The organism is Hymenobacter profundi (assembly GCF_019334315.1).
GTDB classification, from domain to species: Bacteria; Bacteroidota; Bacteroidia; order Cytophagales; family Hymenobacteraceae; genus Hymenobacter; species Hymenobacter profundi.
On the sequence record NZ_JAHWGL010000001.1, the window covers coordinates 1 to 191,192 of the forward strand.

The window sequence follows — 191,192 nt, forward strand, 5'->3', positions numbered from 1 at the left end:
ACATCGTGCAACAACTAACTCAAACAACTTCTAAATCAACTTCTATAAGAAAACTTAGTAACAACAAGGTTCAGAATGCTATACGTGATACTGATCAACATTTAGTGACAGAGCTGCTGTATAGCGACGCGTCACTTATGCCAATCAGAACAACGACCCTTGGCCGCCCTGCGGTAGGGTCGGGGCAGCGAGGGCATCCAGCGCCGAATCGGCGGCGGCTTCGGCCTCGGAGTCGGGGAGGGTAGCGGCATCCGGGAGCATCGCCAGTAGGTCGGTTTCGGAGATGATGGGCACCTTCAATTCTGTAGCTTTTTCGCGCTTGGCAGGACCCATCTTGTCGCCGGCCACCAAGTAGCTCAGCTTCTTGCTAATGCTGCCCGTTACCTTGCCGCCGTGCTGCTGAATCAGTTGTTGCAGCTCCTCGCGGCTGTGCTGCTCAAACACGCCCGACAGTACGAAGGTTTGTCCGGCCAGCCGGTCGCTCTGGGCCTTGGGCGCCTCGCCAGTGAGGGCCAACTGTACCCCTGCCGCCCGCAGCCGCTCCACCATCTCGCGGTTTTGCGGCTCCTGAAACCACGCCGCCACCGATTCGGCAATGACGCCGCCTACCTCCGGCACGGCGGCCAGCTCCTCGGCGGTAGCCGCGCCTAGCGCCTCCACCGTGCGGTAGTGCGCGGCTAGCTTTTCGGCCACCGTTTCGCCTACGTAGCGAATGCCCAGGCCAAACAGCACCCGGTCAAATGGCACCTGCTTGCTTGCTTCCAGGCCCGCAATCAGGCGCTGTACTGATTTCTCGCCCATGCGCTCTAACTGAGCGAGTTCGTCGGCCTTGCCAGGTAACTCGTATAAGCTGGCAGCATCCGTCACCAACCCCAGGTCGAAGAATCGGCCCACGGTTTCGGCACCCAAACCATCGATATCTGAGGCTTTGCGCGACACGAAGTGTTCCAGCTTGGCTTTCAGCTGGGGCGGGCAGCCCCGGTCGTTGGGGCAGCGGAAATGCGCCTCGCCTTTGGGCCGAATAAGCGGCGTACCGCAGGCGGGGCACTCCGTGGGGTAGACAATGGGCTGGCTGTCGGCGGGCCTGGCCGTGAGGTCGACGCTGGTAATCTTGGGAATGATTTCGCCGCCTTTCTCCACAAATACCGTGTCGTCCAGGCGCAGGTCGAGGGCAGCAATCTGGTTGGCGTTGTGCACCGAGGCGCGCTTCACGATGGTGCCAGCCAGCGGCACGGGGTCGAGTAGGGCCACTGGTGTCACGGCGCCGGTGCGGCCTACCTGGTACTGTATCTCGCGCAGGCGGGTGCGGCCGGCCTCGGCGGGGTATTTATACGCAATGGCCCAGCGCGGGCTTTTGGCCGTGTAGCCCAGCAGCTCCTGCTGGCGCAGGTCGTCTATCTTCACCACAATGCCATCGGTAGCCACGGGGAGGGTGAAGCGGTGCTTGTCCCAATGATGGATAAATTCCAGCACCTCGTCCAACGAGTGGCACTTGCGCCACGTGTCCGACACAGGCAGGCCCCAGGAGCGCAGTGCTTCCAGGGCGGCGCTGTGGGTAGGGAAGTCGCGGCCCTGGCTGAGGTAGCTGTACGCGAAGAAGCGCAGCCGCCGCGCCGCCACCAGCGCCGAGTCTTGCAGCTTGAGGGCGCCGCTGGCGGCATTGCGCGGGTTGGCCAGCAGGGCTTCGCCGTTGGCTTCGCGCTCCTGGTTCAACTCCGCAAAAACCGGCTGAGGCATAAAGATTTCGCCGCGCACCTCAAACTCCTCGGGCTGAGTGGGGCCGGCGTGGCGCAGGTGCAAGGGTAGGTTTTTGATGGTGCGCACGTTGCTGGTCACCACGTCGCCACGGGTGCCGTCGCCGCGCGTGACGCCCTGCGTCAACTGACCGTTGTTATAGGTGAGGCTCATGGCCACGCCGTCGAACTTCAGCTCGCACACATAGGCGTACTCGGCGCCTTCCAGGCCGCGCTGCACCCGCTCGTCGAAGTCGCGTAAATCAGCCTCCGAGTAGGTATTGCCCAGGCTGAGCATGGGGTAGCGGTGCAGGGCCGTCGGAAACTGCTTGGTGATGGTGCCGCCCACGCGCTGGGTAGGCGAGTTGGGTAGGGCCAGCTCGGGGTAGGCTTTTTCCAGAGCTGCCAGCTCCGCCAGCATCTGGTCGAACTCCTGGTCGGGCACTTCCGACACGTCGTTCTGGTAATACTGATAATTAAGGTGGTGCAGGCGGGCCGTGAGGGTGGCTATCTGTTCCTGAATACTAGGCATAGTAGTGAAAAGTGCGAAGTGGTGAGAGGGTGAGTTTGAAATTCTCGCCGCGCAGATACTGCAAGTTGCGTCGCAAAAACGGCAAACTCACCATTTCACCACCTCACAATTTCACCATTCACTGCACCCGCACGCCGTCGGCAATGAAGTTGTATTGCTCCACGGGCGTGGTGATGGCCGCAATTTCCTGCTTCGATTTGCCAGCATCCTCAGCGTAGTGGCGCTGCTGGGCCACCGATACGGTTTCGTGCACTACTATGCCTTCTATCACGGCCGTTTTGCCGCTGATGTCTTTGGGCACAAGGAAGGCGTGGTCCTTGAAGCGCACGCGCATCATCTGGCCGGGGGCGGGCTGCATGGTTAGCCAGCAGCCCTCGGCCTTGCACACGTCGGCAATGGGGCCTACCAGCTTCACGCGGGCCGAGTCGCGGCCGGCCAGCACGGTTTTGAGTTGCTGCACTGGCACGGCGCCGGCGGGCGTCACGGGCGTGCCGTAGGTATGCGCTTGTGTGGTAGCCAGCAGCGCTGTGTGCGTGCTGGGTTTGGCGGTTTTAGACGATTTATCGACTTGCCCTACGGCCAGGGTGCAAGACAAACTACAGGCAGCTACAAGCAAAAAGCGCATCGGGAGTGGGATGAAAAGTAAGGTGAAACCGCCACCGCCATAGCCCGGGTATTGTATAGGAGAAAGGCTGACGATCAGGACATACTGTTGCAAAATAGCAAACAAACCGCACATCAGCGCGCCACAGGTGCTGGCCTACCGCTTCGCCAACTCCTTCACTTCGCGCAGCTTATCCCGATCGTAGTACTCGGTGCGTACAATGCCCACGGCCGGATCATAATACGTTACTTCGCGCTCCACTTTGCGAATGGCCATGTCGGCACGCGCCCGTGTGGTCAGGTCACGCTCGGCTTCTACCTTGTAGCATTGAAAGGTGCCGGCGGGCGTGGTCACGGGTTGGGGCCCGCCCACAACCCGCCGGTTTTTGAGCATGGCCTGTACTTTGGCAATGTCTACCGCCGAACTGCTGACTTGCACCATTATCCCGCCATCGGGCAGTTGCGAGCCCACGGTAGGGTTATCGGGCCAGGCCAAGCGAGTAGGCTGATAGGTGTAGATACGGTCCCGAAACCGGCGCAACGCATCGGGTGGCAGTTCGGCCGTGCCATCTGTGAAGGACGTGTCGCGGTGCGCCGCATAGGTGAGGTCCTGCAAACGCACCAAGCGGTTTTTGGCGTCGTAGGTACCGCTTTTCAGTAGGGCGGTAGTGGTAGTTAGCGTTTGTTTTTTGTTGGTTTCAGAGCCGAGCAGCACCACACGCTGGGTGATATAGCCGGTTTTCTTGCCCTTCGCATCCAACAAGTTATATACCAGCTCGACGTTATCGGCGAGACGGAAGGGGGTAGGGCCTTCCAAAAGAGGGCGGGTAGGGGCGAAGGCACTGGCACCAAGCAGGAGTGCCAACAGCGCGGCCGGACGCGTGAAAATGAAAGGCATAGAAGGAGGAAAAATACAATATGGGTAGGAGGCTATCTGTTATGCTCCATACGCGAGACGGGGGGACGAAAGTTACGCTTGGGACAACCCTGTGGGGTGTTTTGCGTTTGCCGGGGCAGGGCCGTAGCTTACAGCCAACGTGTCTCGAATACGCTTCTACCCAAATTTCTTACCAAAATCTATATGGCTGATTCTGCCGCTCCTACCACCAATTGGGCCGATATGGCTGCTTCCGTATTATCTAAGCTCTCGGGCGGGGTCGAGCTGTCCTGCGCTTTCGATCAAATAGAAGTGCAGGTGCCGAACCCACAAAACCCTACCGGCGCACCCGCCACCTGGCGCATCAATGGCTCGTTGCGCATCCGCACGCGCGGCGAAAATCCTACCCCCGGCTCCACGCCCTCGTCCCTTGGCTAGCGGCCTCGAACTAGACGCCCGCCTGACCGTTACGATAGAGGGCGACGAGCTGCAACTGGCAGCCTCCGGCACCTACCTCATCCTGAACGTGCCCAGCCAGCGCGTCCTCGACAAGCTCACCAGCGGACCACCCAAAGACCCCAACGCCCCCCCGCGCGCCCCCGGCCCCAAACCCGACCCCTTGCAGCAGCTGCATGAGCTGGCCAAACGGCTGGGACTGGTGCTGGAACTGCGCGTGAGCGGCAAAACCTACGTTACGTTTGGGCAAGGGAAACGCCCGAGTATCACCTTTCACGCGGTGCTGGGCAAAATCGGGTCGTTCTTTCGCAGCTAAGCCGACGAAAACAAGCGGTAATCCGTGGTGGTTTTGTTTATATTGGCAAAAGGCTCAATGGGTTTGCCACGGAACTAAAGGTCCCTGAAATAACTTGCCCAACCGTATGCTGCTACGTCTGCTCTGTAATGAATTCTGATTTCGGTAAAGAACGCCAGGGACGAATCGGGGCCAATCGCCCTACCCCCTCCACCCGTCCCGCCCGGGTGCCCCTGTCGCTGCTGCTGCTCTACCTGGGGCTGGTGGGTAGCCTGGTTTTGTTTGTGGTGCTGATATCGGCCTACGCGCACACGCGCTACACCAGCGGGGTGCCGGCGGGGCTACACCCGTTTCCGCGTTACTTTTCCATCAGTACGGTGGTATTGCTGGCCAGCAGCTACACGCTCAGCCAGGCCCAACGCCTCTACCGCGAAGACGACGTTACGAATCTGGCGCGCTGCCTTGGGGCTACGCTGCTGTTAGGCCTGGCCTTTGCCGGCTTGCAGGCGCTGGGCTGGCATGATTTGCAGGTGCAGGGCGTCTTCTTCAGAGACAAGCCCAGCGGTACCTACGTCTACCTCATCTCCGCTATTCACGTCATGCACCTGTTGGGTGGCGTGCTCTTCCTGATGTTGCTGTTCCTGCGCGCCCAGCACGCTTCCCGCGACAGTATCCGCACGCTGCTGTTTATCCGCGACCCGTACCGCCGCTTGCAGCTCAAGCTCATGAGCACGTACTGGCACTTTGTGGATGGGCTGTGGGTGCTGTTATTCTGTGCGTTCCTATTCTTGTATTAGGCTGAAATTAGTTATTTGTCATCCTGAGCAACGCGAAGGGCCTTAAGTTAGATGAACGACCGACGTAACAACGATTCGTTCATCTAACTTAAGGCCCTTTCTTAGTACACGACTCCGTTCGGAAGTCCTGTGGTAACTAGTTATAACACGCTTCCATGCCACCACGCCTGCTCCTGACTACTGATCCTGACCTCGCCACCCGCCAGCCAATTCTGGCAGGATTGCAGGAATACAACCGGCAGCAAGTGCCTGGCGAATCGCAACTGCTGGCTGTGCTGCTCCTCGATGAGCAAGACGCAACCATCGGCGGTTTGTGGGGGCGCACCTATTACGATTGGCTGTTTGTAGAACTGCTGTTTGTGCCGGAGGCGCTACGCGGCCAAGACCTAGGTGCCCGCCTGCTGCAAGAGGCCGAGCAGGCCGCTAAGCAGCGCGGTTGCCAACACGCCCACCTCGATACGTTCGGGTTTCAAGCCAAAGACTTTTACCTGAAGCAAGGCTACACCGTGTTCGGACAACTCGAAAACTACCCCACCGGCTTCACTCGCTACTTTCTGCGCAAAGCGCTTGTGTGAGTAGGTGGCGTGCCTGATTAGTGGCGAAAAAGACACTGTGTTGCGGAAGAAATAGACTGTTTCAAATAGTATATGAATATTGCCGTATAGTGTTTGTTTCTAGATAGATAGTAAGTAGTATGCAGCGTATTAACCTACTCACATAACTACTATCTTATGCGGTGTTTTGGTTCTTTTATCCGACTGTGGCCCCTGGTGGCTGCGCTCCTACCAACTGCGTTGCCATCGGCGGCGCAAAGCAAGCTGCCCGAAGGCCTCACCCGCGTAGCATCGGTGGAAGGCATCACGGAGTATCAGCTGAAAAATGGCCTGCGCGTGCTGTTGTTTCCCGACAACTCCAAGCCGACTACCACCGTCAACATCACCTACCTAGTAGGCTCGCGGCACGAGGGCTACGGCGAAACGGGTATGGCGCACCTCTTGGAGCACATGGCCTTCAAGGGCTCTGCCAAGCACAAAAATATCCCGCAGGAGCTGACCGAGCACGGCGCCCGCCCCAACGGCACTACCTGGTACGACCGCACCAACTACTTCGAAACCTTCTCGGCTACCGACGAAAATCTGAACTGGGCCCTCGACTTGGAAGCCGACCGTATGGTGAACAGCTTCATCGATGCGAAGGACCTGGCCACGGAATTTTCGGTGGTGCGCAACGAGTTTGAAATGGGCGAAAACTCGCCGAGCCGGGTGCTGATGGAGCGCGTGCTGTCGTCGGCTTATATATGGCACAACTACGGTAAGTCCACCATCGGCTCGAAGGAAGATATTGAGCGCGTGCCGATTAACAACCTGAAGGCGTTCTACCAGAAATACTATCAGCCCGACAATGCCGTGCTGGTGGTAGCCGGCAAGATGGACGAGGCCAAGACGCTGGCTTTGGTGGATAAGTATTTCAGCCCCATTCAGAAGCCTACCCGGCAGCTACCCCAGGCCTACACCACCGAGCCTACCCAGGACGGCGAGCGAAGCGTGACCCTGCGCCGCGTGGGCGACGCGCAGAGCGTGGCCGTAGCCTACCACACCCCTGCCGGCGCCCACCCCGATTATGCTACCCTCGACGTGCTGATGGACGTGCTGACCAACGAGCCATCGGGCCGGTTGTATAAAGCGCTCATCGACAGCAAGAAAGCTGCCTATACCTACGGCTGGACGCCCGCTCTGCATGACCCCGGCTTTGCCTTCTTCTACACCGAAGTGCGAAAGGAACAGTCCCTGGACTCGGCCCGCACTACCATGCTGCACACCCTGGATATGGCCTCTGCTAAAGAGCCCACGGCCGAGGAGGTAGACCGCGCCAAAACCAAGCTACTCACGGGCATTGAGTTGCTGTTTAAGAACACGGACCGGGTAGGGCTGGACCTAAGCGAGTGGATTGCGGCCGGCGACTGGCGCCTGGTGTTCCTCTACCGCGACAACATCCGGAAGGTGAAGCCCGCCGATGTGCAGCGCGTTGCCAACGCCTACCTGAAACCCTCGAACCGCACCGTCGGCACTTTCATCCCCGAGCAGAAACCCGACCGCTCCGACATCCCGGAAACGCCCAACGTGCTGGCGCTGGTGAAGGACTACAAGGGCGAGAAAGCCGTAGCCGCCGGCGAAGCCTTCGATGCCTCGCCTGCCAACATTGAGGCCCGCACCAAGCGCGGCGAGGAGGGCAAAGGCACCAAATACGCCGTATTGCCCAAAAGCACCCGCGGTAACAGCGTGAACGTGCAGCTCACCCTGCGCTACGGCGACGAAAAGAGCTTGGCCAACAAACCCGGCCTAGCCAGCCTCACGGCCTCCATGCTGGAGCGCGGCACCAAAACCCGCTCCTATCAGCAAATCCGCGACGAACTGGACAAGTTGAAAGCCCGCGCCTACGTGTACGGCGGCAGCCAGTCGGCCGGGGTGGTGGTGGAAGCTTCGAAGGAAAACCTGCCGGCCGTGATGAAGATTGTAACCGATTACCTGAAGAATCCGACGTTTCCGGAGGCGGAGTTTAATAAGCTGAAGCAGGAGCGACTGGTTTCGCTGGAGTCGCAGAAACAGGAGCCAGATGCCATTGCGTTCAACACGAGCCAGCGCGTGCTGAATCCCTACCCCAAGGGCCACCCGCTGTACGTGATGACCTTTGACGAAGAGATTGACGCACTGAAAGCCACGACGGTAAACGACGTACGCCAATTCTACAAAGACTTCTACGGCGCCGAAAACGCCACCGTGGCCGTAGTAGGCGCCACCGACGAAGCAGCCGTGCAGAAGCTGGTGAAAACCGACCTGGGCAAGTGGAAAGCCAACAAGCCCTACGCCCGCATCGTGCGCAACTACCAGGATGTGAAGGCCGGCAAACAGTCGGTGCAGGCCAACGATAAGGCCAACGCCGTGTACGTGGCCGGCTTCAACCTACCCATGCGCGACGACGACCCCGACTACCCCGCGCTGGTATTGGGCAACTACCTGTTCGGGGGCGGCTTCCTGAACTCGCGCCTAGCTACGCGGGTGCGGCAGAAAGAAGGCATCAGCTACGGTATCGGCTCGCAGGTGAGTGCCGACTCGCGCGACAAGCTGGCCTCCTACATGGTGTACGCCATCTACAACCCCGAAAACAACGAGCGTTTGGAAAAAGCCATTCAGGAGGAATTTGCTACGATGTCGAAAACTGGCTTTTCGGCCGACGAAATTAAAGCGGCCAAGAGTGGCTGGTTGCAAAGCCGCTCCGTATCGCGGGCCCAGGACGATGCCCTGGCCGGCCGCCTGAACTCCTACCTCGACCTGAACCGCACCCTGGCCTGGGACGCCGACTTCGAGAAGAAAGTAGCCGCCCTCACGCCCGAGCAGGTGAATGCCGCCGTGAAGAAATACCTCGACTACAACAAACTGGTATTCGTGGAAGCCGGCGACTTCGAGAAAGCCAAGAAGACCTTGGCCGAGAAGAAAGCGAAAGAACCCGCCTACCGCTCGGCCCCACCGGCTAAGCCTTAGAGTAAGTGATAGAAGTGAGTTAATAAACAAAATCCCCGATCGTGCTGCACGATCGGGGATTTTGCTAGTAGATTATCAAAGCCTCGCTACTGATAGGCAGGCGCCAGCGTCAGCATGCCTTTGAAGCGGCGCTTGTTGGTGTACTCAATCAGGTAGAAATACACGCCGGCGGGGCGGCCGCCGCCGTCCCAGCGGAAGTTGCGGTCGGCGGAGCTGTATACCTCGTTGCCCCAACGCGAGAAAATCTTGATGTTAGCAAAGCGGTTGTCGCAGAAGTCAGGTGGGAGAGTAGGTAGGGTGAATTCGTCGTTTTTGCCGTCGTGGTTGCCGGGCGTGATGATATTGGGCGGCAGAAACGCCAGGGTGTCGGGGCTGACTACTTCAAAGCGCACCACCTGCACCTGGGGCTGCGGGTAGCACGTGCTTTCCTGCACCCGAAAGGTGACCTCCATCTGTTGCAGGAGCGCCGCCGAGCAAGACGCCTCCCACCGAAACACGCCTGTAGCCCGCCCCTTACCATTCGTCGGCACGAAACTCATGCCGGCCGCTGCCATATCGAAGCCAGTGCCGGCTGCCGTAAGGGTCAGGGGGTCGTTGTCGGCGTCGGTGGCCGTGAGGTTTGCCTCATACACACTGCCGGGGGCTACGCGTATCACCAGGGGCGTGTTGTTGTCCTGCATCAAGGTAGGCACCGAAGTTAACTCGGGCGTATGGGTAGGCGCGGGCTGGGCCAGAATAGCCAGTTGCACTGTATCGCGCTTGGGCAGACTACAGCCGTTGTCGGCTACAATCACGTTCAGGTAATACACCTGGCCCTTTGTGTCGAAGCAGGTAGGAAAGCACAACTGCGAAATGAGGGTGTCGGGCATGCCAGTGGCGCGCACCATGCCTTGTAGGAGTGATATGCTGGGTAGGGGTCCCGTGAAGTTGACGGGCTGCAAGGAAAGCGACAGCGCCGAGGCATTATCCGCGTCGGTGAAGCGCAGGCGCACGCAAGGGTTGCCGCCCGGCACCAGCCGGATGGTGTCGCGGCCGGGCAGGTAGGTAGCGTTGCCAAGTTGGGCCTGCGCGGTAATCGTCGGGTCGGCATTGGTAGGGCACGTAATCACCTTCAACTGAAAGTCGCGCCGCGTCTCGCCAATCTTCACCTTGTTGCGGTACTCCGAGCATTTGATACCAAATACAAACAACCCCAGCTGGGTAGGACGCACCTCTAACCGCCCCGTGCGCCGGTTGATGGTGAGGGTAGGCGCGCCCGGTATCTGGCTTTGCTCGCTGCGGCCTGGACCCCAGCTGATGGTGGGGTAGGGCGCTGAAGTAGCCGTGGCCGGCTTGGGTACGCGCGTAGAGGAGTAGCCGTTGAGCGGCGTGGCCAGCTCATACACCAGCGAATCGCCATCGGGGTCCTGGCCGCCAAAGTCGTAGTAAAACAACTCGCCCAAGCACGCATAGTCGCTCAGAGGCGGAAAAATGCGGGGCGTGGAGTCGCGGAAGGGCTGGCCGTTGCGCAGCACCGCCGGAAACTCCAGGTAAAACGTCTGGCCCGACTCGCCCGGCCTCACAATGTTGCTGATGCCGTTGTTGCGGCAGCACCGCTCCACGGCTACATAGTAGCCCTGGGCGCCGGTATACACGTTGGGCGAAAGCTGCACCACACTACGATACACCAGCTTGCGTGTGCTAAGCGAGGGCGACGTACAGGCCGGGTTGGTGTAGGCCACGTACGTATTCTCCACCAGCGGCAGCACCACATTCTGCATCGACCCATTGGTGGCTTTGTCGAAAATACCAGCCGTCAGGTCGTTATCCAGTGCGCCAGGGCTGCCGTTGATGGCGTCGAAATAGAGCGTGAGCGTCAGCTGGTAATTGTTGCCCGATACATATTGCAGGTCCATCTCTCCTCCCACAATGTGCGTGGCCCTTGCTGAAAAGCTCAGCAGCAGCAACAGCATAAGCAGCCCACCACTCCCTAACAAGCGTAGAAAACAAGCCATAGCACCATCTTAAGACAAGGATATTTTTCCTTGAAAAGATACTGCTTCGGCGCGGCAAATCATAATAGGCCAGATGCTGGTGCTATTTAAGAAACTGCTGGGCGCACGCCTGCTCAGTTGCACTGGCTGCGGGTAGGTTAAACACGGCATCCAGCAGCTCATCGAAGGTATGCGCCGGGGCAAAGATGGTATCGTGGTAGGGGTTGCTCACAAACCGTATAAAGCCTGGCTGGTCGTTGATGCGAACCAGGTCCACCGTCACGTTGCCGAAGCGCTGGTTGCAGCGGCCCGTATCGGGGCAGTCGCCGGGCGTGGGCTTCAGAAAGTGCTTCTCAATGGTTTCGGTGTACTCGGGGTGGGGTAGGCGGCGCCGGTCAGAGGTAGAGAGGTGGTAGCCCAGCGCCAGCACCCGGTCGCGAATGAAGTCGAACAGGTGCTGAAAATTAGATCCAATGCTGGGATCATAGAAAAATAGAGCCCCCTGCCGGCCACCCTCACTCAACAATTGCACGCGCAGCCCCCGGCCGCGCACGTTGGTTTTCTGAAAGTGATAGGCCTTGAAAAATGGCCCCATCCAGTTCAGGTACACCCGTTGCTCCACCCAGCGGGCGTAGGCTTGCTGCTGCACATTGGTACGCACCAACGGCTGCCACTCGGCCTGACAGGCAGCAGCAGTAGAACCAAAAAGCTGTTTGAAAAAACGACGCAAGGGTGGAAGGAAAGCAAGTTCGGAGTTTCAAAAGAACACTCGACCTTGCAAATAGTTTCCGGGTAGGGGCGTCGGAAGGCTGCGCAATTACAGCGCCGTGCCGGGTTTCAGGCGGTGCCAATAGTGGGAGCGGCCCAGCAGCGAAAAACCGATATAGCCCTTCACCTCCAGCCGGTCGCGCGACTCCATGTGCAGGTAGCAGGAATAGTAGTGGCCGCTGTGCGGATCGTAGATTTCGCCGTCTTCCCAGCGGCCCGAGTCGGGGTTATAGCGCATTTTGTACAGCACCACCAAGTTTTGAAGCGGACGGGTGCGCAGCGTGGGGTTGGGGTTGCGCCCATCGAGGTGGGGCTGGCCGGTTTTGGGGTCAATGGCGTGATGCATCCAAATCAGGCGGCCCGTCAGCTCACCGTCGCGCACGCTCACTTCCACGCGGGCCTCCCCCGAGTCGTCTTCCCACATCCCCACCGGCGACAGTGCCTGCGCCTGACCCATCAGTGGTAGCAACATGCCCAGGCAGAGCAGCCAGATAGAAAACATAGGAACGGCACTGGCAATGGGGCGGGGAAGGATGGGCATAGGCGCAGGGAAACAAACTGGTTACGTAAGAAAAGAGAGTGTAGCTACGCCAGGGCGGTAACCGGTTGAATATAAGCAAAAACAGCGGCGTTCCGCTGGAAACGCCGCTGCCTGCTAAATAAGTTCGTCGGTTACTTCACCCGCGTCCAGGTCTGGGAGCGGCCAATCAGCGAAAAGCCGATGTAGCCCTTCACTTCCATGGTATTTGCGTTCAGCATTTTGATGTAGCAGGAATACGTTTTGCCGCTTTCGGGGTCGTAGATTTTGCCATCGTCCCACTTATTATCGGAGTCGTACTCAAAGCCCTGCATGAACACCATGCCCAGGCGGGGGCGGCTACGCAGCTTAGGGTCGGGGTTTACAGTATCGGTTTTGGGCTTGCCGGTTTTAGGGTCGTTGGGTACGGTCAACGACACAATTTTGCCGCATAGCTTATTGCCATCGCACTTGTAAATTTCAAACGTGGCCTTTTTCTCGGAGTTTGTCCATATGCCCAATGGCGAGAGGCTTTGGGCCGTAGCAAGCGTAGTGAAACCCAGCAGCATTGCCAGGCAGAGAAACAACATCTTTTTCATGGTGATAATAGAGAGTGGTGGGTTCGGGGAAAAAAGATAGAGGAAAACCATGAAACGATCAAAGCAATTGAGTGCAAACAGACCGCGCCAGAGTACCATGCTTAGGATGCAAACATAACGCCAGCTTACCAATCAGACGATAGCAAAAAGAAAGACATCTTTTTTCTGAAAAAAACGTGCTGATGCTCAGGGCAGTAGCTTCAGGGGGTAAAATAGTAGGGTTTTTATTTTGAACCATCCGGTGGGCTTTTAACTTTACAGACCAGTAGCGAGTGCTACAGCCCTGTTCAAGCAGCCCTAAGGTGCTGGGCCGCGCGAACAACGGTTATGTCGAACGTAAAGAAAGGAGGTACAAAATGTCTAGTAGTCCCAACCAAATCCTGCCGAGCCTGTCGAATGTAGTCCGCATCACCGCCGGACGCGCGTAATAACAGCTTTTCGCGCGGAGCACTTGTTAGCCCAGCAGGGCGTGCTCCCGCATTCTGGCAAGGTCTTATCTCACGGATGGCGGGGCTGTACCCCAGACCCGTCGCTTGGTAAGATTTGAAGGATTAGATGCCCGGTATTGCCCAGCAGCCTTTCAGTAGGCCTGCACAGGCAGTACCGGGCATCGCTTTTTTAGAATGGTGAAGTTGAGAGTTTGTGGGGTAGAGAAGTGTACTTGAGTTTGTATAATAAGAAGGCGTCTGTCATCCTGAGCTTGCGAAGGACCTTATCACGGCAGAACGACAAGCGTAACAACGACTCGTTCTTGGGGCATAAGGTCCTTCACTGCGTTCAGGATGATAGACGCTTGCCTATTCACAACTTCACCATCTCATACCTTCACTATTCTAAAGCACCCGCCGCACTTGCATGAAGCGGCGCTCGTAGCCGGAGCCTTCTACCTGGCTGACTTTTACGCCGGACTCACGGCGGGCCGAGGAGGAATGAATGAAACGCAACGGCTCGCCGGGCTCCGAGAGCACAATGCCCGCGTGGCCGGGCGTGGTGGAAGTAGCAGCCGTACCCGTAAACACCACAATATCGCCGGGGCGGGCCTGGCTACGCTCCACGGGCCGGCCCACGCTGATGAGCTGCGCGGTGGAGTGCGGTACGCTGATATCGAACTGCTTGAATACGTAGTACACGAAGCCTGAGCAGTCGAAACCGCCCGCGGGCGTGGTGCCGGCGTAGCAGTAGCGCGTGCCCAACTGCTGCTCGGCAAAGCGGATGATGGCCTCAGCCCGGTCGCTCATTACGGGGGTAGGGGCGCGGGGCGTGCGGTGCACAACGGCTACCACCGGCACGGCTTGGGTAGGCGCCACGCGAGCAGAAGGAGCTGCCGGGCGTGGCCAGAGAAACACGGCCAGTAGCACGGCTACCAAACTCAGAAAGGTTATCCAGACGTAGCGCATAAGAGGGTAGGGAAGTAAGCAGCCTAACGGCAACCAGCGGGTAGGGGTTCCGACGGGGTAGGCGCGGACGAGTAGGTAGGCTCAAAAATCGGCTGTACTTTGCAACCCCGGCTGCCTTTTGGGGTCGGGTGTACTCCTGCTTTTCTACTTATTATTTTTTGTTCATGCTGCCTACCCGTTTCCGCACACTGGTGGCCGCCGGGGCGCTGTCATTGCTGACGGCCGCCACGGCTGCTGCCGCTTCGCCTACCCTGCGCTACACCCTCTCGATGCCCGCTCCACAAACGCACTATTTCGAGGTGGAAATGAGCTTGGGAGGATTCAATAAGCCCTACACCGACGTGAAAATGCCCGTGTGGGCACCCGGCTCCTACCTGGTGCGGGAGTTTGAGAAAAACGTGGAGGGCATGGTAGCAACGGCCGGCGGGCAGGCGCTGCAAGTCGATAAGGTGGATAAAAACACTTGGCGCGTGTATCACCCGAAATCCAAGGACTTCACCGTTAAATATAAGGTGTACGCCTATGAACTGAGCGTGCGCACCAGCTTCCTGGACGCTTCGCACGGCTACCTCAACGGCACCAGCGTGTTTATGTATCCGGCCGAGGGAAAAGCGCTGGAGAGTATCCTTACGGTGCAGCCCGCCACTGGCTGGAGCCAGGTGAGCACCAGTCTAAAGCCGGTGAGCGGCAGCGCGCCCTTCACCTTCCGCTCCACCAACTACGACGAGCTGGCCGACTCGCCCATTGAAATCGGTAACCAGAAAATCCTGCAATTCACTGCCAACGGCACGCCCCACACGGTAGCCATGTATGGCGAAGCCCGTTACGACGAGCAGCAATTGTTGGCCGATATGAAGAAGGTGTGTGAGGAAGCGCACCGCGTGGTGGGCCAGAATCCGCTGGACCGCTACGTGTTCATTGTGCATAACCTGGAGCGCGGCAGCGGTGGTCTGGAGCACCTGTTCTCGACTACCCTGGAAGTGTCGCGCACCACCTACAACACACCCGGTGGCTACAAGGGCTTCCTGGGGCTGGTGGCGCACGAGTATTTCCACCTCTGGAACGTGAAGCGCATCCGGCCCATCGCACTCGGGCCGTTCGACTACGATAAGGAAAACTACACGCACATGCTGTGGGTGAGCGAGGGGGGCACGGAGTATTTCTCCAACCTGATTACCCAGCGCGCCGGCTTCGTGAAGCCCGAAAACTACCTGGCCGACCTCAGCAACGTGATTACCCGCGTAGAAAATACGCCTGGCAACAAAGTGCAGTCAGCCGCCGAGTCGAGCTTCGACAGCTGGATCAAGCAGTACCGGCCCAACGAAAACTCCTACAACACCAGCATCAGCTATTACGATAAGGGCGAGGTGATTGGTGCTGTGCTGGATCTGATGGTGATTAACGCCACCAAGGGCGAGAAAAGCCTCGACGACGTGATGCGCTACCTCTACTCGGAGTACTACACCAAGAAAAAGCGCGGCTTCACCGACGAAGAATACCAAGCGGCCGTGGCCAAAATAGCCGGCCAACGCTTCGACGACTTCTTCCGTCGCTACGTGTACGGTACCGAAACCCTACCCTACAACACGGCCCTGGGCTACGCGGGCCTGCGCCTCACCAACACGCCTACTACCTCCGATGGTGTGCTAGGCGCCGTGGTCAGTACCCGCAGCGGCGCGCCTACCGTCACGACGGTCGTGCGCGACGGTAGCGCTTGGCAAGGCGGCCTGAACGTGAACGACGAAATCCTGGCCCTCGACGGCGGCCGCATCACCACCGACCCCAACACGGCCCTCACTGGCCGGCCGGCCGGTACCACCGTCAAATTCCTGGTAAACCGCGACGGCCAGATCAAGGAAGTGAGCTTCCCGCTGCTGGCCGGCACCACCCAGCGCTACCGCGTGGAGCAGGTAGAAAACCCCACCGAAGCGCAGTTGAAAGTGCTGCGCAAGTGGCTGCCGGTAGGGCAGTAGGTTACAGACAGTAGGAGAAGTAAACAATAATCTTTTTGTACGATTTCGTCCTATTATATCTCCCTAACCCAACGTCCTTTAACTGCAAACGGCCCCGCTGAAAGATTCAGCGGGGCCGTTGCATTATGACAAAATGCAAGCTCAGGTTTTCTGGTACACCCCAAACAGAATGTCGCTGGGATGATGAGTCAGGAAAACGTCTTCTGCCGCAAACAACGTAGCCAATAACTGGTGCGTCTGTGGCGTGTTAGCAAGAAAGTGATGGGCAATGTCCTTGAGCACGAGGGCAAGCAAATTGCCGCCTACTTCAGTTTCCTCCAGCAGCGTAAAGCGTTGCTTTACTGCTCCTCTGATCTGTTCACTCTCCACAGCTTCCGAAGGGTCCGAAACCAGCATCCGGAGCAGGCCGGGGCCGCTGATGCGCGTTTTCAGACGCTGGCTGCGGTAGCGCCGCCGATACGAGGCTGGTAGGGTCGCCAACAACTCGTTGGCAGCGAATAGCTGCGCAGCGCTCCATTGCAAGCGGTTGGGGCCTACATAATCATAAAGGACCACTAGGCCGCCGGGGCGCAGGGCGTGCCACACATTGTCCAGCACGTCGTCCACATGTTGGAAGTGATGGAGGGCTGAGTGGAACAGCACCACGTCGTAGGTGTTTTGCGGCCAGTGCTGGCGGTTGATATCGCGCACCACGAAGTGCATGTTATGCAGCCCTTCGCGTTGAGCTTGAATTTTAGCTTGGTCCAGTAGGGCACGAGCAATGTCTACGCACTCTACTTGGCTAAATGTGGCGTGGCGGGCAAAAGCCAGTTCGTGGCTGCAACTGCCGCTTCCCAGCGAGCACAGCGACAGGCCCGTGCGGTTTCGCAGATACTTTGCTACCACGTAGGGCTCGTAGGGGAAGGTAGGGTCGCCCGTGATTCTCTGATTCCAGCGCGCCCGCACAGCAGGCACAATCCACCAGTTAGCCGTTTGCAGCGTCGGGTCGTCGAACGTGCGCTGGGTGCGGGCTAAGGCACTAGGGTTCAGCTTTGAGAAAAGATAACTTGCCCCCCGTTGCTGCACTTTCGCTAGCAGCTCTGAAAAATCGTCGCGGGTTAGTAAAGGCATAGCAACAGGTAGGCGAGCCGTACTTATTGAATTCGCTTGAGGGCTACGTCACGAACGGGCGCAATCACCAGCGGTACTTTTTCCACCTTCACCGAACTGGTATCGAGGCCGAAATACTTGTCTTCCGACGCAATGAATTGCTTGATGTAGAAATACGCCTGCATCACCAGCTTTTCCACGGTAGGGAAGTCGTTTTCGACAGACAGGTATTTCTCCAACACCACAAAGCGGAAGTCGCCCGTCACGTGCTGCTTGCTCAGCGACTCGTAGCGCGAGGTGATGTCCACTTCCTTGTTGCGCACTAGGTCCTCAATCACCTTGCGGAAGTAGAGGTTGATGCGCTGCTCTACCCGAAAGCCCAGTCGGAACGTGATGCGGAAGGCATCGTTGGGCGCTAGTTCCACCACTTTATATTCCATGGTATACGGCTCGTCGGTGGTATCTACGTGCACAAACCAGTAGATATCAGCACGCTTGGGACGCTTCTGGAAGATGGAGTAGATGATCTTCGACTCAATTTCGGAAGCCCGCTCGGCCGAGGTCATAAACACCAGGTGGGTGGAATATTTGGGGATGGAATCATCGTGGCTCAGGTTCTTGAGCGCTTCCATATAGGGGTCAATCTTGACGAACTCCGTGAGGCGCTTCTTGATGTAGAAGGCCCGCAGCCACACATACATCACGCCCACCAGCGCGGCCCCAATGGCCAGCGACACCCAGCCCCCGTGCGGGAACTTGATGAGGTTGGCCACTAGAAATGACCCCTCGATGCTGCCGTAGAGCAGCACAAACAGCACGACAGCGGCTATGGGTACCCGCTTGCTGCGCAGCCACATGGTGAGCAGCAGCGTCGTCATCAGCATGGTGAGGGTGATAGCCAGACCGTAGGCTGCTTCCATGTGCTCGGAGCGCTGAAAATACAGCACTACCCCAATGCAGCCAAACAGCAATAGCCGATTCATGCTCGGGACAAACAGCTGGCCCTTCACATCGGTAGGGTAGTTGAGCTTCACCTTGGGCCACATATTCAGGCGGATAGCTTCTGCTACCAGGGTAAACGAGCCCGTTATAAGCGCTTGCGAGGCAATAACCGCTGCAATGGTGGCAATGCCGATGCCGATGATCAGGAACCACTCGGGCATGAGAGCATAGAATGGGTTACGACCATCAAGCTGTTCGCCCGCATGGCTTATCAGCCAAGCGCCCTGCCCGAAGTAGTTGAGTAGCAGGCATAGCTTCACGAACATCCAGCTGATGCGGATGTTGCCCTTGCCGCAGTGGCCCAGGTCGGAGTAGAGCGCCTCAGCCCCCGTGGTGCATAGGAACACGGCACCCAGTAGCCAGAAACCGCCGGGGTAGTTCACCAGCAAGTCGTAGGCATAGTAGGGGTTGGCAGCCTTCAGAATTTCTGGATGCTGCACAATGCCTAAGATGCCCAGGGTAGCCAACATGCTGAACCACAAAAACATAATTGGCCCAAAAGCCTTGCCCACAATCTGCGTTCCGAAGCTCTGCAACAAGAACAACAGCAGCAAAATACCGATAACGATAGGAACCGTAGGGATAGTGGGGTAGATAGCCTCCAACCCCTCTACCGCCGACGACACCGAAATGGGCGGCGTAATTACGCCGTCGGCCAGCAAGGCCGCGCCGCCTACAATGGCCGGGATGGTAAGCCAGCCCGCCCGGCGCCGCACCAATGCATAGAGCGAGAAAATGCCGCCTTCACCGTTGTTATCGGCGTTCAGTGTCAGCAATACATATTTGATGGTGGTTTGCAGCGTCAGCGTCCAGAGTACGCACGAGATGCCGCCGTACACCAGAATTGGGTCGATGGTGCCCGGCACAATTGCCTTCATCACATAGAGTGGCGAGGTTCCAATATCACCGTAGATAATGCCCAGGGCGATAAGCAAACCTGCCGTAGAAATGGCGGTGTGCTGGTGTTTAGAGTCCATAAAAAATAGGAGGGAAAACGGTGGTATTAACCAGTGAAACGGACGCGTCAAAGGTAAAGCAAAACCACTGGATGCGCGGTTAAAGCAAGGACGGGTTAAAACGAATCGGTAGGTGGAGTTTCCGGGGCAGCGTCGGGCGGGGTGAGGGCAGCTAGCAGCTGCGCGGCATGGGCCGCGGCAGCATCATGCTGGGCCCGAATGCGGCGGTTTAGCTCACGGAGTAGGGGCTGCCAAGTGGCCGGGTCGCCGGGTAGGGAAAAGTGCGCGGCTTCGCGGCCGGCCCGGTGCAGGCGCAGCCGGTTGGTGCCGCGGTTTCCGTAAATCAGTAGCAGAGCGCCTACTGTCAGACCTAGCGCGGTAGGTAGGGTGCGCAGCCAGTTTTGCAGGAAAGCCAGCAGCACCCCCGCCAGCACCAGCGCGCCCAGCATATACCACAGCAACCACCGAACAGGCGTCAATTCGGCGGCTTCCAGCTCCAGCAGGCTGTAGCGCTGGTCGTGCACGCGCAGAGTTGTGGCCGTTAGCTCCAGGCGGTTGTCCTCGCTACGCAGGGTAGGCAAGTCGACGGGAGGAGGGGGAGGAGTAGAAAAGTCCGTAGGAGAAGGCAGGAAAAACGTTTCCCCGACAGCCGCCGGGTCGGAAGACGCAGCGGGTGCCGGGGAAACAGCTAGTCAGTTATTCACTTTCAGCAATTCCACGTCGAAGACGAGCGTGGAATCGGGGCCGATGTCGCGGCCGGCGCCACGCTTGCCGTAGGCCAGGTCCGAAGGGATGTAGAGGCGCCACTTCGAGCCTTCGGGCATCAGTTGCAGGGCTTCTGTCCAGCCGGCAATTACCTGGTTCACACCAAAGGTAGCGGGCTGACCGCGCTGGTAGCTGCTGTCGAACACGTTGCCGTTGATGAGCGTGCCGTGGTAGTGTGTGGTTACCGACGAGCTAGGGGTAGGCTTGGGGCCATTGCCCTCAGTCAGTACTTCGTATTGCAGGCCGCTGGGCAGGGTAGTCACACCCGGCTTGTTTTTGTTTTCGGCAAGGAAGGCTTCGCCTTCGGCTTTGTTGTTATTCATGGCGTTGGGGTCTTGGGTGTCATCTTCTTCGGCGCCGCCCAGTTGCTCCTGGAGCTGCCGCATGGCGGCCTCAATTTGCTCGTTGGAGAGGGCGCTGGGCTTGCCGCCCAGGGCATCCTTCATACTTTGAGCCAGCACATCTACGTTTAGGTCGAGGCCTTGCTGCGAGAAGTTGCGGGCCATGTCGCGGCCGATAATGTAGCTGATTTGCTCCTTGAGCGAAGTCAATTCCATGTGGTAAGGGTTAGAAACGATTAGGTGTATGCCGCTCTTATACGGTTATGGGCGCGAAAGTGCAGAAAAAAAGCAGGCTCCAGTTCGCGGAGCCCGTAGAATGAAGTGCGTATGTAGCGGAAAAGCCTACAAAAATGCTCTGCCGGACAAGCAGGGTAGGGCAAACGTGCAAAGTAATAAGCTGCCCTACAGCAGAGTGAACTACGCAGCTAGGCGTTGCGAGCCTCCGGCATTTTACCCGCCACGAAGTTTAGACCGAAATACAGCTTTTCTTTAAGCAGCGCGTTGCGGCGCCATATGCGGTCCTCCCGCTGGACCAGTTCCGGCGTGTTGTTTTGCTTGAACATAAACGGCGGAAACAGCCGAATGTACTGCACGTCGGCGGGGTAAATGGTGAGCTGCTGCTTGTGCAGCTCGCGCCGCCAGGTAGCAAGCGGACGAATGTTCTCATTGCCCAGCAAAATATTCTTCTTCAACTGCTCATCATAGATTTCGATGATGCGCTTGTTGCCGCGCCGCAGATAAAGCTTCAGATTCTGCACCACGTTGCCCCCGTTTTCTTCTACAATGATGAGGTTGCCAGCTGGTCGGAGCGCCTGATGAAAAATGCGCAGGGCATCCTGCAACGGCTCTAGGTGGTGCAGCGTGTCCTGAATGATGATGTGGTCGTAGGACGCCGGCGGTGGCGGCACATCAAACAGGTTTTCGTAGCTATACGTGAAGCCCGATACGTCGCCAAACTGTGCCCAGTACTGTAGCCGCTCCGGAATACGTGCGAAGTAAAATTCGAGCGTAGTGCCGTGTACCTTGTAGCCATTCAGGGCCAGGAAAATAGCCGTAGTGCCGTAGCCGCAGCCACAATCCCAGATAGCGGCATCGGTAGTAGGCAGGTGGTCCAGAATATACTGGAGCCGTTGCACCACATACGCCTTCCGAAACTCGAAACTGGCGGGATTTTCTAAAAATTTGTAGTAGCTAGTAAGCTTGGAGTTACTCTTTAGTTCTTCTAAAAATAATGCGAAAAACTCTTCCATATGCATATGTCAGGTCCTGCTTGGGAGGAAAGGTTGGCTATCTAATTTGAGGTGAAGATAGAAGCTTAACGGCTAATGCAACCTTCCGCCACTTTTTGAAATGCAGAAAACCCCGCCATAGGCGGGGTTCATGGTAGTAACTAGCCGTATGGAAAAGCAGCCTAGAAATGCAACTCCTCGCCGTCGCGCAGGTCAAAAAACAGGTTCAGGTCCCGCACCTGAGAGGCCAGGAAGCTCAACGACCCCAGGCTGCTCAGCAACAGAAACGACGAAACGGCGACAGTGCTTCTTTTCATAGTGATGGATGGTAGCATGATGATGGTCAGTTGGTTGTGGGTAAAGATACAGCGTATTTATGAGAAATAGTAGGCAAGCATACTTTTACCTTCGTCAGGTCGAACACCGGTGTAGTGCGTGTAGCTGGTTTTACGGGTCTGGTATAAAGTCTTTTAATTGGCGGTATAAAATACTGAACAGTAACTATATAAGTTGTTTGAGCTGTGCCAGTAAGTAGTCTAATACACTTGCTTATTCGTTCGGGGGTGTATTTCCTACCCGATATATTTCAGTAGGTGAAAATAAATTATGACGCATCCTTATGTTTCGATTTTTTCTACTGCTTTTTTCTGTACTTCTTCCAGAGACACTAATGGCGCAGCGCGGCGCCTATATAGCGAATGCGTTACTCACCCCGCTGCACGATCAAAAAGGCCAGCTACAAGTAAGAGCTGGCTGGGGTGGCGGCTATGAGCTAGACGTGTCGTGTTCATTGACCAATCATATTGCCCTGTTCAGTGCAGCCAAGCTCGATTGGAGTGCGCGCAACCACACCACAATCCTGGGTAGTACCTATGTGCAGAGTAATAACAACCACGTGTTGCAAGGCGGCATAGGCTATTTCAAGCAATTCGACCGTCGCTACCTCAATAGGGTAGAGGTGTACACAGGTGCCGGGACCAGCAGCGTCGATAATTCCTGGTACTACACAAGGTTTTCGGATAGCAAGGAGTTTACTCGTGCGCGCTACTGGACGGCCTTCAGCCAGATTAACTTAGGAAAGAGGGGACGGAGCAGCGACCTAGTATTTGGAATGCGGTTGGCCTATTCACACTACCAGGATTTCGCTTATTACGACAATCACCCTAACGTGCGGTATATCCGGTACCGCTATGAACAAGTACGGGTTATCACACTGGAGCCAGCCGTAAGCTATGGCTACCGCTGGAAGGGGTTCAAAGCAGCTGTTCAAGGAGGCGTTGCTCTCCCATTGGCTACTTCAGAAGCGAACCTTGTGGCCATTCATACAACAGACGCAGGCTCTATTGTACGATCAACGAAAGAAGCGCCATCATTAGGAACGCTACTGGGGCAAATCAGCCTACAATATCGTTTCGATTTAAATAAGAAAGATAAGCTGTCAAGCGAAGCGAAGTAAGCCTACCCTGGATGGGTGCCGTCAGGGGTGCTAGTAGTAAAGCGGGCGGAACACGAGCCCGCGCTTGGTATTGTATTCCAAAGCTGGTGCAGGTATGCGCACAATGCTGAGCACGTAGAAGGCTGTGCGCAGCAGGCCACTGCGGGTAGGAATGTTCTGTAGGTTCAGGTCGGGAGAAAGGTAGAACTTGCGGTAGGGCCGGTAGCCCAGCGCCCGGTTCTGGGCCGGGTCGCCTGCCACCATCCCGGCAGCGCCGTAGCCTACTGCCACGTTTAACCACTTCGGGTAGCGCGTGCTAGAGGGTAGAAAGCGGGATATATCCGTCGAGAGCCAGTAGGTTTGGCCATTGTAGTCTTTCAATACCTGTCCGGCGTAGCTGTTGCCCAGGCTTTCAAGGCGGGTAGTGGGGTAGGACGTACTATGAAACGAGAATTTCGGCATCACCCTGATTTCGCCCCAGGCCAACTGCTGCCCCAGCACTCCCGCCGCACCGGCAGCATTAGCTACCATATCGCTGTTGGAAAAGCCGTAGCCTTCGCTCATGCCATCCAGTATTTCGATGGGCGTTTGCAGGGCCAGACCAACTAGGCTGCCAAGCCAGATGGCTTTTTTCTCGGAGGTGCCTGCCCAGCGCAACGCGTCCACGCCCATGCGGCTTTCGTGGAAAGCAGTCCAGAAGTGGCCCGCTTTATCCATCTGCTTCCAGTGGTGGCTGTCGTCGTAGAAGTGAAAGCGGGTGCGAGGATATTCTTTGTACCACGCGTCGCTGAGCAGTTTGAGCGAAACCGCATAGCCCACTACAAAGCCAGTACCCAATACAAGCTGCCGAGTGCGTTTCTGATGGGTAGTCAGCGTATCAGATGGGGTGGCTGTGGGTTGTGCAACAGTCTGGAATATAGTTGCAACATTCAGAAGTATGCTACCAACTACTTTGGAGAAAAAGGAAAGCGCATTAGTTGGCGTCGAAAAATTCAATAAAATCTATTTTAAGTGAAGCAAAAGTCTCTTACATACGGCAATTCGTCCTGCACGGCCATAAGAGGCTTCACATTTATCAAGCTAGATTACACATTGAGCTTTCGAGCGCCCCGCCACCTGCTTTCATCTCAGGCCCAGTGAGGTATAGTGCTCACCGGGCCTACTCTGCATCTACGGCCTCTGCTTATACACTCCTACCTCGCTCAGGGCGACACAAACCGGCGATGCTGTGATGGCCACGCGCAGTTTGGTGGTCGTTACGGGCGCATCCAGCTTCACCAGCTTCTTGGCCCCAATGCTCGTGCCTGTGTAAAGTGGCTTCCAAGCGCCATCCTGCCAAGCTTCAAGGGTGAAACCCTCTACGCGCTGGCCCAGCGGAATGTACTCCTGTAAGCTGATGATATCGAACGTTTTGGGCGCGGTGAAAGCTATTTCCAGGCTGGGCGTGTGCACGTTGTCGGTGGTGGCCCAGTAGGTTTGGCGGTTGCCATCGAGCAGCTTGGCGGGGGCGTAGGTGTTGTGGCGGGTGTTACTGGCTGTGAGGCGGGCGCCCTTCGCTAGGTTGTCAGCGAAGGTATGCTGCACCATATCGCCAAAGGTTTTGAGGGCTGCTACGTCGTCGGCGTGTAGCTGGCCGCGGGTGTCGGGGGCCAGGCCTAGGTCCAGGGCCGCGCCGCGGCCTACGCTTTTCAGGTACAAATCAAACAGCGCTTCGGGCGTTTTGGGCGCCTCGGTGGGGTGGTAGAACCAGCCTTTGCGAAGTGGTACGTCGCACTCGGCAGGCATCCAAAACTCGCCGTTGCGGATACCCATGGGGCTTTGCGGGTAGTTGGCCTGACCCGGCACGGCTACGTTTTTACCCTCGGGCGGGCGGGGCGTGAAGGTAGCCCAGCTGGTTTCGGCCGCGTGGCCTTCCTCGTTGCCTACCCAGCGCACATCCCAGCCAATATCGCTGAAGATATTGGCCATGGGCTGCATCTTGCGGGTGATGCCCCAGGTTTGGTCCCAATTATAATAGGTGGTGTTATCGATGGAGCGCTTCTCGCGGGCACCGCCGTAGTAGCCGTCGCCGCCGTTGGCGCCGTCGTGCCAGCTCATAAACAGCTCCCCGTAGTTGGCGTATAGCTCTTTCAACTGGGCCTGGTATATGGGTAGGTAGGCGGGAGTGCCATAGGCAGCGTTGTTCCGGTCCCAAGGCGAGCAGTATACCCCGAACTTCAGGCCGTGTTTGCGGGCGGCCTGCTCCATCTCCTTCACATAGTCGCCTTTACCACCCCGGAAAGGACTTTTCGAGATATTATAGGCCGTGGTTTTCGTGGGCCACAGCGCAAAACCGTCGTGGTGCTTGGCTACTAGCACAATACCGCGCAAGCCGCCTGCCTTAGCTGCTCGCACAATCTGCTCGGCATCAAAATCGGTGGGGTTGAAAACGCTCGGGTCCGCATCACCATAGCCCCACTCCTTGTTCTCGAAGGTAGTAGGCGTGAAATGCACAATGCCGTATACTTCGGTGGTGTGCCACGCCTGTTGCCTGGCCGAGGGTAGGGCGCCGTAGGGCTTCGGCGGGGTCGCCGGCGCGCTGACACTAGGTCGGCCTGGCAAGTGGTGGGCAGATAAATAGTCGGGGGTTTTGCTGGCTAAGAAACAGGTGGAGCCACAGAGTAGAACGGCGCTGAAGAAGCTTCTCGACATACAGAGAGTTGAAAGGTGCGGGCCTACAAGAAACAAACTTTGCGATTAGGCTATGTCGCTCCGCCGTTTCCTACCCCAGATACGCCATGTCCTCCGCGCTCAGTTGAATAGCGGCAGCAGCCAGATTTTCCCGCAAGTGCGCCAGCGAGGAAGTACCCGGAATCGGCAGAATCCAGGGCGATTTGTGCAGCTGCCAAGCCAGGTTAATTTGGGCAGGCGTGGCGTTGTGGCGGCGGGCTACCTCGCTAATTTTATCGAGTTCTTTGGGTAGGGCGTGCAGCAGCGAGAAAAAAGGAATCAGCGGGATTTCGTGATTTTCACAAAGGTCCAACACTTCCTCCCCGCCGGGGTTGTGGCCGTGCGCGTGCGCTAGGGTCGTGCGCTGGGCGTAGCCGTACATATTCTCTACGGTGGCAATATTGCCTAGCTGCAAGCCGGTTTCTAGCTCCTCGCGGGTTACGTTGCTGAGGCCCACATGCAGAATTTTACCCTCGCGCTGCATTTCAAACATGGCCCCGAGTTGCTCGTCCAGCGGTACCGCGCCGTGGCCCATCAGGCGTAGGTGTACCAGTTGGATCTGCTCCTGACCCAAGGTGCGCAGGTTGTTCTCCATGCTGGTGCGCAGATTTTCGGGCGTGTTGAAGGGCACCCAGCTTTTATCGGGCCGACGGGTAGCGCCTACCTTAGTGCAGATAACCAGGTCGGCGGGGTAGGGGTAGAGGGCTTCGCGGATGAGGCGATTGGTGACGTCCTCGCCGTAATAATCGGCCGTGTCGAGGAAGTTTACGCCGTTTTCTACGGCCGTGCGCAGAATTTGCAGGGCCTCGGAGCGGTTGGCCGGCTCACCCCATACATCGGGACCGGGTAGGCGCATAGTGCCGTAGCCTAAGCGGTTGACGGTAAGTGGTTGGGTGGAGTTAGAGGCGATGGTGATGGTGAAGGGCATGAGGAGGGACGGTTTAGTTGATCAGGAGGATATCAAGCAAACCGCCTTGGCCTGCGTAAGTTCGGAGTAGCTGTATTGGCTAATTCATAAGCCTAATGCCTGCAAACGGTGCGGCCATCACTTCAGAGTTGGATACAGAATATGTTGCTTCATCTATAAATTAGTTTCGAGCGCAGCCGGCTATTGACGGGCGAGTGCGAACCGTACCCGCTCGCGTTTCACAAACAGCCCCGCCGCGGCTGACGCTACAAAATCGCCCGTCGTCAGTACCTCAGAGTATGGCCGAGGCTTGGACCCGATACTTGTCAGGCTAAAGTGCCAGATAGCAGAAGCCCACGACCTGTTAAATAGCCAGCACAGTCCAGCTACAGCCGTTTTGATCAACCATAAAAATAACAGACTTGGCAAAAGGACCGTTGCCACACATCCTTGCCATGGTGTGAGGCCTTCGGGGCTAATAAAGCCCGTAAAGTCGAACTTGGTTAAATCAACTCGGTACTTTTCTCCAAATGCGAGCAGCAGTTCTTCTGTATCTAATCCGGCTACACCCCAATCGTCTTCCACAGCAGTCCGCAGCGTCCACGGCTCGTTTTGCGTGCCAACCATAGTCGCCAAATAGGGTGGTACTTCATGGGCTAGCCGGCGTAAATCGGCAAATCGAACAGCTATTTCCAGGCGTCCCAAAGGCTGGTAATCGATGGGTGAAGCTTGCATTGTTGCAGAGTAAGATTAGTGGGATACGCTGTCGACCAATACAGGTTTTCGGGGCTGTACCTTTAATACCGATGCTCTCTCGGCCCTACTCTGCATCCGCCGTTCCCAGCGCTTGCGCTTAGGCGCAATGCTGCCGCGCAGGTACTTTTCCATCACCAGCACCGCACAGGGCGCCGCCGCTGTGGCCCCAAAACCTGCATTTTCGAGGTACACGGCCACGGCAATCTTAGGATTGTCGGCTGGGGCAAAGCCGACGAAAGCGGCGTGGTCGTCGCCTTCGTCGTTTTGCACGGTGCCGGTTTTGCCGGCTACTGTAATGCCTACGTCGGCCAGGCTGGAGGCTTCGGCCGTGCCGCCACGCTGTAGCACGGCCACCATGCCGGGTAGCAGCGCCGCAAAGTTGGCGCTATCAATCAGGGTATGATGCTTTTCCCGGAAGCGGGGTAGGGGGCCGCTGTTGCCCACGCTGCGCACCAGGTGCGGCGGGTAATACCAGCCGCGGTTAGCCACAATGGCCACCATATTGGCCATTTGCAGGCCCGTCAGGTTGATTTCGCCCTGCCCAATGCTGAGCGAGTAGATAGAGCGGTAGGTCCACTTTTGGGTGCCGCGGCTCTTATCATAGTAGGCGGGGGTAGGGAGGAAGCCAGGTGCCTCGCGTGCTACATCGGCACCCAGCACCGAGTCCAGCCCAAACGACCGGACGTAGCGCCGCCACAAAGCCAGGTTGACGTGGCGGGCCGCCGCCGAATCCTGGGCCAGGCTGTCGGGCACGCGGTTGATGAGCTGCTGCATTGCCTGGTAGAAGTAAGGGTTGCAGCTGTACTTCAGGCCCATGGTCAGGCTGTTGGCTTGGGGGTGATGGTGCACGCAACGCACCAACGATTGGTCGCAGCGAAACCCAGTGGTAGGGAGAATAGCACCCAACTGCAACGCGGCGGCGGCATTCACCAGCTTAAACACTGAGCCGGGCGGGTTGGCCAGCATGGCCGGCCGGTTCAGCAGCGGCATATCGGCATCTTGCAGCAGCTGGGTGCGTACGCCCGCTTGGTCGGGTGCGGTGATGGTGCTGGCCGGGTACACCGGGGCCGACACATAGGCCAGAATTTCGCCGGTGCGTGGGTCCAGGGCCACCAGGTAGCCCTTGCGGCCGCCCAATAGCTTTTCGGCGTAGGCCTGTAACTTCGCGTCGATGGTTAGGTGCAGGTCTTGACCCTGCTGAAAAACGGTATCCTTCGCCCAGGTGCCATGCTGATTGCCCTGTTTATCCACCAGCGGGTGCAGATAGCCCCAATGCCCGGTAAGCAGCCCATTATAATAGGTTTCGACGCCACCATTGCGCAGCCGGTAAAAGCGGCCGCGCTTGGCGCGTTTGGCCTGGCGGTAAAAGGCCTGCGCCTCGGCACCCAGATAGCCCAGTACGGAAGCTCCCGCGCTGGTTGTGTACACACGCTGGCGCCGCTGGGTCAGCACAAGCTTCTGGAGCTTGGTGGCGCTGCTGTCGCGGCGCACGCGCGCGGCTTCCTTGGCCGTGAGGCGGAGTTGAATGGGGTAGCCGGTAGAGGTCAGGCCGTAGGGTAGGGCATCGGCAAGGCGCTGCCGAACGGTCACCGAATCCCAACCCAGCAGCTGACCCAGCGCCAGTGTGTCGAGTAGGCGGCGCGGGAGTTTCAGGAGAAACTGCGGGCGCGTATCCACGAGCACCGAGTCGTACCGATCCAGAATGCGGCCCCGGTGCAGCGAGTCGGACACCACGATGCGCTGCCGGGTGTAGGTAGGGTTTGCGGCCTGGGCCGGGTCGCTGGTTTGCTGGTCCGACGAGGAGCAGGCAGTCAGTCCTACAAACAGCAAGAAGAAGAGTAGTCCTTGAATCGTGAAAACCGTGCGCATGAGAGTAAAGCTAGGCATTTGCGGAGCTTCGGGCCGTGCTTTTCGATGAACCGAGTGTGATCCTATCTATCGTCAGCACGCAAGATGCTTCGACTCCGCTCAGCATGACGTTCAACCTCCCTATTTTCAACTTCCTAAACAGCTTTATCATGAAGAAACTAAGACTATTTATATTCGCAATAGTGGGCGGGGTTGTAGGTTTTCTAGTTGCCAGAAACGGACTACTTTCCCCACCCATCTCCTTACACTGGACCCTGCTGCAAAAACTGGCGCTGTTGGCCCTGCTGCTGGTGGCGTGGCTGGTGGCAGTTGGTCTGCACGAGTTGGGCCACGCACTGGCCGGGCGCCTGCAAGGGTTTCGCCTGCACTGGCTCACGATAGGCCCGCTGATGTGGCGCCGCCAGCCCACGGGCCACCTACGCTTCGAGTGGAACCGCAACCTGAATACAGCCGGGGGCCTGGCCCTCAGTGTGCCCACCGACGATGTGCGGCTGCGCGAACGGTTCCGCGTATTCGCTGCGGGCGGGCCACTGGCCAGCCTATTATGGGGCGCGCTGGGGGTAGGCCTCTACACGCTGCTGCCGGCCGCAGCTCAAGGCACGGTGCCGGCAATAGCGCTGGTCCTGAGCGGTGGTATTTCTCTTCTGCTGTTCGTCGTCACCATCATTCCCTTTCACACCGGAGGCTTCGCCAGCGACGGCATGCGCCTACTCAACCTAAGCCGCCGGGGACCAAAACAAGAGCTGGAAGTAAGCATGCTGACAGCCTCTATTCGCAGCATGGTCGGCACACGACCGCGTGAGTTGAACCGCTCGGCCCTGGAAGCCGCCGCTGCCCTGCACGTCGAGCACCCATTGAAATGCCATCTGTCTCACTACCTCTACCTGCACTATCTCGACGCGGGCGACCCGGTAGCTGCCGGGCAGCAACTGGCCCACTATCGCCAACAGCTGTCTCAAGTGCCGGCGGCATTGCAAGCTAGCGGCTGGCTGGAATCCGCGTTTTTCAGCGCCGCCTACGAGCACGACGCCACGGCAGCCCGCCCAGCTCAACGCCTTCACCCCAGCCGACCAACCGCCGCGCGTAGAAGCGGCGCTGGCTCGCCTCGCCGGCGATGCCGAGCGTGCCCACGCGCAGGCGCAAGCCGCCCTACGCGAGCTGCCTCGCAACCTCGATCAGGGTAGTGTTCATCTGTATCGGGAATGGCTGCAAGACACCGTGCGCTGGGCAGAACAAGCAGCCGTTGCGCGGGTAGCGTCTGTGTAGGGTAGCCAAGGTCGAGGCCAGCCTGCGCAAGTAGGCATTGTACCCAATCGGAGCGGATTGCCTGCATGCCACTAGAGGTACAGCCCGTATGCAGTAGCTTCAACTGTAAGATAGGCTGCGCGCCCTCGCGCTGGCTGGGGTCGTGCTGATTGGCCACCTCGTAGCTCATGGCCCAAGGCTGTTTTACCTACAGGATATTGTCATTTTGCAGCCTCAATGACAAGACGTTGCTGAGCTGCTGTCGTGAACTAGCCGATAACGTTCTACCCTCCTCCAGCCCATGTATAGGAGACAGGGTAGTATCACGAAAGAGCGATTGACTATACCGGAGCTAGGTATGCTGATGCAGCATAATTTCGTGGCTTATAGAACGCTATAACGTTGACTGCCACCTATATGCTTGGTGACGAAAAACGGAAGAAGAAGCTCGGCCTTAGCGCGGTCACAACAATAGGATTTATGGGGTAGGAGGCCTTGGTTTTGTCTTCGTATCGCAGAAAGTAATGAGGTTGTTTATAAGTGCAAAATATTGATAATAAGGTAGTAATAGCAAATAAAAGCGCGGTGTTTGTTGCTGATCGGTGCCGCCAACAAATCGACAGGGGGACCGTTGAAAGGGCAAGACAAGTGATTCTCACCTTCGATCTTTTATCCTCTGTATCATGAAAACCGACGACCTAAAGCAACTCATCAAAGACGGCTTATCAGCCCAAAAAGCAGGAAGCCAGGTAGCCGCCAAAGCAACCGACGAAATTCTCGACGACGCCACGCACCCCGAGCTGAAAGCCGCCCTCAAGGAAGGCAACGAAACATCCAAGGAGTGGGCCAAGCGCCTTGATCGTGCCATCGAAGAAGTAGGCGGCGCCGATAGCCAGGACAACGAAATTATGGAAGCTCACTACCAAGTGAGCAAAGAGATTCGGGCGCAAGCCAAAACCGACAGCGTGCGCGACCTGGGCATCATTGCCAGCGGCCAAATGGCCCTACACTATTGGATAGCTTCCTTCGGCACGGTGGCCTCGTACGCTGCCTCCGCAGGCCTCTCGCAGACCGAAAAAGAACTGAAAGCCTCCGTGCAAGAAGCCAAACAGGCCGACGACAAGCACACCGACATCGCCCAACGGATTCTCGCTGAAGAGGGCCAGGAATAGGGGGGCTTCCTCTCTACCTACTAAACGCAAACCGCGCCGCTTGGATAGCTCCAGGCGGCGCGGTTTGCGTTTAGCATGTTGTGGCTGCGAGAGTATAAGTTCCGCTTATAGCTACTCCTAAACACCCAATAGAGGTACCAGACCCAATCACGATGCCCGCCACCAGCAACGTGCCACTAACTACGCCAAAGGCTCGAACAAGCGTTACGGGGTAGCAACGGGTGGCTTTTCTGGAACTTTCATGCTCCAAGGTAGCCAGTTTTGGTGCTAGACGGGGCGGTATTGGCTGGCCGCTGGTGCGGCAGGGTGGATAAGATTCTTTAGGTTAATTATATAACTAGTTGGTTTTGGTAATCATGCATTATCTGTCCAATAGGTTTAGTTCTAGAATTATCAGTGAATTTACCAAGCTCTCTTAACCTGTTTATTATAGAAGTCTTAGATAGCTCAAGGCGTATAGACATAGAATTGATAATTTTTACAAAGATTTTAATATTATTCGGTTGATCATCTACGTATAAATTACCTTCTCTTGCGTCAAATCTTCCTTGATATTGTAATAGCATTGCCATAAGCGGTGCTTTGGGCATTGTTAAACATGCTGCGAAGTAATTTGCTTGCCATTCTATCCATTGCTTTTCGTTCTGTAAGCTGTGTTTATTTGTTCTAAAATTATACTCAGAGTCAGGTAAAGTGTTTATAAGTTGACTTTCTATAAGTGCTCCATCATGGATTAGGCAATGGCCTATTTCATGCGCTAAAACAAACTTGTATCTTTTTTCCTTATACAGATTGTGATTAACATGAATGGTTTGATTATTAACATCAAAGCATCCAAAAATTGATGTATTATCAGTGTTTTTGACCTTAAGCCCTAAAATTCTATTTGTGTATTTTACTAAATCTTCAATAGATAATATTCTTTCGCCTTTCAATATTCCTGTGTCTATATGATTTAAAACTTCGTTAGCTATTAATTCTATGTCTTTTTTAGAATAGTTTTTGATATTGTTTTCAATATTGCTCACTTTCTGAAGAGCTTTTATTAATGTTGTGTCTATTTCTTTTTCTAAATATTTTTCCCCTTGATCGAGATGAACCACATTTTTGTTGAAAAACTGTATAGATTGATCTGTTTTTAGCTTATTGTATAATATAATATTATATTGATTACTTGTGTTTACTCCGACAAGCATCACCCCTTGAGATTCGGCAAAGTTGTGAGCTGATTTTTGGAACCTACTTGTAGTAATAAATACTGCCTTAGAGTTTCGAGGTGCAACCTGCTCTATCTTTTTGCAGAATGCCTCAAGCCTGTCTATAGATATCGGTGTTTTATAGTCTTTACATTCTATTATATAAATATAGAATATTTATTAGAACCAGGGGGCTGAACTTCTATTGTTAAATCAAAAATAATATTTCCTTTTCTGGCATGTGAATAATATGGCTCCTTTGTTTTAATCGTATATGCATCAGCCATTACAGCGATTCTCTTTTCTTCTATCATAGCTTCAACGATACGTAAAGCTCTTTCTTCAAAAGCATCTCCTTTTGCAGTAGTGTTCATGATATCAAGTATTTATAAGTAACAGTTAGCGCAAAAAGTAATGGTTTTACACAAAGACTAATAGGGTGTTAATCTTTGTGTAAAACCATTACTTTTTATTCGCTTCATATTAGCTAAAGCAGACGCCCTGGCTTACATATTCCGCCGATACTGCCCGCCTACCTCAAACAGCGCATTCGTAATCTGCCCAAGCGAGCAGAACTTCACGGTTTCCATCAGCTCCTCGAACAAATTCCCGTTGGCAATGGCTACCTGTTGCAGTTGCTTCAGGCGCTGCTCGGTGGTACCTTGGTTGCGGGCGTGCAGGTTTTGCAGCATCGTGATTTGATACTGCTTTTCCTCCTCCGTGGCGCGGATTACCTCGGCCGGGATGACCGTGGGCGAGCCTTTGGAGGAGAGGAAGGTGTTCACGCCGATGATGGGATACTCGCCCGTGTGCTTGAGCATCTCGTAGTGCATGCTTTCCTCCTGAATCTTGCCGCGCTGGTACATGGTTTCCATGGCGCCCAGCACGCCGCCGCGCTCCGTGATGCGGTCGAACTCGGCCAGGACGGCTTCTTCTACCAGGTCGGTCAGCTCTTCGATGATGAAGGAGCCTTGCAGCGGGTTTTCGTTTTTGGCCAGGCCCAGTTCGCGGTTGATGATGAGCTGAATAGCCATAGCCCGGCGCACCGATTCTTCGGTGGGCGTAGTGATGGCCTCATCGTAGGCGTTGGTATGCAGGGAGTTGCAGTTGTCGTAGATGGCGTAGAGCGCCTGCAACGTGGTGCGGATATCGTTAAAGTCGATTTCCTGGGCGTGCAGCGAGCGGCCGCTGGTCTGGATGTGGTACTTCAGCATCTGCGAGCGGGCGTTGGCGCCGTACTTCAGCTTCATGGCCTTGGCCCAGATGCGGCGCGCCACGCGGCCAATCACGGCGTACTCGGGGTCGATGCCGTTGGAGAAGAAGAACGACAGGTTGGGCGCGAAGTCGTTCACGTCCATGCCCCGGCTCACGTAGTACTCCACAAAGGTGAAGCCGTTGCTGAGGGTAAGGGCCAGTTGGGTGATGGGGTTGGCGCCCGCCTCGGCAATATGGTAGCCCGAAATCGACACCGAGTAGAAGTTGCGGACCTTCTCCGTGATAAAGTATTCCTGCACGTCGCCCATCAGGCGCAGGGCAAACTCCGTGGAGAAGATGCAGGTGTTCTGGGCCTGGTCTTCCTTGAGAATGTCGGCCTGCACGGTGCCGCGCACCTGCGAGAGCGTGCGCGCCTTGATGGTGGCGTACACGTCGGCGGGGAGGACCTGGTCGCCGGTCACGCCGAGCAGCATCAGGCCTAGGCCGTCGTTGCCTTCGGGTAGGGCGCCTTGGTAGCGCGGGCACTCCAGGTTTTTCTCGTGGTAGAGCTGGTTGATCTTGGCATCTACCTCACTTTCCAGCCCGTTCTCCTTTATATAGAGTTCACACTGTTGGTCGATAGCGGCGTTCATGAAGAACGCTGCCAGCGTGGCCGCCGGACCGTTAATGGTCATCGACACCGACGTGCTGGGGTTGGCCAGGTTGAAGCCGGAGTAGAGCTTCTTGGCGTCGTCGAGGCAGGCGATGCTCACGCCGGCATTGCCGATTTTGCCGTAGATGTCGGGCCGCAGGTCGGGGTCCTCGCCGTAGAGCGTCACCGAGTCGAAGGCCGTGCTCAGGCGCTTGGCGGGTAGGCCCATGCTCACGTAGTGGAAGCGCCGGTTGGTTCGCTCGGGGCCGCCTTCGCCCGCAAACATGCGGGTAGGGTCTTCGCCCTCGCGCTTGAAGGGAAACACGCCGGCCGTGTAGGGAAACTCGCCGGGTACGTTTTCCTGCAACTGCCAGCGGAGCAAGTCGCCCCACGCCGTGTAGCGGGGTAGGGAAACCTTGGGAATCTGCTGGCCCGAGAGGCTCTGGGTGTGCGTCTGGATGCGGATTTCCTTGTCGCGCACCTTAAACACAAACTCCGGGGCTTTGTACGCGGCTACCTTGTGCGGCCAGGTTTCCAGGAGTTTCCAGTTTTGCCCGTCCAGCCGCAGCTTGATTTCCTCGAATGCGGCCTCCAGGCCGGCCACGAGTGCGCCGGCGTCGAGGGCTGGGCTGCTCCCGCTGGTTCCGCTAGGGCTTCCGGCCCCGAGGCTGCGGACGGCGTCGACACTTTGCTGAAGTCCGAAAAGCTGCTGGGCAGTTGCGGATTGTTGGTGGACCCACTGGTCATATTGGCGGTTGGTTTCGGCTATTTCGGAAAGATAACGCGTGCGGTGGGGCGGAATGATATAGATCTTCTCCGATTCTCCCACCGGAGTTTCGAGGTGCGAGGCAAAGGTAGCGCCCGTTTTTTCTTCCAGCACGTGCAGCACGGCCCGGTACAGGTGGTTCATGCCGGGGTCGTTGAACTGGGAGGCGATGGTGCCGAACACCGGCATCTGGTCCAGGGGCGCGTCCCAGCGCTGGTGGTTGCGTTGGTACTGCTTGCGTACGTCGCGCAGGGCGTCGAGGGCGCCGCGCTTGTCGAACTTATTGAGGGCAATGACGTCGGCAAAATCCAGCATGTCGATTTTCTCCAGCTGGGTAGCGGCGCCGTACTCGGGCGTCATCACGTAGAGGCTGGCGTCGGAGTGCTCGGTTATTTCCGTGTCCGACTGCCCGATGCCCGAGGTTTCGAGGATAATCAGGTCGAAGTCGGCGGCGCGTACCACGTCCACGGCGTCCTGCACGTACTTGCTCAGCGCCAAGTTGCTCTGACGGGTAGCGAGGCTGCGCATATACACCCGCGGCGAGTTGATGGCGTTCATCCGAATCCGGTCGCCGAGTAGGGCGCCGCCCGTCTTGCGCTTGCTGGGGTCGACGGAAATAATGGCAATGGTCTTCTCCGGAAAATCGAGCAGGAAGCGCCTTACCAGCTCATCCACCAAGCTCGACTTGCCCGCGCCGCCCGTGCCGGTGATGCCTAGTATTGGTGTTTTAGCTATTAGCTGTTGGCTGTTAGCTGTTGGCTTGTCGTTATTTTCTGTGGACGAAGAGCTAGCAGCTAACAGCTGAGAGCTAACAGCTGAGAATTCTTCCGGGAAGTTTTCGGCGGCGGAAATCAAGCGGCCAATGCTGCGGGCGTCCTTCTCCTTCACGTGGCTGACTTCGCCGTTGAGGTGCTGGCCTGTCGGGAAGTCCGATTTTTCCAGCAGGTCGTTGATCATGCCCTGTAGGCCCATAGCGCGGCCGTGGTCGGGCGAGTAAATGCGCTCGATTCCGTAGGCTTCCAGCTCCTCTATCTCCGTGGGTAGAATCACGCCGCCGCCGCCGCCAAAGATCTTTACGTGGCCCGCGCCGCGCTCGTGCAGCAGGTCGTGCATGTACTTGAAGTACTCGTTGTGGCCGCCCTGGTAGCTGGTAATGGCAATGGCCTGGGCATCTTCCTGAATGGCGCAGTCTACGATTTCCTGCACTGAGCGGTTATGGCCCAGGTGGATCACCTCCGCGCCGCTACTCTGGATGATACGGCGCATGATGTTGATGGCCGCATCGTGCCCATCGAACAGGGCAGCGGCCGTAACGATGCGAACGTGATTCTGGGGTTTATAGGGGGCAACGGGGGTGGTTTGCATAATTGGGTGGGGTGGGTAGTTTGGGTAGGCTAAGGTACGAAATAGGCAGCGGGGGCGCGTGCAAGGCGTCCGCGTTGCGCTATCTCATTCAGCTCGTGCTACCTAAACAACGTCAGCAACGACGAGCGCGTGCAACGCGCCCCTACCGCCAGCTCTGCACATTCAGGTACAGGCTGGGCTGTCCGGGGTAGAATTTCCACTGGTCCTGGCTTTTATTCCGGGTGTAGACCAGATGCAGGGGAGTCGGGAAGGCCGCTGGAACATCAAAGGAATCATAGCTAGCTGTTTCTCCAACCGCGTCGAGCCATTGCAGCGCCACTACTATCTTTTGACCTTTGTTGAGTTGCAGATTATAAGGCCTCAAATCGACGCTAATCCAGCCGTGCTGCTGTTCGGTAAGCACCAGTTGAATATCGGCGGGCAGCAACAATTCCGCCGGCCGGCTGTCGCGGACGGCATAGAACAGCAACCGAAGGCGGACCTGCCGGAACGGATTTCTAGCCACGTACACGTTGAAATCGTCTACGTAGCAGTTACGGGAGGAAGTAAGGAAAGTCCCGAACTCCGAGCCGAGCTTTTCGCGTCGGCGGGTACTATCCGCCACAATACTATTCACACCCCAGTGGGCTATTCCGCTGGTGCCGGTGCGTCCCAGTACCTGTGGCTTTAGTTGCTGGTGCCGCACCACTACCTCTCGCAACGTCTGCGGCTGCTTCCGCAACCGGATAGTTATGGGCTGTTGCCGTAACTGACGTACCACTAGTCGAGCCGGCTGGTAGCCTACGCATGTAACCACCACACTATCCGTCGCTACAAGGTCTGGCGAGTCTGAGAAGCTGAAGTGCCCTTGGGCATCTGCCACAGTTCCTATGGCCTTGCCTTTCACCCCAACGGAAGCAAACGGCACGGGCGAGGCGGTAGAATCGTGGTACACTTGTCCTTGCAGGGTTTGGCCAACCAGCAGGGTAGGACGACATAGAATCGATAAAAAGCCGACTAATAGGGTGAGGCGCATGAAGCTGTAGCGTTGATTGATACAGCTAAGGGAGTGCAGCCGGGTAGCATAGCGTTGCAACGCGCACAAAAAAGCCCCGGTGGGGCCGAGGCGCATGGGGCTTCAAGAATTGGAACTATAAGGCGTAAATAATACTTTCGGCTCGATTTAAGAGCTATTTACTATGCGTGTACAGATACTGCTAATTATATTCCTTCTGCTAGGAACTGGTATATGGCTTTATGCCTACTGGATGCCTGCTTATAAAAGCCAACGAGCAGAAGATGAATTGAATACAATACGCTACAATAGTCATTTTTTGGATAAAGAGTGGAAAAAGGCTTATTATCAAAAAGAAGCTGAACTTCGCACAGTTCGCAACACATTGTTGGATGCCAGTTCGGGCATTGCCATAGCTAGCGCTACCTTATTTCTGTTTGTCTTCAGGAAACGTCCTTACACGAATGGCCAGTTACGGCAGTTGCGTACTTTAAATAAGCAACAGTTCTTCCTCTGGTTCAATGCTGGTTGGCTACTACTCTTCGTTGCCTTGCACTGGTATTATCTATATAGAGGTGCAAGGGGTGATTTTCCTCCTTTCGCCGATTCTATTGGTATTCCGCTGATGTATGGTGAGACGGCCTTGCTATGGTGTTGGCCTTTTTTGAATGGCTTGTTACTACTGGCTTTGTGGCCTGCTAAGCTGCCCGCTTCGCTGTTCGTAAAGGCACGTCAGTACACATGGCGAGCCATACTAGTAGAAAGTTGGTGGGGTTTTCTTCTCCTGTTAGCTGTCCTCTATGCTATACTTACGGTGATTGATGGCGACCATCTGACTATTCCTGTTGCTTTGTTATTTGTCTATTTACTATTGACTTTACGAGCAGGCTATATACAAATGCTTGGTCAATAGAACTCTACCTCAGTTCCGCCAGCCGCAGCCGGAACCCTGGTAGCACTGCTTCGCCCGAAAGCTCATGATCAAAGCCTTGTACCACCTCCGGCTCTGGCTGGCCGGGGCGGTAGAGGTAGGCGGTTTCTGTCTCGGGTACGAGCAGCCAGGCCAGTTGTGCCCCATTGCGGAGCCAGTCAAGCATCTTCGCTTGCAGGGTTTTAGTTGAATCAGTAGCCGATTTCAACTCCACCACAAACTCCGGGCACACAGGGGCAAACTTATCCTGCTGCTCAGTCGTCAGGGCGTTCCACTTAGCCGCCGAAACCCAGGAAGCATCCGGCGATAGTACGGAGCCATCGGGTAGGGTAAAACCAGTGTTGGAATCAAATATTTCACCAAGGTGGGGTTGTTGCTCCCACCACTTACCGAGTTGAAGATTTAAGCGGGCGTTGCGTTTGCCGGAGCGGCTGCCAGTGGGCGACATAAGAACAATTTCGTGGTTGGCCGTGCGCTCGATGCGCAACTCCGGATGCTGCTGGCAGAAGTCGAAAAACTCCGCATCGGTCATCTTTTCCAGGTACGGGCCGCGCAAAACCAGGCTGTGTTCGGAGAAGGAAGGTAGCATAGCAGAAAGATACGCGTTTGGTCGTAATGCCAAAACGTGGATAGTAGGCTCAACGTTCAGGAGGCGTTTCTACCTCATCCACCCATTTGCGCACAGCCAATAAAAAAGCTCCGGCCAGTGGCCGGAGCTTTTTCGATAGCCTAGTAAGGCGTGTGTACTACGGATGCAGCAAAGAGACTACCTGCCTTAGGCAGCGTCGAGGGCTTCGCGTAGCTCCTTGGCAGCAGCGGCCGGATCGGCGGCGCTATAGATAGCACCACCGGCAACGGCAACAGCTACGCCAGCTTGCTTCACGGCAGCAATGTTGCTCAGGTTGACACCGCCCGCAATGGAAACAGGTACACCGGCGCGCTTCGCCTCATCAATCAGGACTTGGATAGAATAGCCTTCCAGAGCCTGCTCGTCGAGGCCGGCGTGCAGCTCCACGAATTCTACGCCCAGCGCACTTACTTCCTGAGCCCGCTTCACGCGGTCGGCAACGCCAATAGTGTCTACTACCACGCCTTTGCCGTGCGCTTTGGCTGCTTTCACAGCGCCTACGATGGTAGCGTTGTCTACGGCTCCCAGGATGGTTACTAGGTCAGCGCCGGCTTTGAAGGCCATGTCCGCTTCCAGCTCACCCGTATCGGCGGTTTTGAAATCGGCAAAAACGAGTTTGTCGGGGTGTGCTTGCTTCATGGCCGTAATAACGGCGAGGCCTTCACTCTTGATCAGGGGCGTGCCCAATTCAATGATATCAACGTAGGGCGCTACTTTACCAGCCAGGGTCAAAGCCTCTTGGGTGCTTAGTAGGTCGATTGCAACTTGTAATTTAGCCATGATTGTGGGTCTGATTTTGTGTTAGGTAGGAGAAAAAGGGGAGGAGTGTCCCCAGGAAATTATTCTAGGTTGGCATGTCGCTTCCACAGCTCTTCGGCCGGGGTGCCATCCAAGCCCCATAGGGTCTGGAAGATTGCATCGAGGAGCAGCAGAACGCTTTGCTCGAACAGGCTGCCGGCATATTGCGCCGAGATTTCGCCGCCGTGGTCCTGCTTCTGGGCGGCGGGCAGCACGGCCACATGCGTAGCCAGCGCCGCCAGCGGCGACGAGGTGGTAGTGGAAATAGCCACCACCCGAGCGCCGGCTGCGGCTGCTTTTTCGGCTGCTTTCACGATGCTGCTGGTGGTGCCGGAGCCGGAGCCGGCCAATAGCACATCGCCGCTGCCGATGGCAGGGGTAGTGGTTTCGCCTACCACAAACACCGTCAGGCCGAGGTGCATCAGGCGCATGGCGGCGGCTTTCAAGGCCAGTCCGGTGCGCCCGGCTCCCACAACAAACACCCGGTTGGCCTGTTGCAAGAGCGGAAGGATTGCCGCTACCTGGTCGAAATCAAGCTTTTCGGCTAGCTGTTGATTTTCCCGGATGATCTGCTCTAGATGGTTGTGCAGGGTTGTGCTCAGCGCATCGGAAGGTGTCTTGCTCATGGGGTCCGCAGGTTTTGGATTCGGCTACGTAGCTGGTTACTCAGATAGTACCGCTCGGCTGGAAAAGCGAATCAGGATACTATGCTGCAAAGCTAGGGCAGGCTGCACGGCCATACTGGCAGAATGGTATCAAGTGGTAGCAGTATCCTATCGAACCCCACCTGCGGGCTACGTTTTGCCAGGTAGCCCGCGTATTTTACCTCCATTTGCATCGCTGCCCGAGTGCAGATACATTCTGACCACCCACCCATGCGTGTACCTGATTTGCTTCCTCTCATCCCGCTGCCCAACGCGCAGAACCTTACGACCCTGATTGACAACAGGCGGGTACAAACGCTGGAAAACTATGAGATTAGTCTGCTCGAAACCTATATACAAAGTGCGCAGGTAGAGCAGTCGTACAGCGACCTGGTGCTCACCAATATGCTACGCGGCAAGAAGGTGATGCACCTGTTGGAGCAGGAGAAGTTTAACTACCTGCCCGGCAATACGATGGTAGTGCCACCCAATTTGAAGATGAGGATTGATTTCCCGGAGGCCTCAGATGAGAACCCTACCCAGTGCGTGGCCCTGGCCATTGACCGGCTGCAAATCATCGACACGGTGAACTATCTGAACGAGCACTACCCCAAAACGGAGGACGAAAAGTGGACCTTTAGCTTCAACCAGCACTACTTCTACAACGATGAAGAAGTGACCGCGCTGCTGTATAAATTGGTGCGGATCGGGTTTGGTGATTCCCGCAACAAAGATATTCTGGCCGATTTCACAGTGAAAGAGCTGCTGCTCCGCATCATGCAGGTGCAAAGTCTCCACGAAAAGGAGCACAACGTGGCCGTGCTGGCTACCTCCAACCGGTTTGCGCACATTCTGCACTACATCAAAGAGAACATTGCGGAGAAAATCAGCGTCGACGACCTGAGCGAGAAGGTGTACATGAGCAAGCCCAATTTTTACCGGGCCTTCAAGCACGAATTTGGTCTGTCGCCCATCGACTACATTATTAAAGAGCGCATGCGCCTAGCCAAAAAGTGCCTGAAAAACCCCGCGCTCAGCATCACCGAAATATGCTTCAAAGCGGGCTTCAGCAACCTGAACTACTTCACGCGCATGTTCCGGCAACTGGAAGGCATCACCCCGACGGACTATCGCGTATTGTGCCTGGCTAGGTAGACTGGGTCCCTACCCGGTGGCATTGCACTTGGCTCTAGCAGCCATCCACCTATTATAGTATGCTGCTTGCTACTTCGTAGCCGAAGGCTTCAGTTCTGAGACGATAGGCCCCGTTCATTTTAGCTTTCAAAGCTGAAGTCCTGGGCTACGGAAGGGTGCGGTCTTCAGTCTAATACTTCCCTAGTCACGGGGACTCGCTACTGTCACATACAAGCTCAGATTTACGGGTTGCACGTGCCATTGATCCTCGGATTTGTCACGGAATACCATGCGGTGCGTAGCCGATAAAGCAGCCGGAATCAGCAGTACGTTCCACTGGTTTTTGTCGGCGCGGTCGCGGGCTTCCAGGCCGTCGAGCCACTCCAGCGTCACGGCCACGCGCTTGTTGTCACCTACGCAAACCAGGTAGGGTTGTAGGTTGATGTGTTGCCAGCCTTTGGGGGCATTGTCGGGTACGGCAAACTGAATGTCTTGCGTGAGCAGGCTGGCGGCCGGGTGGTCTTCGGCGTCGAGCGTGCGCACGTTGAGGCGGAAACGTAGATTCTTGTAGTTGCGGGTCCCGAAATACACGTGCGCATCTTCTAGGTAGCTGCCTGGTTTCACGTGCAGGATGGTCCCTACCTCACGGCCAGGGATGCTGGCGGGGCTTTTGTCGGTAGACAGGTGAAAGTTGTAGTAGGTGAAGCCCCAAATACCGTCGCGGCCCAGGCGGTGGCGTTTCCAGCCATTGGCGCGCACGTGCACTTCGCCGAGGGTCTGGGCTTGTGGCGTCAGCTTAATGGTAGCGTGACGCGTCAGCTCAGCAGCTAGTACTTTGTAAGGCCGGTAGCCCACACAAGAAAATACTACCGTGTCATTAGCCGCAGCGGCAGCCAGTTGCTGCGGGTTAAAATGTCCCTGGGCATCAGCCACCGTTCCAATGGGTTTGCCTTTCACCCCCACAGAGGCATAGGGCACGGCGGCGTTGGTGTCAGCATTGATAATGGCTGGGGTAGGGCCCTGAAAGAAGAATGATGAAAGCGGAAGAAATAGGAGATAGGCTATCATGTAAAGAAGAATGATGTAGCCAGTAGAGTGAGAAGGAAACCCCAAACGTTGCAACGCTACCCTCCCAAAAACAAAACTCCCGGCTGAAGCAACGCGCTTCAGCCGGGAGTTTTTAGGTTGAATTTGTCCGAAGTTGTTCAGGCAAATGCTAAGTCAGAGTTAGCAGTAGGGATACAAAATAATCGGAGTTGCTGATGTCAGTTCAGTTGCGTAGTTCCAAACGTCCAACACCACAACAGCAACGCAATGGTTCCTACCCTACAAACAAATGACCCTGTTGCGTCTTGCCGCTGTGGCGCTCGTCCAGGTCACGGTTGAGCTGAAACGCGGCGCTGATAAGGGCTAGATGCGTAAAGGCTTGCGGGTAGTTGCCGATCTGCTCGCCGGCCGTTCCAATCTGCTCGGAGTAGAGGCCCAGCGGACTCGCGAAGCCCAGTAGCTTCTCAAATAGCAGGGTAGCCTTGTCCAAATCGCCTGCCCGCGACAGGTTCTCGATGTACCAGAACGAGCACATCGTGAACGTGCCTTCCTCTCCTTCCAGGCCATCGGAGGCACCCCCGCCGGCGTGGTAGCGGTACATCAACGAGTCAATAATCAGCTCCTTTTCGAGGGTGCGCATGGTAGACTGCCAGCGCGGCTCGGCTGGGCTAAACATACGCACTAGTGGAAGTAACAGCACGGCGGCATCCAGTACATCACCGCCTTTATACTGCACAAAGGCTTGTTTTTCCTCGCTCCAATAGTTCGTGAATACTTCCTGGTAAATCTCATCGCGCACCTTGTACCACTTTTCCAGCGGGGCCGGGAACGAGCGGTCGTTGGCAATCTGAATGCCGCGGTCCAGCGCTACCCAGCACATCATTTTGGCCGAAATGAACTGGCGCTCCTCGTCGCGCACTTCCCACATACCGTGGTCCTCCTCCTGCCAGTTCTCCGCCACAAAATCCACCAGCCGCGACACGTGTTTCCAAAAGTCGTAGGTGATGGCGCCGCCGTACTTGTTGTAGAGATAAATCGTGTCAAGCAGCTCGCCGTAGATGTCAAGCTGAAACTGCTGAGCGGCGCCATTACCAATGCGCACCGGACGCGAATCGCGGTAGCCGGCCAGGTGCAATAGCTCCTTTTCGGGTAGGTCAGTGGAGCCATCCACAGCATACATCAACTGCAAGTCGGCGGCGTCTTTCAACTGGTTGCACCGCTCCATAATCCAGTGCAGAAAAGCTTTCGATTCGGTGGTAAAGCCCAGACGCAAAAATGCATACATGGTAAAGGCCGCGTCGCGAATCCAGGTGAAGCGGTAGTCCCAGTTGCGGGCACCACCCACGCACTCGGGCAGGCTGAAAGTAGCCGCCGCTACCGTTGAGCCGTATTGGAGTGAGGTAAGCAGCTTGAGCGTAATAGCGGAGCGCAGCACCGTTTCGCGCCAACGGCCAATGTAGGTACTACTTTCAATCCACTCGCGCCAGTACGTTAGCGTATCCTGAAAAGCGCCTTCGGTGTAGTGCGCCAGGTCGCGGGCGATAAAAGAAGGGTCGTCAACGGGTGTGGCTTCAATTACAAAACTGGCCGTGTCGCCGGCTTCCAGGGTCCAGGTGCCGGTAGCGTCGCCGGTGCCGGTAGGCTGAAGCGTCCGGTCGCCAAGCAGACGAAACTGAAAGTCCTTCTCGCTGGTGCTGCGGAAAAGCAGGTCATTCTCCTGCTGCACCAGCTCGTGCGGCGCGCGGGCGTAGTCGAAACGGGGGCAGCAGTGCATAGTAAACGTCATGCTGCCTTTGATGACACGCAGCATCCGCACCACGGCGCAGTTCTGCTCCTGGTGCTTGATGGGCATGAAATCCGTCAGCTCGGCAATGCCGCCTTTAAAGTAGAAGCGCGTTAGGAGCACGCCCGTGTTAGGCAGGTAAAGTTGTTTGGATTGCACCCCTTCGTCGGCGGGAGTCAGTGCCCAATGTCCGCCCTTTTCAGCGTCGAGCAGCGAGGCAAAGATGGTAGGGGAGTCGAAGCGGGTGAAAGGAAGGTAATCTATTGAGCCTCTGTTCGATACTAGCGCAACCGTATGTAGGTTGCCCACCAGGCCATAGTCTTCTAAAGGAGTAGCTTGCGTCATAAAAGAAGTAGGTACACGAGTGTGCAGTACCCTAACAACGCAAAAGGTCCTTCGACAGGCGAGGTTGACGCAAATTTTGTAGAGTGATTTGGGAGCAGGCGATTTCCGTAAATCGTTCGGCGGCTTGTAGCACTCACCCACAGGTTGCCGAACGGTTTGCGCCTCGATTTACTCGTAGTCAGCCGCTTTTTCCAGCGCCTGTTCCAACTCGTTGGCGGCCTTTTCGATGTCGTGGTAGCCTTGCTGGGCGGCACGCTCCTTGGCCGCTAGTAGGCCGTCGCGGTGCACGGTTTTGAAGTCACCGTAGGGAAACTTGTAGCGGCCCTTGGTGTCTTCGCCCATGCTGGTGTCTTCGCCGAGGTGCCACTTGGCGTATTCTTCTATCTCGTGCTGGTCAATAAACTTGTTCTCAGCGGCCGTATTGGGGTTATGCTGGCTCCAATGGCCGGAGTCGTTTTTGATTTTTCCGTCTTTGATGAGTTGCTTAGCATACGCTACGGCCTTCTTGTTTACCTGAATGCTCATGGTTGGGAGGGGTAGGAAAGTGGAACGAAGCCTACCCTCATGGTGGCGGGTGGGGTAGGGCCTTGTTTAAACGAACAGGCCACGCAGCGCGTTTTGGTTGAGCTTGGGCGGGCGCGGCGACTTATGCCGGCAGCTAGCTTTTGCGGGCTGATTTGCGTAACTTTGCAGTTGCAAAAACCGCCTCTAGTGAAGAACATTCGTAATTTCTGCATCATTGCCCACATCGACCACGGCAAAAGCACCCTGGCCGACCGCCTCCTGGAATTCACCCAGACCGTGGCCCAGCGCGATATGCAAGCCCAGCTGCTCGACAACATGGACCTGGAGCGCGAGCGGGGCATCACCATCAAGAGCCACGCTATCCAGATGCAGTATCAGTACCAGGGCGAGCAGTACACGCTCAATCTGATTGATACGCCTGGTCACGTCGATTTCAGCTACGAAGTATCCCGCTCCATTGCCGCTTGCGAAGGCGCTTTGTTGATTGTGGATTCGTCGCAGGGGATTGAGGCACAGACGATTAGCAACCTCTACCTGGCCATTGGCTCCGACCTGACCATCATTCCGGTCCTCAATAAAATTGACCTGCCCCACTCCATGCCGGAGGAGGTGTCGGACGAGATTGTGGACCTGATTGGCTGCGACCGGGACGAAATCATCCACGCCTCGGGCAAAGCTGGTATTGGCATTGAGGAAATTCTGAATGCCATCTGCGAGCGGATTCCCGCCCCAGCAGGTGACCCCGAGGCCCCTCTGCAAGCCCTGATTTTTGACTCGGTGTTCAACTCCTACCGGGGCATCGAGGTGCTGTTTCGCATCAAAAACGGCACCATGCGCAAGGGCGATAAGCTCCGCTTCATGGCTACCGGTAAGGAGTACGGCGCCGATGAAATCGGCATCTTGGGCCTCAAACAGGAGCCCCGCCCTGAGATGCGGGCCGGCAACGTAGGCTACCTAATTTCGGGCATTAAAGAAGCCCGCGAGGTGAAGGTAGGCGACACCATTACCAACGTCATTAACCCCACGAAAGAGGCCATTCACGGCTTCGAGGACGTGAAGCCGATGGTATTTGCTGGTATCTACCCCGTGGATACCACCGAGTACGAGGAACTGCGCTCGTGCATGGAAAAACTCCAGCTCAACGACGCCGCCTTGGTGTGGGAACCCGAAACTTCGGCGGCCCTGGGCTTTGGCTTCCGCTGCGGCTTCCTGGGCATGCTGCACATGGAAATCGTGCAGGAGCGCCTGGAGCGTGAGTTCGACATGACGGTAATTACCACCGTGCCCTCGGTGCAGTTCCACGCCACCGGCACCAAGGATCAGGAGTACATCATCAACGCGCCCTCCGAGATGCCTGAGCCGAACACGGTGAAGTTCATCGAGGAGCCGTTCATCAAGGCCCAGATCATCACGGCGGCCGACTATGTGGGTTCCATTATCACGCTGTGCATGGAGAAGCGCGGCATCATCAAAGGCCAAAGCTACCTGACGTCTGAGCGGGTAGAGATGACCTTCGAGCTGCCGCTGTCGGAAATCGTGTTCGACTTCTTCGACAAGCTTAAGACCATTTCGCGCGGTTATGCCTCGCTCGACTACGAGCTGATTGGCTTCCGCGAGTCGGACATGGTGAAGCTGGATATCATGCTGAACGGCGAGAAGGTCGACGCCTTGTCGGCCATCGTGCACCGTAGCAAGAGCTACGAGTGGGGCAAGCGCCTCTGCGAAAAGCTGCGCGAGCTGCTACCCCGCCAGCAGTTCGAAATTGCTATTCAAGCCTCTATCGGCCAGAAAATCGTAGCCCGCGAAACGGTGAAAGCCCTGCGCAAAAACGTAATTGCCAAGTGCTACGGCGGCGACATCTCGCGTAAGCGTAAGCTGCTCGAAAAGCAGAAAGAGGGCAAAAAGCGGATGCGCCAAGTGGGCTCCGTAGAAATCCCTCAGGAAGCTTTCCTGGCCGTATTAAAGATTGACTAATGCCCGAAAGCGCGGCTCCGGAAGGGGCCGCGCTTTTTGCTGGCTCCTTTACTTTTCACCTCATACACTTCTTGACACGGCGTTGTATGATTACACATCCATCCCATGTCTGAGAACATCACCAAGAACTGCAAAAGCCAGGAGCAACTGGAAAAAATCATCAAAGGCCAGGAGCGTAAGTTCCGGTGGCGCGACGATTGGCCCGCTATGGAAAAAGCTCTCACGGAAGCCGGTAACGCCGCTATTGCCGCCCACGAAAACAAGGCCAAAACCGACCAAGAGTAAACCCGCATTACTATGACCCCAGCCCCCGAAGCTGCTACCTACCAACTCATCGACGGTAAGAAAACCGCCGAGGACATCAAAGTTGAAATTGCCGCCGAAGTAGCGCAGCTGAAAGCCGCTGGCCAAAAGGTGCCTCACTTGGCGGCCATCCTCGTCGGCCACGACGGCGGCTCAGAGACCTACGTGCGCAACAAAGTGCTGGCCTGCGAGCGGGTAGGCTACGGCAGCACCCTGCTGCGCTACGAAGACACCATCACGGAGGCAGAACTGCTGGCGAAGGTAGAGGAGCTGAATCAGGACCCCGAAATCGATGGGTTCATCGTGCAGCTACCCCTACCCAAGCATATCAATGCGGAGAAGGTGATTGAGGCAGTCCGCCCCGAAAAGGACGTAGACGGCTTTCACCCCATGAACCTGGGCCGTATGGTGGCGGGACTACCGGCTTTGCTGCCGGCTACCCCTTCGGGCATCGTGGAGTTGCTGAAGCGTTACGGGATCAAAACCAGCGGGAAGCATTGCGTGGTGATTGGCCGCTCCAATATAGTAGGTATGCCGGTTAGTATATTGCTGGCTAAGAACTTAGAGCCTGGTAACTGCACGGTTACTTTATGCCACTCGCGCACGGCAAACCTAGCTGAAATCACGCGCCAGGCCGATATTGTGGTGGCTGCCCTAGGCCGCCCAGAGTTCGTAACCGGCAACATGGTGAAGCCAGGCGCGGTGGTGATTGACGTGGGCACTACGCGGGTAGAGGACGCCAGCCGCAAGTCAGGCTTCGTGCTGAAGGGCGACGTGAATTTCACTGAGGTAGCGCCGCTAACCAGCTACATCACGCCGGTGCCGGGTGGGGTAGGCCCCATGACCATTGCTATGCTGCTGCTGAACACGCTACGCGCCGCGAAAGGCGAGGTGTACCCGCGGTAAAAAACCAGAACCAAACCGCCATTTTCGCAGTTTGAAGCTTTACTAGTATCTTTAAAGTCGGGCTTTAGGCAGGGTTTTTGGGTGCCATGGTACCCAGCGCCTTTCCTAAGGCCCGATACCTTTTTTGCCGACTGTTTTGTTACATCAACTTCCCGTTGCAACTGGCCTAATGGCCGATAGCACAGGGGCGGCCACGCTGCCTCTGATGGAGCATTTCTACACGATTCAGGGCGAGGGCTACAACACGGGCCGCGCTGCGTACTTCCTCCGCCTGGGCGGCTGCGATGTTGGCTGCGTGTGGTGCGATGTGAAAGAGTCTTGGGATGCCGAGGCGCACCCGCGCGTGGCCATTGCCGACATGGTGGCCGCTGTCACGTCCTACCCCGGCCGCAACGCCGTGATTACCGGCGGCGAGCCGCTCATGCACGACCTCACCCAACTCACCAGCTCCCTGCAAGAAGCCGGCTGCCAGACCTGGATTGAAACCTCCGGGGCTTACCCGCTTTCCGGCCGCTGGGACTGGATCTGCGTTTCGCCCAAGAAATTTAAAGCTCCTCTACCTCAAGTGCTGGCTGAAGCCCACGAGCTTAAAGTGGTAGTATTCAATAAGTCTGATTTTAAATGGGCTGAAGAACACGCCGCGCAGGTAGGGGAGAACTGTCGCTTGTACCTGCAACCCGAGTGGAGCAAAGCCGCCGCCATAACCCCGCTTATTATCGATTACGTGAAGGCCAATCCGCGCTGGCAGGTGTCGTTGCAAACGCATAAGTACCTCGATATTCCTTAGCCGATCTTCTGGTCTAGCCCACCCTTTCTCCTTCCATGCGCTTCTCCTTTCCTGCTTCATTGTTGGCGTTTGTGCTGGCGCTGCCTCTGTCAAGTTCCGCGCAGGTAACCCTGGCCACTACCAATACCAAAGCGCGCGGCCTATGGGATAAAGCGCAGCAGCAAGCCAAAGCCCGCGATTTTAACAAGGCACTAGAAACGTTGCAAGTGCTCAATGAGAAGTTTCCTTCCTTAGGCGAGCCATATGTACTACGCGGCTCTTTATTGAAGGCAATGGGCGAAAACCAGAGTGCCTACGAAGCCTACCGCGACGGACTGAGCAAGTTACCGGTGGCCGCCGGTCAGGCCAACAGCTACTTCACGCTGGGCGAACTGGCCCTGAGTATGGGCGATTACAAAACCGCCGCCGATGGCTACACCAAGTACCTGAAGGTAGGGCCAAAAGGGCAGCGCAATACGGCGCGGGCGCAGCAGCAACTGCTCAACTGCGAGTTTGCCCTGAAGGCTATAGCCAACCCCACCGGCAAGCAGCCTGAGCGCCTCGGCGAGCCGCTGAATACGTTTTACTTTCAGTATTTCCCGGTGCTGACGGCCGACAACCGTTTTCTGGTGTTCACGGCCCGAGCCAGCGCATCAGATGATAGTTTCGAGGATATCCTGATTTCCAAGCAGAGCAAGGACGGGTCGCTGAGTGAGCCGGTATCAATATCACCGGCCATCAACACGCCTTATAACGAGGGCGCGGCCACGATTTCCGGCGACGGCAAAACGCTGGTATTCACCTCCTGCGACCGGCCCGGCTCCGTGGGCTCCTGCGACCTGTACATCTCGCGGCGCACGGGCAACACCTGGAGCAAGCCCCAGAATATGGGCCGCAGCGTCAACTCGCCCTACTGGGATTCGCAGGCTTCGCTTTCGGCCGATGGGCGCACGCTTTACTTCACCTCCGACCGGCGCGGCGGCCTGGGTAAGGAAGACATCTACGTGACCACCCAGCAAGACGACGGCTCCTGGAGCCCCGCCCGCAACCTGGGCGCCCCCGTGAACACGCCGGGCCAGGATATGGCGCCGTTTATTCACGCCTCAGGCACCACGCTCTACTACGTAACGGATGGGCTGGTAGGCATGGGCGGCTTGGACGTGTTCCGTAGTGCCGTGCAGCCCGATGGCAAGTGGGGCGTGCCGCAGAACCTGGGCTACCCGCTCAATACCTTTGAGAACGAAGCCTCGCTGTTTATTTCCTCCGACAACCGCCGGGGCTTCTGCTCCCGCTCGCGCACTTCGGAGCCAGGCGTAACCAAGGTGCGCAACCGGCCGGTAGAACTGTATAGTTTCGAGGTGCCGCAGTCGGTGCAGGCGCAGGAAACTAGCACCTACACGCAAGGTAGGGTGTTCGATGCCATCACGAAAAAGCCGCTAAAGGCCGATGTGCAGCTCTACGACCTCAACACCGACCAGCTCACACAATATGTGACCTCCGACCCCGAGCAGGGCGACTACACGGTGGTGCTGAACGAGGGTAGGCAGTACGCCATGTACGCCGTGGCCGATAAATACCTGCTCAAAAGCCTAAGCTTCGATTACACTGACAAGCGCAGCTTCGACCCGCTCACGCTTGACATCTACCTAGAGCCCGTGCGGGCCGGGCGCACCATCGTGCTCAATAACTTGTTTTTTGATACCAATAAGTACGAGCTGAAGCCCAAGTCGCGCACTGAGTTGAACCGGCTGATTCAGTTTATGCAGCAGTATCAGGAGGTGCAGGTGGAGATTTCCGGCCATACCGATGATGTAGGCGCTGATGCCGACAACATGGTGCTCTCGCAAAACCGCGCCAAGGCCGTATATGATTACCTAAGCGAGCACGGCGTGAAGGCTACCCGCCTGCGCTTCAAAGGCTATGGCGAAACCCGTCCCTTGGTCGCCAACGATTCAGAAGCACACCGCCAGCAGAACCGCCGCATCGAGTTCCGGCTATTATAGCTCACTACTCGTTCGACACCTAAGCCAATAGCCTCCGCTATTGGCTTTTTTTATGATTGTAGTATTCCTTTTTCAGGCGCTGAACAGGTAGCTGGAAATAAGTATGTTGTATAAGTTTAGTGCAAGTTATCAGTTATTTAAATACTACAATATCTTTTTTAAGTTAAAATTTAGCCAATACGTTTGTACCGTTCCAAAAGGCTAACTATTCATTGAAAATAGGATTTAGCCATATAGAACACAATGTCAATACATAGTTGTATCCGTTAATTTTCACTCTTTCACTTATCACGAGCATGAAAAAAGCATACTTAACCGCCGCCTTGCTACTAGGATTGTACTCAAGCAGCCTGGCTAAAGGAAGCCATCTAGAACCCGATGAAAAAGCTACCATTCAGCAGCGGGCGGTAGTACTCACTCGGGCCATGGCCACCAAGATGCGCCTCGATGAAGGCCAGTATCTAAAGTTAAAGCAACTGAATGTTCGGTGGCTTACGGAGATGGAAGCGCTTAAACAGGAGGGTAGCACTGCTATATCGGCGCTGGATGAAAACGCTTCGGCTATGCAGGCGCAATACGAAAGCGAGATGCTGGCCCTACTGTATCCTGCCCAGCAGCAAATCTACCATCACCTCGAAAATACTCGTATGGCCTTCCGCGCCGAGTAGCTTCGCTGAGCTGAAAAGACAATTCTTCGTCGTCCCTCTTACGGTAGCAATACAATTATCATGCGTTTCTACTTCTATCAGCGCAGAGCTGAGCAATGCAAAAACGAATAGGAATGCAGCTGTAGATTAGTTAAGTGATAGTTATCAGAAAAATATAATAATTTTATGTTGCACTTTATTGATAAATAGTATTATATTCGATTATAATTATGTTTTGCCTCACTAGCCGGTCTATGTATCGCCAGTGCTGCCACCAGTTAACTTTTTCCATTGTCTCATTCCTGTAATACAGTTCATCTTTCCACCTTCTACCCAATATCAACCATGAAAACGAAATCCTACATTCTACTCGCCGTATTCGCTCTGTTCAGCACGACTTCTGTAGTAGCTGGTGGTCCCGGCGATTCGCCTCTGGCAACTCGTGCCAAAACCATGACCCAGCAGATTGCGGCTAAAACGCACCTCAACGAAGGCCAGTACCTGAAAGTGAAGCGACTGAACCTGCAGATGCTGACGGCCGTGGAAACCCTGAAAAAACAGCGCACCATGGATGCAGAAGCCGTTGACAAGCAGATGGCCGAAATCCAGGACCACTACGAGTGGGATTTGGCCGCTATCCTGTGGCCCCGCCAGATGGTTGCCTACAGAGAAGCCAAAGCGTCGATGACAGCCGTGAATCTACGTTAATCGCCTGCTATCGATACAACAGCTACTTCACTGGAGTACACGAAAAAAGCCCGCTTTACAGCGGGCTTTTTGTGTAGCGGGTAATAAGAGGCAGCTTAGCGCTGCTCGATGCCAACGTAGTCGCGCTCCCGCTCGCCCACATAGATCTGGCGCGGACGGCCGATGGGCTCCTTGTTCTCGCGCATCTCCTTCCATTGGGCAATCCAGCCGGGTAGGCGGCCCAGGGCAAACAGCACCGTGAACATTTCCGACGGAATACCCAGGGCTTTGTAGATGATGCCCGAGTAGAAGTCCACGTTTGGATAGAGCTTACGATCAACGAAGTATTGATCGGTGAGGGCGGCTTCTTCCAGCTCCTTGGCGATTTTCAGCAGGGGGCTATTCGTAACGCCTAGTTCCTGCAACACCTCATCGGCAGCCTTCTTGATAATCTTGGCGCGCGGGTCGAAGTTCTTGTACACGCGGTGGCCGAAGCCCATCAGGCGGAAGGGGTCTTCCTTGTCCTTGGCCTTCGCAATGAACTTGCTAGTGTCGCCACCATCGCGCTCAATGGCCTCCAGCATCTCAATCACCTCTTGGTTGGCGCCGCCGTGCAGCGGGCCCCACAGGGCGTTGATACCAGCCGAAACCGAGCCGTAGAGCGACGCGTTGGACGAGCCTACTAGGCGCACGGTAGACGTAGAGCAGTTCTGCTCGTGGTCGGCGTGCAGGATGAGCAGCTTGTTGAGGGCGCGCACCACCACCGGGTTCACCTCGTACTTCTCCGTGGGGTAGCCAAACATCATGTGGAGGAAGTTGGCGCAGTAGTCGAGGTCGTTGCGGGGGTAGCTAAGCGGGTGCCCGATGGAGTTTTTGTAAGTCCAGGCCGCAATGGTGGGCATTTTAGCCAGCAAGCGCACAATGGTCAGGTCTACCTGTTCCTTGGTCTGGTTGGGGTCGATGCTCTCGGGGTAGAAACCAGTCAGCGCACAGGTGATGCTGCTGAGGATGGCCATGGGGTGCGTGCTGCTGGGGAAGCCGGAGAAGATCTTGCGGATATCCTCGTGCACCAGCGTATGCTTGGTGATGCGGTTGCTGAATGCATCTAGCTCGCTCTGGGTGGGTAGGGAGCCATAAATCAGCAGATAGGCCACTTCCAGGAAGCTAGACTGCTCAGCCAGTTGCTCAATGGGGTAGCCGCGGTAGCGCAGAATGCCTTCCTCGCCGTCGAGGAACGTGATGGCGCTCTTCGTGGCACCGGTGTTCTTGTAGCCCGGATCAATAGTGACGTAGCCGGTTTGGTCGCGGAGCTTAGCAATGTCAATTGCCTTTTCATGCTCAGTGCCTTCAATAGTGGGGAAAGAAAATGATTTCCCTTCGAGAATAATCTCAGCAGACTCTGCCATAAGTAGTGGTTAGAGGTGGGTTCCGGGGCGAAGCTAAAGAATTACCGGTAAGCAGGAAAGATTAGCGGCCAATTGTCTGCTATACTACAAACACAGACGTTGTGTTGTTCAGGCGCGAACCAAAGGGAAACTAAACAAGAAATAGAAGGTGCCTCCGTCTAATTTCCTGTTACGGGTTGCACTCCTATTGCCTGTGCCGTAACGCCGTGGCGCAAACCTGCGTCTCTATTACCAAACGCCTCCGCATGAAATACAACCAACTAGGTAAATCCGACTTACAGGCCAGCGAAATCAGCTACGGCTGCATGTCTTTGCAAGACGACCACGCCGCCAACGCCCGCCTGCTGCACCAGGCGTTCGACCAGGGCATCAACTACTTTGATACGGCCGACCTCTACCAAAAAGGTGAAAATGAAGTTTCCGTCGGCAAAGCCTTTAAAGGGCGGCGCTCCAATGTGCTGCTGGCCACAAAGGTCGGCAACCAACTATTACCCGACGGCAGCACCGCCTGGAATGCCAGCAAAGCCTACATCCTACAGGCTGTAGAGCAGAGCCTGCGCCGCCTCCAAACCGACTACATCGACCTCTACCAGCTCCACGGCGGTACCCTCGACGACCCCATCGACGATACTATCGCGGCCTTTGAGCAACTGCAACAAGAAGGCAAAATTCGCTACTATGGCATTTCGTCTATCCGCCCCAATGTCATCCGCGAGTACGTGCAGCGGTCTGCCATGGTGAGCGTGATGACCCAATACAGCCTCCTCGACCGTCGGCCGGAGGAAGAAACCCTGAAGCTGCTGCACGAGCAGTCTATTAGTGTGCTGGTGCGCGGCAGCTACGCGCAAGGACTGCTGCTGGATAAGCCCGCGAAAGACTATTTGGGGTATTCGGCGAAAGAGGTAGGCGCCATGGCTACGGCCGTGCGCGCTACGGCCAGCGAACTGAATGTCTCCGCGGCGCAGGTTGCTGCGCGCTTTGTTCTGGAGGCGCCGGGGGTAGCATCAGCTGTTGTGGGCATCCGAACGGCGGAGCAACTGGCGGAGGCGCTTCGTATAGAAGCGTTTGCCTCCCTACCTTCTGAGGGGCGACAAAGGCTAGAGCAGGTGCTGGAAAGCAAGCAATACGAGCAGCACCGGTAGCCGGCTACCCTCGTCAGGGCTTGAAGCCCTGACGAGGGTATTTCGTTCGGGTTGCTTTTGGGATGTCTATACCACAGTCAGCAGGATGCCTTGCTCTTCCAGCCGTTTGGCATCGTGGTGAGAGATACCAGCGTCGGTAATGATGCGGTGCACCTGGTCGAGGCCACAGATACGGCCGAAGCCGCGGCGGCCGAACTTCGAGGAGTCGGCCAGCACAATGGTTTCCTGCGCCGCCCGAATCATCTGCTGGTTCAGGCGGGCCTCGCCCATGTTGGTGGTAGTCAGGCCAAAATCCAGGTCGATACCGTCGATGCCTAGGAAGAGCTTGCTGCACGAAGTATCGGCTAGCACCTGCTCGGCGTACGGTCCCGTCACCGACGATGAACTGTGCCGTAGGTAGCCGCCAAGCTGCAACACCTCTATTTCGGGGTGGCGCAACAGCTCCATGCCCACGTTCAGGGCCGAGGTAATAACGGTGAGCGGCAACTGGGCGGGTAGGGCGCGGGCCAGCGCCAGCATGGTGGTGCCCGAGGCAATAATAACCGACTCCTGCGCCTCAATGAGACGGGCAGCGGCCGACACAATGACCGTTTTCTCGGTCACGTTCAGCAACTCCTTCTCGTTCACAGGCCGGTCCTTGATATACGGACTCTCCAGAGCCGCGCCGCCGTGGGTACGAAACAGCAATCCTTTTTCTTCAAGTAGTTTCAGATCCTTACGGATTGTCACGGCCGACACATTTAGCACCTCACACAGCGCGGGTACTTCTACGTGCTTATGCTCCTGCAACTGCTGCAAAATGAGCTGGTGCCTTTTCATGCTGGGGTTCATCAGAGTAAATGTATCCAATTTTTCGTGGAGCTGTCTTCTTTTATACTCTTTCTAGCTGTTGTGTTTCGGTTACAATGAGATAGTAGGAAGATGAGCAATAAGTTTACGGTATCGCTTCGGGATGAATATTCGTATTAAGTAATTGATAAATAGGGTAGTATGATGTGACTACCTGTAATCAATAAAGCTGTTGCGTTATTTTGTTTCGTTTGTAAGTTTCGTTTTGTTATTTTTATATTGATATTGAAAATTAAAGTAACAAAACGAAAATATGGGCAAGCAAGTAACCGAGCGTAGTTTCCAGCGGGAGACCCTCATTCAGCAGTTGACCAGCCAGCCCACCTGGGACCTGATTGTGATTGGAGGCGGTGCTACGGGCTTAGGCGTAGCGCTTGACGGCATTAGCCGGGGCTACAAAACCTTGCTACTCGAACAAGTAGACTATGCCAAGGGCACTAGCAGCCGCAGCACGAAGCTGGTACACGGCGGCGTGCGCTACCTAGCGCAAGGCGATATTGGCCTGGTGCGTGAGGCCCTCTACGAGCGAGGGCTGCTGCTGAAAAATGCCCCTCACTTGGTCAAAAATCAGGATTTTATCATTCCCAACTACGAGTGGTGGGGTGGGGCCTTCTACACCATCGGCCTGACGATGTACGACCTGCTGGCCGGGAAGCTGAGCCTGGGCGCTTCCAAGTATCTCAATAAAAAAGAAACCGTCCGGCGCCTGGGCAACATCAAAACCGACGGCCTGAGAGGCGGCGTGCTCTACCACGATGGGCAGTTTGACGATGCCCGCCTAGCCGTGAATTTGGCGCAAACGGCCATTGAGCAAGGCGGCACGCTGCTCAACCATTTCGAGGTGCGCAACCTGCTGAAAGACGCGCAGGGCAAAGTAGCCGGGGTAGTAGCCGCCGACCAGGAAACGGGGCGCGTGTACGAGCTAACGGCCAAAGCCGTGGTGAATGCCACCGGCATCTTTGTCGATGAAATCCTGCAAATGGACCAGCCCGGCGCCAAAAAGCTGGTGCGTCCCAGCCAGGGCGTGCACATCGTGCTCGACAAGTCGTTCCTGCCCGGCAATGACGCCATCATGATTCCGAAGACCGACGACGGCCGCGTGCTGTTTGCCGTGCCGTGGCACGAGCGTGTGGTGCTGGGCACCACCGATACGCCCCTAAACGAGTACAGCCAGGAGCCCCAGGCGCTGGAAGAGGAAATCGACTTCATTCTGCGTACTGCCGCCCGCTACCTGGCGCGCCCGCCCAAACGGAGCGATGCCCTGAGCGTTTTTGCCGGCCTGCGGCCCCTGGCAGCCCCACAAGATGGCTCGGAGAAGACCAAGGAAATCTCCCGCAGCCACAAGATTCTGGTGTCCGATGCCGTCCTCATTACCATCACGGGTGGCAAGTGGACCACCTACCGCCGCATGGGCCAGGATACGGTGGATAAGGCTATTGCCCTAGGCAAGCTGCCAAAAGCAAAAAGCCAGACGGCGCACATGCCCATCCACGGTGCCCTGGCTACCACCGACCGCAGCAACCACCTCTACGTGTATGGCTCCGACCAACCCGCTTTGCAGCAGCTGATTGCCACCGAGCCGAGTCTGGGCGAAAAGCTAGACCCTACCCTGGAATTCTTGAAGGCCGAAGTGGTGTGGGCCGCTCGCTACGAGCTGGCGCGCACCGTGGAAGACGTACTGGCGCGCCGTGTACGGGTGTTGTTTCTGGATGCGCAGGCCGCTATCAGAATGGCGCCGGAAGTGGCTGCCCTGCTGGCCCGCGAGCTGGGGCACGACGCCCGCTGGGAACAGGAGCAGGTAGCTGCTTTTGGCAAGGTAGCGCAGCATTATGTGCTGCAAAGCCAGCCGCGGCCTGTGGCTGAAGAATCCTGAGTATCCATTTTTCGGTTCGTCATGCTGAGCTTGTCGAAGCATCTCGCGTGCTGATGTGGGATATTATCTGTCGTCAGCACGCGAGATGCTTCGACAAGCTCAGCATGACGCCCTATCGGTGTAGTTGGCTGTCGTCTCTATCTTATTAGACGTGTTAAAACCCGCAATTTTCCGCAACTTCCTGCCATCCAATAAATTCCCCTATGCAGCAATACATTCTCTCACTCGACCAAGGCACAACCAGCTCCCGCGCTATTCTTTTCGACCAGAAAGGTCACATTGTGTCGCAGGCGCAGAAGGAGTTCACGCAGATCTTTCCGAAGCCGGGCTGGGTGGAGCACGACCCGTTGGAAATCTGGTCGACGCAGGCGGGCGTGGCGGCGGAGGCTACCGTGAAGGCAGGGCAGAATGGCAAGAGCATCGCGGCACTCGGCATCACCAACCAGCGCGAAACGGTGGTGGTCTGGAACCGCAAAACCGGCAAGCCGGTTTACAACGCCATTGTATGGCAAGACCGGCGCACGGCTGCCTACTGCGATGAACTGCGCGCGGAGGGTAGGGAAGACCTGATTCGCTCGAAAACCGGTTTATTGCTGGATGCCTATTTCTCGGCCAGCAAAGTGGGCTGGATTCTCGATAACGTGAAGGGCGCCCGTAAAAAGGCGGAGGCCGGCAAGCTAGCCTTCGGTACGGTGGATAGCTGGCTGATCTGGAACTTCACCCAAGGTGAACTGCACGTCACGGACGTTACCAACGCCTCGCGCACCATGTTGTTCAACATCCACTCCCTGGCCTGGGACGACGAGCTGCTGGCGCTGTTCGATATTCCGCGCAGCATGTTGCCCGAGGTGCGGCAGTCGAGCGAGGTGTACGGCGAAACCAAGACCACCATTTTTGCCTCTAAGATTCCCATTGCTGGCATTGCCGGCGACCAGCAGGCCGCGCTGTTTGGGCAGTTGTGCACCGCGCCGGGCATGGTGAAAAGCACCTACGGCACCGGCTGCTTCATGCTAATGAACATCGGTACGGAGCCCAAGGCGTCGCAAAACAACCTACTCACTACGGTGGCCTGGCAAATAAACGGGCAGGTGCAGTATGCGCTGGAGGGTAGTATTTTCATTGCCGGCGCCGTGGTGCAATGGCTGCGCGACAACCTGGGCATCATCAAAACCTCAGCTGAGGTAGAGCAACTGGCCCGCCAAGTGAGTAGCACCGATGGCGTGTATTTCGTGCCGGCATTTGCCGGGCTGGGCGCGCCCTACTGGGACCCCTACGCACGGGGCGTCATCTTCGGAATGAGCCGGGCCACGAAGGCGGCACACGTAGCCCGCGCCGCTGTGGAGGCCATTGCCTACCAGACAATGGATGTGCTACAAGCCATGCAGGCCGATGCGGAGCTGCCCATTACTGCGCTGCGCGTAGATGGCGGCGCCACCAGCAACGAGCTACTCATGCAGTTTCTGGCCGATGTGCTGAACACAAGCGTAGTGCGCCCCCGCATGGCCGAAACCACCGCCCTGGGCGCCGCCTACCTGGCCGGGCTGGCCGTGGGGTACTGGCAAAGCGTAGAGGAGATAAAAGCGTTGGGGCAGGCCGATACTTCGTATACGCCCAAGCCCAACCGCGCTACCATTGAGGACGGTATTGCCAACTGGAACCGGGCCGTGCAGGCCCTGCAAGTGTGGTCGGAGGGCGCGCATCCCGTGAAAACAGAGGCCACACCAGAAACCACCGCCAAATGAGCCCTTTCGTAGCAGAGTTTGTGGGAACCGCTGTGCTGCTTCTACTCGGCAATGGGGCAGTGGCCAACGTGGTGCTGAACGACACGAAAGGCCACAACAGCGGCTGGATAGTTATTAGCACGGCCTGGGCCCTGGCGGTATTTGTAGGGGTAGTGATTGCCGGCCCCAGCAGCGGTGCCCACCTGAACCCCGCCGTGACGCTGGGCTTGGCCGTAGCTGGTAAGTTTGGCTGGTCGCAGGTGCTGCCCTACGTCGGGGCACAGTTGGCAGGCGCCTTTGTGGGTAACACGTTGGTATGGGTGATGTACAAAGACCACTTCGACCGTACGCCCGACCCGCTGGCCAAGCTGGCGGTGTTTGCCACTGGCCCGGCCATTCGCAACCACGTCAGCAACCTGTGCAGCGAAATCCTAGGTACATTGGTGCTGGTGCTCACCATCTTCTACATTGTAGGTGGTGAAATCACGCCTACCCATACGCCCATTGGGTTGGGCTCGGTAGGGGCATTGCCGGTGGCGCTGCTGGTGTGGGTAGTGGGGCTGGGCCTGGGCGGTACTACGGGCTACGCCATCAACCCGGCCCGCGACCTGGGACCCCGCATCGCGCACGCCCTGCTACCCATCAAGGGCAAAGGCTCTAGCGAGTGGTCCTATGCCTGGATTCCGGTGGTAGGGCCATTCATCGGAGCGGTGCTGGCTGCTGTGCTGTATGGGTGGCTGGGGTAGGTGGTAAGGTATTTGGCTATTGGAAATGGTGTAGAGACGCATACTTGCGTCTCGTCGTTGAACGTCTGTCGCCTAAACCGTTCAACGACGAGACGCAAGTATGCGTCTCTACACCATTTCCAATAGCGCTTTTGCTAATTCAAGCAGTTTGTTTGGCGGTGCGGCTCCGGCTTGCCGCTAGCGCGGCAATGGAGGCGCAGCCTCCACGTCTTAGCGGGCACGAGTTACGCTGCGCTAAACTCGCGCCAGTAGTAAAAGATCCAAAGATCTTAACCAGCGTGTTTCAGGAAGCGTAACACGGCGTCTACTACCTGCGCTGGCTTTTCCTCATACATGTAGTGGCCGCTGTCCAGAATGCCCACCACTTCCACGTTTTCGGCCATGTATGGTAAGCTCATTTGCAAGTAGTTGAATGATACGTTGCTGCCGATACCCAGCACCGGCATCGTGAGGCGCTCGTAGGTGTTGGCGTCGGCAATATCCTGGTTTAGCGCCTGGTACCAGGCATTGGCAGCCCGAATGTTTTCGGGCTGGTTATACACGGCCGCATACACCTCCCGATCAAAGGCCGACATTTGCCGCTCGTCCAACATCACGTAGCGGAAAAGGTAGTCTAGCAGGTAGTGGAAACGTCCGGCCAGAAGCTGTTCGGGCAGCTCTTTCACCTGGTTGAAGGCCATCCACCAAACGTAGGGCTGCTGCCCATCCATTTTATCGTTGAAAGCGCCGGGAGCCGGTAGCAGCGGCATCTGCCGCATGCCTTCGCTGGGATGGGCGCCATCGGCCAGAATAAGTTTTTCCGTTGCCTGCGGGTAGTTAAAGCCGAAGCTGCTGGCAACCATGCCGCCGATATCGTGGCCGAGTAGGGAGGCTTTTTCTATGTTCAGGTGGCGCAGGAGAGCGTAGATATCCTGCGCCATCGTCTTTTTGTCGTAGCCGGTGGCAGGCTTCCCGGAGCTGCCCATGCCGCGAATGTCCACGATGATGACCCGGTAGTGTTGGGCTAGCTCGGCGGCAATGGGGTGGTAGGAGTACCAGGTTTGCGGCCAGCCCGGCAGGCAGATAAGGGCCGGACCACTGCCACCCTCCACATAATGAAGCCGCACCCCGTTCACGGTTGCGTAGTGGTTGGTAAAGCCGGGCAAGCGCTGAATCAGTGCCTCGTCGGAGTAAGCACCTAGGGTAGAAGAGGTGTCAGGTTGCATAAAATCAGTTCGTTAAGAAGGTAAGGGGAGAGGTCCAGGTGAGGTCTGGATAGCGGGCGTTGTCGAGGAGGTGGTTCTGCACACTGAACATGCTGAGCAGGTACTGCATTTGCTGCCAGTCGGCGTATAGCTGCTGCTCGCCGGCGGGGTTGGCCGCCCGCACGTGCTGAATGGCCGCAGCTAAATCAGCCCGAGAGCCTAGCTGTGTTAGGGTGAAATTTCCCCGACCGGCCTGCTGGGCGAGGGTAACCAGCTCGCGGGGGCTGGGCTGAAAGCTGGCGATGCGCAGAAAACGGGGCGTAGTGGGATCCAGCGCGGCGGCGGCTGTGAAAGCGGCCGTGTCATCCATCGTCGTAAAGTCGATGTGCCAGTCGGCATCTTCCCAATAGCCAACCTGCTGCTGCCGAAAGTCGAACAGGGGAATGTTGTAGGTCAGTACTTCAGCGAAGGCCCCGTTGAGGATAGACGTAGCGGCGATAGGGGCTTGGTCGAGGCGGCTCTGAAACTCGCGCCGCAGATCAAAATTGCGGTTCGCGCCGGGAGCCTGCTGGGTGTAGTCGCTGCAAAAATCAGAGGGAATGAAACGAGGCACGTCGGCTGCTACGGCTGCCTGAAGCAGCTGGGTTTGCGCTTCCACAATGACTTCTCGCAAACCCGCCAGCACCGACACCACGCAGTCGGCCCCAGTGCAGGCTTGGGTGAGGGTAGGGAGGTCCGCAAAGTCGACGCGGCGCACCTCGATGCCCTGCTGGGTTAGGCTGTCAACTTTGGTGGAATTGGTTTCGGGGCGCACCAGCACCCGCACATGTGCACCACGCTGCTGCAGGGCATTTACAATACGGCTGCCAAGGTTACCCGTCGCGCCGGCCACTACAAGTAGAGGATTCATAGAAAGAGGGAAGAGGAAGAAACAGCCGCTTTGCCGCGGCCACTTTAACTACCCCAAAGGTCCTCAACCCTCTCTCGGCCCAACGCCTGATTCTTGCGCTTTACTTACACATTCTTGCGCTTGTGCGGCTAGCCTAGCCCTGCTGAAACGCACGCGGACTCTGACCCGTGGCCCGCTTAAAGGCAGCCGCAAAATGCGCCGGCGAGGCAAAGCCCAGCGCGTCGCCAATAGCCGCCACGGGCAGCTCGCCGGCCCGCAGCAGGGCGCGGGCTTGTCGGATTTTCCAATCCAGCACGTACTGGTAGGGCGAGCGGCCAGTGGTGTGCTTGAAGCGGCGGGCGAAGTGAAAGACACTCAAATTGGCTAAGTCAGCCAGCGCTTCCAGCGTGATGGGTATCTCCGCGTGCGCCTCCAGATACGCGTCTATGCGCGTCAGAACTGCCGTGGGTAGGCGGCCCTGGGTCTGCCCCGGTAGGCGACGCTCAAAGGTAGCGTGGTGCTCAATCAAATGGTAGGAGAGGGCCGTGACCAACGACTCAGCATAAAGCTGACCCAGGGTATGCGCCCGCCCAGCCGCCGCAAGCAACTGCTGGCCTACTTGCGCCAATAGTCCGTCCTCGCTGCGAAACCGCTCGCGCAAAGCGAAGTACGCGAGGTCCAAATCGCGGCGGGCGCGTGTTTCCAGAGCCTGCGCATCCAAGTGCACATGAATGATGTCCGCGGGGCCATCCCACCCAAACGGACCATACTCTCCCTGTGGGTATAGACCGACATCTCCCCGACGAAACTGGTCAGCCTCCACATGCGCGCCAGTGCGCCTGCTGGCTACTACCGGCTGCTCCCCCTGGTGCACGAGTAGGAGGTGTTGCTCGTGGTAGTGCGCGGGTAGGGTCATTGCGTCCAGCTGATAGCGCTCAAGCCGCACCCCCGGCCAGTCCAGCGCCTGAGTGGTTGTCAGGGCCGGACGGTCGTATAGCTCGGAGGTGTAGACATGGGTAGTGAAGGCCGCCATAAGGAGCAAGGTATACCGTGAAACAGGTAGATAGCAAAGCTGTTTAACAGGTCATTTTAGATCATTCTGACCATTACGATTCAGCAAACGGACGCCAGATCAAGCTGACAGTTAGAGACCTAAACAGCTTTAGTGCCTACCTAAAGTTGTAGGGGTAGCCGATGCCTTGTAGGTCTGCCTCTAGCTCGGCCCAGTCTTCTAGTTCGCTGTTGATAGCTAGAGCCGTGTCTTTTGTGAGTGATTCATGACGATAAATGGCCGCTACGGCGTCAGCAGCAATGGGCTGCCGGTCGGTTTCGTCGAGGTAGTACTCGGTGGCCCACTCGGTGTAGGTAGCAGGTTGTTGGTCGAAGATGAATAATAGCTCCTCGGAGCCATCGTCTTCGTTTTCTACTACGCCGGTTTGCCAGCCGTGCGCAGGCGTGTACCACAGGCAAAACGTGGTGCCAATAGAGTTGACCGGCTCCCCAAACATGAACTCATCAAACGCATCGGGTAGGCCGCGGGTCACCTGTGCTTTGTCGGGTTGGTCGTAGTCGGCAAGGAAACCGTTGATGACGCAGCCTTCCGGTCGGAATAGCACCAGCATCTGGTCGCCTTCGCCATCAGCCATTTCAAATAACTCCTCACTTTCATCCCACGCCGGGTTGTAGGTGTAATACCGATACTCAGGCTCCGGAGCATTAACGGCATCCAGCACCGCCAGCGACTGGCACAAGCGGCGTAGAGCGTCTATATCAGGTAGGGCAGTTGGATTTAGGGTAGAAAGCATAGGTAGGCGGAATGCGTGATAAAAGGGTCAACGGAAAGCGGCAGGATGAGGCTGGGTAGGTTATCTTGGCGGCTCACCTCGTTTTCAAATGCAAGTATACTCTTATTGGGCACGCGCCACCCTCGATTGTGCCGATGCGGTGGGTTTGCCCTACCACCTCACGGCATACGCCGGCAGCGACGACAGTGATGCAGCGGCTAAACAGGCCGTTGGGCAGCTCCTGCATACGCGCCATGCCCGTCTGCTGGCCAACCAGGCGCTGGCCGAATACCCTACGGGTAGCGCTCCGCTCCGGGAAGAGCTGATACAGCGCCTACACAGCAAGCAGGGCGAATTAGTAGGAGCCCTCACGCGCAACCACTACGGAAGCATCGTGCTGAATACGCTGGCCGTTATGTTTCTGGATATAGATGCAGTAGACCTACGGGAGCGAATTTATCCAACACCGCCACCACTCAGCGTAGCCGAGTTTTTTCGACGGCTTTTCAGTCCGCCGCCAGCCCCAGTATACCGCGACTTGGATGAGTCGCTGCAACTGCGCCTCACGGCTTGGCTGCACCAGCACCCCGACTGGAATTTTCGGGTGTACCGCACCCGGTTGGGGTTCCGGCTGTTGGTCACCCATCAGCTCCTGACTCCTGACACTGCCGCCGCACAAGCCGTCTTCACCGCGTTCCGCACCGATGCTACGTACGTGCGCCTGTGTCAGAAACAGCATTGCTACCGTGCCCGGCTTAGTCCGAAGCCTTGGCGCGTGGGGTGGCAGCGTCCCCGGTTGGTGTTCCCCTACGACACGCCCGCGCAGCAGCAAGAGCAACGAGAATGGGAACAGGAGTACGCAGACCGCAGCGCTGTTTACTCCGTGTGTGAGTGGGTAGGTGAATATGGAAGCGGCCAGGTGTGCCCAGACGCCGCACAAGTGATTGAACTACACGACGCCGCTTGCCTTGGAAAAGGCAAACTGGCGTAGGCCACTACTTCCCGATACAAAACTGCGTGAAGATGCTGGTCAGCAGGTCGTCGTTGGAAATCTCACCGGTGATTTCGCCCAGCGCAGCTAGGGCCTGGCGCAGGTCGGCGGCAACCAGCTCGGTACCGGCGCCGGTGGCAAGGCCTACCAGCACCGCATCAAGGGCCACGATGGTGGCTTCGAGGCTGCGGGCGTGGCGCAGGTTGGTGACGATGGTGCTGCTGCCGGTGCGGTCGAGGCCGGCGCCGCGGACGTGCTCGAGCAAAGCCGTTTGGAGCTCGTCGAGACCGTCGCCGCGGGAGGCGGCAATAAGCACGGTATCGGGACGGGCGCTGAAGGTGCTGATTTCGTCGTCGGAAGCCACGTCGAGCTTGTTGCCCACGGCCACTACCGGCACGCCGGTGGGTAGGCGCAGGTCCTCAATCTCTGCTTCAAGTTGCGCGGGTGAAGTGCTCGTAATATCAAATAGATACAACACAACGGCCGCTTGCAATACGCGCTGGCGAGTGCGCTCTACCCCAATGGATTCCACCACGTCGGTGGTGTCGCGCAGGCCGGCCGTATCCACAAAGCGGAAGCGGATGCCGTCGATGCTTACCTCATCCTCAATCAGGTCGCGAGTGGTACCGGCAATGGCCGATACGATGGCGCGCTCCTCGTGCAGTAGGGCATTCAGGAGGGTAGACTTGCCCGCGTTGGGACGGCCGGCAATAACGGTGGTTACGCCGTTTTTGATGACGTTGCCTAGCTCAAACGAGCGCAGCAGCTTGCGCACCAGCGTCTGCACTTCCTGGCTCAATGCCACCAAACCGGTGCGGTCGGCAAATTCTACGTCCTCTTCGCCAAAGTCCAGCTCCAGTTCCAGCAACGAGGCAAACTGCACCAGCCGCGCCCGCAAGTCGCGCAGCTCACGCGAGAAGCCGCCGCGCATCTGCTGCATAGCTACCTGGTGCGACAAGGCTGAGTCGGCCGCAATGAGGTCAGCCACGGCTTCGGCCTGGGCCAGATCGAGGGCACCACGCAGAAAAGCCCGCTTGGTGAACTCGCCGGGCTCGGCTAGCCGGGCGCCGCAGCGCACCAGCAGCATCAGCAACTGCTGCACAATGTAGTTGGAGCCGTGGCAGCTGATTTCCACCACATCCTCGCGGGTGTAGGAGCGCGGTCCTCGAAACAACGACACCACCACCTCGTCAATAATTCTACCCTCGTCGCGGATGGTGCCATAGTGCATCGTGTGGCCGCGCTGGTCGGACAGCTGATGGCCGTGAAACACTAGGTCCGTAATGCCAATGGCCGACGGACCAGAGAGGCGCAGCACCGCAATGGCGCCCGCGCCCGGCGGCGTCGACAGGGCAATGATGGTATCAGAAAGGGTAGGGGGAAGGAAAGCAGCCACGGAGAAAAATCTAAGCTAATTCGGTCGTAAAAATACGTATGTTACCCTAACACGGATTGTGGAGGCAGCGTGCCGCCAGACAGGGTAGAAGGGGGCACTGCCCCTACTGCGTCACCATCAGATTGCGGCTTACTTCCGCCGAAATCAATGCTTTTTGCTGTTGGTTAACCCTGATTTCAAGCGAATTATCAAAGTCTACCTTATCCAGTACTTCAAGCTGCGCGCCCAGGCTCAGGCCTACCTTATCTAGGTAACGCAGGAAAGCAGGTGAGGTGTCTTTCACGGCTACCACGGTGCCGTGCTCGCCGGGTGTGAGGTCGGCTACTAGGCGGCTGCGGGGGCGCTGCACGGCGCCATCCTCGCTCGGAATCGGGTCGCCGTGGGGGTCGAGTTGGGGGAAGCCCAAGAATTCGTCGAGCCGGCGCAGCAGCAAGGGCGACTGCAAATGTTCCATTTCCTCGGCTACCTCGTGCACCTCGTCCCAGTTGAAGCCCAGCGTTTGGACTAGAAACACTTCCCACAGCCGGTGCCGCCGAATAGTGAGCAAGGCCACCTGCCTACCCTCGCGGGTGAGGGTAGCCCCCCGGTAGCGCTGGTAATCCAGCAACCCTTTCTCCCCGAGGCGGCGCAGCATGTCTGTCACCGAGGCCGCCCGCGTTTGCAACGCCTCCGCAATGCGGTTGGTGCTGACCTCCACACCGGGCTCGGCTTCAGAGAGTTTGTAGATGGCCTTTAGGTAATTTTCCTCGGTGAAGCTAGGCAAGGGGAAATGGTGAAATTGTGGGATAGTGAAAAGGTGAGTTTTCGTTCTGTCATTATAGGCTGTCTGTTAGCTTAAACCCGTCCCTCTGTCATCCTGAGCTTGCGAAGTACCTTATGGCAATTGAACGAGTCGTTGTTACGAATATCGTTCACGCGTGAGAAGGTCCTTCGCTCCTCTCAGGATGACAGAGGGTACGGTTCGAGATGACAGCCAAGCTAACAGGTGATGATTTACCACTTAATCAGAGCCGATGCCCAGGTGAAGCCGGAGCCGAAGGCAGCCAGGCAAACCAAATCGCCGCGCTTTACTTTGCCTTCTTGTACGGCTTCGCTCAGCGCAATTGGAATAGAAGCGGCGGTAGTATTACCGTAACGCTGAATGTTGCTGAAGATTTTATCGTCCGATAAACCCATTTTCTGCTGCACGTACTGCGTAATGCGCAGGTTGGCTTGGTGCGGGATCAGCATATCGATGTCCTGAGGCTGCATGCCATTCTGGTCCAGTGCTTCCTTGATGACCTGCGGAAAGCGCACTACAGCGTGCTTGAACACGTTCTGGCCGTTCATGTAGGGGTACATATCGGGCTCATGGGCAATGGCGTAATCTACGCGGCCTTCGCGGTTCGAGCCGGGCTCTTTCACAATCAGCTCCTCGGCGTGCTCGCCCTGGGAGTGCAGGTGGGTGCTCAGGATGCCGTGGCCTTCCTGGGTGCTGGGACGCAGTACCACGGCGCCAGCGCCATCGCCAAAAATAACGGATACAGCCCGCCCACGCGTCGATTTATCGAGGCCCGAGGAGTGAATTTCGGAGCCTACCACCAGTACCGTATCATACATGCCGGTCTTGATGAACTGATCAGCCATGGAAAGCGAGTAGATGAAGCCCGAACACTGGTTGCGCACGTCGAACGCCGGGGTAGCTTCTTTCATACCCAGCTCGCGCTGCAACAGCACCCCCGAGCCAGGGAAAAAGTAGTCGGGAGAGAGGGTAGCAAACACGATGAGCTGCACATCGTCGGGGGTGAGGCCGGCGGCTTCTAGAGCCCGGCGGGCGGCTTTGGCGCCCATGTTGGCGGTGGTGTCTACGCCTTCCGTAAACCAGCGCCGCTCCTTGATGCCCGTGCGCTCCTGAATCCAGGCATCGGTGGTTTCCATGAGCTGTTCAATGTCGGCATTGGTCACCACACGCTCGGGTACATAGTGACCGACGCCGGCAATTTCAGAATAACGCAGAGTAGACATAGGGGGAGAGAGTTTGGGTGGGCAGCGAAACAAAGAAAACAGGTGGTCGAAGGTAAAAAAAACGCCGACCCTATTATGCAAACGGGTCGCGAAGGTCGGTAGTTACCGGATAGCATCTACTACGGACCACAATTTTGCCGCTTCCGAAGCCCAGAATACATCCGTAGGAATGCCATGAGGGTAGAAACGAGTTGCCCGCAGATCGGCTGCTAAAGCGGTTGCGTTGGGCTGCGCGAAATCTGCGCAGGGTAGGGCCGCCGTGTATGCCTGCGTTGCGGCCAGCCACAGCGCATTGTAGGGTAGCAGCATGGGGAGGCCGTGGGCAGCGTACTCAAACAGTTTAGTGGGCACGCAACGCCAGCTACTCGGGTGAGGCTGGTAGGGCAACAGTCCCAGGTGGCTACGCTGGATGACCCGAACCACCTCGCGGTGCGGCACGAGCTGGTCGCCGCCAAGCAGCGTCAATGCCTCGGGGGCCGCCGTCACGGCTTGTTGCAGGCGGCGCAGCACCTCCGGCTGCTGGCAAAAGCCGATGATGGTGAGGCGGGCCGTGGGCCATACCTGCCTGAATGCGTGCGTGAAGGCAATGGCGTCGAACACGCCATTCAGCTCCGAAATGGTGCCGGAGTACAGCAGTTCCAGCGGTGCCGGGAGCATGGGTAGGGCGTGCGGCGCGGCAGAAGCAGGCTCGTTGGGTGGCGGCTGGTACTTGTTTTCCAGAATAACCGAGTTGTTGAGTGTGGCAAAGGGTAGCTCCTCGGCGTAGCTGCGTTCGGCCAGCACCAGGGCAGCGGCCCGCCGTGTCGCTGCCGTTTCGATGCGGCGCACCAACTTGGCCAGCAGCTGCCGCAGTACATGCGGGTAGACCTGCTGGGTCAGGATGTTGAGGGCGTAGTTTTCCCGCACATCATATATAAAATGACGCTCCCTACCCTGGCTGCACCATAGCCGCGTGAGCGGGAGCAGCTCTGGCGCGTGCACGAATACCAACTGTGGTCGTAGCTGACGCAACAATTGCCAGTAGCGCCACTGCGCGGCTAGGCGCTGCCAACTCAGGCGCGAGCCGGCCAGCAGCTCGTGGGTGTGCAGGTTAGTTGGCGCACCGGGTGGGTGCGGAGCGCGGCGGCCGGCTACGTGCACCTGTATCCCGAGCCGCTCAGCCAGCGTACGGCCAAACTTCCCGAACATACGGGTGTCGTCGAGGGGCTTAAGGACGGAGGCAAGTAGGATCGTAGTAGGCGGCATCGTTGGGGCCAAAGATGCCGGTTTTAGGGCGGGTTTGAAAGGGTAAGCGTATTTGTCATTCTGAGCGTAGCGAGGAGTCTGAATCCGTAGTTCAGACAATCCCTAGCCTGACAAACTGGTTTCTTTTCTCTATCATAGCCTTCCGCATCTATTTATCTATTCTCTCCTCCGCATGAACATCACGCACAAAGCTGCCATGAGCTGCCTGCTGCTAGGCCTCACGCTCACGGCCCCACACGCTGCCACAGCCCAGAAAAAAGTCCGTCAATTGACCACCAAAGCTCCCAAAGCCGAAGCCGCCATCCGCGAAGCCGACATCAAGCGCGACCTGTATGTGCTGGCCGACGACAAGTACCGGGGTAGGGAAGGCGGCACCCTCGACGAGCTACGCGCCTCTGCCTGGATAGCCGAGCAAATACGCGCCATTGGCCTAGAGCCGGCCGGCGACGACGGTACATATTTCCAGTTTTTTCAGCTCCAGCGCACCCGCCTCACGTCCGCCAGCACGCTCCGCATCGGCTCTCACCAGCTCCGGCCCAACCACGATGCCGTGATTGTAGCACCTACCAACGCCAGCATCACGGCCCCATTAGTCTTTGTGGGTACGGCCACGCCGGCCGAGGTAGGGAAGGTAGACGTGAAGGGCAAAGCCGTGGCCTTGCAGATTTCCGGGGCGCCCACCGATGGCATCAGCTACCGGCGCTACCTGTTTGCCAAACTGCGCGACCAGGCCGCCGAGCTAACCAAGGCAGGTGCCGTGGCCGTGGTATTTGTGTCTGATGAGAAGGCTCAGGCTATTTACGACCACTGGAGCCACATCTTCGAGCGGGGCCGCTACGGTCTGCCCGGCGACGCCAACGTGAAGGTGCCAGCCGACCAAACGCCTGTGGTGTGGCTGCCCGCCAATGCCCTAGGCTGGGTGCAGCAAGCCGGCCAGCAGTTCAGCACCGAGCTGAAAGTGGAAACTTTCGCCTACCCCTCGGTGAACATTGTGGCCAAGATGCCCGGCACCGATGCGCAACTGAAAAAGGAATACGTGCTCTTCAGCACCCACCAAGACCACGACGGCGCCCGCGCCCCCGTAGCCGGCGACTCCATCTACAACGGCGCCGACGACAACGCTACCGGCTGCGCGGCGTTGCTGGCTATCATGCGGGCCTTCAAGCAGCAGCCCGCCCGTCGCTCGGCCTTGTTTGTGTACCACGGCGCCGAGGAGCGGGGTTTGCTGGGCTCGCGCTACTACTCGGCTAATCCTACCGTGCCGCAGGAGTCGATTGTGGCCGTGCTGAACGCCGAGATGATGGGCCGCAACGACCCCGATAGTGCCGCCCTGCTAGGCTCTACGCCGCCCCACCGCAACTCTCAAGACCTGGTGGATATAGCCCTGGCCGCCAACCAGGCTGGGCCCAAGTTCAAGCTCGATACTGAGTGGGACAAAGCCACCCACCCCGAGGGCTGGTACTTCCGCTCCGACCACCTGCCCTACGCCCGCTTGGGCATTCCGGCCGTGATGTACACCTCCCTGCTGCACATCGACTACCACACGCCCAAAGACGAAGCCAGCCGTATCGACTACCCCAAGCTCACTAAAATGACGCAGTGGATGTACCTCACCGGCTGGCAGGTAGCCAACCGCGACCAGCGCCCGGCGCGGGAAGCAGGCTTTAAACTGGAGCGGTAGGGAACGGGTAGGAAACCCGCAGCCCGAATGTTTTCCGGTCGGGCATTGGGAACATAACCACCGCCGGCGCTAGTTTTGCCGCTCATTCCGTTTTCAAAAATTGATATGAATACTTCCGAACTGCAAACTATCATTGAAGCCGCCTGGGCCGACCGCAGCCTGTTGCAGCAAGCTGCCACCACCGACGCCATTCACGCTGTGATCGAAGAGCTGGACAAGGGCCGTCTGCGCGTGGCGCAGCCCATCGAAGGCAAAGACGGCGAGTGGCAGGTAAACGACTGGGTGAAGAAGTCCGTTATCCTGTACTTCCCCATTCAGCAGATGGAAACCATCGAGCTGACGCCCTTCGAGTACCGCGATAAAATGCGCCTCAAGACCGATTATGCCGGCCAAGGCGTGCGCGTGGTACCGCCCGCTACGGCCCGCTACGGCGCCTACCTGGCTCCCGGCGTTATTCTGATGCCCAGCTACACCAACATCGGTGCGTGGGTAGGCGAGGGCACCATGGTGGATACCTGGGCCACGGTAGGCTCGTGCGCGCAAATTGGCGCGGGCGTGCACCTGAGCGGCGGCGTGGGCATTGGCGGTGTGCTAGAACCCGTGCAAGCCGCTCCGGTAATTGTGGAAGACGGTGCCTTCATCGGCTCGCGTAGCATTCTGGTAGAAGGCTGCCACATCGGCAAAGAAGCCGTTATCGGCGCAGGCGTTACCATCACCGGCAGCACCAAAATCATCGACGTAACGGGCTCTGAGCCTAAGGAGTACAAAGGCATGGTACCGGCTCGTTCGGTGGTCATTCCTGGTTCCTACACCAAGCAGTTCCCCGCTGGCGAGTACCAGGTGCCTTGCGCCCTCATCATCGGCCAGCGCAAGCCCAGCACGGACTTGAAAACGTCGTTGAACGACGCTTTGCGCGAGCACAACGTGGCCGTCTGAACCACGGATTCGCTCAGATGTTGAGGATTATCTGGATTTCGTGTACGACCACAAGCAACCGAACCAAAACAAAAAGAGCTTGCCATTTGGCAAGCTCTTTTTGTTTTATACTGATCCACAAAATCCGCGTAATCCTTAACATCCGAGCGAATCCGTGGTTCAGACCTACTTAGTTGCCGAAGCGGTTTTCTTCAGCTTATCGCCAAATACGGCTTTCACCTTGTCTACTTTCGGTTTCACTACAAACTGGCAATAAGGCTGGGTGCCGTTCAGGTTATAGTAGTCCTGGTGATAGTTTTCGGCCTTGTAGAAGGTAGGCGCAGCGCTAATTTCCGTTACCACGGGGTTGGGGAAAGCGTGAGCGTCGTTGAGCTTCTTCTTATACTCCTCAGCTAGTTGCTTTTGCTCGTCGTTGTGGTAGTACACCACCGAGCGGTACTGCGTGCCCACGTCGTTGCCCTGGCGGTTGAGGGTAGTAGGATCGTGGGTTTTCCAGAATATTTCCAGCAACTCCTTGAAGCTGATTTTGCCGGGGTCGTAGGTGATGTTGATGACTTCAGCGTGGCCTGTCAGGCCCGAGCATACTTCCTTATAGGTAGGGTTGGCGATGCGCCCGCCGGCATAGCCCGATTCCACTTTTTCCACACCTTCGAGGTCCTGAAAAACGGCCTCGGTGCACCAGAAGCAGCCGGCGCCAAATGTTGCTAATTCCATTTTCTTGGTTGTCTTGGTAGAGGGTTTAACCGCTTTGCTTTGGGCGAGGCTGCCGTAGCAGAAGCTCAACAGCAGGAGCGCGGTAGTAAGCAGCTTGATCATACGATAGAAAGGAAATTTCAGGTAAAAAAGTTTAACTACACGGCCCAGAAGCTATATTGGGCTCATTTTATGCAGCTTAAAAATAGCCCGGCCCGCCGTCGACTATGTATACGTCGGCGGCGGGCCGGGCAGATTTACCGGGGTTGTAATTTTGGGGGCGGGCGCCACTACCGCCTACCCTATAAATTTTTGAACAGGGTAGGCGGCACGACCGAGCTACTTGCGAAAACGCTCGGCTACTACCAGCTCCTTGGTGCCATGGCTCCACGTGTAGAAGCCTTCGCCCGATTTCACGCCGAGTCGGCCGGCCATTACCATATTCACCAGTAGGGGGCAGGGCGCGTATTTGGGGTTGCCCAGGCCGTCGTGCAGTACCCGCAGAATGGCCAGGCACACGTCCAACCCGATAAAGTCGGCGAGTTGCAGCGGGCCCATGGGGTGAGCCATGCCCAGCTTCATCACCGTATCGATTTCCTCTACGCCAGCCACGCCCTCAAACAGCGAATAGATGGCCTCGTTGATCATCGGCATCAGAATGCGGTTGGCTACAAAGCCGGGGTAGTCGTTCACCTCCGTGGGCGTTTTCTCCAACTGGCGCGCAAGGTCCATCACCTGCGCCGTCACCTCGTCGGAGGTAGCGTAGCCCCGAATCACCTCTACCAGCTTCATCACCGGCACGGGGTTCATAAAGTGCATGCCAATCACCTGCTGGGGGCGCTGGGTGGCGGCCGCAATTTTGGTGATGGAAATCGACGAAGTATTGCTGGCCAGAATGGCCTCGGCGGGCGCGTGCTGGTCTAGGTCGCGGAAGATTTGCAGCTTCAGGGCCTCGTTTTCGGTGGCGGCTTCCACTACCAGCTGGGCGTTGCGCACGCCGTCGGGTAGGGACGTAAAGGTGGTGATGCGCCCGAGCGTATCGGTTTTATCGGTCTCGGCGAGGGTGCCTTTGGCTACTTGGCGGTCGAGGTTTTTGCCAATGGTGCCCAGCGCCTTGTCTAGTGCGGGCTGGTTGATATCAATCAGATGAACTGAAAATCCGTGCTGGGCAAAAACGTGGGCAATGCCGTTGCCCATCGTGCCCGAGCCAATAACGGCAACTTGCAACATAGTGTGAGAAGTGGGTGGGAAAAATGAGGTGAGCCAAGTAAGTCAAGCAGTTGCCCATCAGAGCAGTAATTGCTGTAAGGGCTGAGTGAGCCGGCCTCCTTTGCCCGCTAAATTACGGGAAATACCGGTCCACCTTGTAGTAGGGAGGTAGCAGGCATGGTAGGGGCGAACAAGCAGCCAAAAAATAGTAGTTGCACTCTCGCAATAAAAAATTTTCTTTTCAGCATATATCCTTCCAGGGAAAGTACCCGTACAAGACCACAAGCACCTGTTTTACTCTTGCTACCAATCAGGAACAGACAGATTGCCTAGTGTTTCTCTCTCCCTTCATTCATCCCTAACTTAACTCCACCACCATGGGAAATCTGTTGTATATCATCGCCGTTGTTTTGGTCATCATTTGGGCCATTAGCTTCTTCGGAGGTTTCGTAAGCGGTAGCATCATTCACGTGCTGCTGGTTATTGCCATCATTGCTGTATTGCTGCGTCTGATCCGCGGCAGCTCTGTGTAGCATTTGCGCACAAGCTGCTCGTCTGAAAACACAAAAAGGCCGCTCCCGATATCGGGAGCGGCCTTTTTGTGTTTGCTCGGCATCGGGAAAGACTATTTTCCGATGTCGAACAGGAAGTTGAATCGGATTTCGGGCTGCCCGTAGGGAGAGTTGCGATACCCGCCACTATCAAGGCCATCATTGAAGTTGTATAATATCACAATGTCCGCCGCAAAACGGTCGCCAAGCTGGGTGCGGTAGCCAGCACCGCCCAACAAGGTATTGGCTACCTGATGCCCTTTGCTGATTCTGCCATTTGAATCAGTAGCTGTTGCATTTAGCTGGGTTACCTCGTATTCACCATGCAGAAAGAATTGCTTGTACACGATGAACTGTGCAAACCCTTTCACTCCGACGTTGTGGTAGTGAATCTTAGCGGGGTAGCCATTCACAGACTGTGTTAGGGCCGAATAGTTGGCACTAATGTAACTATAGCTGATACCCGGCCCAATGGCAAAGCGTTCTGACACCCGGTAGCCAATAGCGGGAGCAACCCCAATATTAAATTGACCATCTCCATAGAAACTGCTGTAACCCAACCCAAAGTTGCTGTATACAAAATAGCGCCGCAAAGGCTTGGGCTGCTCGCTGGCCCGGCTACCCGGCGGGAACTCCAACCCCGACGGACTGTTGGGGTTCGGCCGGTATACGGGCGCGCCGGGCTGGTCGGCTGGCACGCCCGGCTGCGGCGTGGGCGTAGCCGGGGTAGGGGCCGGCGTGGTTACCTCGTAGCCGCGGGCTGGCGCGGGAGTAGGGGCTGGCGCCTGCCGCGCGGGCGCACCGGGCGGGGCTGTGTTCAGCTGGGGCTTGGCCTGCTGCGTGCGGGTGGTATCGGGGGTGGGGGTAGTCTGGGCCTGGGAAAGGGTAGGAGCCAAACCGGCCCCTACCACCACGCCCAGCACGAGCAAAAGCTTTTTCATACGGAGCCTAAACGTTATTACGATACAAGTTGGTACATGCGCTTGCGCTGCGCCTTCAAATGGTCGTCAGCCAGGTATTCCTCGTAGCTCATGCGCCGGTCCAAGATGCCGTCGGGCGTGAGCTCGATGATGCGATTGGCGATGGTGTCGATGAACTGCAAGTCGTGGGAAGTGAACAGCAGCGTGCCCGAAAAGTCGCGCAGGGAGTTGTTCAGAGCCTGAATGCTTTCCAGGTCCAGGTGGTTCGTGGGGTCGTCGAGCACCAGCACGTTGCCGGCTTCCATCATCATCTTGGAGAGCATGCAGCGCACTTTCTCGCCCCCGCTTAGCACGTTGGATTTCTTCTGCGACTCCTCGCCCGAGAACAGCATGCGGCCCAAGAACCCGCGTATAAACGACTCGTCTTTTTCCGTGGAATACTGCCGCAGCCAATCCACTAGGTTCAGGTCGGTGTCGAAGAACTCGGTGTTTTCCTTGGGGAAGTAGCTGGGCGTGATGGTGGTGCCCCAGTTGAATTTGCCCTTATCGGCTTTCACCTGCTCGAACAGAATATCAAACAGCAGCGAAGCCGCCCGGTCGTCGCGGCTCACAATGGCTACCTTATCGCCCTTGTCGAGCGTAAAGGACACGTTGCGGAAAATAGAGCGGCCGTCTATCGAGGCCGCCAGGTCTTCCGTCGTCAGCAGCTGGTTGCCTGCCTCGCGTTCCGATTTGAAGGCGATATAAGGATACTTGCGCGACGAAGGCTTGATTTCTTCCAGCGTCAGCTTTTGCAGCAGCTTCTGGCGCGAAGTAGCCTGTTTGGATTTGGAAGCGTTGGCCGAGAAGCGGCGCACAAATTCTTCCAGCTCCTTGCGCTTGTCCTCCGTCTTCTTGTTCACCTCCTGGCGCTGACGCAAGGCCAACTGGCTGCTCTCGTACCAGAACGAGTAGTTGCCGGGGTACATGGTGATTTTCGAGAAGTCCAGGTCGGCCATATAGTTACACACGGCGTCCAGGAAGTGGCGGTCGTGGCTCACTACGATTACTGTGTTCTGGAAGGAATCGAGGAAGTTCTCCAGCCACAGCACGGTTTCGGCGTCGAGGCCGTTGGTGGGTTCGTCCAGCAGCAGCACGTCGGGGTTGCCGAAAAGGGCCTGGGCCAGCAGCACGCGCACCTTATCGGAGGTGCCCAGGTCGCCCATCAGGGTTTGGTGCTTGTCTTCCGAAATGCCTAGGCCGGAGAGCAGCTCAGCGGCTTCGTACTCAGCGTTCCAGCCTTCCAGGTCGGCAAACTCGCCTTCCAGCTCGGCGGCCCGCTCGCCGTCGGCGTCCGAGAAGTCGGCCTTGGCGTAGATGGCGTCTTTTTCTTCCATCACCTTCCACAGGCGCGTGTGACCCATAATCACGGTCTGGAGCACCGGAAAAGCATCGGCCGCAAACTGGTCCTGCTTCAGCACCGAGAGGCGGGCGCCCTTGGGCATATCCACCGAGCCGGTATTGGGCTCAATCTCACCCGACAGGATTTTTAGGAAGGTAGACTTGCCCGCACCGTTGGCCCCAATGAGGCCATACACGTTGCCGGGCATAAACTTGATGGTGACATCTTCAAACAGCACGCGCTTGCCGTAGCGCAGGCTCACGTTGGAGGTACTAATCATGCAGTAGTAGAAAACGAAGTAACAATGTGAAGGTGCGCCGGGCACCGCAACGACCCGCGAAAATACGCAAATTGACCGGGAGGCTTCTATAACCCGTGGCAACGTCTCGGGGCTAACATCTATAAAATGCTGGGCTAGCTACTAAAAAAGGCAGCTGGGCACAACATCCAATTGACAATTAAAGTATAAAAAGACCGATTGTGGCCCGTATGCCCGGCGTTTGGTCAACAGCCAACCCTAGGTAGCAGTTCCGCACACCTACCTCTTCCTTTTCAACTCTCTCTTCGACCTACCCTCATGAGTGACACTCGCCTAACATCCGAAAAAAATGGCCTCCGCTACGGCATCTACACCACAGGCGCCATGATTATCTATTTCCTCGTTGCTTCTTTGTTTGATCTTACAGACCGCATCGAGTTCAGTTTTCTAAACGGCATTATCATGTCTATTGGCGTAACCCTGGCTATCCGCCACTTTAAGTATGCCAAGGACGACCACATGGCCTACCTGCAAGGTCTTGGTACAGGCATTATCACAGGTGCAGTAGCCGGTGTGCTATTTGGCCTGTTCTTCGTTATCTACGCTACTATTAATCCGGCCCTGATGGACCAGATTTCCGCCCGCGACCTGTTTGGATATGACCTGTCGGTGGTTATTGCTTTCTTAGCCATTGTATTGCAAAGTTTCATGGGAGCCAGCATTGTGGCACTTATTGCAATGCAATATTATAAGAGCCCCGATCATAAGCCCATTGAAGAAGTAGAGTAAGCTAATTGCTCACTATTTCTAGGACTACATGCAGGCCAGCTTCTTACGAAGCCGGCCTTTTTTGCTTTTGTATAAAAAGAATTGGACGTATCCGTAACTTTTTATGAAAAAAAAACGATATAGTGCATGAACTTTAATTATAGTAACATACATTTGTATTATTAGGGGCAAGCTGAGGGTAGCCTATAGGCCCAAGCTCCGAGTAAGGCAACATCACCATCCGTGATACTTCTTTCAGAATAAATGAAAACGGCATTCTTTACGCTCCTGCTTACCTGTGCACTTGTTGGTTCTGCCTCGGCACAAAAGCAGCAGAGCCTACTGGCGGAACTGCCCGGCACCAATGAAATCCCTGCCGAACGGGTAGAGGCCCTGACGCGTGCTATGGCGACTACCCTGCACCTCAATGAAGGCCAGTATATGCGCCTACGCGAGGCAAACCGCATCAAGCTCACCCGCCTCGACGAGATTCAGTGGCAGACCCGCGACAACGTGGCCCAGCAGCAAGCGCAAACTTTGGAGTTGCAGGCACAATACGAAACGGAATGCAGCCGCATTCTGTCGCCGTCTCAGTTGATGGCCCTGCGCGAGGAGCAGCAGAAGAAAGGCCAGCAGCCCAAGCGCGACCCCAGCATAGGTGGGGTAGGCTAGGCCCTCTCCCAATTAAACAATATAAATGAAGGGCGGCCGCATCAGATGATGCAGCCGCCCTTCGTTGTTGATAGAGGGTAGGAAAGGCGGTTACGGCTGATAGAGTACCTCGCTCACGACGCCCGTTGGACTGAAGCGCAGACGCAGCTTGCTGGCTGCCGAGCGCGGGTGGCGCGGCTCACACTGGGCGCCGGGCGCCACGTAATAGATATAAATCTTCTCGGTTTGTTCGCTCAACTCGTTTTCGTCGGGGTGGCCCAGCAGGGCGTCGATGGCGTCGGTGCGGGTATCGTAGAGCAGGTCGCGGTGCTGGAGCAGGGCGGGGAGTAGGGCAGCACGCTGGTTACGACAGGCATAAGCATCCTGCCGCCACGCCGCCGCATCGAAGCCCGGAATAGCGCGCAAATCGTGCCCGCACGCACTCAGCAGCACCAGGCAAACAGCAAAGGCAAACAGGCGGCGAAGGGTAGGGAGCATAGAAAACGCAATAGAAATTTAGGCAGAAAGAGCAGGGTGAGTAGCTCGGCAGAACGCAAAGTAACGCAGATTTAATCGGCCTGCTACGGGGGTAGGCTGGGTGTAGTTCCGCTATTTCTGTTAAATTTGGCAAGCCAGTTCTATGGAATAGCTCTCCGCGTACCGATATCTGTTCATCTCGACTACTCACAGCCTATGTCCTACCTGCCGACTGTTAGCGCTAGCCTGCTCTTGTCCGCTCTCTCGTTTCTGCCCACCAACAGCGCGCCCGTAGCGGCCGCGCCGGCCCCTACTGCGGTGGTCGTAGAGGCGCCATCTTCCCGCGCCCTGGCCACAGCTGCCTTCGAGCAACATATTTTGCAAAGCTACGCCCAGAGTGGTTTGGTGACTTCTGGCCTACCCGTCTTGGTGTTCCGCGAGGCGCTGATTGGATTCTACAACCTGCGACAGCAAGGCAAAATAGCACCCGACCAGCACGTGCTCACGGTTATCGATTTCAGTCAGTCGAGCAAGGCGCAGCGGTTTTGGGTGATTGATCTGGAAAAGCAGCGCCTGCTGTTCCGCACCCTGGTAGCGCACGGCAAAAATACTGGCGAGGAGTTCGCCCAAACTTTCTCCAACCGCGAAGGCTCCGAAATGAGCAGCCTGGGTTTCTACCGCACCGGGCGCACCTACCAGGGAAAGCACGGCCTGTCGCTGAAGCTGCACGGACTTGATACGAATTACAATACCAACGCCTACGACCGGGCCGTGGTAGTGCACGGTGCCAGCTACGTGAGCGAAGACTTTGTCCGGCAACATGGCCGGTTGGGTCGCAGCCAGGGCTGCCCCGCTCTACCCGTGGGCGAGTCGTCGGACATTATTCGGGCCATCAAAAACGGCTCCGTGGTGTATGCACACGGGCCTGCTCAGGCCAGCTACGCCTCCAACTGGCTGAACCTGGAGCCCGCCGTGCTGGCCTTTGCCGGCACTACGGGTAGGGTAGTAGCCGGACAATAGCGTTATAATTATGCTGATAAGCAACAACGCCCCGCGGCCAATTGGCCGCGGGGCGTTGTTGCTTATTGGGGTGGAAGCAGTTAGGCCCGGTCGCTGGTTGTTTTTACCAGGTTGATGCCGGCAAAAAAGAAAATCAGGCCCACCAGGAAGGGAACAAAAGAGTTCATCTTGCCTAAACCGATGCCGCCGACGCCAAGAAAGCCCATGGCGCCAATGATGATACCAACGATGCCTAGAACCGTGAGGATAGTGCCGAACGTGCGTTTCTGATTCATGAGAAGGGAGAGTTAAAATGGGAGAATAGGAAGACGGGAGAGTCTATTTTGACCTGATACGTGAACAAACAGAATTTGGCTATATAGCCGAAAGCAACCCTGCGTGCCGGCCGTCGTTAGTAAGCCCAACAAGGCCTACCAATCGGCCTACTCACTCCCTTTTTACTGCCCTACACCATGAGAGGACTTCTGCGCTATGTGGTCGCCGCTGTGCTGGCCCTATCCGCATTCATCACCTATTACTGCAACTCCACCACCAACGAGGTGACCGGCGAAACGCAGCACGTGGCCATGACCACCGACGAGGAAATTGCCCTGGGCCTGCAAGCCGCGCCCCAAATGGCCCAACAGTACGGCGGCCTATCGCAGGATGCGCAGGCGCGGGCCGTAGTGGAGCGCGTAGGAGAAAAGATTATCAGTAGCACCAAGGCCGGCCAGACGCCCTACAAGTTTCAGTTTCACTTGCTGGCCGATCCGAAAACCATTAATGCCTTTGCGCTGCCCGGCGGGCAGGTGTTTATCACCGAAGGTCTGTTGCGCAGCCTGACTTCCGAAGGGGAGCTGGCCGGCGTGCTGGCCCACGAGGTAGGGCACGTGGTAGGCCGGCACTCGGCCGAGCAGGTAGCGAAGTCCAAGCTCACACAAGGCCTGAGCGGGGCCGCCGCCATTGCTGCATACGACCCCGACCGTCCGGCCACGGCCGCAGGTGGAGCCGTAGCCGCTGCTATTTCCAAACTCCTAACCCTGCGTTACGGCCGCGACGATGAATTGGAAGCCGATAAGCTGGCCGTCGATTTCACACCCCAGGCCGGGTACGACCCTCGCTCTATGATCAAGGTGATGGAGATTCTGGACCAGAAAGCCGGGGGCAGCAACCCACCCGAGTTCCTGAGCACGCACCCCAACCCCAGCAACCGCATTGGGCACTTGCAGGAAGAAATTGCCGCCGAGTTTCCCCAGGGCGTACCCTCCAATCTGAAGCAATAGCCCCTGTCATGGCTGAGCAACTGCGCCACTTGCTGTTTGTGCTGAATCCCGTTTCCGGTGATATTGACAAGGATAAATTGGAAACTACCTTGCAGCAAACCTGTACCGAGCACGGCCGCACGGCCGCGTTCTGGCACACGACTGGCGAGGATGACCTGCAAAAGCTGACCCAGCACCTGGCTAGGCAGCGCTACGACGCCGTGTTTGCCGTGGGCGGTGATGGTACTGTGAAACTGGTGGCTGAAGCTTTGCTGACTACGGACTCCATATTGGGTATCCTACCCATGGGATCAGGCAATGGCCTCTCCAAAGACTTGCGTATTCCGCAGGACACGGATGAAGCGCTGGAGCTGATCTGGGACCACGAAGTGCAGGCCATTGACACAGTGCGTGTCAATGGCCAATTCTCCGCCCACCTAGCCGACCTGGGTTTCAATGCTTTAGTAGTGAAAAAGTTCTGCGAGGGCGATACGCGCGGGCCGGGCGCCTACGTGCGTATCGCGCTGGCTGAGTATGGGGAATACGAGCCATTGCGCTACCGCATCGAAACCGATGAGGAAGAGGTAGAGACGGAAGCGTTTATGCTGACCATTGCCAACGCCAACACCTTCGGTAGCAATGTCGTTATCAACCCTAATAGCCGGTTAGATGACGGAAAGTTTGAAATCTGTTTGGTGGCACCCTTTCCGGCCGAGGCTGCGCCGGGCTTACTCTACCGCCTATACACGCAGGCATTCGACACCTCGGATTACACCCGGCGTCTATCGTGTCGGCGGGCTACTATTCGTGTGCCAGGGCATGAAAAGGCCCTGGTGCAGGTAGATGGTGAGCCTCTAGAATTGGAACTGCCTATCACCGTTGAAATCAGCCCACAGAGCCTGCGCGTGCTGACGCCGCGGCAGGGGTAGGCGCTATGGCTTCGCTCGGAGCGGCGGCAGTATACAGGCGGCTTCGGAAGGGCTCGGTGGCGCGCACTGCACCCGTCTGGTTGCCTGGCTCCAAGGTGCGGAGCCAGGCTTCGCCGTTGGCATAAAACTCTATCACGAAGAAGCCTTTGTGCTCGTGCGTGAAGGTAGCTTTGCCTCCCTTCTGCACGAAAGCCGTTTTGCTACCCGAGCCACTCACCAGATAGTGCCCCCCGCGCCGCTGGAAATATTGCAGGTTGTGGTCGTGGCCGGCGGCGTAGATGACGTTGGGAAAATCGCGCAGCACCCGGAGCAAGCGCCGCCGCATGGCGCGGTAGCGCGGGTGGGCCATGTCCTCGGCCGCGCCTACCACCCGCCGGTACGCCGGAAACAATGACCCCACCACGGGTAGGGGCACATATGCCTTTTTGTGGACCGCCAGTAGCGGAAACACGTGCTGCTTGGTGGTGAACTGGCCGCCGTGCATGGCATTAGAATACAGCGGGTGATGCCCGGCTACCACAATGCGCTGGTGCTGGTTGGCGGCCAGCACTTGGCGCAACTGCTCAAACGGCTCCCGGCTGGTAGTGGCTGTGCATCCGTAGGCATCACCCAAGGGGCGCGTGCCATGTTGCACCCACCATTGGGTATTCAACACTACCAACAACACATTGCCAGGAAGTTGCAGGGTAGCGGGGCCGGGGCAGCCGCGAGCGGGTAGATAGTGCGCTGTAGGTAAGTTGTCGCGCACATAAGCCTCCTGGCGCAGCAGATATTCGTAGCCGTCGCGGCGACCTTTGTTCCAATCGTGGTTGCCGCTGAGGAATATCACGCGTCCTGCAAACGGCCGCAGGGCGTCCAACTGGGCGTTGAGGCGGTGCTCGGCATCGGCGCGGCCGGGGTGGGTAGGGGCCGGCAGACCGGTAGGGTAGATATTATCGCCCAGAATAACTACTGCTCCTGCTTCGCCCGTTTGTTGCTGCCAGTCTTGCAGTAGGTTAATCACTGGGTCGCGGCCGTTGGTGGCTACGGCGCCCAGGTCGCCTACCAGCGCGATACTGTAGGCCGGCGTTTCAGATGGGGTAGGGGCAGCCGCTCCCGCACGGGCAGTAGAAGATACGTAGGGCTGACGCCGGTAGCGGCGTTCCTGCCCATAGCGATACAGCAGCCACAGGGCAGTTGCGCCAGCCAGGCCAACCAGCGCATACACCAGAATGAAAGTGAAGGACATACTACGGGTACGCAAAACAGCGCCACCAAGTACGGAGTGGAAGCGTAACATTTTGCGTTCCAGGGCACGGTAGTACTACGCGGCTGGTTCACCTCACCCCTCCACCCCATCTCTTATAAAGGTATAAAGGGAGAGGAGGAGCCATGAAGGTTCTTATCTGACTTGTTTTTCTGATGCGGCTTTCACTTCGTTTTCAATGATGAAGCGAACCGCGCGGGCATTTCGAAATCAGGTACTTGAAATCGAAGTTGCGAAGAAGCCGCGAAATCCAGCTAACCTGCACCATCTGTGATTAGAAGTTGGGCGGCGTAAGGTTTTTGAAATGACCGTTCAGCCGGGCGCGGTCCTTCAGGCGCTCAGTTTCCATGAGTACGGGTAGGGTTTGGTCGAGGTGTTCGCGCACGAGTTCTTGGCGTTCCAGCTCGCTGGTGGCGGCCAGTAGCTGGTATTCCTGTGTCTGGCTCATGCCCAAATGATGGGCTACATCGAAAATACGGTAGTCGGTTGGGAGGTCGAGCAGGAGCTTGCGCAGGCCCAGGATGTCGTAGAGACGGCGTACCTGCTCCGAGATACGCTCTTGCAGCACGGGGTCGCCCACGGCATCGTCTTGAATATCCTCTATCTTGCCAGCGGCATATAACTTGTTGGGGGCCTGACGATAGAACTCCCGAATGCGGAACACGCCCACGCCCTGCGTCCGAATGTCCATCTCGCCGGAGGGATACACCTTCTCCACTTCCAGCAATTTCACTTCGGTGCCTAGTTGGCCCACGCTGTTATTTAAGTAGGGCGGAATACCGAAGGTAATGCCCTCCTCGATGCAGTCGCGCACCAGTTGCCGGTAGCGGGGCTCAAAGATGTGTAGATTCAGCTTTTCCCCCGGAAAAACTATCAAATTCAACGGAAACAAGGCCAACAGACGTGCCATACAAGCAAGGAAGATAAGAACCGAAAGGTACCGGAAAATTGAAAACAGCGGCCATCGGCAACGCAAATCGCCTACTTTTGCGCTGGTGTCCGGTGGACGCTGGTAGGCATTAAACGGAATTCTCGTCGGTAGTGGCGGATTATACACAACTAGCGCGCCGCACAGGGCGCATCGTGCTGCAAGTAGCGGCGGCTTTGTTTCTGGCTTCGGTGGCCTGGGTGCTGGTGTACCGCTGGGTGGCACCGCCCGCCACCTGGATTATGCTGGAGCGCCGCGCGCACCCGCCTATCGGCCGCGGCTACTACGGCATCCGCCCCGAGGGCGACCGGCAGATTCGCTACACGTTCTGTTCGTTGGACGAAGTATCGCCCAACGTGCCGCTAGCCCTGGTAGCCGCCGAGGACCAGCGCTTCCTGGTGCATCACGGCTTCGATGGCGGCGCGCTGTGGCAGGCTGCCAAGCACAACTGGGAGGGAGGCAGTAAGCTGGTAGGGGGTAGCACCATCTCGCAGCAAGTGGCCAAAAACGTATTTCTGTGGCATGGCCGCAGCTACGTGCGCAAAGCCGCCGAGGCCTACTTTACGGTGCTGATTGAGGTGCTATGGAACAAGCGACGCATCATGGAAATGTACATGAGCGTGGCCGAGATGGGCGACTGTATGTTTGGGGTGGAAGCCGCCTCGCAGCAGTATTTCCACAAATCGGCCAGCAAGCTCACGCAGGCCGAGGCCGCGCTGCTGGCCGGCGTGCTACCCAATCCGCTACGCTTCCGGGCCAGCAACCCCGGCCCCCAGGCCCGCGCCAAGCAGCAGCGCGTGGTGCGCCGGATGCGGGCGCTGCGCGGGTCGGTCTATGTGAAGGAGTTGATGGAAAAGTAGACAAACAAAAAAGCCGGACCATAGGTCCGGCTTTTTTGTTTGTCATTCCGAGTGTAGCGAGGAATCTGAGTAAACTTGCTACTTGTGCTCCAGCCCGCAGAAAAACGGCATCTTTTTATTACAAGCAATAGTTTTACTCAGATTCCTCGCTACACTCGGAATGACAGATTATGCGCCCAGCTTCCAGCCCTGGCGGTAGTCGCGCTTCACAAACTGATTCACAGCGTCCAGGTTGGTTACTTTCAACTGCTTAGGATCCCAGATCAGCTCTACGTTGCGGCCGGGGTAGTTGGAGCCTTTGCCGTCGGCTTTGGGCGTTTGCACGTCGTAGCCGCGCACGGCCAGATTGGCAATCAGTAGCGTTTCGGTGAGCGGACCAGCAATGTCGAAGGGCGAGCTAACCTCTTTTTTGCCGTGGCCGGCAATGGCAGCCTCCACCCACTGGGCGTAGTGGCCATTGGCGCCGCCGGGTACGCGGGCAAACTTCTCGGGCACCTTGGTGGTAGCCGTGAGGGAGGTAGGCAGCAGGCGCGGATTCTCGGCGTAGGTGCTGGCCATCATCTTGCCTTTGTCGCCGATGAACAGAATGCCGTTGCCGCCGTCGCCAAATACCTCGTTGGGGCCCAGCTCGGCGGGGCGCTCGGGCTGAATGCCACCGTCCATCCAGTGCAGGGTAATATCGCCTTTGGTCTTGGCGGTTTTCGGGAATTTGAGGATAACGTGGCTGGAAGGCGGGCAGCTCTTGGGGAAGTAACCACGCTTGAACTCATCCACATACACGCTGCCCACGCTGGCCGCTACCGACTTGGGATAACCTAGGTCCAGCACCCGGAACGGAGCTTCTACCAGGTGGCAACCCATGTCGCCGAGGGCGCCGGTGCCGTATTCCCACCAACCACGCCAGTTGAAGGGAACCAGCTTCTCGATGTAGTTTTCTTTGGGCGCCGTGCCCAGCCACAGGTCCCAGTCGAGGGTAGAGGGCACGGGCGCGGCTTTGTCGGGCCAGGCAATGCCCTGGGGCCACACGGGGCGGTCGGTCCAGCAGTATACGGTATGCACGTCGCCGAGCAGGCCAGCGTCGTACCACTCGCGCAGTAGGCGGGCACCGTCGTTGGAAGCGCCCTGGTTGCCCATCTGCGTTACTACTTTGTACTTACGTGCTGCCTCGGTGAGGGCGCGGGCCTCGTAGATGTCGTGGGTAAGCGGCTTCTGCACATACACGTGCTTGCCCAGCTGCATGGCCGCCATAGCCGGCGCGGCGTGGTTGTGGTCGGGGGTAGACACCGAAACGGCGTCAATGTGCTTGTGCTCTTTGTCGAGCATCTGGCGCCAATCCTTGTAGTACTTGGCCTTTGGGAACGACTTAATCGTTTTAGCAGCGCGCTGATCATCTACGTCGCAGAGGTAGGCAATATCTGCCTTACCGCTCTTCGAGAAGTTCATGATGTCGCTTTCGCCCTTGCCACCTACACCGATACCAGCTACAACCAGCCGGTCGCTGGGGGCGACGTAGCCCTTGCCACCCAGTACGAAGCGGGGTACAATCATGAAGCTAGCAGCCGCAACGGCGCCTTGTTGGAGAAATTTGCGCCTCGATTCGGGGGAGGTAGGGGGGGTGGGATTTGGTTTTGCCATTGAATGAGGGGATTGGAAGTGGAAAGATGAAGTAGATTCAATAGTTTGCCTATAATAGTACTACTATTTTCCGACCGCAAAAGCATGGCGGACTGGATTTTCCGTAGTCCATTTCTAAACCCAATGACAAAGAACTTATCCGGGGGCTGCATGATGCTCCTGCTAACGGCCTGTGCCACCACACGGCCCGCCGCTGTACAGGGGCCCATCCGGCAGGTGCTCACCACCCAAGCCGCCGCCTGGAACCGCGGCGACATACCCGCCTTTATGGAGGGCTACTGGCGCTCCGATTCTTTGGTATTCTTGGGGCGTAAGGGTCCTACCTACGGCTGGCAGCAAACCCTCGACAACTACCGTCGCGGCTACCCCGATGCTGCCGCTATGGGCCAACTCGCCTTTTCCGACCTCCACATCACCCCTGATGGCCCTCAGGCTGCCCACGTGGTAGGCCGCTGGCACCTGACCCGCCCCACCGCCGGCGATATAGGCGGGCACTTCTTATTGGTTTTTCGACAAGTGAAAGGCCAGTGGGTGATTGTAGCCGACCACACGAATAATGAATAGGTGGTGAAGTGGTGGGATAGTAAATTAAAAAAGCGTGTGTCATCCTGAGCTTGCGAAGGACCTTCTGCCAGTTGAACGAGTCGTTGTTACACTTGTCGTTCTACCGTGATAAGGTCCTTCGCTGCGCTCAGGATGACAGACGCTTTTTACTTCACCACTTCACCATCTCACTACTTCACCACCTACTCCTCTGCTGTTTCGTCTTTTTGCTTTTCGCTTTCGACGGCGGGAATGGCTTCGGTGAAGATGAGGTTATGGGCAGCGGCGTGCTCGGCGGCTTGCACGGTATCCTGCACCAGCAGCATTTCCACGTTTTCGTCGCGCAGGTCGTCGGATACTTTTTCTACTAATTGGGCACGGTTAGGAAGCTGCACGTCGCGGATGTAGATGGCCAGCACGCGGCCGGGGTGGCGGCGCACCACCTCCCGGTAGATGTTGGCATCTTCCTGGCCCGAGTCGCCGATAAGCACGAAAGGCAGCTTGGGGTAGGTGAGCAGCAGGTTGTCGATTTCTTTGAGCTTGTGGCCGTGGTGGGCCGACTCAGCTTTCTTATCGGCGCGTTTCAGGCCCATATCACGCAGCAGGAGCGGGCCGGGCGGAATATCGTTGAGGTGCAAGAAATCTTCCAGTAAATCGTACAAATTCCAGGGCGAGCTGCTGACGTAGAAGAAGGGATTATTGCGCTTGCCATTGCGTCCTAGCTGTAGCTGCCTATAGAACTCGGCTACCCCCTTGAAGGGTAGGCGCGAGCGGGCATTGCGCAGCAACACTGTGCGCGCCATACGCAGCAAGTGCGTAGCAGAAGTCTGAATGACGGTATCATCCAGATCGGAGATAATGCCGTATTCGGCGTCGTCGGGTGGGATGAGCACATGGGCCTGGGCGCGAAGGCCATCGGGGAGCGTGAAGGGCGCCGGCACCTGTTGTAGCAGCGTGTCTACCGGGTACCAGAGGTAGTCGATGGGCTCGGGCAGGCGCTCGGGGGCCAGGTTCACCGTAAAGTAGCCCTCATCGTCCGTCAGAACCGGGTGCTCAACGCCATCGGCCGCCCGCACGATAACCTGCGCGCCGCGAATTTCGTCGCTATCAAAGCGCCGGTACATGTTCAGCAGGTTGTGGAGGCGCGAGTCGTTGGAGTCGGGCTCGGTGATGCCTTTGTCGGTGAGTAGGCGGCCCTTCACGTAGAGGCGGTTGGGGGTGCCGTAACTGCGGTAGGGAAGCAGCTGCAACGGCGCCAGCATACCCAGGCGCTGGCGAGTGCGTGTCAAAAAGTCGTCGGCCCGCTCGGCTAGGTCGCTGATTTTATCGCGGAGAGAAGTCATAGGGTGCGAAAAGAAAACGAGTAATCTTCCTACCCTACGGGCCGTACGGGGTAGGAAGTTGCCCCGCCCCTACGTCCAACGACTCAAAAACTGCGTGAAGGCCTCCTTGTACTGGTCACTCACGGGCAGCGTCTGGTCCTCAATCTGCACCGAGTTGCGCGTCACGGCCCGGATTTTATCCAGGGCTACAATGGTAGAGCGGTGAATGCGCATGAAGCGCCGGGCGGGCAGCTTTTCTTCCAGCACCTTCAGGCTGGTGAGCGAGAGCAGGGGCCGCGCGTCACCCGTGAGATGCACCTTCACATAGTCCTTCAGTCCTTCTATATAGAGTATGTCCTGGAAGGCCACGCGCACCAATTGATATTCAATTTTCAGAAAGAGGTACTCTTCCTCGGGCTCGGGTGGGGCGGCGGGTAGGGCAGTTGGCTGCGCAAGCGTAGCATAGGCGTGGGCCTTGGTGGCCGCCCGCAAAAACTCCTCGTAGTTGAACGGCTTTACGAGGTAGTCCAGCGCATCGACGCGGTAGCCATCCAGGGCAAACTGGTTGTAGGCGGTAGTGAAAATGATGCGCGGCCCCGTGCCCGGCCGGCCCCGGTCGAGCACCCGTGCCAGCTCTAGGCCGCTGAGGTCGGGCATTTGGATGTCCAGGAAAATCAGGTCGATGTCGGGTAGCTGGTGCAGGCCCTGCAAGGCTTCCACGGCGCTGCTGTAGCGGCCTACCAGCTCTAGGAAAGGCGTTTGCTCCACAAACGCGCACACCAGCCCCAGGGCCAGCGGCTCATCATCAACGGCAATGCAACGGAGGGTTTTCAAGTAAAAAGTAAGAAGTAAGAATTAGAAATTGGTCTTTCAGTGCTCATTCAGCGTCCGCGGATGCCAAATGGGGCTTGACGGCTTGTACGCTAGGCACCACTTCCAAGCTAAGCAATACCCGAAACTCGTGGCCGGCCGTGGCTTCTTCTACGCTGAGCTGGTAGCGCTGGGGGTAGAGCAAATCGAGGCGACGGCGGGTGTTGGTGAGGCCAATGCCGCTGCCTACCTCCTCTACGGCGGGGCGCTTGTCGGGGAACACGGTGTTGCGCACCTCCAGCGTGAGCGTGCCGTTGTGCTGGTGCAGGCCAATGTAGATCTGGCTGGGTAGGGTGGCACTCACGCCGTGCTTAAAGGCATTCTCCACAAACGGCAGCAGCAGCATGGGGGCAATGGGTACGTCGCGCAGCAGGGGGGTAGGGCGCTCGAAGGTGACGGTCACTTTATCCGTCAGGCGCAGTTGCATCAGCGAAATATAGTCCTGCACGAAGGATACCTCCTGGCTAAGCAGGGTAGTGCTAGACTGGGTTTCGTAGAGCACGTAGCGCATCATGCGCGAAAGCGTGTGAATGGCCTGCCGGGCCAGCTCACCGTTCACCACCGTGAGGGCGTAGATGTTGTTAAGCGTATTAAAAAAGAAGTGCGGGTTGATCTGCGCTTTCAGAAACGACAGCTCGGCGGTGGTTTGCTGCTGCTCCAACTCGCGCCGGATTTGCGCGTCGTTTTGCCACTTGCGCACCACTGCCACGCTTGTACTGATGCCCAGCACCAGCATCGAAATCAGTAGCGTGCCCATATCGAACCACCCCGCCGACGACCGGCGCCGCGACGGGCTGCCATCTGGGTGAAACGCTTTATGCATCAGCTCGGGCAGATGCAGCAGGTTTTCGATAAGTGAGTTGAGCGCCAGCACCGCCACCAACGAAGCAGCCAGCACCGCAATAAACCAGCCCGTGTGCCCCCGAAATAACAAGCGCGGCACCGCCACCTGCGCATTAAAATAAAACAGGGCTACCCACAGCAGGAGCAGCAAAGACTGGCGCACCCAAAACTGCGGGGGCAGCTGCACACTCCAGGTAAGCGGCTGGGCAAGCAGCAGGGCCGAGCCAAACATCACCCACAAAAGCGGGCGCGAAAAGCGTTGTGCGAAGTGCCGAAAGGTGAAAGAAGTCATAAGGAAAGGAGCATCAGGCTACCAAACATACCGTGCCCTGGGTACCCCAAGTGCTTGCCTCGCCGGTTCCGCAGATTTCACCGACCGATGCAGGGTATTTTATCTGCCAATAGGTCCCTGAATCACCAGTGCAACATCAATCGGTACAAACGCCCCAACTCATCGGCGTTTGCGGCGAGGCAATCTATTTGTTTTAGTTGGAAGCAACCCATCTTGTTGTTTTGGGTACTCTGTCGTGAGTCCAAAAAAGTAAAACCAGTATCGGTAGCTGGCTTTGCACGACTTACGTACACGCCCCTGACTTCTCTTTTTATTATAACTACTTCATGAAAAAGCCTTTATCCTTTGTGAGTTTGTTGCTGTGCGGCCACGTGGCGCTGGCACAAACAACGCCCGCGGGTCTTACCCTCGTGGGCGGTTCCCGGCCGATGGGCGCAGCCCCGGCAGGAGCCACAAAGGCCGCTGCCGCCGATGCCCGCATCACGGGTACCGTCGTGGATGCTGGTACCAAAAAGCCGGTACCGTTTGCCACAGTTGCTCTTATTGACACCTCCACCGGTAAGCCTATTGATGGCGCGGCCTGCGACGACGCGGGTAAGTTTACCATCAGCGGCGTGGCCGCTGGCAGCTACCAGCTTCAGTTCAGCTTCATTGGCTACAAGACGGTAGAGAAACCCATTACGGTAGGCAACGGCAATCTGAACGTGGGCACCGTATCGCTGGTTTCGGCTACCCAGCAGCTGGCCGAGGTGCGCGTGGAGGGTCAACGCTCTCTGATTGAAGAGAAGGTAGACCGCACCGTATACAACGCCGAGCAGGACCAGACCACCCGCGGCGGCGACGCCACCGACGTACTCAAGCGCGTGCCCCTGCTCACGGTAGACCTCGACGGCAACGTGAGCCTGCGCGGCAACCAAAACGTGCGCGTGCTCATCAACAACAAGCCTTCTACCATCACGGCCAGCAGCATTTCCGACGCGCTGAAGCAGATTCCGGCCGACGAGATTAAGTCGGTGGAAGTGATTACCTCACCCTCGGCCAAGTACGACGCCGAAGGCTCGGGCGGTATCATCAACATCGTTACCAAGAAAAACAACCTGCAAGGCAAAACCCTCAGCGTTGATACCAGCGTGGGCAACCGCTCCTCCAACCTGGGCCTGAACGGGGGCTACCGGGTAGGGCGCATGGGCTTCTCGCTGGGTGGCTGGGGCCGCACCAGCTACAACACGCCCGGCTCGTTCTCCAACGATCAGCAGACGTTTAATGAGTCCGGCGCGCTGGCTTCTACTACCCGCCAGCAGGCTGATACGCGTTCTAACAACACCTTCGGGCGCTATACGCTGGGTTGGGATTTCGACATTAACAAGTACAACTCCCTGGCAGCCTCTGTGCGCTACGGGCTGCGCAGTGGCGTCGACTACCAGGACGACCTGCTCACGCGCTCCGAGTTCTACGGCGAATCGGGTGCCATCCTGCGCCGTACCGGCGACACGCGCAACGTACGCACCAACGACAAGTCGAACAACGTGGACCTGAGCCTGGGCTACACCCACACCACCGACAAGCCCCAGCAGGAATTTAGCTTCCTGGGCGTATACAGCCGCAACAACCGCAACAACGACTTCACCAACACCATTACCGATATAATCAATACAACTTCCGGCGCTAGCACTACGCCGTATCGCCTCAAAAACCTGAACGAGAACTACAACGAGGAACTGACCGTGCAGGCCGACTACCAGACGCCCATCGGCGACAAGCAGCTGGTAGAGTTTGGGGTGAAGGACATTATGCGCAAGGTGAACAGCGACTACACCTACCTGCGCGCCGAGGGCTTGTCGGAAGGTGCGTTTGTGCCGCTCGAAAACGCGGGCCTTAATAACGTATTCGACTACAAGCAGAACGTGGCTGCCGCCTACGCCGCCTACACGCTTAGCTTCCTGAAGCAGTACACCTTGAAGGCCGGTGCCCGCTACGAGTACACGACCATTGATGCCACGTTTGCCAACGAGGCTACCGATACCACCAACATTCCGTCGTACGGGGTGCTGGTGCCCAGCGTAAACCTTTCGCGCAAGCTGGCCAACGGCAACGTGATTAAGGCCGCCTACAACCGCCGGATTCAGCGCCCTTCGCTGCGCTACCTGAACCCCAACGTGCAGGCTTCCAACACGCGTAGCCCTTCACAGGGTAATCCAACACTGGATCCAGAGTACACCAACAACTACGAGTTGGGCTACAGCACTTTCATCAAAAATATTCTGCTGAATATGTCGGTGTTTGCGCGTAATACCACGGGCTCTATTCAGGCAGTGCGCCGGCCGGCCACGCAGCAGGAAATTGAGTCGTACAATTTGTCGCCGGGTGCCATCTTCACCACCTACGACAACATCGGGCAGGAAAACGCTTACGGCGGTAGCCTGTTTGTGAATGCCAAGATTGGCAACAAATTCACGCTGAACGGTGGCCCCGATTTCTACTACGCCGTGCTGCGCAACAACGTGGATGACCGCATCTATAACGCCAGTAATGAAGGCTTTGTGATTAGCGGCCGCTTATTTGGTACCTACAATCTCAACGACAATTGGAGCTTGCAGGCCTTCGGCTTTGCCCGCGGCCGCCAGGTGCAGCTGCAAGGCTACCAGAGCGGGTTTGGGGTATACAGCCTCAGCATCCGCCGCGAGTTTGCAGAGAAGCGCGGCAGCATTGGCCTGGGCGCCGAAAACTTCTTCTCGCCCAAAATCCCGATTCGTACCGAATTCACCTCGCCGCTGCTGGTGCAAAACAGCGAAAACATCCCGAACCGCCTGAATTTCAAAGTAAACTTCAGCTACCGGATTGGCAAGCTGAGCGTGGCCGACGCGCAGCCTCGCCGCCGCCGTCGCTCCGTCAACAACGACGACCTGAAAGAGGGTGGCGAAGGCGCCGACCCAAGCACCACGCCAGCTCCGCAGCCAGCGGGCGGTGGTGGCCGCGGCCAGCGCTAATAGCCAGCACACGAAAAGCAGCAGATCTGGCGTACCTACTCTCCCTTTTCTGCGTAAGAAAGCTCCGCTCACCAGCTTCGGTGAGCGGAGCTTTTGTTTATGTCGACTACTACCACCCCCCGCCCCAAAACCAAGAAGAAGCGCCTCGACCCATTGGAAGAAGCGCACTTGCTCTACAAAGACCCCGCTCGCCAAGCCGAGCTGGCCGGCCTGCGCTACGCCACCGACGACAAACCGGGCATTACGCGCAAGGCCACTCGCGCCGGAAACTTCACCTATACCTCCGCCAAAGGCGAGAAAATAACCGATCAGAAGGTGCTGGACCGCATCCACGGCTATGTGATACCGCCGGCCTGGACGGACGTCTGGATTTCGCCTTCGGCGAATGCCCACTTGCAGGTAACTGGGCGCGATGCCAAGGGCCGCAAGCAGTACCGCTACCACCCGGCCTGGGACCAGGCGCGCAGCCTCACCAAATTCAGCCGGTTACGTGCTTTTGGCGAGCAACTGCCCGCCCTGCGCCAGCGCTTGCGCAAAGACCTGGGCCGCCCCAAGCTGGACAAGCAGAAGGTGATTGCGCTGGTGTTGCTGCTGATGGATCAGTCCTTCATTCGGGTAGGGAACCGGGAGTATGCCAAGAAAAACAAGAGCTACGGCCTGACTACCCTGCGCGACAAGCACGTGAAAATTGAAGGCGACGACGTACGCTTCAGCTTTGTGGGCAAAAAAGGCGTACCCCACGACGTGACCTTACACGACCGGAAGCTGGCCCGCCTGGTGCGCAAGTGCAAGGATATACCCGGCCAGCACTTGTTTCAGTATTATGATGCCACCGGCCACCGCGCCGAGCTGGAATCGGGCGACGTGAACGACTACCTGCACGAGGTAACGGGCATGGCCTTGTCGGCCAAAGACTTTCGCACCTGGGGCGGCACCGTAAAAATGGTGACGTGTCTGGAAGCCATTCTGGAAGAAGAGCCCGACCTGCCGAAAGACAAAGTACTGAAGCGTGCCGTGAAGGACGTAGCCGCCGGCCTGGGTAACACGCCCACGGTGTGCTCCAAATACTACATTCACCCCCAAGTAGTCGACTTATTCAAGTCCGATAAGCTCATCGACTACCTCCGCCGCCACGACGTAGACCCCACCGAAAATGACCTGCTTTCCCCTACTGAGCACATGGTGCTGGATATGCTAGCGGAAGTGAAATAGTGAGTGGTGAATTTGTGAAGTGGTGCATGCAAAAGCGGCTGTCATCCTGAGCAGCGCGAAGGACCTTATGCCAGTTGAACGAGTCGTTAACACGATTATCGTTCTTGTGTGAGAAGGTCCTTCGTGCTGCTCAGGATGACAGCCGCTTTTGCATGCACCACTTCACAAATTCACCACTCACTATTTCACTTCCGCTAGCATATCCAGCACCATGTGCTCAGTAGGGGAAAGCAGGTCATTTTCGGTGGGGTCTACGTCGTGGCGGCGGAGGTAGTCGATGAGCTTATCGGACTTGAATAAGTCGACTACTTGGGGGTGAATGTAGTATTTGGAGCACACCGTGGGCGTGTTACCCAGGCCGGCGGCTACGTCCTTCACGGCACGCTTCAGTACTTTGTCTTTCGGCAGGTCGGGCTCTTCTTCCAGAATGGCTTCCAGACACGTCACCATTTTTACGGTGCCGCCCCAGGTGCGAAAGTCTTTGGCCGACAAGGCCATGCCCGTTACCTCGTGCAGGTAGTCGTTCACGTCGCCCGATTCCAGCTCGGCGCGGTGGCCGGTGGCATCATAATACTGAAACAAGTGCTGGCCGGGTATATCCTTGCACTTGCGCACCAGGCGGGCCAGCTTCCGGTCGTGTAAGGTCACGTCGTGGGGTACGCCTTTTTTGCCCACAAAGCTGAAGCGTACGTCGTCGCCTTCAATTTTCACGTGCTTGTCGCGCAGGGTAGTCAGGCCGTAGCTCTTGTTTTTCTTGGCATACTCCCGGTTCCCTACCCGAATGAAGGACTGATCCATCAGCAGCAACACCAGCGCAATCACCTTCTGCTTGTCCAGCTTGGGGCGGCCCAGGTCTTTGCGCAAGCGCTGGCGCAGGGCGGGCAGTTGCTCGCCAAAAGCACGTAACCGGCTGAATTTGGTGAGGCTGCGCGCCTGGTCCCAGGCCGGGTGGTAGCGGTACTGCTTGCGGCCCTTGGCATCGCGCCCAGTTACCTGCAAGTGGGCATTCGCCGAAGGCGAAATCCAGACGTCCGTCCAGGCCGGCGGTATCACATAGCCGTGGATGCGGTCCAGCACCTTCTGATCGGTTATTTTCTCGCCTTTGGCGGAGGTATAGGTGAAGTTTCCGGCGCGAGTGGCCTTGCGCGTAATGCCCGGTTTGTCGTCGGTGGCGTAGCGCAGGCCGGCCAGCTCGGCTTGGCGAGCGGGGTCTTTGTAGAGCAAGTGCGCTTCTTCCAATGGGTCGAGGCGCTTCTTCTTGGTTTTGGGGCGGGGGGTGGTAGTAGTCGACATAAACAAAAGCTCCGCTCACCGAAGCTGGTGAGCGGAGCTTTCTTACGCAGAAAAGGGAGAGTAGGTACGCCAGATCTGCTGCTTTTCGTGTGCTGGCTATTAGCGCTGGCCGCGGCCACCACCGCCCGCTGGCTGCGGAGCTGGCGTGGTGCTTGGGTCGGCGCCTTCGCCACCCTCTTTCAGGTCGTCGTTGTTGACGGAGCGACGGCGGCGGCGAGGCTGCGCGTCGGCCACGCTCAGCTTGCCAATCCGGTAGCTGAAGTTTACTTTGAAATTCAGGCGGTTCGGGATGTTTTCGCTGTTTTGCACCAGCAGCGGCGAGGTGAATTCGGTACGAATCGGGATTTTGGGCGAGAAGAAGTTTTCGGCGCCCAGGCCAATGCTGCCGCGCTTCTCTGCAAACTCGCGGCGGATGCTGAGGCTGTATACCCCAAACCCGCTCTGGTAGCCTTGCAGCTGCACCTGGCGGCCGCGGGCAAAGCCGAAGGCCTGCAAGCTCCAATTGTCGTTGAGATTGTAGGTACCAAATAAGCGGCCGCTAATCACAAAGCCTTCATTACTGGCGTTATAGATGCGGTCATCCACGTTGTTGCGCAGCACGGCGTAGTAGAAATCGGGGCCACCGTTCAGCGTGAATTTGTTGCCAATCTTGGCATTCACAAACAGGCTACCGCCGTAAGCGTTTTCCTGCCCGATGTTGTCGTAGGTGGTGAAGATGGCACCCGGCGACAAATTGTACGACTCAATTTCCTGCTGCGTGGCCGGCCGGCGCACTGCCTGAATAGAGCCCGTGGTATTACGCGCAAACACCGACATATTCAGCAGAATATTTTTGATGAAAGTGCTGTAGCCCAACTCGTAGTTGTTGGTGTACTCTGGATCCAGTGTTGGATTACCCTGTGAAGGGCTACGCGTGTTGGAAGCCTGCACGTTGGGGTTCAGGTAGCGCAGCGAAGGGCGCTGAATCCGGCGGTTGTAGGCGGCCTTAATCACGTTGCCGTTGGCCAGCTTGCGCGAAAGGTTTACGCTGGGCACCAGCACCCCGTACGACGGAATGTTGGTGGTATCGGTAGCCTCGTTGGCAAACGTGGCATCAATGGTCGTGTACTCGTAGCGGGCACCGGCCTTCAAGGTGTACTGCTTCAGGAAGCTAAGCGTGTAGGCGGCGTAGGCGGCAGCCACGTTCTGCTTGTAGTCGAATACGTTATTAAGGCCCGCGTTTTCGAGCGGCACAAACGCACCTTCCGACAAGCCCTCGGCGCGCAGGTAGGTGTAGTCGCTGTTCACCTTGCGCATAATGTCCTTCACCCCAAACTCTACCAGCTGCTTGTCGCCGATGGGCGTCTGGTAGTCGGCCTGCACGGTCAGTTCCTCGTTGTAGTTCTCGTTCAGGTTTTTGAGGCGATACGGCGTAGTGCTAGCGCCGGAAGTTGTATTGATTATATCGGTAATGGTGTTGGTGAAGTCGTTGTTGCGGTTGTTGCGGCTGTATACGCCCAGGAAGCTAAATTCCTGCTGGGGCTTGTCGGTGGTGTGGGTGTAGCCCAGGCTCAGGTCCACGTTGTTCGACTTGTCGTTGGTGCGTACGTTGCGCGTGTCGCCGGTACGGCGCAGGATGGCACCCGATTCGCCGTAGAACTCGGAGCGCGTGAGCAGGTCGTCCTGGTAGTCGACGCCACTGCGCAGCCCGTAGCGCACAGAGGCTGCCAGGGAGTTGTACTTGTTAATGTCGAAATCCCAACCCAGCGTATAGCGCCCGAAGGTGTTGTTAGAACGCGTATCAGCCTGCTGGCGGGTAGTAGAAGCCAGCGCGCCGGACTCATTAAACGTCTGCTGATCGTTGGAGAACGAGCCGGGCGTGTTGTAGCTGGTGCGGCCCCAGCCACCCAGCGAGAAGCCCATGCGCCCTACCCGGTAGCCCCCGTTCAGGCCCAGGTTGGAGGAGCGGTTGCCCACGCTGGTATCAACGCTGAGGGTTTTGCCTTGCAGGTTGTTTTTCTTGGTAACGATGTTGATGATACCGCCCGAGCCTTCGGCGTCGTACTTGGCCGAGGGTGAGGTAATCACTTCCACCGACTTAATCTCGTCGGCCGGAATCTGCTTCAGCGCGTCGGAAATGCTGCTGGCCGTGATGGTAGAAGGCTTGTTGTTGATGAGCACGCGCACGTTTTGGTTGCCGCGCAGGCTCACGTTGCCGTCGAGGTCTACCGTGAGCAGGGGCACGCGCTTGAGTACGTCGGTGGCGTCGCCGCCGCGGGTGGTCTGGTCCTGCTCGGCGTTGTATACGGTGCGGTCTACCTTCTCTTCAATCAGAGAGCGTTGACCCTCCACGCGCACCTCGGCCAGCTGCTGGGTAGCCGAAACCAGCGATACGGTGCCCACGTTCAGATTGCCGTTGCCTACCGTAATGGGTTTCTCTACCGTCTTGTAGCCAATGAAGCTGAACTGAAGCTGGTAGCTGCCAGCGGCCACGCCGCTGATGGTAAACTTACCCGCGTCGTCGCAGGCCGCGCCATCAATAGGCTTACCGGTGGAGGTGTCAATAAGAGCAACTGTGGCAAACGGTACCGGCTTTTTGGTACCAGCATCCACGACGGTACCCGTGATGCGGGCATCGGCGGCAGCGGCCTTTGTGGCTCCTGCCGGGGCTGCGCCCATCGGCCGGGAACCGCCCACGAGGGTAAGACCCGCGGGCGTTGTTTGTGCCAGCGCCACGTGGCCGCACAGCAACAAACTCACAAAGGATAAAGGCTTTTTCATGAAGTAGTTATAATAAAAAGAGAAGTCAGGGGCGTGTACGTAAGTCGTGCAAAGCCAGCTACCGATACTGGTTTTACTTTTTTGGACTCACGACAGAGTACCCAAAACAACAAGATGGGTTGCTTCCAACTAAAACAAATAGATTGCCTCGCCGCAAACGCCGATGAGTTGGGGCGTTTGTACCGATTGATGTTGCACTGGTGATTCAGGGACCTATTGGCAGATAAAATACCCTGCATCGGTCGGTGAAATCTGCGGAACCGGCGAGGCAAGCACTTGGGGTACCCAGGGCACGGTATGTTTGGTAGCCTGATGCTCCTTTCCTTATGACTTCTTTCACCTTTCGGCACTTCGCACAACGCTTTTCGCGCCCGCTTTTGTGGGTGATGTTTGGCTCGGCCCTGCTGCTTGCCCAGCCGCTTACCTGGAGTGTGCAGCTGCCCCCGCAGTTTTGGGTGCGCCAGTCTTTGCTGCTCCTGCTGTGGGTAGCCCTGTTTTATTTTAATGCGCAGGTGGCGGTGCCGCGCTTGTTATTTCGGGGGCACACGGGCTGGTTTATTGCGGTGCTGGCTGCTTCGTTGGTGGCGGTGCTGGCGCTCAACTCACTTATCGAAAACCTGCTGCATCTGCCCGAGCTGATGCATAAAGCGTTTCACCCAGATGGCAGCCCGTCGCGGCGCCGGTCGTCGGCGGGGTGGTTCGATATGGGCACGCTACTGATTTCGATGCTGGTGCTGGGCATCAGTACAAGCGTGGCAGTGGTGCGCAAGTGGCAAAACGACGCGCAAATCCGGCGCGAGTTGGAGCAGCAGCAAACCACCGCCGAGCTGTCGTTTCTGAAAGCGCAGATCAACCCGCACTTCTTTTTTAATACGCTTAACAACATCTACGCCCTCACGGTGGTGAACGGTGAGCTGGCCCGGCAGGCCATTCACACGCTTTCGCGCATGATGCGCTACGTGCTCTACGAAACCCAGTCTAGCACTACCCTGCTTAGCCAGGAGGTATCCTTCGTGCAGGACTATATTTCGCTGATGCAACTGCGCCTGACGGATAAAGTGACCGTCACCTTCGAGCGCCCTACCCCCCTGCTGCGCGACGTACCCATTGCCCCCATGCTGCTGCTGCCGTTTGTGGAGAATGCCTTTAAGCACGGCGTGAGTGCCACCCTACCCAGCCAGATCTACATTGGCCTGCACCAGCACAACGGCACGCTCACGCTGGAGGTGCGCAACACCGTGTTCCCCGACAAGCGCCCCGCCGTAGAGGAGGTAGGCAGCGGCATTGGCCTCACCAACACCCGCCGTCGCCTCGATTTGCTCTACCCCCAGCGCTACCAGCTCAGCGTAGAAGAAGCCACGGCCGGCCACGAGTTTCGGGTATTGCTTAGCTTGGAAGTGGTGCCTAGCGTACAAGCCGTCAAGCCCCATTTGGCATCCGCGGACGCTGAATGAGCACTGAAAGACCAATTTCTAATTCTTACTTCTTACTTTTTACTTGAAAACCCTCCGTTGCATTGCCGTTGATGATGAGCCGCTGGCCCTGGGGCTGGTGTGCGCGTTTGTGGAGCAAACGCCTTTCCTAGAGCTGGTAGGCCGCTACAGCAGCGCCGTGGAAGCCTTGCAGGGCCTGCACCAGCTACCCGACATCGACCTGATTTTCCTGGACATCCAAATGCCCGACCTCAGCGGCCTAGAGCTGGCACGGGTGCTCGACCGGGGCCGGCCGGGCACGGGGCCGCGCATCATTTTCACTACCGCCTACAACCAGTTTGCCCTGGATGGCTACCGCGTCGATGCGCTGGACTACCTCGTAAAGCCGTTCAACTACGAGGAGTTTTTGCGGGCGGCCACCAAGGCCCACGCCTATGCTACGCTTGCGCAGCCAACTGCCCTACCCGCCGCCCCACCCGAGCCCGAGGAAGAGTACCTCTTTCTGAAAATTGAATATCAATTGGTGCGCGTGGCCTTCCAGGACATACTCTATATAGAAGGACTGAAGGACTATGTGAAGGTGCATCTCACGGGTGACGCGCGGCCCCTGCTCTCGCTCACCAGCCTGAAGGTGCTGGAAGAAAAGCTGCCCGCCCGGCGCTTCATGCGCATTCACCGCTCTACCATTGTAGCCCTGGATAAAATCCGGGCCGTGACGCGCAACTCGGTGCAGATTGAGGACCAGACGCTGCCCGTGAGTGACCAGTACAAGGAGGCCTTCACGCAGTTTTTGAGTCGTTGGACGTAGGGGCGGGGCAACTTCCTACCCCGTACGGCCCGTAGGGTAGGAAGATTACTCGTTTTCTTTTCGCACCCTATGACTTCTCTCCGCGATAAAATCAGCGACCTAGCCGAGCGGGCCGACGACTTTTTGACACGCACTCGCCAGCGCCTGGGTATGCTGGCGCCGTTGCAGCTGCTTCCCTACCGCAGTTACGGCACCCCCAACCGCCTCTACGTGAAGGGCCGCCTACTCACCGACAAAGGCATCACCGAGCCCGACTCCAACGACTCGCGCCTCCACAACCTGCTGAACATGTACCGGCGCTTTGATAGCGACGAAATTCGCGGCGCGCAGGTTATCGTGCGGGCGGCCGATGGCGTTGAGCACCCGGTTCTGACGGACGATGAGGGCTACTTTACGGTGAACCTGGCCCCCGAGCGCCTGCCCGAGCCCATCGACTACCTCTGGTACCCGGTAGACACGCTGCTACAACAGGTGCCGGCGCCCTTCACGCTCCCCGATGGCCTTCGCGCCCAGGCCCATGTGCTCATCCCACCCGACGACGCCGAATACGGCATTATCTCCGATCTGGATGATACCGTCATTCAGACTTCTGCTACGCACTTGCTGCGTATGGCGCGCACAGTGTTGCTGCGCAATGCCCGCTCGCGCCTACCCTTCAAGGGGGTAGCCGAGTTCTATAGGCAGCTACAGCTAGGACGCAATGGCAAGCGCAATAATCCCTTCTTCTACGTCAGCAGCTCGCCCTGGAATTTGTACGATTTACTGGAAGATTTCTTGCACCTCAACGATATTCCGCCCGGCCCGCTCCTGCTGCGTGATATGGGCCTGAAACGCGCCGATAAGAAAGCTGAGTCGGCCCACCACGGCCACAAGCTCAAAGAAATCGACAACCTGCTGCTCACCTACCCCAAGCTGCCTTTCGTGCTTATCGGCGACTCGGGCCAGGAAGATGCCAACATCTACCGGGAGGTGGTGCGCCGCCACCCCGGCCGCGTGCTGGCCATCTACATCCGCGACGTGCAGCTTCCTAACCGTGCCCAATTAGTAGAAAAAGTATCCGACGACCTGCGCGACGAAAACGTGGAAATGCTGCTGGTGCAGGATACCGTGCAAGCCGCCGAGCACGCCGCTGCCCATAACCTCATCTTCACCGAAGCCATTCCCGCCGTCGAAAGCGAAAAGCAAAAAGACGAAACAGCAGAGGAGTAGGTGGTGAAGTAGTGAGATGGTGAAGTGGTGAAGTAAAAAGCGTCTGTCATCCTGAGCGCAGCGAAGGACCTTATCACGGTAGAACGACCACCGTACCAACGACTCGTTCAACTGGTAGAAGGTCCTTCGCAAGCTCAGGATGACACACGCTTTTTTAATTTACTATCCCACCACTTCACCACCTATTCATTATTCGTGTGGTCGGCTACAATCACCCACTGGCCTTTCACTTGTCGAAAAACCAATAAGAAGTGCCCGCCTATATCGCCGGCGGTGGGGCGGGTCAGGTGCCAGCGGCCTACCACGTGGGCAGCCTGAGGGCCATCAGGGGTGATGTGGAGGTCGGAAAAGGCGAGTTGGCCCATAGCGGCAGCATCGGGGTAGCCGCGACGGTAGTTGTCGAGGGTTTGCTGCCAGCCGTAGGTAGGACCCTTACGCCCCAAGAATACCAAAGAATCGGAGCGCCAGTAGCCCTCCATAAAGGCGGGTATGTCGCCGCGGTTCCAGGCGGCGGCTTGGGTGGTGAGCACCTGCCGGATGGGCCCCTGTACAGCGGCGGGCCGTGTGGTGGCACAGGCCGTTAGCAGGAGCATCATGCAGCCCCCGGATAAGTTCTTTGTCATTGGGTTTAGAAATGGACTACGGAAAATCCAGTCCGCCATGCTTTTGCGGTCGGAAAATAGTAGTACTATTATAGGCAAACTATTGAATCTACTTCATCTTTCCACTTCCAATCCCCTCATTCAATGGCAAAACCAAATCCCACCCCCCCTACCTCCCCCGAATCGAGGCGCAAATTTCTCCAACAAGGCGCCGTTGCGGCTGCTAGCTTCATGATTGTACCCCGCTTCGTACTGGGTGGCAAGGGCTACGTCGCCCCCAGCGACCGGCTGGTTGTAGCTGGTATCGGTGTAGGTGGCAAGGGCGAAAGCGACATCATGAACTTCTCGAAGAGCGGTAAGGCAGATATTGCCTACCTCTGCGACGTAGATGATCAGCGCGCTGCTAAAACGATTAAGTCGTTCCCAAAGGCCAAGTACTACAAGGATTGGCGCCAGATGCTCGACAAAGAGCACAAGCACATTGACGCCGTTTCGGTGTCTACCCCCGACCACAACCACGCCGCGCCGGCTATGGCGGCCATGCAGCTGGGCAAGCACGTGTATGTGCAGAAGCCGCTTACCCACGACATCTACGAGGCCCGCGCCCTCACCGAGGCAGCACGTAAGTACAAAGTAGTAACGCAGATGGGCAACCAGGGCGCTTCCAACGACGGTGCCCGCCTACTGCGCGAGTGGTACGACGCTGGCCTGCTCGGCGACGTGCATACCGTATACTGCTGGACCGACCGCCCCGTGTGGCCCCAGGGCATTGCCTGGCCCGACAAAGCCGCGCCCGTGCCCTCTACCCTCGACTGGGACCTGTGGCTGGGCACGGCGCCCAAAGAAAACTACATCGAGAAGCTGGTTCCCTTCAACTGGCGTGGTTGGTGGGAATACGGCACCGGCGCCCTCGGCGACATGGGTTGCCACCTGGTAGAAGCTCCGTTCCGGGTGCTGGACCTAGGTTATCCCAAGTCGGTAGCGGCCAGCGTGGGCAGCGTGTATGTGGATGAGTTCAAGCGTGGTTACTTCCCCAAGAGCTGCCCGCCTTCCAGCCACGTTATCCTCAAATTCCCGAAAACCGCCAAGACCAAAGGCGATATTACCCTGCACTGGATGGACGGTGGCATTCAGCCCGAGCGCCCCGCCGAGCTGGGCCCCAACGAGGTATTTGGCGACGGCGGCAACGGCATTCTGTTCATCGGCGACAAAGGCAAGATGATGGCCAGCACCTACGCCGAGAATCCGCGCCTGCTGCCTACCTCCCTCACGGCTACCACCAAGGTGCCCGAGAAGTTTGCCCGCGTACCCGGCGGCGCCAATGGCCACTACGCCCAGTGGGTGGAGGCTGCCATTGCCGGCCACGGCAAAAAAGAGGTTAGCTCGCCCTTCGACATTGCTGGTCCGCTCACCGAAACGCTACTGATTGCCAATCTGGCCGTGCGCGGCTACGACGTGCAAACGCCCAAAGCCGACGGCAAAGGCTCCAACTACCCCGGCCGCAACGTAGAGCTGATCTGGGATCCTAAGCAGTTGAAAGTAACCAACCTGGACGCTGTGAATCAGTTTGTGAAGCGCGACTACCGCCAGGGCTGGAAGCTGGGCGCATAATCTGTCATTCCGAGTGTAGCGAGGAATCTGAGTAAAACTATTGCTTGTAATAAAAAGATGCCGTTTTTCTGCGGGCTGGAGCACAAGTAGCAAGTTTACTCAGATTCCTCGCTACACTCGGAATGACAAACAAAAAAGCCGGACCTATGGTCCGGCTTTTTTGTTTGTCTACTTTTCCATCAACTCCTTCACATAGACCGACCCGCGCAGCGCCCGCATCCGGCGCACCACGCGCTGCTGCTTGGCGCGGGCCTGGGGGCCGGGGTTGCTGGCCCGGAAGCGTAGCGGATTGGGTAGCACGCCGGCCAGCAGCGCGGCCTCGGCCTGCGTGAGCTTGCTGGCCGATTTGTGGAAATACTGCTGCGAGGCGGCTTCCACCCCAAACATACAGTCGCCCATCTCGGCCACGCTCATGTACATTTCCATGATGCGTCGCTTGTTCCATAGCACCTCAATCAGCACCGTAAAGTAGGCCTCGGCGGCTTTGCGCACGTAGCTGCGGCCATGCCACAGAAATACGTTTTTGGCCACTTGCTGCGAGATGGTGCTACCCCCTACCAGCTTACTGCCTCCCTCCCAGTTGTGCTTGGCAGCCTGCCACAGCGCGCCGCCATCGAAGCCGTGATGCACCAGGAAGCGCTGGTCCTCGGCGGCTACCAGGGCTAGCGGCACGTTGGGCGATACTTCGTCCAACGAACAGAACGTGTAGCGAATCTGCCGGTCGCCCTCGGGGCGGATGCCGTAGTAGCCGCGGCCGATAGGCGGGTGCGCGCGGCGCTCCAGCATAATCCAGGTGGCGGGCGGTGCCACCCAGCGGTACACCAGCACCCAGGCCACCGAAGCCAGAAACAAAGCCGCCGCTACTTGCAGCACGATGCGCCCTGTGCGGCGCGCTAGTTGTGTATAATCCGCCACTACCGACGAGAATTCCGTTTAATGCCTACCAGCGTCCACCGGACACCAGCGCAAAAGTAGGCGATTTGCGTTGCCGATGGCCGCTGTTTTCAATTTTCCGGTACCTTTCGGTTCTTATCTTCCTTGCTTGTATGGCACGTCTGTTGGCCTTGTTTCCGTTGAATTTGATAGTTTTTCCGGGGGAAAAGCTGAATCTACACATCTTTGAGCCCCGCTACCGGCAACTGGTGCGCGACTGCATCGAGGAGGGCATTACCTTCGGTATTCCGCCCTACTTAAATAACAGCGTGGGCCAACTAGGCACCGAAGTGAAATTGCTGGAAGTGGAGAAGGTGTATCCCTCCGGCGAGATGGACATTCGGACGCAGGGCGTGGGCGTGTTCCGCATTCGGGAGTTCTATCGTCAGGCCCCCAACAAGTTATATGCCGCTGGCAAGATAGAGGATATTCAAGACGATGCCGTGGGCGACCCCGTGCTGCAAGAGCGTATCTCGGAGCAGGTACGCCGTCTCTACGACATCCTGGGCCTGCGCAAGCTCCTGCTCGACCTCCCAACCGACTACCGTATTTTCGATGTAGCCCATCATTTGGGCATGAGCCAGACACAGGAATACCAGCTACTGGCCGCCACCAGCGAGCTGGAACGCCAAGAACTCGTGCGCGAACACCTCGACCAAACCCTACCCGTACTCATGGAAACTGAGCGCCTGAAGGACCGCGCCCGGCTGAACGGTCATTTCAAAAACCTTACGCCGCCCAACTTCTAATCACAGATGGTGCAGGTTAGCTGGATTTCGCGGCTTCTTCGCAACTTCGATTTCAAGTACCTGATTTCGAAATGCCCGCGCGGTTCGCTTCATCATTGAAAACGAAGTGAAAGCCGCATCAGAAAAACAAGTCAGATAAGAACCTTCATGGCTCCTCCTCTCCCTTTATACCTTTATAAGAGATGGGGTGGAGGGGTGAGGTGAACCAGCCGCGTAGTACTACCGTGCCCTGGAACGCAAAATGTTACGCTTCCACTCCGTACTTGGTGGCGCTGTTTTGCGTACCCGTAGTATGTCCTTCACTTTCATTCTGGTGTATGCGCTGGTTGGCCTGGCTGGCGCAACTGCCCTGTGGCTGCTGTATCGCTATGGGCAGGAACGCCGCTACCGGCGTCAGCCCTACGTATCTTCTACTGCCCGTGCGGGAGCGGCTGCCCCTACCCCATCTGAAACGCCGGCCTACAGTATCGCGCTGGTAGGCGACCTGGGCGCCGTAGCCACCAACGGCCGCGACCCAGTGATTAACCTACTGCAAGACTGGCAGCAACAAACGGGCGAAGCAGGAGCAGTAGTTATTCTGGGCGATAATATCTACCCTACCGGTCTGCCGGCCCCTACCCACCCCGGCCGCGCCGATGCCGAGCACCGCCTCAACGCCCAGTTGGACGCCCTGCGGCCGTTTGCAGGACGCGTGATATTCCTCAGCGGCAACCACGATTGGAACAAAGGTCGCCGCGACGGCTACGAATATCTGCTGCGCCAGGAGGCTTATGTGCGCGACAACTTACCTACAGCGCACTATCTACCCGCTCGCGGCTGCCCCGGCCCCGCTACCCTGCAACTTCCTGGCAATGTGTTGTTGGTAGTGTTGAATACCCAATGGTGGGTGCAACATGGCACGCGCCCCTTGGGTGATGCCTACGGATGCACAGCCACTACCAGCCGGGAGCCGTTTGAGCAGTTGCGCCAAGTGCTGGCCGCCAACCAGCACCAGCGCATTGTGGTAGCCGGGCATCACCCGCTGTATTCTAATGCCATGCACGGCGGCCAGTTCACCACCAAGCAGCACGTGTTTCCGCTACTGGCGGTCCACAAAAAGGCATATGTGCCCCTACCCGTGGTGGGGTCATTGTTTCCGGCGTACCGGCGGGTGGTAGGCGCGGCCGAGGACATGGCCCACCCGCGCTACCGCGCCATGCGGCGGCGCTTGCTCCGGGTGCTGCGCGATTTTCCCAACGTCATCTACGCCGCCGGCCACGACCACAACCTGCAATATTTCCAGCGGCGCGGGGGGCACTATCTGGTGAGTGGCTCGGGTAGCAAAACGGCTTTCGTGCAGAAGGGAGGCAAAGCTACCTTCACGCACGAGCACAAAGGCTTCTTCGTGATAGAGTTTTATGCCAACGGCGAAGCCTGGCTCCGCACCTTGGAGCCAGGCAACCAGACGGGTGCAGTGCGCGCCACCGAGCCCTTCCGAAGCCGCCTGTATACTGCCGCCGCTCCGAGCGAAGCCATAGCGCCTACCCCTGCCGCGGCGTCAGCACGCGCAGGCTCTGTGGGCTGATTTCAACGGTGATAGGCAGTTCCAATTCTAGAGGCTCACCATCTACCTGCACCAGGGCCTTTTCATGCCCTGGCACACGAATAGTAGCCCGCCGACACGATAGACGCCGGGTGTAATCCGAGGTGTCGAATGCCTGCGTGTATAGGCGGTAGAGTAAGCCCGGCGCAGCCTCGGCCGGAAAGGGTGCCACCAAACAGATTTCAAACTTTCCGTCATCTAACCGGCTATTAGGGTTGATAACGACATTGCTACCGAAGGTGTTGGCGTTGGCAATGGTCAGCATAAACGCTTCCGTCTCTACCTCTTCCTCATCGGTTTCGATGCGGTAGCGCAATGGCTCGTATTCCCCATACTCAGCCAGCGCGATACGCACGTAGGCGCCCGGCCCGCGCGTATCGCCCTCGCAGAACTTTTTCACTACTAAAGCATTGAAACCCAGGTCGGCTAGGTGGGCGGAGAATTGGCCATTGACACGCACTGTGTCAATGGCCTGCACTTCGTGGTCCCAGATCAGCTCCAGCGCTTCATCCGTGTCCTGCGGAATACGCAAGTCTTTGGAGAGGCCATTGCCTGATCCCATGGGTAGGATACCCAATATGGAGTCCGTAGTCAGCAAAGCTTCAGCCACCAGTTTCACAGTACCATCACCGCCCACGGCAAACACGGCGTCGTAGCGCTGCCTAGCCAGGTGCTGGGTCAGCTTTTGCAGGTCATCCTCGCCAGTCGTGTGCCAGAACGCGGCCGTGCGGCCGTGCTCGGTACAGGTTTGCTGCAAGGTAGTTTCCAATTTATCCTTGTCAATATCACCGGAAACGGGATTCAGCACAAACAGCAAGTGGCGCAGTTGCTCAGCCATGACAGGGGCTATTGCTTCAGATTGGAGGGTACGCCCTGGGGAAACTCGGCGGCAATTTCTTCCTGCAAGTGCCCAATGCGGTTGCTGGGGTTGGGGTGCGTGCTCAGGAACTCGGGTGGGTTGCTGCCCCCGGCTTTCTGGTCCAGAATCTCCATCACCTTGATCATAGAGCGAGGGTCGTACCCGGCCTGGGGTGTGAAATCGACGGCCAGCTTATCGGCTTCCAATTCATCGTCGCGGCCGTAACGCAGGGTTAGGAGTTTGGAAATAGCAGCGGCTACGGCTCCACCTGCGGCCGTGGCCGGACGGTCGGGGTCGTATGCAGCAATGGCGGCGGCCCCGCTCAGGCCTTGTGTGAGCTTGGACTTCGCTACCTGCTCGGCCGAGTGCCGGCCTACCACGTGCCCTACCTCGTGGGCCAGCACGCCGGCCAGCTCCCCTTCGGAAGTCAGGCTGCGCAACAGACCTTCGGTGATAAACACCTGCCCGCCGGGCAGCGCAAAGGCATTAATGGTTTTCGGATCGGCCAGCAAGTGAAACTGAAACTTGTAGGGCGTCTGGCCGGCCTTGGTGCTACTGATAATCTTTTCTCCTACGCGCTCCACTACGGCCCGCGCCTGCGCATCCTGCGATAGGCCGCCGTACTGTTGGGCCATTTGGGGCGCGGCTTGCAGGCCCAGGGCAATTTCCTCGTCGGTGGTCATGGCCACGTGCTGCGTTTCGCCGGTCACCTCGTTGGTGGTGGAGTTGCAGTAATAGGTGATGAATGCGGATAGGGCCAGCACAGCGGCGACCACATAGCGCAGAAGTCCTCTCATGGTGTAGGGCAGTAAAAAGGGAGTGAGTAGGCCGATTGGTAGGCCTTGTTGGGCTTACTAACGACGGCCGGCACGCAGGGTTGCTTTCGGCTATATAGCCAAATTCTGTTTGTTCACGTATCAGGTCAAAATAGACTCTCCCGTCTTCCTATTCTCCCATTTTAACTCTCCCTTCTCATGAATCAGAAACGCACGTTCGGCACTATCCTCACGGTTCTAGGCATCGTTGGTATCATCATTGGCGCCATGGGCTTTCTTGGCGTCGGCGGCATCGGTTTAGGCAAGATGAACTCTTTTGTTCCCTTCCTGGTGGGCCTGATTTTCTTTTTTGCCGGCATCAACCTGGTAAAAACAACCAGCGACCGGGCCTAACTGCTTCCACCCCAATAAGCAACAACGCCCCGCGGCCAATTGGCCGCGGGGCGTTGTTGCTTATCAGCATAATTATAACGCTATTGTCCGGCTACTACCCTACCCGTAGTGCCGGCAAAGGCCAGCACGGCGGGCTCCAGGTTCAGCCAGTTGGAGGCGTAGCTGGCCTGAGCAGGCCCGTGTGCATACACCACGGAGCCGTTTTTGATGGCCCGAATAATGTCCGACGACTCGCCCACGGGTAGAGCGGGGCAGCCCTGGCTGCGACCCAACCGGCCATGTTGCCGGACAAAGTCTTCGCTCACGTAGCTGGCACCGTGCACTACCACGGCCCGGTCGTAGGCGTTGGTATTGTAATTCGTATCAAGTCCGTGCAGCTTCAGCGACAGGCCGTGCTTTCCCTGGTAGGTGCGCCCGGTGCGGTAGAAACCCAGGCTGCTCATTTCGGAGCCTTCGCGGTTGGAGAAAGTTTGGGCGAACTCCTCGCCAGTATTTTTGCCGTGCGCTACCAGGGTGCGGAACAGCAGGCGCTGCTTTTCCAGATCAATCACCCAAAACCGCTGCGCCTTGCTCGACTGACTGAAATCGATAACCGTGAGCACGTGCTGGTCGGGTGCTATTTTGCCTTGCTGTCGCAGGTTGTAGAATCCAATCAGCGCCTCGCGGAACACCAAGACGGGTAGGCCAGAAGTCACCAAACCACTCTGGGCGTAGCTTTGCAAAATATGTTGCTCGAAGGCAGCTGTGGCCAGGGCGCGGGAAGATGGCGCCTCTACGACCACCGCAGTAGGGGCCGGCGCGGCCGCTACGGGCGCGCTGTTGGTGGGCAGAAACGAGAGAGCGGACAAGAGCAGGCTAGCGCTAACAGTCGGCAGGTAGGACATAGGCTGTGAGTAGTCGAGATGAACAGATATCGGTACGCGGAGAGCTATTCCATAGAACTGGCTTGCCAAATTTAACAGAAATAGCGGAACTACACCCAGCCTACCCCCGTAGCAGGCCGATTAAATCTGCGTTACTTTGCGTTCTGCCGAGCTACTCACCCTGCTCTTTCTGCCTAAATTTCTATTGCGTTTTCTATGCTCCCTACCCTTCGCCGCCTGTTTGCCTTTGCTGTTTGCCTGGTGCTGCTGAGTGCGTGCGGGCACGATTTGCGCGCTATTCCGGGCTTCGATGCGGCGGCGTGGCGGCAGGATGCTTATGCCTGTCGTAACCAGCGTGCTGCCCTACTCCCCGCCCTGCTCCAGCACCGCGACCTGCTCTACGATACCCGCACCGACGCCATCGACGCCCTGCTGGGCCACCCCGACGAAAACGAGTTGAGCGAACAAACCGAGAAGATTTATATCTATTACGTGGCGCCCGGCGCCCAGTGTGAGCCGCGCCACCCGCGCTCGGCAGCCAGCAAGCTGCGTCTGCGCTTCAGTCCAACGGGCGTCGTGAGCGAGGTACTCTATCAGCCGTAACCGCCTTTCCTACCCTCTATCAACAACGAAGGGCGGCTGCATCATCTGATGCGGCCGCCCTTCATTTATATTGTTTAATTGGGAGAGGGCCTAGCCTACCCCACCTATGCTGGGGTCGCGCTTGGGCTGCTGGCCTTTCTTCTGCTGCTCCTCGCGCAGGGCCATCAACTGAGACGGCGACAGAATGCGGCTGCATTCCGTTTCGTATTGTGCCTGCAACTCCAAAGTTTGCGCTTGCTGCTGGGCCACGTTGTCGCGGGTCTGCCACTGAATCTCGTCGAGGCGGGTGAGCTTGATGCGGTTTGCCTCGCGTAGGCGCATATACTGGCCTTCATTGAGGTGCAGGGTAGTCGCCATAGCACGCGTCAGGGCCTCTACCCGTTCGGCAGGGATTTCATTGGTGCCGGGCAGTTCCGCCAGTAGGCTCTGCTGCTTTTGTGCCGAGGCAGAACCAACAAGTGCACAGGTAAGCAGGAGCGTAAAGAATGCCGTTTTCATTTATTCTGAAAGAAGTATCACGGATGGTGATGTTGCCTTACTCGGAGCTTGGGCCTATAGGCTACCCTCAGCTTGCCCCTAATAATACAAATGTATGTTACTATAATTAAAGTTCATGCACTATATCGTTTTTTTTTCATAAAAAGTTACGGATACGTCCAATTCTTTTTATACAAAAGCAAAAAAGGCCGGCTTCGTAAGAAGCTGGCCTGCATGTAGTCCTAGAAATAGTGAGCAATTAGCTTACTCTACTTCTTCAATGGGCTTATGATCGGGGCTCTTATAATATTGCATTGCAATAAGTGCCACAATGCTGGCTCCCATGAAACTTTGCAATACAATGGCTAAGAAAGCAATAACCACCGACAGGTCATATCCAAACAGGTCGCGGGCGGAAATCTGGTCCATCAGGGCCGGATTAATAGTAGCGTAGATAACGAAGAACAGGCCAAATAGCACACCGGCTACTGCACCTGTGATAATGCCTGTACCAAGACCTTGCAGGTAGGCCATGTGGTCGTCCTTGGCATACTTAAAGTGGCGGATAGCCAGGGTTACGCCAATAGACATGATAATGCCGTTTAGAAAACTGAACTCGATGCGGTCTGTAAGATCAAACAAAGAAGCAACGAGGAAATAGATAATCATGGCGCCTGTGGTGTAGATGCCGTAGCGGAGGCCATTTTTTTCGGATGTTAGGCGAGTGTCACTCATGAGGGTAGGTCGAAGAGAGAGTTGAAAAGGAAGAGGTAGGTGTGCGGAACTGCTACCTAGGGTTGGCTGTTGACCAAACGCCGGGCATACGGGCCACAATCGGTCTTTTTATACTTTAATTGTCAATTGGATGTTGTGCCCAGCTGCCTTTTTTAGTAGCTAGCCCAGCATTTTATAGATGTTAGCCCCGAGACGTTGCCACGGGTTATAGAAGCCTCCCGGTCAATTTGCGTATTTTCGCGGGTCGTTGCGGTGCCCGGCGCACCTTCACATTGTTACTTCGTTTTCTACTACTGCATGATTAGTACCTCCAACGTGAGCCTGCGCTACGGCAAGCGCGTGCTGTTTGAAGATGTCACCATCAAGTTTATGCCCGGCAACGTGTATGGCCTCATTGGGGCCAACGGTGCGGGCAAGTCTACCTTCCTAAAAATCCTGTCGGGTGAGATTGAGCCCAATACCGGCTCGGTGGATATGCCCAAGGGCGCCCGCCTCTCGGTGCTGAAGCAGGACCAGTTTGCGGCCGATGCTTTTCCGGTGCTCCAGACCGTGATTATGGGTCACACGCGCCTGTGGAAGGTGATGGAAGAAAAAGACGCCATCTACGCCAAGGCCGACTTCTCGGACGCCGACGGCGAGCGGGCCGCCGAGCTGGAAGGCGAGTTTGCCGACCTGGAAGGCTGGAACGCTGAGTACGAAGCCGCTGAGCTGCTCTCCGGCCTAGGCATTTCGGAAGACAAGCACCAAACCCTGATGGGCGACCTGGGCACCTCCGATAAGGTGCGCGTGCTGCTGGCCCAGGCCCTTTTCGGCAACCCCGACGTGCTGCTGCTGGACGAACCCACCAACGGCCTCGACGCCGAAACCGTGCTGTGGCTGGAGAACTTCCTCGATTCCTTCCAGAACACAGTAATCGTAGTGAGCCACGACCGCCACTTCCTGGACGCCGTGTGTAACTATATGGCCGACCTGGACTTCTCGAAAATCACCATGTACCCCGGCAACTACTCGTTCTGGTACGAGAGCAGCCAGTTGGCCTTGCGTCAGCGCCAGGAGGTGAACAAGAAGACGGAGGACAAGCGCAAGGAGCTGGAAGAATTTGTGCGCCGCTTCTCGGCCAACGCTTCCAAATCCAAACAGGCTACTTCGCGCCAGAAGCTGCTGCAAAAGCTGACGCTGGAAGAAATCAAGCCTTCGTCGCGCAAGTATCCTTATATCGCCTTCAAATCGGAACGCGAGGCAGGCAACCAGCTGCTGACGACGGAAGACCTGGCGGCCTCGATAGACGGCCGCTCTATTTTCCGCAACGTGTCCTTTACGCTCGACAAGGGCGATAAGGTAGCCATTGTGAGCCGCGACGACCGGGCGGCTTCGCTGCTGTTTGATATTCTGTTCGAGCAGGTGAAAGCCGATAAGGGCAAATTCAACTGGGGCACCACCATCACGCCCAGCTACTTCCCCAAGGAAAACACCGAGTTCTTCGACACCGACCTGAACCTAGTGGATTGGCTGCGGCAGTATTCCACGGAAAAAGACGAGTCGTTTATACGCGGGTTCTTGGGCCGCATGCTGTTCTCGGGCGAGGAGTCGCAGAAGAAATCCAACGTGCTAAGCGGGGGCGAGAAAGTGCGCTGCATGCTCTCCAAGATGATGATGGAAGCCGGCAACGTGCTGGTGCTCGACGACCCCACGAACCACCTGGACCTGGAAAGCATTCAGGCTCTGAACAACTCCCTGCGCGACTTTTCGGGCACGCTGCTGTTCACTTCCCACGACTTGCAGTTCATCGACACCATCGCCAATCGCATCATCGAGCTCACGCCCGACGGCATCTTGGACCGGCGCATGAGCTACGAGGAATACCTGGCTGACGACCATTTGAAGGCGCAGCGCAAGCGCATGTACCAACTTGTATCGTAATAACGTTTAGGCTCCGTATGAAAAAGCTTTTGCTCGTGCTGGGCGTGGTGGTAGGGGCCGGTTTGGCTCCTACCCTTTCCCAGGCCCAGACTACCCCCACCCCCGATACCACCCGCACGCAGCAGGCCAAGCCCCAGCTGAACACAGCCCCGCCCGGTGCGCCCGCGCGGCAGGCGCCAGCCCCTACTCCCGCGCCAGCCCGCGGCTACGAGGTAACCACGCCGGCCCCTACCCCGGCTACGCCCACGCCGCAGCCGGGCGTGCCAGCCGACCAGCCCGGCGCGCCCGTATACCGGCCGAACCCCAACAGTCCGTCGGGGTTGGAGTTCCCGCCGGGTAGCCGGGCCAGCGAGCAGCCCAAGCCTTTGCGGCGCTATTTTGTATACAGCAACTTTGGGTTGGGTTACAGCAGTTTCTATGGAGATGGTCAATTTAATATTGGGGTTGCTCCCGCTATTGGCTACCGGGTGTCAGAACGCTTTGCCATTGGGCCGGGTATCAGCTATAGTTACATTAGTGCCAACTATTCGGCCCTAACACAGTCTGTGAATGGCTACCCCGCTAAGATTCACTACCACAACGTCGGAGTGAAAGGGTTTGCACAGTTCATCGTGTACAAGCAATTCTTTCTGCATGGTGAATACGAGGTAACCCAGCTAAATGCAACAGCTACTGATTCAAATGGCAGAATCAGCAAAGGGCATCAGGTAGCCAATACCTTGTTGGGCGGTGCTGGCTACCGCACCCAGCTTGGCGACCGTTTTGCGGCGGACATTGTGATATTATACAACTTCAATGATGGCCTTGATAGTGGCGGGTATCGCAACTCTCCCTACGGGCAGCCCGAAATCCGATTCAACTTCCTGTTCGACATCGGAAAATAGTCTTTCCCGATGCCGAGCAAACACAAAAAGGCCGCTCCCGATATCGGGAGCGGCCTTTTTGTGTTTTCAGACGAGCAGCTTGTGCGCAAATGCTACACAGAGCTGCCGCGGATCAGACGCAGCAATACAGCAATGATGGCAATAACCAGCAGCACGTGAATGATGCTACCGCTTACGAAACCTCCGAAGAAGCTAATGGCCCAAATGATGACCAAAACAACGGCGATGATATACAACAGATTTCCCATGGTGGTGGAGTTAAGTTAGGGATGAATGAAGGGAGAGAGAAACACTAGGCAATCTGTCTGTTCCTGATTGGTAGCAAGAGTAAAACAGGTGCTTGTGGTCTTGTACGGGTACTTTCCCTGGAAGGATATATGCTGAAAAGAAAATTTTTTATTGCGAGAGTGCAACTACTATTTTTTGGCTGCTTGTTCGCCCCTACCATGCCTGCTACCTCCCTACTACAAGGTGGACCGGTATTTCCCGTAATTTAGCGGGCAAAGGAGGCCGGCTCACTCAGCCCTTACAGCAATTACTGCTCTGATGGGCAACTGCTTGACTTACTTGGCTCACCTCATTTTTCCCACCCACTTCTCACACTATGTTGCAAGTTGCCGTTATTGGCTCGGGCACGATGGGCAACGGCATTGCCCACGTTTTTGCCCAGCACGGATTTTCAGTTCATCTGATTGATATCAACCAGCCCGCACTAGACAAGGCGCTGGGCACCATTGGCAAAAACCTCGACCGCCAAGTAGCCAAAGGCACCCTCGCCGAGACCGATAAAACCGATACGCTCGGGCGCATCACCACCTTTACGTCCCTACCCGACGGCGTGCGCAACGCCCAGCTGGTAGTGGAAGCCGCCACCGAAAACGAGGCCCTGAAGCTGCAAATCTTCCGCGACCTAGACCAGCACGCGCCCGCCGAGGCCATTCTGGCCAGCAATACTTCGTCGATTTCCATCACCAAAATTGCGGCCGCCACCCAGCGCCCCCAGCAGGTGATTGGCATGCACTTTATGAACCCCGTGCCGGTGATGAAGCTGGTAGAGGTGATTCGGGGCTACGCTACCTCCGACGAGGTGACGGCGCAGGTGATGGACCTTGCGCGCCAGTTGGAGAAAACGCCCACGGAGGTGAACGACTACCCCGGCTTTGTAGCCAACCGCATTCTGATGCCGATGATCAACGAGGCCATCTATTCGCTGTTTGAGGGCGTGGCTGGCGTAGAGGAAATCGATACGGTGATGAAGCTGGGCATGGCTCACCCCATGGGCCCGCTGCAACTCGCCGACTTTATCGGGTTGGACGTGTGCCTGGCCATTCTGCGGGTACTGCACGACGGCCTGGGCAACCCCAAATACGCGCCCTGCCCCCTACTGGTGAATATGGTAATGGCCGGCCGACTCGGCGTGAAATCGGGCGAAGGCTTCTACACGTGGAGCCATGGCACCAAGGAGCTGGTAGTAGCCGAGCGTTTTCGCAAGTAGCTCGGTCGTGCCGCCTACCCTGTTCAAAAATTTATAGGGTAGGCGGTAGTGGCGCCCGCCCCCAAAATTACAACCCCGGTAAATCTGCCCGGCCCGCCGCCGACGTATACATAGTCGACGGCGGGCCGGGCTATTTTTAAGCTGCATAAAATGAGCCCAATATAGCTTCTGGGCCGTGTAGTTAAACTTTTTTACCTGAAATTTCCTTTCTATCGTATGATCAAGCTGCTTACTACCGCGCTCCTGCTGTTGAGCTTCTGCTACGGCAGCCTCGCCCAAAGCAAAGCGGTTAAACCCTCTACCAAGACAACCAAGAAAATGGAATTAGCAACATTTGGCGCCGGCTGCTTCTGGTGCACCGAGGCCGTTTTTCAGGACCTCGAAGGTGTGGAAAAAGTGGAATCGGGCTATGCCGGCGGGCGCATCGCCAACCCTACCTATAAGGAAGTATGCTCGGGCCTGACAGGCCACGCTGAAGTCATCAACATCACCTACGACCCCGGCAAAATCAGCTTCAAGGAGTTGCTGGAAATATTCTGGAAAACCCACGATCCTACTACCCTCAACCGCCAGGGCAACGACGTGGGCACGCAGTACCGCTCGGTGGTGTACTACCACAACGACGAGCAAAAGCAACTAGCTGAGGAGTATAAGAAGAAGCTCAACGACGCTCACGCTTTCCCCAACCCCGTGGTAACGGAAATTAGCGCTGCGCCTACCTTCTACAAGGCCGAAAACTATCACCAGGACTACTATAACCTGAACGGCACCCAGCCTTATTGCCAGTTTGTAGTGAAACCGAAAGTAGACAAGGTGAAAGCCGTATTTGGCGATAAGCTGAAGAAAACCGCTTCGGCAACTAAGTAGGTCTGAACCACGGATTCGCTCGGATGTTAAGGATTACGCGGATTTTGTGGATCAGTATAAAACAAAAAGAGCTTGCCAAATGGCAAGCTCTTTTTGTTTTGGTTCGGTTGCTTGTGGTCGTACACGAAATCCAGATAATCCTCAACATCTGAGCGAATCCGTGGTTCAGACGGCCACGTTGTGCTCGCGCAAAGCGTCGTTCAACGACGTTTTCAAGTCCGTGCTGGGCTTGCGCTGGCCGATGATGAGGGCGCAAGGCACCTGGTACTCGCCAGCGGGGAACTGCTTGGTGTAGGAACCAGGAATGACCACCGAACGAGCCGGTACCATGCCTTTGTACTCCTTAGGCTCAGAGCCCGTTACGTCGATGATTTTGGTGCTGCCGGTGATGGTAACGCCTGCGCCGATAACGGCTTCTTTGCCGATGTGGCAGCCTTCTACCAGAATGCTACGCGAGCCGATGAAGGCACCGTCTTCCACAATTACCGGAGCGGCTTGCACGGGTTCTAGCACACCGCCAATGCCCACGCCGCCGCTCAGGTGCACGCCCGCGCCAATTTGCGCGCACGAGCCTACCGTGGCCCAGGTATCCACCATGGTGCCCTCGCCTACCCACGCACCGATGTTGGTGTAGCTGGGCATCAGAATAACGCCGGGAGCCAGGTAGGCGCCGTAGCGGGCCGTAGCGGGCGGTACCACGCGCACGCCTTGGCCGGCATAATCGGTCTTGAGGCGCATTTTATCGCGGTACTCGAAGGGCGTCAGCTCGATGGTTTCCATCTGCTGAATGGGGAAGTACAGGATAACGGACTTCTTCACCCAGTCGTTTACCTGCCACTCGCCGTCTTTGCCTTCGATGGGCTGCGCCACGCGCAGACGGCCCTTGTCCAGCTCTTCGATCACAGCGTGAATGGCGTCGGTGGTGGCAGCTTGCTGCAACAGGCTGCGGTCGGCCCAGGCGGCTTCAATGATAGTTTGCAGTTCGGAAGTATTCATATCAATTTTTGAAAACGGAATGAGCGGCAAAACTAGCGCCGGCGGTGGTTATGTTCCCAATGCCCGACCGGAAAACATTCGGGCTGCGGGTTTCCTACCCGTTCCCTACCGCTCCAGTTTAAAGCCTGCTTCCCGCGCCGGGCGCTGGTCGCGGTTGGCTACCTGCCAGCCGGTGAGGTACATCCACTGCGTCATTTTAGTGAGCTTGGGGTAGTCGATACGGCTGGCTTCGTCTTTGGGCGTGTGGTAGTCGATGTGCAGCAGGGAGGTGTACATCACGGCCGGAATGCCCAAGCGGGCGTAGGGCAGGTGGTCGGAGCGGAAGTACCAGCCCTCGGGGTGGGTGGCTTTGTCCCACTCAGTATCGAGCTTGAACTTGGGCCCAGCCTGGTTGGCGGCCAGGGCTATATCCACCAGGTCTTGAGAGTTGCGGTGGGGCGGCGTAGAGCCTAGCAGGGCGGCACTATCGGGGTCGTTGCGGCCCATCATCTCGGCGTTCAGCACGGCCACAATCGACTCCTGCGGCACGGTAGGATTAGCCGAGTAGTAGCGCGAGCCCAGCAAACCCCGCTCCTCGGCGCCGTGGTACACAAACAAGGCCGAGCGACGGGCGGGCTGCTGCTTGAAGGCCCGCATGATAGCCAGCAACGCCGCGCAGCCGGTAGCGTTGTCGTCGGCGCCGTTGTAGATGGAGTCGCCGGCTACGGGGGCGCGGGCGCCGTCGTGGTCTTGGTGGGTGCTGAAGAGCACGTATTCCTTTTTCAGTTGCGCATCGGTGCCGGGCATCTTGGCCACAATGTTCACCGAGGGGTAGGCGAAAGTTTCCACTTTCAGCTCGGTGCTGAACTGCTGGCCGGCTTGCTGCACCCAGCCTAGGGCATTGGCGGGCAGCCACACCACAGGCGTTTGGTCGGCTGGCACCTTCACGTTGGCGTCGCCGGGCAGACCGTAGCGGCCCCGCTCGAAGATGTGGCTCCAGTGGTCGTAAATAGCCTGAGCCTTCTCATCAGACACAAATACCACGGCCACGGCACCTGCCTTGGTTAGCTCGGCGGCCTGGTCGCGCAGTTTGGCAAACAGGTAGCGCCGGTAGCTGATGCCATCGGTGGGCGCCCCGGAAATCTGCAAGGCCACGGCTTTGCCCTTCACGTCTACCTTCCCTACCTCGGCCGGCGTGGCCGTACCCACAAAGACTAATGGGGCCGTGATGCTGGCGTTGGTAGGTGCTACAATCACGGCATCGTGGTTGGGCCGGAGCTGGTGAGAGCCGATGCGGAGCGTGCTGGCGGACGTGAGGCGGGTGCGCTGGAGCTGAAAAAACTGGAAATATGTACCGTCGTCGCCGGCCGGCTCTAGGCCAATGGCGCGTATTTGCTCGGCTATCCAGGCAGAGGCGCGTAGCTCGTCGAGGGTGCCGCCTTCCCTACCCCGGTACTTGTCGTCGGCCAGCACATACAGGTCGCGCTTGATGTCGGCTTCGCGGATGGCGGCTTCGGCTTTGGGAGCTTTGGTGGTCAATTGACGGACTTTTTTCTGGGCTGTGGCAGCGTGTGGGGCCGTGAGCGTGAGGCCTAGCAGCAGGCAGCTCATGGCAGCTTTGTGCGTGATGTTCATGCGGAGGAGAGAATAGATAAATAGATGCGGAAGGCTATGATAGAGAAAAGAAACCAGTTTGTCAGGCTAGGGATTGTCTGAACTACGGATTCAGACTCCTCGCTACGCTCAGAATGACAAATACGCTTACCCTTTCAAACCCGCCCTAAAACCGGCATCTTTGGCCCCAACGATGCCGCCTACTACGATCCTACTTGCCTCCGTCCTTAAGCCCCTCGACGACACCCGTATGTTCGGGAAGTTTGGCCGTACGCTGGCTGAGCGGCTCGGGATACAGGTGCACGTAGCCGGCCGCCGCGCTCCGCACCCACCCGGTGCGCCAACTAACCTGCACACCCACGAGCTGCTGGCCGGCTCGCGCCTGAGTTGGCAGCGCCTAGCCGCGCAGTGGCGCTACTGGCAATTGTTGCGTCAGCTACGACCACAGTTGGTATTCGTGCACGCGCCAGAGCTGCTCCCGCTCACGCGGCTATGGTGCAGCCAGGGTAGGGAGCGTCATTTTATATATGATGTGCGGGAAAACTACGCCCTCAACATCCTGACCCAGCAGGTCTACCCGCATGTACTGCGGCAGCTGCTGGCCAAGTTGGTGCGCCGCATCGAAACGGCAGCGACACGGCGGGCCGCTGCCCTGGTGCTGGCCGAACGCAGCTACGCCGAGGAGCTACCCTTTGCCACACTCAACAACTCGGTTATTCTGGAAAACAAGTACCAGCCGCCACCCAACGAGCCTGCTTCTGCCGCGCCGCACGCCCTACCCATGCTCCCGGCACCGCTGGAACTGCTGTACTCCGGCACCATTTCGGAGCTGAATGGCGTGTTCGACGCCATTGCCTTCACGCACGCATTCAGGCAGGTATGGCCCACGGCCCGCCTCACCATCATCGGCTTTTGCCAGCAGCCGGAGGTGCTGCGCCGCCTGCAACAAGCCGTGACGGCGGCCCCCGAGGCATTGACGCTGCTTGGCGGCGACCAGCTCGTGCCGCACCGCGAGGTGGTTCGGGTCATCCAGCGTAGCCACCTGGGACTGTTGCCCTACCAGCCTCACCCGAGTAGCTGGCGTTGCGTGCCCACTAAACTGTTTGAGTACGCTGCCCACGGCCTCCCCATGCTGCTACCCTACAATGCGCTGTGGCTGGCCGCAACGCAGGCATACACGGCGGCCCTACCCTGCGCAGATTTCGCGCAGCCCAACGCAACCGCTTTAGCAGCCGATCTGCGGGCAACTCGTTTCTACCCTCATGGCATTCCTACGGATGTATTCTGGGCTTCGGAAGCGGCAAAATTGTGGTCCGTAGTAGATGCTATCCGGTAACTACCGACCTTCGCGACCCGTTTGCATAATAGGGTCGGCGTTTTTTTTACCTTCGACCACCTGTTTTCTTTGTTTCGCTGCCCACCCAAACTCTCTCCCCCTATGTCTACTCTGCGTTATTCTGAAATTGCCGGCGTCGGTCACTATGTACCCGAGCGTGTGGTGACCAATGCCGACATTGAACAGCTCATGGAAACCACCGATGCCTGGATTCAGGAGCGCACGGGCATCAAGGAGCGGCGCTGGTTTACGGAAGGCGTAGACACCACCGCCAACATGGGCGCCAAAGCCGCCCGCCGGGCTCTAGAAGCCGCCGGCCTCACCCCCGACGATGTGCAGCTCATCGTGTTTGCTACCCTCTCTCCCGACTACTTTTTCCCTGGCTCGGGGGTGCTGTTGCAGCGCGAGCTGGGTATGAAAGAAGCTACCCCGGCGTTCGACGTGCGCAACCAGTGTTCGGGCTTCATCTACTCGCTTTCCATGGCTGATCAGTTCATCAAGACCGGCATGTATGATACGGTACTGGTGGTAGGCTCCGAAATTCACTCCTCGGGCCTCGATAAATCGACGCGTGGGCGGGCTGTATCCGTTATTTTTGGCGATGGCGCTGGCGCCGTGGTACTGCGTCCCAGCACCCAGGAAGGCCACGGCATCCTGAGCACCCACCTGCACTCCCAGGGCGAGCACGCCGAGGAGCTGATTGTGAAAGAGCCCGGCTCGAACCGCGAAGGCCGCGTAGATTACGCCATTGCCCATGAGCCCGATATGTACCCCTACATGAACGGCCAGAACGTGTTCAAGCACGCTGTAGTGCGCTTTCCGCAGGTCATCAAGGAAGCACTGGACCAGAATGGCATGCAGCCTCAGGACATCGATATGCTGATCCCGCACCAAGCCAACCTGCGCATTACGCAGTACGTGCAGCAGAAAATGGGTTTATCGGACGATAAAATCTTCAGCAACATTCAGCGTTACGGTAATACTACCGCCGCTTCTATTCCAATTGCGCTGAGCGAAGCCGTACAAGAAGGCAAAGTAAAGCGCGGCGATTTGGTTTGCCTGGCTGCCTTCGGCTCCGGCTTCACCTGGGCATCGGCTCTGATTAAGTGGTAAATCATCACCTGTTAGCTTGGCTGTCATCTCGAACCGTACCCTCTGTCATCCTGAGAGGAGCGAAGGACCTTCTCACGCGTGAACGATATTCGTAACAACGACTCGTTCAATTGCCATAAGGTACTTCGCAAGCTCAGGATGACAGAGGGACGGGTTTAAGCTAACAGACAGCCTATAATGACAGAACGAAAACTCACCTTTTCACTATCCCACAATTTCACCATTTCCCCTTGCCTAGCTTCACCGAGGAAAATTACCTAAAGGCCATCTACAAACTCTCTGAAGCCGAGCCCGGTGTGGAGGTCAGCACCAACCGCATTGCGGAGGCGTTGCAAACGCGGGCGGCCTCGGTGACAGACATGCTGCGCCGCCTCGGGGAGAAAGGGTTGCTGGATTACCAGCGCTACCGGGGGGCTACCCTCACCCGCGAGGGTAGGCAGGTGGCCTTGCTCACTATTCGGCGGCACCGGCTGTGGGAAGTGTTTCTAGTCCAAACGCTGGGCTTCAACTGGGACGAGGTGCACGAGGTAGCCGAGGAAATGGAACATTTGCAGTCGCCCTTGCTGCTGCGCCGGCTCGACGAATTCTTGGGCTTCCCCCAACTCGACCCCCACGGCGACCCGATTCCGAGCGAGGATGGCGCCGTGCAGCGCCCCCGCAGCCGCCTAGTAGCCGACCTCACACCCGGCGAGCACGGCACCGTGGTAGCCGTGAAAGACACCTCACCTGCTTTCCTGCGTTACCTAGATAAGGTAGGCCTGAGCCTGGGCGCGCAGCTTGAAGTACTGGATAAGGTAGACTTTGATAATTCGCTTGAAATCAGGGTTAACCAACAGCAAAAAGCATTGATTTCGGCGGAAGTAAGCCGCAATCTGATGGTGACGCAGTAGGGGCAGTGCCCCCTTCTACCCTGTCTGGCGGCACGCTGCCTCCACAATCCGTGTTAGGGTAACATACGTATTTTTACGACCGAATTAGCTTAGATTTTTCTCCGTGGCTGCTTTCCTTCCCCCTACCCTTTCTGATACCATCATTGCCCTGTCGACGCCGCCGGGCGCGGGCGCCATTGCGGTGCTGCGCCTCTCTGGTCCGTCGGCCATTGGCATTACGGACCTAGTGTTTCACGGCCATCAGCTGTCCGACCAGCGCGGCCACACGATGCACTATGGCACCATCCGCGACGAGGGTAGAATTATTGACGAGGTGGTGGTGTCGTTGTTTCGAGGACCGCGCTCCTACACCCGCGAGGATGTGGTGGAAATCAGCTGCCACGGCTCCAACTACATTGTGCAGCAGTTGCTGATGCTGCTGGTGCGCTGCGGCGCCCGGCTAGCCGAGCCCGGCGAGTTCACCAAGCGGGCTTTTCTGCGTGGTGCCCTCGATCTGGCCCAGGCCGAAGCCGTGGCTGACCTCATTGCGGCCGACTCAGCCTTGTCGCACCAGGTAGCTATGCAGCAGATGCGCGGCGGCTTCTCGCGTGAGCTGCGCGACTTGCGGGCGCGGCTGGTGCAGTTTGCCTCGTTGCTGGAACTGGAGCTGGACTTTGGCGAAGAGGACGTAGAATTTGCCGACCGCACCGGTTTGGTGGCATTGAGCCAGGAAGTGCAGACGCTGGTGCGCAAGCTGCTGCGCTCGTTTGAGCTAGGCAACGTCATCAAAAACGGCGTAACCACCGTTATTGCCGGCCGTCCCAACGCGGGCAAGTCTACCCTCCTGAATGCCCTACTGCACGAGGAGCGCGCCATCGTATCGGCCATTGCCGGTACCACTCGCGACCTGATTGAGGATGAGGTAAGCATCGACGGCATCCGCTTCCGCTTTGTGGATACGGCCGGCCTGCGCGACACCACCGACGTGGTGGAATCCATTGGGGTAGAGCGCACTCGCCAGCGCGTATTGCAAGCGGCCGTTGTGTTGTATCTATTTGATATTACGAGCACTTCACCCGCGCAACTTGAAGCAGAGATTGAGGACCTGCGCCTACCCACCGGCGTGCCGGTAGTGGCCGTGGGCAACAAGCTCGACGTGGCTTCCGACGACGAAATCAGCACCTTCAGCGCCCGTCCCGATACCGTGCTTATTGCCGCCTCCCGCGGCGACGGTCTCGACGAGCTCCAAACGGCTTTGCTCGAGCACGTCCGCGGCGCCGGCCTCGACCGCACCGGCAGCAGCACCATCGTCACCAACCTGCGCCACGCCCGCAGCCTCGAAGCCACCATCGTGGCCCTTGATGCGGTGCTGGTAGGCCTTGCCACCGGCGCCGGTACCGAGCTGGTTGCCGCCGACCTGCGCCAGGCCCTAGCTGCGCTGGGCGAAATCACCGGTGAGATTTCCAACGACGACCTGCTGACCAGCATCTTCACGCAGTTTTGTATCGGGAAGTAGTGGCCTACGCCAGTTTGCCTTTTCCAAGGCAAGCGGCGTCGTGTAGTTCAATCACTTGTGCGGCGTCTGGGCACACCTGGCCGCTTCCATATTCACCTACCCACTCACACACGGAGTAAACAGCGCTGCGGTCTGCGTACTCCTGTTCCCATTCTCGTTGCTCTTGCTGCTGCGCGGGCGTGTCGTAGGGGAACACCAACCGGGGACGCTGCCACCCCACGCGCCAAGGCTTCGGACTAAGCCGGGCACGGTAGCAATGCTGTTTCTGACACAGGCGCACGTACGTAGCATCGGTGCGGAACGCGGTGAAGACGGCTTGTGCGGCGGCAGTGTCAGGAGTCAGGAGCTGATGGGTGACCAACAGCCGGAACCCCAACCGGGTGCGGTACACCCGAAAATTCCAGTCGGGGTGCTGGTGCAGCCAAGCCGTGAGGCGCAGTTGCAGCGACTCATCCAAGTCGCGGTATACTGGGGCTGGCGGCGGACTGAAAAGCCGTCGAAAAAACTCGGCTACGCTGAGTGGTGGCGGTGTTGGATAAATTCGCTCCCGTAGGTCTACTGCATCTATATCCAGAAACATAACGGCCAGCGTATTCAGCACGATGCTTCCGTAGTGGTTGCGCGTGAGGGCTCCTACTAATTCGCCCTGCTTGCTGTGTAGGCGCTGTATCAGCTCTTCCCGGAGCGGAGCGCTACCCGTAGGGTATTCGGCCAGCGCCTGGTTGGCCAGCAGACGGGCATGGCGCGTATGCAGGAGCTGCCCAACGGCCTGTTTAGCCGCTGCATCACTGTCGTCGCTGCCGGCGTATGCCGTGAGGTGGTAGGGCAAACCCACCGCATCGGCACAATCGAGGGTGGCGCGTGCCCAATAAGAGTATACTTGCATTTGAAAACGAGGTGAGCCGCCAAGATAACCTACCCAGCCTCATCCTGCCGCTTTCCGTTGACCCTTTTATCACGCATTCCGCCTACCTATGCTTTCTACCCTAAATCCAACTGCCCTACCTGATATAGACGCTCTACGCCGCTTGTGCCAGTCGCTGGCGGTGCTGGATGCCGTTAATGCTCCGGAGCCTGAGTATCGGTATTACACCTACAACCCGGCGTGGGATGAAAGTGAGGAGTTATTTGAAATGGCTGATGGCGAAGGCGACCAGATGCTGGTGCTATTCCGACCGGAAGGCTGCGTCATCAACGGTTTCCTTGCCGACTACGACCAACCCGACAAAGCACAGGTGACCCGCGGCCTACCCGATGCGTTTGATGAGTTCATGTTTGGGGAGCCGGTCAACTCTATTGGCACCACGTTTTGCCTGTGGTACACGCCTGCGCACGGCTGGCAAACCGGCGTAGTAGAAAACGAAGACGATGGCTCCGAGGAGCTATTATTCATCTTCGACCAACAACCTGCTACCTACACCGAGTGGGCCACCGAGTACTACCTCGACGAAACCGACCGGCAGCCCATTGCTGCTGACGCCGTAGCGGCCATTTATCGTCATGAATCACTCACAAAAGACACGGCTCTAGCTATCAACAGCGAACTAGAAGACTGGGCCGAGCTAGAGGCAGACCTACAAGGCATCGGCTACCCCTACAACTTTAGGTAGGCACTAAAGCTGTTTAGGTCTCTAACTGTCAGCTTGATCTGGCGTCCGTTTGCTGAATCGTAATGGTCAGAATGATCTAAAATGACCTGTTAAACAGCTTTGCTATCTACCTGTTTCACGGTATACCTTGCTCCTTATGGCGGCCTTCACTACCCATGTCTACACCTCCGAGCTATACGACCGTCCGGCCCTGACAACCACTCAGGCGCTGGACTGGCCGGGGGTGCGGCTTGAGCGCTATCAGCTGGACGCAATGACCCTACCCGCGCACTACCACGAGCAACACCTCCTACTCGTGCACCAGGGGGAGCAGCCGGTAGTAGCCAGCAGGCGCACTGGCGCGCATGTGGAGGCTGACCAGTTTCGTCGGGGAGATGTCGGTCTATACCCACAGGGAGAGTATGGTCCGTTTGGGTGGGATGGCCCCGCGGACATCATTCATGTGCACTTGGATGCGCAGGCTCTGGAAACACGCGCCCGCCGCGATTTGGACCTCGCGTACTTCGCTTTGCGCGAGCGGTTTCGCAGCGAGGACGGACTATTGGCGCAAGTAGGCCAGCAGTTGCTTGCGGCGGCTGGGCGGGCGCATACCCTGGGTCAGCTTTATGCTGAGTCGTTGGTCACGGCCCTCTCCTACCATTTGATTGAGCACCACGCTACCTTTGAGCGTCGCCTACCGGGGCAGACCCAGGGCCGCCTACCCACGGCAGTTCTGACGCGCATAGACGCGTATCTGGAGGCGCACGCGGAGATACCCATCACGCTGGAAGCGCTGGCTGACTTAGCCAATTTGAGTGTCTTTCACTTCGCCCGCCGCTTCAAGCACACCACTGGCCGCTCGCCCTACCAGTACGTGCTGGATTGGAAAATCCGACAAGCCCGCGCCCTGCTGCGGGCCGGCGAGCTGCCCGTGGCGGCTATTGGCGACGCGCTGGGCTTTGCCTCGCCGGCGCATTTTGCGGCTGCCTTTAAGCGGGCCACGGGTCAGAGTCCGCGTGCGTTTCAGCAGGGCTAGGCTAGCCGCACAAGCGCAAGAATGTGTAAGTAAAGCGCAAGAATCAGGCGTTGGGCCGAGAGAGGGTTGAGGACCTTTGGGGTAGTTAAAGTGGCCGCGGCAAAGCGGCTGTTTCTTCCTCTTCCCTCTTTCTATGAATCCTCTACTTGTAGTGGCCGGCGCGACGGGTAACCTTGGCAGCCGTATTGTAAATGCCCTGCAGCAGCGTGGTGCACATGTGCGGGTGCTGGTGCGCCCCGAAACCAATTCCACCAAAGTTGACAGCCTAACCCAGCAGGGCATCGAGGTGCGCCGCGTCGACTTTGCGGACCTCCCTACCCTCACCCAAGCCTGCACTGGGGCCGACTGCGTGGTGTCGGTGCTGGCGGGTTTGCGAGAAGTCATTGTGGAAGCGCAAACCCAGCTGCTTCAGGCAGCCGTAGCAGCCGACGTGCCTCGTTTCATTCCCTCTGATTTTTGCAGCGACTACACCCAGCAGGCTCCCGGCGCGAACCGCAATTTTGATCTGCGGCGCGAGTTTCAGAGCCGCCTCGACCAAGCCCCTATCGCCGCTACGTCTATCCTCAACGGGGCCTTCGCTGAAGTACTGACCTACAACATTCCCCTGTTCGACTTTCGGCAGCAGCAGGTTGGCTATTGGGAAGATGCCGACTGGCACATCGACTTTACGACGATGGATGACACGGCCGCTTTCACAGCCGCCGCCGCGCTGGATCCCACTACGCCCCGTTTTCTGCGCATCGCCAGCTTTCAGCCCAGCCCCCGCGAGCTGGTTACCCTCGCCCAGCAGGCCGGTCGGGGAAATTTCACCCTAACACAGCTAGGCTCTCGGGCTGATTTAGCTGCGGCCATTCAGCACGTGCGGGCGGCCAACCCCGCCGGCGAGCAGCAGCTATACGCCGACTGGCAGCAAATGCAGTACCTGCTCAGCATGTTCAGTGTGCAGAACCACCTCCTCGACAACGCCCGCTATCCAGACCTCACCTGGACCTCTCCCCTTACCTTCTTAACGAACTGATTTTATGCAACCTGACACCTCTTCTACCCTAGGTGCTTACTCCGACGAGGCACTGATTCAGCGCTTGCCCGGCTTTACCAACCACTACGCAACCGTGAACGGGGTGCGGCTTCATTATGTGGAGGGTGGCAGTGGTCCGGCCCTTATCTGCCTGCCGGGCTGGCCGCAAACCTGGTACTCCTACCACCCCATTGCCGCCGAGCTAGCCCAACACTACCGGGTCATCATCGTGGACATTCGCGGCATGGGCAGCTCCGGGAAGCCTGCCACCGGCTACGACAAAAAGACGATGGCGCAGGATATCTACGCTCTCCTGCGCCACCTGAACATAGAAAAAGCCTCCCTACTCGGCCACGATATCGGCGGCATGGTTGCCAGCAGCTTCGGCTTTAACTACCCGCAGGCAACGGAAAAACTTATTCTGGCCGATGGCGCCCATCCCAGCGAAGGCATGCGGCAGATGCCGCTGCTACCGGCTCCCGGCGCTTTCAACGATAAAATGGATGGGCAGCAGCCCTACGTTTGGTGGATGGCCTTCAACCAGGTGAAAGAGCTGCCCGAACAGCTTCTGGCCGGACGTTTCCACTACCTGCTAGACTACCTTTTCCGCTACGTGATGTTGGACGAGCGGCAAATGTCGGCCTTTGATCGGGAGGTGTATGCGGCCGTGTATAACCAGCCCGAAAACATTCGGGCTGCCAATGCCTGGTACCAGGCGCTAAACCAGGATATTGCCGACGCCAACACCTACGAGCGCCTCACGATGCCGGTGCTGGGTATCGGCAGCAACGTATCATTCAACTACTTGCAAATGAGCTTACCATACATGGCCGAAAACGTGGAAGTGGTGGGCATTCTGGACAGCGGCCACTACATGTATGAGGAAAAGCCAGCGCAGGTAGTAGACGCCGTGTTACGCTTCCTGAAACACGCTGGTTAAGATCTTTGGATCTTTTACTACTGGCGCGAGTTTAGCGCAGCGTAACTCGTGCCCGCTAAGACGTGGAGGCTGCGCCTCCATTGCCGCGCTAGCGGCAAGCCGGAGCCGCACCGCCAAACAAACTGCTTGAATTAGCAAAAGCGCTATTGGAAATGGTGTAGAGACGCATACTTGCGTCTCGTCGTTGAACGGTTTAGGCGACAGACGTTCAACGACGAGACGCAAGTATGCGTCTCTACACCATTTCCAATAGCCAAATACCTTACCACCTACCCCAGCCACCCATACAGCACAGCAGCCAGCACCGCTCCGATGAATGGCCCTACCACCGGAATCCAGGCATAGGACCACTCGCTAGAGCCTTTGCCCTTGATGGGTAGCAGGGCGTGCGCGATGCGGGGTCCCAGGTCGCGGGCCGGGTTGATGGCGTAGCCCGTAGTACCGCCCAGGCCCAGCCCCACTACCCACACCAGCAGCGCCACCGGCAATGCCCCTACCGAGCCCAACCCAATGGGCGTATGGGTAGGCGTGATTTCACCACCTACAATGTAGAAGATGGTGAGCACCAGCACCAATGTACCTAGGATTTCGCTGCACAGGTTGCTGACGTGGTTGCGAATGGCCGGGCCAGTGGCAAACACCGCCAGCTTGGCCAGCGGGTCGGGCGTACGGTCGAAGTGGTCTTTGTACATCACCCATACCAACGTGTTACCCACAAAGGCGCCTGCCAACTGTGCCCCGACGTAGGGCAGCACCTGCGACCAGCCAAACTTACCAGCTACGGCCAAGCCCAGCGTCACGGCGGGGTTCAGGTGGGCACCGCTGCTGGGGCCGGCAATCACTACCCCTACAAATACCGCCAGGGCCCAGGCCGTGCTAATAACTATCCAGCCGCTGTTGTGGCCTTTCGTGTCGTTCAGCACCACGTTGGCCACTGCCCCATTGCCGAGTAGAAGCAGCACAGCGGTTCCCACAAACTCTGCTACGAAAGGGCTCATTTGGCGGTGGTTTCTGGTGTGGCCTCTGTTTTCACGGGATGCGCGCCCTCCGACCACACTTGCAGGGCCTGCACGGCCCGGTTCCAGTTGGCAATACCGTCCTCAATGGTAGCGCGGTTGGGCTTGGGCGTATACGAAGTATCGGCCTGCCCCAACGCTTTTATCTCCTCTACGCTTTGCCAGTACCCCACGGCCAGCCCGGCCAGGTAGGCGGCGCCCAGGGCGGTGGTTTCGGCCATGCGGGGGCGCACTACGCTTGTGTTCAGCACATCGGCCAGAAACTGCATGAGTAGCTCGTTGCTGGTGGCGCCGCCATCTACGCGCAGCGCAGTAATGGGCAGCTCCGCATCGGCCTGCATGGCTTGTAGCACATCCATTGTCTGGTAGGCAATGGCCTCCACAGCGGCGCGGGCTACGTGTGCCGCCTTCGTGGCCCGGCTCATTCCGAAGATGACGCCCCGTGCGTAGGGGTCCCAGTAGGGCGCGCCCAGCCCGGCAAATGCCGGCACGAAATACACGCCATCGGTGCTACTCACTTGGCGGGCCAGTTGCTCTACCTCAGCTGAGGTTTTGATGATGCCCAGGTTGTCGCGCAGCCATTGCACCACGGCGCCGGCAATGAAAATACTACCCTCCAGCGCATACTGCACCTGCCCGTTTATTTGCCAGGCCACCGTAGTGAGTAGGTTGTTTTGCGACGCCTTGGGCTCCGTACCGATGTTCATTAGCATGAAGCAGCCGGTGCCGTAGGTGCTTTTCACCATGCCCGGCGCGGTGCACAACTGCCCAAACAGCGCGGCCTGCTGGTCGCCGGCAATGCCAGCAATGGGAATCTTAGAGGCAAAAATGGTGGTCTTGGTTTCGCCGTACACCTCGCTCGACTGCCGCACCTCGGGCAACATGCTGCGCGGAATATCGAACAGCGCCAGCAGCTCGTCGTCCCAGGCCAGGGAGTGGATGTTGAACAACATGGTGCGCGAGGCGTTGGTAACGTCCGTGACGTGCAGTTCACCTTGGGTGAAGTTCCAGATCAGCCAGCTATCCACCGTACCGAAGGCTAGCTTGCCGGCCTCCGCCTTTTTACGGGCGCCCTTCACGTTATCGAGAATCCAGCCCACTTTGCTGGCCGAGAAATAGGCATCCAGCAATAAACCGGTTTTCGAGCGAATCAGGTCTTCCCTACCCTCCGCGCGCAGTTCATCGCAGTAGGCAGCCGTGCGCCGGTCTTGCCATACAATGGCGTTGTAAACCGGCTTGCCGGTTTTGCGGTTCCAGACCACCACCGTTTCGCGCTGGTTGGTGATGCCGAGTGCCGCGATGCTCTTGCCATTCTGCCCTGCCTTCACGGTAGCCTCCGCCGCCACGCCCGCCTGCGTCGACCAGATTTCCAACGGGTCGTGCTCCACCCAGCCCGGCTTCGGAAAGATCTGCGTGAACTCCTTCTGCGCCTGCGACACAATGTGACCTTTCTGGTCGAAAAGAATAGCGCGGGAGCTGGTTGTGCCTTGGTCGAGTGAGAGAATGTATTGCTGCATAGGGGAATTTATTGGATGGCAGGAAGTTGCGGAAAATTGCGGGTTTTAACACGTCTAATAAGATAGAGACGACAGCCAACTACACCGATAGGGCGTCATGCTGAGCTTGTCGAAGCATCTCGCGTGCTGACGACAGATAATATCCCACATCAGCACGCGAGATGCTTCGACAAGCTCAGCATGACGAACCGAAAAATGGATACTCAGGATTCTTCAGCCACAGGCCGCGGCTGGCTTTGCAGCACATAATGCTGCGCTACCTTGCCAAAAGCAGCTACCTGCTCCTGTTCCCAGCGGGCGTCGTGCCCCAGCTCGCGGGCCAGCAGGGCAGCCACTTCCGGCGCCATTCTGATAGCGGCCTGCGCATCCAGAAACAACACCCGTACACGGCGCGCCAGTACGTCTTCCACGGTGCGCGCCAGCTCGTAGCGAGCGGCCCACACCACTTCGGCCTTCAAGAATTCCAGGGTAGGGTCTAGCTTTTCGCCCAGACTCGGCTCGGTGGCAATCAGCTGCTGCAAAGCGGGTTGGTCGGAGCCATACACGTAGAGGTGGTTGCTGCGGTCGGTGGTAGCCAGGGCACCGTGGATGGGCATGTGCGCCGTCTGGCTTTTTGCTTTTGGCAGCTTGCCTAGGGCAATAGCCTTATCCACCGTATCCTGGCCCATGCGGCGGTAGGTGGTCCACTTGCCACCCGTGATGGTAATGAGGACGGCATCGGACACCAGAATCTTGTGGCTGCGGGAGATTTCCTTGGTCTTCTCCGAGCCATCTTGTGGGGCTGCCAGGGGCCGCAGGCCGGCAAAAACGCTCAGGGCATCGCTCCGTTTGGGCGGGCGCGCCAGGTAGCGGGCGGCAGTACGCAGAATGAAGTCGATTTCCTCTTCCAGCGCCTGGGGCTCCTGGCTGTACTCGTTTAGGGGCGTATCGGTGGTGCCCAGCACCACACGCTCGTGCCACGGCACGGCAAACAGCACGCGGCCGTCGTCGGTCTTCGGAATCATGATGGCGTCATTGCCGGGCAGGAACGACTTGTCGAGCACGATGTGCACGCCCTGGCTGGGACGCACCAGCTTTTTGGCGCCGGGCTGGTCCATTTGCAGGATTTCATCGACAAAGATGCCGGTGGCATTCACCACGGCTTTGGCCGTTAGCTCGTACACGCGCCCCGTTTCCTGGTCGGCGGCTACTACCCCGGCTACTTTGCCCTGCGCGTCTTTCAGCAGGTTGCGCACCTCGAAATGGTTGAGCAGCGTGCCGCCTTGCTCAATGGCCGTTTGCGCCAAATTCACGGCTAGGCGGGCATCGTCAAACTGCCCATCGTGGTAGAGCACGCCGCCTCTCAGGCCGTCGGTTTTGATGTTGCCCAGGCGCCGGACGGTTTCTTTTTTATTGAGATACTTGGAAGCGCCCAGGCTCAGCTTCCCGGCCAGCAGGTCGTACATCGTCAGGCCGATGGTGTAGAAGGCCCCACCCCACCACTCGTAGTTGGGAATGATAAAATCCTGATTTTTGACCAAGTGAGGGGCATTTTTCAGCAGCAGCCCTCGCTCGTAGAGGGCCTCACGCACCAGGCCAATATCGCCTTGCGCTAGGTAGCGCACGCCGCCGTGTACCAGCTTCGTGCTGCGGCTGCTAGTGCCCTTGGCATAGTCTACTTGTTCGAGTAGCAAGGTTTTGTAGCCCCGGCTAATGCCGTCAAGCGCTACGCCTAAGCCCGTAGCACCGCCTCCAATCACAATCAGGTCCCAGGTGGGCTGGCTGGTCAACTGCTGAATGAGGGTCTCCCGCTGGAAACTACGCTCGGTTACTTGCTTGCCCATATTTTCGTTTTGTTACTTTAATTTTCAATATCAATATAAAAATAACAAAACGAAACTTACAAACGAAACAAAATAACGCAACAGCTTTATTGATTACAGGTAGTCACATCATACTACCCTATTTATCAATTACTTAATACGAATATTCATCCCGAAGCGATACCGTAAACTTATTGCTCATCTTCCTACTATCTCATTGTAACCGAAACACAACAGCTAGAAAGAGTATAAAAGAAGACAGCTCCACGAAAAATTGGATACATTTACTCTGATGAACCCCAGCATGAAAAGGCACCAGCTCATTTTGCAGCAGTTGCAGGAGCATAAGCACGTAGAAGTACCCGCGCTGTGTGAGGTGCTAAATGTGTCGGCCGTGACAATCCGTAAGGATCTGAAACTACTTGAAGAAAAAGGATTGCTGTTTCGTACCCACGGCGGCGCGGCTCTGGAGAGTCCGTATATCAAGGACCGGCCTGTGAACGAGAAGGAGTTGCTGAACGTGACCGAGAAAACGGTCATTGTGTCGGCCGCTGCCCGTCTCATTGAGGCGCAGGAGTCGGTTATTATTGCCTCGGGCACCACCATGCTGGCGCTGGCCCGCGCCCTACCCGCCCAGTTGCCGCTCACCGTTATTACCTCGGCCCTGAACGTGGGCATGGAGCTGTTGCGCCACCCCGAAATAGAGGTGTTGCAGCTTGGCGGCTACCTACGGCACAGTTCATCGTCGGTGACGGGACCGTACGCCGAGCAGGTGCTAGCCGATACTTCGTGCAGCAAGCTCTTCCTAGGCATCGACGGTATCGACCTGGATTTTGGCCTGACTACCACCAACATGGGCGAGGCCCGCCTGAACCAGCAGATGATTCGGGCGGCGCAGGAAACCATTGTGCTGGCCGACTCCTCGAAGTTCGGCCGCCGCGGCTTCGGCCGTATCTGTGGCCTCGACCAGGTGCACCGCATCATTACCGACGCTGGTATCTCTCACCACGATGCCAAACGGCTGGAAGAGCAAGGCATCCTGCTGACTGTGGTATAGACATCCCAAAAGCAACCCGAACGAAATACCCTCGTCAGGGCTTCAAGCCCTGACGAGGGTAGCCGGCTACCGGTGCTGCTCGTATTGCTTGCTTTCCAGCACCTGCTCTAGCCTTTGTCGCCCCTCAGAAGGTAGGGAGGCAAACGCTTCTATACGAAGCGCCTCCGCCAGTTGCTCCGCCGTTCGGATGCCCACAACAGCTGATGCTACCCCCGGCGCCTCCAGAACAAAGCGCGCAGCAACCTGCGCCGCGGAGACATTCAGTTCGCTGGCCGTAGCGCGCACGGCCGTAGCCATGGCGCCTACCTCTTTCGCCGAATACCCCAAATAGTCTTTCGCGGGCTTATCCAGCAGCAGTCCTTGCGCGTAGCTGCCGCGCACCAGCACACTAATAGACTGCTCGTGCAGCAGCTTCAGGGTTTCTTCCTCCGGCCGACGGTCGAGGAGGCTGTATTGGGTCATCACGCTCACCATGGCAGACCGCTGCACGTACTCGCGGATGACATTGGGGCGGATAGACGAAATGCCATAGTAGCGAATTTTGCCTTCTTGTTGCAGTTGCTCAAAGGCCGCGATAGTATCGTCGATGGGGTCGTCGAGGGTACCGCCGTGGAGCTGGTAGAGGTCGATGTAGTCGGTTTGGAGGCGGCGCAGGCTCTGCTCTACAGCCTGTAGGATGTAGGCTTTGCTGGCATTCCAGGCGGTGCTGCCGTCGGGTAATAGTTGGTTGCCGACCTTTGTGGCCAGCAGCACATTGGAGCGCCGCCCTTTAAAGGCTTTGCCGACGGAAACTTCATTTTCACCTTTTTGGTAGAGGTCGGCCGTATCAAAGTAGTTGATGCCCTGGTCGAACGCCTGGTGCAGCAGGCGGGCGTTGGCGGCGTGGTCGTCTTGCAAAGACATGCAGCCGTAGCTGATTTCGCTGGCCTGTAAGTCGGATTTACCTAGTTGGTTGTATTTCATGCGGAGGCGTTTGGTAATAGAGACGCAGGTTTGCGCCACGGCGTTACGGCACAGGCAATAGGAGTGCAACCCGTAACAGGAAATTAGACGGAGGCACCTTCTATTTCTTGTTTAGTTTCCCTTTGGTTCGCGCCTGAACAACACAACGTCTGTGTTTGTAGTATAGCAGACAATTGGCCGCTAATCTTTCCTGCTTACCGGTAATTCTTTAGCTTCGCCCCGGAACCCACCTCTAACCACTACTTATGGCAGAGTCTGCTGAGATTATTCTCGAAGGGAAATCATTTTCTTTCCCCACTATTGAAGGCACTGAGCATGAAAAGGCAATTGACATTGCTAAGCTCCGCGACCAAACCGGCTACGTCACTATTGATCCGGGCTACAAGAACACCGGTGCCACGAAGAGCGCCATCACGTTCCTCGACGGCGAGGAAGGCATTCTGCGCTACCGCGGCTACCCCATTGAGCAACTGGCTGAGCAGTCTAGCTTCCTGGAAGTGGCCTATCTGCTGATTTATGGCTCCCTACCCACCCAGAGCGAGCTAGATGCATTCAGCAACCGCATCACCAAGCATACGCTGGTGCACGAGGATATCCGCAAGATCTTCTCCGGCTTCCCCAGCAGCACGCACCCCATGGCCATCCTCAGCAGCATCACCTGTGCGCTGACTGGTTTCTACCCCGAGAGCATCGACCCCAACCAGACCAAGGAACAGGTAGACCTGACCATTGTGCGCTTGCTGGCTAAAATGCCCACCATTGCGGCCTGGACTTACAAAAACTCCATCGGGCACCCGCTTAGCTACCCCCGCAACGACCTCGACTACTGCGCCAACTTCCTCCACATGATGTTTGGCTACCCCACGGAGAAGTACGAGGTGAACCCGGTGGTGGTGCGCGCCCTCAACAAGCTGCTCATCCTGCACGCCGACCACGAGCAGAACTGCTCTACGTCTACCGTGCGCCTAGTAGGCTCGTCCAACGCGTCGCTCTACGGCTCGGTTTCGGCTGGTATCAACGCCCTGTGGGGCCCGCTGCACGGCGGCGCCAACCAAGAGGTGATTGAGATGCTGGAGGCCATTGAGCGCGATGGTGGCGACACTAGCAAGTTCATTGCGAAGGCCAAGGACAAGGAAGACCCCTTCCGCCTGATGGGCTTCGGCCACCGCGTGTACAAGAACTTCGACCCGCGCGCCAAGATTATCAAGAAGGCTGCCGATGAGGTGTTGCAGGAACTAGGCGTTACGAATAGCCCCCTGCTGAAAATCGCCAAGGAGCTGGAAGAAGCCGCCCTCACCGATCAATACTTCGTTGATCGTAAGCTCTATCCAAACGTGGACTTCTACTCGGGCATCATCTACAAAGCCCTGGGTATTCCGTCGGAAATGTTCACGGTGCTGTTTGCCCTGGGCCGCCTACCCGGCTGGATTGCCCAATGGAAGGAGATGCGCGAGAACAAGGAGCCCATCGGCCGTCCGCGCCAGATCTATGTGGGCGAGCGGGAGCGCGACTACGTTGGCATCGAGCAGCGCTAAGCTGCCTCTTATTACCCGCTACACAAAAAGCCCGCTGTAAAGCGGGCTTTTTTCGTGTACTCCAGTGAAGTAGCTGTTGTATCGATAGCAGGCGATTAACGTAGATTCACGGCTGTCATCGACGCTTTGGCTTCTCTGTAGGCAACCATCTGGCGGGGCCACAGGATAGCGGCCAAATCCCACTCGTAGTGGTCCTGGATTTCGGCCATCTGCTTGTCAACGGCTTCTGCATCCATGGTGCGCTGTTTTTTCAGGGTTTCCACGGCCGTCAGCATCTGCAGGTTCAGTCGCTTCACTTTCAGGTACTGGCCTTCGTTGAGGTGCGTTTTAGCCGCAATCTGCTGGGTCATGGTTTTGGCACGAGTTGCCAGAGGCGAATCGCCGGGACCACCAGCTACTACAGAAGTCGTGCTGAACAGAGCGAATACGGCGAGTAGAATGTAGGATTTCGTTTTCATGGTTGATATTGGGTAGAAGGTGGAAAGATGAACTGTATTACAGGAATGAGACAATGGAAAAAGTTAACTGGTGGCAGCACTGGCGATACATAGACCGGCTAGTGAGGCAAAACATAATTATAATCGAATATAATACTATTTATCAATAAAGTGCAACATAAAATTATTATATTTTTCTGATAACTATCACTTAACTAATCTACAGCTGCATTCCTATTCGTTTTTGCATTGCTCAGCTCTGCGCTGATAGAAGTAGAAACGCATGATAATTGTATTGCTACCGTAAGAGGGACGACGAAGAATTGTCTTTTCAGCTCAGCGAAGCTACTCGGCGCGGAAGGCCATACGAGTATTTTCGAGGTGATGGTAGATTTGCTGCTGGGCAGGATACAGTAGGGCCAGCATCTCGCTTTCGTATTGCGCCTGCATAGCCGAAGCGTTTTCATCCAGCGCCGATATAGCAGTGCTACCCTCCTGTTTAAGCGCTTCCATCTCCGTAAGCCACCGAACATTCAGTTGCTTTAACTTTAGATACTGGCCTTCATCGAGGCGCATCTTGGTGGCCATGGCCCGAGTGAGTACTACCGCCCGCTGCTGAATGGTAGCTTTTTCATCGGGTTCTAGATGGCTTCCTTTAGCCAGGCTGCTTGAGTACAATCCTAGTAGCAAGGCGGCGGTTAAGTATGCTTTTTTCATGCTCGTGATAAGTGAAAGAGTGAAAATTAACGGATACAACTATGTATTGACATTGTGTTCTATATGGCTAAATCCTATTTTCAATGAATAGTTAGCCTTTTGGAACGGTACAAACGTATTGGCTAAATTTTAACTTAAAAAAGATATTGTAGTATTTAAATAACTGATAACTTGCACTAAACTTATACAACATACTTATTTCCAGCTACCTGTTCAGCGCCTGAAAAAGGAATACTACAATCATAAAAAAAGCCAATAGCGGAGGCTATTGGCTTAGGTGTCGAACGAGTAGTGAGCTATAATAGCCGGAACTCGATGCGGCGGTTCTGCTGGCGGTGTGCTTCTGAATCGTTGGCGACCAAGGGACGGGTTTCGCCATAGCCTTTGAAGCGCAGGCGGGTAGCCTTCACGCCGTGCTCGCTTAGGTAATCATATACGGCCTTGGCGCGGTTTTGCGAGAGCACCATGTTGTCGGCATCAGCGCCTACATCATCGGTATGGCCGGAAATCTCCACCTGCACCTCCTGATACTGCTGCATAAACTGAATCAGCCGGTTCAACTCAGTGCGCGACTTGGGCTTCAGCTCGTACTTATTGGTATCAAAAAACAAGTTATTGAGCACGATGGTGCGCCCGGCCCGCACGGGCTCTAGGTAGATGTCAAGCGTGAGCGGGTCGAAGCTGCGCTTGTCAGTGTAATCGAAGCTTAGGCTTTTGAGCAGGTATTTATCGGCCACGGCGTACATGGCGTACTGCCTACCCTCGTTCAGCACCACCGTGTAGTCGCCCTGCTCGGGGTCGGAGGTCACATATTGTGTGAGCTGGTCGGTGTTGAGGTCGTAGAGCTGCACATCGGCCTTTAGCGGCTTTTTCGTGATGGCATCGAACACCCTACCTTGCGTGTAGGTGCTAGTTTCCTGCGCCTGCACCGACTGCGGCACCTCGAAACTATACAGTTCTACCGGCCGGTTGCGCACCTTGGTTACGCCTGGCTCCGAAGTGCGCGAGCGGGAGCAGAAGCCCCGGCGGTTGTCGGAGGAAATAAACAGCGAGGCTTCGTTCTCAAAGGTATTGAGCGGGTAGCCCAGGTTCTGCGGCACGCCCCACTTGCCATCGGGCTGCACGGCACTACGGAACACGTCCAAGCCGCCCATGCCTACCAGCCCATCCGTTACGTAGTAGAGCGTGGTGCCTGAGGCGTGAATAAACGGCGCCATATCCTGGCCCGGCGTGTTCACGGGGGCGCCCAGGTTGCGGGCGGGGCTCCAGGAGCCGTCGTCTTGCTGGGTGGTCACGTAGATGTCTTCCTTACCCAGGCCGCCGCGCCGGTCGGAGGTGAAGTAAAGCGTGCGCCCATCGGCCGAAAGCGAAGCCTGCGAATCCCAGTAGGGCGAGTTGACGCTGCGGCCCATATTCTGGGGCTTGCTCCAGGTGTTGCCCGTGCGCCGCGAGATGTACAGGTCGCAGGAGCCCACGGAGCCGGGCCGGTCGCAGGAGGTGAATACCAGCGTTTTGCCGTCGCCGGAAATCGTGGCCGCGCCCTCGTTATAAGGCGTGTTGATGGCCGGTGATATTGATACCGGCTCACTCAGCGACCCGTCCTTGCTCTGCTTGGAAATCAGGATATCCTCGAAACTATCATCTGATGCGCTGGCTCGGGCCGTGAACACCAGAAAACGGTTGTCGGCCGTCAGCACCGGGAAATACTGAAAGTAAAACGTATTCAGCGGCTCGCCGAGGCGCTCAGGCTGCTTGCCGGTGGGGTTGGCTATAGCCTTCAGGGCAAACTCGCAGTTGAGCAGTTGCTGCTGCGCCCGCGCCGTATTGCGCTGCCCTTTTGGCCCTACCTTCAGGTACTTGGTGTAGCCATCGGCGGCGGTTTTGTAATCGCCCATACTCAGGGCCAGTTCGCCCAGCGTGAAGTAGCTGTTGGCCTGACCGGCGGCCACCGGTAACTTGCTCAGTCCGTCGCGGTAGGCTTCGTAGGCACTCTGGTTTTCGCCCATTGCCTTCAATAAAGAGCCGCGTAGTACATATGGCTCGCCTAAGGAAGGAAACTTCTCATTGAGCACTTGCAACGTTTCTAGTGCCTTGTTAAAATCGCGGGCTTTGGCTTGCTGCTGCGCTTTATCCCATAGGCCGCGCGCTTTGGTATTGGTAGTGGCCAGGGTTACCTGCGCGGAACTTGACAGAGGCAGCGCCAGCACAAACGCCAACAATGAAGCAGGAAAGGAGAAGCGCATGGAAGGAGAAAGGGTGGGCTAGACCAGAAGATCGGCTAAGGAATATCGAGGTACTTATGCGTTTGCAACGACACCTGCCAGCGCGGATTGGCCTTCACGTAATCGATAATAAGCGGGGTTATGGCGGCGGCTTTGCTCCACTCGGGTTGCAGGTACAAGCGACAGTTCTCCCCTACCTGCGCGGCGTGTTCTTCAGCCCATTTAAAATCAGACTTATTGAATACTACCACTTTAAGCTCGTGGGCTTCAGCCAGCACTTGAGGTAGAGGAGCTTTAAATTTCTTGGGCGAAACGCAGATCCAGTCCCAGCGGCCGGAAAGCGGGTAAGCCCCGGAGGTTTCAATCCAGGTCTGGCAGCCGGCTTCTTGCAGGGAGCTGGTGAGTTGGGTGAGGTCGTGCATGAGCGGCTCGCCGCCGGTAATCACGGCGTTGCGGCCGGGGTAGGACGTGACAGCGGCCACCATGTCGGCAATGGCCACGCGCGGGTGCGCCTCGGCATCCCAAGACTCTTTCACATCGCACCACACGCAGCCAACATCGCAGCCGCCCAGGCGGAGGAAGTACGCAGCGCGGCCCGTGTTGTAGCCCTCGCCCTGAATCGTGTAGAAATGCTCCATCAGAGGCAGCGTGGCCGCCCCTGTGCTATCGGCCATTAGGCCAGTTGCAACGGGAAGTTGATGTAACAAAACAGTCGGCAAAAAAGGTATCGGGCCTTAGGAAAGGCGCTGGGTACCATGGCACCCAAAAACCCTGCCTAAAGCCCGACTTTAAAGATACTAGTAAAGCTTCAAACTGCGAAAATGGCGGTTTGGTTCTGGTTTTTTACCGCGGGTACACCTCGCCTTTCGCGGCGCGTAGCGTGTTCAGCAGCAGCATAGCAATGGTCATGGGGCCTACCCCACCCGGCACCGGCGTGATGTAGCTGGTTAGCGGCGCTACCTCAGTGAAATTCACGTCGCCCTTCAGCACGAAGCCTGACTTGCGGCTGGCGTCCTCTACCCGCGTAGTGCCCACGTCAATCACCACCGCGCCTGGCTTCACCATGTTGCCGGTTACGAACTCTGGGCGGCCTAGGGCAGCCACCACAATATCGGCCTGGCGCGTGATTTCAGCTAGGTTTGCCGTGCGCGAGTGGCATAAAGTAACCGTGCAGTTACCAGGCTCTAAGTTCTTAGCCAGCAATATACTAACCGGCATACCTACTATATTGGAGCGGCCAATCACCACGCAATGCTTCCCGCTGGTTTTGATCCCGTAACGCTTCAGCAACTCCACGATGCCCGAAGGGGTAGCCGGCAGCAAAGCCGGTAGTCCCGCCACCATACGGCCCAGGTTCATGGGGTGAAAGCCGTCTACGTCCTTTTCGGGGCGGACTGCCTCAATCACCTTCTCCGCATTGATATGCTTGGGTAGGGGTAGCTGCACGATGAACCCATCGATTTCGGGGTCCTGATTCAGCTCCTCTACCTTCGCCAGCAGTTCTGCCTCCGTGATGGTGTCTTCGTAGCGCAGCAGGGTGCTGCCGTAGCCTACCCGCTCGCAGGCCAGCACTTTGTTGCGCACGTAGGTCTCTGAGCCGCCGTCGTGGCCGACGAGGATGGCCGCCAAGTGAGGCACCTTTTGGCCAGCGGCTTTCAGCTGCGCTACTTCGGCGGCAATTTCAACTTTGATGTCCTCGGCGGTTTTCTTACCGTCGATGAGTTGGTAGGTAGCAGCTTCGGGGGCTGGGGTCATAGTAATGCGGGTTTACTCTTGGTCGGTTTTGGCCTTGTTTTCGTGGGCGGCAATAGCGGCGTTACCGGCTTCCGTGAGAGCTTTTTCCATAGCGGGCCAATCGTCGCGCCACCGGAACTTACGCTCCTGGCCTTTGATGATTTTTTCCAGTTGCTCCTGGCTTTTGCAGTTCTTGGTGATGTTCTCAGACATGGGATGGATGTGTAATCATACAACGCCGTGTCAAGAAGTGTATGAGGTGAAAAGTAAAGGAGCCAGCAAAAAGCGCGGCCCCTTCCGGAGCCGCGCTTTCGGGCATTAGTCAATCTTTAATACGGCCAGGAAAGCTTCCTGAGGGATTTCTACGGAGCCCACTTGGCGCATCCGCTTTTTGCCCTCTTTCTGCTTTTCGAGCAGCTTACGCTTACGCGAGATGTCGCCGCCGTAGCACTTGGCAATTACGTTTTTGCGCAGGGCTTTCACCGTTTCGCGGGCTACGATTTTCTGGCCGATAGAGGCTTGAATAGCAATTTCGAACTGCTGGCGGGGTAGCAGCTCGCGCAGCTTTTCGCAGAGGCGCTTGCCCCACTCGTAGCTCTTGCTACGGTGCACGATGGCCGACAAGGCGTCGACCTTCTCGCCGTTCAGCATGATATCCAGCTTCACCATGTCCGACTCGCGGAAGCCAATCAGCTCGTAGTCGAGCGAGGCATAACCGCGCGAAATGGTCTTAAGCTTGTCGAAGAAGTCGAACACGATTTCCGACAGCGGCAGCTCGAAGGTCATCTCTACCCGCTCAGACGTCAGGTAGCTTTGGCCTTTGATGATGCCGCGCTTCTCCATGCACAGCGTGATAATGGAACCCACATAGTCGGCCGCCGTGATGATCTGGGCCTTGATGAACGGCTCCTCGATGAACTTCACCGTGTTCGGCTCAGGCATCTCGGAGGGCGCGTTGATGATGTACTCCTGATCCTTGGTGCCGGTGGCGTGGAACTGCACCGAGGGCACGGTGGTAATTACCGTCATGTCGAACTCACGCTCCAGGCGCTCCTGCACGATTTCCATGTGCAGCATGCCCAGGAAGCCGCAGCGGAAGCCAAAGCCCAGGGCCGCCGAAGTTTCGGGTTCCCACACCAAGGCGGCGTCGTTGAGCTGGAGTTTTTCCATGCACGAGCGCAGTTCCTCGTACTCGGTGGTATCCACGGGGTAGATACCAGCAAATACCATCGGCTTCACGTCCTCGAAGCCGTGAATGGCCTCTTTCGTGGGGTTAATGACGTTGGTAATGGTGTCGCCTACCTTCACCTCGCGGGCTTCTTTAATGCCCGAAATTAGGTAGCCTACGTTGCCGGCCCGCATCTCAGGGCGGGGCTCCTGTTTGAGGCCCAAGATGCCGATTTCATCGGCGCCGTACTCCTTACCGGTAGCCATGAAGCGGAGCTTATCGCCCTTGCGCATGGTGCCGTTTTTGATGCGAAACAGCACCTCGATGCCCCGGTAGGAGTTGAACACCGAGTCAAAAATCAGGGCTTGCAGAGGGGCCTCGGGGTCACCTGCTGGGGCGGGAATCCGCTCGCAGATGGCATTCAGAATTTCCTCAATGCCAATACCAGCTTTGCCCGAGGCGTGGATGATTTCGTCCCGGTCGCAGCCAATCAGGTCCACAATCTCGTCCGACACCTCCTCCGGCATGGAGTGGGGCAGGTCAATTTTATTGAGGACCGGAATGATGGTCAGGTCGGAGCCAATGGCCAGGTAGAGGTTGCTAATCGTCTGTGCCTCAATCCCCTGCGACGAATCCACAATCAACAAAGCGCCTTCGCAAGCGGCAATGGAGCGGGATACTTCGTAGCTGAAATCGACGTGACCAGGCGTATCAATCAGATTGAGCGTGTACTGCTCGCCCTGGTACTGATACTGCATCTGGATAGCGTGGCTCTTGATGGTGATGCCCCGCTCGCGCTCCAGGTCCATGTTGTCGAGCAGCTGGGCTTGCATATCGCGCTGGGCCACGGTCTGGGTGAATTCCAGGAGGCGGTCGGCCAGGGTGCTTTTGCCGTGGTCGATGTGGGCAATGATGCAGAAATTACGAATGTTCTTCACTAGAGGCGGTTTTTGCAACTGCAAAGTTACGCAAATCAGCCCGCAAAAGCTAGCTGCCGGCATAAGTCGCCGCGCCCGCCCAAGCTCAACCAAAACGCGCTGCGTGGCCTGTTCGTTTAAACAAGGCCCTACCCCACCCGCCACCATGAGGGTAGGCTTCGTTCCACTTTCCTACCCCTCCCAACCATGAGCATTCAGGTAAACAAGAAGGCCGTAGCGTATGCTAAGCAACTCATCAAAGACGGAAAAATCAAAAACGACTCCGGCCATTGGAGCCAGCATAACCCCAATACGGCCGCTGAGAACAAGTTTATTGACCAGCACGAGATAGAAGAATACGCCAAGTGGCACCTCGGCGAAGACACCAGCATGGGCGAAGACACCAAGGGCCGCTACAAGTTTCCCTACGGTGACTTCAAAACCGTGCACCGCGACGGCCTACTAGCGGCCAAGGAGCGTGCCGCCCAGCAAGGCTACCACGACATCGAAAAGGCCGCCAACGAGTTGGAACAGGCGCTGGAAAAAGCGGCTGACTACGAGTAAATCGAGGCGCAAACCGTTCGGCAACCTGTGGGTGAGTGCTACAAGCCGCCGAACGATTTACGGAAATCGCCTGCTCCCAAATCACTCTACAAAATTTGCGTCAACCTCGCCTGTCGAAGGACCTTTTGCGTTGTTAGGGTACTGCACACTCGTGTACCTACTTCTTTTATGACGCAAGCTACTCCTTTAGAAGACTATGGCCTGGTGGGCAACCTACATACGGTTGCGCTAGTATCGAACAGAGGCTCAATAGATTACCTTCCTTTCACCCGCTTCGACTCCCCTACCATCTTTGCCTCGCTGCTCGACGCTGAAAAGGGCGGACATTGGGCACTGACTCCCGCCGACGAAGGGGTGCAATCCAAACAACTTTACCTGCCTAACACGGGCGTGCTCCTAACGCGCTTCTACTTTAAAGGCGGCATTGCCGAGCTGACGGATTTCATGCCCATCAAGCACCAGGAGCAGAACTGCGCCGTGGTGCGGATGCTGCGTGTCATCAAAGGCAGCATGACGTTTACTATGCACTGCTGCCCCCGTTTCGACTACGCCCGCGCGCCGCACGAGCTGGTGCAGCAGGAGAATGACCTGCTTTTCCGCAGCACCAGCGAGAAGGACTTTCAGTTTCGTCTGCTTGGCGACCGGACGCTTCAGCCTACCGGCACCGGCGACGCTACCGGCACCTGGACCCTGGAAGCCGGCGACACGGCCAGTTTTGTAATTGAAGCCACACCCGTTGACGACCCTTCTTTTATCGCCCGCGACCTGGCGCACTACACCGAAGGCGCTTTTCAGGATACGCTAACGTACTGGCGCGAGTGGATTGAAAGTAGTACCTACATTGGCCGTTGGCGCGAAACGGTGCTGCGCTCCGCTATTACGCTCAAGCTGCTTACCTCACTCCAATACGGCTCAACGGTAGCGGCGGCTACTTTCAGCCTGCCCGAGTGCGTGGGTGGTGCCCGCAACTGGGACTACCGCTTCACCTGGATTCGCGACGCGGCCTTTACCATGTATGCATTTTTGCGTCTGGGCTTTACCACCGAATCGAAAGCTTTTCTGCACTGGATTATGGAGCGGTGCAACCAGTTGAAAGACGCCGCCGACTTGCAGTTGATGTATGCTGTGGATGGCTCCACTGACCTACCCGAAAAGGAGCTATTGCACCTGGCCGGCTACCGCGATTCGCGTCCGGTGCGCATTGGTAATGGCGCCGCTCAGCAGTTTCAGCTTGACATCTACGGCGAGCTGCTTGACACGATTTATCTCTACAACAAGTACGGCGGCGCCATCACCTACGACTTTTGGAAACACGTGTCGCGGCTGGTGGATTTTGTGGCGGAGAACTGGCAGGAGGAGGACCACGGTATGTGGGAAGTGCGCGACGAGGAGCGCCAGTTCATTTCGGCCAAAATGATGTGCTGGGTAGCGCTGGACCGCGGCATTCAGATTGCCAACGACCGCTCGTTCCCGGCCCCGCTGGAAAAGTGGTACAAGGTGCGCGATGAGATTTACCAGGAAGTATTCACGAACTATTGGAGCGAGGAAAAACAAGCCTTTGTGCAGTATAAAGGCGGTGATGTACTGGATGCCGCCGTGCTGTTACTTCCACTAGTGCGTATGTTTAGCCCAGCCGAGCCGCGCTGGCAGTCTACCATGCGCACCCTCGAAAAGGAGCTGATTATTGACTCGTTGATGTACCGCTACCACGCCGGCGGGGGTGCCTCCGATGGCCTGGAAGGAGAGGAAGGCACGTTCACGATGTGCTCGTTCTGGTACATCGAGAACCTGTCGCGGGCAGGCGATTTGGACAAGGCTACCCTGCTATTTGAGAAGCTACTGGGCTTCGCGAGTCCGCTGGGCCTCTACTCCGAGCAGATTGGAACGGCCGGCGAGCAGATCGGCAACTACCCGCAAGCCTTTACGCATCTAGCCCTTATCAGCGCCGCGTTTCAGCTCAACCGTGACCTGGACGAGCGCCACAGCGGCAAGACGCAACAGGGTCATTTGTTTGTAGGGTAGGAACCATTGCGTTGCTGTTGTGGTGTTGGACGTTTGGAACTACGCAACTGAACTGACATCAGCAACTCCGATTATTTTGTATCCCTACTGCTAACTCTGACTTAGCATTTGCCTGAACAACTTCGGACAAATTCAACCTAAAAACTCCCGGCTGAAGCGCGTTGCTTCAGCCGGGAGTTTTGTTTTTGGGAGGGTAGCGTTGCAACGTTTGGGGTTTCCTTCTCACTCTACTGGCTACATCATTCTTCTTTACATGATAGCCTATCTCCTATTTCTTCCGCTTTCATCATTCTTCTTTCAGGGCCCTACCCCAGCCATTATCAATGCTGACACCAACGCCGCCGTGCCCTATGCCTCTGTGGGGGTGAAAGGCAAACCCATTGGAACGGTGGCTGATGCCCAGGGACATTTTAACCCGCAGCAACTGGCTGCCGCTGCGGCTAATGACACGGTAGTATTTTCTTGTGTGGGCTACCGGCCTTACAAAGTACTAGCTGCTGAGCTGACGCGTCACGCTACCATTAAGCTGACGCCACAAGCCCAGACCCTCGGCGAAGTGCACGTGCGCGCCAATGGCTGGAAACGCCACCGCCTGGGCCGCGACGGTATTTGGGGCTTCACCTACTACAACTTTCACCTGTCTACCGACAAAAGCCCCGCCAGCATCCCTGGCCGTGAGGTAGGGACCATCCTGCACGTGAAACCAGGCAGCTACCTAGAAGATGCGCACGTGTATTTCGGGACCCGCAACTACAAGAATCTACGTTTCCGCCTCAACGTGCGCACGCTCGACGCCGAAGACCACCCGGCCGCCAGCCTGCTCACGCAAGACATTCAGTTTGCCGTACCCGACAATGCCCCCAAAGGCTGGCAACACATCAACCTACAACCCTACCTGGTTTGCGTAGGTGACAACAAGCGCGTGGCCGTGACGCTGGAGTGGCTCGACGGCCTGGAAGCCCGCGACCGCGCCGACAAAAACCAGTGGAACGTACTGCTGATTCCGGCTGCTTTATCGGCTACGCACCGCATGGTATTCCGTGACAAATCCGAGGATCAATGGCACGTGCAACCCGTAAATCTGAGCTTGTATGTGACAGTAGCGAGTCCCCGTGACTAGGGAAGTATTAGACTGAAGACCGCACCCTTCCGTAGCCCAGGACTTCAGCTTTGAAAGCTAAAATGAACGGGGCCTATCGTCTCAGAACTGAAGCCTTCGGCTACGAAGTAGCAAGCAGCATACTATAATAGGTGGATGGCTGCTAGAGCCAAGTGCAATGCCACCGGGTAGGGACCCAGTCTACCTAGCCAGGCACAATACGCGATAGTCCGTCGGGGTGATGCCTTCCAGTTGCCGGAACATGCGCGTGAAGTAGTTCAGGTTGCTGAAGCCCGCTTTGAAGCATATTTCGGTGATGCTGAGCGCGGGGTTTTTCAGGCACTTTTTGGCTAGGCGCATGCGCTCTTTAATAATGTAGTCGATGGGCGACAGACCAAATTCGTGCTTGAAGGCCCGGTAAAAATTGGGCTTGCTCATGTACACCTTCTCGCTCAGGTCGTCGACGCTGATTTTCTCCGCAATGTTCTCTTTGATGTAGTGCAGAATGTGCGCAAACCGGTTGGAGGTAGCCAGCACGGCCACGTTGTGCTCCTTTTCGTGGAGACTTTGCACCTGCATGATGCGGAGCAGCAGCTCTTTCACTGTGAAATCGGCCAGAATATCTTTGTTGCGGGAATCACCAAACCCGATCCGCACCAATTTATACAGCAGCGCGGTCACTTCTTCATCGTTGTAGAAGTAGTGCTGGTTGAAGCTAAAGGTCCACTTTTCGTCCTCCGTTTTGGGGTAGTGCTCGTTCAGATAGTTCACCGTGTCGATGATTTGCAGCCGGTCAATGGCCAGGGCCACGCACTGGGTAGGGTTCTCATCTGAGGCCTCCGGGAAATCAATCCTCATCTTCAAATTGGGTGGCACTACCATCGTATTGCCGGGCAGGTAGTTAAACTTCTCCTGCTCCAACAGGTGCATCACCTTCTTGCCGCGTAGCATATTGGTGAGCACCAGGTCGCTGTACGACTGCTCTACCTGCGCACTTTGTATATAGGTTTCGAGCAGACTAATCTCATAGTTTTCCAGCGTTTGTACCCGCCTGTTGTCAATCAGGGTCGTAAGGTTCTGCGCGTTGGGCAGCGGGATGAGAGGAAGCAAATCAGGTACACGCATGGGTGGGTGGTCAGAATGTATCTGCACTCGGGCAGCGATGCAAATGGAGGTAAAATACGCGGGCTACCTGGCAAAACGTAGCCCGCAGGTGGGGTTCGATAGGATACTGCTACCACTTGATACCATTCTGCCAGTATGGCCGTGCAGCCTGCCCTAGCTTTGCAGCATAGTATCCTGATTCGCTTTTCCAGCCGAGCGGTACTATCTGAGTAACCAGCTACGTAGCCGAATCCAAAACCTGCGGACCCCATGAGCAAGACACCTTCCGATGCGCTGAGCACAACCCTGCACAACCATCTAGAGCAGATCATCCGGGAAAATCAACAGCTAGCCGAAAAGCTTGATTTCGACCAGGTAGCGGCAATCCTTCCGCTCTTGCAACAGGCCAACCGGGTGTTTGTTGTGGGAGCCGGGCGCACCGGACTGGCCTTGAAAGCCGCCGCCATGCGCCTGATGCACCTCGGCCTGACGGTGTTTGTGGTAGGCGAAACCACTACCCCTGCCATCGGCAGCGGCGATGTGCTATTGGCCGGCTCCGGCTCCGGCACCACCAGCAGCATCGTGAAAGCAGCCGAAAAAGCAGCCGCAGCCGGCGCTCGGGTGGTGGCTATTTCCACTACCACCTCGTCGCCGCTGGCGGCGCTGGCTACGCATGTGGCCGTGCTGCCCGCCGCCCAGAAGCAGGACCACGGCGGCGAAATCTCGGCGCAATATGCCGGCAGCCTGTTCGAGCAAAGCGTTCTGCTGCTCCTCGATGCAATCTTCCAGACCCTATGGGGCTTGGATGGCACCCCGGCCGAAGAGCTGTGGAAGCGACATGCCAACCTAGAATAATTTCCTGGGGACACTCCTCCCCTTTTTCTCCTACCTAACACAAAATCAGACCCACAATCATGGCTAAATTACAAGTTGCAATCGACCTACTAAGCACCCAAGAGGCTTTGACCCTGGCTGGTAAAGTAGCGCCCTACGTTGATATCATTGAATTGGGCACGCCCCTGATCAAGAGTGAAGGCCTCGCCGTTATTACGGCCATGAAGCAAGCACACCCCGACAAACTCGTTTTTGCCGATTTCAAAACCGCCGATACGGGTGAGCTGGAAGCGGACATGGCCTTCAAAGCCGGCGCTGACCTAGTAACCATCCTGGGAGCCGTAGACAACGCTACCATCGTAGGCGCTGTGAAAGCAGCCAAAGCGCACGGCAAAGGCGTGGTAGTAGACACTATTGGCGTTGCCGACCGCGTGAAGCGGGCTCAGGAAGTAAGTGCGCTGGGCGTAGAATTCGTGGAGCTGCACGCCGGCCTCGACGAGCAGGCTCTGGAAGGCTATTCTATCCAAGTCCTGATTGATGAGGCGAAGCGCGCCGGTGTACCTGTTTCCATTGCGGGCGGTGTCAACCTGAGCAACATTGCTGCCGTGAAGCAAGCTGGCGTAGCTGTTGCCGTTGCCGGTGGTGCTATCTATAGCGCCGCCGATCCGGCCGCTGCTGCCAAGGAGCTACGCGAAGCCCTCGACGCTGCCTAAGGCAGGTAGTCTCTTTGCTGCATCCGTAGTACACACGCCTTACTAGGCTATCGAAAAAGCTCCGGCCACTGGCCGGAGCTTTTTTATTGGCTGTGCGCAAATGGGTGGATGAGGTAGAAACGCCTCCTGAACGTTGAGCCTACTATCCACGTTTTGGCATTACGACCAAACGCGTATCTTTCTGCTATGCTACCTTCCTTCTCCGAACACAGCCTGGTTTTGCGCGGCCCGTACCTGGAAAAGATGACCGATGCGGAGTTTTTCGACTTCTGCCAGCAGCATCCGGAGTTGCGCATCGAGCGCACGGCCAACCACGAAATTGTTCTTATGTCGCCCACTGGCAGCCGCTCCGGCAAACGCAACGCCCGCTTAAATCTTCAACTCGGTAAGTGGTGGGAGCAACAACCCCACCTTGGTGAAATATTTGATTCCAACACTGGTTTTACCCTACCCGATGGCTCCGTACTATCGCCGGATGCTTCCTGGGTTTCGGCGGCTAAGTGGAACGCCCTGACGACTGAGCAGCAGGATAAGTTTGCCCCTGTGTGCCCGGAGTTTGTGGTGGAGTTGAAATCGGCTACTGATTCAACTAAAACCCTGCAAGCGAAGATGCTTGACTGGCTCCGCAATGGGGCACAACTGGCCTGGCTGCTCGTACCCGAGACAGAAACCGCCTACCTCTACCGCCCCGGCCAGCCAGAGCCGGAGGTGGTACAAGGCTTTGATCATGAGCTTTCGGGCGAAGCAGTGCTACCAGGGTTCCGGCTGCGGCTGGCGGAACTGAGGTAGAGTTCTATTGACCAAGCATTTGTATATAGCCTGCTCGTAAAGTCAATAGTAAATAGACAAATAACAAAGCAACAGGAATAGTCAGATGGTCGCCATCAATCACCGTAAGTATAGCATAGAGGACAGCTAACAGGAGAAGAAAACCCCACCAACTTTCTACTAGTATGGCTCGCCATGTGTACTGACGTGCCTTTACGAACAGCGAAGCGGGCAGCTTAGCAGGCCACAAAGCCAGTAGTAACAAGCCATTCAAAAAAGGCCAACACCATAGCAAGGCCGTCTCACCATACATCAGCGGAATACCAATAGAATCGGCGAAAGGAGGAAAATCACCCCTTGCACCTCTATATAGATAATACCAGTGCAAGGCAACGAAGAGTAGTAGCCAACCAGCATTGAACCAGAGGAAGAACTGTTGCTTATTTAAAGTACGCAACTGCCGTAACTGGCCATTCGTGTAAGGACGTTTCCTGAAGACAAACAGAAATAAGGTAGCGCTAGCTATGGCAATGCCCGAACTGGCATCCAACAATGTGTTGCGAACTGTGCGAAGTTCAGCTTCTTTTTGATAATAAGCCTTTTTCCACTCTTTATCCAAAAAATGACTATTGTAGCGTATTGTATTCAATTCATCTTCTGCTCGTTGGCTTTTATAAGCAGGCATCCAGTAGGCATAAAGCCATATACCAGTTCCTAGCAGAAGGAATATAATTAGCAGTATCTGTACACGCATAGTAAATAGCTCTTAAATCGAGCCGAAAGTATTATTTACGCCTTATAGTTCCAATTCTTGAAGCCCCATGCGCCTCGGCCCCACCGGGGCTTTTTTGTGCGCGTTGCAACGCTATGCTACCCGGCTGCACTCCCTTAGCTGTATCAATCAACGCTACAGCTTCATGCGCCTCACCCTATTAGTCGGCTTTTTATCGATTCTATGTCGTCCTACCCTGCTGGTTGGCCAAACCCTGCAAGGACAAGTGTACCACGATTCTACCGCCTCGCCCGTGCCGTTTGCTTCCGTTGGGGTGAAAGGCAAGGCCATAGGAACTGTGGCAGATGCCCAAGGGCACTTCAGCTTCTCAGACTCGCCAGACCTTGTAGCGACGGATAGTGTGGTGGTTACATGCGTAGGCTACCAGCCGGCTCGACTAGTGGTACGTCAGTTACGGCAACAGCCCATAACTATCCGGTTGCGGAAGCAGCCGCAGACGTTGCGAGAGGTAGTGGTGCGGCACCAGCAACTAAAGCCACAGGTACTGGGACGCACCGGCACCAGCGGAATAGCCCACTGGGGTGTGAATAGTATTGTGGCGGATAGTACCCGCCGACGCGAAAAGCTCGGCTCGGAGTTCGGGACTTTCCTTACTTCCTCCCGTAACTGCTACGTAGACGATTTCAACGTGTACGTGGCTAGAAATCCGTTCCGGCAGGTCCGCCTTCGGTTGCTGTTCTATGCCGTCCGCGACAGCCGGCCGGCGGAATTGTTGCTGCCCGCCGATATTCAACTGGTGCTTACCGAACAGCAGCACGGCTGGATTAGCGTCGATTTGAGGCCTTATAATCTGCAACTCAACAAAGGTCAAAAGATAGTAGTGGCGCTGCAATGGCTCGACGCGGTTGGAGAAACAGCTAGCTATGATTCCTTTGATGTTCCAGCGGCCTTCCCGACTCCCCTGCATCTGGTCTACACCCGGAATAAAAGCCAGGACCAGTGGAAATTCTACCCCGGACAGCCCAGCCTGTACCTGAATGTGCAGAGCTGGCGGTAGGGGCGCGTTGCACGCGCTCGTCGTTGCTGACGTTGTTTAGGTAGCACGAGCTGAATGAGATAGCGCAACGCGGACGCCTTGCACGCGCCCCCGCTGCCTATTTCGTACCTTAGCCTACCCAAACTACCCACCCCACCCAATTATGCAAACCACCCCCGTTGCCCCCTATAAACCCCAGAATCACGTTCGCATCGTTACGGCCGCTGCCCTGTTCGATGGGCACGATGCGGCCATCAACATCATGCGCCGTATCATCCAGAGTAGCGGCGCGGAGGTGATCCACCTGGGCCATAACCGCTCAGTGCAGGAAATCGTAGACTGCGCCATTCAGGAAGATGCCCAGGCCATTGCCATTACCAGCTACCAGGGCGGCCACAACGAGTACTTCAAGTACATGCACGACCTGCTGCACGAGCGCGGCGCGGGCCACGTAAAGATCTTTGGCGGCGGCGGCGGCGTGATTCTACCCACGGAGATAGAGGAGCTGGAAGCCTACGGAATCGAGCGCATTTACTCGCCCGACCACGGCCGCGCTATGGGCCTACAGGGCATGATCAACGACCTGCTGGAAAAATCGGACTTCCCGACAGGCCAGCACCTCAACGGCGAAGTCAGCCACGTGAAGGAGAAGGACGCCCGCAGCATTGGCCGCTTGATTTCCGCCGCCGAAAACTTCCCGGAAGAATTCTCAGCTGTTAGCTCTCAGCTGTTAGCTGCTAGCTCTTCGTCCACAGAAAATAACGACAAGCCAACAGCTAACAGCCAACAGCTAATAGCTAAAACACCAATACTAGGCATCACCGGCACGGGCGGCGCGGGCAAGTCGAGCTTGGTGGATGAGCTGGTAAGGCGCTTCCTGCTCGATTTTCCGGAGAAGACCATTGCCATTATTTCCGTCGACCCCAGCAAGCGCAAGACGGGCGGCGCCCTACTCGGCGACCGGATTCGGATGAACGCCATCAACTCGCCGCGGGTGTATATGCGCAGCCTCGCTACCCGTCAGAGCAACTTGGCGCTGAGCAAGTACGTGCAGGACGCCGTGGACGTGGTACGCGCCGCCGACTTCGACCTGATTATCCTCGAAACCTCGGGCATCGGGCAGTCGGACACGGAAATAACCGAGCACTCCGACGCCAGCCTCTACGTGATGACGCCCGAGTACGGCGCCGCTACCCAGCTGGAGAAAATCGACATGCTGGATTTTGCCGACGTCATTGCCCTCAATAAGTTCGACAAGCGCGGCGCCCTCGACGCCCTGCGCGACGTACGCAAGCAGTACCAACGCAACCACCAGCGCTGGGACGCGCCCCTGGACCAGATGCCGGTGTTCGGCACCATCGCCTCCCAGTTCAACGACCCCGGCATGAACCACCTGTACCGGGCCGTGCTGCACGTGCTGGAAGAAAAAACGGGCGCTACCTTTGCCTCGCACCTCGAAACTCCGGTGGGAGAATCGGAGAAGATCTATATCATTCCGCCCCACCGCACGCGTTATCTTTCCGAAATAGCCGAAACCAACCGCCAATATGACCAGTGGGTCCACCAACAATCCGCAACTGCCCAGCAGCTTTTCGGACTTCAGCAAAGTGTCGACGCCGTCCGCAGCCTCGGGGCCGGAAGCCCTAGCGGAACCAGCGGGAGCAGCCCAGCCCTCGACGCCGGCGCACTCGTGGCCGGCCTGGAGGCCGCATTCGAGGAAATCAAGCTGCGGCTGGACGGGCAAAACTGGAAACTCCTGGAAACCTGGCCGCACAAGGTAGCCGCGTACAAAGCCCCGGAGTTTGTGTTTAAGGTGCGCGACAAGGAAATCCGCATCCAGACGCACACCCAGAGCCTCTCGGGCCAGCAGATTCCCAAGGTTTCCCTACCCCGCTACACGGCGTGGGGCGACTTGCTCCGCTGGCAGTTGCAGGAAAACGTACCCGGCGAGTTTCCCTACACGGCCGGCGTGTTTCCCTTCAAGCGCGAGGGCGAAGACCCTACCCGCATGTTTGCGGGCGAAGGCGGCCCCGAGCGAACCAACCGGCGCTTCCACTACGTGAGCATGGGCCTACCCGCCAAGCGCCTGAGCACGGCCTTCGACTCGGTGACGCTCTACGGCGAGGACCCCGACCTGCGGCCCGACATCTACGGCAAAATCGGCAATGCCGGCGTGAGCATCGCCTGCCTCGACGACGCCAAGAAGCTCTACTCCGGCTTCAACCTGGCCAACCCCAGCACGTCGGTGTCGATGACCATTAACGGTCCGGCGGCCACGCTGGCAGCGTTCTTCATGAACGCCGCTATCGACCAACAGTGTGAACTCTATATAAAGGAGAACGGGCTGGAAAGTGAGGTAGATGCCAAGATCAACCAGCTCTACCACGAGAAAAACCTGGAGTGCCCGCGCTACCAAGGCGCCCTACCCGAAGGCAACGACGGCCTAGGCCTGATGCTGCTCGGCGTGACCGGCGACCAGGTCCTCCCCGCCGACGTGTACGCCACCATCAAGGCGCGCACGCTCTCGCAGGTGCGCGGCACCGTGCAGGCCGACATTCTCAAGGAAGACCAGGCCCAGAACACCTGCATCTTCTCCACGGAGTTTGCCCTGCGCCTGATGGGCGACGTGCAGGAATACTTTATCACGGAGAAGGTCCGCAACTTCTACTCGGTGTCGATTTCGGGCTACCATATTGCCGAGGCGGGCGCCAACCCCATCACCCAACTGGCCCTTACCCTCAGCAACGGCTTCACCTTTGTGGAGTACTACGTGAGCCGGGGCATGGACGTGAACGACTTCGCGCCCAACCTGTCGTTCTTCTTCTCCAACGGCATCGACCCCGAGTACGCCGTGATTGGCCGCGTGGCGCGCCGCATCTGGGCCAAGGCCATGAAGCTGAAGTACGGCGCCAACGCCCGCTCGCAGATGCTGAAGTACCACATCCAGACCAGCGGCCGCTCGCTGCACGCCCAGGAAATCGACTTTAACGATATCCGCACCACGTTGCAGGCGCTCTACGCCATCTACGACAACTGCAACTCCCTGCATACCAACGCCTACGATGAGGCCATCACTACGCCCACCGAAGAATCGGTGCGCCGGGCTATGGCTATTCAGCTCATCATCAACCGCGAACTGGGCCTGGCCAAAAACGAAAACCCGCTGCAAGGCTCCTTCATCATCGAAGAGCTGACCGACCTGGTAGAAGAAGCCGTCCTGGCCGAGTTCGACCGCATCACGGAGCGCGGCGGCGTGCTGGGCGCCATGGAAACCATGTACCAGCGCGGCAAGATTCAGGAGGAAAGCATGCACTACGAGATGCTCAAGCACACGGGCGAGTATCCCATCATCGGCGTGAACACCTTCCTCTCCTCCAAAGGCTCGCCCACGGTCATCCCGGCCGAGGTAATCCGCGCCACGGAGGAGGAAAAGCAGTATCAAATCACGATGCTGCAAAACCTGCACGCCCGCAACCAAGGTACCACCGAGCAGCGCCTGAAGCAACTGCAACAGGTAGCCATTGCCAACGGGAATTTGTTCGAGGAGCTGATGGAAACCGTGAAGTTCTGCTCGCTTGGGCAGATTACGAATGCGCTGTTTGAGGTAGGCGGGCAGTATCGGCGGAATATGTAAGCCAGGGCGTCTGCTTTAGCTAATATGAAGCGAATAAAAAGTAATGGTTTTACACAAAGATTAACACCCTATTAGTCTTTGTGTAAAACCATTACTTTTTGCGCTAACTGTTACTTATAAATACTTGATATCATGAACACTACTGCAAAAGGAGATGCTTTTGAAGAAAGAGCTTTACGTATCGTTGAAGCTATGATAGAAGAAAAGAGAATCGCTGTAATGGCTGATGCATATACGATTAAAACAAAGGAGCCATATTATTCACATGCCAGAAAAGGAAATATTATTTTTGATTTAACAATAGAAGTTCAGCCCCCTGGTTCTAATAAATATTCTATATTTATATAATAGAATGTAAAGACTATAAAACACCGATATCTATAGACAGGCTTGAGGCATTCTGCAAAAAGATAGAGCAGGTTGCACCTCGAAACTCTAAGGCAGTATTTATTACTACAAGTAGGTTCCAAAAATCAGCTCACAACTTTGCCGAATCTCAAGGGGTGATGCTTGTCGGAGTAAACACAAGTAATCAATATAATATTATATTATACAATAAGCTAAAAACAGATCAATCTATACAGTTTTTCAACAAAAATGTGGTTCATCTCGATCAAGGGGAAAAATATTTAGAAAAAGAAATAGACACAACATTAATAAAAGCTCTTCAGAAAGTGAGCAATATTGAAAACAATATCAAAAACTATTCTAAAAAAGACATAGAATTAATAGCTAACGAAGTTTTAAATCATATAGACACAGGAATATTGAAAGGCGAAAGAATATTATCTATTGAAGATTTAGTAAAATACACAAATAGAATTTTAGGGCTTAAGGTCAAAAACACTGATAATACATCAATTTTTGGATGCTTTGATGTTAATAATCAAACCATTCATGTTAATCACAATCTGTATAAGGAAAAAAGATACAAGTTTGTTTTAGCGCATGAAATAGGCCATTGCCTAATCCATGATGGAGCACTTATAGAAAGTCAACTTATAAACACTTTACCTGACTCTGAGTATAATTTTAGAACAAATAAACACAGCTTACAGAACGAAAAGCAATGGATAGAATGGCAAGCAAATTACTTCGCAGCATGTTTAACAATGCCCAAAGCACCGCTTATGGCAATGCTATTACAATATCAAGGAAGATTTGACGCAAGAGAAGGTAATTTATACGTAGATGATCAACCGAATAATATTAAAATCTTTGTAAAAATTATCAATTCTATGTCTATACGCCTTGAGCTATCTAAGACTTCTATAATAAACAGGTTAAGAGAGCTTGGTAAATTCACTGATAATTCTAGAACTAAACCTATTGGACAGATAATGCATGATTACCAAAACCAACTAGTTATATAATTAACCTAAAGAATCTTATCCACCCTGCCGCACCAGCGGCCAGCCAATACCGCCCCGTCTAGCACCAAAACTGGCTACCTTGGAGCATGAAAGTTCCAGAAAAGCCACCCGTTGCTACCCCGTAACGCTTGTTCGAGCCTTTGGCGTAGTTAGTGGCACGTTGCTGGTGGCGGGCATCGTGATTGGGTCTGGTACCTCTATTGGGTGTTTAGGAGTAGCTATAAGCGGAACTTATACTCTCGCAGCCACAACATGCTAAACGCAAACCGCGCCGCCTGGAGCTATCCAAGCGGCGCGGTTTGCGTTTAGTAGGTAGAGAGGAAGCCCCCCTATTCCTGGCCCTCTTCAGCGAGAATCCGTTGGGCGATGTCGGTGTGCTTGTCGTCGGCCTGTTTGGCTTCTTGCACGGAGGCTTTCAGTTCTTTTTCGGTCTGCGAGAGGCCTGCGGAGGCAGCGTACGAGGCCACCGTGCCGAAGGAAGCTATCCAATAGTGTAGGGCCATTTGGCCGCTGGCAATGATGCCCAGGTCGCGCACGCTGTCGGTTTTGGCTTGCGCCCGAATCTCTTTGCTCACTTGGTAGTGAGCTTCCATAATTTCGTTGTCCTGGCTATCGGCGCCGCCTACTTCTTCGATGGCACGATCAAGGCGCTTGGCCCACTCCTTGGATGTTTCGTTGCCTTCCTTGAGGGCGGCTTTCAGCTCGGGGTGCGTGGCGTCGTCGAGAATTTCGTCGGTTGCTTTGGCGGCTACCTGGCTTCCTGCTTTTTGGGCTGATAAGCCGTCTTTGATGAGTTGCTTTAGGTCGTCGGTTTTCATGATACAGAGGATAAAAGATCGAAGGTGAGAATCACTTGTCTTGCCCTTTCAACGGTCCCCCTGTCGATTTGTTGGCGGCACCGATCAGCAACAAACACCGCGCTTTTATTTGCTATTACTACCTTATTATCAATATTTTGCACTTATAAACAACCTCATTACTTTCTGCGATACGAAGACAAAACCAAGGCCTCCTACCCCATAAATCCTATTGTTGTGACCGCGCTAAGGCCGAGCTTCTTCTTCCGTTTTTCGTCACCAAGCATATAGGTGGCAGTCAACGTTATAGCGTTCTATAAGCCACGAAATTATGCTGCATCAGCATACCTAGCTCCGGTATAGTCAATCGCTCTTTCGTGATACTACCCTGTCTCCTATACATGGGCTGGAGGAGGGTAGAACGTTATCGGCTAGTTCACGACAGCAGCTCAGCAACGTCTTGTCATTGAGGCTGCAAAATGACAATATCCTGTAGGTAAAACAGCCTTGGGCCATGAGCTACGAGGTGGCCAATCAGCACGACCCCAGCCAGCGCGAGGGCGCGCAGCCTATCTTACAGTTGAAGCTACTGCATACGGGCTGTACCTCTAGTGGCATGCAGGCAATCCGCTCCGATTGGGTACAATGCCTACTTGCGCAGGCTGGCCTCGACCTTGGCTACCCTACACAGACGCTACCCGCGCAACGGCTGCTTGTTCTGCCCAGCGCACGGTGTCTTGCAGCCATTCCCGATACAGATGAACACTACCCTGATCGAGGTTGCGAGGCAGCTCGCGTAGGGCGGCTTGCGCCTGCGCGTGGGCACGCTCGGCATCGCCGGCGAGGCGAGCCAGCGCCGCTTCTACGCGCGGCGGTTGGTCGGCTGGGGTGAAGGCGTTGAGCTGGGCGGGCTGCCGTGGCGTCGTGCTCGTAGGCGGCGCTGAAAAACGCGGATTCCAGCCAGCCGCTAGCTTGCAATGCCGCCGGCACTTGAGACAGCTGTTGGCGATAGTGGGCCAGTTGCTGCCCGGCAGCTACCGGGTCGCCCGCGTCGAGATAGTGCAGGTAGAGGTAGTGAGACAGATGGCATTTCAATGGGTGCTCGACGTGCAGGGCAGCGGCGGCTTCCAGGGCCGAGCGGTTCAACTCACGCGGTCGTGTGCCGACCATGCTGCGAATAGAGGCTGTCAGCATGCTTACTTCCAGCTCTTGTTTTGGTCCCCGGCGGCTTAGGTTGAGTAGGCGCATGCCGTCGCTGGCGAAGCCTCCGGTGTGAAAGGGAATGATGGTGACGACGAACAGCAGAAGAGAAATACCACCGCTCAGGACCAGCGCTATTGCCGGCACCGTGCCTTGAGCTGCGGCCGGCAGCAGCGTGTAGAGGCCTACCCCCAGCGCGCCCCATAATAGGCTGGCCAGTGGCCCGCCCGCAGCGAATACGCGGAACCGTTCGCGCAGCCGCACATCGTCGGTGGGCACACTGAGGGCCAGGCCCCCGGCTGTATTCAGGTTGCGGTTCCACTCGAAGCGTAGGTGGCCCGTGGGCTGGCGGCGCCACATCAGCGGGCCTATCGTGAGCCAGTGCAGGCGAAACCCTTGCAGGCGCCCGGCCAGTGCGTGGCCCAACTCGTGCAGACCAACTGCCACCAGCCACGCCACCAGCAGCAGGGCCAACAGCGCCAGTTTTTGCAGCAGGGTCCAGTGTAAGGAGATGGGTGGGGAAAGTAGTCCGTTTCTGGCAACTAGAAAACCTACAACCCCGCCCACTATTGCGAATATAAATAGTCTTAGTTTCTTCATGATAAAGCTGTTTAGGAAGTTGAAAATAGGGAGGTTGAACGTCATGCTGAGCGGAGTCGAAGCATCTTGCGTGCTGACGATAGATAGGATCACACTCGGTTCATCGAAAAGCACGGCCCGAAGCTCCGCAAATGCCTAGCTTTACTCTCATGCGCACGGTTTTCACGATTCAAGGACTACTCTTCTTCTTGCTGTTTGTAGGACTGACTGCCTGCTCCTCGTCGGACCAGCAAACCAGCGACCCGGCCCAGGCCGCAAACCCTACCTACACCCGGCAGCGCATCGTGGTGTCCGACTCGCTGCACCGGGGCCGCATTCTGGATCGGTACGACTCGGTGCTCGTGGATACGCGCCCGCAGTTTCTCCTGAAACTCCCGCGCCGCCTACTCGACACACTGGCGCTGGGTCAGCTGCTGGGTTGGGATTCGGTGACCGTTCGGCAGCGCCTTGCCGATGCCCTACCCTACGGCCTGACCTCTACCGGCTACCCCATTCAACTCCGCCTCACGGCCAAGGAAGCCGCGCGCGTGCGCCGCGACAGCAGCGCCACCAAGCTCCAGAAGCTTGTGCTGACCCAGCGGCGCCAGCGTGTGTACACAACCAGCGCGGGAGCTTCCGTACTGGGCTATCTGGGTGCCGAGGCGCAGGCCTTTTACCGCCAGGCCAAACGCGCCAAGCGCGGCCGCTTTTACCGGCTGCGCAATGGTGGCGTCGAAACCTATTATAATGGGCTGCTTACCGGGCATTGGGGCTATCTGCACCCGCTGGTGGATAAACAGGGCAATCAGCATGGCACCTGGGCGAAGGATACCGTTTTTCAGCAGGGTCAAGACCTGCACCTAACCATCGACGCGAAGTTACAGGCCTACGCCGAAAAGCTATTGGGCGGCCGCAAGGGCTACCTGGTGGCCCTGGACCCACGCACCGGCGAAATTCTGGCCTATGTGTCGGCCCCGGTGTACCCGGCCAGCACCATCACCGCACCCGACCAAGCGGGCGTACGCACCCAGCTGCTGCAAGATGCCGATATGCCGCTGCTGAACCGGCCGGCCATGCTGGCCAACCCGCCCGGCTCAGTGTTTAAGCTGGTGAATGCCGCCGCCGCGTTGCAGTTGGGTGCTATTCTCCCTACCACTGGGTTTCGCTGCGACCAATCGTTGGTGCGTTGCGTGCACCATCACCCCCAAGCCAACAGCCTGACCATGGGCCTGAAGTACAGCTGCAACCCTTACTTCTACCAGGCAATGCAGCAGCTCATCAACCGCGTGCCCGACAGCCTGGCCCAGGATTCGGCGGCGGCCCGCCACGTCAACCTGGCTTTGTGGCGGCGCTACGTCCGGTCGTTTGGGCTGGACTCGGTGCTGGGTGCCGATGTAGCACGCGAGGCACCTGGCTTCCTCCCTACCCCCGCCTACTATGATAAGAGCCGCGGCACCCAAAAGTGGACCTACCGCTCTATCTACTCGCTCAGCATTGGGCAGGGCGAAATCAACCTGACGGGCCTGCAAATGGCCAATATGGTGGCCATTGTGGCTAACCGCGGCTGGTATTACCCGCCGCACCTGGTGCGCAGCGTGGGCAACAGCGGCCCCCTACCCCGCTTCCGGGAAAAGCATCATACCCTGATTGATAGCGCCAACTTTGCGGCGCTGCTACCCGGCATGGTGGCCGTGCTACAGCGTGGCGGCACGGCCGAAGCCTCCAGCCTGGCCGACGTAGGCATTACAGTAGCCGGCAAAACCGGCACCGTGCAAAACGACGAAGGCGACGACCACGCCGCTTTCGTCGGCTTTGCCCCAGCCGACAATCCTAAGATTGCCGTGGCCGTGTACCTCGAAAATGCAGGTTTTGGGGCCACAGCGGCGGCGCCCTGTGCGGTGCTGGTGATGGAAAAGTACCTGCGCGGCAGCATTGCGCCTAAGCGCAAGCGCTGGGAACGGCGGATGCAGAGTAGGGCCGAGAGAGCATCGGTATTAAAGGTACAGCCCCGAAAACCTGTATTGGTCGACAGCGTATCCCACTAATCTTACTCTGCAACAATGCAAGCTTCACCCATCGATTACCAGCCTTTGGGACGCCTGGAAATAGCTGTTCGATTTGCCGATTTACGCCGGCTAGCCCATGAAGTACCACCCTATTTGGCGACTATGGTTGGCACGCAAAACGAGCCGTGGACGCTGCGGACTGCTGTGGAAGACGATTGGGGTGTAGCCGGATTAGATACAGAAGAACTGCTGCTCGCATTTGGAGAAAAGTACCGAGTTGATTTAACCAAGTTCGACTTTACGGGCTTTATTAGCCCCGAAGGCCTCACACCATGGCAAGGATGTGTGGCAACGGTCCTTTTGCCAAGTCTGTTATTTTTATGGTTGATCAAAACGGCTGTAGCTGGACTGTGCTGGCTATTTAACAGGTCGTGGGCTTCTGCTATCTGGCACTTTAGCCTGACAAGTATCGGGTCCAAGCCTCGGCCATACTCTGAGGTACTGACGACGGGCGATTTTGTAGCGTCAGCCGCGGCGGGGCTGTTTGTGAAACGCGAGCGGGTACGGTTCGCACTCGCCCGTCAATAGCCGGCTGCGCTCGAAACTAATTTATAGATGAAGCAACATATTCTGTATCCAACTCTGAAGTGATGGCCGCACCGTTTGCAGGCATTAGGCTTATGAATTAGCCAATACAGCTACTCCGAACTTACGCAGGCCAAGGCGGTTTGCTTGATATCCTCCTGATCAACTAAACCGTCCCTCCTCATGCCCTTCACCATCACCATCGCCTCTAACTCCACCCAACCACTTACCGTCAACCGCTTAGGCTACGGCACTATGCGCCTACCCGGTCCCGATGTATGGGGTGAGCCGGCCAACCGCTCCGAGGCCCTGCAAATTCTGCGCACGGCCGTAGAAAACGGCGTAAACTTCCTCGACACGGCCGATTATTACGGCGAGGACGTCACCAATCGCCTCATCCGCGAAGCCCTCTACCCCTACCCCGCCGACCTGGTTATCTGCACTAAGGTAGGCGCTACCCGTCGGCCCGATAAAAGCTGGGTGCCCTTCAACACGCCCGAAAATCTGCGCACCAGCATGGAGAACAACCTGCGCACCTTGGGTCAGGAGCAGATCCAACTGGTACACCTACGCCTGATGGGCCACGGCGCGGTACCGCTGGACGAGCAACTCGGGGCCATGTTTGAAATGCAGCGCGAGGGTAAAATTCTGCATGTGGGCCTCAGCAACGTAACCCGCGAGGAGCTAGAAACCGGCTTGCAGCTAGGCAATATTGCCACCGTAGAGAATATGTACGGCTACGCCCAGCGCACGACCCTAGCGCACGCGCACGGCCACAACCCCGGCGGGGAGGAAGTGTTGGACCTTTGTGAAAATCACGAAATCCCGCTGATTCCTTTTTTCTCGCTGCTGCACGCCCTACCCAAAGAACTCGATAAAATTAGCGAGGTAGCCCGCCGCCACAACGCCACGCCTGCCCAAATTAACCTGGCTTGGCAGCTGCACAAATCGCCCTGGATTCTGCCGATTCCGGGTACTTCCTCGCTGGCGCACTTGCGGGAAAATCTGGCTGCTGCCGCTATTCAACTGAGCGCGGAGGACATGGCGTATCTGGGGTAGGAAACGGCGGAGCGACATAGCCTAATCGCAAAGTTTGTTTCTTGTAGGCCCGCACCTTTCAACTCTCTGTATGTCGAGAAGCTTCTTCAGCGCCGTTCTACTCTGTGGCTCCACCTGTTTCTTAGCCAGCAAAACCCCCGACTATTTATCTGCCCACCACTTGCCAGGCCGACCTAGTGTCAGCGCGCCGGCGACCCCGCCGAAGCCCTACGGCGCCCTACCCTCGGCCAGGCAACAGGCGTGGCACACCACCGAAGTATACGGCATTGTGCATTTCACGCCTACTACCTTCGAGAACAAGGAGTGGGGCTATGGTGATGCGGACCCGAGCGTTTTCAACCCCACCGATTTTGATGCCGAGCAGATTGTGCGAGCAGCTAAGGCAGGCGGCTTGCGCGGTATTGTGCTAGTAGCCAAGCACCACGACGGTTTTGCGCTGTGGCCCACGAAAACCACGGCCTATAATATCTCGAAAAGTCCTTTCCGGGGTGGTAAAGGCGACTATGTGAAGGAGATGGAGCAGGCCGCCCGCAAACACGGCCTGAAGTTCGGGGTATACTGCTCGCCTTGGGACCGGAACAACGCTGCCTATGGCACTCCCGCCTACCTACCCATATACCAGGCCCAGTTGAAAGAGCTATACGCCAACTACGGGGAGCTGTTTATGAGCTGGCACGACGGCGCCAACGGCGGCGACGGCTACTACGGCGGTGCCCGCGAGAAGCGCTCCATCGATAACACCACCTATTATAATTGGGACCAAACCTGGGGCATCACCCGCAAGATGCAGCCCATGGCCAATATCTTCAGCGATATTGGCTGGGATGTGCGCTGGGTAGGCAACGAGGAAGGCCACGCGGCCGAAACCAGCTGGGCTACCTTCACGCCCCGCCCGCCCGAGGGTAAAAACGTAGCCGTGCCGGGTCAGGCCAACTACCCGCAAAGCCCCATGGGTATCCGCAACGGCGAGTTTTGGATGCCTGCCGAGTGCGACGTACCACTTCGCAAAGGCTGGTTCTACCACCCCACCGAGGCGCCCAAAACGCCCGAAGCGCTGTTTGATTTGTACCTGAAAAGCGTAGGCCGCGGCGCGGCCCTGGACCTAGGCCTGGCCCCCGACACCCGCGGCCAGCTACACGCCGACGACGTAGCAGCCCTCAAAACCTTTGGCGATATGGTGCAGCATACCTTCGCTGACAACCTAGCGAAGGGCGCCCGCCTCACAGCCAGTAACACCCGCCACAACACCTACGCCCCCGCCAAGCTGCTCGATGGCAACCGCCAAACCTACTGGGCCACCACCGACAACGTGCACACGCCCAGCCTGGAAATAGCTTTCACCGCGCCCAAAACGTTCGATATCATCAGCTTACAGGAGTACATTCCGCTGGGCCAGCGCGTAGAGGGTTTCACCCTTGAAGCTTGGCAGGATGGCGCTTGGAAGCCACTTTACACAGGCACGAGCATTGGGGCCAAGAAGCTGGTGAAGCTGGATGCGCCCGTAACGACCACCAAACTGCGCGTGGCCATCACAGCATCGCCGGTTTGTGTCGCCCTGAGCGAGGTAGGAGTGTATAAGCAGAGGCCGTAGATGCAGAGTAGGCCCGGTGAGCACTATACCTCACTGGGCCTGAGATGAAAGCAGGTGGCGGGGCGCTCGAAAGCTCAATGTGTAATCTAGCTTGATAAATGTGAAGCCTCTTATGGCCGTGCAGGACGAATTGCCGTATGTAAGAGACTTTTGCTTCACTTAAAATAGATTTTATTGAATTTTTCGACGCCAACTAATGCGCTTTCCTTTTTCTCCAAAGTAGTTGGTAGCATACTTCTGAATGTTGCAACTATATTCCAGACTGTTGCACAACCCACAGCCACCCCATCTGATACGCTGACTACCCATCAGAAACGCACTCGGCAGCTTGTATTGGGTACTGGCTTTGTAGTGGGCTATGCGGTTTCGCTCAAACTGCTCAGCGACGCGTGGTACAAAGAATATCCTCGCACCCGCTTTCACTTCTACGACGACAGCCACCACTGGAAGCAGATGGATAAAGCGGGCCACTTCTGGACTGCTTTCCACGAAAGCCGCATGGGCGTGGACGCGTTGCGCTGGGCAGGCACCTCCGAGAAAAAAGCCATCTGGCTTGGCAGCCTAGTTGGTCTGGCCCTGCAAACGCCCATCGAAATACTGGATGGCATGAGCGAAGGCTACGGCTTTTCCAACAGCGATATGGTAGCTAATGCTGCCGGTGCGGCGGGAGTGCTGGGGCAGCAGTTGGCCTGGGGCGAAATCAGGGTGATGCCGAAATTCTCGTTTCATAGTACGTCCTACCCCACTACCCGCCTTGAAAGCCTGGGCAACAGCTACGCCGGACAGGTATTGAAAGACTACAATGGCCAAACCTACTGGCTCTCGACGGATATATCCCGCTTTCTACCCTCTAGCACGCGCTACCCGAAGTGGTTAAACGTGGCAGTAGGCTACGGCGCTGCCGGGATGGTGGCAGGCGACCCGGCCCAGAACCGGGCGCTGGGCTACCGGCCCTACCGCAAGTTCTACCTTTCTCCCGACCTGAACCTACAGAACATTCCTACCCGCAGTGGCCTGCTGCGCACAGCCTTCTACGTGCTCAGCATTGTGCGCATACCTGCACCAGCTTTGGAATACAATACCAAGCGCGGGCTCGTGTTCCGCCCGCTTTACTACTAGCACCCCTGACGGCACCCATCCAGGGTAGGCTTACTTCGCTTCGCTTGACAGCTTATCTTTCTTATTTAAATCGAAACGATATTGTAGGCTGATTTGCCCCAGTAGCGTTCCTAATGATGGCGCTTCTTTCGTTGATCGTACAATAGAGCCTGCGTCTGTTGTATGAATGGCCACAAGGTTCGCTTCTGAAGTAGCCAATGGGAGAGCAACGCCTCCTTGAACAGCTGCTTTGAACCCCTTCCAGCGGTAGCCATAGCTTACGGCTGGCTCCAGTGTGATAACCCGTACTTGTTCATAGCGGTACCGGATATACCGCACGTTAGGGTGATTGTCGTAATAAGCGAAATCCTGGTAGTGTGAATAGGCCAACCGCATTCCAAATACTAGGTCGCTGCTCCGTCCCCTCTTTCCTAAGTTAATCTGGCTGAAGGCCGTCCAGTAGCGCGCACGAGTAAACTCCTTGCTATCCGAAAACCTTGTGTAGTACCAGGAATTATCGACGCTGCTGGTCCCGGCACCTGTGTACACCTCTACCCTATTGAGGTAGCGACGGTCGAATTGCTTGAAATAGCCTATGCCGCCTTGCAACACGTGGTTGTTATTACTCTGCACATAGGTACTACCCAGGATTGTGGTGTGGTTGCGCGCACTCCAATCGAGCTTGGCTGCACTGAACAGGGCAATATGATTGGTCAATGAACACGACACGTCTAGCTCATAGCCGCCACCCCAGCCAGCTCTTACTTGTAGCTGGCCTTTTTGATCGTGCAGCGGGGTGAGTAACGCATTCGCTATATAGGCGCCGCGCTGCGCCATTAGTGTCTCTGGAAGAAGTACAGAAAAAAGCAGTAGAAAAAATCGAAACATAAGGATGCGTCATAATTTATTTTCACCTACTGAAATATATCGGGTAGGAAATACACCCCCGAACGAATAAGCAAGTGTATTAGACTACTTACTGGCACAGCTCAAACAACTTATATAGTTACTGTTCAGTATTTTATACCGCCAATTAAAAGACTTTATACCAGACCCGTAAAACCAGCTACACGCACTACACCGGTGTTCGACCTGACGAAGGTAAAAGTATGCTTGCCTACTATTTCTCATAAATACGCTGTATCTTTACCCACAACCAACTGACCATCATCATGCTACCATCCATCACTATGAAAAGAAGCACTGTCGCCGTTTCGTCGTTTCTGTTGCTGAGCAGCCTGGGGTCGTTGAGCTTCCTGGCCTCTCAGGTGCGGGACCTGAACCTGTTTTTTGACCTGCGCGACGGCGAGGAGTTGCATTTCTAGGCTGCTTTTCCATACGGCTAGTTACTACCATGAACCCCGCCTATGGCGGGGTTTTCTGCATTTCAAAAAGTGGCGGAAGGTTGCATTAGCCGTTAAGCTTCTATCTTCACCTCAAATTAGATAGCCAACCTTTCCTCCCAAGCAGGACCTGACATATGCATATGGAAGAGTTTTTCGCATTATTTTTAGAAGAACTAAAGAGTAACTCCAAGCTTACTAGCTACTACAAATTTTTAGAAAATCCCGCCAGTTTCGAGTTTCGGAAGGCGTATGTGGTGCAACGGCTCCAGTATATTCTGGACCACCTGCCTACTACCGATGCCGCTATCTGGGATTGTGGCTGCGGCTACGGCACTACGGCTATTTTCCTGGCCCTGAATGGCTACAAGGTACACGGCACTACGCTCGAATTTTACTTCGCACGTATTCCGGAGCGGCTACAGTACTGGGCACAGTTTGGCGACGTATCGGGCTTCACGTATAGCTACGAAAACCTGTTTGATGTGCCGCCACCGCCGGCGTCCTACGACCACATCATCATTCAGGACACGCTGCACCACCTAGAGCCGTTGCAGGATGCCCTGCGCATTTTTCATCAGGCGCTCCGACCAGCTGGCAACCTCATCATTGTAGAAGAAAACGGGGGCAACGTGGTGCAGAATCTGAAGCTTTATCTGCGGCGCGGCAACAAGCGCATCATCGAAATCTATGATGAGCAGTTGAAGAAGAATATTTTGCTGGGCAATGAGAACATTCGTCCGCTTGCTACCTGGCGGCGCGAGCTGCACAAGCAGCAGCTCACCATTTACCCCGCCGACGTGCAGTACATTCGGCTGTTTCCGCCGTTTATGTTCAAGCAAAACAACACGCCGGAACTGGTCCAGCGGGAGGACCGCATATGGCGCCGCAACGCGCTGCTTAAAGAAAAGCTGTATTTCGGTCTAAACTTCGTGGCGGGTAAAATGCCGGAGGCTCGCAACGCCTAGCTGCGTAGTTCACTCTGCTGTAGGGCAGCTTATTACTTTGCACGTTTGCCCTACCCTGCTTGTCCGGCAGAGCATTTTTGTAGGCTTTTCCGCTACATACGCACTTCATTCTACGGGCTCCGCGAACTGGAGCCTGCTTTTTTTCTGCACTTTCGCGCCCATAACCGTATAAGAGCGGCATACACCTAATCGTTTCTAACCCTTACCACATGGAATTGACTTCGCTCAAGGAGCAAATCAGCTACATTATCGGCCGCGACATGGCCCGCAACTTCTCGCAGCAAGGCCTCGACCTAAACGTAGATGTGCTGGCTCAAAGTATGAAGGATGCCCTGGGCGGCAAGCCCAGCGCCCTCTCCAACGAGCAAATTGAGGCCGCCATGCGGCAGCTCCAGGAGCAACTGGGCGGCGCCGAAGAAGATGACACCCAAGACCCCAACGCCATGAATAACAACAAAGCCGAAGGCGAAGCCTTCCTTGCCGAAAACAAAAACAAGCCGGGTGTGACTACCCTGCCCAGCGGCCTGCAATACGAAGTACTGACTGAGGGCAATGGCCCCAAGCCTACCCCTAGCTCGTCGGTAACCACACACTACCACGGCACGCTCATCAACGGCAACGTGTTCGACAGCAGCTACCAGCGCGGTCAGCCCGCTACCTTTGGTGTGAACCAGGTAATTGCCGGCTGGACAGAAGCCCTGCAACTGATGCCCGAAGGCTCGAAGTGGCGCCTCTACATCCCTTCGGACCTGGCCTACGGCAAGCGTGGCGCCGGCCGCGACATCGGCCCCGATTCCACGCTCGTCTTCGACGTGGAATTGCTGAAAGTGAATAACTGACTAGCTGTTTCCCCGGCACCCGCTGCGTCTTCCGACCCGGCGGCTGTCGGGGAAACGTTTTTCCTGCCTTCTCCTACGGACTTTTCTACTCCTCCCCCTCCTCCCGTCGACTTGCCTACCCTGCGTAGCGAGGACAACCGCCTGGAGCTAACGGCCACAACTCTGCGCGTGCACGACCAGCGCTACAGCCTGCTGGAGCTGGAAGCCGCCGAATTGACGCCTGTTCGGTGGTTGCTGTGGTATATGCTGGGCGCGCTGGTGCTGGCGGGGGTGCTGCTGGCTTTCCTGCAAAACTGGCTGCGCACCCTACCTACCGCGCTAGGTCTGACAGTAGGCGCTCTGCTACTGATTTACGGAAACCGCGGCACCAACCGGCTGCGCCTGCACCGGGCCGGCCGCGAAGCCGCGCACTTTTCCCTACCCGGCGACCCGGCCACTTGGCAGCCCCTACTCCGTGAGCTAAACCGCCGCATTCGGGCCCAGCATGATGCTGCCGCGGCCCATGCCGCGCAGCTGCTAGCTGCCCTCACCCCGCCCGACGCTGCCCCGGAAACTCCACCTACCGATTCGTTTTAACCCGTCCTTGCTTTAACCGCGCATCCAGTGGTTTTGCTTTACCTTTGACGCGTCCGTTTCACTGGTTAATACCACCGTTTTCCCTCCTATTTTTTATGGACTCTAAACACCAGCACACCGCCATTTCTACGGCAGGTTTGCTTATCGCCCTGGGCATTATCTACGGTGATATTGGAACCTCGCCACTCTATGTGATGAAGGCAATTGTGCCGGGCACCATCGACCCAATTCTGGTGTACGGCGGCATCTCGTGCGTACTCTGGACGCTGACGCTGCAAACCACCATCAAATATGTATTGCTGACACTGAACGCCGATAACAACGGTGAAGGCGGCATTTTCTCGCTCTATGCATTGGTGCGGCGCCGGGCGGGCTGGCTTACCATCCCGGCCATTGTAGGCGGCGCGGCCTTGCTGGCCGACGGCGTAATTACGCCGCCCATTTCGGTGTCGTCGGCGGTAGAGGGGTTGGAGGCTATCTACCCCACTATCCCTACGGTTCCTATCGTTATCGGTATTTTGCTGCTGTTGTTCTTGTTGCAGAGCTTCGGAACGCAGATTGTGGGCAAGGCTTTTGGGCCAATTATGTTTTTGTGGTTCAGCATGTTGGCTACCCTGGGCATCTTAGGCATTGTGCAGCATCCAGAAATTCTGAAGGCTGCCAACCCCTACTATGCCTACGACTTGCTGGTGAACTACCCCGGCGGTTTCTGGCTACTGGGTGCCGTGTTCCTATGCACCACGGGGGCTGAGGCGCTCTACTCCGACCTGGGCCACTGCGGCAAGGGCAACATCCGCATCAGCTGGATGTTCGTGAAGCTATGCCTGCTACTCAACTACTTCGGGCAGGGCGCTTGGCTGATAAGCCATGCGGGCGAACAGCTTGATGGTCGTAACCCATTCTATGCTCTCATGCCCGAGTGGTTCCTGATCATCGGCATCGGCATTGCCACCATTGCAGCGGTTATTGCCTCGCAAGCGCTTATAACGGGCTCGTTTACCCTGGTAGCAGAAGCTATCCGCCTGAATATGTGGCCCAAGGTGAAGCTCAACTACCCTACCGATGTGAAGGGCCAGCTGTTTGTCCCGAGCATGAATCGGCTATTGCTGTTTGGCTGCATTGGGGTAGTGCTGTATTTTCAGCGCTCCGAGCACATGGAAGCAGCCTACGGTCTGGCTATCACCCTCACCATGCTGATGACGACGCTGCTGCTCACCATGTGGCTGCGCAGCAAGCGGGTACCCATAGCCGCTGTCGTGCTGTTTGTGCTGCTCTACGGCAGCATCGAGGGGTCATTTCTAGTGGCCAACCTCATCAAGTTCCCGCACGGGGGCTGGGTGTCGCTGGCCATTGGGGCCGCGCTGGTGGGCGTGATGTATGTGTGGCTGCGGGCCTTCTACATCAAGAAGCGCCTCACGGAGTTCGTCAAGATTGACCCCTATATGGAAGCGCTCAAGAACCTGAGCCACGATGATTCCATCCCCAAATATTCCACCCACCTGGTGTTTATGACCTCGGCCGAGCGGGCTTCCGAAATTGAGTCGAAGATCATCTACTCCATCTTCCAGAAGCGTCCCAAGCGTGCTGATATCTACTGGTTTGTGCACGTAGATACCACCGACGAGCCGTATACCATGGAATATAAAGTGGTGGAACTAGCGCCCAACGATGCCTTCCGCATCACGTTCCGACTGGGCTTTCGGGTAGAGCAGCGCATCAACCTCTACTTCCGCAAGGTGATTGAGGACCTAGTGCGCAACAAGGAAGTGGACATCACCTCGCGCTACGAGTCGCTGAGCAAGCAGCACGTGACGGGCGACTTCCGCTTTGTGGTGTTGGAGAAATACCTGTCTGTCGAAAACGACTTCCCTACCGTGGAAAAGCTGGTGATGCAGGCGTATTTCTACATCAAGCAATTCATTGCGTCGGAAGACAAGTATTTCGGCCTCGATACCAGTTCGGTGAAGGTGGAAAAAGTACCGCTGGTGATTGCGCCCGTTCGTGACGTAGCCCTCAAGCGAATTCAATAAGTACGGCTCGCCTACCTGTTGCTATGCCTTTACTAACCCGCGACGATTTTTCAGAGCTGCTAGCGAAAGTGCAGCAACGGGGGGCAAGTTATCTTTTCTCAAAGCTGAACCCTAGTGCCTTAGCCCGCACCCAGCGCACGTTCGACGACCCGACGCTGCAAACGGCTAACTGGTGGATTGTGCCTGCTGTGCGGGCGCGCTGGAATCAGAGAATCACGGGCGACCCTACCTTCCCCTACGAGCCCTACGTGGTAGCAAAGTATCTGCGAAACCGCACGGGCCTGTCGCTGTGCTCGCTGGGAAGCGGCAGTTGCAGCCACGAACTGGCTTTTGCCCGCCACGCCACATTTAGCCAAGTAGAGTGCGTAGACATTGCTCGTGCCCTACTGGACCAAGCTAAAATTCAAGCTCAACGCGAAGGGCTGCATAACATGCACTTCGTGGTGCGCGATATCAACCGCCAGCACTGGCCGCAAAACACCTACGACGTGGTGCTGTTCCACTCAGCCCTCCATCACTTCCAACATGTGGACGACGTGCTGGACAATGTGTGGCACGCCCTGCGCCCCGGCGGCCTAGTGGTCCTTTATGATTATGTAGGCCCCAACCGCTTGCAATGGAGCGCTGCGCAGCTATTCGCTGCCAACGAGTTGTTGGCGACCCTACCAGCCTCGTATCGGCGGCGCTACCGCAGCCAGCGTCTGAAAACGCGCATCAGCGGCCCCGGCCTGCTCCGGATGCTGGTTTCGGACCCTTCGGAAGCTGTGGAGAGTGAACAGATCAGAGGAGCAGTAAAGCAACGCTTTACGCTGCTGGAGGAAACTGAAGTAGGCGGCAATTTGCTTGCCCTCGTGCTCAAGGACATTGCCCATCACTTTCTTGCTAACACGCCACAGACGCACCAGTTATTGGCTACGTTGTTTGCGGCAGAAGACGTTTTCCTGACTCATCATCCCAGCGACATTCTGTTTGGGGTGTACCAGAAAACCTGAGCTTGCATTTTGTCATAATGCAACGGCCCCGCTGAATCTTTCAGCGGGGCCGTTTGCAGTTAAAGGACGTTGGGTTAGGGAGATATAATAGGACGAAATCGTACAAAAAGATTATTGTTTACTTCTCCTACTGTCTGTAACCTACTGCCCTACCGGCAGCCACTTGCGCAGCACTTTCAACTGCGCTTCGGTGGGGTTTTCTACCTGCTCCACGCGGTAGCGCTGGGTGGTGCCGGCCAGCAGCGGGAAGCTCACTTCCTTGATCTGGCCGTCGCGGTTTACCAGGAATTTGACGGTGGTACCGGCCGGCCGGCCAGTGAGGGCCGTGTTGGGGTCGGTGGTGATGCGGCCGCCGTCGAGGGCCAGGATTTCGTCGTTCACGTTCAGGCCGCCTTGCCAAGCGCTACCGTCGCGCACGACCGTCGTGACGGTAGGCGCGCCGCTGCGGGTACTGACCACGGCGCCTAGCACACCATCGGAGGTAGTAGGCGTGTTGGTGAGGCGCAGGCCCGCGTAGCCCAGGGCCGTGTTGTAGGGTAGGGTTTCGGTACCGTACACGTAGCGACGGAAGAAGTCGTCGAAGCGTTGGCCGGCTATTTTGGCCACGGCCGCTTGGTATTCTTCGTCGGTGAAGCCGCGCTTTTTCTTGGTGTAGTACTCCGAGTAGAGGTAGCGCATCACGTCGTCGAGGCTTTTCTCGCCCTTGGTGGCGTTAATCACCATCAGATCCAGCACAGCACCAATCACCTCGCCCTTATCGTAATAGCTGATGCTGGTGTTGTAGGAGTTTTCGTTGGGCCGGTACTGCTTGATCCAGCTGTCGAAGCTCGACTCGGCGGCTGACTGCACTTTGTTGCCAGGCGTATTTTCTACGCGGGTAATCACGTTGCTGAGGTCGGCCAGGTAGTTTTCGGGCTTCACGAAGCCGGCGCGCTGGGTAATCAGGTTGGAGAAATACTCCGTGCCCCCCTCGCTCACCCACAGCATGTGCGTGTAGTTTTCCTTATCGTAGTCGAACGGCCCGAGTGCGATGGGCCGGATGCGCTTCACGTTCCAGAGGTGGAAATACTCGTGCGCCACCAGCCCCAGGAAGCCCTTGTAGCCACCGGGTGTGTTGTAGGTGGTGCGCGACACTTCCAGGGTAGTCGAGAACAGGTGCTCCAGACCACCGCTGCCGCGCTCCAGGTTATGCACAATGAACACGTAGCGGTCCAGCGGATTCTGGCCCACCACGCGGTGCGCTTCCTCACACACCTTCTTCATATCGGCCAACAATTGCTGCTCGTCGTAACGGGCTTCGCCATACATGGCTACCGTGTGGGGCGTGCCGTTGGCAGTGAATTGCAGGATTTTCTGGTTACCGATTTCAATGGGCGAGTCGGCCAGCTCGTCGTAGTTGGTGGAGCGGAAGGTGAAGGGCGCGCTGCCGCTCACCGGCTTTAGACTGGTGCTCACCTGGCTCCAGCCAGTGGCGGGCTGCACCGTAAGGATACTCTCCAGCGCTTTTCCCTCGGCCGGATACATAAACACGCTGGTGCCGTTGAGGTAGCCGTGCGAAGCGTCCAGGAAGCTGGTGCGCACGCTCAGTTCATAGGCGTACACCTTATATTTAACGGTGAAGTCCTTGGATTTCGGGTGATACACGCGCCAAGTGTTTTTATCCACCTTATCGACTTGCAGCGCCTGCCCGCCGGCCGTTGCTACCATGCCCTCCACGTTTTTCTCAAACTCCCGCACCAGGTAGGAGCCGGGTGCCCACACGGGCATTTTCACGTCGGTGTAGGGCTTATTGAATCCTCCCAAGCTCATTTCCACCTCGAAATAGTGCGTTTGTGGAGCGGGCATCGAGAGGGTGTAGCGCAGGGTAGGCGAAGCGGCAGCAGCCGTGGCGGCCGTCAGCAATGACAGCGCCCCGGCGGCCACCAGTGTGCGGAAACGGGTAGGCAGCATGAACAAAAAATAATAAGTAGAAAAGCAGGAGTACACCCGACCCCAAAAGGCAGCCGGGGTTGCAAAGTACAGCCGATTTTTGAGCCTACCTACTCGTCCGCGCCTACCCCGTCGGAACCCCTACCCGCTGGTTGCCGTTAGGCTGCTTACTTCCCTACCCTCTTATGCGCTACGTCTGGATAACCTTTCTGAGTTTGGTAGCCGTGCTACTGGCCGTGTTTCTCTGGCCACGCCCGGCAGCTCCTTCTGCTCGCGTGGCGCCTACCCAAGCCGTGCCGGTGGTAGCCGTTGTGCACCGCACGCCCCGCGCCCCTACCCCCGTAATGAGCGACCGGGCTGAGGCCATCATCCGCTTTGCCGAGCAGCAGTTGGGCACGCGCTACTGCTACGCCGGCACCACGCCCGCGGGCGGTTTCGACTGCTCAGGCTTCGTGTACTACGTATTCAAGCAGTTCGATATCAGCGTACCGCACTCCACCGCGCAGCTCATCAGCGTGGGCCGGCCCGTGGAGCGTAGCCAGGCCCGCCCCGGCGATATTGTGGTGTTTACGGGTACGGCTGCTACTTCCACCACGCCCGGCCACGCGGGCATTGTGCTCTCGGAGCCCGGCGAGCCGTTGCGTTTCATTCATTCCTCCTCGGCCCGCCGTGAGTCCGGCGTAAAAGTCAGCCAGGTAGAAGGCTCCGGCTACGAGCGCCGCTTCATGCAAGTGCGGCGGGTGCTTTAGAATAGTGAAGGTATGAGATGGTGAAGTTGTGAATAGGCAAGCGTCTATCATCCTGAACGCAGTGAAGGACCTTATGCCCCAATGTTACGCTTGTCGTTCTCACGTGATAATGCCGTGATAAGGTCCTTCGCAAGCTCAGGATGACAGACGCCTTCTTATTATACAAACTCAAGTACACTTCTCTACCCCACAAACTCTCAACTTCACCATTCTAAAAAAGCGATGCCCGGTACTGCCTGTGCAGGCCTACTGAAAGGCTGCTGGGCAATACCGGGCATCTAATCCTTCAAATCTTACCAAGCGACGGGTCTGGGGTACAGCCCCGCCATCCGTGAGATAAGACCTTGCCAGAATGCGGGAGCACGCCCTGCTGGGCTAACAAGTGCTCCGCGCGAAAAGCTGTTATTACGCGCGTCCGGCGGTGATGCGGACTACATTCGACAGGCTCGGCAGGATTTGGTTGGGACTACTAGACATTTTGTACCTCCTTTCTTTACGTTCGACATAACCGTTGTTCGCGCGGCCCAGCACCTTAGGGCTGCTTGAACAGGGCTGTAGCACTCGCTACTGGTCTGTAAAGTTAAAAGCCCACCGGATGGTTCAAAATAAAAACCCTACTATTTTACCCCCTGAAGCTACTGCCCTGAGCATCAGCACGTTTTTTTCAGAAAAAAGATGTCTTTCTTTTTGCTATCGTCTGATTGGTAAGCTGGCGTTATGTTTGCATCCTAAGCATGGTACTCTGGCGCGGTCTGTTTGCACTCAATTGCTTTGATCGTTTCATGGTTTTCCTCTATCTTTTTTCCCCGAACCCACCACTCTCTATTATCACCATGAAAAAGATGTTGTTTCTCTGCCTGGCAATGCTGCTGGGTTTCACTACGCTTGCTACGGCCCAAAGCCTCTCGCCATTGGGCATATGGACAAACTCCGAGAAAAAGGCCACGTTTGAAATTTACAAGTGCGATGGCAATAAGCTATGCGGCAAAATTGTGTCGTTGACCGTACCCAACGACCCTAAAACCGGCAAGCCCAAAACCGATACTGTAAACCCCGACCCTAAGCTGCGTAGCCGCCCCCGCCTGGGCATGGTGTTCATGCAGGGCTTTGAGTACGACTCCGATAATAAGTGGGACGATGGCAAAATCTACGACCCCGAAAGCGGCAAAACGTATTCCTGCTACATCAAAATGCTGAACGCAAATACCATGGAAGTGAAGGGCTACATCGGCTTTTCGCTGATTGGCCGCTCCCAGACCTGGACGCGGGTGAAGTAACCGACGAACTTATTTAGCAGGCAGCGGCGTTTCCAGCGGAACGCCGCTGTTTTTGCTTATATTCAACCGGTTACCGCCCTGGCGTAGCTACACTCTCTTTTCTTACGTAACCAGTTTGTTTCCCTGCGCCTATGCCCATCCTTCCCCGCCCCATTGCCAGTGCCGTTCCTATGTTTTCTATCTGGCTGCTCTGCCTGGGCATGTTGCTACCACTGATGGGTCAGGCGCAGGCACTGTCGCCGGTGGGGATGTGGGAAGACGACTCGGGGGAGGCCCGCGTGGAAGTGAGCGTGCGCGACGGTGAGCTGACGGGCCGCCTGATTTGGATGCATCACGCCATTGACCCCAAAACCGGCCAGCCCCACCTCGATGGGCGCAACCCCAACCCCACGCTGCGCACCCGTCCGCTTCAAAACTTGGTGGTGCTGTACAAAATGCGCTATAACCCCGACTCGGGCCGCTGGGAAGACGGCGAAATCTACGATCCGCACAGCGGCCACTACTATTCCTGCTACCTGCACATGGAGTCGCGCGACCGGCTGGAGGTGAAGGGCTATATCGGTTTTTCGCTGCTGGGCCGCTCCCACTATTGGCACCGCCTGAAACCCGGCACGGCGCTGTAATTGCGCAGCCTTCCGACGCCCCTACCCGGAAACTATTTGCAAGGTCGAGTGTTCTTTTGAAACTCCGAACTTGCTTTCCTTCCACCCTTGCGTCGTTTTTTCAAACAGCTTTTTGGTTCTACTGCTGCTGCCTGTCAGGCCGAGTGGCAGCCGTTGGTGCGTACCAATGTGCAGCAGCAAGCCTACGCCCGCTGGGTGGAGCAACGGGTGTACCTGAACTGGATGGGGCCATTTTTCAAGGCCTATCACTTTCAGAAAACCAACGTGCGCGGCCGGGGGCTGCGCGTGCAATTGTTGAGTGAGGGTGGCCGGCAGGGGGCTCTATTTTTCTATGATCCCAGCATTGGATCTAATTTTCAGCACCTGTTCGACTTCATTCGCGACCGGGTGCTGGCGCTGGGCTACCACCTCTCTACCTCTGACCGGCGCCGCCTACCCCACCCCGAGTACACCGAAACCATTGAGAAGCACTTTCTGAAGCCCACGCCCGGCGACTGCCCCGATACGGGCCGCTGCAACCAGCGCTTCGGCAACGTGACGGTGGACCTGGTTCGCATCAACGACCAGCCAGGCTTTATACGGTTTGTGAGCAACCCCTACCACGATACCATCTTTGCCCCGGCGCATACCTTCGATGAGCTGCTGGATGCCGTGTTTAACCTACCCGCAGCCAGTGCAACTGAGCAGGCGTGCGCCCAGCAGTTTCTTAAATAGCACCAGCATCTGGCCTATTATGATTTGCCGCGCCGAAGCAGTATCTTTTCAAGGAAAAATATCCTTGTCTTAAGATGGTGCTATGGCTTGTTTTCTACGCTTGTTAGGGAGTGGTGGGCTGCTTATGCTGTTGCTGCTGCTGAGCTTTTCAGCAAGGGCCACGCACATTGTGGGAGGAGAGATGGACCTGCAATATGTATCGGGCAACAATTACCAGCTGACGCTCACGCTCTATTTCGACGCCATCAACGGCAGCCCTGGCGCACTGGATAACGACCTGACGGCTGGTATTTTCGACAAAGCCACCAATGGGTCGATGCAGAATGTGGTGCTGCCGCTGGTGGAGAATACGTACGTGGCCTACACCAACCCGGCCTGTACGTCGCCCTCGCTTAGCACACGCAAGCTGGTGTATCGTAGTGTGGTGCAGCTTTCGCCCAACGTGTATACCGGCGCCCAGGGCTACTATGTAGCCGTGGAGCGGTGCTGCCGCAACAACGGCATCAGCAACATTGTGAGGCCGGGCGAGTCGGGCCAGACGTTTTACCTGGAGTTTCCGGCGGTGCTGCGCAACGGCCAGCCCTTCCGCGACTCCACGCCCCGCATTTTTCCGCCTCTGAGCGACTATGCGTGCTTGGGCGAGTTGTTTTACTACGACTTTGGCGGCCAGGACCCCGATGGCGATTCGCTGGTGTATGAGCTGGCCACGCCGCTCAACGGCTACTCCTCTACGCGCGTACCCAAGCCGGCCACGGCTACTTCAGCGCCCTACCCCACCATCAGCTGGGGTCCAGGCCGCAGCGAGCAAAGCCAGATACCGGGCGCGCCTACCCTCACCATCAACCGGCGCACGGGGCGGTTAGAGGTGCGTCCTACCCAGCTGGGGTTGTTTGTATTTGGTATCAAATGCTCGGAGTACCGCAACAAGGTGAAGATTGGCGAGACGCGGCGCGACTTTCAGTTGAAGGTGATTACGTGCCCTACCAATGCCGACCCGACGATTACCGCGCAGGCCCAACTTGGCAACGCTACCTACCTGCCCGGCCGCGACACCATCCGGCTGGTGCCGGGCGGCAACCCTTGCGTGCGCCTGCGCTTCACCGACGCGGATAATGCCTCGGCGCTGTCGCTTTCCTTGCAGCCCGTCAACTTCACGGGACCCCTACCCAGCATATCACTCCTACAAGGCATGGTGCGCGCCACTGGCATGCCCGACACCCTCATTTCGCAGTTGTGCTTTCCTACCTGCTTCGACACAAAGGGCCAGGTGTATTACCTGAACGTGATTGTAGCCGACAACGGCTGTAGTCTGCCCAAGCGCGATACAGTGCAACTGGCTATTCTGGCCCAGCCCGCGCCTACCCATACGCCCGAGTTAACTTCGGTGCCTACCTTGATGCAGGACAACAACACGCCCCTGGTGATACGCGTAGCCCCCGGCAGTGTGTATGAGGCAAACCTCACGGCCACCGACGCCGACAACGACCCCCTGACCCTTACGGCAGCCGGCACTGGCTTCGATATGGCAGCGGCCGGCATGAGTTTCGTGCCGACGAATGGTAAGGGGCGGGCTACAGGCGTGTTTCGGTGGGAGGCGTCTTGCTCGGCGGCGCTCCTGCAACAGATGGAGGTCACCTTTCGGGTGCAGGAAAGCACGTGCTACCCGCAGCCCCAGGTGCAGGTGGTGCGCTTTGAAGTAGTCAGCCCCGACACCCTGGCGTTTCTGCCGCCCAATATCATCACGCCCGGCAACCACGACGGCAAAAACGACGAATTCACCCTACCTACTCTCCCACCTGACTTCTGCGACAACCGCTTTGCTAACATCAAGATTTTCTCGCGTTGGGGCAACGAGGTATACAGCTCCGCCGACCGCAACTTCCGCTGGGACGGCGGCGGCCGCCCCGCCGGCGTGTATTTCTACCTGATTGAGTACACCAACAAGCGCCGCTTCAAAGGCATGCTGACGCTGGCGCCTGCCTATCAGTAGCGAGGCTTTGATAATCTACTAGCAAAATCCCCGATCGTGCAGCACGATCGGGGATTTTGTTTATTAACTCACTTCTATCACTTACTCTAAGGCTTAGCCGGTGGGGCCGAGCGGTAGGCGGGTTCTTTCGCTTTCTTCTCGGCCAAGGTCTTCTTGGCTTTCTCGAAGTCGCCGGCTTCCACGAATACCAGTTTGTTGTAGTCGAGGTATTTCTTCACGGCGGCATTCACCTGCTCGGGCGTGAGGGCGGCTACTTTCTTCTCGAAGTCGGCGTCCCAGGCCAGGGTGCGGTTCAGGTCGAGGTAGGAGTTCAGGCGGCCGGCCAGGGCATCGTCCTGGGCCCGCGATACGGAGCGGCTTTGCAACCAGCCACTCTTGGCCGCTTTAATTTCGTCGGCCGAAAAGCCAGTTTTCGACATCGTAGCAAATTCCTCCTGAATGGCTTTTTCCAAACGCTCGTTGTTTTCGGGGTTGTAGATGGCGTACACCATGTAGGAGGCCAGCTTGTCGCGCGAGTCGGCACTCACCTGCGAGCCGATACCGTAGCTGATGCCTTCTTTCTGCCGCACCCGCGTAGCTAGGCGCGAGTTCAGGAAGCCGCCCCCGAACAGGTAGTTGCCCAATACCAGCGCGGGGTAGTCGGGGTCGTCGTCGCGCATGGGTAGGTTGAAGCCGGCCACGTACACGGCGTTGGCCTTATCGTTGGCCTGCACCGACTGTTTGCCGGCCTTCACATCCTGGTAGTTGCGCACGATGCGGGCGTAGGGCTTGTTGGCTTTCCACTTGCCCAGGTCGGTTTTCACCAGCTTCTGCACGGCTGCTTCGTCGGTGGCGCCTACTACGGCCACGGTGGCGTTTTCGGCGCCGTAGAAGTCTTTGTAGAATTGGCGTACGTCGTTTACCGTCGTGGCTTTCAGTGCGTCAATCTCTTCGTCAAAGGTCATCACGTACAGCGGGTGGCCCTTGGGGTAGGGATTCAGCACGCGCTGGCTCGTGTTGAACGCAATGGCATCTGGCTCCTGTTTCTGCGACTCCAGCGAAACCAGTCGCTCCTGCTTCAGCTTATTAAACTCCGCCTCCGGAAACGTCGGATTCTTCAGGTAATCGGTTACAATCTTCATCACGGCCGGCAGGTTTTCCTTCGAAGCTTCCACCACCACCCCGGCCGACTGGCTGCCGCCGTACACGTAGGCGCGGGCTTTCAACTTGTCCAGTTCGTCGCGGATTTGCTGATAGGAGCGGGTTTTGGTGCCGCGCTCCAGCATGGAGGCCGTGAGGCTGGCTAGGCCGGGTTTGTTGGCCAAGCTCTTTTCGTCGCCGTAGCGCAGGGTGAGCTGCACGTTCACGCTGTTACCGCGGGTGCTTTTGGGCAATACGGCGTATTTGGTGCCTTTGCCCTCCTCGCCGCGCTTGGTGCGGGCCTCAATGTTGGCAGGCGAGGCATCGAAGGCTTCGCCGGCGGCTACGGCTTTCTCGCCCTTGTAGTCCTTCACCAGCGCCAGCACGTTGGGCGTTTCCGGGATGTCGGAGCGGTCGGGTTTCTGCTCGGGGATGAAAGTGCCGACGGTGCGGTTCGAGGGTTTCAGGTAGGCGTTGGCAACGCGCTGCACATCGGCGGGCTTCACCTTCCGGATGTTGTCGCGGTAGAGGAACACCAGGCGCCAGTCGCCGGCCGCAATCCACTCGCTTAGGTCCAGCCCTACCCGGTCCGTGTTCTTAAACAGCAACTCAATGCCCGTGAGTAGCTTGGTTTTGGCGCGGTCTACCTCCTCGGCCGTGGGCTCTTTAGCAGAGGCCATATCCAGGGTGTGCAGCATGGTAGTGCGGGCCGAGTCCAGGGACTGTTCCTTTCGCACTTCGGTGTAGAAGAAGGCAAAGCCGGGGTCATGCAGAGCGGGCGTCCAGCCGTAGGTATAGGCAGCTTTCTTGCTGTCGATGAGCGCTTTATACAACCGGCCCGATGGCTCGTTGGTCAGCACGTCCATCAGCACGTCGAGGGTAGCATAATCGGGGTGGGCGCCGGCAGGGGTGTGGTAGGCTACGGCCACGCTCTGCGCGTCGCCCACGCGGCGCAGGGTCACGCTTCGCTCGCCGTCCTGGGTAGGCTCGGTGGTGTAGGCCTGGGGTAGCTGCCGGGTAGGCTTCTGAATGGGGCTGAAATACTTATCCACCAAAGCCAGCGTCTTGGCCTCGTCCATCTTGCCGGCTACCACCAGCACGGCATTGTCGGGCTGATAGTATTTCTGGTAGAACGCCTTCAGGTTGTTAATCGGCACGCGCTCAATATCTTCCTTCGAGCCGATGGTGGACTTACCGTAGTTGTGCCATATATAAGCCGACGACAGCACGCGCTCCATCAGCACCCGGCTCGGCGAGTTTTCGCCCATTTCAAACTCGTTGCGCACCACCGAAAATTCCGTGGCCAGGTCCTTCGCATCGATGAAGCTGTTCACCATACGGTCGGCTTCCAAGTCGAGGGCCCAGTTCAGATTTTCGTCGGTAGCCGAGAAGGTTTCGAAGTAGTTGGTGCGGTCGTACCAGGTAGTGCCGTTGGGGCGGGCGCCGTGCTCGGTCAGCTCCTGCGGGATATTTTTGTGCTTGGCAGAGCCCTTGAAGGCCATGTGCTCCAAGAGGTGCGCCATACCCGTTTCGCCGTAGCCCTCGTGCCGCGAGCCTACTAGGTAGGTGATGTTGACGGTGGTAGTCGGCTTGGAGTTGTCGGGAAACAACAGCACGCGCAGGCCATTTTTCAGCTGATACTCCGTGATGCCTTCCACCGATGCTACGCGGGTGAGGCCTTCGGGCAGCTTGCTTTGCGCCGCCGATGGCAACGCAGTTGGTAGGAGCGCAGCCACCAGGGGCCACAGTCGGATAAAAGAACCAAAACACCGCATAAGATAGTAGTTATGTGAGTAGGTTAATACGCTGCATACTACTTACTATCTATCTAGAAACAAACACTATACGGCAATATTCATATACTATTTGAAACAGTCTATTTCTTCCGCAACACAGTGTCTTTTTCGCCACTAATCAGGCACGCCACCTACTCACACAAGCGCTTTGCGCAGAAAGTAGCGAGTGAAGCCGGTGGGGTAGTTTTCGAGTTGTCCGAACACGGTGTAGCCTTGCTTCAGGTAAAAGTCTTTGGCTTGAAACCCGAACGTATCGAGGTGGGCGTGTTGGCAACCGCGCTGCTTAGCGGCCTGCTCGGCCTCTTGCAGCAGGCGGGCACCTAGGTCTTGGCCGCGTAGCGCCTCCGGCACAAACAGCAGTTCTACAAACAGCCAATCGTAATAGGTGCGCCCCCACAAACCGCCGATGGTTGCGTCTTGCTCATCGAGGAGCAGCACAGCCAGCAGTTGCGATTCGCCAGGCACTTGCTGCCGGTTGTATTCCTGCAATCCTGCCAGAATTGGCTGGCGGGTGGCGAGGTCAGGATCAGTAGTCAGGAGCAGGCGTGGTGGCATGGAAGCGTGTTATAACTAGTTACCACAGGACTTCCGAACGGAGTCGTGTACTAAGAAAGGGCCTTAAGTTAGATGAACGAATCGTTGTTACGTCGGTCGTTCATCTAACTTAAGGCCCTTCGCGTTGCTCAGGATGACAAATAACTAATTTCAGCCTAATACAAGAATAGGAACGCACAGAATAACAGCACCCACAGCCCATCCACAAAGTGCCAGTACGTGCTCATGAGCTTGAGCTGCAAGCGGCGGTACGGGTCGCGGATAAACAGCAGCGTGCGGATACTGTCGCGGGAAGCGTGCTGGGCGCGCAGGAACAGCAACATCAGGAAGAGCACGCCACCCAACAGGTGCATGACGTGAATAGCGGAGATGAGGTAGACGTAGGTACCGCTGGGCTTGTCTCTGAAGAAGACGCCCTGCACCTGCAAATCATGCCAGCCCAGCGCCTGCAAGCCGGCAAAGGCCAGGCCTAACAGCAGCGTAGCCCCAAGGCAGCGCGCCAGATTCGTAACGTCGTCTTCGCGGTAGAGGCGTTGGGCCTGGCTGAGCGTGTAGCTGCTGGCCAGCAATACCACCGTACTGATGGAAAAGTAACGCGGAAACGGGTGTAGCCCCGCCGGCACCCCGCTGGTGTAGCGCGTGTGCGCGTAGGCCGATATCAGCACCACAAACAAAACCAGGCTACCCACCAGCCCCAGGTAGAGCAGCAGCAGCGACAGGGGCACCCGGGCGGGACGGGTGGAGGGGGTAGGGCGATTGGCCCCGATTCGTCCCTGGCGTTCTTTACCGAAATCAGAATTCATTACAGAGCAGACGTAGCAGCATACGGTTGGGCAAGTTATTTCAGGGACCTTTAGTTCCGTGGCAAACCCATTGAGCCTTTTGCCAATATAAACAAAACCACCACGGATTACCGCTTGTTTTCGTCGGCTTAGCTGCGAAAGAACGACCCGATTTTGCCCAGCACCGCGTGAAAGGTGATACTCGGGCGTTTCCCTTGCCCAAACGTAACGTAGGTTTTGCCGCTCACGCGCAGTTCCAGCACCAGTCCCAGCCGTTTGGCCAGCTCATGCAGCTGCTGCAAGGGGTCGGGTTTGGGGCCGGGGGCGCGCGGGGGGGCGTTGGGGTCTTTGGGTGGTCCGCTGGTGAGCTTGTCGAGGACGCGCTGGCTGGGCACGTTCAGGATGAGGTAGGTGCCGGAGGCTGCCAGTTGCAGCTCGTCGCCCTCTATCGTAACGGTCAGGCGGGCGTCTAGTTCGAGGCCGCTAGCCAAGGGACGAGGGCGTGGAGCCGGGGGTAGGATTTTCGCCGCGCGTGCGGATGCGCAACGAGCCATTGATGCGCCAGGTGGCGGGTGCGCCGGTAGGGTTTTGTGGGTTCGGCACCTGCACTTCTATTTGATCGAAAGCGCAGGACAGCTCGACCCCGCCCGAGAGCTTAGATAATACGGAAGCAGCCATATCGGCCCAATTGGTGGTAGGAGCGGCAGAATCAGCCATATAGATTTTGGTAAGAAATTTGGGTAGAAGCGTATTCGAGACACGTTGGCTGTAAGCTACGGCCCTGCCCCGGCAAACGCAAAACACCCCACAGGGTTGTCCCAAGCGTAACTTTCGTCCCCCCGTCTCGCGTATGGAGCATAACAGATAGCCTCCTACCCATATTGTATTTTTCCTCCTTCTATGCCTTTCATTTTCACGCGTCCGGCCGCGCTGTTGGCACTCCTGCTTGGTGCCAGTGCCTTCGCCCCTACCCGCCCTCTTTTGGAAGGCCCTACCCCCTTCCGTCTCGCCGATAACGTCGAGCTGGTATATAACTTGTTGGATGCGAAGGGCAAGAAAACCGGCTATATCACCCAGCGTGTGGTGCTGCTCGGCTCTGAAACCAACAAAAAACAAACGCTAACTACCACTACCGCCCTACTGAAAAGCGGTACCTACGACGCCAAAAACCGCTTGGTGCGTTTGCAGGACCTCACCTATGCGGCGCACCGCGACACGTCCTTCACAGATGGCACGGCCGAACTGCCACCCGATGCGTTGCGCCGGTTTCGGGACCGTATCTACACCTATCAGCCTACTCGCTTGGCCTGGCCCGATAACCCTACCGTGGGCTCGCAACTGCCCGATGGCGGGATAATGGTGCAAGTCAGCAGTTCGGCGGTAGACATTGCCAAAGTACAGGCCATGCTCAAAAACCGGCGGGTTGTGGGCGGGCCCCAACCCGTGACCACGCCCGCCGGCACCTTTCAATGCTACAAGGTAGAAGCCGAGCGTGACCTGACCACACGGGCGCGTGCCGACATGGCCATTCGCAAAGTGGAGCGCGAAGTAACGTATTATGATCCGGCCGTGGGCATTGTACGCACCGAGTACTACGATCGGGATAAGCTGCGCGAAGTGAAGGAGTTGGCGAAGCGGTAGGCCAGCACCTGTGGCGCGCTGATGTGCGGTTTGTTTGCTATTTTGCAACAGTATGTCCTGATCGTCAGCCTTTCTCCTATACAATACCCGGGCTATGGCGGTGGCGGTTTCACCTTACTTTTCATCCCACTCCCGATGCGCTTTTTGCTTGTAGCTGCCTGTAGTTTGTCTTGCACCCTGGCCGTAGGGCAAGTCGATAAATCGTCTAAAACCGCCAAACCCAGCACGCACACAGCGCTGCTGGCTACCACACAAGCGCATACCTACGGCACGCCCGTGACGCCCGCCGGCGCCGTGCCAGTGCAGCAACTCAAAACCGTGCTGGCCGGCCGCGACTCGGCCCGCGTGAAGCTGGTAGGCCCCATTGCCGACGTGTGCAAGGCCGAGGGCTGCTGGCTAACCATGCAGCCCGCCCCCGGCCAGATGATGCGCGTGCGCTTCAAGGACCACGCCTTCCTTGTGCCCAAAGACATCAGCGGCAAAACGGCCGTGATAGAAGGCATAGTAGTGCACGAAACCGTATCGGTGGCCCAGCAGCGCCACTACGCTGAGGATGCTGGCAAATCGAAGCAGGAAATTGCGGCCATCACCACGCCCGTGGAGCAATACAACTTCATTGCCGACGGCGTGCGGGTGCAGTGAATGGTGAAATTGTGAGGTGGTGAAATGGTGAGTTTGCCGTTTTTGCGACGCAACTTGCAGTATCTGCGCGGCGAGAATTTCAAACTCACCCTCTCACCACTTCGCACTTTTCACTACTATGCCTAGTATTCAGGAACAGATAGCCACCCTCACGGCCCGCCTGCACCACCTTAATTATCAGTATTACCAGAACGACGTGTCGGAAGTGCCCGACCAGGAGTTCGACCAGATGCTGGCGGAGCTGGCAGCTCTGGAAAAAGCCTACCCCGAGCTGGCCCTACCCAACTCGCCTACCCAGCGCGTGGGCGGCACCATCACCAAGCAGTTTCCGACGGCCCTGCACCGCTACCCCATGCTCAGCCTGGGCAATACCTACTCGGAGGCTGATTTACGCGACTTCGACGAGCGGGTGCAGCGCGGCCTGGAAGGCGCCGAGTACGCCTATGTGTGCGAGCTGAAGTTCGACGGCGTGGCCATGAGCCTCACCTATAACAACGGTCAGTTGACGCAGGGCGTCACGCGCGGCGACGGCACCCGTGGCGACGTGGTGACCAGCAACGTGCGCACCATCAAAAACCTACCCTTGCACCTGCGCCACGCCGGCCCCACTCAGCCCGAGGAGTTTGAGGTGCGCGGCGAAATCTTTATGCCTCAGCCGGTTTTTGCGGAGTTGAACCAGGAGCGCGAAGCCAACGGCGAAGCCCTGCTGGCCAACCCGCGCAATGCCGCCAGCGGCGCCCTCAAGCTGCAAGACTCGGCGCTGGTGGCGGCGCGGCGGCTGCGCTTCTTCGCGTACAGCTACCTCAGCCAGGGCCGCGACTTCCCTACCCACAGCGCCGCCCTGGAAGCACTGCGCTCCTGGGGCCTGCCTGTGTCGGACACGTGGCGCAAGTGCCACTCGTTGGACGAGGTGCTGGAATTTATCCATCATTGGGACAAGCACCGCTTCACCCTCCCCGTGGCTACCGATGGCATTGTGGTGAAGATAGACGACCTGCGCCAGCAGGAGCTGCTGGGCTACACGGCCAAAAGCCCGCGCTGGGCCATTGCGTATAAATACCCCGCCGAGGCCGGCCGCACCCGCCTGCGCGAGATACAGTACCAGGTAGGCCGCACCGGCGCCGTGACACCAGTGGCCCTACTCGACCCCGTGCCGCTGGCTGGCACCATCGTGAAGCGCGCCTCGGTGCACAACGCCAACCAGATTGCTGCCCTCGACCTGCGCCTGGACGACACGGTATTTGTGGAGAAAGGCGGCGAAATCATTCCCAAGATTACCAGCGTCGACCTCACGGCCAGGCCCGCCGACAGCCAGCCCATTGTCTACCCCACGGAGTGCCCCGCCTGCGGTACGCCGCTTATTCGGCCCAAAGGCGAGGCGCATTTCCGCTGCCCCAACGACCGGGGCTGCCCGCCCCAGCTGAAAGCCAAGCTGGAACACTTCGTGTCGCGCAAAGCCTCAGATATCGATGGTTTGGGTGCCGAAACCGTGGGCCGATTCTTCGACCTGGGGTTGGTGACGGATGCTGCCAGCTTATACGAGTTACCTGGCAAGGCCGACGAACTCGCTCAGTTAGAGCGCATGGGCGAGAAATCAGTACAGCGCCTGATTGCGGGCCTGGAAGCAAGCAAGCAGGTGCCATTTGACCGGGTGCTGTTTGGCCTGGGCATTCGCTACGTAGGCGAAACGGTGGCCGAAAAGCTAGCCGCGCACTACCGCACGGTGGAGGCGCTAGGCGCGGCTACCGCCGAGGAGCTGGCCGCCGTGCCGGAGGTAGGCGGCGTCATTGCCGAATCGGTGGCGGCGTGGTTTCAGGAGCCGCAAAACCGCGAGATGGTGGAGCGGCTGCGGGCGGCAGGGGTACAGTTGGCCCTCACTGGCGAGGCGCCCAAGGCCCAGAGCGACCGGCTGGCCGGACAAACCTTCGTACTGTCGGGCGTGTTTGAGCAGCACAGCCGCGAGGAGCTGCAACAACTGATTCAGCAGCACGGCGGCAAGGTAACGGGCAGCATTAGCAAGAAGCTGAGCTACTTGGTGGCCGGCGACAAGATGGGTCCTGCCAAGCGCGAAAAAGCTACAGAATTGAAGGTGCCCATCATCTCCGAAACCGACCTACTGGCGATGCTCCCGGATGCCGCTACCCTCCCCGACTCCGAGGCCGAAGCCGCCGCCGATTCGGCGCTGGATGCCCTCGCTGCCCCGACCCTACCGCAGGGCGGCCAAGGGTCGTTGTTCTGATTGGCATAAGTGACGCGTCGCTATACAGCAGCTCTGTCACTAAATGTTGATCAGTATCACGTATAGCATTCTGAACCTTGTTGTTACTAAGTTTTCTTATAGAAGTTGATTTAGAAGTTGTTTGAGTTAGTTGTTGCACGATGT

At 57.1% G+C, this 191,192-nt stretch carries 172 protein-coding genes and 2 pseudogenes; 87 read left to right on the top strand and 87 right to left on the bottom strand.

Going from position 1 to position 191,192, the window contains the following annotated elements; translation table 11 throughout:
- Positions 1-144 precede the first annotated feature (144 nt).
- The 3 genes from ligA (KYK14_RS00005) to KYK14_RS00015 all read right to left on the bottom strand — a co-directional run bounded on the left by ligA (KYK14_RS00005) (position 145) and on the right by KYK14_RS00015 (position 3,766).
- Complete coding sequence (gene ligA / locus KYK14_RS00005; RefSeq protein ID WP_219156026.1) at positions 145-2,265, bottom strand: NAD-dependent DNA ligase LigA; 2,121 nt, start codon at positions 2,263-2,265, stop codon at positions 145-147.
- Positions 2,266-2,383: 118 nt separating this feature from the next.
- Positions 2,384-2,860 carry a DUF4920 domain-containing protein gene (locus tag KYK14_RS00010; protein ID WP_219156028.1) on the bottom strand — a complete coding sequence of 159 codons (477 nt, stop codon included), beginning with the start codon at positions 2,858-2,860 and terminating at the stop codon, positions 2,384-2,386.
- A 165-nt stretch (positions 2,861-3,025) separates the two neighbouring features.
- The gene (locus tag KYK14_RS00015) at positions 3,026-3,766 is read right to left on the bottom strand and encodes a TapB family protein (RefSeq protein WP_219156030.1); all 741 of its coding nucleotides are present in this window, start codon (positions 3,764-3,766) and stop codon (positions 3,026-3,028) included.
- Between the two features lie 183 nt (positions 3,767-3,949).
- On the opposite strand from KYK14_RS00015, the gene KYK14_RS00020 reads away from it, so the two are divergent.
- From KYK14_RS00020 to KYK14_RS00040, 5 genes are all read left to right on the top strand, one after another.
- Complete coding sequence (locus KYK14_RS00020; RefSeq protein ID WP_185283537.1) at positions 3,950-4,183, top strand: hypothetical protein; 234 nt, start codon at positions 3,950-3,952, stop codon at positions 4,181-4,183.
- Positions 4,176-4,517 (top strand): hypothetical protein, encoded by a 342-nt coding sequence (locus tag KYK14_RS00025; protein ID WP_219156032.1) that lies wholly within the window; start codon positions 4,176-4,178, stop codon positions 4,515-4,517. The genes KYK14_RS00020 and KYK14_RS00025 overlap by 8 nt, the downstream gene beginning before the upstream one ends.
- A gap of 128 nt (positions 4,518-4,645) precedes the next feature.
- The gene (locus KYK14_RS00030) at positions 4,646-5,293 is read left to right on the top strand and encodes a cytochrome c oxidase subunit 3 (RefSeq protein WP_185283539.1); all 648 of its coding nucleotides are present in this window, start codon (positions 4,646-4,648) and stop codon (positions 5,291-5,293) included.
- A gap of 155 nt (positions 5,294-5,448) precedes the next feature.
- Entirely contained in the window at positions 5,449-5,868 is a 420-nt protein-coding gene (locus tag KYK14_RS00035) for a GNAT family N-acetyltransferase (protein WP_208306274.1), read from the top strand.
- Positions 5,869-6,024: 156 nt separating this feature from the next.
- Positions 6,025-8,832, top strand: a complete 2,808-nt coding sequence (locus KYK14_RS00040; RefSeq protein ID WP_219156034.1) for a M16 family metallopeptidase — start codon at positions 6,025-6,027, stop codon at positions 8,830-8,832.
- Positions 8,833-8,918: 86 nt separating this feature from the next.
- Here KYK14_RS00040 and KYK14_RS00045 read toward each other — a convergent pair whose 3' ends face one another.
- From KYK14_RS00045 to KYK14_RS00065, 5 genes are all read right to left on the bottom strand, one after another.
- Positions 8,919-10,826 carry a T9SS type B sorting domain-containing protein gene (locus KYK14_RS00045; protein WP_219156036.1) on the bottom strand — a complete coding sequence of 636 codons (1,908 nt, stop codon included), beginning with the start codon at positions 10,824-10,826 and terminating at the stop codon, positions 8,919-8,921.
- Between the two features lie 82 nt (positions 10,827-10,908).
- Positions 10,909-11,535 (bottom strand): hypothetical protein, encoded by a 627-nt coding sequence (locus tag KYK14_RS00050; protein ID WP_185283543.1) that lies wholly within the window; start codon positions 11,533-11,535, stop codon positions 10,909-10,911.
- 87 nt (positions 11,536-11,622) lie between these two features.
- The gene (locus KYK14_RS00055; protein ID WP_185283544.1) at positions 11,623-12,114 is read right to left on the bottom strand and encodes a DUF2147 domain-containing protein; all 492 of its coding nucleotides are present in this window, start codon (positions 12,112-12,114) and stop codon (positions 11,623-11,625) included.
- 131 nt (positions 12,115-12,245) lie between these two features.
- Positions 12,246-12,689: a DUF2147 domain-containing protein gene (locus KYK14_RS00060; protein WP_208306277.1), complete on the bottom strand. Its 444-nt coding sequence runs from the start codon at positions 12,687-12,689 to the stop codon at positions 12,246-12,248.
- Positions 12,690-13,522: 833 nt separating this feature from the next.
- On the bottom strand, positions 13,523-14,086 hold the full coding sequence (locus tag KYK14_RS00065) for a C40 family peptidase (protein WP_219156038.1): 564 nt from the start codon (positions 14,084-14,086) through the stop codon (positions 13,523-13,525).
- A gap of 164 nt (positions 14,087-14,250) precedes the next feature.
- On the opposite strand from KYK14_RS00065, the gene KYK14_RS00070 reads away from it, so the two are divergent.
- Positions 14,251-16,059, top strand: a complete 1,809-nt coding sequence (locus tag KYK14_RS00070) for a M61 family metallopeptidase (protein WP_246601614.1) — start codon at positions 14,251-14,253, stop codon at positions 16,057-16,059.
- A 141-nt stretch (positions 16,060-16,200) separates the two neighbouring features.
- Here KYK14_RS00070 and KYK14_RS00075 read toward each other — a convergent pair whose 3' ends face one another.
- The 6 genes from KYK14_RS00075 to KYK14_RS22270 form a co-directional block, all read right to left on the bottom strand.
- Positions 16,201-17,169, bottom strand: a complete 969-nt coding sequence (locus KYK14_RS00075; protein WP_219156040.1) for a class I SAM-dependent methyltransferase — start codon at positions 17,167-17,169, stop codon at positions 16,201-16,203.
- A 23-nt stretch (positions 17,170-17,192) separates the two neighbouring features.
- Positions 17,193-19,127 (bottom strand): KUP/HAK/KT family potassium transporter, encoded by a 1,935-nt coding sequence (locus tag KYK14_RS00080; protein ID WP_185283548.1) that lies wholly within the window; start codon positions 19,125-19,127, stop codon positions 17,193-17,195.
- 95 nt (positions 19,128-19,222) lie between these two features.
- The gene (locus tag KYK14_RS00085) at positions 19,223-19,687 is read right to left on the bottom strand and encodes a hypothetical protein (RefSeq protein WP_208306280.1); all 465 of its coding nucleotides are present in this window, start codon (positions 19,685-19,687) and stop codon (positions 19,223-19,225) included.
- A gap of 111 nt (positions 19,688-19,798) precedes the next feature.
- Positions 19,799-20,428, bottom strand: coding sequence for a BamJ family beta-barrel-assembly machinery protein (bamJ, locus tag KYK14_RS00090; RefSeq protein ID WP_219156042.1), 630 nt, complete (start codon positions 20,426-20,428; stop codon positions 19,799-19,801).
- A gap of 209 nt (positions 20,429-20,637) precedes the next feature.
- Complete coding sequence (locus KYK14_RS00095) at positions 20,638-21,462, bottom strand: class I SAM-dependent methyltransferase (RefSeq protein ID WP_219156044.1); 825 nt, start codon at positions 21,460-21,462, stop codon at positions 20,638-20,640.
- A gap of 161 nt (positions 21,463-21,623) precedes the next feature.
- On the bottom strand, positions 21,624-21,758 hold the full coding sequence (locus KYK14_RS22270) for a hypothetical protein (protein ID WP_258049046.1): 135 nt from the start codon (positions 21,756-21,758) through the stop codon (positions 21,624-21,626).
- A 302-nt stretch (positions 21,759-22,060) separates the two neighbouring features.
- Here KYK14_RS22270 and KYK14_RS00100 point away from each other — a divergent pair, with 302 nt between their 5' ends.
- Positions 22,061-22,897: a hypothetical protein gene (locus tag KYK14_RS00100; RefSeq protein ID WP_219156046.1), complete on the top strand. Its 837-nt coding sequence runs from the start codon at positions 22,061-22,063 to the stop codon at positions 22,895-22,897.
- A gap of 30 nt (positions 22,898-22,927) precedes the next feature.
- Here KYK14_RS00100 and KYK14_RS00105 read toward each other — a convergent pair whose 3' ends face one another.
- From KYK14_RS00105 to KYK14_RS00125, 5 genes are all read right to left on the bottom strand, one after another.
- Positions 22,928-23,713, bottom strand: a complete 786-nt coding sequence (locus KYK14_RS00105; protein ID WP_246601615.1) for a DUF2279 domain-containing protein — start codon at positions 23,711-23,713, stop codon at positions 22,928-22,930.
- Between the two features lie 333 nt (positions 23,714-24,046).
- Positions 24,047-25,567, bottom strand: a complete 1,521-nt coding sequence (locus tag KYK14_RS00110; RefSeq protein WP_219156048.1) for an alpha-L-fucosidase — start codon at positions 25,565-25,567, stop codon at positions 24,047-24,049.
- 70 nt (positions 25,568-25,637) lie between these two features.
- A complete protein-coding gene (locus tag KYK14_RS00115; RefSeq protein WP_219156050.1) occupies positions 25,638-26,513 on the bottom strand; it encodes an aldo/keto reductase in 876 nt (291 codons plus the stop codon).
- A gap of 180 nt (positions 26,514-26,693) precedes the next feature.
- Positions 26,694-27,227: a DUF1493 family protein gene (locus KYK14_RS00120; protein WP_219156052.1), complete on the bottom strand. Its 534-nt coding sequence runs from the start codon at positions 27,225-27,227 to the stop codon at positions 26,694-26,696.
- A 15-nt stretch (positions 27,228-27,242) separates the two neighbouring features.
- Complete coding sequence (locus KYK14_RS00125; RefSeq protein WP_219156054.1) at positions 27,243-29,117, bottom strand: peptidoglycan D,D-transpeptidase FtsI family protein; 1,875 nt, start codon at positions 29,115-29,117, stop codon at positions 27,243-27,245.
- Positions 29,118-29,392: 275 nt separating this feature from the next.
- Between KYK14_RS00125 and KYK14_RS00130 the strand changes: the two genes are divergently transcribed.
- Both KYK14_RS00130 and KYK14_RS00135 read left to right on the top strand, forming a co-directional pair.
- Positions 29,393-30,301 (top strand): M50 family metallopeptidase, encoded by a 909-nt coding sequence (locus KYK14_RS00130; protein ID WP_219156056.1) that lies wholly within the window; start codon positions 29,393-29,395, stop codon positions 30,299-30,301.
- Positions 30,302-31,045: 744 nt separating this feature from the next.
- Positions 31,046-31,534, top strand: a complete 489-nt coding sequence (locus tag KYK14_RS00135; protein WP_219156058.1) for a YciE/YciF ferroxidase family protein — start codon at positions 31,046-31,048, stop codon at positions 31,532-31,534.
- Positions 31,535-31,863: 329 nt separating this feature from the next.
- On the opposite strand, the gene KYK14_RS00140 is transcribed toward KYK14_RS00135, so the two are convergent.
- The 5 genes and pseudogenes from KYK14_RS00140 to KYK14_RS00160 form a co-directional block, all read right to left on the bottom strand.
- Positions 31,864-32,730, bottom strand: coding sequence for an ImmA/IrrE family metallo-endopeptidase (locus KYK14_RS00140; protein WP_219156060.1), 867 nt, complete (start codon positions 32,728-32,730; stop codon positions 31,864-31,866).
- Positions 32,731-32,781: 51 nt separating this feature from the next.
- Positions 32,782-32,907 (bottom strand): annotated as a pseudogene (locus tag KYK14_RS22520) (hypothetical protein); the annotation flags it as partial.
- Entirely contained in the window at positions 32,889-33,104 is a 216-nt protein-coding gene (locus KYK14_RS00150; protein ID WP_219156062.1) for a hypothetical protein, read from the bottom strand. The pseudogene KYK14_RS22520 and the gene KYK14_RS00150, both read right to left, overlap by 19 nt.
- A 132-nt stretch (positions 33,105-33,236) precedes the next feature.
- Entirely contained in the window at positions 33,237-36,707 is a 3,471-nt protein-coding gene (locus tag KYK14_RS00155) for a methylmalonyl-CoA mutase family protein (RefSeq protein ID WP_219156064.1), read from the bottom strand.
- 142 nt (positions 36,708-36,849) lie between these two features.
- Positions 36,850-37,818, bottom strand: coding sequence for a carboxypeptidase-like regulatory domain-containing protein (locus KYK14_RS00160; protein WP_219156066.1), 969 nt, complete (start codon positions 37,816-37,818; stop codon positions 36,850-36,852).
- 136 nt (positions 37,819-37,954) lie between these two features.
- Between KYK14_RS00160 and KYK14_RS00165 the strand changes: the two genes are divergently transcribed.
- Positions 37,955-38,614 (top strand): hypothetical protein, encoded by a 660-nt coding sequence (locus KYK14_RS00165; RefSeq protein WP_219156068.1) that lies wholly within the window; start codon positions 37,955-37,957, stop codon positions 38,612-38,614.
- Between the two features lie 4 nt (positions 38,615-38,618).
- Here KYK14_RS00165 and KYK14_RS00170 read toward each other — a convergent pair whose 3' ends face one another.
- The 3 genes from KYK14_RS00170 to hxlB (KYK14_RS00180) all read right to left on the bottom strand — a co-directional run bounded on the left by KYK14_RS00170 (position 38,619) and on the right by hxlB (KYK14_RS00180) (position 40,684).
- Positions 38,619-39,221, bottom strand: a complete 603-nt coding sequence (locus KYK14_RS00170; protein WP_219156070.1) for a Uma2 family endonuclease — start codon at positions 39,219-39,221, stop codon at positions 38,619-38,621.
- 186 nt (positions 39,222-39,407) lie between these two features.
- Complete coding sequence (gene hxlA, locus KYK14_RS00175; protein WP_219156072.1) at positions 39,408-40,040, bottom strand: 3-hexulose-6-phosphate synthase; 633 nt, start codon at positions 40,038-40,040, stop codon at positions 39,408-39,410.
- 59 nt (positions 40,041-40,099) lie between these two features.
- Complete coding sequence (gene hxlB, locus KYK14_RS00180) at positions 40,100-40,684, bottom strand: 6-phospho-3-hexuloisomerase (protein ID WP_185283563.1); 585 nt, start codon at positions 40,682-40,684, stop codon at positions 40,100-40,102.
- Positions 40,685-40,933: 249 nt separating this feature from the next.
- Here hxlB (KYK14_RS00180) and KYK14_RS00185 point away from each other — a divergent pair, with 249 nt between their 5' ends.
- The gene (locus KYK14_RS00185) at positions 40,934-41,857 is read left to right on the top strand and encodes an AraC family transcriptional regulator (protein ID WP_185283564.1); all 924 of its coding nucleotides are present in this window, start codon (positions 40,934-40,936) and stop codon (positions 41,855-41,857) included.
- A 180-nt stretch (positions 41,858-42,037) separates the two neighbouring features.
- Here the strand turns inward: KYK14_RS00185 and KYK14_RS00190 are convergent, their stop codons facing one another.
- The 3 genes from KYK14_RS00190 to KYK14_RS00200 form a co-directional block, all read right to left on the bottom strand.
- A complete protein-coding gene (locus tag KYK14_RS00190) occupies positions 42,038-42,904 on the bottom strand; it encodes a carboxypeptidase-like regulatory domain-containing protein (protein ID WP_219156074.1) in 867 nt (288 codons plus the stop codon).
- Between the two features lie 253 nt (positions 42,905-43,157).
- Positions 43,158-45,011: a glycoside hydrolase family 15 protein gene (locus KYK14_RS00195; RefSeq protein WP_219156076.1), complete on the bottom strand. Its 1,854-nt coding sequence runs from the start codon at positions 45,009-45,011 to the stop codon at positions 43,158-43,160.
- Positions 45,012-45,179: 168 nt separating this feature from the next.
- On the bottom strand, positions 45,180-45,536 hold the full coding sequence (locus KYK14_RS00200) for a hypothetical protein (RefSeq protein WP_219156078.1): 357 nt from the start codon (positions 45,534-45,536) through the stop codon (positions 45,180-45,182).
- A 186-nt stretch (positions 45,537-45,722) separates the two neighbouring features.
- On the opposite strand from KYK14_RS00200, the gene lepA (KYK14_RS00205) reads away from it, so the two are divergent.
- The 7 genes from lepA (KYK14_RS00205) (at position 45,723) to KYK14_RS00235 (ending at position 52,843) form a co-directional block, all read left to right on the top strand.
- Entirely contained in the window at positions 45,723-47,510 is a 1,788-nt protein-coding gene (gene lepA, locus KYK14_RS00205; protein ID WP_219156125.1) for a translation elongation factor 4, read from the top strand.
- Positions 47,511-47,615: 105 nt separating this feature from the next.
- Entirely contained in the window at positions 47,616-47,795 is a 180-nt protein-coding gene (locus KYK14_RS00210; protein WP_185283569.1) for a hypothetical protein, read from the top strand.
- Between the two features lie 12 nt (positions 47,796-47,807).
- Positions 47,808-48,719 carry a bifunctional 5,10-methylenetetrahydrofolate dehydrogenase/5,10-methenyltetrahydrofolate cyclohydrolase gene (locus KYK14_RS00215; protein ID WP_219156080.1) on the top strand — a complete coding sequence of 304 codons (912 nt, stop codon included), beginning with the start codon at positions 47,808-47,810 and terminating at the stop codon, positions 48,717-48,719.
- A gap of 169 nt (positions 48,720-48,888) precedes the next feature.
- Positions 48,889-49,506, top strand: a complete 618-nt coding sequence (locus KYK14_RS00220; protein ID WP_185284242.1) for a 7-carboxy-7-deazaguanine synthase QueE — start codon at positions 48,889-48,891, stop codon at positions 49,504-49,506.
- A 35-nt stretch (positions 49,507-49,541) separates the two neighbouring features.
- On the top strand, positions 49,542-51,488 hold the full coding sequence (locus tag KYK14_RS00225) for an OmpA family protein (RefSeq protein WP_219156082.1): 1,947 nt from the start codon (positions 49,542-49,544) through the stop codon (positions 51,486-51,488).
- 296 nt (positions 51,489-51,784) lie between these two features.
- A complete protein-coding gene (locus KYK14_RS00230) occupies positions 51,785-52,156 on the top strand; it encodes a hypothetical protein (RefSeq protein ID WP_219156084.1) in 372 nt (123 codons plus the stop codon).
- A 324-nt stretch (positions 52,157-52,480) separates the two neighbouring features.
- Complete coding sequence (locus tag KYK14_RS00235) at positions 52,481-52,843, top strand: hypothetical protein (protein ID WP_185283573.1); 363 nt, start codon at positions 52,481-52,483, stop codon at positions 52,841-52,843.
- Positions 52,844-52,938: 95 nt separating this feature from the next.
- Here KYK14_RS00235 and KYK14_RS00240 read toward each other — a convergent pair whose 3' ends face one another.
- On the bottom strand, positions 52,939-54,228 hold the full coding sequence (locus tag KYK14_RS00240) for a citrate synthase (RefSeq protein WP_185283574.1): 1,290 nt from the start codon (positions 54,226-54,228) through the stop codon (positions 52,939-52,941).
- A 245-nt stretch (positions 54,229-54,473) separates the two neighbouring features.
- Between KYK14_RS00240 and KYK14_RS00245 the strand changes: the two genes are divergently transcribed.
- A complete protein-coding gene (locus tag KYK14_RS00245) occupies positions 54,474-55,370 on the top strand; it encodes an aldo/keto reductase (RefSeq protein ID WP_219156086.1) in 897 nt (298 codons plus the stop codon).
- A gap of 66 nt (positions 55,371-55,436) precedes the next feature.
- Here KYK14_RS00245 and KYK14_RS00250 read toward each other — a convergent pair whose 3' ends face one another.
- Complete coding sequence (locus tag KYK14_RS00250; RefSeq protein WP_343217040.1) at positions 55,437-56,219, bottom strand: DeoR/GlpR family DNA-binding transcription regulator; 783 nt, start codon at positions 56,217-56,219, stop codon at positions 55,437-55,439.
- A gap of 253 nt (positions 56,220-56,472) precedes the next feature.
- Here KYK14_RS00250 and KYK14_RS00255 point away from each other — a divergent pair, with 253 nt between their 5' ends.
- From KYK14_RS00255 to KYK14_RS00265, 3 genes are all read left to right on the top strand, one after another.
- Positions 56,473-58,092: a glycerol-3-phosphate dehydrogenase/oxidase gene (locus tag KYK14_RS00255; RefSeq protein WP_219156088.1), complete on the top strand. Its 1,620-nt coding sequence runs from the start codon at positions 56,473-56,475 to the stop codon at positions 58,090-58,092.
- A 203-nt stretch (positions 58,093-58,295) separates the two neighbouring features.
- The gene (gene glpK / locus KYK14_RS00260; RefSeq protein ID WP_219156091.1) at positions 58,296-59,834 is read left to right on the top strand and encodes a glycerol kinase GlpK; all 1,539 of its coding nucleotides are present in this window, start codon (positions 58,296-58,298) and stop codon (positions 59,832-59,834) included.
- Positions 59,831-60,559 (top strand): MIP/aquaporin family protein, encoded by a 729-nt coding sequence (locus KYK14_RS00265; protein ID WP_219156093.1) that lies wholly within the window; start codon positions 59,831-59,833, stop codon positions 60,557-60,559. Before glpK (KYK14_RS00260) ends, KYK14_RS00265 begins: the two co-directional genes overlap by 4 nt.
- Before the next feature lie 269 nt (positions 60,560-60,828).
- On the opposite strand, the gene KYK14_RS00270 is transcribed toward KYK14_RS00265, so the two are convergent.
- The 4 genes from KYK14_RS00270 to KYK14_RS00285 form a co-directional block, all read right to left on the bottom strand.
- Positions 60,829-61,764 (bottom strand): alpha/beta fold hydrolase, encoded by a 936-nt coding sequence (locus KYK14_RS00270; RefSeq protein WP_219156095.1) that lies wholly within the window; start codon positions 61,762-61,764, stop codon positions 60,829-60,831.
- A gap of 4 nt (positions 61,765-61,768) precedes the next feature.
- The gene (locus KYK14_RS00275) at positions 61,769-62,653 is read right to left on the bottom strand and encodes an NmrA family NAD(P)-binding protein (RefSeq protein WP_219156097.1); all 885 of its coding nucleotides are present in this window, start codon (positions 62,651-62,653) and stop codon (positions 61,769-61,771) included.
- A gap of 133 nt (positions 62,654-62,786) precedes the next feature.
- Positions 62,787-63,665 carry a helix-turn-helix transcriptional regulator gene (locus KYK14_RS00280; RefSeq protein WP_219156099.1) on the bottom strand — a complete coding sequence of 293 codons (879 nt, stop codon included), beginning with the start codon at positions 63,663-63,665 and terminating at the stop codon, positions 62,787-62,789.
- 136 nt (positions 63,666-63,801) lie between these two features.
- Positions 63,802-64,437, bottom strand: coding sequence for a hypothetical protein (locus KYK14_RS00285; protein ID WP_219156101.1), 636 nt, complete (start codon positions 64,435-64,437; stop codon positions 63,802-63,804).
- Between the two features lie 88 nt (positions 64,438-64,525).
- On the opposite strand from KYK14_RS00285, the gene KYK14_RS00290 reads away from it, so the two are divergent.
- Positions 64,526-65,407, top strand: a complete 882-nt coding sequence (locus KYK14_RS00290) for a hypothetical protein (protein WP_219156103.1) — start codon at positions 64,526-64,528, stop codon at positions 65,405-65,407.
- A gap of 4 nt (positions 65,408-65,411) precedes the next feature.
- On the opposite strand, the gene mnmE (KYK14_RS00295) is transcribed toward KYK14_RS00290, so the two are convergent.
- The 4 genes from mnmE (KYK14_RS00295) to KYK14_RS00310 all read right to left on the bottom strand — a co-directional run bounded on the left by mnmE (KYK14_RS00295) (position 65,412) and on the right by KYK14_RS00310 (position 70,052).
- Positions 65,412-66,803, bottom strand: a complete 1,392-nt coding sequence (mnmE, locus tag KYK14_RS00295; protein WP_219156105.1) for a tRNA uridine-5-carboxymethylaminomethyl(34) synthesis GTPase MnmE — start codon at positions 66,801-66,803, stop codon at positions 65,412-65,414.
- Between the two features lie 103 nt (positions 66,804-66,906).
- Entirely contained in the window at positions 66,907-67,566 is a 660-nt protein-coding gene (locus KYK14_RS00300; protein ID WP_185283586.1) for a metal-dependent transcriptional regulator, read from the bottom strand.
- Between the two features lie 230 nt (positions 67,567-67,796).
- On the bottom strand, positions 67,797-68,798 hold the full coding sequence (locus KYK14_RS00305; RefSeq protein ID WP_243900142.1) for a 3-oxoacyl-ACP synthase III family protein: 1,002 nt from the start codon (positions 68,796-68,798) through the stop codon (positions 67,797-67,799).
- Positions 68,799-68,909: 111 nt separating this feature from the next.
- Positions 68,910-70,052 (bottom strand): glycosyltransferase, encoded by a 1,143-nt coding sequence (locus KYK14_RS00310; RefSeq protein ID WP_219156107.1) that lies wholly within the window; start codon positions 70,050-70,052, stop codon positions 68,910-68,912.
- 172 nt (positions 70,053-70,224) lie between these two features.
- Here KYK14_RS00310 and KYK14_RS00315 point away from each other — a divergent pair, with 172 nt between their 5' ends.
- Complete coding sequence (locus KYK14_RS00315; RefSeq protein WP_246601617.1) at positions 70,225-71,733, top strand: M28 family peptidase; 1,509 nt, start codon at positions 70,225-70,227, stop codon at positions 71,731-71,733.
- Between the two features lie 105 nt (positions 71,734-71,838).
- The gene (locus tag KYK14_RS00320; protein WP_219156109.1) at positions 71,839-72,669 is read left to right on the top strand and encodes a 2,3,4,5-tetrahydropyridine-2,6-dicarboxylate N-succinyltransferase; all 831 of its coding nucleotides are present in this window, start codon (positions 71,839-71,841) and stop codon (positions 72,667-72,669) included.
- Positions 72,670-72,834: 165 nt separating this feature from the next.
- On the opposite strand, the gene msrA (KYK14_RS00325) is transcribed toward KYK14_RS00320, so the two are convergent.
- The gene (gene msrA / locus KYK14_RS00325; protein ID WP_185284245.1) at positions 72,835-73,383 is read right to left on the bottom strand and encodes a peptide-methionine (S)-S-oxide reductase MsrA; all 549 of its coding nucleotides are present in this window, start codon (positions 73,381-73,383) and stop codon (positions 72,835-72,837) included.
- Between the two features lie 318 nt (positions 73,384-73,701).
- On the bottom strand, positions 73,702-74,592 hold the full coding sequence (locus KYK14_RS00330; protein ID WP_185283589.1) for a 3-hydroxyacyl-CoA dehydrogenase family protein: 891 nt from the start codon (positions 74,590-74,592) through the stop codon (positions 73,702-73,704).
- Positions 74,593-74,948: 356 nt separating this feature from the next.
- Here KYK14_RS00330 and KYK14_RS00335 point away from each other — a divergent pair, with 356 nt between their 5' ends.
- Positions 74,949-75,104 (top strand): lmo0937 family membrane protein, encoded by a 156-nt coding sequence (locus KYK14_RS00335; protein WP_185283590.1) that lies wholly within the window; start codon positions 74,949-74,951, stop codon positions 75,102-75,104.
- Positions 75,105-75,196: 92 nt separating this feature from the next.
- Here the strand turns inward: KYK14_RS00335 and KYK14_RS00340 are convergent, their stop codons facing one another.
- Together KYK14_RS00340 and KYK14_RS00345 are read right to left on the bottom strand one after the other, a co-directional pair.
- Positions 75,197-76,063: a hypothetical protein gene (locus tag KYK14_RS00340; RefSeq protein ID WP_185283591.1), complete on the bottom strand. Its 867-nt coding sequence runs from the start codon at positions 76,061-76,063 to the stop codon at positions 75,197-75,199.
- Positions 76,064-76,080: 17 nt separating this feature from the next.
- Positions 76,081-77,703 (bottom strand): ABC-F family ATP-binding cassette domain-containing protein, encoded by a 1,623-nt coding sequence (locus KYK14_RS00345; protein ID WP_185283592.1) that lies wholly within the window; start codon positions 77,701-77,703, stop codon positions 76,081-76,083.
- 297 nt (positions 77,704-78,000) lie between these two features.
- Between KYK14_RS00345 and KYK14_RS00350 the strand changes: the two genes are divergently transcribed.
- Positions 78,001-78,471 (top strand): DUF4199 domain-containing protein, encoded by a 471-nt coding sequence (locus tag KYK14_RS00350; RefSeq protein ID WP_185283593.1) that lies wholly within the window; start codon positions 78,001-78,003, stop codon positions 78,469-78,471.
- Between the two features lie 243 nt (positions 78,472-78,714).
- A complete protein-coding gene (locus KYK14_RS00355) occupies positions 78,715-79,122 on the top strand; it encodes a hypothetical protein (RefSeq protein WP_219156111.1) in 408 nt (135 codons plus the stop codon).
- 90 nt (positions 79,123-79,212) lie between these two features.
- Here KYK14_RS00355 and KYK14_RS00360 read toward each other — a convergent pair whose 3' ends face one another.
- The gene (locus tag KYK14_RS00360; protein WP_185283595.1) at positions 79,213-79,599 is read right to left on the bottom strand and encodes a hypothetical protein; all 387 of its coding nucleotides are present in this window, start codon (positions 79,597-79,599) and stop codon (positions 79,213-79,215) included.
- A 195-nt stretch (positions 79,600-79,794) separates the two neighbouring features.
- Between KYK14_RS00360 and KYK14_RS00365 the strand changes: the two genes are divergently transcribed.
- Entirely contained in the window at positions 79,795-80,598 is an 804-nt protein-coding gene (locus KYK14_RS00365) for a murein L,D-transpeptidase catalytic domain family protein (RefSeq protein WP_219156113.1), read from the top strand.
- A gap of 80 nt (positions 80,599-80,678) precedes the next feature.
- On the opposite strand, the gene KYK14_RS00370 is transcribed toward KYK14_RS00365, so the two are convergent.
- Complete coding sequence (locus tag KYK14_RS00370) at positions 80,679-80,873, bottom strand: hypothetical protein (RefSeq protein ID WP_185283597.1); 195 nt, start codon at positions 80,871-80,873, stop codon at positions 80,679-80,681.
- Positions 80,874-81,050: 177 nt separating this feature from the next.
- Here KYK14_RS00370 and KYK14_RS00375 point away from each other — a divergent pair, with 177 nt between their 5' ends.
- Positions 81,051-81,860, top strand: coding sequence for a M48 family metallopeptidase (locus KYK14_RS00375; protein ID WP_185283598.1), 810 nt, complete (start codon positions 81,051-81,053; stop codon positions 81,858-81,860).
- A gap of 8 nt (positions 81,861-81,868) precedes the next feature.
- Complete coding sequence (locus KYK14_RS00380) at positions 81,869-82,768, top strand: diacylglycerol/lipid kinase family protein (protein WP_219156115.1); 900 nt, start codon at positions 81,869-81,871, stop codon at positions 82,766-82,768.
- Here KYK14_RS00380 and KYK14_RS00385 read toward each other — a convergent pair.
- Together KYK14_RS00385 and KYK14_RS00390 are read right to left on the bottom strand one after the other, a co-directional pair.
- Positions 82,725-83,996 carry a metallophosphoesterase gene (locus KYK14_RS00385; protein ID WP_219156117.1) on the bottom strand — a complete coding sequence of 424 codons (1,272 nt, stop codon included), beginning with the start codon at positions 83,994-83,996 and terminating at the stop codon, positions 82,725-82,727. The genes KYK14_RS00380 and KYK14_RS00385 overlap by 44 nt on opposite strands.
- A gap of 292 nt (positions 83,997-84,288) precedes the next feature.
- On the bottom strand, positions 84,289-84,924 hold the full coding sequence (locus KYK14_RS00390; RefSeq protein ID WP_185283601.1) for an LON peptidase substrate-binding domain-containing protein: 636 nt from the start codon (positions 84,922-84,924) through the stop codon (positions 84,289-84,291).
- 131 nt (positions 84,925-85,055) lie between these two features.
- Between KYK14_RS00390 and mtgA (KYK14_RS00395) the strand changes: the two genes are divergently transcribed.
- Complete coding sequence (mtgA, locus tag KYK14_RS00395) at positions 85,056-85,802, top strand: monofunctional biosynthetic peptidoglycan transglycosylase (protein WP_219156119.1); 747 nt, start codon at positions 85,056-85,058, stop codon at positions 85,800-85,802.
- A 168-nt stretch (positions 85,803-85,970) separates the two neighbouring features.
- Here the strand turns inward: mtgA (KYK14_RS00395) and KYK14_RS00400 are convergent, their stop codons facing one another.
- Complete coding sequence (locus KYK14_RS00400) at positions 85,971-87,437, bottom strand: Gfo/Idh/MocA family protein (protein ID WP_208306321.1); 1,467 nt, start codon at positions 87,435-87,437, stop codon at positions 85,971-85,973.
- Positions 87,438-87,587: 150 nt separating this feature from the next.
- On the opposite strand from KYK14_RS00400, the gene KYK14_RS00405 reads away from it, so the two are divergent.
- Complete coding sequence (locus tag KYK14_RS00405; protein WP_243900098.1) at positions 87,588-88,001, top strand: YybH family protein; 414 nt, start codon at positions 87,588-87,590, stop codon at positions 87,999-88,001.
- Positions 88,002-88,183: 182 nt separating this feature from the next.
- On the opposite strand, the gene KYK14_RS00410 is transcribed toward KYK14_RS00405, so the two are convergent.
- From KYK14_RS00410 to KYK14_RS00420, 3 genes are all read right to left on the bottom strand, one after another.
- Positions 88,184-89,323, bottom strand: a complete 1,140-nt coding sequence (locus tag KYK14_RS00410; protein WP_185283605.1) for an App1 family protein phosphatidate phosphatase — start codon at positions 89,321-89,323, stop codon at positions 88,184-88,186.
- Between the two features lie 69 nt (positions 89,324-89,392).
- Positions 89,393-90,136 carry a LytR/AlgR family response regulator transcription factor gene (locus tag KYK14_RS00415; protein WP_185283606.1) on the bottom strand — a complete coding sequence of 248 codons (744 nt, stop codon included), beginning with the start codon at positions 90,134-90,136 and terminating at the stop codon, positions 89,393-89,395.
- A gap of 43 nt (positions 90,137-90,179) precedes the next feature.
- Positions 90,180-91,307 (bottom strand): sensor histidine kinase, encoded by a 1,128-nt coding sequence (locus tag KYK14_RS00420; RefSeq protein ID WP_219156121.1) that lies wholly within the window; start codon positions 91,305-91,307, stop codon positions 90,180-90,182.
- 326 nt (positions 91,308-91,633) lie between these two features.
- On the opposite strand from KYK14_RS00420, the gene KYK14_RS00425 reads away from it, so the two are divergent.
- Positions 91,634-94,294 carry a TonB-dependent receptor gene (locus KYK14_RS00425; RefSeq protein ID WP_246601618.1) on the top strand — a complete coding sequence of 887 codons (2,661 nt, stop codon included), beginning with the start codon at positions 91,634-91,636 and terminating at the stop codon, positions 94,292-94,294.
- A gap of 99 nt (positions 94,295-94,393) precedes the next feature.
- Entirely contained in the window at positions 94,394-95,506 is a 1,113-nt protein-coding gene (locus tag KYK14_RS00430; RefSeq protein ID WP_185283607.1) for a DNA topoisomerase IB, read from the top strand.
- Between the two features lie 180 nt (positions 95,507-95,686).
- Here the strand turns inward: KYK14_RS00430 and KYK14_RS00435 are convergent, their stop codons facing one another.
- Together KYK14_RS00435 and KYK14_RS00440 are read right to left on the bottom strand one after the other, a co-directional pair.
- Entirely contained in the window at positions 95,687-96,799 is a 1,113-nt protein-coding gene (locus tag KYK14_RS00435) for a DNA topoisomerase IB (protein WP_185283607.1), read from the bottom strand.
- 99 nt (positions 96,800-96,898) lie between these two features.
- Positions 96,899-99,559, bottom strand: a complete 2,661-nt coding sequence (locus KYK14_RS00440) for a TonB-dependent receptor (RefSeq protein WP_246601618.1) — start codon at positions 99,557-99,559, stop codon at positions 96,899-96,901.
- A 326-nt stretch (positions 99,560-99,885) separates the two neighbouring features.
- Between KYK14_RS00440 and KYK14_RS00445 the strand changes: the two genes are divergently transcribed.
- The 3 genes from KYK14_RS00445 to KYK14_RS00455 all read left to right on the top strand — a co-directional run bounded on the left by KYK14_RS00445 (position 99,886) and on the right by KYK14_RS00455 (position 103,009).
- On the top strand, positions 99,886-101,013 hold the full coding sequence (locus KYK14_RS00445) for a sensor histidine kinase (RefSeq protein ID WP_219156121.1): 1,128 nt from the start codon (positions 99,886-99,888) through the stop codon (positions 101,011-101,013).
- Positions 101,014-101,056: 43 nt separating this feature from the next.
- Positions 101,057-101,800, top strand: coding sequence for a LytR/AlgR family response regulator transcription factor (locus KYK14_RS00450; protein WP_185283606.1), 744 nt, complete (start codon positions 101,057-101,059; stop codon positions 101,798-101,800).
- Between the two features lie 69 nt (positions 101,801-101,869).
- Entirely contained in the window at positions 101,870-103,009 is a 1,140-nt protein-coding gene (locus KYK14_RS00455; protein WP_185283605.1) for an App1 family protein phosphatidate phosphatase, read from the top strand.
- Positions 103,010-103,191: 182 nt separating this feature from the next.
- Here the strand turns inward: KYK14_RS00455 and KYK14_RS00460 are convergent, their stop codons facing one another.
- On the bottom strand, positions 103,192-103,605 hold the full coding sequence (locus tag KYK14_RS00460) for a YybH family protein (RefSeq protein WP_243900098.1): 414 nt from the start codon (positions 103,603-103,605) through the stop codon (positions 103,192-103,194).
- Positions 103,606-103,755: 150 nt separating this feature from the next.
- Here KYK14_RS00460 and KYK14_RS00465 point away from each other — a divergent pair, with 150 nt between their 5' ends.
- Positions 103,756-105,222, top strand: coding sequence for a Gfo/Idh/MocA family protein (locus KYK14_RS00465; RefSeq protein ID WP_208306321.1), 1,467 nt, complete (start codon positions 103,756-103,758; stop codon positions 105,220-105,222).
- A 168-nt stretch (positions 105,223-105,390) separates the two neighbouring features.
- Here KYK14_RS00465 and mtgA (KYK14_RS00470) read toward each other — a convergent pair whose 3' ends face one another.
- Positions 105,391-106,137: a monofunctional biosynthetic peptidoglycan transglycosylase gene (gene mtgA, locus KYK14_RS00470; RefSeq protein ID WP_219156119.1), complete on the bottom strand. Its 747-nt coding sequence runs from the start codon at positions 106,135-106,137 to the stop codon at positions 105,391-105,393.
- Positions 106,138-106,268: 131 nt separating this feature from the next.
- On the opposite strand from mtgA (KYK14_RS00470), the gene KYK14_RS00475 reads away from it, so the two are divergent.
- Together KYK14_RS00475 and KYK14_RS00480 are read left to right on the top strand one after the other, a co-directional pair.
- Positions 106,269-106,904 (top strand): LON peptidase substrate-binding domain-containing protein, encoded by a 636-nt coding sequence (locus KYK14_RS00475; protein ID WP_185283601.1) that lies wholly within the window; start codon positions 106,269-106,271, stop codon positions 106,902-106,904.
- A 292-nt stretch (positions 106,905-107,196) separates the two neighbouring features.
- Positions 107,197-108,468, top strand: a complete 1,272-nt coding sequence (locus KYK14_RS00480; RefSeq protein WP_219156117.1) for a metallophosphoesterase — start codon at positions 107,197-107,199, stop codon at positions 108,466-108,468.
- Here KYK14_RS00480 and KYK14_RS00485 read toward each other — a convergent pair.
- Together KYK14_RS00485 and KYK14_RS00490 are read right to left on the bottom strand one after the other, a co-directional pair.
- A complete protein-coding gene (locus tag KYK14_RS00485; RefSeq protein ID WP_219156115.1) occupies positions 108,425-109,324 on the bottom strand; it encodes a diacylglycerol/lipid kinase family protein in 900 nt (299 codons plus the stop codon). The two genes, KYK14_RS00480 and KYK14_RS00485, sit on opposite strands and share 44 nt — an antisense overlap.
- An 8-nt stretch (positions 109,325-109,332) precedes the next feature.
- On the bottom strand, positions 109,333-110,142 hold the full coding sequence (locus KYK14_RS00490; protein ID WP_185283598.1) for a M48 family metallopeptidase: 810 nt from the start codon (positions 110,140-110,142) through the stop codon (positions 109,333-109,335).
- A gap of 177 nt (positions 110,143-110,319) precedes the next feature.
- On the opposite strand from KYK14_RS00490, the gene KYK14_RS00495 reads away from it, so the two are divergent.
- The gene (locus tag KYK14_RS00495) at positions 110,320-110,514 is read left to right on the top strand and encodes a hypothetical protein (protein WP_185283597.1); all 195 of its coding nucleotides are present in this window, start codon (positions 110,320-110,322) and stop codon (positions 110,512-110,514) included.
- An 80-nt stretch (positions 110,515-110,594) separates the two neighbouring features.
- Here the strand turns inward: KYK14_RS00495 and KYK14_RS00500 are convergent, their stop codons facing one another.
- On the bottom strand, positions 110,595-111,398 hold the full coding sequence (locus KYK14_RS00500) for a murein L,D-transpeptidase catalytic domain family protein (protein ID WP_219156113.1): 804 nt from the start codon (positions 111,396-111,398) through the stop codon (positions 110,595-110,597).
- A 195-nt stretch (positions 111,399-111,593) separates the two neighbouring features.
- Here KYK14_RS00500 and KYK14_RS00505 point away from each other — a divergent pair, with 195 nt between their 5' ends.
- On the top strand, positions 111,594-111,980 hold the full coding sequence (locus KYK14_RS00505) for a hypothetical protein (RefSeq protein ID WP_185283595.1): 387 nt from the start codon (positions 111,594-111,596) through the stop codon (positions 111,978-111,980).
- Positions 111,981-112,070: 90 nt separating this feature from the next.
- Here the strand turns inward: KYK14_RS00505 and KYK14_RS00510 are convergent, their stop codons facing one another.
- Together KYK14_RS00510 and KYK14_RS00515 are read right to left on the bottom strand one after the other, a co-directional pair.
- Positions 112,071-112,478 carry a hypothetical protein gene (locus KYK14_RS00510; protein WP_219156111.1) on the bottom strand — a complete coding sequence of 136 codons (408 nt, stop codon included), beginning with the start codon at positions 112,476-112,478 and terminating at the stop codon, positions 112,071-112,073.
- 243 nt (positions 112,479-112,721) lie between these two features.
- Positions 112,722-113,192 (bottom strand): DUF4199 domain-containing protein, encoded by a 471-nt coding sequence (locus tag KYK14_RS00515; protein WP_185283593.1) that lies wholly within the window; start codon positions 113,190-113,192, stop codon positions 112,722-112,724.
- 297 nt (positions 113,193-113,489) lie between these two features.
- On the opposite strand from KYK14_RS00515, the gene KYK14_RS00520 reads away from it, so the two are divergent.
- Both KYK14_RS00520 and KYK14_RS00525 read left to right on the top strand, forming a co-directional pair.
- A complete protein-coding gene (locus KYK14_RS00520) occupies positions 113,490-115,112 on the top strand; it encodes an ABC-F family ATP-binding cassette domain-containing protein (protein ID WP_185283592.1) in 1,623 nt (540 codons plus the stop codon).
- Positions 115,113-115,129: 17 nt separating this feature from the next.
- Complete coding sequence (locus tag KYK14_RS00525; RefSeq protein ID WP_185283591.1) at positions 115,130-115,996, top strand: hypothetical protein; 867 nt, start codon at positions 115,130-115,132, stop codon at positions 115,994-115,996.
- A 92-nt stretch (positions 115,997-116,088) separates the two neighbouring features.
- Here the strand turns inward: KYK14_RS00525 and KYK14_RS00530 are convergent, their stop codons facing one another.
- Positions 116,089-116,244, bottom strand: coding sequence for a lmo0937 family membrane protein (locus KYK14_RS00530; RefSeq protein ID WP_185283590.1), 156 nt, complete (start codon positions 116,242-116,244; stop codon positions 116,089-116,091).
- A 356-nt stretch (positions 116,245-116,600) separates the two neighbouring features.
- On the opposite strand from KYK14_RS00530, the gene KYK14_RS00535 reads away from it, so the two are divergent.
- Both KYK14_RS00535 and msrA (KYK14_RS00540) read left to right on the top strand, forming a co-directional pair.
- Positions 116,601-117,491, top strand: coding sequence for a 3-hydroxyacyl-CoA dehydrogenase family protein (locus KYK14_RS00535; RefSeq protein ID WP_185283589.1), 891 nt, complete (start codon positions 116,601-116,603; stop codon positions 117,489-117,491).
- A gap of 318 nt (positions 117,492-117,809) precedes the next feature.
- On the top strand, positions 117,810-118,358 hold the full coding sequence (gene msrA / locus KYK14_RS00540; RefSeq protein ID WP_185284245.1) for a peptide-methionine (S)-S-oxide reductase MsrA: 549 nt from the start codon (positions 117,810-117,812) through the stop codon (positions 118,356-118,358).
- Between the two features lie 165 nt (positions 118,359-118,523).
- Here msrA (KYK14_RS00540) and KYK14_RS00545 read toward each other — a convergent pair whose 3' ends face one another.
- Positions 118,524-119,354: a 2,3,4,5-tetrahydropyridine-2,6-dicarboxylate N-succinyltransferase gene (locus KYK14_RS00545; protein WP_219156109.1), complete on the bottom strand. Its 831-nt coding sequence runs from the start codon at positions 119,352-119,354 to the stop codon at positions 118,524-118,526.
- A gap of 105 nt (positions 119,355-119,459) precedes the next feature.
- Positions 119,460-120,968, bottom strand: coding sequence for a M28 family peptidase (locus KYK14_RS00550; RefSeq protein ID WP_246601617.1), 1,509 nt, complete (start codon positions 120,966-120,968; stop codon positions 119,460-119,462).
- A gap of 172 nt (positions 120,969-121,140) precedes the next feature.
- Between KYK14_RS00550 and KYK14_RS00555 the strand changes: the two genes are divergently transcribed.
- The 4 genes from KYK14_RS00555 (at position 121,141) to mnmE (KYK14_RS00570) (ending at position 125,781) form a co-directional block, all read left to right on the top strand.
- Positions 121,141-122,283: a glycosyltransferase gene (locus tag KYK14_RS00555; RefSeq protein WP_219156107.1), complete on the top strand. Its 1,143-nt coding sequence runs from the start codon at positions 121,141-121,143 to the stop codon at positions 122,281-122,283.
- Positions 122,284-122,394: 111 nt separating this feature from the next.
- Positions 122,395-123,396 carry a 3-oxoacyl-ACP synthase III family protein gene (locus KYK14_RS00560; protein ID WP_243900142.1) on the top strand — a complete coding sequence of 334 codons (1,002 nt, stop codon included), beginning with the start codon at positions 122,395-122,397 and terminating at the stop codon, positions 123,394-123,396.
- Positions 123,397-123,626: 230 nt separating this feature from the next.
- Positions 123,627-124,286 (top strand): metal-dependent transcriptional regulator, encoded by a 660-nt coding sequence (locus KYK14_RS00565; protein ID WP_185283586.1) that lies wholly within the window; start codon positions 123,627-123,629, stop codon positions 124,284-124,286.
- A 103-nt stretch (positions 124,287-124,389) separates the two neighbouring features.
- Positions 124,390-125,781 (top strand): tRNA uridine-5-carboxymethylaminomethyl(34) synthesis GTPase MnmE, encoded by a 1,392-nt coding sequence (mnmE, locus tag KYK14_RS00570; RefSeq protein WP_219156105.1) that lies wholly within the window; start codon positions 124,390-124,392, stop codon positions 125,779-125,781.
- A gap of 4 nt (positions 125,782-125,785) precedes the next feature.
- Here the strand turns inward: mnmE (KYK14_RS00570) and KYK14_RS00575 are convergent, their stop codons facing one another.
- A complete protein-coding gene (locus tag KYK14_RS00575) occupies positions 125,786-126,667 on the bottom strand; it encodes a hypothetical protein (RefSeq protein ID WP_219156103.1) in 882 nt (293 codons plus the stop codon).
- An 88-nt stretch (positions 126,668-126,755) separates the two neighbouring features.
- Between KYK14_RS00575 and KYK14_RS00580 the strand changes: the two genes are divergently transcribed.
- From KYK14_RS00580 to KYK14_RS00595, 4 genes are all read left to right on the top strand, one after another.
- The gene (locus KYK14_RS00580) at positions 126,756-127,391 is read left to right on the top strand and encodes a hypothetical protein (RefSeq protein ID WP_219156101.1); all 636 of its coding nucleotides are present in this window, start codon (positions 126,756-126,758) and stop codon (positions 127,389-127,391) included.
- Between the two features lie 136 nt (positions 127,392-127,527).
- Positions 127,528-128,406, top strand: coding sequence for a helix-turn-helix transcriptional regulator (locus KYK14_RS00585; protein WP_219156099.1), 879 nt, complete (start codon positions 127,528-127,530; stop codon positions 128,404-128,406).
- A gap of 133 nt (positions 128,407-128,539) precedes the next feature.
- Positions 128,540-129,424 carry an NmrA family NAD(P)-binding protein gene (locus KYK14_RS00590; RefSeq protein WP_219156097.1) on the top strand — a complete coding sequence of 295 codons (885 nt, stop codon included), beginning with the start codon at positions 128,540-128,542 and terminating at the stop codon, positions 129,422-129,424.
- Positions 129,425-129,428: 4 nt separating this feature from the next.
- Positions 129,429-130,364, top strand: a complete 936-nt coding sequence (locus tag KYK14_RS00595) for an alpha/beta fold hydrolase (protein ID WP_219156095.1) — start codon at positions 129,429-129,431, stop codon at positions 130,362-130,364.
- A gap of 269 nt (positions 130,365-130,633) precedes the next feature.
- On the opposite strand, the gene KYK14_RS00600 is transcribed toward KYK14_RS00595, so the two are convergent.
- The 3 genes from KYK14_RS00600 to KYK14_RS00610 all read right to left on the bottom strand — a co-directional run bounded on the left by KYK14_RS00600 (position 130,634) and on the right by KYK14_RS00610 (position 134,720).
- Positions 130,634-131,362: an MIP/aquaporin family protein gene (locus KYK14_RS00600; RefSeq protein WP_219156093.1), complete on the bottom strand. Its 729-nt coding sequence runs from the start codon at positions 131,360-131,362 to the stop codon at positions 130,634-130,636.
- Positions 131,359-132,897: a glycerol kinase GlpK gene (gene glpK / locus KYK14_RS00605; RefSeq protein WP_219156091.1), complete on the bottom strand. Its 1,539-nt coding sequence runs from the start codon at positions 132,895-132,897 to the stop codon at positions 131,359-131,361. Before glpK (KYK14_RS00605) ends, KYK14_RS00600 begins: the two co-directional genes overlap by 4 nt.
- 203 nt (positions 132,898-133,100) lie before the next feature.
- Entirely contained in the window at positions 133,101-134,720 is a 1,620-nt protein-coding gene (locus KYK14_RS00610; protein ID WP_219156088.1) for a glycerol-3-phosphate dehydrogenase/oxidase, read from the bottom strand.
- A 253-nt stretch (positions 134,721-134,973) separates the two neighbouring features.
- Between KYK14_RS00610 and KYK14_RS00615 the strand changes: the two genes are divergently transcribed.
- Positions 134,974-135,756 carry a DeoR/GlpR family DNA-binding transcription regulator gene (locus KYK14_RS00615; RefSeq protein WP_343217040.1) on the top strand — a complete coding sequence of 261 codons (783 nt, stop codon included), beginning with the start codon at positions 134,974-134,976 and terminating at the stop codon, positions 135,754-135,756.
- 66 nt (positions 135,757-135,822) lie between these two features.
- Here KYK14_RS00615 and KYK14_RS00620 read toward each other — a convergent pair whose 3' ends face one another.
- On the bottom strand, positions 135,823-136,719 hold the full coding sequence (locus KYK14_RS00620) for an aldo/keto reductase (protein ID WP_219156086.1): 897 nt from the start codon (positions 136,717-136,719) through the stop codon (positions 135,823-135,825).
- 245 nt (positions 136,720-136,964) lie between these two features.
- Between KYK14_RS00620 and KYK14_RS00625 the strand changes: the two genes are divergently transcribed.
- Positions 136,965-138,254: a citrate synthase gene (locus tag KYK14_RS00625; RefSeq protein WP_185283574.1), complete on the top strand. Its 1,290-nt coding sequence runs from the start codon at positions 136,965-136,967 to the stop codon at positions 138,252-138,254.
- Positions 138,255-138,349: 95 nt separating this feature from the next.
- Here KYK14_RS00625 and KYK14_RS00630 read toward each other — a convergent pair whose 3' ends face one another.
- The 7 genes from KYK14_RS00630 to lepA (KYK14_RS00660) all read right to left on the bottom strand — a co-directional run bounded on the left by KYK14_RS00630 (position 138,350) and on the right by lepA (KYK14_RS00660) (position 145,470).
- A complete protein-coding gene (locus KYK14_RS00630) occupies positions 138,350-138,712 on the bottom strand; it encodes a hypothetical protein (RefSeq protein ID WP_185283573.1) in 363 nt (120 codons plus the stop codon).
- 324 nt (positions 138,713-139,036) lie between these two features.
- A complete protein-coding gene (locus tag KYK14_RS00635) occupies positions 139,037-139,408 on the bottom strand; it encodes a hypothetical protein (RefSeq protein ID WP_219156084.1) in 372 nt (123 codons plus the stop codon).
- Positions 139,409-139,704: 296 nt separating this feature from the next.
- Positions 139,705-141,651 carry an OmpA family protein gene (locus KYK14_RS00640; RefSeq protein WP_219156082.1) on the bottom strand — a complete coding sequence of 649 codons (1,947 nt, stop codon included), beginning with the start codon at positions 141,649-141,651 and terminating at the stop codon, positions 139,705-139,707.
- A gap of 35 nt (positions 141,652-141,686) precedes the next feature.
- Positions 141,687-142,304: a 7-carboxy-7-deazaguanine synthase QueE gene (locus tag KYK14_RS00645; RefSeq protein ID WP_185284242.1), complete on the bottom strand. Its 618-nt coding sequence runs from the start codon at positions 142,302-142,304 to the stop codon at positions 141,687-141,689.
- 169 nt (positions 142,305-142,473) lie between these two features.
- A complete protein-coding gene (locus KYK14_RS00650; protein ID WP_219156080.1) occupies positions 142,474-143,385 on the bottom strand; it encodes a bifunctional 5,10-methylenetetrahydrofolate dehydrogenase/5,10-methenyltetrahydrofolate cyclohydrolase in 912 nt (303 codons plus the stop codon).
- A gap of 12 nt (positions 143,386-143,397) precedes the next feature.
- Positions 143,398-143,577, bottom strand: coding sequence for a hypothetical protein (locus KYK14_RS00655; protein WP_185283569.1), 180 nt, complete (start codon positions 143,575-143,577; stop codon positions 143,398-143,400).
- Between the two features lie 105 nt (positions 143,578-143,682).
- Positions 143,683-145,470, bottom strand: coding sequence for a translation elongation factor 4 (lepA, locus tag KYK14_RS00660; RefSeq protein WP_219156125.1), 1,788 nt, complete (start codon positions 145,468-145,470; stop codon positions 143,683-143,685).
- A gap of 186 nt (positions 145,471-145,656) precedes the next feature.
- Here lepA (KYK14_RS00660) and KYK14_RS00665 point away from each other — a divergent pair, with 186 nt between their 5' ends.
- The 3 genes from KYK14_RS00665 to KYK14_RS00675 all read left to right on the top strand — a co-directional run bounded on the left by KYK14_RS00665 (position 145,657) and on the right by KYK14_RS00675 (position 149,155).
- A complete protein-coding gene (locus KYK14_RS00665) occupies positions 145,657-146,013 on the top strand; it encodes a hypothetical protein (protein WP_219156078.1) in 357 nt (118 codons plus the stop codon).
- A gap of 168 nt (positions 146,014-146,181) precedes the next feature.
- Complete coding sequence (locus KYK14_RS00670) at positions 146,182-148,035, top strand: glycoside hydrolase family 15 protein (RefSeq protein ID WP_219156076.1); 1,854 nt, start codon at positions 146,182-146,184, stop codon at positions 148,033-148,035.
- Between the two features lie 253 nt (positions 148,036-148,288).
- The gene (locus KYK14_RS00675; RefSeq protein ID WP_219156074.1) at positions 148,289-149,155 is read left to right on the top strand and encodes a carboxypeptidase-like regulatory domain-containing protein; all 867 of its coding nucleotides are present in this window, start codon (positions 148,289-148,291) and stop codon (positions 149,153-149,155) included.
- A 180-nt stretch (positions 149,156-149,335) separates the two neighbouring features.
- Here KYK14_RS00675 and KYK14_RS00680 read toward each other — a convergent pair whose 3' ends face one another.
- Entirely contained in the window at positions 149,336-150,259 is a 924-nt protein-coding gene (locus KYK14_RS00680) for an AraC family transcriptional regulator (RefSeq protein WP_185283564.1), read from the bottom strand.
- A 249-nt stretch (positions 150,260-150,508) separates the two neighbouring features.
- Here KYK14_RS00680 and hxlB (KYK14_RS00685) point away from each other — a divergent pair, with 249 nt between their 5' ends.
- From hxlB (KYK14_RS00685) to KYK14_RS00695, 3 genes are all read left to right on the top strand, one after another.
- Positions 150,509-151,093, top strand: coding sequence for a 6-phospho-3-hexuloisomerase (hxlB, locus tag KYK14_RS00685; RefSeq protein ID WP_185283563.1), 585 nt, complete (start codon positions 150,509-150,511; stop codon positions 151,091-151,093).
- Between the two features lie 59 nt (positions 151,094-151,152).
- Positions 151,153-151,785, top strand: a complete 633-nt coding sequence (hxlA, locus tag KYK14_RS00690; RefSeq protein WP_219156072.1) for a 3-hexulose-6-phosphate synthase — start codon at positions 151,153-151,155, stop codon at positions 151,783-151,785.
- A gap of 186 nt (positions 151,786-151,971) precedes the next feature.
- Positions 151,972-152,574, top strand: a complete 603-nt coding sequence (locus KYK14_RS00695; RefSeq protein WP_219156070.1) for a Uma2 family endonuclease — start codon at positions 151,972-151,974, stop codon at positions 152,572-152,574.
- A gap of 4 nt (positions 152,575-152,578) precedes the next feature.
- Here the strand turns inward: KYK14_RS00695 and KYK14_RS00700 are convergent, their stop codons facing one another.
- Positions 152,579-153,238 carry a hypothetical protein gene (locus KYK14_RS00700; protein WP_219156068.1) on the bottom strand — a complete coding sequence of 220 codons (660 nt, stop codon included), beginning with the start codon at positions 153,236-153,238 and terminating at the stop codon, positions 152,579-152,581.
- A gap of 136 nt (positions 153,239-153,374) precedes the next feature.
- Here KYK14_RS00700 and KYK14_RS00705 point away from each other — a divergent pair, with 136 nt between their 5' ends.
- The 5 genes and pseudogenes from KYK14_RS00705 (at position 153,375) to KYK14_RS00725 (ending at position 159,329) form a co-directional block, all read left to right on the top strand.
- The gene (locus KYK14_RS00705) at positions 153,375-154,343 is read left to right on the top strand and encodes a carboxypeptidase-like regulatory domain-containing protein (RefSeq protein ID WP_219156066.1); all 969 of its coding nucleotides are present in this window, start codon (positions 153,375-153,377) and stop codon (positions 154,341-154,343) included.
- Between the two features lie 142 nt (positions 154,344-154,485).
- The gene (locus tag KYK14_RS00710; RefSeq protein ID WP_219156064.1) at positions 154,486-157,956 is read left to right on the top strand and encodes a methylmalonyl-CoA mutase family protein; all 3,471 of its coding nucleotides are present in this window, start codon (positions 154,486-154,488) and stop codon (positions 157,954-157,956) included.
- A gap of 132 nt (positions 157,957-158,088) precedes the next feature.
- Positions 158,089-158,304, top strand: a complete 216-nt coding sequence (locus tag KYK14_RS00715; RefSeq protein ID WP_219156062.1) for a hypothetical protein — start codon at positions 158,089-158,091, stop codon at positions 158,302-158,304.
- Between the two features lie 32 nt (positions 158,305-158,336).
- Positions 158,337-158,411, top strand: a pseudogene (locus KYK14_RS22525) (hypothetical protein); the annotation flags it as partial.
- A 51-nt stretch (positions 158,412-158,462) separates the two neighbouring features.
- A complete protein-coding gene (locus tag KYK14_RS00725) occupies positions 158,463-159,329 on the top strand; it encodes an ImmA/IrrE family metallo-endopeptidase (protein WP_219156060.1) in 867 nt (288 codons plus the stop codon).
- A gap of 329 nt (positions 159,330-159,658) precedes the next feature.
- Here the strand turns inward: KYK14_RS00725 and KYK14_RS00730 are convergent, their stop codons facing one another.
- Together KYK14_RS00730 and KYK14_RS00735 are read right to left on the bottom strand one after the other, a co-directional pair.
- Positions 159,659-160,147: a YciE/YciF ferroxidase family protein gene (locus KYK14_RS00730; protein ID WP_219156058.1), complete on the bottom strand. Its 489-nt coding sequence runs from the start codon at positions 160,145-160,147 to the stop codon at positions 159,659-159,661.
- Between the two features lie 744 nt (positions 160,148-160,891).
- On the bottom strand, positions 160,892-161,800 hold the full coding sequence (locus KYK14_RS00735; protein ID WP_219156056.1) for a M50 family metallopeptidase: 909 nt from the start codon (positions 161,798-161,800) through the stop codon (positions 160,892-160,894).
- Positions 161,801-162,075: 275 nt separating this feature from the next.
- Here KYK14_RS00735 and KYK14_RS00740 point away from each other — a divergent pair, with 275 nt between their 5' ends.
- From KYK14_RS00740 to KYK14_RS00760, 5 genes are all read left to right on the top strand, one after another.
- The gene (locus tag KYK14_RS00740; protein WP_219156054.1) at positions 162,076-163,950 is read left to right on the top strand and encodes a peptidoglycan D,D-transpeptidase FtsI family protein; all 1,875 of its coding nucleotides are present in this window, start codon (positions 162,076-162,078) and stop codon (positions 163,948-163,950) included.
- A 15-nt stretch (positions 163,951-163,965) separates the two neighbouring features.
- A complete protein-coding gene (locus tag KYK14_RS00745; protein WP_219156052.1) occupies positions 163,966-164,499 on the top strand; it encodes a DUF1493 family protein in 534 nt (177 codons plus the stop codon).
- 180 nt (positions 164,500-164,679) lie between these two features.
- A complete protein-coding gene (locus tag KYK14_RS00750) occupies positions 164,680-165,555 on the top strand; it encodes an aldo/keto reductase (RefSeq protein ID WP_219156050.1) in 876 nt (291 codons plus the stop codon).
- Between the two features lie 70 nt (positions 165,556-165,625).
- Entirely contained in the window at positions 165,626-167,146 is a 1,521-nt protein-coding gene (locus KYK14_RS00755; protein WP_219156048.1) for an alpha-L-fucosidase, read from the top strand.
- Positions 167,147-167,479: 333 nt separating this feature from the next.
- The gene (locus tag KYK14_RS00760; protein WP_246601615.1) at positions 167,480-168,265 is read left to right on the top strand and encodes a DUF2279 domain-containing protein; all 786 of its coding nucleotides are present in this window, start codon (positions 167,480-167,482) and stop codon (positions 168,263-168,265) included.
- A 30-nt stretch (positions 168,266-168,295) separates the two neighbouring features.
- On the opposite strand, the gene KYK14_RS00765 is transcribed toward KYK14_RS00760, so the two are convergent.
- Positions 168,296-169,132 carry a hypothetical protein gene (locus KYK14_RS00765; protein WP_219156046.1) on the bottom strand — a complete coding sequence of 279 codons (837 nt, stop codon included), beginning with the start codon at positions 169,130-169,132 and terminating at the stop codon, positions 168,296-168,298.
- Between the two features lie 302 nt (positions 169,133-169,434).
- Between KYK14_RS00765 and KYK14_RS22275 the strand changes: the two genes are divergently transcribed.
- From KYK14_RS22275 to KYK14_RS00790, 6 genes are all read left to right on the top strand, one after another.
- Positions 169,435-169,569, top strand: coding sequence for a hypothetical protein (locus KYK14_RS22275; RefSeq protein ID WP_258049046.1), 135 nt, complete (start codon positions 169,435-169,437; stop codon positions 169,567-169,569).
- Between the two features lie 161 nt (positions 169,570-169,730).
- Positions 169,731-170,555, top strand: coding sequence for a class I SAM-dependent methyltransferase (locus tag KYK14_RS00770; RefSeq protein WP_219156044.1), 825 nt, complete (start codon positions 169,731-169,733; stop codon positions 170,553-170,555).
- A gap of 209 nt (positions 170,556-170,764) precedes the next feature.
- On the top strand, positions 170,765-171,394 hold the full coding sequence (bamJ, locus tag KYK14_RS00775) for a BamJ family beta-barrel-assembly machinery protein (protein ID WP_219156042.1): 630 nt from the start codon (positions 170,765-170,767) through the stop codon (positions 171,392-171,394).
- A gap of 111 nt (positions 171,395-171,505) precedes the next feature.
- Positions 171,506-171,970, top strand: a complete 465-nt coding sequence (locus KYK14_RS00780; protein WP_208306280.1) for a hypothetical protein — start codon at positions 171,506-171,508, stop codon at positions 171,968-171,970.
- A gap of 95 nt (positions 171,971-172,065) precedes the next feature.
- A complete protein-coding gene (locus tag KYK14_RS00785; RefSeq protein ID WP_185283548.1) occupies positions 172,066-174,000 on the top strand; it encodes a KUP/HAK/KT family potassium transporter in 1,935 nt (644 codons plus the stop codon).
- Between the two features lie 23 nt (positions 174,001-174,023).
- The gene (locus KYK14_RS00790; RefSeq protein WP_219156040.1) at positions 174,024-174,992 is read left to right on the top strand and encodes a class I SAM-dependent methyltransferase; all 969 of its coding nucleotides are present in this window, start codon (positions 174,024-174,026) and stop codon (positions 174,990-174,992) included.
- Between the two features lie 141 nt (positions 174,993-175,133).
- On the opposite strand, the gene KYK14_RS00795 is transcribed toward KYK14_RS00790, so the two are convergent.
- On the bottom strand, positions 175,134-176,942 hold the full coding sequence (locus KYK14_RS00795; RefSeq protein ID WP_246601614.1) for a M61 family metallopeptidase: 1,809 nt from the start codon (positions 176,940-176,942) through the stop codon (positions 175,134-175,136).
- A 164-nt stretch (positions 176,943-177,106) separates the two neighbouring features.
- On the opposite strand from KYK14_RS00795, the gene KYK14_RS00800 reads away from it, so the two are divergent.
- From KYK14_RS00800 to KYK14_RS00820, 5 genes are all read left to right on the top strand, one after another.
- Positions 177,107-177,670 (top strand): C40 family peptidase, encoded by a 564-nt coding sequence (locus tag KYK14_RS00800; RefSeq protein ID WP_219156038.1) that lies wholly within the window; start codon positions 177,107-177,109, stop codon positions 177,668-177,670.
- Positions 177,671-178,503: 833 nt separating this feature from the next.
- Positions 178,504-178,947, top strand: coding sequence for a DUF2147 domain-containing protein (locus tag KYK14_RS00805; RefSeq protein ID WP_208306277.1), 444 nt, complete (start codon positions 178,504-178,506; stop codon positions 178,945-178,947).
- A gap of 131 nt (positions 178,948-179,078) precedes the next feature.
- A complete protein-coding gene (locus KYK14_RS00810) occupies positions 179,079-179,570 on the top strand; it encodes a DUF2147 domain-containing protein (protein ID WP_185283544.1) in 492 nt (163 codons plus the stop codon).
- Positions 179,571-179,657: 87 nt separating this feature from the next.
- On the top strand, positions 179,658-180,284 hold the full coding sequence (locus KYK14_RS00815) for a hypothetical protein (protein WP_185283543.1): 627 nt from the start codon (positions 179,658-179,660) through the stop codon (positions 180,282-180,284).
- A gap of 82 nt (positions 180,285-180,366) precedes the next feature.
- Positions 180,367-182,274 carry a T9SS type B sorting domain-containing protein gene (locus tag KYK14_RS00820; protein WP_219156036.1) on the top strand — a complete coding sequence of 636 codons (1,908 nt, stop codon included), beginning with the start codon at positions 180,367-180,369 and terminating at the stop codon, positions 182,272-182,274.
- An 86-nt stretch (positions 182,275-182,360) separates the two neighbouring features.
- On the opposite strand, the gene KYK14_RS00825 is transcribed toward KYK14_RS00820, so the two are convergent.
- The 5 genes from KYK14_RS00825 to KYK14_RS00845 all read right to left on the bottom strand — a co-directional run bounded on the left by KYK14_RS00825 (position 182,361) and on the right by KYK14_RS00845 (position 187,243).
- Positions 182,361-185,168 (bottom strand): M16 family metallopeptidase, encoded by a 2,808-nt coding sequence (locus KYK14_RS00825; protein ID WP_219156034.1) that lies wholly within the window; start codon positions 185,166-185,168, stop codon positions 182,361-182,363.
- 156 nt (positions 185,169-185,324) lie between these two features.
- On the bottom strand, positions 185,325-185,744 hold the full coding sequence (locus KYK14_RS00830; protein ID WP_208306274.1) for a GNAT family N-acetyltransferase: 420 nt from the start codon (positions 185,742-185,744) through the stop codon (positions 185,325-185,327).
- Positions 185,745-185,899: 155 nt separating this feature from the next.
- The gene (locus tag KYK14_RS00835; RefSeq protein WP_185283539.1) at positions 185,900-186,547 is read right to left on the bottom strand and encodes a cytochrome c oxidase subunit 3; all 648 of its coding nucleotides are present in this window, start codon (positions 186,545-186,547) and stop codon (positions 185,900-185,902) included.
- A gap of 128 nt (positions 186,548-186,675) precedes the next feature.
- Complete coding sequence (locus KYK14_RS00840; RefSeq protein WP_219156032.1) at positions 186,676-187,017, bottom strand: hypothetical protein; 342 nt, start codon at positions 187,015-187,017, stop codon at positions 186,676-186,678.
- Positions 187,010-187,243 (bottom strand): hypothetical protein, encoded by a 234-nt coding sequence (locus KYK14_RS00845; protein WP_185283537.1) that lies wholly within the window; start codon positions 187,241-187,243, stop codon positions 187,010-187,012. Before KYK14_RS00845 ends, KYK14_RS00840 begins: the two co-directional genes overlap by 8 nt.
- 183 nt (positions 187,244-187,426) lie before the next feature.
- Between KYK14_RS00845 and KYK14_RS00850 the strand changes: the two genes are divergently transcribed.
- The 3 genes from KYK14_RS00850 to ligA (KYK14_RS00860) all read left to right on the top strand — a co-directional run bounded on the left by KYK14_RS00850 (position 187,427) and on the right by ligA (KYK14_RS00860) (position 191,048).
- Positions 187,427-188,167 carry a TapB family protein gene (locus tag KYK14_RS00850; protein WP_219156030.1) on the top strand — a complete coding sequence of 247 codons (741 nt, stop codon included), beginning with the start codon at positions 187,427-187,429 and terminating at the stop codon, positions 188,165-188,167.
- Between the two features lie 165 nt (positions 188,168-188,332).
- Positions 188,333-188,809, top strand: coding sequence for a DUF4920 domain-containing protein (locus tag KYK14_RS00855; RefSeq protein WP_219156028.1), 477 nt, complete (start codon positions 188,333-188,335; stop codon positions 188,807-188,809).
- A gap of 118 nt (positions 188,810-188,927) precedes the next feature.
- Positions 188,928-191,048, top strand: a complete 2,121-nt coding sequence (gene ligA, locus KYK14_RS00860; RefSeq protein WP_219156026.1) for an NAD-dependent DNA ligase LigA — start codon at positions 188,928-188,930, stop codon at positions 191,046-191,048.
- The last annotated feature ends 144 nt before the right edge of the window (positions 191,049-191,192 follow it).

Excerpts from the sequence above, each read along its gene's own strand:
- KYK14_RS00255 (WP_219156088.1), top strand. The coding sequence starts at position 56,473 with ATGGGCAAGCAAGTAACCGAGCGTAGTTTCCAGCGGGAGACCCTCATT.
- KYK14_RS00835 (WP_185283539.1), bottom strand. The coding sequence starts at position 186,547 with ATGAATTCTGATTTCGGTAAAGAACGCCAGGGACGAATCGGGGCCAAT.
- ligA (WP_219156026.1), bottom strand. The coding sequence starts at position 2,265 with ATGCCTAGTATTCAGGAACAGATAGCCACCCTCACGGCCCGCCTGCAC.
- KYK14_RS00740 (WP_219156054.1), top strand. The coding sequence starts at position 162,076 with ATGCGCACGGTTTTCACGATTCAAGGACTACTCTTCTTCTTGCTGTTT.
- KYK14_RS00420 (WP_219156121.1), bottom strand. The coding sequence starts at position 91,307 with ATGACTTCTTTCACCTTTCGGCACTTCGCACAACGCTTTTCGCGCCCG.
- KYK14_RS00675 (WP_219156074.1), top strand. The coding sequence starts at position 148,289 with ATGATAGCCTATCTCCTATTTCTTCCGCTTTCATCATTCTTCTTTCAG.
- KYK14_RS00555 (WP_219156107.1), top strand. The coding sequence starts at position 121,141 with ATGCCGCCTACTACGATCCTACTTGCCTCCGTCCTTAAGCCCCTCGAC.
- KYK14_RS00445 (WP_219156121.1), top strand. The coding sequence starts at position 99,886 with ATGACTTCTTTCACCTTTCGGCACTTCGCACAACGCTTTTCGCGCCCG.
- KYK14_RS00455 (WP_185283605.1), top strand. The coding sequence starts at position 101,870 with ATGACTTCTCTCCGCGATAAAATCAGCGACCTAGCCGAGCGGGCCGAC.
- KYK14_RS00820 (WP_219156036.1), top strand. The coding sequence starts at position 180,367 with ATGGCTTGTTTTCTACGCTTGTTAGGGAGTGGTGGGCTGCTTATGCTG.
- KYK14_RS00670 (WP_219156076.1), top strand. The coding sequence starts at position 146,182 with ATGACGCAAGCTACTCCTTTAGAAGACTATGGCCTGGTGGGCAACCTA.
- KYK14_RS00055 (WP_185283544.1), bottom strand. The coding sequence starts at position 12,114 with ATGCCCATCCTTCCCCGCCCCATTGCCAGTGCCGTTCCTATGTTTTCT.
- KYK14_RS00630 (WP_185283573.1), bottom strand. The coding sequence starts at position 138,712 with ATGAAAACGAAATCCTACATTCTACTCGCCGTATTCGCTCTGTTCAGC.
- KYK14_RS00710 (WP_219156064.1), top strand. The coding sequence starts at position 154,486 with ATGCAAACCACCCCCGTTGCCCCCTATAAACCCCAGAATCACGTTCGC.
- KYK14_RS00335 (WP_185283590.1), top strand. The coding sequence starts at position 74,949 with ATGGGAAATCTGTTGTATATCATCGCCGTTGTTTTGGTCATCATTTGG.
- KYK14_RS00715 (WP_219156062.1), top strand. The coding sequence starts at position 158,089 with ATGAACACTACTGCAAAAGGAGATGCTTTTGAAGAAAGAGCTTTACGT.
- KYK14_RS00530 (WP_185283590.1), bottom strand. The coding sequence starts at position 116,244 with ATGGGAAATCTGTTGTATATCATCGCCGTTGTTTTGGTCATCATTTGG.
- KYK14_RS00285 (WP_219156101.1), bottom strand. The coding sequence starts at position 64,437 with ATGCTTTCTACCCTAAATCCAACTGCCCTACCTGATATAGACGCTCTA.
- KYK14_RS00795 (WP_246601614.1), bottom strand. The coding sequence starts at position 176,942 with ATGCTGCCTACCCGTTTCCGCACACTGGTGGCCGCCGGGGCGCTGTCA.
- KYK14_RS00460 (WP_243900098.1), bottom strand. The coding sequence starts at position 103,605 with ATGATGCTCCTGCTAACGGCCTGTGCCACCACACGGCCCGCCGCTGTA.
- KYK14_RS00790 (WP_219156040.1), top strand. The coding sequence starts at position 174,024 with ATGCCTTTACTAACCCGCGACGATTTTTCAGAGCTGCTAGCGAAAGTG.
- KYK14_RS00665 (WP_219156078.1), top strand. The coding sequence starts at position 145,657 with ATGAGCATTCAGGTAAACAAGAAGGCCGTAGCGTATGCTAAGCAACTC.
- KYK14_RS00765 (WP_219156046.1), bottom strand. The coding sequence starts at position 169,132 with ATGTTTCGATTTTTTCTACTGCTTTTTTCTGTACTTCTTCCAGAGACA.
- KYK14_RS22275 (WP_258049046.1), top strand. The coding sequence starts at position 169,435 with ATGAAAAGAAGCACTGTCGCCGTTTCGTCGTTTCTGTTGCTGAGCAGC.
- KYK14_RS00745 (WP_219156052.1), top strand. The coding sequence starts at position 163,966 with ATGCAAGCTTCACCCATCGATTACCAGCCTTTGGGACGCCTGGAAATA.
- KYK14_RS00490 (WP_185283598.1), bottom strand. The coding sequence starts at position 110,142 with ATGAGAGGACTTCTGCGCTATGTGGTCGCCGCTGTGCTGGCCCTATCC.
- KYK14_RS00075 (WP_219156040.1), bottom strand. The coding sequence starts at position 17,169 with ATGCCTTTACTAACCCGCGACGATTTTTCAGAGCTGCTAGCGAAAGTG.
- KYK14_RS00270 (WP_219156095.1), bottom strand. The coding sequence starts at position 61,764 with ATGCAACCTGACACCTCTTCTACCCTAGGTGCTTACTCCGACGAGGCA.
- KYK14_RS00110 (WP_219156048.1), bottom strand. The coding sequence starts at position 25,567 with ATGTCGAGAAGCTTCTTCAGCGCCGTTCTACTCTGTGGCTCCACCTGT.
- KYK14_RS00645 (WP_185284242.1), bottom strand. The coding sequence starts at position 142,304 with ATGGCCGATAGCACAGGGGCGGCCACGCTGCCTCTGATGGAGCATTTC.
- hxlA (WP_219156072.1), bottom strand. The coding sequence starts at position 40,040 with ATGGCTAAATTACAAGTTGCAATCGACCTACTAAGCACCCAAGAGGCT.
- KYK14_RS00810 (WP_185283544.1), top strand. The coding sequence starts at position 179,079 with ATGCCCATCCTTCCCCGCCCCATTGCCAGTGCCGTTCCTATGTTTTCT.
- KYK14_RS00850 (WP_219156030.1), top strand. The coding sequence starts at position 187,427 with ATGCCTTTCATTTTCACGCGTCCGGCCGCGCTGTTGGCACTCCTGCTT.
- KYK14_RS00365 (WP_219156113.1), top strand. The coding sequence starts at position 79,795 with ATGTCCTACCTGCCGACTGTTAGCGCTAGCCTGCTCTTGTCCGCTCTC.
- KYK14_RS00575 (WP_219156103.1), bottom strand. The coding sequence starts at position 126,667 with ATGCAAGTATACTCTTATTGGGCACGCGCCACCCTCGATTGTGCCGAT.
- KYK14_RS00080 (WP_185283548.1), bottom strand. The coding sequence starts at position 19,127 with ATGGACTCTAAACACCAGCACACCGCCATTTCTACGGCAGGTTTGCTT.
- KYK14_RS00100 (WP_219156046.1), top strand. The coding sequence starts at position 22,061 with ATGTTTCGATTTTTTCTACTGCTTTTTTCTGTACTTCTTCCAGAGACA.
- KYK14_RS00435 (WP_185283607.1), bottom strand. The coding sequence starts at position 96,799 with ATGTCGACTACTACCACCCCCCGCCCCAAAACCAAGAAGAAGCGCCTC.
- KYK14_RS00825 (WP_219156034.1), bottom strand. The coding sequence starts at position 185,168 with ATGCGGTGTTTTGGTTCTTTTATCCGACTGTGGCCCCTGGTGGCTGCG.
- KYK14_RS00225 (WP_219156082.1), top strand. The coding sequence starts at position 49,542 with ATGCGCTTCTCCTTTCCTGCTTCATTGTTGGCGTTTGTGCTGGCGCTG.
- KYK14_RS00125 (WP_219156054.1), bottom strand. The coding sequence starts at position 29,117 with ATGCGCACGGTTTTCACGATTCAAGGACTACTCTTCTTCTTGCTGTTT.
- KYK14_RS00625 (WP_185283574.1), top strand. The coding sequence starts at position 136,965 with ATGGCAGAGTCTGCTGAGATTATTCTCGAAGGGAAATCATTTTCTTTC.
- KYK14_RS00170 (WP_219156070.1), bottom strand. The coding sequence starts at position 39,221 with ATGCTACCTTCCTTCTCCGAACACAGCCTGGTTTTGCGCGGCCCGTAC.
- KYK14_RS00320 (WP_219156109.1), top strand. The coding sequence starts at position 71,839 with ATGAATACTTCCGAACTGCAAACTATCATTGAAGCCGCCTGGGCCGAC.
- KYK14_RS00140 (WP_219156060.1), bottom strand. The coding sequence starts at position 32,730 with ATGCTTGTCGGAGTAAACACAAGTAATCAATATAATATTATATTATAC.
- glpK (WP_219156091.1), top strand. The coding sequence starts at position 58,296 with ATGCAGCAATACATTCTCTCACTCGACCAAGGCACAACCAGCTCCCGC.
- KYK14_RS00155 (WP_219156064.1), bottom strand. The coding sequence starts at position 36,707 with ATGCAAACCACCCCCGTTGCCCCCTATAAACCCCAGAATCACGTTCGC.
- KYK14_RS00480 (WP_219156117.1), top strand. The coding sequence starts at position 107,197 with ATGTCCTTCACTTTCATTCTGGTGTATGCGCTGGTTGGCCTGGCTGGC.
- KYK14_RS00680 (WP_185283564.1), bottom strand. The coding sequence starts at position 150,259 with ATGCGTGTACCTGATTTGCTTCCTCTCATCCCGCTGCCCAACGCGCAG.
- KYK14_RS00375 (WP_185283598.1), top strand. The coding sequence starts at position 81,051 with ATGAGAGGACTTCTGCGCTATGTGGTCGCCGCTGTGCTGGCCCTATCC.
- KYK14_RS00610 (WP_219156088.1), bottom strand. The coding sequence starts at position 134,720 with ATGGGCAAGCAAGTAACCGAGCGTAGTTTCCAGCGGGAGACCCTCATT.
- KYK14_RS00370 (WP_185283597.1), bottom strand. The coding sequence starts at position 80,873 with ATGAATCAGAAACGCACGTTCGGCACTATCCTCACGGTTCTAGGCATC.
- KYK14_RS00545 (WP_219156109.1), bottom strand. The coding sequence starts at position 119,354 with ATGAATACTTCCGAACTGCAAACTATCATTGAAGCCGCCTGGGCCGAC.
- KYK14_RS00405 (WP_243900098.1), top strand. The coding sequence starts at position 87,588 with ATGATGCTCCTGCTAACGGCCTGTGCCACCACACGGCCCGCCGCTGTA.
- KYK14_RS00600 (WP_219156093.1), bottom strand. The coding sequence starts at position 131,362 with ATGAGCCCTTTCGTAGCAGAGTTTGTGGGAACCGCTGTGCTGCTTCTA.
- KYK14_RS00725 (WP_219156060.1), top strand. The coding sequence starts at position 158,463 with ATGCTTGTCGGAGTAAACACAAGTAATCAATATAATATTATATTATAC.
- KYK14_RS00045 (WP_219156036.1), bottom strand. The coding sequence starts at position 10,826 with ATGGCTTGTTTTCTACGCTTGTTAGGGAGTGGTGGGCTGCTTATGCTG.
- KYK14_RS00190 (WP_219156074.1), bottom strand. The coding sequence starts at position 42,904 with ATGATAGCCTATCTCCTATTTCTTCCGCTTTCATCATTCTTCTTTCAG.
- msrA (WP_185284245.1), top strand. The coding sequence starts at position 117,810 with ATGGAATTAGCAACATTTGGCGCCGGCTGCTTCTGGTGCACCGAGGCC.
- bamJ (WP_219156042.1), bottom strand. The coding sequence starts at position 20,428 with ATGGAATTGACTTCGCTCAAGGAGCAAATCAGCTACATTATCGGCCGC.
- KYK14_RS00845 (WP_185283537.1), bottom strand. The coding sequence starts at position 187,243 with ATGGCTGATTCTGCCGCTCCTACCACCAATTGGGCCGATATGGCTGCT.
- KYK14_RS00750 (WP_219156050.1), top strand. The coding sequence starts at position 164,680 with ATGCCCTTCACCATCACCATCGCCTCTAACTCCACCCAACCACTTACC.
- hxlB (WP_185283563.1), top strand. The coding sequence starts at position 150,509 with ATGAGCAAGACACCTTCCGATGCGCTGAGCACAACCCTGCACAACCAT.
- KYK14_RS00310 (WP_219156107.1), bottom strand. The coding sequence starts at position 70,052 with ATGCCGCCTACTACGATCCTACTTGCCTCCGTCCTTAAGCCCCTCGAC.
- KYK14_RS00330 (WP_185283589.1), bottom strand. The coding sequence starts at position 74,592 with ATGTTGCAAGTTGCCGTTATTGGCTCGGGCACGATGGGCAACGGCATT.
- KYK14_RS00095 (WP_219156044.1), bottom strand. The coding sequence starts at position 21,462 with ATGGAAGAGTTTTTCGCATTATTTTTAGAAGAACTAAAGAGTAACTCC.
- KYK14_RS00425 (WP_246601618.1), top strand. The coding sequence starts at position 91,634 with ATGAAAAAGCCTTTATCCTTTGTGAGTTTGTTGCTGTGCGGCCACGTG.
- KYK14_RS00475 (WP_185283601.1), top strand. The coding sequence starts at position 106,269 with ATGGCACGTCTGTTGGCCTTGTTTCCGTTGAATTTGATAGTTTTTCCG.
- KYK14_RS00705 (WP_219156066.1), top strand. The coding sequence starts at position 153,375 with ATGCGCCTCGGCCCCACCGGGGCTTTTTTGTGCGCGTTGCAACGCTAT.
- hxlB (WP_185283563.1), bottom strand. The coding sequence starts at position 40,684 with ATGAGCAAGACACCTTCCGATGCGCTGAGCACAACCCTGCACAACCAT.
- KYK14_RS00805 (WP_208306277.1), top strand. The coding sequence starts at position 178,504 with ATGAAAAAGATGTTGTTTCTCTGCCTGGCAATGCTGCTGGGTTTCACT.
- KYK14_RS00465 (WP_208306321.1), top strand. The coding sequence starts at position 103,756 with ATGGCAAAACCAAATCCCACCCCCCCTACCTCCCCCGAATCGAGGCGC.
- KYK14_RS00695 (WP_219156070.1), top strand. The coding sequence starts at position 151,972 with ATGCTACCTTCCTTCTCCGAACACAGCCTGGTTTTGCGCGGCCCGTAC.
- KYK14_RS00060 (WP_208306277.1), bottom strand. The coding sequence starts at position 12,689 with ATGAAAAAGATGTTGTTTCTCTGCCTGGCAATGCTGCTGGGTTTCACT.
- KYK14_RS00160 (WP_219156066.1), bottom strand. The coding sequence starts at position 37,818 with ATGCGCCTCGGCCCCACCGGGGCTTTTTTGTGCGCGTTGCAACGCTAT.
- KYK14_RS00770 (WP_219156044.1), top strand. The coding sequence starts at position 169,731 with ATGGAAGAGTTTTTCGCATTATTTTTAGAAGAACTAAAGAGTAACTCC.
- KYK14_RS00585 (WP_219156099.1), top strand. The coding sequence starts at position 127,528 with ATGGCGGCCTTCACTACCCATGTCTACACCTCCGAGCTATACGACCGT.
- KYK14_RS00135 (WP_219156058.1), top strand. The coding sequence starts at position 31,046 with ATGAAAACCGACGACCTAAAGCAACTCATCAAAGACGGCTTATCAGCC.
- KYK14_RS00275 (WP_219156097.1), bottom strand. The coding sequence starts at position 62,653 with ATGAATCCTCTACTTGTAGTGGCCGGCGCGACGGGTAACCTTGGCAGC.
- KYK14_RS00730 (WP_219156058.1), bottom strand. The coding sequence starts at position 160,147 with ATGAAAACCGACGACCTAAAGCAACTCATCAAAGACGGCTTATCAGCC.
- KYK14_RS00340 (WP_185283591.1), bottom strand. The coding sequence starts at position 76,063 with ATGAAAAAGCTTTTGCTCGTGCTGGGCGTGGTGGTAGGGGCCGGTTTG.
- KYK14_RS00700 (WP_219156068.1), bottom strand. The coding sequence starts at position 153,238 with ATGCCTGCTTATAAAAGCCAACGAGCAGAAGATGAATTGAATACAATA.
- KYK14_RS00505 (WP_185283595.1), top strand. The coding sequence starts at position 111,594 with ATGCTCCCTACCCTTCGCCGCCTGTTTGCCTTTGCTGTTTGCCTGGTG.
- KYK14_RS00800 (WP_219156038.1), top strand. The coding sequence starts at position 177,107 with ATGCGCTACGTCTGGATAACCTTTCTGAGTTTGGTAGCCGTGCTACTG.
- KYK14_RS00430 (WP_185283607.1), top strand. The coding sequence starts at position 94,394 with ATGTCGACTACTACCACCCCCCGCCCCAAAACCAAGAAGAAGCGCCTC.
- KYK14_RS00580 (WP_219156101.1), top strand. The coding sequence starts at position 126,756 with ATGCTTTCTACCCTAAATCCAACTGCCCTACCTGATATAGACGCTCTA.
- KYK14_RS00265 (WP_219156093.1), top strand. The coding sequence starts at position 59,831 with ATGAGCCCTTTCGTAGCAGAGTTTGTGGGAACCGCTGTGCTGCTTCTA.
- KYK14_RS00495 (WP_185283597.1), top strand. The coding sequence starts at position 110,320 with ATGAATCAGAAACGCACGTTCGGCACTATCCTCACGGTTCTAGGCATC.
- KYK14_RS00440 (WP_246601618.1), bottom strand. The coding sequence starts at position 99,559 with ATGAAAAAGCCTTTATCCTTTGTGAGTTTGTTGCTGTGCGGCCACGTG.
- KYK14_RS00590 (WP_219156097.1), top strand. The coding sequence starts at position 128,540 with ATGAATCCTCTACTTGTAGTGGCCGGCGCGACGGGTAACCTTGGCAGC.
- KYK14_RS00315 (WP_246601617.1), top strand. The coding sequence starts at position 70,225 with ATGAACATCACGCACAAAGCTGCCATGAGCTGCCTGCTGCTAGGCCTC.
- KYK14_RS00635 (WP_219156084.1), bottom strand. The coding sequence starts at position 139,408 with ATGAAAAAAGCATACTTAACCGCCGCCTTGCTACTAGGATTGTACTCA.
- KYK14_RS00115 (WP_219156050.1), bottom strand. The coding sequence starts at position 26,513 with ATGCCCTTCACCATCACCATCGCCTCTAACTCCACCCAACCACTTACC.
- KYK14_RS00215 (WP_219156080.1), top strand. The coding sequence starts at position 47,808 with ATGACCCCAGCCCCCGAAGCTGCTACCTACCAACTCATCGACGGTAAG.
- KYK14_RS00515 (WP_185283593.1), bottom strand. The coding sequence starts at position 113,192 with ATGAGTGACACTCGCCTAACATCCGAAAAAAATGGCCTCCGCTACGGC.
- KYK14_RS00035 (WP_208306274.1), top strand. The coding sequence starts at position 5,449 with ATGCCACCACGCCTGCTCCTGACTACTGATCCTGACCTCGCCACCCGC.
- KYK14_RS00065 (WP_219156038.1), bottom strand. The coding sequence starts at position 14,086 with ATGCGCTACGTCTGGATAACCTTTCTGAGTTTGGTAGCCGTGCTACTG.
- KYK14_RS00830 (WP_208306274.1), bottom strand. The coding sequence starts at position 185,744 with ATGCCACCACGCCTGCTCCTGACTACTGATCCTGACCTCGCCACCCGC.
- KYK14_RS22270 (WP_258049046.1), bottom strand. The coding sequence starts at position 21,758 with ATGAAAAGAAGCACTGTCGCCGTTTCGTCGTTTCTGTTGCTGAGCAGC.
- KYK14_RS00185 (WP_185283564.1), top strand. The coding sequence starts at position 40,934 with ATGCGTGTACCTGATTTGCTTCCTCTCATCCCGCTGCCCAACGCGCAG.
- KYK14_RS00245 (WP_219156086.1), top strand. The coding sequence starts at position 54,474 with ATGAAATACAACCAACTAGGTAAATCCGACTTACAGGCCAGCGAAATC.
- KYK14_RS00500 (WP_219156113.1), bottom strand. The coding sequence starts at position 111,398 with ATGTCCTACCTGCCGACTGTTAGCGCTAGCCTGCTCTTGTCCGCTCTC.
- KYK14_RS00030 (WP_185283539.1), top strand. The coding sequence starts at position 4,646 with ATGAATTCTGATTTCGGTAAAGAACGCCAGGGACGAATCGGGGCCAAT.
- bamJ (WP_219156042.1), top strand. The coding sequence starts at position 170,765 with ATGGAATTGACTTCGCTCAAGGAGCAAATCAGCTACATTATCGGCCGC.
- KYK14_RS00380 (WP_219156115.1), top strand. The coding sequence starts at position 81,869 with ATGGCTGAGCAACTGCGCCACTTGCTGTTTGTGCTGAATCCCGTTTCC.
- KYK14_RS00385 (WP_219156117.1), bottom strand. The coding sequence starts at position 83,996 with ATGTCCTTCACTTTCATTCTGGTGTATGCGCTGGTTGGCCTGGCTGGC.
- KYK14_RS00400 (WP_208306321.1), bottom strand. The coding sequence starts at position 87,437 with ATGGCAAAACCAAATCCCACCCCCCCTACCTCCCCCGAATCGAGGCGC.
- KYK14_RS00520 (WP_185283592.1), top strand. The coding sequence starts at position 113,490 with ATGATTAGTACCTCCAACGTGAGCCTGCGCTACGGCAAGCGCGTGCTG.
- ligA (WP_219156026.1), top strand. The coding sequence starts at position 188,928 with ATGCCTAGTATTCAGGAACAGATAGCCACCCTCACGGCCCGCCTGCAC.
- KYK14_RS00220 (WP_185284242.1), top strand. The coding sequence starts at position 48,889 with ATGGCCGATAGCACAGGGGCGGCCACGCTGCCTCTGATGGAGCATTTC.
- KYK14_RS00595 (WP_219156095.1), top strand. The coding sequence starts at position 129,429 with ATGCAACCTGACACCTCTTCTACCCTAGGTGCTTACTCCGACGAGGCA.
- KYK14_RS00410 (WP_185283605.1), bottom strand. The coding sequence starts at position 89,323 with ATGACTTCTCTCCGCGATAAAATCAGCGACCTAGCCGAGCGGGCCGAC.
- KYK14_RS00350 (WP_185283593.1), top strand. The coding sequence starts at position 78,001 with ATGAGTGACACTCGCCTAACATCCGAAAAAAATGGCCTCCGCTACGGC.
- KYK14_RS00235 (WP_185283573.1), top strand. The coding sequence starts at position 52,481 with ATGAAAACGAAATCCTACATTCTACTCGCCGTATTCGCTCTGTTCAGC.
- KYK14_RS00015 (WP_219156030.1), bottom strand. The coding sequence starts at position 3,766 with ATGCCTTTCATTTTCACGCGTCCGGCCGCGCTGTTGGCACTCCTGCTT.
- KYK14_RS00785 (WP_185283548.1), top strand. The coding sequence starts at position 172,066 with ATGGACTCTAAACACCAGCACACCGCCATTTCTACGGCAGGTTTGCTT.
- KYK14_RS00210 (WP_185283569.1), top strand. The coding sequence starts at position 47,616 with ATGTCTGAGAACATCACCAAGAACTGCAAAAGCCAGGAGCAACTGGAA.
- KYK14_RS00200 (WP_219156078.1), bottom strand. The coding sequence starts at position 45,536 with ATGAGCATTCAGGTAAACAAGAAGGCCGTAGCGTATGCTAAGCAACTC.
- KYK14_RS00655 (WP_185283569.1), bottom strand. The coding sequence starts at position 143,577 with ATGTCTGAGAACATCACCAAGAACTGCAAAAGCCAGGAGCAACTGGAA.
- KYK14_RS00040 (WP_219156034.1), top strand. The coding sequence starts at position 6,025 with ATGCGGTGTTTTGGTTCTTTTATCCGACTGTGGCCCCTGGTGGCTGCG.
- KYK14_RS00150 (WP_219156062.1), bottom strand. The coding sequence starts at position 33,104 with ATGAACACTACTGCAAAAGGAGATGCTTTTGAAGAAAGAGCTTTACGT.
- KYK14_RS00510 (WP_219156111.1), bottom strand. The coding sequence starts at position 112,478 with ATGAAAACGGCATTCTTTACGCTCCTGCTTACCTGTGCACTTGTTGGT.
- KYK14_RS00355 (WP_219156111.1), top strand. The coding sequence starts at position 78,715 with ATGAAAACGGCATTCTTTACGCTCCTGCTTACCTGTGCACTTGTTGGT.
- hxlA (WP_219156072.1), top strand. The coding sequence starts at position 151,153 with ATGGCTAAATTACAAGTTGCAATCGACCTACTAAGCACCCAAGAGGCT.
- KYK14_RS00240 (WP_185283574.1), bottom strand. The coding sequence starts at position 54,228 with ATGGCAGAGTCTGCTGAGATTATTCTCGAAGGGAAATCATTTTCTTTC.
- KYK14_RS00550 (WP_246601617.1), bottom strand. The coding sequence starts at position 120,968 with ATGAACATCACGCACAAAGCTGCCATGAGCTGCCTGCTGCTAGGCCTC.
- KYK14_RS00165 (WP_219156068.1), top strand. The coding sequence starts at position 37,955 with ATGCCTGCTTATAAAAGCCAACGAGCAGAAGATGAATTGAATACAATA.
- KYK14_RS00525 (WP_185283591.1), top strand. The coding sequence starts at position 115,130 with ATGAAAAAGCTTTTGCTCGTGCTGGGCGTGGTGGTAGGGGCCGGTTTG.
- KYK14_RS00345 (WP_185283592.1), bottom strand. The coding sequence starts at position 77,703 with ATGATTAGTACCTCCAACGTGAGCCTGCGCTACGGCAAGCGCGTGCTG.
- KYK14_RS00070 (WP_246601614.1), top strand. The coding sequence starts at position 14,251 with ATGCTGCCTACCCGTTTCCGCACACTGGTGGCCGCCGGGGCGCTGTCA.
- KYK14_RS00360 (WP_185283595.1), bottom strand. The coding sequence starts at position 79,599 with ATGCTCCCTACCCTTCGCCGCCTGTTTGCCTTTGCTGTTTGCCTGGTG.
- KYK14_RS00230 (WP_219156084.1), top strand. The coding sequence starts at position 51,785 with ATGAAAAAAGCATACTTAACCGCCGCCTTGCTACTAGGATTGTACTCA.
- msrA (WP_185284245.1), bottom strand. The coding sequence starts at position 73,383 with ATGGAATTAGCAACATTTGGCGCCGGCTGCTTCTGGTGCACCGAGGCC.
- KYK14_RS00195 (WP_219156076.1), bottom strand. The coding sequence starts at position 45,011 with ATGACGCAAGCTACTCCTTTAGAAGACTATGGCCTGGTGGGCAACCTA.
- glpK (WP_219156091.1), bottom strand. The coding sequence starts at position 132,897 with ATGCAGCAATACATTCTCTCACTCGACCAAGGCACAACCAGCTCCCGC.
- KYK14_RS00120 (WP_219156052.1), bottom strand. The coding sequence starts at position 27,227 with ATGCAAGCTTCACCCATCGATTACCAGCCTTTGGGACGCCTGGAAATA.
- KYK14_RS00390 (WP_185283601.1), bottom strand. The coding sequence starts at position 84,924 with ATGGCACGTCTGTTGGCCTTGTTTCCGTTGAATTTGATAGTTTTTCCG.
- KYK14_RS00650 (WP_219156080.1), bottom strand. The coding sequence starts at position 143,385 with ATGACCCCAGCCCCCGAAGCTGCTACCTACCAACTCATCGACGGTAAG.
- KYK14_RS00620 (WP_219156086.1), bottom strand. The coding sequence starts at position 136,719 with ATGAAATACAACCAACTAGGTAAATCCGACTTACAGGCCAGCGAAATC.
- KYK14_RS00535 (WP_185283589.1), top strand. The coding sequence starts at position 116,601 with ATGTTGCAAGTTGCCGTTATTGGCTCGGGCACGATGGGCAACGGCATT.
- KYK14_RS00755 (WP_219156048.1), top strand. The coding sequence starts at position 165,626 with ATGTCGAGAAGCTTCTTCAGCGCCGTTCTACTCTGTGGCTCCACCTGT.
- KYK14_RS00485 (WP_219156115.1), bottom strand. The coding sequence starts at position 109,324 with ATGGCTGAGCAACTGCGCCACTTGCTGTTTGTGCTGAATCCCGTTTCC.
- KYK14_RS00640 (WP_219156082.1), bottom strand. The coding sequence starts at position 141,651 with ATGCGCTTCTCCTTTCCTGCTTCATTGTTGGCGTTTGTGCTGGCGCTG.
- KYK14_RS00290 (WP_219156103.1), top strand. The coding sequence starts at position 64,526 with ATGCAAGTATACTCTTATTGGGCACGCGCCACCCTCGATTGTGCCGAT.
- KYK14_RS00020 (WP_185283537.1), top strand. The coding sequence starts at position 3,950 with ATGGCTGATTCTGCCGCTCCTACCACCAATTGGGCCGATATGGCTGCT.
- KYK14_RS00280 (WP_219156099.1), bottom strand. The coding sequence starts at position 63,665 with ATGGCGGCCTTCACTACCCATGTCTACACCTCCGAGCTATACGACCGT.